The organism is Celeribacter sp. HF31 (assembly GCF_011806455.1).
GTDB lineage: Bacteria > Pseudomonadota > Alphaproteobacteria > Rhodobacterales > Rhodobacteraceae > Celeribacter.
This window is the reverse complement of record NZ_JAATOT010000003.1, coordinates 334,781-541,660: the sequence shown is the minus strand read 5'-3', so window position 1 is coordinate 541,660 and position 206,880 is coordinate 334,781. Positions and strand designations below refer to the sequence as shown.

General features: G+C 58.8%; 210 protein-coding genes, 4 tRNA genes, 1 pseudogene and 2 riboswitches (1 of these 217 running past the window's edge). Of the genes and pseudogenes, 83 read left to right on the top strand and 132 right to left on the bottom strand.

Translation table 11 applies throughout. The features are described 5' to 3' along the window. The 5 genes from HCZ23_RS17980 to clpB all read right to left on the bottom strand — a co-directional run. On the bottom strand, positions 1-180 hold a 180-nt coding region (locus tag HCZ23_RS17980; RefSeq protein ID WP_217703146.1), incomplete at its 3' end, for a hypothetical protein. Positions 181-359: 179 nt separating this feature from the next. Beyond that, the gene (msrQ, locus tag HCZ23_RS08930) at positions 360-962 is read right to left on the bottom strand and encodes a protein-methionine-sulfoxide reductase heme-binding subunit MsrQ (protein ID WP_167601369.1); all 603 of its coding nucleotides are present in this window, start codon (positions 960-962) and stop codon (positions 360-362) included. Further along, positions 962-1,888, bottom strand: coding sequence for a protein-methionine-sulfoxide reductase catalytic subunit MsrP (msrP, locus tag HCZ23_RS08925; RefSeq protein WP_167601368.1), 927 nt, complete (start codon positions 1,886-1,888; stop codon positions 962-964). The genes msrQ and msrP overlap by 1 nt, the downstream gene beginning before the upstream one ends. 65 nt (positions 1,889-1,953) lie before the next feature. Further along, positions 1,954-3,492 carry an FMN-binding glutamate synthase family protein gene (locus HCZ23_RS08920; protein ID WP_254870023.1) on the bottom strand — a complete coding sequence of 513 codons (1,539 nt, stop codon included), beginning with the start codon at positions 3,490-3,492 and terminating at the stop codon, positions 1,954-1,956. Between the two features lie 161 nt (positions 3,493-3,653). Next, on the bottom strand, positions 3,654-6,275 hold the full coding sequence (gene clpB / locus HCZ23_RS08915; RefSeq protein ID WP_167601367.1) for an ATP-dependent chaperone ClpB: 2,622 nt from the start codon (positions 6,273-6,275) through the stop codon (positions 3,654-3,656). A gap of 187 nt (positions 6,276-6,462) precedes the next feature. Between clpB and HCZ23_RS08910 the strand changes: the two genes are divergently transcribed. Continuing rightward, positions 6,463-6,729, top strand: coding sequence for a hypothetical protein (locus HCZ23_RS08910; RefSeq protein WP_167601366.1), 267 nt, complete (start codon positions 6,463-6,465; stop codon positions 6,727-6,729). A gap of 92 nt (positions 6,730-6,821) precedes the next feature. Further along, positions 6,822-7,520 carry an orotidine-5'-phosphate decarboxylase gene (pyrF, locus tag HCZ23_RS08905; protein ID WP_167601365.1) on the top strand — a complete coding sequence of 233 codons (699 nt, stop codon included), beginning with the start codon at positions 6,822-6,824 and terminating at the stop codon, positions 7,518-7,520. A gap of 66 nt (positions 7,521-7,586) precedes the next feature. Here the strand turns inward: pyrF and HCZ23_RS08900 are convergent, their stop codons facing one another. The 4 genes from HCZ23_RS08900 to HCZ23_RS08885 form a co-directional block, all read right to left on the bottom strand. After that, positions 7,587-7,829: a hypothetical protein gene (locus HCZ23_RS08900; protein WP_167600851.1), complete on the bottom strand. Its 243-nt coding sequence runs from the start codon at positions 7,827-7,829 to the stop codon at positions 7,587-7,589. A 68-nt stretch (positions 7,830-7,897) separates the two neighbouring features. Beyond that, a complete protein-coding gene (locus HCZ23_RS08895; RefSeq protein ID WP_167601364.1) occupies positions 7,898-8,332 on the bottom strand; it encodes an NUDIX hydrolase in 435 nt (144 codons plus the stop codon). Further along, positions 8,325-8,627 (bottom strand): NfeD family protein, encoded by a 303-nt coding sequence (locus HCZ23_RS08890; RefSeq protein ID WP_254870022.1) that lies wholly within the window; start codon positions 8,625-8,627, stop codon positions 8,325-8,327. The genes HCZ23_RS08895 and HCZ23_RS08890 overlap by 8 nt, the downstream gene beginning before the upstream one ends. Continuing rightward, positions 8,627-9,520, bottom strand: a complete 894-nt coding sequence (locus HCZ23_RS08885) for an SPFH domain-containing protein (protein WP_175580884.1) — start codon at positions 9,518-9,520, stop codon at positions 8,627-8,629. The genes HCZ23_RS08890 and HCZ23_RS08885 overlap by 1 nt, the downstream gene beginning before the upstream one ends. 89 nt (positions 9,521-9,609) lie before the next feature. On the opposite strand from HCZ23_RS08885, the gene HCZ23_RS08880 reads away from it, so the two are divergent. Beyond that, positions 9,610-10,863 (top strand): DNA polymerase IV, encoded by a 1,254-nt coding sequence (locus HCZ23_RS08880; RefSeq protein ID WP_167601362.1) that lies wholly within the window; start codon positions 9,610-9,612, stop codon positions 10,861-10,863. Between the two features lie 6 nt (positions 10,864-10,869). Here HCZ23_RS08880 and HCZ23_RS08875 read toward each other — a convergent pair whose 3' ends face one another. Beyond that, a complete protein-coding gene (locus tag HCZ23_RS08875) occupies positions 10,870-11,730 on the bottom strand; it encodes an N-formylglutamate amidohydrolase (RefSeq protein ID WP_167601361.1) in 861 nt (286 codons plus the stop codon). 298 nt (positions 11,731-12,028) lie between these two features. On the opposite strand from HCZ23_RS08875, the gene HCZ23_RS08870 reads away from it, so the two are divergent. Beyond that, positions 12,029-12,103, top strand: a tRNA-Val gene (locus tag HCZ23_RS08870). A 60-nt stretch (positions 12,104-12,163) separates the two neighbouring features. Continuing rightward, positions 12,164-12,289: a type B 50S ribosomal protein L36 gene (gene ykgO / locus HCZ23_RS08865; protein ID WP_005850168.1), complete on the top strand. Its 126-nt coding sequence runs from the start codon at positions 12,164-12,166 to the stop codon at positions 12,287-12,289. Between the two features lie 71 nt (positions 12,290-12,360). On the opposite strand, the gene HCZ23_RS08860 is transcribed toward ykgO, so the two are convergent. The 12 genes from HCZ23_RS08860 to HCZ23_RS08805 form a co-directional block, all read right to left on the bottom strand. Then, positions 12,361-13,527 (bottom strand): MFS transporter, encoded by a 1,167-nt coding sequence (locus tag HCZ23_RS08860; RefSeq protein WP_167601360.1) that lies wholly within the window; start codon positions 13,525-13,527, stop codon positions 12,361-12,363. Positions 13,528-13,664: 137 nt separating this feature from the next. After that, a complete protein-coding gene (locus HCZ23_RS08855) occupies positions 13,665-14,738 on the bottom strand; it encodes a 2,3-butanediol dehydrogenase (protein WP_167601359.1) in 1,074 nt (357 codons plus the stop codon). A 232-nt stretch (positions 14,739-14,970) separates the two neighbouring features. Beyond that, positions 14,971-15,363: a DUF3775 domain-containing protein gene (locus HCZ23_RS08850; RefSeq protein WP_167601358.1), complete on the bottom strand. Its 393-nt coding sequence runs from the start codon at positions 15,361-15,363 to the stop codon at positions 14,971-14,973. A 93-nt stretch (positions 15,364-15,456) separates the two neighbouring features. After that, entirely contained in the window at positions 15,457-16,611 is a 1,155-nt protein-coding gene (locus HCZ23_RS08845) for a DNA recombination protein RmuC (RefSeq protein WP_167601357.1), read from the bottom strand. Next, a complete protein-coding gene (mutL, locus tag HCZ23_RS08840; protein ID WP_167601356.1) occupies positions 16,608-18,497 on the bottom strand; it encodes a DNA mismatch repair endonuclease MutL in 1,890 nt (629 codons plus the stop codon). Before mutL ends, HCZ23_RS08845 begins: the two co-directional genes overlap by 4 nt. Before the next feature lie 70 nt (positions 18,498-18,567). Next, a complete protein-coding gene (locus tag HCZ23_RS08835; RefSeq protein ID WP_167601355.1) occupies positions 18,568-19,875 on the bottom strand; it encodes a pitrilysin family protein in 1,308 nt (435 codons plus the stop codon). Further along, the gene (locus tag HCZ23_RS08830) at positions 19,872-21,215 is read right to left on the bottom strand and encodes a pitrilysin family protein (RefSeq protein ID WP_167601354.1); all 1,344 of its coding nucleotides are present in this window, start codon (positions 21,213-21,215) and stop codon (positions 19,872-19,874) included. The genes HCZ23_RS08835 and HCZ23_RS08830 overlap by 4 nt, the downstream gene beginning before the upstream one ends. Positions 21,216-21,315: 100 nt before the next feature. After that, positions 21,316-21,780, bottom strand: coding sequence for a DUF3035 domain-containing protein (locus HCZ23_RS08825; RefSeq protein ID WP_167601353.1), 465 nt, complete (start codon positions 21,778-21,780; stop codon positions 21,316-21,318). A gap of 57 nt (positions 21,781-21,837) precedes the next feature. Beyond that, complete coding sequence (gene lspA, locus HCZ23_RS08820; protein ID WP_167601352.1) at positions 21,838-22,311, bottom strand: signal peptidase II; 474 nt, start codon at positions 22,309-22,311, stop codon at positions 21,838-21,840. 9 nt (positions 22,312-22,320) lie between these two features. Continuing rightward, the gene (gene purH / locus HCZ23_RS08815; RefSeq protein WP_167601351.1) at positions 22,321-23,910 is read right to left on the bottom strand and encodes a bifunctional phosphoribosylaminoimidazolecarboxamide formyltransferase/IMP cyclohydrolase; all 1,590 of its coding nucleotides are present in this window, start codon (positions 23,908-23,910) and stop codon (positions 22,321-22,323) included. 27 nt (positions 23,911-23,937) lie between these two features. Then, on the bottom strand, positions 23,938-25,683 hold the full coding sequence (locus HCZ23_RS08810) for a heparinase II/III family protein (RefSeq protein ID WP_167601350.1): 1,746 nt from the start codon (positions 25,681-25,683) through the stop codon (positions 23,938-23,940). 89 nt (positions 25,684-25,772) lie between these two features. After that, positions 25,773-27,053: an RsmB/NOP family class I SAM-dependent RNA methyltransferase gene (locus HCZ23_RS08805; RefSeq protein WP_167601349.1), complete on the bottom strand. Its 1,281-nt coding sequence runs from the start codon at positions 27,051-27,053 to the stop codon at positions 25,773-25,775. 59 nt (positions 27,054-27,112) lie between these two features. On the opposite strand from HCZ23_RS08805, the gene HCZ23_RS08800 reads away from it, so the two are divergent. Continuing rightward, positions 27,113-27,310 carry a DUF1674 domain-containing protein gene (locus HCZ23_RS08800; protein ID WP_167601348.1) on the top strand — a complete coding sequence of 66 codons (198 nt, stop codon included), beginning with the start codon at positions 27,113-27,115 and terminating at the stop codon, positions 27,308-27,310. Positions 27,311-27,367: 57 nt separating this feature from the next. Here HCZ23_RS08800 and dapB read toward each other — a convergent pair whose 3' ends face one another. Then, a complete protein-coding gene (gene dapB, locus HCZ23_RS08795) occupies positions 27,368-28,177 on the bottom strand; it encodes a 4-hydroxy-tetrahydrodipicolinate reductase (RefSeq protein WP_167601347.1) in 810 nt (269 codons plus the stop codon). Positions 28,178-28,279: 102 nt separating this feature from the next. Here dapB and rbfA point away from each other — a divergent pair, with 102 nt between their 5' ends. From rbfA to HCZ23_RS08780, 3 genes are read left to right on the top strand one after another with little or no spacing between them, the layout of a single operon-like run. Continuing rightward, positions 28,280-28,702, top strand: coding sequence for a 30S ribosome-binding factor RbfA (gene rbfA, locus HCZ23_RS08790; protein WP_167601346.1), 423 nt, complete (start codon positions 28,280-28,282; stop codon positions 28,700-28,702). Beyond that, positions 28,702-29,610, top strand: coding sequence for a tRNA pseudouridine(55) synthase TruB (truB, locus tag HCZ23_RS08785; RefSeq protein WP_167601345.1), 909 nt, complete (start codon positions 28,702-28,704; stop codon positions 29,608-29,610). Before rbfA ends, truB begins: the two co-directional genes overlap by 1 nt. Positions 29,611-29,649: 39 nt before the next feature. Next, positions 29,650-30,156: a DUF1643 domain-containing protein gene (locus tag HCZ23_RS08780; protein WP_167601344.1), complete on the top strand. Its 507-nt coding sequence runs from the start codon at positions 29,650-29,652 to the stop codon at positions 30,154-30,156. 15 nt (positions 30,157-30,171) lie between these two features. Here HCZ23_RS08780 and HCZ23_RS18310 read toward each other — a convergent pair whose 3' ends face one another. Continuing rightward, positions 30,172-31,344, bottom strand: coding sequence for a hypothetical protein (locus tag HCZ23_RS18310; RefSeq protein WP_167601343.1), 1,173 nt, complete (start codon positions 31,342-31,344; stop codon positions 30,172-30,174). 178 nt (positions 31,345-31,522) lie between these two features. On the opposite strand from HCZ23_RS18310, the gene HCZ23_RS08770 reads away from it, so the two are divergent. Both HCZ23_RS08770 and rpsO read left to right on the top strand, forming a co-directional pair. Further along, complete coding sequence (locus tag HCZ23_RS08770) at positions 31,523-31,819, top strand: DUF5665 domain-containing protein (RefSeq protein ID WP_167601342.1); 297 nt, start codon at positions 31,523-31,525, stop codon at positions 31,817-31,819. Between the two features lie 152 nt (positions 31,820-31,971). Beyond that, the gene (rpsO, locus tag HCZ23_RS08765) at positions 31,972-32,241 is read left to right on the top strand and encodes a 30S ribosomal protein S15 (RefSeq protein ID WP_167601341.1); all 270 of its coding nucleotides are present in this window, start codon (positions 31,972-31,974) and stop codon (positions 32,239-32,241) included. Positions 32,242-32,344: 103 nt separating this feature from the next. Here the strand turns inward: rpsO and HCZ23_RS08760 are convergent, their stop codons facing one another. After that, entirely contained in the window at positions 32,345-33,025 is a 681-nt protein-coding gene (locus HCZ23_RS08760) for a Crp/Fnr family transcriptional regulator (protein WP_254870016.1), read from the bottom strand. 183 nt (positions 33,026-33,208) lie between these two features. Between HCZ23_RS08760 and HCZ23_RS08755 the strand changes: the two genes are divergently transcribed. After that, on the top strand, positions 33,209-33,544 hold the full coding sequence (locus HCZ23_RS08755) for a hypothetical protein (RefSeq protein WP_167601339.1): 336 nt from the start codon (positions 33,209-33,211) through the stop codon (positions 33,542-33,544). On the opposite strand, the gene HCZ23_RS08750 is transcribed toward HCZ23_RS08755, so the two are convergent. After that, on the bottom strand, positions 33,535-34,302 hold the full coding sequence (locus HCZ23_RS08750; protein WP_167601338.1) for an SGNH/GDSL hydrolase family protein: 768 nt from the start codon (positions 34,300-34,302) through the stop codon (positions 33,535-33,537). The genes HCZ23_RS08755 and HCZ23_RS08750 overlap by 10 nt on opposite strands. Before the next feature lie 276 nt (positions 34,303-34,578). On the opposite strand from HCZ23_RS08750, the gene putP reads away from it, so the two are divergent. After that, positions 34,579-36,054, top strand: a complete 1,476-nt coding sequence (gene putP, locus HCZ23_RS08745) for a sodium/proline symporter PutP (protein WP_167601337.1) — start codon at positions 34,579-34,581, stop codon at positions 36,052-36,054. 241 nt (positions 36,055-36,295) lie between these two features. After that, a complete protein-coding gene (gene pnp / locus HCZ23_RS08740) occupies positions 36,296-38,428 on the top strand; it encodes a polyribonucleotide nucleotidyltransferase (RefSeq protein WP_167601336.1) in 2,133 nt (710 codons plus the stop codon). Positions 38,429-38,505: 77 nt separating this feature from the next. Here the strand turns inward: pnp and HCZ23_RS08735 are convergent, their stop codons facing one another. From HCZ23_RS08735 to HCZ23_RS08720, 4 genes are all read right to left on the bottom strand, one after another. Next, positions 38,506-39,399, bottom strand: coding sequence for a glycosyltransferase family 92 protein (locus HCZ23_RS08735; RefSeq protein ID WP_167601335.1), 894 nt, complete (start codon positions 39,397-39,399; stop codon positions 38,506-38,508). 82 nt (positions 39,400-39,481) lie between these two features. Next, positions 39,482-40,129 carry a peroxiredoxin gene (locus tag HCZ23_RS08730; RefSeq protein WP_167601334.1) on the bottom strand — a complete coding sequence of 216 codons (648 nt, stop codon included), beginning with the start codon at positions 40,127-40,129 and terminating at the stop codon, positions 39,482-39,484. Positions 40,130-40,345: 216 nt separating this feature from the next. Further along, a complete protein-coding gene (locus HCZ23_RS08725) occupies positions 40,346-40,993 on the bottom strand; it encodes an RluA family pseudouridine synthase (RefSeq protein ID WP_167601333.1) in 648 nt (215 codons plus the stop codon). Between the two features lie 12 nt (positions 40,994-41,005). Continuing rightward, the gene (locus HCZ23_RS08720; RefSeq protein ID WP_167601332.1) at positions 41,006-41,467 is read right to left on the bottom strand and encodes a GAF domain-containing protein; all 462 of its coding nucleotides are present in this window, start codon (positions 41,465-41,467) and stop codon (positions 41,006-41,008) included. Positions 41,468-41,610: 143 nt separating this feature from the next. Between HCZ23_RS08720 and HCZ23_RS08715 the strand changes: the two genes are divergently transcribed. Together HCZ23_RS08715 and HCZ23_RS08710 are read left to right on the top strand one after the other, a co-directional pair. Further along, positions 41,611-41,955, top strand: coding sequence for an STAS domain-containing protein (locus tag HCZ23_RS08715; protein WP_167601331.1), 345 nt, complete (start codon positions 41,611-41,613; stop codon positions 41,953-41,955). 58 nt (positions 41,956-42,013) lie between these two features. Beyond that, the gene (locus tag HCZ23_RS08710) at positions 42,014-42,436 is read left to right on the top strand and encodes an ATP-binding protein (protein WP_254870015.1); all 423 of its coding nucleotides are present in this window, start codon (positions 42,014-42,016) and stop codon (positions 42,434-42,436) included. 99 nt (positions 42,437-42,535) lie between these two features. On the opposite strand, the gene hspQ is transcribed toward HCZ23_RS08710, so the two are convergent. After that, positions 42,536-42,862 (bottom strand): heat shock protein HspQ, encoded by a 327-nt coding sequence (gene hspQ / locus HCZ23_RS08705; RefSeq protein WP_167601329.1) that lies wholly within the window; start codon positions 42,860-42,862, stop codon positions 42,536-42,538. Between the two features lie 85 nt (positions 42,863-42,947). On the opposite strand from hspQ, the gene HCZ23_RS08700 reads away from it, so the two are divergent. Both HCZ23_RS08700 and HCZ23_RS08695 read left to right on the top strand, forming a co-directional pair. Further along, on the top strand, positions 42,948-43,829 hold the full coding sequence (locus HCZ23_RS08700) for an AEC family transporter (RefSeq protein WP_167601328.1): 882 nt from the start codon (positions 42,948-42,950) through the stop codon (positions 43,827-43,829). 84 nt (positions 43,830-43,913) lie between these two features. Next, positions 43,914-44,495, top strand: a complete 582-nt coding sequence (locus HCZ23_RS08695; RefSeq protein WP_167601327.1) for a lytic transglycosylase — start codon at positions 43,914-43,916, stop codon at positions 44,493-44,495. 8 nt (positions 44,496-44,503) lie between these two features. Here HCZ23_RS08695 and HCZ23_RS08690 read toward each other — a convergent pair whose 3' ends face one another. The 4 genes from HCZ23_RS08690 to HCZ23_RS08675 form a co-directional block, all read right to left on the bottom strand. Continuing rightward, positions 44,504-45,118: an outer membrane lipoprotein carrier protein LolA gene (locus tag HCZ23_RS08690; RefSeq protein ID WP_167601326.1), complete on the bottom strand. Its 615-nt coding sequence runs from the start codon at positions 45,116-45,118 to the stop codon at positions 44,504-44,506. A gap of 93 nt (positions 45,119-45,211) precedes the next feature. Beyond that, entirely contained in the window at positions 45,212-48,214 is a 3,003-nt protein-coding gene (locus HCZ23_RS08685) for a DNA translocase FtsK (protein ID WP_167601325.1), read from the bottom strand. 14 nt (positions 48,215-48,228) lie between these two features. After that, complete coding sequence (locus HCZ23_RS08680) at positions 48,229-49,410, bottom strand: aminotransferase class I/II-fold pyridoxal phosphate-dependent enzyme (RefSeq protein WP_167601324.1); 1,182 nt, start codon at positions 49,408-49,410, stop codon at positions 48,229-48,231. Positions 49,411-49,539: 129 nt separating this feature from the next. After that, on the bottom strand, positions 49,540-50,868 hold the full coding sequence (locus HCZ23_RS08675) for an amidase (RefSeq protein WP_167601323.1): 1,329 nt from the start codon (positions 50,866-50,868) through the stop codon (positions 49,540-49,542). A gap of 94 nt (positions 50,869-50,962) precedes the next feature. Between HCZ23_RS08675 and HCZ23_RS08670 the strand changes: the two genes are divergently transcribed. Continuing rightward, positions 50,963-52,198 (top strand): FAD-dependent monooxygenase, encoded by a 1,236-nt coding sequence (locus tag HCZ23_RS08670; RefSeq protein WP_217703145.1) that lies wholly within the window; start codon positions 50,963-50,965, stop codon positions 52,196-52,198. 128 nt (positions 52,199-52,326) lie between these two features. Here HCZ23_RS08670 and HCZ23_RS08665 read toward each other — a convergent pair whose 3' ends face one another. The 5 genes from HCZ23_RS08665 to HCZ23_RS08645 form a co-directional block, all read right to left on the bottom strand. Further along, on the bottom strand, positions 52,327-52,530 hold the full coding sequence (locus HCZ23_RS08665; protein ID WP_167601322.1) for a Trm112 family protein: 204 nt from the start codon (positions 52,528-52,530) through the stop codon (positions 52,327-52,329). Continuing rightward, positions 52,530-53,177, bottom strand: a complete 648-nt coding sequence (locus HCZ23_RS08660; RefSeq protein ID WP_167601321.1) for an LON peptidase substrate-binding domain-containing protein — start codon at positions 53,175-53,177, stop codon at positions 52,530-52,532. The genes HCZ23_RS08665 and HCZ23_RS08660 overlap by 1 nt, the downstream gene beginning before the upstream one ends. A gap of 26 nt (positions 53,178-53,203) precedes the next feature. Next, positions 53,204-54,106, bottom strand: coding sequence for a co-chaperone YbbN (locus HCZ23_RS08655; protein ID WP_167601320.1), 903 nt, complete (start codon positions 54,104-54,106; stop codon positions 53,204-53,206). Between the two features lie 56 nt (positions 54,107-54,162). Then, the gene (locus HCZ23_RS08650; protein WP_167601319.1) at positions 54,163-54,951 is read right to left on the bottom strand and encodes an exodeoxyribonuclease III; all 789 of its coding nucleotides are present in this window, start codon (positions 54,949-54,951) and stop codon (positions 54,163-54,165) included. A gap of 250 nt (positions 54,952-55,201) precedes the next feature. After that, positions 55,202-55,888: a response regulator transcription factor gene (locus tag HCZ23_RS08645; RefSeq protein WP_167601318.1), complete on the bottom strand. Its 687-nt coding sequence runs from the start codon at positions 55,886-55,888 to the stop codon at positions 55,202-55,204. Between the two features lie 168 nt (positions 55,889-56,056). Here HCZ23_RS08645 and ribA point away from each other — a divergent pair, with 168 nt between their 5' ends. From ribA to HCZ23_RS08630, 3 genes are read left to right on the top strand one after another with little or no spacing between them, the layout of a single operon-like run. Further along, positions 56,057-57,145 (top strand): GTP cyclohydrolase II, encoded by a 1,089-nt coding sequence (ribA, locus tag HCZ23_RS08640; protein ID WP_167601317.1) that lies wholly within the window; start codon positions 56,057-56,059, stop codon positions 57,143-57,145. A gap of 8 nt (positions 57,146-57,153) precedes the next feature. Further along, complete coding sequence (locus HCZ23_RS08635; RefSeq protein WP_167601316.1) at positions 57,154-57,645, top strand: L,D-transpeptidase; 492 nt, start codon at positions 57,154-57,156, stop codon at positions 57,643-57,645. Between the two features lie 4 nt (positions 57,646-57,649). Next, the gene (locus HCZ23_RS08630) at positions 57,650-58,114 is read left to right on the top strand and encodes a GNAT family N-acetyltransferase (protein ID WP_167601315.1); all 465 of its coding nucleotides are present in this window, start codon (positions 57,650-57,652) and stop codon (positions 58,112-58,114) included. A 21-nt stretch (positions 58,115-58,135) separates the two neighbouring features. Here HCZ23_RS08630 and HCZ23_RS08625 read toward each other — a convergent pair whose 3' ends face one another. Further along, positions 58,136-58,789 (bottom strand): YggS family pyridoxal phosphate-dependent enzyme, encoded by a 654-nt coding sequence (locus HCZ23_RS08625; protein ID WP_167601314.1) that lies wholly within the window; start codon positions 58,787-58,789, stop codon positions 58,136-58,138. Positions 58,790-58,973: 184 nt separating this feature from the next. Between HCZ23_RS08625 and HCZ23_RS08620 the strand changes: the two genes are divergently transcribed. From HCZ23_RS08620 to HCZ23_RS08595, 6 genes are all read left to right on the top strand, one after another. After that, on the top strand, positions 58,974-60,254 hold the full coding sequence (locus HCZ23_RS08620; protein WP_167601313.1) for a porin: 1,281 nt from the start codon (positions 58,974-58,976) through the stop codon (positions 60,252-60,254). A gap of 148 nt (positions 60,255-60,402) precedes the next feature. Next, the gene (locus tag HCZ23_RS08615; RefSeq protein ID WP_254870013.1) at positions 60,403-60,966 is read left to right on the top strand and encodes a DUF3576 domain-containing protein; all 564 of its coding nucleotides are present in this window, start codon (positions 60,403-60,405) and stop codon (positions 60,964-60,966) included. A gap of 44 nt (positions 60,967-61,010) precedes the next feature. Then, positions 61,011-63,743 carry a leucine--tRNA ligase gene (gene leuS / locus HCZ23_RS08610; RefSeq protein WP_368487318.1) on the top strand — a complete coding sequence of 911 codons (2,733 nt, stop codon included), beginning with the start codon at positions 61,011-61,013 and terminating at the stop codon, positions 63,741-63,743. Then, entirely contained in the window at positions 63,730-64,227 is a 498-nt protein-coding gene (lptE, locus tag HCZ23_RS08605; protein ID WP_167601311.1) for an LPS assembly lipoprotein LptE, read from the top strand. Before leuS ends, lptE begins: the two co-directional genes overlap by 14 nt. Continuing rightward, positions 64,224-65,249: a DNA polymerase III subunit delta gene (gene holA / locus HCZ23_RS08600; protein WP_167601310.1), complete on the top strand. Its 1,026-nt coding sequence runs from the start codon at positions 64,224-64,226 to the stop codon at positions 65,247-65,249. The genes lptE and holA overlap by 4 nt, the downstream gene beginning before the upstream one ends. Before the next feature lie 60 nt (positions 65,250-65,309). Next, positions 65,310-66,308, top strand: a complete 999-nt coding sequence (locus HCZ23_RS08595; protein WP_167601309.1) for an LLM class flavin-dependent oxidoreductase — start codon at positions 65,310-65,312, stop codon at positions 66,306-66,308. Here HCZ23_RS08595 and HCZ23_RS08590 read toward each other — a convergent pair. Genes HCZ23_RS08590 through HCZ23_RS08580 form a run of 3 tightly spaced genes read right to left on the bottom strand, consistent with a single transcriptional unit; the run spans position 66,292 to position 68,833 of the window. After that, positions 66,292-67,470, bottom strand: a complete 1,179-nt coding sequence (locus tag HCZ23_RS08590; RefSeq protein WP_167601308.1) for a TIGR03862 family flavoprotein — start codon at positions 67,468-67,470, stop codon at positions 66,292-66,294. The two genes, HCZ23_RS08595 and HCZ23_RS08590, sit on opposite strands and share 17 nt — an antisense overlap. Then, the gene (locus tag HCZ23_RS08585) at positions 67,467-68,081 is read right to left on the bottom strand and encodes an enoyl-CoA hydratase/isomerase family protein (protein ID WP_167601307.1); all 615 of its coding nucleotides are present in this window, start codon (positions 68,079-68,081) and stop codon (positions 67,467-67,469) included. Before HCZ23_RS08585 ends, HCZ23_RS08590 begins: the two co-directional genes overlap by 4 nt. Further along, entirely contained in the window at positions 68,078-68,833 is a 756-nt protein-coding gene (locus HCZ23_RS08580) for an SDR family oxidoreductase (RefSeq protein WP_167601306.1), read from the bottom strand. The genes HCZ23_RS08585 and HCZ23_RS08580 overlap by 4 nt, the downstream gene beginning before the upstream one ends. Positions 68,834-68,949: 116 nt before the next feature. Between HCZ23_RS08580 and HCZ23_RS08575 the strand changes: the two genes are divergently transcribed. The 3 genes from HCZ23_RS08575 to HCZ23_RS08565 all read left to right on the top strand — a co-directional run bounded on the left by HCZ23_RS08575 (position 68,950) and on the right by HCZ23_RS08565 (position 72,710). Beyond that, entirely contained in the window at positions 68,950-70,500 is a 1,551-nt protein-coding gene (locus HCZ23_RS08575; protein WP_167601305.1) for a hypothetical protein, read from the top strand. Positions 70,501-70,585: 85 nt separating this feature from the next. Further along, positions 70,586-71,932 carry a TldD/PmbA family protein gene (locus HCZ23_RS08570; protein ID WP_167601304.1) on the top strand — a complete coding sequence of 449 codons (1,347 nt, stop codon included), beginning with the start codon at positions 70,586-70,588 and terminating at the stop codon, positions 71,930-71,932. After that, a complete protein-coding gene (locus tag HCZ23_RS08565) occupies positions 71,919-72,710 on the top strand; it encodes a 3'(2'),5'-bisphosphate nucleotidase CysQ (protein ID WP_167601303.1) in 792 nt (263 codons plus the stop codon). The genes HCZ23_RS08570 and HCZ23_RS08565 overlap by 14 nt, the downstream gene beginning before the upstream one ends. Before the next feature lie 24 nt (positions 72,711-72,734). Here the strand turns inward: HCZ23_RS08565 and HCZ23_RS08560 are convergent, their stop codons facing one another. Together HCZ23_RS08560 and HCZ23_RS08555 are read right to left on the bottom strand one after the other, a co-directional pair. Then, positions 72,735-73,955 carry a glycosyl transferase gene (locus HCZ23_RS08560; RefSeq protein ID WP_167601302.1) on the bottom strand — a complete coding sequence of 407 codons (1,221 nt, stop codon included), beginning with the start codon at positions 73,953-73,955 and terminating at the stop codon, positions 72,735-72,737. A gap of 3 nt (positions 73,956-73,958) precedes the next feature. Further along, the gene (locus HCZ23_RS08555) at positions 73,959-74,768 is read right to left on the bottom strand and encodes a mannosyl-3-phosphoglycerate phosphatase (RefSeq protein ID WP_167601301.1); all 810 of its coding nucleotides are present in this window, start codon (positions 74,766-74,768) and stop codon (positions 73,959-73,961) included. 159 nt (positions 74,769-74,927) lie between these two features. Here HCZ23_RS08555 and HCZ23_RS08550 point away from each other — a divergent pair, with 159 nt between their 5' ends. From HCZ23_RS08550 to lpxK, 3 genes are read left to right on the top strand one after another with little or no spacing between them, the layout of a single operon-like run. Further along, the gene (locus HCZ23_RS08550; protein ID WP_167601300.1) at positions 74,928-75,173 is read left to right on the top strand and encodes a DUF4170 domain-containing protein; all 246 of its coding nucleotides are present in this window, start codon (positions 74,928-74,930) and stop codon (positions 75,171-75,173) included. Between the two features lie 12 nt (positions 75,174-75,185). Beyond that, entirely contained in the window at positions 75,186-76,484 is a 1,299-nt protein-coding gene (locus tag HCZ23_RS08545) for a 3-deoxy-D-manno-octulosonic acid transferase (protein WP_167601299.1), read from the top strand. Continuing rightward, entirely contained in the window at positions 76,481-77,473 is a 993-nt protein-coding gene (lpxK, locus tag HCZ23_RS08540; protein WP_167601298.1) for a tetraacyldisaccharide 4'-kinase, read from the top strand. The genes HCZ23_RS08545 and lpxK overlap by 4 nt, the downstream gene beginning before the upstream one ends. A gap of 4 nt (positions 77,474-77,477) precedes the next feature. Here lpxK and HCZ23_RS08535 read toward each other — a convergent pair whose 3' ends face one another. Beyond that, on the bottom strand, positions 77,478-78,131 hold the full coding sequence (locus HCZ23_RS08535; protein WP_167601297.1) for a DsbA family protein: 654 nt from the start codon (positions 78,129-78,131) through the stop codon (positions 77,478-77,480). Continuing rightward, positions 78,131-78,664: a DUF721 domain-containing protein gene (locus tag HCZ23_RS08530; protein WP_167601296.1), complete on the bottom strand. Its 534-nt coding sequence runs from the start codon at positions 78,662-78,664 to the stop codon at positions 78,131-78,133. The genes HCZ23_RS08535 and HCZ23_RS08530 overlap by 1 nt, the downstream gene beginning before the upstream one ends. Positions 78,665-78,766: 102 nt before the next feature. Between HCZ23_RS08530 and mutY the strand changes: the two genes are divergently transcribed. Both mutY and HCZ23_RS08520 read left to right on the top strand, forming a co-directional pair. Continuing rightward, the gene (gene mutY / locus HCZ23_RS08525) at positions 78,767-79,816 is read left to right on the top strand and encodes an A/G-specific adenine glycosylase (protein WP_167601398.1); all 1,050 of its coding nucleotides are present in this window, start codon (positions 78,767-78,769) and stop codon (positions 79,814-79,816) included. 33 nt (positions 79,817-79,849) lie between these two features. After that, positions 79,850-80,989: an alkane 1-monooxygenase gene (locus HCZ23_RS08520; protein WP_167601295.1), complete on the top strand. Its 1,140-nt coding sequence runs from the start codon at positions 79,850-79,852 to the stop codon at positions 80,987-80,989. A gap of 114 nt (positions 80,990-81,103) precedes the next feature. Here the strand turns inward: HCZ23_RS08520 and HCZ23_RS08515 are convergent, their stop codons facing one another. The 3 genes from HCZ23_RS08515 to HCZ23_RS08505 form a co-directional block, all read right to left on the bottom strand. Then, positions 81,104-82,204: a site-specific DNA-methyltransferase gene (locus tag HCZ23_RS08515; RefSeq protein ID WP_167601294.1), complete on the bottom strand. Its 1,101-nt coding sequence runs from the start codon at positions 82,202-82,204 to the stop codon at positions 81,104-81,106. A gap of 114 nt (positions 82,205-82,318) precedes the next feature. After that, positions 82,319-82,957, bottom strand: coding sequence for a ribonuclease HII (locus HCZ23_RS08510; RefSeq protein WP_167601293.1), 639 nt, complete (start codon positions 82,955-82,957; stop codon positions 82,319-82,321). A gap of 125 nt (positions 82,958-83,082) precedes the next feature. Next, positions 83,083-83,571, bottom strand: a complete 489-nt coding sequence (locus HCZ23_RS08505) for a hypothetical protein (protein ID WP_167601292.1) — start codon at positions 83,569-83,571, stop codon at positions 83,083-83,085. Between the two features lie 174 nt (positions 83,572-83,745). Here HCZ23_RS08505 and HCZ23_RS08500 point away from each other — a divergent pair, with 174 nt between their 5' ends. Beyond that, positions 83,746-84,033 carry a hypothetical protein gene (locus HCZ23_RS08500; RefSeq protein ID WP_167601291.1) on the top strand — a complete coding sequence of 96 codons (288 nt, stop codon included), beginning with the start codon at positions 83,746-83,748 and terminating at the stop codon, positions 84,031-84,033. Further along, entirely contained in the window at positions 84,005-84,703 is a 699-nt protein-coding gene (locus HCZ23_RS08495) for a hypothetical protein (protein WP_167601290.1), read from the top strand. Before HCZ23_RS08500 ends, HCZ23_RS08495 begins: the two co-directional genes overlap by 29 nt. Before the next feature lie 106 nt (positions 84,704-84,809). On the opposite strand, the gene HCZ23_RS08490 is transcribed toward HCZ23_RS08495, so the two are convergent. From HCZ23_RS08490 to HCZ23_RS08480, 3 genes are all read right to left on the bottom strand, one after another. Next, positions 84,810-85,307 carry a hypothetical protein gene (locus HCZ23_RS08490; protein WP_167601289.1) on the bottom strand — a complete coding sequence of 166 codons (498 nt, stop codon included), beginning with the start codon at positions 85,305-85,307 and terminating at the stop codon, positions 84,810-84,812. 29 nt (positions 85,308-85,336) lie between these two features. Next, the gene (locus HCZ23_RS08485) at positions 85,337-85,492 is read right to left on the bottom strand and encodes a hypothetical protein (protein WP_167601288.1); all 156 of its coding nucleotides are present in this window, start codon (positions 85,490-85,492) and stop codon (positions 85,337-85,339) included. 61 nt (positions 85,493-85,553) lie between these two features. Continuing rightward, positions 85,554-85,630, bottom strand: a tRNA-Arg gene (locus tag HCZ23_RS08480). A 263-nt stretch (positions 85,631-85,893) separates the two neighbouring features. Between HCZ23_RS08480 and HCZ23_RS08475 the strand changes: the two genes are divergently transcribed. Together HCZ23_RS08475 and ilvD are read left to right on the top strand one after the other, a co-directional pair. Next, positions 85,894-86,952: a LacI family DNA-binding transcriptional regulator gene (locus HCZ23_RS08475; RefSeq protein WP_167601287.1), complete on the top strand. Its 1,059-nt coding sequence runs from the start codon at positions 85,894-85,896 to the stop codon at positions 86,950-86,952. A 147-nt stretch (positions 86,953-87,099) separates the two neighbouring features. Beyond that, on the top strand, positions 87,100-88,944 hold the full coding sequence (gene ilvD, locus HCZ23_RS08470) for a dihydroxy-acid dehydratase (RefSeq protein WP_167601286.1): 1,845 nt from the start codon (positions 87,100-87,102) through the stop codon (positions 88,942-88,944). A gap of 58 nt (positions 88,945-89,002) precedes the next feature. Here the strand turns inward: ilvD and HCZ23_RS08465 are convergent, their stop codons facing one another. Then, on the bottom strand, positions 89,003-89,911 hold the full coding sequence (locus tag HCZ23_RS08465) for an META domain-containing protein (protein WP_167601285.1): 909 nt from the start codon (positions 89,909-89,911) through the stop codon (positions 89,003-89,005). A 133-nt stretch (positions 89,912-90,044) separates the two neighbouring features. Then, positions 90,045-90,149: riboswitch (TPP riboswitch) on the top strand. A 44-nt stretch (positions 90,150-90,193) separates the two neighbouring features. Here HCZ23_RS08465 and thiB point away from each other — a divergent pair. The 3 genes from thiB to HCZ23_RS08450 are packed head-to-tail and all read left to right on the top strand — an operon-like array spanning position 90,194 to position 93,376. Continuing rightward, on the top strand, positions 90,194-91,168 hold the full coding sequence (thiB, locus tag HCZ23_RS08460) for a thiamine ABC transporter substrate binding subunit (protein ID WP_167601284.1): 975 nt from the start codon (positions 90,194-90,196) through the stop codon (positions 91,166-91,168). After that, positions 91,144-92,688 carry a thiamine/thiamine pyrophosphate ABC transporter permease ThiP gene (locus tag HCZ23_RS08455; RefSeq protein ID WP_167601283.1) on the top strand — a complete coding sequence of 515 codons (1,545 nt, stop codon included), beginning with the start codon at positions 91,144-91,146 and terminating at the stop codon, positions 92,686-92,688. The genes thiB and HCZ23_RS08455 overlap by 25 nt, the downstream gene beginning before the upstream one ends. Further along, the gene (locus HCZ23_RS08450; protein WP_167601282.1) at positions 92,681-93,376 is read left to right on the top strand and encodes an ATP-binding cassette domain-containing protein; all 696 of its coding nucleotides are present in this window, start codon (positions 92,681-92,683) and stop codon (positions 93,374-93,376) included. The genes HCZ23_RS08455 and HCZ23_RS08450 overlap by 8 nt, the downstream gene beginning before the upstream one ends. A 48-nt stretch (positions 93,377-93,424) precedes the next feature. On the opposite strand, the gene HCZ23_RS08445 is transcribed toward HCZ23_RS08450, so the two are convergent. The 6 genes from HCZ23_RS08445 to dapF form a co-directional block, all read right to left on the bottom strand. Next, positions 93,425-94,243, bottom strand: coding sequence for a cytochrome c1 (locus tag HCZ23_RS08445; RefSeq protein WP_167601281.1), 819 nt, complete (start codon positions 94,241-94,243; stop codon positions 93,425-93,427). A 17-nt stretch (positions 94,244-94,260) separates the two neighbouring features. After that, positions 94,261-95,574 carry a cytochrome b gene (petB, locus tag HCZ23_RS08440; protein WP_167601280.1) on the bottom strand — a complete coding sequence of 438 codons (1,314 nt, stop codon included), beginning with the start codon at positions 95,572-95,574 and terminating at the stop codon, positions 94,261-94,263. A gap of 11 nt (positions 95,575-95,585) precedes the next feature. Continuing rightward, positions 95,586-96,149, bottom strand: coding sequence for a ubiquinol-cytochrome c reductase iron-sulfur subunit (gene petA, locus HCZ23_RS08435; protein ID WP_167601279.1), 564 nt, complete (start codon positions 96,147-96,149; stop codon positions 95,586-95,588). A 244-nt stretch (positions 96,150-96,393) separates the two neighbouring features. Further along, on the bottom strand, positions 96,394-97,035 hold the full coding sequence (locus HCZ23_RS08430) for a glutathione S-transferase (RefSeq protein WP_167601278.1): 642 nt from the start codon (positions 97,033-97,035) through the stop codon (positions 96,394-96,396). After that, positions 97,032-98,291, bottom strand: coding sequence for a tRNA (N(6)-L-threonylcarbamoyladenosine(37)-C(2))-methylthiotransferase MtaB (gene mtaB / locus HCZ23_RS08425; RefSeq protein ID WP_167601277.1), 1,260 nt, complete (start codon positions 98,289-98,291; stop codon positions 97,032-97,034). Before mtaB ends, HCZ23_RS08430 begins: the two co-directional genes overlap by 4 nt. Further along, complete coding sequence (gene dapF, locus HCZ23_RS08420) at positions 98,291-99,127, bottom strand: diaminopimelate epimerase (protein ID WP_167601276.1); 837 nt, start codon at positions 99,125-99,127, stop codon at positions 98,291-98,293. The genes mtaB and dapF overlap by 1 nt, the downstream gene beginning before the upstream one ends. Before the next feature lie 114 nt (positions 99,128-99,241). On the opposite strand from dapF, the gene HCZ23_RS08415 reads away from it, so the two are divergent. Both HCZ23_RS08415 and HCZ23_RS08410 read left to right on the top strand, forming a co-directional pair. Beyond that, a tRNA-Lys gene (locus tag HCZ23_RS08415) sits at positions 99,242-99,317 on the top strand. Positions 99,318-99,868: 551 nt separating this feature from the next. Continuing rightward, positions 99,869-102,058: a choice-of-anchor F family protein gene (locus tag HCZ23_RS08410; protein WP_167601275.1), complete on the top strand. Its 2,190-nt coding sequence runs from the start codon at positions 99,869-99,871 to the stop codon at positions 102,056-102,058. Positions 102,059-102,203: 145 nt separating this feature from the next. On the opposite strand, the gene HCZ23_RS08405 is transcribed toward HCZ23_RS08410, so the two are convergent. The 5 genes from HCZ23_RS08405 to HCZ23_RS08385 form a co-directional block, all read right to left on the bottom strand. Next, complete coding sequence (locus HCZ23_RS08405; protein WP_167601274.1) at positions 102,204-103,355, bottom strand: hypothetical protein; 1,152 nt, start codon at positions 103,353-103,355, stop codon at positions 102,204-102,206. A 190-nt stretch (positions 103,356-103,545) separates the two neighbouring features. Beyond that, a complete protein-coding gene (locus HCZ23_RS08400) occupies positions 103,546-103,767 on the bottom strand; it encodes a hypothetical protein (protein ID WP_167601273.1) in 222 nt (73 codons plus the stop codon). Positions 103,768-103,918: 151 nt separating this feature from the next. Further along, entirely contained in the window at positions 103,919-104,143 is a 225-nt protein-coding gene (locus tag HCZ23_RS08395; protein ID WP_175580883.1) for an AlpA family transcriptional regulator, read from the bottom strand. A gap of 107 nt (positions 104,144-104,250) precedes the next feature. Then, positions 104,251-104,949, bottom strand: coding sequence for a hypothetical protein (locus HCZ23_RS08390; protein ID WP_167601272.1), 699 nt, complete (start codon positions 104,947-104,949; stop codon positions 104,251-104,253). Positions 104,950-105,076: 127 nt separating this feature from the next. Further along, positions 105,077-106,267, bottom strand: a complete 1,191-nt coding sequence (locus HCZ23_RS08385; protein WP_167601271.1) for a site-specific integrase — start codon at positions 106,265-106,267, stop codon at positions 105,077-105,079. Between the two features lie 136 nt (positions 106,268-106,403). Between HCZ23_RS08385 and HCZ23_RS08380 the strand changes: the two genes are divergently transcribed. Further along, positions 106,404-106,595, top strand: coding sequence for a hypothetical protein (locus HCZ23_RS08380; protein WP_167601270.1), 192 nt, complete (start codon positions 106,404-106,406; stop codon positions 106,593-106,595). Between the two features lie 68 nt (positions 106,596-106,663). On the opposite strand, the gene nqrF is transcribed toward HCZ23_RS08380, so the two are convergent. The 6 genes from nqrF to HCZ23_RS08350 are packed head-to-tail and all read right to left on the bottom strand — an operon-like array spanning position 106,664 to position 112,516. Next, positions 106,664-107,887 (bottom strand): NADH:ubiquinone reductase (Na(+)-transporting) subunit F, encoded by a 1,224-nt coding sequence (nqrF, locus tag HCZ23_RS08375; protein ID WP_167601269.1) that lies wholly within the window; start codon positions 107,885-107,887, stop codon positions 106,664-106,666. A 15-nt stretch (positions 107,888-107,902) separates the two neighbouring features. Beyond that, on the bottom strand, positions 107,903-108,511 hold the full coding sequence (gene nqrE, locus HCZ23_RS08370) for an NADH:ubiquinone reductase (Na(+)-transporting) subunit E (protein ID WP_066601138.1): 609 nt from the start codon (positions 108,509-108,511) through the stop codon (positions 107,903-107,905). Then, the gene (locus HCZ23_RS08365; RefSeq protein WP_167601268.1) at positions 108,511-109,164 is read right to left on the bottom strand and encodes an NADH:ubiquinone reductase (Na(+)-transporting) subunit D; all 654 of its coding nucleotides are present in this window, start codon (positions 109,162-109,164) and stop codon (positions 108,511-108,513) included. The genes nqrE and HCZ23_RS08365 overlap by 1 nt, the downstream gene beginning before the upstream one ends. Continuing rightward, positions 109,164-109,976 carry a Na(+)-translocating NADH-quinone reductase subunit C gene (locus HCZ23_RS08360; RefSeq protein WP_167601267.1) on the bottom strand — a complete coding sequence of 271 codons (813 nt, stop codon included), beginning with the start codon at positions 109,974-109,976 and terminating at the stop codon, positions 109,164-109,166. Before HCZ23_RS08360 ends, HCZ23_RS08365 begins: the two co-directional genes overlap by 1 nt. Next, the gene (locus HCZ23_RS08355) at positions 109,969-111,168 is read right to left on the bottom strand and encodes an NADH:ubiquinone reductase (Na(+)-transporting) subunit B (RefSeq protein ID WP_167601266.1); all 1,200 of its coding nucleotides are present in this window, start codon (positions 111,166-111,168) and stop codon (positions 109,969-109,971) included. The genes HCZ23_RS08360 and HCZ23_RS08355 overlap by 8 nt, the downstream gene beginning before the upstream one ends. A gap of 4 nt (positions 111,169-111,172) precedes the next feature. Then, positions 111,173-112,516 (bottom strand): Na(+)-translocating NADH-quinone reductase subunit A, encoded by a 1,344-nt coding sequence (locus tag HCZ23_RS08350; protein ID WP_167601265.1) that lies wholly within the window; start codon positions 112,514-112,516, stop codon positions 111,173-111,175. A 169-nt stretch (positions 112,517-112,685) separates the two neighbouring features. Here HCZ23_RS08350 and HCZ23_RS08345 point away from each other — a divergent pair, with 169 nt between their 5' ends. Beyond that, a complete protein-coding gene (locus HCZ23_RS08345) occupies positions 112,686-113,717 on the top strand; it encodes an FAD:protein FMN transferase (protein ID WP_167601264.1) in 1,032 nt (343 codons plus the stop codon). A gap of 29 nt (positions 113,718-113,746) precedes the next feature. Then, entirely contained in the window at positions 113,747-113,986 is a 240-nt protein-coding gene (nqrM, locus tag HCZ23_RS08340; RefSeq protein ID WP_167601263.1) for a (Na+)-NQR maturation NqrM, read from the top strand. A 20-nt stretch (positions 113,987-114,006) separates the two neighbouring features. Here the strand turns inward: nqrM and HCZ23_RS08335 are convergent, their stop codons facing one another. Then, positions 114,007-114,204, bottom strand: coding sequence for a hypothetical protein (locus HCZ23_RS08335; protein ID WP_167600850.1), 198 nt, complete (start codon positions 114,202-114,204; stop codon positions 114,007-114,009). 78 nt (positions 114,205-114,282) lie between these two features. On the opposite strand from HCZ23_RS08335, the gene HCZ23_RS08330 reads away from it, so the two are divergent. From HCZ23_RS08330 to tenA, 5 genes are all read left to right on the top strand, one after another. After that, positions 114,283-114,804, top strand: a complete 522-nt coding sequence (locus HCZ23_RS08330) for a CBS domain-containing protein (RefSeq protein WP_167601262.1) — start codon at positions 114,283-114,285, stop codon at positions 114,802-114,804. A gap of 112 nt (positions 114,805-114,916) precedes the next feature. Continuing rightward, positions 114,917-115,013: riboswitch (TPP riboswitch) on the top strand. 61 nt (positions 115,014-115,074) lie between these two features. Then, on the top strand, positions 115,075-115,860 hold the full coding sequence (gene thiM, locus HCZ23_RS08325; protein ID WP_167601396.1) for a hydroxyethylthiazole kinase: 786 nt from the start codon (positions 115,075-115,077) through the stop codon (positions 115,858-115,860). Beyond that, on the top strand, positions 115,857-116,480 hold the full coding sequence (gene thiE / locus HCZ23_RS08320) for a thiamine phosphate synthase (protein ID WP_167601261.1): 624 nt from the start codon (positions 115,857-115,859) through the stop codon (positions 116,478-116,480). The genes thiM and thiE overlap by 4 nt, the downstream gene beginning before the upstream one ends. Then, complete coding sequence (gene thiD, locus HCZ23_RS08315; RefSeq protein ID WP_167601260.1) at positions 116,477-117,280, top strand: bifunctional hydroxymethylpyrimidine kinase/phosphomethylpyrimidine kinase; 804 nt, start codon at positions 116,477-116,479, stop codon at positions 117,278-117,280. The genes thiE and thiD overlap by 4 nt, the downstream gene beginning before the upstream one ends. Then, positions 117,277-117,957, top strand: a complete 681-nt coding sequence (gene tenA / locus HCZ23_RS08310) for a thiaminase II (RefSeq protein ID WP_167601259.1) — start codon at positions 117,277-117,279, stop codon at positions 117,955-117,957. Before thiD ends, tenA begins: the two co-directional genes overlap by 4 nt. Before the next feature lie 3 nt (positions 117,958-117,960). Here tenA and HCZ23_RS08305 read toward each other — a convergent pair whose 3' ends face one another. Genes HCZ23_RS08305 through HCZ23_RS08280 form a run of 6 tightly spaced genes read right to left on the bottom strand, consistent with a single transcriptional unit; the run spans position 117,961 to position 123,722 of the window. Next, the gene (locus tag HCZ23_RS08305) at positions 117,961-118,422 is read right to left on the bottom strand and encodes an HAD family acid phosphatase (protein ID WP_167601258.1); all 462 of its coding nucleotides are present in this window, start codon (positions 118,420-118,422) and stop codon (positions 117,961-117,963) included. After that, positions 118,419-118,958 (bottom strand): histidine phosphatase family protein, encoded by a 540-nt coding sequence (locus HCZ23_RS08300; RefSeq protein ID WP_167601257.1) that lies wholly within the window; start codon positions 118,956-118,958, stop codon positions 118,419-118,421. The genes HCZ23_RS08305 and HCZ23_RS08300 overlap by 4 nt, the downstream gene beginning before the upstream one ends. Further along, positions 118,955-119,971: an MBL fold metallo-hydrolase gene (locus HCZ23_RS08295; protein WP_167601256.1), complete on the bottom strand. Its 1,017-nt coding sequence runs from the start codon at positions 119,969-119,971 to the stop codon at positions 118,955-118,957. Before HCZ23_RS08295 ends, HCZ23_RS08300 begins: the two co-directional genes overlap by 4 nt. A 51-nt stretch (positions 119,972-120,022) precedes the next feature. Then, positions 120,023-121,063 carry an ABC transporter ATP-binding protein gene (locus tag HCZ23_RS08290; RefSeq protein WP_167601255.1) on the bottom strand — a complete coding sequence of 347 codons (1,041 nt, stop codon included), beginning with the start codon at positions 121,061-121,063 and terminating at the stop codon, positions 120,023-120,025. Next, on the bottom strand, positions 121,051-122,754 hold the full coding sequence (locus HCZ23_RS08285; RefSeq protein WP_167601254.1) for an iron ABC transporter permease: 1,704 nt from the start codon (positions 122,752-122,754) through the stop codon (positions 121,051-121,053). The genes HCZ23_RS08290 and HCZ23_RS08285 overlap by 13 nt, the downstream gene beginning before the upstream one ends. Continuing rightward, positions 122,754-123,722 carry an ABC transporter substrate-binding protein gene (locus tag HCZ23_RS08280; RefSeq protein WP_167601253.1) on the bottom strand — a complete coding sequence of 323 codons (969 nt, stop codon included), beginning with the start codon at positions 123,720-123,722 and terminating at the stop codon, positions 122,754-122,756. The genes HCZ23_RS08285 and HCZ23_RS08280 overlap by 1 nt, the downstream gene beginning before the upstream one ends. Positions 123,723-123,902: 180 nt before the next feature. On the opposite strand from HCZ23_RS08280, the gene HCZ23_RS08275 reads away from it, so the two are divergent. Then, positions 123,903-124,670 (top strand): DeoR/GlpR family DNA-binding transcription regulator, encoded by a 768-nt coding sequence (locus HCZ23_RS08275; protein ID WP_167601252.1) that lies wholly within the window; start codon positions 123,903-123,905, stop codon positions 124,668-124,670. 39 nt (positions 124,671-124,709) lie between these two features. Here HCZ23_RS08275 and HCZ23_RS08270 read toward each other — a convergent pair whose 3' ends face one another. Further along, positions 124,710-126,077: a dicarboxylate/amino acid:cation symporter gene (locus HCZ23_RS08270; protein ID WP_167601251.1), complete on the bottom strand. Its 1,368-nt coding sequence runs from the start codon at positions 126,075-126,077 to the stop codon at positions 124,710-124,712. A gap of 160 nt (positions 126,078-126,237) precedes the next feature. Here HCZ23_RS08270 and aroC point away from each other — a divergent pair, with 160 nt between their 5' ends. Further along, positions 126,238-127,338 carry a chorismate synthase gene (aroC, locus tag HCZ23_RS08265; RefSeq protein WP_167601250.1) on the top strand — a complete coding sequence of 367 codons (1,101 nt, stop codon included), beginning with the start codon at positions 126,238-126,240 and terminating at the stop codon, positions 127,336-127,338. Positions 127,339-127,401: 63 nt separating this feature from the next. Further along, positions 127,402-127,776 (top strand): annotated as a pseudogene (locus HCZ23_RS08260) (AEC family transporter); the annotation flags it as partial. On the opposite strand, the gene HCZ23_RS08255 reads toward HCZ23_RS08260, so the two are convergent. From HCZ23_RS08255 to HCZ23_RS08245, 3 genes are all read right to left on the bottom strand, one after another. Beyond that, complete coding sequence (locus tag HCZ23_RS08255; RefSeq protein ID WP_167601249.1) at positions 127,773-128,645, bottom strand: DMT family transporter; 873 nt, start codon at positions 128,643-128,645, stop codon at positions 127,773-127,775. The pseudogene HCZ23_RS08260 and the gene HCZ23_RS08255 overlap by 4 nt on opposite strands. 75 nt (positions 128,646-128,720) lie before the next feature. Beyond that, the gene (locus HCZ23_RS08250; protein WP_167601248.1) at positions 128,721-129,008 is read right to left on the bottom strand and encodes an HU family DNA-binding protein; all 288 of its coding nucleotides are present in this window, start codon (positions 129,006-129,008) and stop codon (positions 128,721-128,723) included. A gap of 134 nt (positions 129,009-129,142) precedes the next feature. Next, on the bottom strand, positions 129,143-130,627 hold the full coding sequence (locus HCZ23_RS08245) for an AMP nucleosidase (RefSeq protein ID WP_167601247.1): 1,485 nt from the start codon (positions 130,625-130,627) through the stop codon (positions 129,143-129,145). 147 nt (positions 130,628-130,774) lie between these two features. Here HCZ23_RS08245 and HCZ23_RS08240 point away from each other — a divergent pair, with 147 nt between their 5' ends. Continuing rightward, positions 130,775-131,641, top strand: a complete 867-nt coding sequence (locus HCZ23_RS08240) for an SDR family oxidoreductase (protein ID WP_167601246.1) — start codon at positions 130,775-130,777, stop codon at positions 131,639-131,641. Here HCZ23_RS08240 and HCZ23_RS08235 read toward each other — a convergent pair. From HCZ23_RS08235 to HCZ23_RS08210, 6 genes are all read right to left on the bottom strand, one after another. Beyond that, positions 131,635-132,828: an MFS transporter gene (locus tag HCZ23_RS08235; protein ID WP_167601245.1), complete on the bottom strand. Its 1,194-nt coding sequence runs from the start codon at positions 132,826-132,828 to the stop codon at positions 131,635-131,637. The two genes, HCZ23_RS08240 and HCZ23_RS08235, sit on opposite strands and share 7 nt — an antisense overlap. 111 nt (positions 132,829-132,939) lie before the next feature. Continuing rightward, positions 132,940-134,868, bottom strand: a complete 1,929-nt coding sequence (gene dxs / locus HCZ23_RS08230; protein WP_167601244.1) for a 1-deoxy-D-xylulose-5-phosphate synthase — start codon at positions 134,866-134,868, stop codon at positions 132,940-132,942. A 14-nt stretch (positions 134,869-134,882) separates the two neighbouring features. Beyond that, on the bottom strand, positions 134,883-135,749 hold the full coding sequence (locus HCZ23_RS08225) for a polyprenyl synthetase family protein (RefSeq protein WP_167601243.1): 867 nt from the start codon (positions 135,747-135,749) through the stop codon (positions 134,883-134,885). Then, positions 135,749-135,991 (bottom strand): exodeoxyribonuclease VII small subunit, encoded by a 243-nt coding sequence (locus HCZ23_RS08220; RefSeq protein ID WP_167601242.1) that lies wholly within the window; start codon positions 135,989-135,991, stop codon positions 135,749-135,751. Before HCZ23_RS08220 ends, HCZ23_RS08225 begins: the two co-directional genes overlap by 1 nt. A 93-nt stretch (positions 135,992-136,084) precedes the next feature. Continuing rightward, a complete protein-coding gene (locus HCZ23_RS08215) occupies positions 136,085-136,783 on the bottom strand; it encodes a response regulator (protein WP_167601241.1) in 699 nt (232 codons plus the stop codon). A gap of 1 nt (position 136,784) precedes the next feature. Beyond that, entirely contained in the window at positions 136,785-137,309 is a 525-nt protein-coding gene (locus HCZ23_RS08210) for a MarR family winged helix-turn-helix transcriptional regulator (RefSeq protein WP_167601240.1), read from the bottom strand. Between the two features lie 178 nt (positions 137,310-137,487). Between HCZ23_RS08210 and HCZ23_RS08205 the strand changes: the two genes are divergently transcribed. Together HCZ23_RS08205 and HCZ23_RS08200 are read left to right on the top strand one after the other, a co-directional pair. After that, entirely contained in the window at positions 137,488-138,357 is an 870-nt protein-coding gene (locus HCZ23_RS08205; protein ID WP_167601239.1) for a branched-chain amino acid aminotransferase, read from the top strand. Positions 138,358-138,422: 65 nt separating this feature from the next. After that, positions 138,423-138,923, top strand: a complete 501-nt coding sequence (locus HCZ23_RS08200; RefSeq protein ID WP_167601238.1) for a hypothetical protein — start codon at positions 138,423-138,425, stop codon at positions 138,921-138,923. Here the strand turns inward: HCZ23_RS08200 and HCZ23_RS08195 are convergent. The 6 genes from HCZ23_RS08195 to HCZ23_RS08170 form a co-directional block, all read right to left on the bottom strand. Then, a complete protein-coding gene (locus HCZ23_RS08195; RefSeq protein ID WP_167601237.1) occupies positions 138,920-139,837 on the bottom strand; it encodes a DMT family transporter in 918 nt (305 codons plus the stop codon). The two genes, HCZ23_RS08200 and HCZ23_RS08195, sit on opposite strands and share 4 nt — an antisense overlap. Positions 139,838-139,875: 38 nt before the next feature. Further along, entirely contained in the window at positions 139,876-140,916 is a 1,041-nt protein-coding gene (gene queG, locus HCZ23_RS08190; protein WP_167601236.1) for a tRNA epoxyqueuosine(34) reductase QueG, read from the bottom strand. A gap of 84 nt (positions 140,917-141,000) precedes the next feature. Then, the gene (locus HCZ23_RS08185; protein WP_167601235.1) at positions 141,001-141,666 is read right to left on the bottom strand and encodes a glutathione S-transferase family protein; all 666 of its coding nucleotides are present in this window, start codon (positions 141,664-141,666) and stop codon (positions 141,001-141,003) included. Positions 141,667-141,714: 48 nt separating this feature from the next. Next, positions 141,715-142,443 carry a monofunctional biosynthetic peptidoglycan transglycosylase gene (gene mtgA / locus HCZ23_RS08180; RefSeq protein WP_167601394.1) on the bottom strand — a complete coding sequence of 243 codons (729 nt, stop codon included), beginning with the start codon at positions 142,441-142,443 and terminating at the stop codon, positions 141,715-141,717. Positions 142,444-142,554: 111 nt separating this feature from the next. Continuing rightward, positions 142,555-147,090, bottom strand: a complete 4,536-nt coding sequence (gene gltB / locus HCZ23_RS08175; RefSeq protein WP_167601234.1) for a glutamate synthase large subunit — start codon at positions 147,088-147,090, stop codon at positions 142,555-142,557. A gap of 57 nt (positions 147,091-147,147) precedes the next feature. Then, a complete protein-coding gene (locus HCZ23_RS08170; RefSeq protein ID WP_167601233.1) occupies positions 147,148-148,581 on the bottom strand; it encodes an NAD(P)-dependent oxidoreductase in 1,434 nt (477 codons plus the stop codon). A 228-nt stretch (positions 148,582-148,809) separates the two neighbouring features. Here HCZ23_RS08170 and HCZ23_RS08165 point away from each other — a divergent pair, with 228 nt between their 5' ends. Further along, the gene (locus HCZ23_RS08165) at positions 148,810-149,613 is read left to right on the top strand and encodes an undecaprenyl-diphosphate phosphatase (RefSeq protein WP_167601232.1); all 804 of its coding nucleotides are present in this window, start codon (positions 148,810-148,812) and stop codon (positions 149,611-149,613) included. A 52-nt stretch (positions 149,614-149,665) separates the two neighbouring features. Here HCZ23_RS08165 and HCZ23_RS08160 read toward each other — a convergent pair whose 3' ends face one another. Further along, complete coding sequence (locus tag HCZ23_RS08160) at positions 149,666-150,652, bottom strand: complex I NDUFA9 subunit family protein (RefSeq protein WP_167601231.1); 987 nt, start codon at positions 150,650-150,652, stop codon at positions 149,666-149,668. Between the two features lie 144 nt (positions 150,653-150,796). Here HCZ23_RS08160 and HCZ23_RS08155 point away from each other — a divergent pair. Further along, positions 150,797-150,883: transfer RNA gene (locus tag HCZ23_RS08155), tRNA-Leu, on the top strand. Between the two features lie 109 nt (positions 150,884-150,992). Here the strand turns inward: HCZ23_RS08155 and HCZ23_RS08150 are convergent. Genes HCZ23_RS08150 through HCZ23_RS08135 form a run of 4 tightly spaced genes read right to left on the bottom strand, consistent with a single transcriptional unit; the run spans position 150,993 to position 154,634 of the window. After that, entirely contained in the window at positions 150,993-151,775 is a 783-nt protein-coding gene (locus HCZ23_RS08150; RefSeq protein ID WP_167601230.1) for an ABC transporter ATP-binding protein, read from the bottom strand. Continuing rightward, positions 151,772-152,767, bottom strand: coding sequence for an iron chelate uptake ABC transporter family permease subunit (locus HCZ23_RS08145; RefSeq protein ID WP_167601229.1), 996 nt, complete (start codon positions 152,765-152,767; stop codon positions 151,772-151,774). The genes HCZ23_RS08150 and HCZ23_RS08145 overlap by 4 nt, the downstream gene beginning before the upstream one ends. Beyond that, complete coding sequence (locus tag HCZ23_RS08140; protein WP_254870011.1) at positions 152,754-153,674, bottom strand: ABC transporter permease; 921 nt, start codon at positions 153,672-153,674, stop codon at positions 152,754-152,756. Before HCZ23_RS08140 ends, HCZ23_RS08145 begins: the two co-directional genes overlap by 14 nt. A 57-nt stretch (positions 153,675-153,731) precedes the next feature. Beyond that, positions 153,732-154,634: a siderophore ABC transporter substrate-binding protein gene (locus tag HCZ23_RS08135; RefSeq protein WP_167601228.1), complete on the bottom strand. Its 903-nt coding sequence runs from the start codon at positions 154,632-154,634 to the stop codon at positions 153,732-153,734. A 281-nt stretch (positions 154,635-154,915) separates the two neighbouring features. Between HCZ23_RS08135 and HCZ23_RS08130 the strand changes: the two genes are divergently transcribed. From HCZ23_RS08130 to HCZ23_RS08100, 7 genes are all read left to right on the top strand, one after another. After that, complete coding sequence (locus HCZ23_RS08130; RefSeq protein WP_167601392.1) at positions 154,916-155,527, top strand: ribonuclease D; 612 nt, start codon at positions 154,916-154,918, stop codon at positions 155,525-155,527. A 22-nt stretch (positions 155,528-155,549) separates the two neighbouring features. Beyond that, entirely contained in the window at positions 155,550-156,512 is a 963-nt protein-coding gene (locus tag HCZ23_RS08125; RefSeq protein ID WP_167601227.1) for a KpsF/GutQ family sugar-phosphate isomerase, read from the top strand. A gap of 9 nt (positions 156,513-156,521) precedes the next feature. Further along, complete coding sequence (lptC, locus tag HCZ23_RS08120; RefSeq protein WP_167601226.1) at positions 156,522-157,121, top strand: LPS export ABC transporter periplasmic protein LptC; 600 nt, start codon at positions 156,522-156,524, stop codon at positions 157,119-157,121. Between the two features lie 24 nt (positions 157,122-157,145). Then, on the top strand, positions 157,146-157,640 hold the full coding sequence (gene lptA, locus HCZ23_RS08115; protein WP_368487320.1) for a lipopolysaccharide transport periplasmic protein LptA: 495 nt from the start codon (positions 157,146-157,148) through the stop codon (positions 157,638-157,640). Then, positions 157,640-158,371: an LPS export ABC transporter ATP-binding protein gene (gene lptB, locus HCZ23_RS08110; RefSeq protein WP_167601224.1), complete on the top strand. Its 732-nt coding sequence runs from the start codon at positions 157,640-157,642 to the stop codon at positions 158,369-158,371. Before lptA ends, lptB begins: the two co-directional genes overlap by 1 nt. A gap of 243 nt (positions 158,372-158,614) precedes the next feature. Next, positions 158,615-159,190, top strand: coding sequence for a ribosome-associated translation inhibitor RaiA (gene raiA, locus HCZ23_RS08105; protein WP_167601223.1), 576 nt, complete (start codon positions 158,615-158,617; stop codon positions 159,188-159,190). Between the two features lie 43 nt (positions 159,191-159,233). Beyond that, positions 159,234-159,698, top strand: a complete 465-nt coding sequence (locus HCZ23_RS08100; protein ID WP_167601222.1) for a PTS sugar transporter subunit IIA — start codon at positions 159,234-159,236, stop codon at positions 159,696-159,698. 16 nt (positions 159,699-159,714) lie between these two features. Here the strand turns inward: HCZ23_RS08100 and HCZ23_RS08095 are convergent, their stop codons facing one another. The 8 genes from HCZ23_RS08095 to cysQ all read right to left on the bottom strand — a co-directional run bounded on the left by HCZ23_RS08095 (position 159,715) and on the right by cysQ (position 168,787). Continuing rightward, positions 159,715-161,139: a nodulation protein NodH gene (locus tag HCZ23_RS08095; protein ID WP_167601221.1), complete on the bottom strand. Its 1,425-nt coding sequence runs from the start codon at positions 161,137-161,139 to the stop codon at positions 159,715-159,717. A 3-nt stretch (positions 161,140-161,142) separates the two neighbouring features. Beyond that, positions 161,143-162,840 carry a beta-1,6-N-acetylglucosaminyltransferase gene (locus HCZ23_RS08090; protein WP_167601220.1) on the bottom strand — a complete coding sequence of 566 codons (1,698 nt, stop codon included), beginning with the start codon at positions 162,838-162,840 and terminating at the stop codon, positions 161,143-161,145. Further along, positions 162,837-163,823, bottom strand: a complete 987-nt coding sequence (locus tag HCZ23_RS08085; RefSeq protein ID WP_167601391.1) for a glycosyltransferase family 2 protein — start codon at positions 163,821-163,823, stop codon at positions 162,837-162,839. Before HCZ23_RS08085 ends, HCZ23_RS08090 begins: the two co-directional genes overlap by 4 nt. A gap of 188 nt (positions 163,824-164,011) precedes the next feature. Then, a complete protein-coding gene (locus HCZ23_RS08080) occupies positions 164,012-164,917 on the bottom strand; it encodes a glycosyltransferase family 2 protein (RefSeq protein ID WP_167601219.1) in 906 nt (301 codons plus the stop codon). A 189-nt stretch (positions 164,918-165,106) separates the two neighbouring features. After that, a complete protein-coding gene (gene galE / locus HCZ23_RS08075) occupies positions 165,107-166,093 on the bottom strand; it encodes a UDP-glucose 4-epimerase GalE (protein WP_167601218.1) in 987 nt (328 codons plus the stop codon). A gap of 9 nt (positions 166,094-166,102) precedes the next feature. Continuing rightward, positions 166,103-167,002: a UTP--glucose-1-phosphate uridylyltransferase gene (locus HCZ23_RS08070; protein ID WP_167601217.1), complete on the bottom strand. Its 900-nt coding sequence runs from the start codon at positions 167,000-167,002 to the stop codon at positions 166,103-166,105. Positions 167,003-167,188: 186 nt separating this feature from the next. Beyond that, complete coding sequence (locus tag HCZ23_RS08065; protein ID WP_167601216.1) at positions 167,189-167,989, bottom strand: 3-deoxy-manno-octulosonate cytidylyltransferase; 801 nt, start codon at positions 167,987-167,989, stop codon at positions 167,189-167,191. Next, entirely contained in the window at positions 167,990-168,787 is a 798-nt protein-coding gene (gene cysQ, locus HCZ23_RS08060; protein WP_167601215.1) for a 3'(2'),5'-bisphosphate nucleotidase CysQ, read from the bottom strand. Between the two features lie 146 nt (positions 168,788-168,933). Here cysQ and HCZ23_RS08055 point away from each other — a divergent pair, with 146 nt between their 5' ends. Beyond that, complete coding sequence (locus tag HCZ23_RS08055; RefSeq protein ID WP_167601214.1) at positions 168,934-169,752, top strand: ABC transporter permease; 819 nt, start codon at positions 168,934-168,936, stop codon at positions 169,750-169,752. A gap of 3 nt (positions 169,753-169,755) precedes the next feature. Here HCZ23_RS08055 and HCZ23_RS08050 read toward each other — a convergent pair whose 3' ends face one another. Beyond that, positions 169,756-170,367, bottom strand: coding sequence for an alpha-ketoglutarate-dependent dioxygenase AlkB (locus tag HCZ23_RS08050; RefSeq protein ID WP_167601213.1), 612 nt, complete (start codon positions 170,365-170,367; stop codon positions 169,756-169,758). 224 nt (positions 170,368-170,591) lie between these two features. Here HCZ23_RS08050 and dnaK point away from each other — a divergent pair, with 224 nt between their 5' ends. The 3 genes from dnaK (at position 170,592) to radC (ending at position 174,592) form a co-directional block, all read left to right on the top strand. After that, the gene (gene dnaK, locus HCZ23_RS08045) at positions 170,592-172,511 is read left to right on the top strand and encodes a molecular chaperone DnaK (RefSeq protein WP_167601212.1); all 1,920 of its coding nucleotides are present in this window, start codon (positions 170,592-170,594) and stop codon (positions 172,509-172,511) included. 75 nt (positions 172,512-172,586) lie between these two features. Further along, entirely contained in the window at positions 172,587-173,744 is a 1,158-nt protein-coding gene (dnaJ, locus tag HCZ23_RS08040; protein WP_167601211.1) for a molecular chaperone DnaJ, read from the top strand. Between the two features lie 116 nt (positions 173,745-173,860). Further along, the gene (radC, locus tag HCZ23_RS08035) at positions 173,861-174,592 is read left to right on the top strand and encodes a DNA repair protein RadC (protein ID WP_167601390.1); all 732 of its coding nucleotides are present in this window, start codon (positions 173,861-173,863) and stop codon (positions 174,590-174,592) included. Here the strand turns inward: radC and HCZ23_RS08030 are convergent. After that, positions 174,583-176,154 carry a phosphate ABC transporter substrate-binding/OmpA family protein gene (locus tag HCZ23_RS08030; RefSeq protein ID WP_167601210.1) on the bottom strand — a complete coding sequence of 524 codons (1,572 nt, stop codon included), beginning with the start codon at positions 176,152-176,154 and terminating at the stop codon, positions 174,583-174,585. The genes radC and HCZ23_RS08030 overlap by 10 nt on opposite strands. A 121-nt stretch (positions 176,155-176,275) precedes the next feature. Further along, positions 176,276-178,978 (bottom strand): preprotein translocase subunit SecA, encoded by a 2,703-nt coding sequence (secA, locus tag HCZ23_RS08025; RefSeq protein WP_167601209.1) that lies wholly within the window; start codon positions 178,976-178,978, stop codon positions 176,276-176,278. Between the two features lie 180 nt (positions 178,979-179,158). On the opposite strand from secA, the gene HCZ23_RS08020 reads away from it, so the two are divergent. The 4 genes from HCZ23_RS08020 (at position 179,159) to HCZ23_RS08005 (ending at position 181,981) form a co-directional block, all read left to right on the top strand. After that, on the top strand, positions 179,159-179,998 hold the full coding sequence (locus HCZ23_RS08020; protein WP_167601208.1) for a peptidylprolyl isomerase: 840 nt from the start codon (positions 179,159-179,161) through the stop codon (positions 179,996-179,998). 41 nt (positions 179,999-180,039) lie between these two features. Next, positions 180,040-181,287 (top strand): bifunctional glutamate N-acetyltransferase/amino-acid acetyltransferase ArgJ, encoded by a 1,248-nt coding sequence (gene argJ / locus HCZ23_RS08015; RefSeq protein WP_167601207.1) that lies wholly within the window; start codon positions 180,040-180,042, stop codon positions 181,285-181,287. Continuing rightward, positions 181,284-181,682, top strand: a complete 399-nt coding sequence (gene mutT / locus HCZ23_RS08010) for an 8-oxo-dGTP diphosphatase MutT (protein ID WP_167601206.1) — start codon at positions 181,284-181,286, stop codon at positions 181,680-181,682. Before argJ ends, mutT begins: the two co-directional genes overlap by 4 nt. Positions 181,683-181,840: 158 nt before the next feature. Continuing rightward, positions 181,841-181,981: a hypothetical protein gene (locus HCZ23_RS08005; protein WP_217703143.1), complete on the top strand. Its 141-nt coding sequence runs from the start codon at positions 181,841-181,843 to the stop codon at positions 181,979-181,981. Between the two features lie 81 nt (positions 181,982-182,062). On the opposite strand, the gene infB is transcribed toward HCZ23_RS08005, so the two are convergent. The 5 genes from infB to pip form a co-directional block, all read right to left on the bottom strand. After that, positions 182,063-184,582, bottom strand: a complete 2,520-nt coding sequence (infB, locus tag HCZ23_RS08000) for a translation initiation factor IF-2 (RefSeq protein ID WP_167601205.1) — start codon at positions 184,580-184,582, stop codon at positions 182,063-182,065. After that, the gene (locus HCZ23_RS07995; RefSeq protein ID WP_167601204.1) at positions 184,579-185,211 is read right to left on the bottom strand and encodes an RNA-binding protein; all 633 of its coding nucleotides are present in this window, start codon (positions 185,209-185,211) and stop codon (positions 184,579-184,581) included. The genes infB and HCZ23_RS07995 overlap by 4 nt, the downstream gene beginning before the upstream one ends. A gap of 28 nt (positions 185,212-185,239) precedes the next feature. Continuing rightward, positions 185,240-186,859 carry a transcription termination factor NusA gene (gene nusA / locus HCZ23_RS07990; RefSeq protein WP_167601203.1) on the bottom strand — a complete coding sequence of 540 codons (1,620 nt, stop codon included), beginning with the start codon at positions 186,857-186,859 and terminating at the stop codon, positions 185,240-185,242. Positions 186,860-186,873: 14 nt separating this feature from the next. Then, entirely contained in the window at positions 186,874-187,461 is a 588-nt protein-coding gene (gene rimP, locus HCZ23_RS07985) for a ribosome maturation factor RimP (protein WP_167601202.1), read from the bottom strand. A 175-nt stretch (positions 187,462-187,636) separates the two neighbouring features. After that, on the bottom strand, positions 187,637-188,626 hold the full coding sequence (gene pip / locus HCZ23_RS07980) for a prolyl aminopeptidase (protein ID WP_167601201.1): 990 nt from the start codon (positions 188,624-188,626) through the stop codon (positions 187,637-187,639). Positions 188,627-188,694: 68 nt separating this feature from the next. Between pip and ubiG the strand changes: the two genes are divergently transcribed. Continuing rightward, positions 188,695-189,432: a bifunctional 2-polyprenyl-6-hydroxyphenol methylase/3-demethylubiquinol 3-O-methyltransferase UbiG gene (gene ubiG, locus HCZ23_RS07975; protein ID WP_167601200.1), complete on the top strand. Its 738-nt coding sequence runs from the start codon at positions 188,695-188,697 to the stop codon at positions 189,430-189,432. A 3-nt stretch (positions 189,433-189,435) separates the two neighbouring features. Here the strand turns inward: ubiG and HCZ23_RS07970 are convergent, their stop codons facing one another. Genes HCZ23_RS07970 through HCZ23_RS07950 form a run of 5 tightly spaced genes read right to left on the bottom strand, consistent with a single transcriptional unit; the run spans position 189,436 to position 192,514 of the window. Further along, a complete protein-coding gene (locus tag HCZ23_RS07970; RefSeq protein WP_167601199.1) occupies positions 189,436-190,188 on the bottom strand; it encodes a GNAT family N-acetyltransferase in 753 nt (250 codons plus the stop codon). 31 nt (positions 190,189-190,219) lie between these two features. Next, a complete protein-coding gene (locus HCZ23_RS07965; protein ID WP_167601198.1) occupies positions 190,220-190,672 on the bottom strand; it encodes a MarR family winged helix-turn-helix transcriptional regulator in 453 nt (150 codons plus the stop codon). Then, entirely contained in the window at positions 190,665-191,504 is an 840-nt protein-coding gene (locus HCZ23_RS07960) for a carbon-nitrogen hydrolase family protein (RefSeq protein ID WP_175580881.1), read from the bottom strand. The genes HCZ23_RS07965 and HCZ23_RS07960 overlap by 8 nt, the downstream gene beginning before the upstream one ends. A gap of 3 nt (positions 191,505-191,507) precedes the next feature. Further along, positions 191,508-191,765, bottom strand: coding sequence for a glutaredoxin 3 (gene grxC, locus HCZ23_RS07955; RefSeq protein ID WP_167601197.1), 258 nt, complete (start codon positions 191,763-191,765; stop codon positions 191,508-191,510). A 35-nt stretch (positions 191,766-191,800) separates the two neighbouring features. Beyond that, a complete protein-coding gene (locus HCZ23_RS07950; protein WP_167601196.1) occupies positions 191,801-192,514 on the bottom strand; it encodes a ComF family protein in 714 nt (237 codons plus the stop codon). A 183-nt stretch (positions 192,515-192,697) separates the two neighbouring features. Here HCZ23_RS07950 and HCZ23_RS07945 point away from each other — a divergent pair, with 183 nt between their 5' ends. Together HCZ23_RS07945 and hemH are read left to right on the top strand one after the other, a co-directional pair. After that, a complete protein-coding gene (locus HCZ23_RS07945) occupies positions 192,698-193,396 on the top strand; it encodes a methyltransferase domain-containing protein (protein ID WP_368487314.1) in 699 nt (232 codons plus the stop codon). Between the two features lie 48 nt (positions 193,397-193,444). Further along, entirely contained in the window at positions 193,445-194,530 is a 1,086-nt protein-coding gene (gene hemH, locus HCZ23_RS07940) for a ferrochelatase (RefSeq protein ID WP_254870009.1), read from the top strand. 91 nt (positions 194,531-194,621) lie between these two features. On the opposite strand, the gene HCZ23_RS07935 is transcribed toward hemH, so the two are convergent. Both HCZ23_RS07935 and HCZ23_RS07930 read right to left on the bottom strand, forming a co-directional pair. After that, positions 194,622-194,807 carry a hypothetical protein gene (locus HCZ23_RS07935; protein WP_167601194.1) on the bottom strand — a complete coding sequence of 62 codons (186 nt, stop codon included), beginning with the start codon at positions 194,805-194,807 and terminating at the stop codon, positions 194,622-194,624. A gap of 122 nt (positions 194,808-194,929) precedes the next feature. Further along, positions 194,930-195,523 carry a L,D-transpeptidase gene (locus tag HCZ23_RS07930; protein ID WP_167601193.1) on the bottom strand — a complete coding sequence of 198 codons (594 nt, stop codon included), beginning with the start codon at positions 195,521-195,523 and terminating at the stop codon, positions 194,930-194,932. 162 nt (positions 195,524-195,685) lie between these two features. On the opposite strand from HCZ23_RS07930, the gene HCZ23_RS07925 reads away from it, so the two are divergent. Then, positions 195,686-196,219, top strand: a complete 534-nt coding sequence (locus tag HCZ23_RS07925) for a CAP domain-containing protein (protein ID WP_167601192.1) — start codon at positions 195,686-195,688, stop codon at positions 196,217-196,219. Positions 196,220-196,240: 21 nt separating this feature from the next. Here HCZ23_RS07925 and HCZ23_RS07920 read toward each other — a convergent pair whose 3' ends face one another. The 5 genes from HCZ23_RS07920 to HCZ23_RS07900 form a co-directional block, all read right to left on the bottom strand. Further along, positions 196,241-196,741, bottom strand: coding sequence for a murein L,D-transpeptidase family protein (locus HCZ23_RS07920; RefSeq protein WP_167601191.1), 501 nt, complete (start codon positions 196,739-196,741; stop codon positions 196,241-196,243). A 69-nt stretch (positions 196,742-196,810) separates the two neighbouring features. Further along, entirely contained in the window at positions 196,811-198,028 is a 1,218-nt protein-coding gene (locus tag HCZ23_RS07915) for a class I SAM-dependent RNA methyltransferase (RefSeq protein ID WP_167601190.1), read from the bottom strand. Next, positions 198,015-199,127 (bottom strand): CCA tRNA nucleotidyltransferase, encoded by a 1,113-nt coding sequence (locus tag HCZ23_RS07910; protein WP_254870007.1) that lies wholly within the window; start codon positions 199,125-199,127, stop codon positions 198,015-198,017. The genes HCZ23_RS07915 and HCZ23_RS07910 overlap by 14 nt, the downstream gene beginning before the upstream one ends. Positions 199,128-199,171: 44 nt before the next feature. Next, a complete protein-coding gene (locus HCZ23_RS07905; RefSeq protein WP_167601188.1) occupies positions 199,172-199,774 on the bottom strand; it encodes a CoA pyrophosphatase in 603 nt (200 codons plus the stop codon). Then, positions 199,758-200,759 (bottom strand): Hsp33 family molecular chaperone HslO, encoded by a 1,002-nt coding sequence (locus tag HCZ23_RS07900; protein ID WP_167601187.1) that lies wholly within the window; start codon positions 200,757-200,759, stop codon positions 199,758-199,760. The genes HCZ23_RS07905 and HCZ23_RS07900 overlap by 17 nt, the downstream gene beginning before the upstream one ends. Before the next feature lie 77 nt (positions 200,760-200,836). Between HCZ23_RS07900 and HCZ23_RS07895 the strand changes: the two genes are divergently transcribed. Continuing rightward, positions 200,837-201,268, top strand: coding sequence for an NUDIX hydrolase (locus HCZ23_RS07895; protein ID WP_167601186.1), 432 nt, complete (start codon positions 200,837-200,839; stop codon positions 201,266-201,268). On the opposite strand, the gene HCZ23_RS07890 is transcribed toward HCZ23_RS07895, so the two are convergent. Next, positions 201,253-202,533: a PP2C family protein-serine/threonine phosphatase gene (locus HCZ23_RS07890; RefSeq protein ID WP_254870006.1), complete on the bottom strand. Its 1,281-nt coding sequence runs from the start codon at positions 202,531-202,533 to the stop codon at positions 201,253-201,255. The two genes, HCZ23_RS07895 and HCZ23_RS07890, sit on opposite strands and share 16 nt — an antisense overlap. Before the next feature lie 148 nt (positions 202,534-202,681). On the opposite strand from HCZ23_RS07890, the gene HCZ23_RS07885 reads away from it, so the two are divergent. After that, positions 202,682-203,002 (top strand): Hpt domain-containing protein, encoded by a 321-nt coding sequence (locus HCZ23_RS07885; protein WP_167601184.1) that lies wholly within the window; start codon positions 202,682-202,684, stop codon positions 203,000-203,002. 8 nt (positions 203,003-203,010) lie between these two features. Here HCZ23_RS07885 and ilvA read toward each other — a convergent pair whose 3' ends face one another. After that, positions 203,011-204,261 (bottom strand): threonine ammonia-lyase IlvA, encoded by a 1,251-nt coding sequence (ilvA, locus tag HCZ23_RS07880; RefSeq protein ID WP_167601183.1) that lies wholly within the window; start codon positions 204,259-204,261, stop codon positions 203,011-203,013. Then, entirely contained in the window at positions 204,254-205,006 is a 753-nt protein-coding gene (locus HCZ23_RS07875; protein WP_167601182.1) for a hypothetical protein, read from the bottom strand. Before HCZ23_RS07875 ends, ilvA begins: the two co-directional genes overlap by 8 nt. Before the next feature lie 136 nt (positions 205,007-205,142). On the opposite strand from HCZ23_RS07875, the gene HCZ23_RS07870 reads away from it, so the two are divergent. Continuing rightward, positions 205,143-206,369, top strand: coding sequence for an argininosuccinate synthase (locus HCZ23_RS07870; protein WP_167601181.1), 1,227 nt, complete (start codon positions 205,143-205,145; stop codon positions 206,367-206,369). A 71-nt stretch (positions 206,370-206,440) separates the two neighbouring features. On the opposite strand, the gene HCZ23_RS07865 is transcribed toward HCZ23_RS07870, so the two are convergent. Beyond that, positions 206,441-206,880: the 3' portion of a ribokinase gene (locus HCZ23_RS07865; protein ID WP_167601180.1), read on the bottom strand. 436 nt of this gene lie beyond the right edge of the window; only the last 440 of its 876 coding nucleotides appear in the window; its start codon lies off the right edge, out of view; the stop codon is at positions 206,441-206,443.

Genomic DNA, 206,880 nt, shown 5'->3' with positions numbered 1-206,880 from the left:
CGCTGTCTGCGCCGCCGGTGAAGGGGGTTCTAAGGCGAGTGGCTCAAACCCGCAAGCGCTTTTTGAAAGAAAAATGACGATTTCCTCAAAAAACATATTAACTAACTGATTTATATAATGAATTTTGTATGATTTTTTTGGCAGAATGGTGTTTTCGGGCGCCAATGCGGCAGATGACATCAGGCGCTAACGAAACGAATTGCGGTTATCCACATGAAGCCACGCAACATTTGGTATCCGCCTCATTCAATCTGCCGATTCACCTCCGATTCAGGAGATGAATCGGAGGTGAATCAGAAGTGAATCGTCCGACTCGTGACCCGACTCGCGGGTGACTCGGGTGAATCGGACGGAATCCTTCAGGTCGGACGCATCACTTTGCGCCGCATCGGCACACGCAGAAGCAAAAGCACGACAATCACCGCCACATAGAGAAGCGGCTCAAGTTGCCAGCCTTTGCGCAGCATCACGAAATGCACACCGCCCAAGAGCACCGCTGGATAGACCAGCTTATGAAGCTGACGCCAATTCCGGCCAAGTTTGCGGATCGCGGCATTATAAGAGGTCGCGGCCAAGGGGATCATCAGCACAAACCCCGCCATGCCGATGGTGATATAGGGGCGCTTGTAAATGTCAGCGATGATCTGGGAGATGATCTGCACATCGAGCACGATCCAAACCGTGAGATGCAGCACGATATAGAAGAAGGCGATCAAGCCCAGCGCGCGACGGAACTTGATGAGGTTCAGCCCAAGGTGACGGCGCAGCGGCGTCACACAAAGAGAGGCGATCAGAACCTGAAGCCCCAAGAGCCCGATCTTGTGCTCCATCGCCTTGACGGGATCGACACCCAACTGACCGGTGACGCCCGCATAGAAATACCACGCAGGCGGAATAAGCGCGCCGAGATAGAGCGGCCAGGTCGGGACTTTGCGGGCGAGGCGGTTCAGACGGTCGATCATCAGTAGTTCTTCGTCAGATCCAGACCGCGATAGAGATCGCCGACCTGGTCTTCGTAGCCGTTGAATTTCACCGTTGCGATGCGCGAGGCAAACAGCCCGCCGCCGATGCGCCGCTCAGAGGCCTGCGACCAACGCGGATGGCTCACCTCCGGGTTCACATTGGAATAGAATCCATATTCGCGATGGTTCGTCGCTTTCCACGTATTCACAGGCTGCTCTTCCTGCAGCGTGATCTTCACCACCGATTTGATCGACTTGAACCCGTATTTCCATGGCACCACCAACCGCAGCGGTGCACCGTTCTGATTGGGAAGCTCTTTGCCATAAAGCCCGGTCGCCATGATCGTCAGCGGATGCATCGCCTCATCGAGCCGCAGCCCCTCGACATAGGGCCAGTCCAAAATCGCCCGCCGCTGCCCCGGCATTTCTTCGGGGCGATAGAGCGTTTCGAAGCGGACATATTTGGCGGAGGGCTGCACCCCCGCGAGAGTGAGCAACTGGTTCAGCTCGAACCCATTCCACGGAATGACCATCGACCAGGCCTCGACACAGCGGAAACGATAGATGCGCTCGTCGATGTCGACTTTCGCGAGAATATCGCCCAAGCCATAAGAGCCGGGCCGCTCGACCATCCCGTCGATCTCGACGGACCAGGGATCGGTGGTCAATGTATGCGCATTGCGGGCCGGGTCTTCTTTGCCCGTGCCGAATTCGTAGAAATTGTTGTAGCTGGTGATCTCTTCAAAGGTGTTGGGCTTTTCCGTGGTGTCGAACCCTTTGATCTCGAAATCGGGCATGTCCTGCGCATGGGCGCCCGTGGCCGCCAATAGGCCCGCTCCGGCGAACCCGGCCATCACGGCACGGCGGTTGAGATAGGCCGTCTCCGGCGTCACATGTGAATAGGGCAGATTGTACTTGGCCGACATGGGGTCCTCCTGAGGCTTTGAGAAAACGCTACCCCGGACGCCCCACGTCACAAACCAAACTCATCTCACAACTGCGTTGGGATTTTGTAACTTTCCGCCCCATTCTCGTATTCTTCGCGATGGAAACTCGGCACGATCCGATCCAACGGCACAGAGGTGCCATCCGCCTGCACGATCCGCACATGCCGTCGCCGCATCTGACGCGGTTCCAACACACCGACGGAATGCGCGATCATCTCAAGCTCTTTGGTGGTGGCTTTCGCATAGGCCGCCACTTTCTTGTATTTGTCCTGCACCACGAGACCGCCCTGCAAATGCGGGTCATGGGTGGTGATGCCGGTGGGACAGGTGTTCTTGTTGCACTTCAGCGCCTGAATACAGCCCAAAGAGAACATGAAGCCGCGCGCGGAGGTCACGAAATCCGCGCCCGCACAGATCGCCCAGGCCACATCCGCCGGGTTCACCAGTTTACCAGCGGCCACAATCCGAATGCGATCATGCAGACCGTATTTGTCGCGCAGGTCGACGATACGAATGAGCGCTTCCTTGATCGGCATGCCCACAAGGTCGATGAGCGGCATCGGCGCCGCCCCCGTGCCGCCCTCGCCGCCGTCGATCGTAATAAAGTCCGGCGCATATTCATCGCCGCGCTCTTTGATGAGCTCAAAGAATTTGGCCCAAGGCCGCGAAGAGCCTACCACGAATTTGAAGCCGACCGGCTTGCCGGTCACGTCGCGGATGTGGTTGATGAAATCCAAAAGGTCGCCGAAATCATCCACTTCACGGTGTCGGTTCGGGGAAATTCCGTCCTCCCCCGGACGCAAACCGCGAATTGCGGCGATCTCCGGCGTGATCTTGGCGGCGGGCAGGATGCCGCCCTTGCCGGGTTTGGCGCCTTGGGACAACTTGATCTCGAACATTTTGACCTGCTCATACGCCGCCATGGCGCGCAGCTTGTCGTCATCGAGGTTGCCAGCTTCGTCGCGAATACCGTATTTCGCCGTCCCGATCTGATAAACCAGATCCGCGCCCCCTTCGAGGTGAAAGGGCGACAACCCCCCTTCGCCGGTGTTGAGCCAAATCCCCGCCTCTTTCGCGCCTTTCGAGAGCGCCAGAACCGCGGGCTTGGAAATCGCGCCATAGGACATGCCGGAAATGTTGAAAATCGACGTGGCATTATAGGGCACCCGGCAATGCTGCCCGATGGTCATCGGATCGGTGGTGGCGAATTGGTCGTCGAGCGGCGGGAAAGCGGCGTTCATGAAAATAGGCGTGCCGGGGATGGAGAGCGAACGCGTCGAGCCGAAAGCCACCGTGTTGCCCTTGCCGTCAGAGGCCCGGTAAATCCAATCGCGCTGCGCCCGGTTGAACGGCATCTCCTCGCGGTCCATGGCAAAGAAATACTGGCGGAAGAATTCGCCCAGCGTGGAAAACCAATGCCGGAAGTGCCCGATCACCGGATAGTTGCGCAGGATCGCATCGCGAGTCTGGCGTTTGTCCAGAACATAAAACGCCAAAGCCATCAGTGCGACCACACCTATGGCGACCACGAACAACAGAGCCAAAACCTGTAGCGCCATCATTGCCCAGTGCCAGAACGTCATAGAATGCCTCTTTCTTACAGGTATCTTTTGCCTGAACCTGACAGATAGGCGGCAGAAGACAACTGCAAAGGTAGCCTTGTTAGCGTTAAAAATCGGTATTCTTTCGCATACGAAAAACGGCCCCGAAGGGCCGCTTTCCTTTCTGATCAATGCCGGGACGCTCAGTGCACGACGGCATCCTCCGGTTTCGGCTTGTGCGAAGCCCCCGTGCGTTCGCCCAGGATCAGCCCATCCGTTCCGGCAGAGACCGGGATCGCATCGCCATCCTTGACGTCGCCCGCCAAGAGCAACTCGGCCAGCGGGTCCTGCAACGCGCGTTGGATCACGCGTTTCAGCGGACGTGCGCCGAACACCGGATCATAGCCTTCGTCGGCGAGCCAGACCTTGGCCCCCTCGTCAATCGCCAGCGAAATATTGCGTTTCGCCAGACGTTTTTCGAGCCGCGCCAACTGGATCTCGACGATCCCGCCCATATCCTGACGGCCAAGGCGATCAAAGATGATCGTCTCATCGAGACGGTTCAGGAACTCGGGGCGGAAATGCGCCCGCACTGCGTCCATCACATCGCGTTTTGCCACGGACGAGTCCGCACCCTCCGGCAGTTGGCTCAGCGCCTGCGACCCAAGGTTAGACGTCAGAATGATCAGCGTCTGTTTAAAGTCCACGGTGCGGCCCTGACCATCGGTCAGCACACCATCGTCCAGAACCTGCAACAGCACGTTGAACACATCTGGGTGGGCCTTTTCGACCTCATCGAACAGCACAACCTGATAAGGCCGGCGCCGCACAGCTTCGGTCAGAACCCCGCCTTCGTCATAGCCGACATAGCCCGGAGGAGCGCCGATCAGACGGGCCACCGCGTGTTTCTCCATGAACTCCGACATGTCGATGCGGACCATCGCATTGTCGTCGTCAAACAGGAACTCCGCGACCGCTTTCGTCAGCTCGGTTTTCCCGACACCCGTCGGCCCGAGGAAGAGGAAGGAGCCCAGCGGACGGTTTTCGTCATTGAGACCCGCCCGCGCCCGACGCACCGCATTGGCGAGGGCGTGCACGGCGGCTTCCTGACCGATGACCCGTTTGTGCAGGCCATCTTCCATCCGCAAAAGTTTCTCCCGCTCGCCTTCGAGCATTTTCGACGTCGGAATGCCCGTCCAGCGTTCGACCACCTCGGCGATCTGCTCAGGACGCACGGCTTCCTCGACCATCAGATCGCCTTCGGCTTCGGTGTCCCCGGCTTCTGCGATCTGTTTTTCGAGCTGCGGGATCACGCCATAGGACAGCTCCCCGGCTTTCGCCAGATTGCCCTCGCGTTTGGCGATTTCCAACGCCGCGCGCGCCTGATCGAGCCGCTCTTTCAGATCGCGGGTGCCTTCAAGCTTCTGACGCTCCGCTTCCCATTTCGCCGTCATCGCATCCGATTTCTCCATCAGATCCGCAAGTTCCTGTTCAAGCTTGGCCAGACGATGCTTGGAGGCCTCGTCATCCTCTTTCTTCAGAGCTTCGGCTTCGATCTGAAGCTGAAGGATCTGACGATCGAGCGCGTCAAGCTCTTCGGGTTTGCTGTCGACCTCCATCCGCAGACGCGACGCCGCCTCATCTACAAGGTCGATGGCTTTGTCCGGCAGGAATCGGTCTGTAATGTAGCGATGCGAAAGCGTTGCCGCCGCCACAAGCGCCGAGTCGGAAATCCGCACCCCGTGGTGAAGCTCGTACTTCTCTTTGATGCCGCGCAGGATGGAGACCGTGTCCTCGACCGTCGGCTCCTCAACCATCACAGGCTGAAAGCGACGAGCCAGAGCCGCGTCTTTTTCCACATATTTGCGGTATTCATCGAGCGTGGTCGCACCCACACAGTGAAGCTCCCCACGCGCAAGCGCCGGTTTGATCAGGTTGGCGGCATCCATCGCCCCGTCCGATTTGCCCGCGCCGACAAGCGTGTGCATCTCGTCGATGAAGAGAATGATTTCGCCCGCGGCGGCCTCAATCTCTTTGAGGATGGATTTCAGGCGTTCCTCGAACTCCCCCCGATACTTCGCCCCGGCGATGAGCGCGCCCATATCAAGCGCCAAAAGACGCTTGTTCTTGAGGCTCTCAGGCACGTCACCGTTGACGATCCGCAAGGCGAGACCTTCGGCAATCGCGGTTTTACCCACGCCCGGCTCACCAATAAGAACTGGGTTATTCTTGGTCCTGCGCGACAAAACCTGCATCGAGCGACGAATTTCTTCGTCACGGCCAATGATCGGGTCAATCTTGCCTTCTTCGGCGGCCTCGGTCAGGTCACGCGCGTATTTCTTCAGCGCCTCATAGCCGTCTTCGGCGGAGGCACTGTCGGCGGTGCGGCCTTTGCGAATGTCATTGATCGCAGCGTTGAGTTTCTGCGCTGTGATCCCACCGGCATCCAGCGCATCTTTCGCACCGGATTTGGTGATCGCCAAGGCGGTCAACACGCGCTCGACCGGCACGAAACTGTCGCCTGCCTTCTTGGCAAGCTTTTCGGCCTCATCGAGAACCTTCGCGGTCTGTTGGTCCAGATAGGTCTGGCCGGTGTCACCGGAGACCTTCGGAATTTTATTCACGGCAGCCTCATTGGCAGCCATGACGGCCTTCGCATCGCCCCCTGCATTCGAAATCAGGTTGGCGGCAAAGCCCTCTTCGTCGTCAAGCAAAGCCTTCAAAAGATGTTCGGGTTTCAGCGCCTGATGGCTCTCCCGCATCGCGATCGTTTGCGCAGCCTGAAGGAAACCACGCGACCGTTCGGTGAACTTTTCCATGTTCATACCGTCTCTCCTCTTCCAAGCGCCCCGTTTGGATTTCCGCGCCCGCTTTGCGGCACGCATGAGGGTCGGGGCCTTCCCGATCTAAATGGGGATCGCATCCGCCCCCCGCAAGAGGACCTGTTGCAAAATTGGAACAAATTTGAACCTGCCGCGTTGGAGATCAAACAGCACGCAAGGGAGAAAGACCATGCAGAGCTATGGAGCAGAAGTTCAGGGCCTCACCTATAATGCCGTAGAGCAAAGCTACGAGGCCAAGGTCGTTTTTCACGAGGCCTTTGAGAAAGTCACCTACCCGGTCGCACTCCAGGCGCCGATCACCGCCGATTTCAAAACCATCTCGCGTGGGCTTGTCCTGCGGGCGCGGGCGTTACGGGCGCGCGGTCGTGGCGCCAATGTCGCGCATCTCAAACGCGTGGCGGACAGCGCCGCCGACAGCGGGCGACTGACGGCATAGGCAAACGATCCCGCGCGCGGGGCCCTAGGGCTTGACCCCACAGGGATAAATGCGGATGGAGGGGCAACCTGTCTTTTAAAGGATATGCCCCCATGATCGCAGACGACCGACTGATTGTTGCCCTCGACGTTCCCAACGTGATGCAGGGGCTGGAACTGGCCAACCGCATTGGTGACGCCGTGTCTTTCTATAAGATCGGGCTTGGCATGCTGACGGGCGGCGGCTTTGCACTGGCCAATGAGCTCAAGCAGGAGCAGGGAAAAAAGATTTTCCTCGATATGAAATTCTTCGACATCGGCGCGACGGTCGAAAACGCCGTGCGCGGCGTGGCGCAATATGACATGGATTTCCTGACCGTGCATGGCGACCCCTATGTGGTCAAAGCCGCCAAGGAAGGCGCCTCCGGGTCGCAAACGAAAATCCTCGCCGTCACCATCCTGACCTCTCTGGACCGCGCCGATCTTGATGGTGCGCTGATCAAAGAGGGTGAGATTCGCGATCTGGTCCAGGAACGGGCGGGCAATGCCTTTGCCGCTGGCGCCGATGGCATCATCGCCTCGCCGCAAGAAGCCGCTTTGATCCGCGCCCTGCCCGAAGCGGCAGACAAGCTGATCGTCACCCCCGGCGTGCGCCCGGCAGGCGCAGCCCTCGGTGATCAGAAACGCGTCGCCACACCGGCGCAGGCGATTCAGGACGGGGTCGATCACATCGTCGTCGGTCGCCCGATCTGGCAGGCAAAGGACCCGCGCAAAGCCGCGCTCGACATTCAGGACGAAATTGCCAAAGCCTGATACAAAAAAAGCCTGATACAAAAACGGCGCCTCAAGAGGGCGCCGTTTCTCTTTATATATGTGCTGTTACTCCGAAGCCGGAGCCTCAGCGGCGGGCTCTTCGGTCGTCACGGAGGCAGAGCCACCGTTGTCCGGCGCATCGTTGTTGATCGTCACGGAGGCGCCGTCACCGCCATCCGTTGTCATCGGCGTCGCATCCCCGCCCATGACCACATAGAGGATCACGCCCAGGACAACGACCACCGCGCCAAGAATAAAGTACAGGCCACCGTTGCCAGAGCTTTGGTTGTACGACTCATTTTGTGCCATGAGCTTTTCCTTTGCGTTTCATTTCCAGTCGCGAAAACAACGCAACGCCTTGGCCAAAAGTTCCCGGATCAGTTCCTGCCCTGCCAAAGCAGGTAGCGCCCAAGTCGCTCACGCAGAGAAATCACCGCATCTTCCCGTTGCACAAAATCCAGCAAAGGCATCCAGCCCCAGTCCTGCCCTTCATCCCCCAAACGGATGGCCTCATCCGCAAGCGCCTCCCAGCGGGCGACGAAGAAATGCACCTTCACACTGGGATTGGAATGGCCCCGCTCCTCGACGTGATAGATCACATGCGCGGGGTCGATCTCGACGGACAGCTCTTCGAACACTTCGCGGGCCACGGTCTCGAAAGGCGTCTCATCCCCTTCACGCCCTCCACCGGGCAGGTCCCAGTGATTGGGATAGGGAATGTCGGGGCGGTCGTCGCGCAACAGCGTCAGAACGTCCTCGCCCCGCAAAATGGCGATCTTGGCCCCATCGAAGGGGCCAAAATCCTCAGACATCGTCATTGATGTCCTTGTCCCAGACTTTCACCTGACCTTTGCGCAGGCCGAACACTTGGCGCATCGCGAGCCAGGCCACCAAAGACAGCACCGCGAAGATCAGCAGAATGACTGCGATGTTGCTGCCGAAAAGACCCAGAGCCAGCAAAAGCGCCACGATCCCGGCCCCCACGCCGAAGCCCAGGAAAATGAACCCGGGCACCAGCACTTCGAGCCCCATCAGGGCGATGGCCGCCACCGCCCAGACCCACCATTGCTGCAACAGCATGACGTTTTCCATCGCAGGTGCCTCCATCAGGATTTGCCGCCAAAGAGTTTGAAGGCATCGCCAAAGGCCTCAAGCGCGGCGGCCGGCACGACAACAGTCTGCTGCCCCTGCCCCGCACCGAGCGCGATCAAGGCCTCAACCTGTTTCAACGCGACCTGATATTGCGCGGATTCGATGCCGTGGTCCGTAATGGCCTCGGCCACAACCGCAGTCGCATAGGCTTCCGCCTCGGCCTGCACGCGGCGCGCCTTGGCGGCTTGCTCGGCGGCGTAAAGCTGGGCGTCGGCGTTCAGCTCGACGGAGCGCTTTTCGCCCTCGGCCTCGGTCACGGCGGCACGACGCGCACGTTCCGCGTTGAGCTGTTGCAACATCGCGGCGCGGGTCGCCTCATCAAGGTTCACATCGAGCACCTCGGCGCGCGTCACCTCGATGCCCCAGTTGTCCACCTGTTCTTCGACCGCCAGCTTGATCGTCGCGATCAACTGGTCACGGTTCGATTGCACCTCGTCGAGTTCCATCTTACCGATTTCGGCGCGCACGATCCCGGCCACCGTCGTGGCAATCGCGGCATCGACGTCGCGGATACGGTACACGGTCTTTTCCGGCTCGATGATGCGGTAAAACACCGATGTTTCGACCTTGACCAACACGTTGTCCGAGGTGATCGCGTCCTGCATCGCATTCGGCAACTGGCGCTCGAGGATGGAAATTTTATGCGCCACCACGTCAATCAGCGGCACGATAAAGTTGATCCCCGGCCCCAACACGGTGCGCAGACGACCAAACCGTTCGACCACATATTTCTCCGATTGCGGCACGATCCGCACCCCTTTGAGAACGAGCAGGATGATAAAACCAGCCAGAGCCAGGGTGACGATATTGCCCCCGGTCAAAAACTGAAACGGATCAATGGAATTCATGAAAAACCTCCCCTCAAACTGATATCATGAGGCGCATGGCGCCTTTGATGTGAGAGGTATAGGATGCCTGCCCGTGAAGGAAGCAAAACATGCCCGCCATTTGCCGCGATTGTCTGACCACATTTGAGACCGGCCCGCGTTGCCCGGCCTGTGGGCGGCCGCGTGTCCTGGCGCATCCTGAACTCTTGACCTTGTCGATTGCGCATATGGATTGCGATGCGTTTTATGCCTCGGTCGAGAAACGCGACAACCCGGAGCTGCGCGACAGGCCGGTGATCGTCGGCGGCGGCAAGCGCGGCGTGGTGACCACCGCCTGTTACATCGCACGGATCAAAGGCGTGCGCTCCGCGATGCCGATGTTCAAGGCGCTGGCGCTTTGCCCCGAAGCCGTGATCGTGAAACCCCGCATGGAGGCCTATGTGAGCGCCTCCCGCGAGATTCGCGACATGATGAATGAGCTGACCCCGGATGTGGAACCGCTGTCCCTAGACGAGGCCTTCATGGACCTCACCGGCACCACAAAACTCCACGGCCACCCGCCCGCCGTAATGCTCGCACGTCTCGTCAAACGGATGCATGAGGAATTGCAACTGACCGGCTCCATCGGGCTGTCGCATAACAAATTCCTCGCCAAAATCGCCTCTGATCTCGACAAACCGCGCGGCTTTTCCGTGATTGGTCAGACGGAGACGATGGACTTTCTCGCCGACAAGCCGGTGAGCCTCATTTGGGGGGTCGGGCAGGCGACGCGGGGGGCGCTGGAGAAAGCCGGCATTCGCAGCTTCACCGATCTCAGGCGCTGGGAGAAAGACGATCTACACCATCGCTTCGGCGCCATGGGGGATCGGCTCTGGCATCTCGCGCGCGGCGAGGACAAACGCCGCATTTCGGCCCATCGCCCTGTGAAATCCATCTCGAATGAAACCACCTTTTCCGACGACATCGCCACGCTCGATCTGCTCGAAGGCCATCTTTGGCGGCTGGCACAAAAAGTCTCGGATCGCAGCAAGGCCAAGGAGACCGCGGGCCGGGTCGTGACGCTGAAACTCAAACGCGCCAATCACGCCAGCCTGACGCGGCGTGTAACGTTGCATGAGCCGACGAATATCGCGGACAGGATGTTCCGTACAGCACGCGATCTGCTGGTCCCGGCTTTGGATCAGGGTCCGTTTCGTTTGATCGGCATCGGCATTTCCGATCTTGTCCCTGCCTCTCAGGCCGATCTCTCGCCCGATCTGCTCGACCCGGACGCCATCAAACGCGCCAAAGCCGAACGGGCCAGCGACGAGATCAGAAAACGGTTTGGCAAGGATGCGATTGTGAAAGGCCGCGCACTGCGCTGAGAGCGGTTATTCCGCCGCCAAAGGCAAACGTTCCGCCCCGATCTCCGTGATGATCCGAACCGCCGCCGTGATCCGCTCGCGAAACGCCGCAAAATCGCGGCGCGGCTCAAGCGTCGCCTCATTCATATAGAGCGAGCGATCAATCTCGACCTGAATGGCGTGAAACTGGCGCGAGGGACGCCCGTAATGCTGCGTCACATAGGCGCCTGCGAAGGGCACATTGCGCGAAACGATAAAGCCCTGCGCCCGAAACGCAGATTCGACCGCTTTCACGATCTCAAGGTTCGCGGACGCTCCATAGCGATCACCGATGATGATCTCCGGGCGTTTCTTTTGCCCGGTCCGCACCGTCGACAGGGCCTCTCGCGGCATCGAATGGCAATCGATCAGAATCGCCTGCCCAAAGAGCGCATGCGATTCTTCGAGCACGGATTGCAAAAGCCGATGATAGGGCGTCCAGACCTGATCCAACCGATCCTGCGCGGCGGCGCGGCTCATTTTCCCACGATAAATCGCCCGTCCACCCGACACCACACGCGGAATCACCCCAAGCCCCGAGGCGATCCGGGGGTTCATGCCGACACGCGGCACGCCCTCAATGAGCGCCGGGTCCAATTCGTCGGAGCGGCGGTTGAGGTCAACCCAGGCCCTTGGATAAGTCGCGGACAACAGCACCGCGCCGAACTCCGGCACCCGCGAAAAGATCCGATCCACATGAGCGTCCTCGGATGAGCGCAGCTGCAAAGCATCCAGCAGCCCATGCGCCAACATCTCTTTCGGATAGGCCCGCCCACTGTGCGGCGACGCGAAAACCACAGAGGAGGTTCTCTGCTCGGGGCGCTGCAAAAGATAGGGGGCTGGGATCATCTAAAGTCCTTTCACAAAACAACTATAGTGCGTTTTCTCAAAATCCGAAGACCTTCATTTCACGAAAACCCTATGCTCATTCGCCCTCATCGTCGCCCTTTTCTCTTGCAAAAACGCTAAGCCCGCCTGAGAAACACGCGGGCGGACCGAAAATCTCTGTCAAAAGCTCTTGAACAATCATCCGACTCCTTTTATACGCCCACGGACTGACGCGGGAAATGCCCGCGTCTTGTTCGTTACGCCGCTGGTCTAACCACTTGCGAAATATCGGATAAGGCGCAGTTTCCCACGGACGGACGGGCGTATAGCTCAGTGGTAGAGCACTTCGTTGACATCGAAGGGGTCACAAGTTCGAACCTTGTTACGCCCACCATCCGACCGGTCAGATTGGTTTTAACTGGCGCACGCAGGCGCCGCGACAAGGAGACTGGACATGAAAGTTCGTAACTCGCTTCGTTCGCTGAAGAACCGGCACCGCGACTGCCGCGTCGTGCGCCGTAAAGGCCGCGTGTACGTGATCAACAAGACGCAGCGCCGTTTCAAAGCCCGTCAGGGCTAAGATCAGCAGCGATCATCTAAAAAAAGCCGCTCGATTTTCGGGCGGTTTTTTTGTGTCTGAACCTTCGCCATTCAGAGTCTCCGTCTGAGCCGCGCCAGCCCAAGATGCACGAGCGCGCCGGAACAAAAGACGACACAAGCAAAACCGACCAGACCCGACAAACCAAACCGCTCCACCAGCCAAAGCAACAGCGGCGTGCCGATCAGGTTGCCCGCATTCCCGGTCTGGGCCAAGGCGCCATTGGCCAGCGACTGATCCTCATGCGTGGCGTTCAGAACCGGGATCGACGCAAAACTCCCCGCCTGGACAAACCCCAAAGAGGCGATCATCGCCACGGCAATCCACGCCTGCCCGCCACCAAGGCCCAGACAGAGCGCCAAGATCGCCGCGATGGAAAAGCCGCTCACCAGCACCGCAATCGGAGAAACGAAACGCAGCAAGGTGATGCCCAGCGTCATCGACACGCTCAAAGCGGCCAGAGGCATCACGCCGGAAATCACCCCGCGCTGATCCATAGAGACGAAGTCCGGGAACACCGTCACGAGAGCCACGAAGGCCATGGCATAAAACAGCCACCCCGCCGCAGGGGCGGCAATCGCGGGCGAGGAATAGGCCGTGACATGTTTGGCCATGATCTCGCGCAGACGCAATGCGGCCACAGGCTCGCGCCGCACCACGGGCGGCAAACGCCGCGACAGAATCAGAGCCATGGTCCAAAGCAGCCCCCCATGCACCATCAACAGAACCGGCAGGCCAAAACGCTCCGCCAGAGGCAGCCCGAGCCACGAGAACACCGCGAAAGCCACGGCAAACACCGTGCTCCAAAGCGCCATGGCAGTGTTGCGAAACCTGGGCGGCGCGATCTGCCCGATCAGGGTTGGCGCAGCCACAACGATCATGAGATGCGATGCGCCCTCAAGCACCCGGCTGGCCAGCATCAAACCGAAAGCGGGCTGACTGGCCTGAAACAGCGACAGCGCACCGCCAAGCCCCAGCGCCAGCATCAGCAATTTGCGAAACCCGTAGCGCGAGAGAATCATCCCGGCGAACAGCCCGAACACGAGGCCCATCACACTCAGAGCGGAGATCAGAAACCCGAGCTTTGGCCCCAGCCCCGGATAGAGCGCCCGAAACAGCGGGAAGGCGACCGCGACCTTGGCAAATTGCCCGGCGGCGAAAATCCCGGTGATCCATAGGAAAAAGATGGTCAGGCGTGCGCGCCCATCGGTTTGCGTCATGCGAAAGCCATGACCGATTTCAAACCGCGTTCTCAAGCGCCATTTCCGCACAGGTGGGCGAATGGGCGGGCCGATAGGGTGGCGCATAAAAATGGCGCGCCCGATACCGGACGCGCCATCCTTGATTTCACGATGGTTTACTTCGTCACATCGATCAGGATTTTGACGTGCTCGCCCGAGGCATCGAGCAGCGCGTCGAAGCCTTCGGTCACAGCCTCGTCCAGCACGATTTTCTTGGTCACGACTTTCTCCGCCGGGATCGCACCCGACGCGATCAGATCGACCACTTTCGGCCAGTAATGCGTCGGATAGGCCCAGGCACCGCGCACGTCGACGTCTTTGAAGGTCACGTCATGCCAATGCAGCTTGCTGTCCTTGGTGTGCAGGCCGACCTGAACGATTGTGCCCTGTTTGCGCACGGCCTGAAGCCCGGTGTTGAGCGCGGCTTCGTTGCCGGAGGCCTCAATCACCTTGTCACAGCCCACGCCACCCTCGGTCTGGGCGCGAATCTCAGCCACCACATCGTCCTTCGTCGGGTTGAAAGTGATGACGTCCGGCAGAATCTCTTTCGCCAGTTTCAGACGGGTTTCGTTCACATCAGAGAGGAAGATTTTCGTGGCACCAAAGGCTTTGGCGGAGAGCATCGCCAGCATGCCAATCGGGCCAGCGCCGGTCACGAGGACACTATCGCCCGCCGTCACTTCACCGCGCTCACAGGCATAGACGGCCACTGCGGTCGGCTCAACCAGCGCGCCCTCTTCCCAGCTCATGGTATCCGGGATTTTCACCGCGTTGTAATCATTGACGATGGCCGCCTCGGCCATGCCGCCGGACATCCAGCTCAGACCGACAAGCGCCAGATCCTCGCTCAGGTGGAACAACCCACGGTCAGCGAAATAATCCCCCGAGCGCGGCATCACCAGCGGTTGCACCGACACGCGATCCCCCGGTTTCACATGGGTCACACCTTCGCCCACGGCGGTCACTTCGCCGCTGAACTCATGGCCCAAAACCTGCGGGGCCTGCGCTTTGGTGAAGGGGTGCGGCTCGACCGGCACAAAGATCGGCCCGGCGACATATTCGTGCAAATCCGTGCCGCAAATGCCGACATATTTGTTCTTGATGGCCACCTGCCCGGGCCCCGGCTGGGGAATATCGTCAATCTCTTCGATGCGAAGGTCTTTCGCGGCATAGAACCTAAGAGCTTTCATGGGAGGTCTCCTTTTTAATCACATTTCCCTCTGCTGGTCGCACGATCGCGCGGCAGAGGCACGGGCCAAGGCATCTGTCATGCCAGTCACACCACATGACCTAAGCTCTTTTATTCAAAAGAAAATGTGTACTCCTGCACACAATTCTGTGTAATCCGGCCCTCTGCCCCATCCGACAGAAAAAGGCGCCGCACAATCGCGCGACGCCTTCTGTATCCCTCTCAAGAGATCTTTAAACCTTGCGGTAAATCTCGTCTTCGATCTCTGACGTATCGACGCCCAGGCTTTCCAGACCGTCCTCAAGGTAATCCGGCAAAAGCGGAATACCCAAGAGGTATTTGTCGGTCGGTCCAATGGCCTCTTGCTTTGCGGTCTCAAACGCTTCGGCATAATCGTCGAAGGTCTCGCGGCCGATCCACATGATCGCCACAAGCGCGGCTTTCTCATCCTCATTCAAACCACGGATGAAGCTTTGCAATTCGCGTCCGGTTCCATCCGACGGGCGGGATTCAAGGATCGTATCCCCATCGGCGTCATCCGATGGCGTATCCCAACGACCGACTTTTGCCCCAAGTTCGCGCGCGCGCACGATGACAAAAGCAACTTTGTGCGGGCTGATATCCATAACAGGGGTCCTCCATTCGTCTGACTGAGTGTGCATCTTACACCCGTTTCAGCACATGACCTAAGTCAAAGGGTCCGCTTTGAGAAGAGCGCTTTACGATTTTTGCACAAGCGTCGCAGGGGGAACCGGCGCGGCATCGCTCGCCAGTTCCTCGAAATCGAAATTGTCGAGGCGATGGGCGCGCTTGCCCGCTTTCTCGGCGGAGATTTTGATGTCTTCGAGGTCCTTCGCCGCCTGCCCGAAATGCCGGTCGAGATTGCCAACACGGGTGCCTAGACGTTCGACATCGGCGTGCAAAAGCGACAATTCCTTGCGAATGGCGCCCGCCTGTTCCCGCATCCGTGCGTCTTTCAGAATCGCCCGCATCGTGTTGAGCGTCGCCATGCAAGTCGTCGGCGAGACGATCCAGACACGTTTGTCGAACCCCTCACGCACGAGTTCGGGGAAATTGGCGTGAAGCTCCGCATAGACCGCCTCGGAGGGCAGGAACATCAAGGCGCCGTCCGCCGTTTCGCCCTCAAGGATGTATTTCTCGGAAATATCGGAGATGTGCTTTTTCACCGCCTGCCGCATCAGTTTCGCGGCCTCGTTCAGCTCCCATTGCGTCTCTGCACGCCGCAAAGCCTCATAGGCCTCCAGCGGGAATTTACTGTCGATGGCAATCGGTCCCGGCGGATTCGGAAGGTGAATGAGACAGTCGGCCCGCCGTCCGTTCGACAGCGTCGCCTGAAGCGTATAGCTGTCCTTCGGAAGCGCCTTGCCCACAATGTCATTCAGCTGAATTTCCCCGAATGCCCCGCGGGTTTGCTTGTTCGACAGGATGTCTTGCAGCGACAACACATTGCCCGAAAGTTTTTCGATATTGGCCTGCGCCTTGTCGATGGTCTCCAGCCGCTCCTGCAACGCGCCCAGGGATTTCGCCGTGCGCTGCGCAGACCCTTGCAGATTCACGCTCATCGTTTCGGTCACGAGGGACAGCCGCTTTTCCATAAGCTCCAGCATCTTCGACTGCGACGCCACCTGCGCCTCGGACACATGGGTCAGACCACCAGCGAGCTGTTGCTGCCCGTCCGAGAGCATTTGCACCCGCTGGCCCAGCTGGTTCATCTGTTGCGCAATCGGCAATGCCATCTTCGCCGCCTCACCGGAGCGTTTCAGCACCACGATCAGAAGGATGAAAAAGACCAGAAGCACCACCCCACCAATCACGGCGGCCAGTGTCAGGGGATCGGAAAAATCGAGTGTCATGTGCGTCCGAAAAGCCGTTCGATGTCGGAAAGCTTCAGCTCCACATAGGTGGGCCGACCGTGGTTGCATTGCCCGGAGTGCGGCGTCGCCTCCATCTCGCGCAGAAGCGCATTCATCTCTTCGGCGTGCATCCGGCGGCCAGAGCGGATCGAGCCATGACAGGCCACCCGGGACAGCACCGCTTCGATCTTCGCCTGCACCGTGAAGCTGTCGCCCAGATCGGAGAGCTCATCGAGAATGTCCTCGATCATCGCCTTCGCGTCGACACGGCCCAAAATCGCGGGCGTTTCGCGCACGGCAATGGCACCGCCGCCAAAGGGTTCGATGCCAAGACCCAACTTGGCCAGATCCTCCGCCAGTTCCAACAGCATCTGCGCATCGTTGGCGGACAGCTCGACAATTTCCGGGATCAAAAGCGCCTGCGCCTTGACCCCGTGCTCGGCCATCTGATGTTTGAGCTTTTCATAGACCAACCGCTCATGCGCCGCGTGTTGATCAACGATGACAATGCCGCGTTCGGTCTGCGCGATGATGTAATTCTCATGCACCTGCGCCCGCGCTGCGCCCAAAGGCAAAGCCTCTGTGACAGGCGCCGCCTCGACCTCTTCCATCCGCGCAGACGGTACAGACATTTCAGCAAAGCCCGGGGTGGTCATCGGCTCGGGACGTTCCGGTGCTTGCCAAGTGTAGCTCTGTTCCACCGCCTCCTGCGACGGATGATAGGGCGCAGAATAGCTCTGTGACGGGCGATCCATCTGATACACCCGCGGCTCGGTGACCTCGGGCCGCATCGCGCCAAGCGTGGCATTGGCGACCGTGGTCGAGGCCCGATGCCCGGCTTCGGCCAAAGCATGGCGCAAGGCCGAAACAATCAGCCCGCGCGCGAGGCCTGGCTCGCGGAACCGCACTTCGGATTTCGCCGGGTGCACGTTGACGTCCACCAGATGCGGATCGCAGTCGATGAACAGGCACGCCGCCGGATGCCGGTCGCGGGACAGGAAATCGAAATAGGCCCCGCGCAGCGCACCAACGAGCAATTTGTCCCGCACAGGTCGCCCGTTGACGAACAGATACTGCGCCACGGCAGAGCCGCGCGAATAGGTCGGCAGCGCCGCGTAGCCGGTGAGCGTCAACCCCTCGCGCTCAGCATCAATCGCCAGCGCGTTTTCCGCGAACTCCTTGCCCAACACCGTGGCGAGCCGCCCATGCAGCGCGTCGAACATATCGCCCGATTGCGGATCGGCGCGGAAAGTCACGCGTCCCTCGCCACCGCCGGACACATCGCGCAGAACAAACCCAACATAGGGCTCGGCCATGGCGAGACGCTTGACCACATCGGAAATCGCCTGTGCCTCCGCCCGGTCGGTGCGCAGGAATTTGAGGCGCGCAGGCGTGGCATAAAACAGATCGCGCAACTCCACGACCGTGCCGCGACTGAGTGCTGCGGGTTTCACCGGCTCCATCTTGCCGCCGGACACGGCAAGCGTCACGCCCTCGGCCCCCTCGGCGCGCGAGGTGATTTTCAACCGACCGACCGCGCCCAGCGACGGCAGTGCCTCACCACGAAAGCCAAAGGTGTGAATGTCGAGCAAATCGGAGCCGTCGATCTTCGACGTCGCATGGCGCGACAGCGCGAGAGGCAAGTCATCCGCCGTCATCCCACATCCGTCATCGGTGACACGAATGAGCGTCTTGCCGCCATCCGCATAGTCCACTTCGATCCGGCGCGCCCCGGCGTCGATGGCATTTTCGGCGAGTTCCTTGACGGCGGAGGCAGGCCGTTCGACCACCTCGCCCGCCGCAATACGGTTGATCGCCCCCTCGTCGAGCTGACGAATGACGGGGCGCGGGGGCTTTTGGCTTATGTTGCGTGTCGGAGAATTCATACCACTAGGCGTAGCATGACACCGCCCGATTCGACCATGGCGAAATCGGGCGGATTTTCCTGATGCGATCTCAGTTCGTCACCAGGCCTTCGGGGCTACCGACCACCACAAAGGAAAGGTTTTCCGGGTCATAAAGCCGCTGGATCACTGCGTTGATCTGATCGAGCGTCACCGCTTCGATTTGGTCATTGCGCGTGGTGATGTAATCCGGCGACAGCCCGTCCATCTGCATGCCAACGAGAATGCGCGCAATCGGACCGTTGCCGTCAAACCGCAATGCATAGGCTCCGGTCAGATAGGTTTTCACCATCTCCAATTCCCCGGCGGTCAGACCCGTTTCAGCAAATTTCGCCCATTCGTCTTTGACCACATCAATCGCCTCGGCCACCACGGCGTTACCAGACGAAAACTGCCCCATGACCAATTCGGAGTGATCGAAAGGCACGAGATACGAGCCAATGCCATAGGTCAGGCCACGCTTTTCGCGCACCTCATCCATGAGCCGCGATTCGCCGTGGCCGCCCAACACTTCATTGGCGATATAGGCCGGGATGAAATCCGGGTCATCGCGCGTGATGCCCTTTTGTCCGAACATCACCACCGATTGCGGCGTATCAAAAGGCACGACTGTGACGCCACCCGACAGCGCAGGCTCGACACGTTCCGGCAGCTCCGGACCGCTCTCCGGCAAATCACCCAAGAGATCGTCCAAAAGCGTCGCAAGCTCCTCGGCGGAAATATCCCCGACGGCGCCGACATAAAGGCGGTCGCGGGTCATCACGCGGTCCTTGGCCAAGAACATATCGTCACGGGTCAGACCGGCCACACTCTCGGCCGTGCCGTTGTCGTCGCTGCCATAGGGGTGATCGCCAAAGGCCTGTTTGTAGAACATTTTCGAGGCGATATCGCCCGGATCGGTCTCTGAACTGCGCAGAATGGACTGGACCTGACCACGCACACGATCCACGGCCTCCTGATCGAAGCGCGGCTCCATCAAGGCACTGCGCAACAGCGCCATGGCCTCCTCGCGGTTCTCGGTCAGAAAGCGGGCCGAGATGGTCACCGAATCCATATAGGCGTCGAATTTGAAACTTGCGGCCAGCGCGTCACGCGCCTCGGCAAAGCCTTGGGCATCAAGCTCCCCCGCGCCCTCTTCGAGCGTCGCCATCATCAAATTCGTCTCGCCGCGTTTGCCCGGACGATCCAGAGCCGTACCGCCGCGAAAGCGAATCTCCAGCGCGGTGAAGGGAATGGAATGCTCTTCGACCAGCCAGGCGTTGATGCCGCCCGGCGTTTCCACGGTCTGCACCTCGACGGCGGCCTGCGCGGGCAGGCTCAGCCAAAGCACCGCGATGATTGCACTCAGAAGATGTTTCATCCTTCGGCTCCTTCAGAGGTCGTGGGCATGAGCCAGCCGGTGACGGCGTGGCGGCGGTCGAACACTTCGTGGGCGGCGGCCATGACATCGTCGGGCGTCACCTCCTGCAAAACATCCGGCCAGGATTCGATGTCATCGAGCGACAGGCCAATGGCCAGTTCCTGACCGTATTGACGGGCGAGACCTTCGATATTGTCTTCGGCATAAATCCGGCTGGCGCGCAGTTGGGTTTTCAACCGTTCGAATTCCTCGAGGTCGACTCCGTCCTTGAGGAATTGCGCCAATGTCGCATCAAGTGCCGCTTCGGCATCTTCCATCGACACATCCGGGCTTGGCACCATGATCAAACCAAAAGTGGCGTCATCAATCGAGGTGCCGTCATAATAGGCGCCGACATAGATCGCCTTCGGATCGGTAAAGGTCAGGTTGCGCGCCAGATAGGAGGTCGTGGAATTGCCGCCCAAAAGCTCGGCCAGAATTTGCAGCGCCGCCGCTTTTTCCTGATCGCCCGGATCGCGTTCCGGGGCCAGATAGGTGCGGCTGATCGAGGGTTGCGCCACGCGCGGATCGCTCATGGTCATGCGCCGCTCCGCCAGTTGCGGCGGCTCCTGCGGACGCAAGCGGGGCGCGAGATCGGGAGAGGGCGAGACGGGGCCGTAATAGGTCTTGGCGAGACCCAGGACCTCTTCGGGATCGACATCGCCCGCGACCACGAGAATCGCATTATTCGGCGCGTAATAGCGGTGGTAGAAATTGAACGCATCGTCGCGCGAGAGCTGTTCCATCTCCTGACGCCAGCCGATGATCGGAATGCCATAAGGGTGGTTGAGATATTGCGCCGCGCGGGTCTGTTCGCGGAACAGCGCGCCGGGATCATTGTCGATCCGCTGGTTGCGCTCTTCCAGGATGACCTGACGTTCGGTTTTCACGTCGTCCTCGGTCATTTGCAGATCACGCATCCGATCCGCTTCCATCTCCATCATCAAAGGCAGGCGATCCGCCGCAATCCGTTGATAATAGGCGGTATAGTCCCAAGAGGTGAAAGCATTATCCGATCCGCCATTGCGGGTCACGGTTTCCGATAGCTCGCCAGAGGAGAGATCGTCCGTGCCCTTGAACATCAGATGTTCGAGAAAATGCGCGATGCCGCTTTTGCCCGCGGGCTCGTCCGCCGCGCCGATTTTATACCACACGGTATGAGCCACCACGGGGGCGCGGTGGTCCTCCAACACGACGACCTCCATGCCATTGTCCAGGGTATAATGGCTCACTTCGGCCGCATGAGCCGGGGAGATTACGGGGAAAGCGAGCGCCACAAGAGCCGCCAAACCATATTTCATGAAAGCACCTTTGTGCGTCTGATCAATTACGCCGCGAGTGTGCGCAAAAGCCGGGGCCAGCACAACCGGGTTGACGCGGACGTGAAGCGCCGCGATCCGCTTATTGTTCGGGGGCTGTCGGCACATCAATGCCGAGGGCGCGCAGGCGTTCCCATTCGGCATAGGGGTCGAGGGCAAGGCGTTTGTAGGCGCGCTCATAGCTGCCACGACCTTTGCGACGACCTTCGTCCGCCTCATAAAGCTCCGCGCGGATTTCGGGGTCAACTCCGTAGCGCGAGGCATAGGACACGATGCCGCCATCGACACCGCCCGTCGGCACACGTCCGCCCAATGCAACGATCGCATCGGCCTTGGGCGTCGGATCGGTGCGGTTCGTTCCGCCCGGCGTCGGAGTAGGCAGCGCGCTATAGTTTTCCGGGGCTTGCAGAGGTTTCGTGGGCAGGATCGAAAACTCATCCGGGCCGGTTTTGATCCGGTTCGGAACGCGTTCTTTGTTCTGACCACAGGCCACAAGCGCAGTCAAAGCCACAAGGCACAGCGCCGTTTTGAACACATTCGAGACCATGAAAACCTTCCTCCGCAAATCGCGTCTGAGCCTGTTTAAACCAGACTGACACCAAGGTCACGTCCGGTTTTTCTTGTCACCCGTGAAAAGGATGAGACCAAAAGCGCCCGCAAAAATCGTGATGTCGGCGACATTGAAGGAATAGGGGTTGGAAAAGCCGCAACAGGACATGTTGAGAAAATCCGCCACTGCCCCGTAGACGATCCGGTCGATGGCATTGCCCAGCGCGCCGCCGATCAAAAGCCCCGCGCTGATTTGGCCCAGCGCGGAAAACTGTTCGCGACGCACCCAGAGCATGACCCAGATCGAAATCACCACCGCCAGCGCCACCCAGCCCCAGCGCAACAGATCTCCGTGGCCGGACAAAAGCCCGAAATTGGCGCCCCGGTTCCACGCCATGTGAAACACGAGATAGGGGGGCAGAACGTCGATCTGCCCCACCTCTTTGAGATTCAGGACTTGGACCACGGCCCATTTCGAGAGCTGGTCGATCACAAAGGTGATCAGCGCTGTCAGAGCCGTGATCCGCATGATGTGCCCTTAGTGACGGAAGTGGCGCATGCCGGTGAGAACCATGGCGAGACCGGCCTCGTTGGCGGCATCGATGACCTCTTGGTCACGCATCGACCCACCCGGTTGGATCACACAAGACGCCCCAGCAGCGGCGGCTTCCAGAAGACCGTCGGCAAAGGGGAAGAAGGCGTCCGAGGCCACAGCAGAGCCTTTGGTCAGCGGCTCCGGCAGGCCCATGGCTTCGGCCATACGTTCGGCTTTCTTCGCGGCGATCAACGCGGAATCGAGACGCGACATCTGACCGGCGCCCACGCCAACCGTGGCTTGGTCTTTGACGTAAACAATGGCGTTCGACTTGACGTGTTTCGCGACTTTCCACGCGAACAACAGGTCTTTCATCTGCTCAGGCGTCGGCGCTTTCTCGGTCACGACCTTCAGGTCATCCATGCCAACGAAACCTGCATCTTTGTCCTGGAACAGATACCCGCCCGCGACCTGACGGATCGTGTTCGGTTTCGCCATGACATTCGGCAGACCTTCGGTGGTCAGAAGGCGCAGGTTCTTTTTCGCGGCGAAAATCTCTTTCGCATCGTCGGTGGCACCCGGCGCGATGACGACCTCGGTGAAAATCTCGACGATGGCTTTCGCGGTTTCCGCATCGAGCACCTGGTTCAGTGCGACAATGCCCCCGAACGCAGAGGTTCGGTCACAGTCAAAGGCGTTGTTATAGGCCTCCAACAGGGTCGACCCCTTGGCCACACCACAGGGGTTGGCATGTTTGATGATCGCCACAGCGGGCGTCTCCGCCGGATCAAACTCGGCGACAAGCTCAAACGCCGCATCGGTGTCGTTGATGTTGTTGTAGGACAGTTCCTTGCCCTGATGCTGCACAGCAGTCGCCACACCCGGACGCTCGGAGCCATCGACATAGAAGGCCGCAGACTGGTGCGGGTTTTCGCCATAACGCAGCGTCTGTTTGATTTGACCTGCAACCACACGGCGACGCGGGGCCTCTTCGCCAATCGCGGAGGCCATCCAGTTCGACACGGCGGCGTCATAGGCGCCGGTGCGGGCATAGGCGATCTGAGCCATTTTCTGGCGGAACGCATAGGAGGTCTGGCCGTCGTTGGCGTCAAGCTCGGCGATCAGCGCGTCGTAATCTTCGACGTCCACAACGGTGGTCACGAACCCATGGTTCTTCGCCGCCGCACGGATCATGGCCGGGCCACCGATGTCGATGTTCTCGATCATCTCGTCATACTCTGCACCACGGGCCAAAGCGGCCTCGAACGGATAGAGGTTCACGATCAAAAGGTCGATGCCACCGATGCCGTGCTCGTCCATCGCGGACACATGCTCGGCATTGTCGCGCAGCGCCAGAAGACCGCCGTGCACACGCGGGTGCAGGGTCTTCACACGACCGTCCATCATTTCCGGGAAGCCGGTGACCTCGGAGACGTCTTTGACCTCAAGCCCTGCCTCGCGCAGCGTCTTCGCCGACCCGCCGGTGGAGAGCAGCTCAACCCCCTTGGCAGACAGCGCCTTGCCCAGATCAACAAGGCCGGTTTTGTCGGATACGGAAAGAAGCGCGCGCTTCACGGGATAAAGGTCGGTCATTTTGGCAGTCCCCAGAACAAGAGCAGATCAGCTTAGGGTCTCGTCGTCCATTTCAAGGTCGCGGAGCGTCGTCGGCGTCTCCTGCGCCTTGGCCAATGTCCAACGGACACGCGTCGCATAATCCATTGCCGCCGCAGATAGAACCACTTGTTTGCTCGCACGCGGCTTTAATCGGTTTTTTTCGAGATAAACCGACCTCTCAAGGCTCAATTTTGCGCGACCGTCATGGCGGAACACCCAAATCTCACCAGATTTGAGCGCCAGAGAGACTGCCGCACCGCCCATATCGAGTTCCGCATCCGCATCCGGGTGGAGGTGAAAACGGACCTGAAACGGGATGCCTTGCAGTTTGAGCCTGTCCATCATCCGGTCGAATTGCCGCTCGTCCTCGCCAGTGATCGTCGCCAAAGTGTCCTCGCCCGCAATGCCACGACCGTCTTTCGACAGTTCAATCTGGCGAATATGCGTGAGCCCATGGGTTTTGACATAGCCATCATGACCCGCAACGAAACCGCCACCATCGTCATTGCTGCGCAGCTCGAGCCGCACCTCGGTCGGAATATCGGCCAGGAATTCACGCAGATGCCCGCCGATCATCCGTTTCGCGCCCAGACGTGAGGACGAAAACCCTTCGATCCCAAGCGTGGAATGCGAGGGCGTGGCCCGGCCGGCACGGCGCCAATCCGGGCCGAAACTGCTGCCTGCCCCGCAATTCACGATCAAAGGCCTGCGCCCGGAGGTCAGCTCGAACGCCAAAGTCGAGGCATGCGCATTGAAGGAGGCTTCCAATTTGGGGGGAGTGGCGGCGTCGATGATGATCGAGGTCCGCCCCGCCGCCAGCCGCAGGAACCCCATGTGAAGCCCCTGCCCCGGTGGCACTTTGTTGCCGGAACTGGCCAAGGCATGATCGAGACGCCCCTCGATCCCACGCCCGCCGCCATGAAACCGCGCCAGCCCGCCGTCTGAATGGCGCAGCGCGCGCAGAGTTGGCGCGATCCGCTCAATCGCGGCGAGATGTGATTCTTCGGCGATCTTTCCCGCTTCCGACAGGGCCGCCGCAGCCCAGGTCAACAGCGTGAAGACCTCCAACAACTCTTCCGGGTTGCGGGTCGGCAAGCCGCCTTCTGCGTCAATCTCCGCCTCGCATTCCTGCGCCAGCGCTTTGACAGCGGGGGCGACGTGTTCCTCCATCCCGACCAGAGACAGACCGGCGTAAATAAGCCCCGTCAGCGCCTCGAACCGGGACAATCCCGGACTGGCCGTGCGCCAGCGGCGCGAGAGGAAAATCGTCTGTTGGCCAAGCGTTTTGTAAAAGGCGTTCGAGACGTCCGCCTCTTGCCCGGAGAGGAAAAACAGCGCGTGGTGAATCCAGCGAATGAGCCGACGCCCGGTCAAATCCGGTGTCCAGCCCGGCCCTTTGCCACCTGAAAACCGTTCAACCCAATCCTTGATCCAATCCTGCGCCCGGTGGCGTGCGTTGTAATCGCCCACGGCGGCCAAATCGTCGAGCCAGGCAAAGCCATGAATTTCCTCGACAAAACCCGGCGCGGGGGCCTCGATGTCCCAGATCGATGCATTCGGCGCCTCAACGAGGTAACCGGCAAACAGGAAATTTCCACCGATCAACTGGCGGCCCCGCGCGAAAGACCCGATGGATTTGGGTTCAGGCTGTGACACGAATCCCAAAGCGGGCGTCGCACGCGCGGCGCGCCACGCATGATACTTGTTCATGCGGCGGACGTTCTTCGCGCGCCAATCCTCGCTTTGCGACATTTCGGGCCTGCCCCACCCTGTTAAGTCATTCTCAATTGCGCCGAAGATAGCGGGCGCGCCCCCGGATGTCATCGGGAAATGCCGATCCGTTATCCCCGTCGCAGGACCGTGATAAAGAAACCATCCATCCCGCCACGTTCTGCCCAATAGTCGGGACGTGTGCGCAGACCTTCCTCTCCGATCCAGTCGGTCTCAATGCCAGGAATGTTCAGCGCGTCCAAATCGACACGCAGATCAGGGTGCCGTGCCATCGCGTCACGCACCTGCTCCTCGCCCTCGTCGATCAAGAGCGAACAGGTGCAATAGACCAGTTTTCCGCCCGGTTTGAGCATGCCCAAAGCCCGGTCGATCAGATGTTCCTGCAACTCGAACAGACCCGGAAAATCCGACCCGTCTTTCACATGCGGCAAGTCGGGGTGCCGCCGGATCGTCCCTGTCGCTGTACAGGGCGCGTCGAGCAGGATCGCATCGAACGGCCCACCCTCATATTCCAACGCATCGCCAACGCAGATTTCCGCCGCGAGACTGCAGCGGGACAGGTTTTCCTGCACGCGGGCCATGCGCGATTCGGAAATATCGAGCGCGGTGACCTCGGCGCCCATGGCCGCGAGCTGCATCGTTTTGCCGCCGGGCGCGGCGCACATGTCGAGCACGCGGGCACCGTTTTCCGGCGCCAGAATGCGGGCGGGCAGGCCGGCGGCAGCGTCCTGCACCCACCACTCACCCTCTTTGAAACCATCGAGTTTCGTAACCTGCACGGAACCATCCAACCGCACGGAACCGGTCGGAAGAACCTCACCGCCAAGCTTTTCAGCCCATCCTGCGGCATCGCTTTTCACCGTCAGATCGAGCGGTGCGCCCTTGGCCTGCGCTGCCTCCATCGCGCTGACGGCAGGTTTGCCGAAATCCGCCACCAGTGGCTTGCGCAGCCATTTCGGCAGCATCGGCGCGGGCAGAGTGTCCCACTTCGACTTCTCGCCGTCGAGCTTGCGCAGGACCGCATTGACCAGCCCTTTGAAATGGCTCGACTTCGGGCGCTCCTGCATCAGCGTCACATAGGCGTTCACCACGCCATGCGCGGCTTCATGCATCGCGCAAATTTCGAACACCCCGAGGCGCAGCGCGTTCATCACATGCGGCGCGGGGCGTTTTGAGAGATGCGGCCCAAGCATGCGGTCGCAGCGATCCGTAACCCGCAGCGACTCGGTCACCAGACGCTGCGCACGGGCGCGATCTTCGGGCGTGAGATCTTTGGTGCGCTGCAACAGCACCTCGGAGAGGAGCCGCTTCTCGACGAGCACGGCATCCAGAAGGGCCAGAGCGGCCCGGCGGGCAGCGAGCCCGGCGACATCTGTTGATCTTGTTTTCATGGTCCAACCCCGTATATCACAAGGGCAAGCCGGACAAGATCATCCGAAAGGAGCTCCTCATGAGTGAGCAACCCGAACAACAAGATATGTCTCACCTGCCCCCCGCCGCCCAGCGCGCGCTGGCCGAGGCGGAAGAGCGCCGCAAGGCCCGTGACGCGGCGGTGAACGCCATGCCCACCGAATTGGGCGGACGCGATGGACCGGAACCCGTGCGCTACGGCGATTGGGAGAAAAAAGGCCTCGCCATCGATTTCTAAAAGAAAAACCCGCAGTCACCTGCGGGTTTTGTTCTGAGTATTTTTGCCAAGAAAAAATCAGAGACCGAGCACGTCGAGCATATCGTATTCGCCCGGTTTCTGGCCTTGCCCCCAAAGCGCGGCTTTCACGGCGCCCTTGGCGAACAGTGAGCGATCAGAGGCCACGTGACGCAGAACGATGCGCTCTCCCTCGCCCGCGAACATCACGTCATGCTCGCCGATGATGTCACCGCCACGGATTGCAGAAAAGCCGATGTCGCCCTTATTGCGTGCGCCAGTGATGCCATCGCGACCCGAGTCGCGGACCTCGTCGAGTTTGACACCACGGCCCTCGGCGGCCGCTTCGCCCAACATGAGCGCGGTGCCGGACGGCGCATCGACCTTGCGGTTGTGATGCGCCTCGATAATCTCGATGTCGTAATCGGCATCCAGAGCGGCGGCGACCATTTTGGTGAGCTTGGTCAAAAGGTTGACGCCAAGGGACATGTTGCCCGCACGAATGATCGTGGCGTGGCGGGAGGCGGCTTCGATCTTTTTGAGCTCTTCAGCGCACATGCCAGTGGTGCCGATGACATGGACACAGCGGGCCTGCGCGGCCAGCGCCGCAAATGCGACGGTCGCTTCCGGCGCGGTAAAGTCGATCACCGCCTGCGCGTGGGAAAAGGCCTCAAGCGCGTCATCCGTCACGATAATGCCCAGAGCCGTCCCGCCCATGGCCTCGCCCACATCCCGCCCGATCCAATCGCTGCCCGTGCGCTCGACGGCGCCCACGAGTCTGCATGTGTCGGAGGCCACGACGGTTTTGATCAACATCTGACCCATCCGGCCCGAGGCGCCGGTGATGACAATGCCGGGTAGCTCGCTCATGGTGTTCGTCTCCTGAAATTTTCTCGCGCGAGCTTTAGCGTGTCGCAGCGGTTTTGGCAAAGCCCGCTTGCATGGCGCGCGGTTCGGGCTTATCTGGCCTTTATGGCAAAACGTTCTCATTCCAGCGGCCCCGGCGGGTCCCATCGCACCCTTCGCGTCGGCGAGGCCATTCGGCGTCGTCTGTCGGAGATTCTCACCCGTGGCGAAATTCACGACCCCGATCTCACCGCGATGTCGATCACGGTGGGCGAGGTGCGCGTGAGCCCGGATTTGCGGGTGGCGACGGCGTTCATCCTGCCTCTGGGCGGCAAGGATGCCGAAGAGGCGCTTGAGGCGCTGCGGCGCAACAAAGGCGAGATCCGGCATCAGATGGGCAAGGCGCTTGGCATCAAGCACACGCCCGAGATGCGATTTGCGCTGGATGACACCTTTGACCGGATGGACGCGACGCGGCGCATGTTTGCCGACGAACGCGTGCAACGCGATCTGCACAAAGACGACACAGACAGCGACGAGGAAGAGTAATGGCCCGACGCAAGAAGGGGCGCGCGGTTCACGGCTGGTTGGTTGTGGACAAGCCCGCTGGCATGACCTCGACCTCTGTTGTCAACAAGGTGCGCTGGGCGTTTGACGCGCAAAAAGCCGGCCATGCTGGTACGCTCGATCCCGATGCGACGGGGGTCTTGGCCGTGGCTTTGGGCGAGGCGACGAAGACCGTGCCCTACATCACCGAAGCGTTGAAATGTTACCGTTTTTCCGTGCGTTTTGGGCAGGCGACGAACACCGATGACGCCGAGGGCGAAGTAATCGCCGAAAGTGAGGCGCGCCCGACGGATGCGCAGATCCTCGACGCTCTGGCGCAATTCGAAGGCGACATCATGCAGGTGCCGCCGAAGTTTTCCGCCGTGAAAATCGACGGGCAGCGCGCCTATAAACTCGCCCGCGACGACGAAGACTTCGAAATCGCCGCACGTCCGCTTTATGTGGACGAGTTGAAATTCCATGAGCGCGTTGATGAGGATCACGCGATTTTGGAAATGGTCTGCGGCAAGGGTGGCTATGTGCGCTCGATCGCCCGCGATCTGGGCGACGCGCTTGGATGCTACGGCCATGTCGAGTGGCTGCGACGGGAATGGTCCGGGCCGTGGGATGTCGATGAGGGCGTGTCGCTGTCCAAGATCGAAGAGTTTGCCAAGAGCGAAGAGATCGACCAATTCCTGCGCCCTGTCGAAGAGGGGCTGGCCGATCTCGATGAGGTGGTGTGCACACCCGAAGGTGCGACGCGGCTTAGAAACGGCAATCCCGGCATGGTCTACCCGGCAGATGGCGTGGACTATGGCGATGAGGTTTGGGCCTCCTTCGAGGGCAAACCTGTGGCCGTGGGTCAATATAAAGGCGGCGAATTGCATCCCTCTCGGGTGTTCAATCTTTGATCGCTTGATTTGTCTCCCCGGAGCGGCCATTCAGAGCGCATGATCACACGCACGCATACCAAGGGCGACGCGCCCTCGACCGCCGTTTATTCCGATTGCGAACGCTACCGTTATTCTCTGGTGCGGACCTGGGACCCGGAAGGGCGCAAGGCGTTTTTCGTCATGCTGAATCCATCGACCGCCACCGAAGTGCAGAACGATCCCACTGTGGAACGCTGTGAACGCCGCGCCCGCGCGCTTGGGTTCGGGTCGTTTTGTGTGACCAATATTTTCGCCTGGCGCGACACCGATCCGAAGAAAATGCGGGCCGCAAGCGATCCGGTCGGACCGGAAAACGATCAGGCCATTGGCGACTGGGCCCAATGGGCGGATCAGATCATCTGCGCCTGGGGCACCCATGGTGCGCATCTGGATCGCGGCGCGCAGGTGGAACGGCTTTTGCGGGCCACGGGGCGGGACCTGTATCACCTTGGCCTATCAAAGGCCGGACATCCCAAACACCCGCTTTACATCGCCTATACCCAACAGCCGGAGCTGTGGACCTGATCCGCCGAAACGTGATCAACCAGATAGCGCGGTGGGGCTCACCTCGACCACGACATCATCAAGCGTGACATCCGGCGACCCGTATAGCACCGCCACGATGTCGCCGTTGACAATCACCTGGCTCGACAGTCCATCGTCGGTTTGGCTGACCTCTACATCGAGCGTGCCGTCAAAGCTGTCGCTCGGATCGAGGGTCACACGCAGCATATCCTCGCCCTCGGCAAAATCGGTGATCTCCGCATGGCCGACATCGGCGTTTGCGTCGTAGTAGAGCCAGAATTCATCCGCGCCCGCACCGCCCGAAGCCGTGTCTTCGGCATCCATCAGAAGCGAGTCATCACCATCGCCACCATAGAGCGTATCGGCACCCGCATCGCCGGACAGCACATAGGAAGAACCGGTGTCATTGCCGGCATAGATCGTATCATTGCCCTCGCCGCCCGACAGGATCGCAGTGCCGTCGCCGCCAAAGATCATGTCGTCGCCCGCGCCCGCATTCACGATCGCGGCATCGTCGCCCGTGGCAATCGCATCATTCCCGGCACCGCCCGTCACGATATTCAGCGTGCCTTCGGTCTCAATCGTCGGCAGGCCGTATTCATCCAGCGTCAGGCTGGCATCTGTGCCGCCCTGCATCGGATCGTCCGGCAGGATAAAAGTCTCGCCCTCGTCAGACAGGGTATATTCCGCCGTCTCCCCGGTCAGCGCACCGGTCGACGCGGTGTCCTCCTCTTCCGGGTCTAGCACATTGTCATCTGCATTGCCCTCTGGGCCGGGCTCATCGGGAATGTCCGGATCGTTCACGCTGAGAACGTCATCCTCCGGGCTGCCGTCAGGGCCCGCTTCATCCGGAATATCCGGGTCATTCGGCTCAATCGCACCGAAATCACCCAATTCGCTCAAAGCGTACAGCGTTGTTTCCCCACTCTCGGAGTCGGTGATTTCGACGGAAATGTCGCCAACAGGCAAAGCATCATGGCCAAGGAAGGATAGGATCGTTTCGTCCTCGTCGGTGATATAGGACAGGCTTGTTCCGATCTCATCGCCATTCTCATCCAACAGCGGTTCGACGACGAATTCACCCATGCCGCCATCATCGAGTGTCAGGGTGACGTGGTCTTCTTCTGCCACGAAATCGGCAAAGAGTGTCTCGCCAGAGCCCAGCGCGACGGCATAATCGTCGCCCACAACATTCGCTTACACCCTCACACAGAACAAACCCCGCACAGAGCATAGACCATTACGTTGTAAATGAAAGAAAAATATACAAAAAAGTCAATCTAAACAGCTGTTAACAAAGGTTAATTTTCATTTCGCAAAGATTTCGGGTAAACATGGTACAAGCGACCGCAACAAAGGGCAGGACATGTCAGACGAGAAAGAGATTTTATCTCAGGATATCAAAGACCTGAGAGATGAGTTAGAGCGGTTGAACAATCACCGCTTTATTCGGGTTTACAATTCCAGTTTGCGCATGATGTGGTTTCAGTTCCTTCGCGGGCTCGCTTTTGGCTTTGGATCTGTCGTCGGCGCGTCGATCGTGGTGTCAATCGTCGGCTTTATCCTCAACCAGATGGAGGTCGTGCCGATCATCGGGGATTGGGCGAAACAAGTGGCTGGCGAAATTCTCAGCGAAACCCAACGCGTTGAAACCGGGCAGTGAAGCCACAGCGAGGAAAAAGCTTTCTTTTCACAGAGAATCCGGCTAAACGCGCGCATCCCCGACCCGTACAGGTCGCGGGACACTCTCCAAGGGCCCTGCTGGACGACATCCCGGCTTGTGCCATAACCCATTACTCTCGAAAGGAGACCCCGATGTCGATCACTGCTGAAGAGAAAAGCCGCCTGATCAAGGAATTCGCCACCAAAGAAGGTGACACCGGTTCCCCCGAAGTTCAGGTCGCAATTCTGACCTCGCGCATTTCCACGCTCACCGAGCACTTCAAAACCCACAAAAAAGACAACCACGGTCGCCGTGGCCTTTTGATGATGGTGGCTCAGCGTCGTAAGCTTCTCGACTACCTCAAAGGCAAAGACGAAGCCCGTTACCTCGACCTGATCAAACGTCTCGGTATCCGTCGCTAAGACGAAACCACCTCCGAAGCCCCGGCCACAGCGACTGTTGCGGCGGGGATACGGATCGGAACAGGAAAAGGCCCTCTTCGGAGGGTCTTTTTCATATCCGCTCTCATATCAGCGGGCGTTGTTCCATCTCCTCGACCTCCATCATGGCGCTGTTTTCCAGCTTTTCGCGATCGAGAATCGTGAGCGCTCCATTGGACCAATCGGCCACCTTGCGCGACCGCAGCTGGCTTAGCGTTTTGTTGGTATGCACCAGAGACAGCCCCAAAGCATCCGCAAGATCCTGCTGACGGAACGGCAAGGCGACGCTGTTGCCCTTCGTCAGACCGCGGTGATCCAGCCGATCATAGAGTTTCAGGAGTGCCCAGGCCACGCGTTCCATCCCGGTGCGCTGGCCGACGGTGGCAAGGCTCTGCCCCAAAAACGCCTCCTCGGAGGCCGCAAGCCACACCAAATCATAGGCCCGCGACGGATGAGATTGGAACAAACGCCACAGGTCCTGGCGTTGAAAGGTACAGAGCACCATCGGCGTTGTGGTCTCGACGGAATGCCCGGCCTCGCCCATGACGCCCGCCTGAAGACCGATGAAATCCCCGGGCATGAGGAAATTGATCACCTGCCGCCGTCCATTTTCGAGTGTCTTGTAACGCACGCCCATACCGCTCAACACGGTATAAAGATGTGGTGTTTTTGCACCCTCCATCTGGATCGTCGTTTTCTCATCGACACTCAACTCACCGCTTTTGAACCCCTCCATGAAGGACAATTCCTGCGCCGAGAAAGGCATAAAGCAGTCTTTCTTGCGCAGAGGGCAATTTTTACAACTTGTCGTCATTCTTCGCACTCCACTATGTCATAGTTTAATTCGCGAAGACGCCATTTGGTTCATTCTTGGGAATAATTTCCTGATACGGACCTTCCAGACATGTTCGGCAAAAATGCTCCTCCCCCGCCGCCAAGCGCGGTTTTTTTGATCCTTTGCGACGAATGGAACCTGGGGGAGAGCTTGCGGCTGGCGCTCCTGAGCGTCATGCCGGAGGCCTCGATCCTCTGGGCGACCACGCCCGGCGAGGCGCTCAAGGAACTCACCAAACTGACGCATGTGACCGCCGCCTTCCTTACCCTGCCCGCCTCGGAGGTCAACGCAGGCTCATTGGGCCACAGGCTTGAACAACGCGGCGCACGCATCGTGATCTGGGGCACAAACCCGGCACAGGCCATGCCGCCCTTTGAAACGCTGAGCTGGCCGCAGGACATCGGCGCGCTCAAGCTGTTTCTGAGCCAAGCCCCGAAAGATCAGTCGTAGGCCTGAATGATCTGCGCCAGCTTCTGTCCGATGATCCGGGAGGCTTTGCGAGAGGGGTGGATCATGTCCACCCCGTGAAACGACCGGTCCCCAGTTGGCACAAGATCCGAGACATCGAGGAAATACACCCCGTCCAGCTCCGTCGCCATGCGCGACAGCCGAACCTCGAAGTCGTCACCCAACGCGCGGCAGGCGTCGATCACAGAATCGACGCCCGGGGAGCGCAGATAGCCGAGATAAATCACCCGCGCGCCGGTTTTGCGAATGTCGCGCACCAGCTTGGGAATCTCCCCCCTCATCCCGTTTTGCGAAATCATCCGCGCCATCTTGCGATCGCAGGCGCCGCAGCCACAGCCCAGCCAAAGATCGTTGCCGCCGCCGTTGAGCACCACCCAATCCACCTCGTCACCGCGATATTGCTTGGAGATTTTCATCCCCATCGCGCCGGTGATCGGCAGGCCATAGATGATCCGCGCACCGCCGATGGCGCGGTTTTCGACCGGCTCCCCAAGAGTGTCGGACAGTGCGTCGGCAATGGAATTTCTAGAGACGGAATGCCAGGCGATCATCGAATCCCCCAGCGCCAGAATGCGCGCGCTGCGCAGTGGCGCCGGTTGGCTTTGCGGCGCAGCTCTGGAGGCGATCTCATTGCCAGCGGCATCAGCAGACAGGCCCACCGGGATCAGCAGAACAAGGCACGCCACAAAGGCAAGGATCGGGTTTACGGTCGAGGAACGTCTCAGTCGGTCATAGAACATGGATGGCGCACTCTGCCCTTGGCATCATAAAGATTCGTCGGCCCACCCAGACGTATCGGCACATTGCCACAAGCCGCCGCAAGATGAAAACCGAAAACACGCCAAAATGCGGCATGATCAAATATCCCAATGTTCTTCCTTCGTCTGCGATCATCACGCAGAAAAATGACCAAAGGATGATCGAACGTCCTTATTTCTTTGAAGTGCTAGTCTTTTCTTGTTTCGACATTAGACATCTGCATGTTTCCCCTCAGAAATCCAACAAGGGGAAAAACTATGGAATTGGGAGTCTGGATCAGCCTGATCCTCTATTTCGCGCTGATGCTTGCCATCGGCTTTTACGCATGGCGCAAATCCACAGATACGGCCGAAGGCTATGTCCTCGGCGGGCGCAATCTGCACCCGGCTGTCGCGGCCCTGTCCGCCGGCGCCTCCGACATGAGCGGCTGGCTTTTGCTCGGCCTGCCCGGCGCACTTTATGCTTCCGGTTTGGTCAACGCCTGGATCGGCATCGGCCTCTTCGTCGGCGCCCTGATCAACTGGATCGTCGTCGCACCGCGCCTTCGTGAACAGACCCAGCGCTATGACAACAGCCTGACCATCCCGGAATTTCTATCGAACCGCTTCCCAAGCGCAGCTATCACCCTGCGCGTCGTCTCCGCCCTGATCATCGTGCTGTTCTTCGCGGTCTACACGGCCTCCGGACTCGTCGGCGGCGGCAAGTTGTTCGCCTCGGCTTTTGACGGCTCTTACATGACCGGCGTGATCCTCACCCTGGGCGTGGTTCTGATCTACACAGTCTTCGGCGGGTTCCTCGCCGTGTCCCTCACCGACTTCGTGCAGGGCTGTATCATGATGTTCGCCTTGATCATCATGCCGATCGTGATCCTCACCACCGGTCAGGGCAACGGCGTCGAACAGGCTGCCGAACGGCTCGCGACCAATGTCGACCCGAACTACCTGTCGATGACCCACGGGCTGACCGTGATCGGCTTTCTGTCCACCGTGGCTTGGGGCCTCGGCTATTTCGGCCAGCCGCACATCATCGTGCGCTTCATGGCCGTCCGCACTGTGAAAGAGGTTGGCACCGCCCGCAACATCGCGATGCTCTGGATGGCAATCTCTCTCATCGGCGCCATCGGTGTCGGCGTCTTTGGCCGCACCTACATGGAGCGCAATGGTCTGACGCTTGAGGATCCGGAAACGATCTTCATCGTTCTGGCCGAGTTGTTGTTCCACCCGCTCGTCACCGGCTTTCTCTTCGCCGCCCTTCTGGCCGCGATCATGTCCACCGTATCCTCGCAGCTTCTGGTGTCTTCCTCGTCCCTGACCGAAGATTTCTACAAAGTCTTCTTCCGCCGCGAAGCCTCGGATCAGGAACTGGTCAATGTGGGCCGGATCAGCGTGGCTCTCGTCGGCATCGTCGCGATCCTTATCGCCTCCAATCAAGACAGCTCCGTGCTGGGCCTCGTGTCCAACGCCTGGGCCGGGTTCGGCGCCGCTTTCGGGCCTTTGATGATCTTTTCCCTGACGTGGAAACGCATGACCGGCGCGGGTGCCGTGGCGGGTCTGATCGTGGGGGCCGGCACTGTGGCACTATGGATCTACTCCGGCCTGAGCCAAAGCTTCATGGGCGAAGGCCTCTATGAGATCATTCCGGGCTTTGTGGCCTCTGCCATCGCCATTGTCGTGGTCAGCCTGCTCACCAAGGACAAAGGCGAATTCCGCGCGCTGGAAACACCGGCTGAGTGATCGGCCCACAAATCCATGACGAATGCGAACGGGCGGCCATGTGTCGCCCGTTTTCCTATGTTTCAGGCACAACTCGCGACTTGGCGCAGAGCGCATTTTCCTGTATGCGGGCCCCATCTGAGACGTAACGCAAAGACCCCGGCGTTGTGAAAGTAAGATATGGGGTCGGCGGCAATGGGGCCGCCACGCAAAACGGGAGACCCGAGAGGGCTCGGGAGTGCTCCCAAACAGGATACGCTGAATGTTCAACGAAGTGAAAAAATCGATCCAGTGGGGCGAAGAAACCCTCACTCTGGAAACGGGCAAGGTTGCCCGTCAGGCCGATGGCACCGTCATCGCCACCCTTGGTGAAACCTCCGTGATGGCCAACGTCACATTCGCCAAGCAACAAAAGCCGGGGCAGGACTTCTTCCCGCTGACCGTGCACTACCAAGAGAAATACTACGCCGCCGGTAAAATCCCGGGTGGCTTCTTCAAACGCGAGGCCCGTCCGACGGAAAAAGAGACGCTCACCGCGCGTCTGATCGACCGTCCGATCCGCCCGCTCTTCGTCCCCGGCTTCAAAAACGAAGTTCTGGTGATGTGTACTGTTCTGTCGCACGACCTGGTCAACGACCCGGACATCGTGGCGATGATCGCGGCTTCCGCCGCTCTGACCATTTCCGGCGCACCCTTCATGGGTCCGATCGCTGGCGCCCGCGTGGGCTTCGAGGATGGCGAATACATTCTGAACCCGACCGTGGACGACATGGACCAGCTGCGCAACAACCCGGACCAGCGTCTGGACCTCGTTGTCGCCGGCACCAAAGACGCCGTGATGATGGTGGAATCCGAGGCTTACGAACTGTCCGAGGACGAAATGCTCGGCGCTGTGACCTTTGCGCATGAGCAAATCCAGCCGGTCATCGACCTGATCATCGATCTGGCAGAAGAGTCCGCGAAAGAGCCCTTCGACTTCGCCGCACCGGATTATTCCGAACTCTACAACGTGGTGAAAGCCGCGGGCGAAGCCTCGATGAAAGAGGCCTATTCGATCCTCGACAAGCAAGAGCGCGTGGCCGCCGTTGCTGCCGCCAAGGACGCGATCAAAGCCGGTCTCACCGAAGAGCAGCTTGAAGACGAGAACCTCGGTTCCGCGCTCAAGAAACTCGAATCCACCGTGCTGCGCTCGACCGTCGTGAAAGAAGGCAAGCGCATCGACGGCCGTGCCCTCGATCAGGTGCGTCCGATCGTTTGCGAAACCGGCCTTCTGCCGCGGACTCACGGCTCCGCCCTGTTCACCCGCGGTGAAACGCAGGGCCTCGTGGTGACCACGCTCGGCACCGGCGACGATGAGCAGATCATCGACGCGCTGCATGGCAACTTCCGCTCCAACTTCCTGCTGCACTACAACTTCCCGCCGTACTCGGTCGGTGAAGTCGGTCGTGTCGGCTCGCCGGGGCGTCGTGAAATCGGTCACGGCAAACTGGCATGGCGCGCCCTTCAGGCCGTTCTGCCCGCCGCCACCGACTTCCCCTACACGATCCGCGTGGTCTCCGAGATCACCGAATCGAATGGCTCCTCCTCGATGGCGTCCGTCTGCGGTGGCTCCTTGTCGATGATGGACGCTGGCGTGCCGCTCAAAGCCGCTGTGGCCGGTGTGGCCATGGGTCTGGTGTTGGAAGACGATGGCGAATTCGCGATCCTGACCGACATTCTTGGCGACGAGGATCACCTCGGCGACATGGACTTTAAAGTCGCAGGCACCGAGAACGGCATCACGTCCCTGCAAATGGACATCAAGGTCGCTGGCATCACGCCCGAGATCATGAAGCAAGCTCTGGCTCAGGCCAAAGCGGGCCGGATGCACATCCTCGGCGAGATGAACAAAGCGCTTTCGGGTGCTGGCGAATTCTCCGCCCACGCGCCGCGCATCGAGACCATGCAGATCCCGACCGACAAGATCCGTGAAGTGATCGGCTCTGGCGGCAAAGTGATCCGCGAGATCGTCGAGACCTCCGGCGCGAAAGTCGACATCAATGACGAAGGCATCATCAAAATCGCCTCCGCCAATGGTGAAGCGATCCAGAAAGCCTACGACATGATCCACTCCATCGTGGCCGAGCCGGAAGAAGGCATGGTCTACAAAGGCAAGGTCGTGAAACTGGTCGATTTCGGCGCTTTCGTGAACTTCTTTGGCAAGCGTGACGGTCTGGTGCACGTGTCTCAGATCGAGAACCGTCGCCTGAACCACCCGTCTGACGTCCTGAAAGAAGGTCAGGAAGTTTACGTCAAACTTCTGGGCTTCGACGACCGTGGCAAGGTGCGCCTTGGCATGAAAATGGTCGACCAGGAGACCGGCGAAGAGGTCAAGAAAGAGGAAGAAGCCGAGTAATCGGCTTTCCCTTTCGAGAAATAGAAAAGCCCCGCTTTTGGCGGGGCTTTTTAAGTATTTGGGCTACAATGAAGAATTTAGCCCTGCGCGAACCACCGTTTCGCGGCGAGATCCTCAACACTTTCCGCCTCGATCTGATCGACCTTGCGCATCACGCGGCGGAGGTGGTCGTTCGCGTCTTGAGTCATGTTTGACCCGCGCGTGATCTTGGCCATCAACTCCGCGTTCGAGCGGGTGTAATAGTGGTTGAGCTGGATGTGATCTGCCGAATAGAAGCCCGGCTTTTTACGATCCGAAGCGGAGGCCTTTTCGCCCCTGTCATTCACGCTCGCGGTTGAGCCATCCGTCTCGATGGCATGCACTTTCATCGCAGTGACGTGGCAGGGGTCCACGATCATCTTGAAATTGCACATGCCTTTGAGAGGGCTCATCGGGTTCGGGTGACGGCGGGTGTAATTGGCAACGATACCGCCCTCTGGCGCGTCCTCATAGCCGTTGCGTCCGAACATGTGCCACGGGAGCGAAATGTTTACCGCGCGGTCCAAATGCGTCAGACAGTCGAGCAGGGTCTCGCCAGATTTCGGCACCAGGAATTCATCCACATCAATGAAGGCCATCCAGCGAAACTGATCGCCGAAATTCGCCACCGCATGGGCGTAGGCCAACACTTGGTTGTGAATTTCCGCGCCCGAATTCCCATCGCGCAGCTTTTGGGTCCAAGGGATCACGGTCACATTCTGGACGCCAACGGCGGCCACGATCTGCACCAAGCTGCCATCGGTCGAGCCGTTGTCGTAAACATAGAAATGCCGCACCCCGGCTTTCTGATGAAACCGTGCCCATTCGCCGATATGGGCCTCTTCATCGCGGACAATCAGAACAATCGCGAGGCCTTCGCGGTCGGGCTGTGCCTTTGGCGGATCGAGTGCGATACGTGAAATGGATTTGGTGCGGCGCAGTGCTGAAAACATAAAAAACCCCTGTTCACGAGTACCATAGGAAAGATCGGCACAGGCGAACAGGGGCGATTTCAATGGCTTTTGACCGAAACGCTTACGCTTTCACGAAACGCAGGTACGGCAGCTTGATGTCCACGTCGCCGAATTTCTCTTTGGCTTCGTCATCGGACAGAGACAGGGCCGCGATCACGTCCTGACCAATGGTCCAGTTCGCGGGTGTCGCAAGCGGCGCGCCGTAGGTTTTTTGCAGACCATCAAGGGCACGCAGCACCTCGGCAAAGTTCCGGCCCACGGACATCGGATAGGTCATGATGAGCTGAACTTTTTTGTCCGGGGAGATGATGAACACCGAGCGCACAGAGGCGGAATCAGCCGCCGTGCGGCCATCCGGCAGGTAGGCCTCAGCGGGCAGCATGTCGAAGGCTTTGGACACGGCCAGATCGGTGTCGGCGATGATCGGGAAACCGGCCTTGGCGTTGGCGAACCCTTCGATGTCGGATTTCCACTGCACGTGCTCGTCGGCGCCATCAACGGAGAGACCGATCACTTTCGTGCCGCGCTTTTCCCATTCCTCGGCAAGCTGAGCCACGGCACCGAATTCGGTGGTGCAGACCGGCGTGAAATCTTTCGGGTGGGAGAACAGGATCGCCCAGCTGTCCCCAATCCAGTCATGGAAGGTGATCTCACCCTGATCGGTCATGGCGGTAAAGTTCGGAACGATGTCGTTGATACGAAGACCCATGGTCAACTCCTCTATAAGTGCGTGGTTCACAAAATTAGATACATTCTAAATTTGTAATTTCCACCCCGGATATGGAAACCGCGACACATTTACTCGGGTTTATTCAAAACGTTTCTCAAAAAACTTGAGGCACTCAATTTTTGAAAAACGCAGCAAGATCAATTCAGTGTCGCAACGTGTTTCGCTCAATCTGATTCAGATTAAACGAAAAACGTTTCAAAACGGACATTTTGCCGTAAAAGACAGCCCCGCGCCGCCATCCGGGTGCCGGAACCGTAGCTGTTCTGCGTGCAACATCAAGCGCGGAGCGTCCCGCGCCTCGCCCGTCGCATAAAACGGATCGCCCATGATCGGATGCCCAAGCGCCAGCATATGCACCCGCAACTGGTGCGAGCGGCCTGTCTTGGGCATCAACCGCACCCGCGTTTGATTGTCCTGATACCGCACCACGCGCCAATCGGTGACGGCGGGTTTGCCCGTCTCGTGACAGACCATCTGTTTCGGACGGTTCGGCCAATCGACGATCAGCGGCAAATCCACCGTGCCGGTCTTTTCCGCGATATGACCGTAGACCCAGGCGACATAGGTTTTCTTGGTCTGCCGTTTTTCGAACTGAAGCCCGATGTGGCGCTGCGCATGGGGCGTCAGAGCAAAGACCATGACACCAGAGGTATCCCGATCCAGCCGATGGATCAGCAAAGCCTCCGGGAAGGCCGTCTGAATACGCGACATCAGGCAATCGGCGAGATGCTCGCCCTTGCCCGGCACGGACAAAAGCCCCGACGGCTTGTTCACCACAAGGATCTCATGGTCCATGTGGAGCACATCCAGAGGGTCTTGCGGGGGATTGTAATCGTCACTCATGACAGGCGCCTATCATGCCCGGCTCACCTTGGCAAAAACCCGATTGAGAATAAGGGTCAATTGCTCGGCATCTTCCTGGGTGAAAGCCGCCGGGAGGTCGCTGTCGAGATCGAAGACCCCCAACAGCTCGCCTTTTGCGTTTTGCACAGGCAGAACCAATTCCGAGCGAGTCGAGGAGGCACAGGCGATATGCCCCTCAAAGGCCTCGACATCCGGCACGAGTTGCACCGCGCGCGTCCGCGCACAGGCACCGCAAACACCGCGTGAAAACGGGATCACAAGACAGCCATGGCCACCTTGGTAAGGTCCTATTTTCAAGAGGTTTTCTTCGACAACCCGGTAGAACCCAGTCCAATGGAACCGATCATCAGACTGGTGCACCTCGCAGGCCAAGGTTGCCATCAACGCCACCTCATCGGTCTCTCCCGCACAAAGCGCCTCAAGGCGCGCAGACAACCCCGCATAGTCGGTCATATTTTTCTCCATTTTCCTGTTGGCGCAAACCCATTGGTAAGATTTCACCCCTAGGATCAAGCCCAATACAGCGCCTTTTCCACTTTCCGGAGAGTCCGTCGAAGGTTCAGATGCAGGCGCTTCGCAGGAAAAAGGTACGGCATATGAAACTGACACATCAGGACTTTGATGACGTGCGCGTGGTTTGCGTCGGTGAAAACCGAATTGACGCCGCCTGTGCCATCCAGTTCAAAGACGAAATGCGCGCGCTGAGCGACAGTGGTCCTGCCCGCATTCTTCTCGATCTGCAAAATGTCGAATTTCTGGACAGTTCCGGACTTGGCGCTGTGGTCGCCGCACTGAAGGCCGTGCGTCATGGTCAGCGTCTGGAACTCGCCGCGCTGCACCCTACTGTGCAACGTGTCTTTCACCTGACCCGCATGGACACGGTTTTCACCATCCACACCAGCGTGGCAACAGCTGTCGAGGGAATTGCGAATGCGTCCTGAGGGAAATCTCGCCCACCAGAATTCCTGGGAGGTTTGCCCCCAACCGAAAGAACATGAATTGAGACTCATCCTGCCAGCGACGGATGCCGCGGTACGACGCGGACTTCAAACCATCAAGCACGGGCTTGAACCGAACGGTCTGGCCGCCGACGAAGTTGCAAGCCTTGAAATTGTCTTGGCCGAAATCCTGAATAACATTGTTGAACATGCCTATGCCGACCATCCTGAGGGCCTGATCGACATCCGTCTGTCGCAAGCGGACGATGGATTGCATTTCTTGATTTCCGACAGAGGCAACATGATGCCCGGCGGCGAGCCTCCGCTTGGGTTGCAAGCCAATCTGAATTGCGACATCGCCGATCTGCCTGAGGGGGGATTTGGCTGGTTCTTGATCCGCGAATTGGCGCATGAATTGCGCTACGCCCATGTCGACGGAGAAAACAAACTGAGCTTTCGCATGGCCATTGGTCAGAAACGCTAGGCGCCTGACGCGAGGTTGCGGCCCGGACTTTCCGGACTTTGAAGACTATGCAGCATAAAAACCGCCCTGCCTTTTCGGGGCAAACTTTGGGCCAACGGCTTAGTTGAGCTGAAAGTGCAGCGGGTAAGATCCATCGCAAAACGGACCGAACAGATCCGAAAGATCGGGATGATCCACCGGCACGCCAGAATAATCTGCGACGAGATTTTGCTCAGACACATAAGCCACGTAGTAGCTTTGGTCATTTTCAGCCAAAAGATGATAAAAAGGCTGATCCTTATCGGGTCTCACATCCTCCGGAATGGCGGCGTACCATTCGTCCGTATTGGAAAAAATCGCATCCACATCGAAGACAACACCGCGAAAGCTGTGTTTTCTGTGGCGCACAACTTGGCCCAGATGATATTTCGCACGTGTTTTCATCATAACATTGCAACCCCTATACTTGGTTAGTAGACCCTAAAAACGGCGCCTGTCCACGGGGGACGGCCAAAGAAATGGGAAACAGTCTGTGAACCTCATTTTGACAGTCCTAGAAATCGTGACCCCGGTTTTCCTTTTGGCGCTCATCGGATTCACCTGGGTCAAGACCGGCCACGAGTACCGTTTGGAGTTCGTCACCAAGCTGACCATGACGCTGTCCGTGCCCGCGCTGATCTTCACAGCCCTGGTCAAAGCCGACATCGACCCCGCCGCCCTGACCGCCCTGTCGATGGCCTCCATCGCGGCCTATGGCGGCGTCACCATCGCCGCGTGGATTGCTGTCAAAGCCTTGAAACTCGACACCCGCACCTATCTGGCGCCGCTGATTTTCGGCAACACCGGCAACCTCGGCCTGCCACTTGCGCTCTTTGCCTTCGGCGAAGCGGGGTTGAGCTATGCGGTCGTGGTCTTTGCCGCCATGGCGCTTTGGTCCTTCACCTTCGGCATCTATGTCACGGCAGGGCGTGGTTCGCTTGGCAAAGCCTTCAAAGAACCGCTTGTCTGGGCCACGGCTCTCGGCGCCCTGTTCCTGTGGCAAGGCTGGACCCTGCCGCGCGTGGCGATGAACACGCTTGAAATGCTGGGCCAGATCGCCATCCCGCTCATGCTCATCACCTTGGGCGTCGCGGTGGCGCGTCTGCACCCCAGAGGCCTTGGGCGAGCCACGCTCATTTCGCTGGGAAAAGTCGTGCTCTGCGCGGGCATCGCCGCCTTGGCCGGGATGTATTTCGACCTCGCCCCCGTGCCCTTCGCCGTGCTTGTGGTGCAAATCGCCACGCCTGTGGCCGTCACTTCCTACATGCTCGCAGAAAAATATGGCGCGGACTCCGACTCCGTCGCCGCCCTCGTGGTTTCCTCGACGCTTTTGTCCGTGCTGTATCTGCCGTTGCTCTTGGCCTTGGTGATCTGAGCCCCAAGTCGTTCACAGGAATGCCATTTCACAGCCCGGTGAAATTCGCTATGATTGCGAAAAAGTAAAGAGCGAGAGGCAGGTATGAGCAGAGGTCTTCGCGCATTGGGGTTTTGTCTTTTGGTCGCGGCTTGTGGCGGGAATTATTCCGCGCCGCGCGATCTCGACAATGCATGCGCAATCGTATCCGAACGCCCGAGATATCATCGGGCCATGAAACGCACCGAACGCAAATGGGGCGTTCCGGTCTATGTTCAGATGGCGACATTCTATCAGGAAAGCAAATTCATCGGTGACGCGCGCACGCCCTACCGCTTTGTTTTGGATGTGATCCCGATGGGCCGCCAAAGCTCGGCTTACGGCTACGCCCAGGCGCTCGATGCCACCTGGGACGAGTACCGCGATGAGGAAGGCGGGCGTGGCGCGAAACGCGACCGGATCGAAGACGCCACCGATTTCATGGGCTGGTATATGGACAAATCCTATGAGGCCCTCGGCATTTCCAAGGCCGATGCCCGCGCGCAATACCTCGCCTATCACGAGGGGCGCACGGGCTATGCGCGCGGCTCCTATAATGCCAAACCGTGGTTGTTGCGTGTGTCCTCTCAGGTTGCCGCACGCTCTGACACCTATCGGGATCAGCTTTTGGCCTGCGGCAAACTCTGAGAAACACTTTAGTCGAGCGGCGTCCCGCGCCGGTCGGCTTCTGCACGGATGTTGAATTCGCGATCCGACACAGAGCCACCCAGCGACATCTTGGTCAACTGCACGGTGGTCGAGCCGCCGCCCTCATCGTGAATGACCCAGGCCTTGAGCACAGGCGTGGCGCTAAAAATCAGGTCGATATAGCCGTATTCGGGATTGTCGGGATCCTGCGCCCGCACAATCGTGTCGCCATTTTCTTCGCGATGCGACACGACCATCTTGGCGGCATTCAAATCCACATTGCGCTTGAGAATCACAGACAGCGGGGTTTGCGACAGCGGAAAGCGCTGCGGCGGCTCATTCGAGCCCGGATCGAACACCCCGACCTGGCCACCAGACACCAGCACAAGCGCATCATTGCCGGAGCCGTAATCAAGACGCATCCGGCCGGGACGTTTGATCGTCACCTGGCCATTGGAACGTGATCCATCGTCGTTGGTTTGGACAAAATCCGCCTGAACCGTGCCGAGGCTGTTCAGATAATTGGAGAGTGTAGAGAGGGACAGCTTTTCAGCCGCCGCAGGAGCGACGGTCGACAAAGCAATCAGGGCGGCGGGCGCGAGCGCGGTCAGAAATCGTTTCATGGCGTAGATATACGTCAGATTTTCAATCCTGCCACATCTCTCTTTTTCACAAGAGAGCGACAGGCGTGTGAACGCCTATCGCAGGTGCCGAACTTACTGTTCCGGCACCAAAATTTCGCGTTTGCCAACGTGGTTCGCGGCCGAAACGACACCCTCGTCCTCCATCTGCTCCACCAGACGCGCGGCCTTGTTGTAGCCGATCGCCAGTTTGCGCTGGATGTAGGAGGTCGAACATTTGCGGTCCTTGATCACGATAGCCACCGCCTGATCGTAGAGCGCATCTTCGCCATTGGTGTTGCCACCGGTCGAGAGCCCCAGAACCGCGTCGATATCCGCTTCCTTGTCGGACTCCGGCCCCTCGACCACGCCGCCGACATAATCGGGCGGACCGTAGGCCTTAAGGTAAGACACGATTTTCTCGACCTCTTCATCGGACACGAAAGGCGCGTGGCAGCGTTGGATTTTCCCACCGCCCGCCATGTAGAGCATGTCGCCCATGCCCAAAAGCTGTTCGGCGCCTTGTTCGCCCAGAATGGTGCGACTGTCGATTTTCGAGGTCACCTGGAAGGAAATCCGGGTCGGGAAGTTGGCCTTGATGGTGCCGGTGATGACGTCCACGGAGGGCCGCTGTGTCGCCATGATGAGGTGAATGCCCGAGGCCCGCGCCATCTGTGCCAGACGCTGGATACAGGCCTCGATCTCCTTGCCCGCGACCATCATCAGGTCGGCCATCTCGTCGACGATCACCACGATGAAGGGCAGTTTTTCCGGCTGGAATTCCTCGGTCTCGAAAATCGGATCGCCGGTCTCGTCGTCAAAGCCGGTCTGCACGGTGCGGGAGAACATCTCGCCCTTGTCGAGCGCTTCCTTCACCCGGCCGTTGTAACCGTCGATGTTCCGCACGCCCATTTTGGACATTTTGCGGTAGCGATCTTCCATCTCGGCGACGACCCATTTCAGCGCCACAACGGCCTTTTTCGGGTCGGTCACAACCGGACTCAACAGGTGCGGAATGCCATCATAGACGGAGAGTTCCAGCATCTTCGGGTCGATCATGATCAGACGGCAATCTTCCGGCGTCAGACGGTACAAGAGCGACAGGATCATCGTGTTGATCGCCACGGATTTCCCGGAACCGGTGGTCCCCGCGATCAAAAGGTGCGGCATCTTCGCGAGGTTGGTGACGACCGGATCGCCACCGATGTCTTTACCCAAGGCCAGCGGCAGTGACAGCTTGCCATCGCCATAATCCCGGGTCGAGAGGATCTCGCGGAAGGACACCATTTCGCGGTGGTCATTCGGCAATTCGATCCCGATCACGGAGCGGCCCGGCACGGTCGAGACACGCGCGGACAGCGCCGACATAGACCGCGCGATGTCATCGGCCAGACCGATCACACGTGAGGCCTTGAGACCCGGCGCGGGTTCCAACTCGTACATGGTTACGACAGGGCCCGGACGCACAGAGACGATCTCGCCCTTGACGCCATAGTCATCCAGCACGCTTTCCAGCATCCGCGCGTTTTCTTCCAAGGCCTCATCGGACAGAGTGTGACGCACGATGTTGGTCGGGTTCTCCAAGAGAGACAGCGGCGGCGTCTCGTATTCGGCCTCTCTGGGGTCGAATTTCAACGAAGGCTGCGCCTCTGCCTGCGCCTGTTTCGACGGTGCGACCGGTTTGCGCACCGGGTGCTGCACCACGCGTTTTTGCTCCGGCACAGCAGGGGCGGCAGGTTCATAACGCGCCGGCTGCGGATCGACATACTCCGGCGTTTCCAAGGCATCCTCGACGAAACCCTCGTCCTCATAGGATGCGACATAGCCCGCGTCGGCATACTCCGCGTCAGCAAAACCTGCGTCATACTCGGCGTAATAGGCAACCTCAGGCACCTCTTCATAGCCATGGGACTCGGCATAAGTCTCAGCATAGGACTCCTGCGCCGCGGGCGCCGCAACCGGGGTCGCCGTGGCGTGCTGATCAAAGATGATCGGCGCCGGACCTTTGCGATACTTCTGCGCTGCCTTCTGCACCGCGGTCAAAGGCGGTTCCACACGGCTGTTGCCCGTCATCCCCCCACGCGGCACGGAACGGGCACGGGCACTGATGGCCGAAGAAATTTTCGAGCGGATGCGATCATCCTGCCCCGGCCCCATATCCACATCGGGCGCCAGATCGGGTTCGATCAACTCGGGCTCCAGATCTTCGGGCGCAGTGCGTTTCAAAAGACCCGGCATCTTGGACAGAAGCGACGGTTTTTGGTCGACCTCCATCGGCGGGGTCTCGATCACCGGCTGTTCCGCACGGATCACACGCCCCGCGACACGCGGCTCGGCCTGCGCCATTTGCGCCTCGAACGCGGCCTGTTGTTCGGCCAGCATCTGACGTTCGGCACGGCGTTCTTCGCGACGGGTTGCGGCACTGCGGGCCATCTGTTGCCCCATGACGACGGAGCTCCGCGCACCACGGCCCAAAAGATGCAGCGCCAGCGCATAAAGCGACACCACACCAACCAGCAGGAAACGCCAGGCCAGCTTCAGCTCAGCAACGGTCACACCAAGCGCGAAGAGCCCCAAGGCCAGCGCACCGAAGAAGGACAGAAGCGCCAGAACCTTGAGGCTGAAGGCGGCGCCAAAGGGCAAAATCTGGATCAAGGCGGCCAGCACAGTGTCGCCAAACAGACCGCCAAAGCTTTGCGGCGCGGTGGAGGCGTGCGTCGAGGCATAGATCGCGGCCACGGCAATGGCGATCGGCACGAAAACGGCACGAGACAGGGCGCGTTCGGCCCCGCGATGCAAAACGAAACGCAGGCCCCAAGCCGCAAACCCCAGAACAAATCCCCAGGACGCCACCCCCACGATGATCATCAAAGGCGAAGCCACGGAGGCGCCGAGACGGCCCAGGATGTTATGCACAGGCGCTTCGGTGGCGGACAGCCAGCTCGGATCCTCAGGCACATAAGAGCCCAACATCAGCGCGATCAGGAACCCAACGGCCAAAAGCCCGAGACCGATAAGTTCTCGCCCGCGACGCTCCAAAAGCGCCTGGGTGTTTCTGTCGAAAAGCGGGTCGCGACCGCGCGCCTGATAGGATGCCATGCCTGCCTCTTACCTTAACCGTACAAACAGTCGCGAAGCCGGATGAGCCCGCGCTGTGTTTCTTCTTTTGGGGCCACGAGTGCGACCCGGATGTAATTCTTGCCGGGGTTGTCCCCGTTCACGTCCCGCGACAGATAGGTGCCGGGCAAGACCCGCACGCCGGTTTCCGTCCAAAGTTTCATCGCGGCCTCTTCGCCATCATTGACCGGCAGCCAGAGGAAGAACCCCGCCTGTGGGGCCTCCGCGCCTTGAATGCCGGAAAACACCTCATCGGCGATCTCGAATTTCTCGACATAGAGTTTGCGCGAGGCAATGACGTGGTCCTCGTCGGCCCAGACCCGCGCCGACACCGCTTGGATCGGATTGGGCAGAGGCGCGCCGCCGTAGGCACGAAGCTGACGAATATAGCCCATGCTTTTGGGACCAGAGGCCACAAAACCAGAGCGCAGCCCCGGAAGGTTCGAGCGTTTCGACAGCGAATGGAAAATCACCACACGCTCCGGGTCCGCCCCCATCTCTTGCGCCACTTGAAGCGCGCTAACGGGCGGCTCGCCCCGGTAAATCTCGGAATAGCATTCGTCGGAGAACACTTTGAAATCGTGCTTTTCGGCCAGGGCGATCAAGTCGTGCAAATACTCCCGCGTCGCAATCGCGCCCTGCGGGTTCGAGGGGCTGCAAATATAGGCAATCGTCGTGCGATCCAGCACCTCGGTCGGCAGACCGGCGTAATCCGGCAAAAACCCGTTGTCGCGCGTGGCCGGCACAAAGACCGGCTCAGCACCAATGGTGACGGCGGAGACGGCATAGACCTGATAGAACGGGTTGGGCGTCAAAACGACCGGCTGTTTGCCGCGCTTCGTCTCGGGGCAGAGCGCAAGACAGGCGTTCATCAACCCCTCGCGCGTGCCGTTCACCGCCATGATGTCGGTTTCGGGCGTGACCGTCACATTGAACCGCCGCTTGAGCCAGCCTGCGATCTCAGACAGGAGCACCTCTGTGCCATAATTGCTCGGATATTTCGCGAATTCCGCGACATGTTCAGCCAGGACGTCACCCACGAAAGGCGGCATCGCATGGCGCGGCTCGCCGATGGTCATATGCATGACCTCACCCCCCGGCGCATGGGCGTCGAGAAGGGTGCGCAAACGCGGGAACGCATATTCCGGCAGGTTGGAAAACCGCTCAGGGAACGTCATGAAACTGCTACTGCCTCTGTTTTTCCGGATCTTTTTGCCCGGGTGTTTGAGATCAAGATAACCGGCACGACCGATTTGGTCCAGAGAAAGACGTCCTTGACAGCGGCACGCTCGCAGAAGTTGTGACTTTTAGGACAAAGCCTTTTCCACCGCTGCGCCCAGTCGCAACAGCGCCGCCTCGGTCATCGGCGGCGTTTGCAGCAAGAGGCCACAAGACGGCACGCCAGTCGGAAGCGTCAGGGCCGTCAGCCCCATGAGGTTGCCGACCCGGGTGTTGCGCAGCGCCAGAAGATTCTCCGTCACGTAGTAATCAGCGTCATTCATCAATCGCTCCGCATTGGGCGGCAGGATCGGCGCGGTCGGCAGGATGACCGCATCATAGCCCGCCGTCGCGCGCAGATAGTCCCCGCGCAGATGGACGAGCTTTTTCCAGCCTGCCACAAAATCCGCGCCATTAAATGCGCCACCCGCCCGGAAACGGTCGAGAATGCGCGGATACATCAGCTCTGGTTTGGCTTCGATATAGTCACGCCACTCGGCGTAGGCTTCCGTCGTGAAGAGGATACCGGAGAGGTCCATCGCCTCGGTCACCGCCTTGATGGGCGCGCGGGTGATCTCGGCCCCCGCGTCACGCAGTTTTTCGACCGACGCCTCAAAGGCGGCCAAAGGCGCATCGCGAATGTCATCGAAAACCACGTTCTCGAGAACGAGCAGGCGCTTGCCCTTGAGTGTCGCGCCTTTGAGATCAGGCGCGGGAGAGCCATCGAGAATGGCGAAACTCTCCGCCGCATCTTCAACGGTTTTGACCAATGGCCCGACGGTATCGAAAGCGGCGGCCAACGGGACCACGCCATCAAGAGGGATACGTCCCGCCGTGGTTTTCAACCCCACAAGATCGTTCCAGGCCGACGGAATACGCACCGAACCGCCGGTGTCAGACCCGATCGCACCGGGGGCAAGCCCGAAGGCGACAGAGCCCGCAGCACCCGAGGACGACCCGCCCGAAACAGCGTCATGATCATTCACACAGGGCGTCGTCGCCGTCACCGGATTGAGACCCAGACCGGAAAACGCCAGCTCAGACATATGCGTTTTGCCCAGAGCGACGAGACCGGCATTGGACGCGCGGCGCAAGACTTTGGCATCTCGCGTCGGGATGCGGTCTTTGAGCAACGCGGTGCCCGCTTCGGTCGCGACACCTGCGGTGTCGAAGAGGTCTTTCCACGACACCGGCACGCCATCCAAGAGGCCGCGCCGCACGCCGTCCTTGGCACGCGCGTAGGCGGCTTCGGCCTCTGCCATCGCGCGATCTTCCATGAGACGGGCATAGATACGGCCGCGGAACGGATGCGTCTTTGCCATGTCCAGAAAGGCCGCCGTCAGATCACGCGGATCGATGTCGCCGGTGCCGATGGCCCGCCCCAGATCGCTCATGCTCATCTTCGTATATTCGACCATATTGCGCCCTTTCATCTGCTCGCCGCAGCGTAGCGGCGCAAGATCGCATGGACAATCCTGATTGGCGCGTCATATTTGCGGCAAGGAGACTGTCATGACCCAAAACATCACCCCCAAAAGCGATCTCATCATTGTCGGTGGCGGTTTGAACGGTCCGGCGTTGGCGCTTGCCTCCGCCAATGCGGGGCTGAACGTGACTTTGATCGACAGCCTGCCGAAAGACACGCGCACCAGTGACGTGTTTGACGGTCGTGGCTATGCGCTCTCTCTCGGCTCTCATAAGCTGTTGAAAGCCATTGGTCTTTGGGATCGCGTGAGCGTACATGCGCAACCCATTCTCGACGTGAAAGTGACGGACGGCAAACCCGGCGAAGGGCCGGCGCCCTTCATGTTGGAGTTCCGCGACGGGGAAATCGACGAAAGTCCGATGGGGTATATGGTCGAGGATCGGTTCCTGCGTCAGGCCATTCTGAACGCGCTCGACGCGCAGCCCCGGATCACGCAGGTCGAGGGGCTTGTGGTGGCGCAAGAGATCGATCTGCATGGCGCCAAGGTCACTTTGGACAGCGGCGCGGAGATCGAAGGCAAGCTGATCGTTGGCTGCGATGGGCGCAAGTCCGGCACCGCCGAACGCGCCGGGATCAAGCGCACCGGCTGGGCCTATGGGCAGACCGCGCTGGTTTGCGCGATTTCGCATGAACTGCCGCATAACGGCGCCGCACATCAGTATTTCCTGCCCTCCGGGCCTTTGGCGATCCTGCCCCTGCCGGGCAATCAAAGCTCCATCGTCTGGACCGAAAAGGACCAAATGGCCGCGTATATTCAGGCGCTGTCCGATGAGGACTATCTGGCGGTTTTGCGACCTCGGTTCGGGGATTTTCTGGGCGAGATTTCTCTTGCGGGCAAACGGTTTACCTATCCTTTGAACATCACGCTTGCGAACAGTTTCACTGCACCGCGCATCGCTCTGGTCGGGGATGCCGCGCATGGAATGCACCCGATTTCCGGGCAAGGTCTCAATGCGGGGCTGAAGGATGTCGGCGCACTGACCGAGGTTTTGGTCGAAGCGCATCGCCGCGGCGAGGACATCGGACGCGAGGACGTTTTGCAACGCTACGCGCAATGGCGGCGGTTTGATGTGGCCGCGATGGCGCTGATGACCGACAGTTTCAACAAGCTGTTTTCCAACGACAATCCGCTGCTGCGCATCGCGCGTGACATCGGCATGGGCGTGGTGAATTCGGTGACAGGCCTGCGCCGCGCGGCGATCCGCGAGGCGGCGGGGGTCAATGGAGATGTGCCGAAGCTGTTGCGGGGCGTGCCGCTTTGAGGCCCAAGCCCGACTGAGTATTTCACCTGCAATGAAGAGACCTCAGAGGCCCAGCGTCACGTCAACCTTAATCTGATTAACCTTAACGCGAAGAAAAGGGCGCGGGGATTGACCCGCGCCTCAGCACCTTAGTCTTCGAGGCTGCGCGCCTCTGAGACCAGCATGATCGGAATGCCGTTGCGGATCGGATAGGCGAGACCGGCGGTTTTCGAGATCAGTTCCTGCGCTTCCGCGTCATAGGTCAGAACCCCATGGGTCTGCGGGCAAACGAGCGCCTCCAACATGCGGCGATCAAAGGCCTGTTGCACTTGCGGGGTCGTGTCACTGCTCATCACATCATATCCTCATCAGAGCCGCCATGCAGGGCGAATTCCATGAGGGTTACCAGAGTTTCACGCCGGATGGAAAGAGAGGGCGCCTCCAAAAGTGCCTGTTTGTCTTCGGGGCTGAAAGGGCAAAGCATGGAGAGCGAATTGATCAGCAATTCGTCCTCCGCCTGACCAAGGCTGTCCCAATCGGTTTGCAGGTCTTCCTCGCAGAAATAACGTTTGAGAAGCGCCATGAAACCTGCGCGATCCAGGCGCGGATCAGCTTCCGCTGCGCCGAGGTCGTGGGAGAAGTCAGACCAATTGACCGAGAACTTGCGATAGGGACAAAAGCCGTTCACCTCTGAGATCAAGCGAAACCGCGACACGCCCGAGAGCGTGATCATGTAGCGCCCGTCTTCGGTCTCTGAAAAGGCGGTCAGACGCCCGGCACAGCCGATGTGGTTGAGCTTGCCCTCCCCTGCCCCACTCACGCCTCCACTGCGCGGCTGCACCATGCCGATGAGACGTGCGGAGGTTTTCATGCAATCTTCGATCATCTGCAGATAGCGAGGCTCGAAAATATGCAGCGGCAACCGCGCCCGGGGCAGCAAAAGCGCACCGGGCAGCGGGAAGACGGGGATCGTCTCAGGAAGGCTTGCAGCGGTCAACATACCCTATAGCTAGATCGCGCGGGCGATCAGGCAAATAGCATAGATGACAATTTGCGCCGTCCCGTGAGGACGATCGGATCGTTGGGTTTGAGGCTGTCGAAGATTTTGAACAACTGCTCTTTGATGGCGCCATCGTTCCACTCGCGGTCCTGTTTGAAGGCGGCCAGAAGGGTCTCGACGGCCTCCTCGATTTGACCGGCGGCGTGTTGCGCCACGGCGAGATCAAGACGGGCCTGCATATCGGTCGGGTCGGCTTCGGCCTTGGCGGCGAGTTCTGCGACGGGGCCTGCGTTTTCCGCTTCGCGCGCAAGTGCGATCTGGGCGTGAACGCCTTCGATGGCCGCGTCCGTTGCAATCTCGGCAGGGGCGCCGTTGATCACGGCTTCGGCCTGATCGACATCGCCTTTGGCAAGATGACATTTGGCGAGACCGGCGTAGGCGCTGGCGAGTTTGTCGTCCTCTTCGAGGATCGCCGCATAGGTCTGGGCCGCGTCGTCGATCTCACCGGCTTCGAACATCTCATCGGCGGCTTCGACAGCGTCATTCAGGCTCTCGTCCACATTGAGCGCCGCGACCTTGGTCACGAATTCCTTGATCTGCGAGGGTGGCAGAGCACCTTGGAAGCCATCGACAGGCTGACCTTTGAAAAAGGCATAGACGGTCGGGATCGACTGCACGCGAAGCTGACCGGCGATGCCTTGGTTTTCGTCGACATTGACCTTCGCCATTTTGACGGCGCCACCGGCGGCCTCGACCTCGGCCTCAAGAGCCGGTCCAAGCTGGCGACAGGGGCCACACCAAGGCGCCCAGAAATCGACAATCACCGGGGTTTCCTGCGAGGCTTCGATCACCTCCGCCATGAAATCGGCCTCTGAAACGTCTTTCACATATGCGCCATGAGCGGCGGCGCTGGCTTGTCCGAGATCCATATCGGTTCTCCTTTAACTGGTTGCTTGGCGCTTATATGCGCTTTTCGGCATGGATTTTAAAGATCGAAGGTCGCAAAGACCGGCGCGTGATCCGACGGTTTGTCCCAGCCCCGCGCAGCCCGCAGCACGCGCGATCCATGGCCCGCATTGGAAATATCCGGCGTGGCCCAAATGTGATCGAGACGACGCCCCTTGTCAGCGGCATCCCAATCCTTGGCGCGGTAGGACCACCAGCTATAAAGCAGGCCCTCGGGGATATCCTGACGGGTGATGTCGACCCACTTCCCGGCGTCTTGGGTCTGGGCGAGGTGTTCGACCTCAATGGGGGTGTGCGACACGATCTTCAGGAGTTTCTTGTGATCCCAGACATCGTCCTCGCGCGGCGCGATGTTCAGGTCGCCGACGAGAATGGCTTTCTCAGGCGCATCGGCGTGAAAGGCATCGCGCATCTCGGTCAGGTAATCGAGTTTCTGGCCGAATTTCTCGTTCACCTCGCGATCCGGCACATCGCCGCCCGCAGGAACGTAGAAATTATGGATCGTCACGCCGTTTTCCAGCTTGCCCGCAATGTGGCGCGCGTGACCGAGGGAGGCGTAATCTGCGGCCCCGGCTTCGACCATCGGGATCTTGGACAGGATCGCGACGCCGTTGTAGCCCTTTTGCCCGCGCGCCACCATGTGGGTGTAGCCCAGCGCCCGAACCCCCTCCATCGGGATTTTGTCGACCGGCGATTTGCACTCCTGAAGGCACAACACATCGGGCGCTTCCTCTTCCAGCAGTTTGAGCACGATCGGCTCGCGCAGGCGCACGGAGTTGATGTTCCAGGTGGCAAGGGTAAAGGGCATGGTCGGTCCTCGGATCAGATTTGCCCCGAACCCTACCCGCCTGCCGCCTATGACGCCACCCGAAAGCCGCGCATAGCGCTCCCGACAAAACCGCAAAAATGCCCGGCAAAAAAAAATGCCCGGCACTGAGGCCGGGCGTAAGTCGAGGGACGAGGGACTGCACATCCTTGACCCGATGTGCGAGGGCTCTTCCTGTATCGAACTCGCTCTGGCGCCAAAAGGTTCCTGCGCAAGTTCAGGTTTTTTCGGATCAGGAGGCGAGGCGATAGCCACCCGCCTCGGTCACCAAAAGGCGCGCGTTCGAGGGATCGGGTTCGATCTTTTGACGCAGGCGATAGATGTGGGTCTCAAGCGTGTGGGTCGTCACACCGGCGTTGTAGCCCCAGACCTCATGCAGCAAGACATCGCGCGGCACGACGCCTTCGGTGGCGCGGTAGAGGAATTTGAGAATGTTGGTCTCTTTTTCCGTGAGGCGGATTTTCTTGTCGTCTTCGGTGACAAGCATCTTCTGCGCTGGCTGGAAGGTGTACGGCCCAAGCTGGAAGACAGCGGCCTCGGATTGTTCGTGGGTGCGAAGCTGCGCACGGATGCGGGCCAAGAGCACCGGGAATTTGAACGGTTTGGTCACGTAATCATTGGCGCCGCTGTCGAGGCCAAGGATCGTATCGGCATCGGTGTCATGGCCGGTGAGCATCAGGATCGGCGCCTTCACCCCGGATTTGCGCATCCGCTTGCAAAGCTCGCGCCCATCCGTGTCCGGCAGGCCCACGTCGAGCATGATCAGGTCGTAATGACCCTCTTTGGTCTTCTCCATGCCGGTGGCGCCGCTGTCGGCTTCGAAGACATCGAAATCTTCGGTCATCACCAGTTGCTCGCTCAGCGCCTCGCGCAGATCGTCATCGTCATCCACGAGGAGAATTTTTTTGAGAGTGGCCATCACAGAGACCTCCTTTAACTTTGCTTTGATTGTGATCTGCGGTGAGCGGCGCCCCAAAACAAGATTTGCAACAAAGCCCTCACGCAAGCGTGTCAAATCGCGCGGAAATGTTTCACTTTATGTCAAAAATCGCTACAGGAGAGGCCTGATCACAGGACGGATATCGCCATGAGCCTTGCACCCAGCCTTTCAGAACTCATCGCTCGCGCCCGCGCTGACATGCGTATGGGCGTGCCGGTTGTGCTGCGCTCCGAGGCGGGGGCCGCACTTGCGATTGCGGCCGAGGACTTGTCTTCCGCGCGCCTGAATGACCTGCGCAAACTGGGTCAAGCCTATCTGGCGATCACCGCACGCCGGGCCGAGACGCTGTCGGCGCGCGCCTATGACAGCGATCTGGCCCGGCTGATCCTGCCGAAAGATGTCGATGTCACCTGGATCGAAGCCGTCGCAAACCCGGCGGACGATCTGACCCATCCGATGAAAGGCCCGTTCCAATCCCTGCGCGGTGGCAATGCGCTTTGCGCCAAGGCGGCGATTGCTCTGGCGAAATCCGCGCGTCTTTTGCCCGCCGCCGTGATGGTGGATTTGGACAACGCCTATGAGATCGCGGCCACTCATGGCCTGACTGTTCTGCCGGTCGAGACCGCCCTGCCGCTGATGGCAGATCTCGCGCCGCTGCACGACATGGTCCACGCCCGCGTGCCCTTGCTGGCCGCCGAGACATCCCGCGTGCATGTGTTTCGCCCCGAAGATGGCGGCGAAGAGCATTATGTCGTCGAAGTCGGTCGCCCGGATCGCGCAAAACCCGTGCTGGCCCGCCTGCATTCTGCCTGTTTCACCGGCGATATTTTCGGCTCGATGAAATGCGATTGCGGGCCGCAATTGAATGCCGCTTTGACGCAGATGGGCGAAGAAGGCGAAGGCATTCTGTTGTATCTCAACCAAGAGGGCCGCGGCATCGGCCACGCCAACAAGATGCGCGCCTACTCTTTGCAGGATCAGGGGTTTGATACGGTGGAGGCCAATCATCGCCTGGGCTTTGAGGATGACGAACGCGATTTCCGCATTGGCGCCGCGATCCTCAAAGAGATGGGATTTGGCGCGGTCCGGCTTTTGACCAACAATCCGAATAAGATCGCGCGCATGAAGGACCAAGGCATCGAGGTCACCGAACGCGTGCCGCTCAAGGTGGGCGAGAATCGCTACAACGAGGCCTACCTCGCCACCAAAGCGCGCAAATCCGGTCATCTTCTATGAGCGCCCCAATGTTCAAAGCCACCGACATCGTTGTGACCCGCTGGGGGGCGCGTTTTTTGGGGCGGCGGTTTCCCTGTTCCATCGGCAAGGGCGGCATCACTGACGACAAACGCGAAGGCGACGGGGCCAGCCCGCGTGGCGCACATCACATGCCCGCGCTCTATTACAGGGCGGATCGCATTCCGGCGATGACAGGCGAGAAAATCCGTGTGGGCGACCTCTGGTGCGACGCGGGCGATCATCCCGCCTACAACCACCTCGTGCGCGCGCCCTTCAAAGCCAGCCATGAAAACATGCGCCGCGCAGACCGGCTATACGATCTGGTGATTATCACCGATTGGAACTGGCCGGAGGCCACACCCGGCAAGGGCTCGGCCATTTTCGTGCATCGTTGGCGCAAGCCGCGACATCCGACCGAAGGCTGTGTGGCCTTTCGTGCCGATCATCTGCGCTGGATCGCGGAACGCATCACGCCGACGACGCGGTTGGTTGTTCGGTGACACCATGACACTCATTCGGCCCGCAAACCCAAACGACCCGGAAGTCCGTCGGATCATTGTCGCGCATGTCGCTTATGGCGACGCCCATTATCCTGTGGAGAGCAATCATCACATCCACCTGCAAGACTACGCCGACAGCGGCGTTCTACTTTTCGGCGCTTGGCATGAGGGTTCATGCGTCGGGATTGCAGGCCTCAAACCTCTCACAGAGCGCCATGGCGAACTCAAATCCATGCATGTGATCGAAAGCGCACGCGGGCTTGGCGCTGCAACACATCTTATAGAATCCGTCATCCGGGAAGCACAAAAACGCGGCCTGGAGCGCTTATCCTTGGAAACCGGAAGCCGTGACGCCTCCGCTGCCGCCCGCACCCTCTATGAAAAATTCGATTTCGACTATTGCGCCCCCTTCTCGGACTATCGCGAAGATCCCGAGAGCGTCTTCATGACCAAACGCATCGCACCCTAGTCTCAGCCCCAACACTGATCGTCAGGAATAATCCCGCTCGCCAAAGATCGCGGAGCCGACCCGGACATGGGTCGCACCCTGCGCAATCGCGGTTTCGAAATCGCCGGACATCCCCATCGACAGGCCCTCAAGCCCGTTGCGATGCGCGATCTTTTTCAACAGCGCGAAGTGCAAGGACGGCTCTTCCTCGGCGGGCGGAATGCACATTAAGCCCTCGATCACGAGGCCCCAATCGCGACACTCCTTGATAAAGGCATCCGCATCGGCGGGCAGAACCCCCGCCTTTTGCGGCTCCTCGCCGGTGTTCACCTGAATGAAAAGACGCGGGCACTGCCCCAGCTCTTCGGCCAGCCGCGCGATGGTTTTGGCAAGCTTCGGACGGTCCACGGTGTGAATCACATCGAACAATTCCATCGCCTGACGCGCCTTGTTGGTCTGAAGCGGCCCAATGAGATGCAGCTCTACGCCTTCGTACTGTTCTTTGAACGCAGGCCACTTCCCGGCGGCCTCCTGAACCTTGTTTTCGCCGAACACCCGGTGGCCTTCTTCAAGCACGGATGCGACTCGTTCATTGGGCTGAACCTTGGAGACAGCAATCAAAGTGACGCTCTCCGGCGCTCGCCCGACACGCTCCGCCTCGCTTACAACCCGCGCTTTGATCTCCGCCAACCCCATATCTGCCTCCTATGCCCTATCGGCCTACATTCCTTGGGTTTCTTAAAATGTTGTCGCGCCGCGCTGCAACAGGTGTGTGACCAAGTTGCATCATTTTTCAGAGAGCTTTGTTCAGAAAAGCGCCTTTGCTTGACCCAAAGCCCACTTAAGCGCATTTCTCTCGCCATGTGTCGGGTTAGCCGGCATGCCTGATATTCATAAAATTCCACGAGGGAAAAAAATGAAAAACATCCTTCTTTCTTCCGCAGCGATCGCCCTGCTTGCTGGCGCCGCTTCCGCTGAAGTGACCTGGTCCGGTGACGCAGAAATCGGCTACAACGACGACTACGAAGACGGCTTCTACTGGGATGCCGGCCTCTACGTGAACATGTCCCAAGAGCTGAACAACGGCTGGACCGCGTCCGCTCAACTCGACATCGACCTCGAAGACAGCTCGCAAGGCTCCACCTTCTCGCTCGGCGACGTGAACTCTTCCGACTGGGTTGTGTCCATCTCCAACGACATGTTCGGCCTGTCCTTCGGTGACGTTGACACCGCATACGCCTCCTTCAACGGCGTGTCCGCCCTCTACGACAACGACTTCTTCGCCCCCATGGACGAAGCTGACGACTGGAATGACGTTGCAATCGACTTCATCCCGGGTGACGGCGACTCCACCACCGCTGGCGACGACACTTTCGTCTACCCGTCTGTTGATGGCGGCATCTTGGTGACCGCGAACTACGGCATGTTCTCTGGCGCCGTGTCCTTCGTCTCTATCGACGGCGAAGTTGACGAGACCGGTCAAGTCGCTTTGGCTGCTGATTTCGGCAACTTCACCGCTGGCTTGTTCTACGCGGAAAACGTCGGCGTTGATGGCAACCCGTACAGCTTTGAGCTCTCCAACGCTGGTGAGCAAAACGGCGGCACTCCGGACGAGTTCGAAGATGCCATTTTCTACGATGACATGACCGTTCTGACCCTCGGCACCACCTTCGGCGGCGCTGACTTCACCGCCTCCGTGATGGATTACCTCGATGAAACCGGCTACGGTCTCGAAGTCTCCTACCCGGTTGGTCCGGTGACCCTCGGCGCTTACTACGTGTCCTATGACTCCGAAGAAGGCTACGGCATCTCCGCTGACTACTCCGATGGCCCGATCACCGTTGCTGCTTACTTCCAAGAAGACTTCTTCGGCGCACAAGAGTACGCTGTTGAAGGCGCATACGACTTCGGCATGGGTCTGGTTGTGACCGCAGGTTACATCGACGGCGACGACGATGGTACCCTCGGCGACAAAGACGGCGACGACGACTTCGCAGCTTACATCGTTGCTGAATACGACCTCGGCGGCGGCGCAACCTTCCTCGCTTCCTATGCTGATGCGAACTCGGTTGCTGCTGAATCCACCGACGACATCGACACCGGTGTTGGTGGCTACGAGCTGTACTCCGGTGCAACTCTGTCCCTGTCCTTCGAATTCTAATTCCTGACGGAATTGAAATTCTTGAGGGCCGCTCATCACGAGCGGCCCTTTCCTTTTGTCTTGTCTCTTTATCTTAAGCGTTTTGGGGCCTTGTCCCTTTTGCGGCTGGGCGATACGGTTGCCGCGATATCTTGTAAGGGAGCCGTAGATGTTTCGCCCATCCTTTCTGACCACCGCCCTGATCGCGACCCTTTCGCTTGCGGGCTGTGGCGCGTTTGACAGTGTCGGTTCTCTCGGAGATAGCATGGGCTCCCTGCCGTTCTCCGGCGGCAAGAAAGAGACCGTTGTGACGACCGAAGGCACCACAACAGTGGACACGCGTTCGACCGGTCAGGTGGTCGAAATCCCGAATGGCGAGACCATTGTGATCGAACAGCCGAAACGCCGGACCATTTTCGGTGGCGGTCGCGGCTCTGTCTCCGACTCTGTGCAAGTCAACAAATACATCTGGAACGCTGCACTTGACGTGCTGTCCTTCCTGCCCGTGCAAGAGGCCGACCCCTTCACCGGCGTGATCCTCACCGGCTACGGCACCCCGCCTGGCGGCGGCCGTGCCTATCGGGCTGTGATCAACGTGACCGATCCGGCGCTGGATGCGCGCACGTTGAACGTCTCGCTCTACACCCGAGGCGGTGCGGTGAGCCAGGAGACGGTACAAGCCGTCGAAGATGCGATTTTGACCCGCGCTCGCCAGCTCCGCACAGGAAACTGAGGCGAGCGACACAAGGCCTCTGGACCCCGGAGAGCCAAGGATTTATGACCACGCCGGGCCCACTTGCCCGGCGTTTGTCTGAGATTGAGGATGTGAACATGAGCCGCTACGCGCCCAGCGAGATCGAACCGAAATGGCAGTCTGCCTGGAATGAGGCGGATGTGTTCCTCGCCAAGCGTGACGAGAGCAAGCCGAAGTATTACGTGCTTGAGATGTTCCCCTATCCGTCGGGCCGCATCCACATCGGTCACGTGCGCAACTACACCATGGGCGATGTGGTGGCGCGCTACAAATCCTCGACCGGGTTCAACGTGTTGCACCCGATGGGCTTTGACGCCTTTGGTATGCCGGCGGAGAACGCAGCGATGGCCTCTGGCGGGCATCCTAAGACCTGGACCTATAACAACATCGACACGATGGTCGACCAGATGAAGCCGCTGGGGCTTTCGATTGACTGGACCCGCATGTTCGCGACCTGCGACACGGAGTATTACGGCCAGCAACAGGCGATGTTCCTCGACATGCTGGAAAAGGGTCTGGTCTACCGCAAGAACGCCACCGTGAACTGGGACCCGGTCGATATGACGGTTTTGGCCAACGAACAGGTGATCGACGGCTGCGGCTGGCGCTCCGGCGCACCGGTGGAGCGCAAGGAACTGACGCAATGGTTCTTTAAGATTTCCGACTATTCCGAAGACCTGCTGGAAGCCATCGACCATCTCGACAATTGGCCGGACAAGGTCAAAACGATGCAAAAGAACTGGATCGGCAAATCGCGCGGTCTTCAGTTTGCTTTCTCGCTTGTCGATGCACCCGCGCATCACGACCGGATCGAGGTCTACACCACCCGTCCCGACACGCTGATGGGGGCGTCCTTTGTGGGCATCTCCGCGGATCATCCGCTGGCCAAAGAACTGGCCGCCGAGAACCCGGAGATCGCAGCTTTCTGTGAGGACTGCCGCAAGGGCGGCACCACGGAAGAGGCGATTGAGAAGGCCGAAAAACTGGGCCTCAACACCGGCCTGACCGTGCGCCACCCCTTCGACACGTCGTGGGAACTGCCGGTCTATATCGCCAACTTCATCCTGATGGATTACGGCACCGGCGCGATTTTCGGCTGCCCCGCGCATGACCAGCGCGACTTTGATTTCGCGACCAAATACGGCCTGCCGATCAACTACGTCTTTGCCCCGGTCGAGGGCGATCTGAACGAGACCGAGGCCTTTGTTCCGACGAAATCCGAAACCGTCAAATACATCCGCGGCTTTGCGGGTGAAGAGGTTCAGACCGGCGACGAGGGTGTGAACTCCGCCGTCGATTTCTGCGAAGCGAACGGTGTCGGTCATGGCGTGACCAAATTCCGCCTGCGCGATTGGGGGCTGTCGCGTCAGCGCTATTGGGGCTGTCCGATCCCAGTGGTGCATTGCGAGGCTTGCGGCGTGGTTCCGGAGAAGAAAGAGAACCTGCCGATCGAGCTGCCCTTTGACGAGGACGGCAAGGCGATTGATTTCTCCATCCCCGGCAACCCGCTCGACCGTCACCCGTCCTGGCGCAACACGACCTGTCCGAACTGCGGCGGCGCGGCCCTGCGCGAGACTGACACGATGGACACTTTTGTCGACAGCTCCTGGTATTACGCCCGTTTCACCGCGCCGCATGCCACGACGCCGACCGTCGCCGAGGACGCCGAGTATTGGATGAACGTCGATCAATATATCGGCGGCATCGAGCATGCGATTCTGCACCTTCTCTATTCCCGCTTCTTCGCGCGCGCGATGAACGAGACCGGCCACCTGCCCGCCAGCGCGCGTGAACCGTTCGATGCGCTGTTCACGCAGGGCATGGTGACCCATGAGATTTATCAACAAGCATACACTGACAATGAAGGTAGACTGCGTGCTCGCTTCTTCTATCCCGACCAAGTCGTCATTTACACTTTGGAAAGCGAAAGGTTTGCATTGTCGAAAGCAGACATCGCAGCAAAGAAACGCTGTAGCCCGCTATTTGATGAAAGCGATCCCAAAAGCGCCTATTTGCTTCATAAGGAGCTCGATGCGGCTAATAGTCAGATAGATATTATTGCCTCCGCCAAGATGTCCAAGTCCAAAAACAATGTGGTGGACCCGGTCGAGATCATCAAACAATTCGGCGCAGACACCGCGCGCTGGTTCGTGCTCTCCGATAGTCCGCCGGAGCGTGACGTGGAATGGACCGCCTCGGGTGCCGAAGCCTCGCACAAGCACCTCGGCCGTGTCTGGCGTCTGGCCGCTGAGCTCGATGCCGCGCCGGAACAGGGCCAAGGCGACGAAGAGCTGATGCGCGCCGCACATAAGGCGATGTTCGAGGTTACGCAGGGCATCGAGAGCTTTGGCTTCAACGCCTCGATTGCGAAACTCTACGGCTTCACCAACACCATCGCGAAATCCAAAGCGGGGCGCGAGGCGAAACGCTTTGCCCTCAAAACCCTCGCGCAGCTGATGTCCCCCATGACCCCGCACCTCGCGGAAGACATGTGGTCCATGCTGGGCGGCGAAGGCCTGATCGCAAAAGCCGCCTGGCCCACGCCGGATGAAGCGATGCTGGTCGAGGACACGGTGACGCTTCCGATCCAGATCAACGGCAAACGCCGCGACGAAATCTCTGTTCCGAAAGATATGCCGAAGGAAGAGGTTGAAAAGCTGGTGCTGGAAAACGATGCTGTGAAAAAGGCGCTCGATGGCGGGTCGCCGAAGAAACTCATCGTTGTCCCGGGCCGCATCGTCAATGTCGTCGTTTGATCGCAGAACTCTCCTGATTTCACTCGCAGCCCTCGCGGGCTGCGGGTTCACCCCCGCCTACGGGCCGGGAAGCAGTGGCGCGGCCCTGCGCGGCAAGGTCGACATTCTGGCACCCGATGATCGCAAGAGCTACACTCTGGTCAATCGCCTGACCGAGCAATTCGGCCCGACGCAAACGCCACTCTATCGGCTCGCCTATACGATCTCGACCGATGAAAATCAGATCGGCGTCACCCGTGATCAGGAAATCCTGCGCTACCATGTGGCAGGTGAGGTCAGTTACACCCTGACCGACATCACGACCGGGCGTCTGTTGGCGAAACGCAAGGCCTCGAGCTTTACCGCCTATTCCGCCACCGGATCCTCGGTCGACACGCTGACCGCCTCACGAGATGCCTACGAGCGCCTTATGGTGATCCTCGCCGATCAGATGGTGAGCCAGATCATCGCCACGGTTGAGCTACCTGCCGAGCTGCCGACATGAAACTGTCCGCCCGGGATGCGATCTCCTACTTCGCCAAACCCGATCCCGGGAAGGCGGGCGTGCTGCTCTATGGCCCCGACGCCATGCGGATCGCGCTGCGTCGCCAAGAGGTCATCGAGGGTCTGATCGGCAAACAGGGCGAAGAGGAAATGCGCCTCACCCGCATGTCGGGCGCGGAACTGCGCAAGGATAAAACGCTCCTGATGGACGCGCTCAAATCCCAGGGCTTTTTCCCCGGTCCCCGTGTCGCCTTTGTCGAGGATGCCACCGACCAGATCGCCGATCTCGCCAAGGACGCGCTGTTCGACTGGCGCGACGGGGATGCGCAGATCGTTGTCACCGCAGGCCAACTCAAAGCCACCTCGAAACTGCGCAAGCTCTTCGAAGGTCACCCCAGCGCCTATGCCATCGCGATCTACGCCGATCCGCCGTCGCGCGCGGAGATTGAGGCCACTTTGTCGAAAGCTGGAATCACGGACATCTCCCGCGAGGCGATGACCGACATCGAGGCGCTGGCCCGCACCATCGACCCCGGCGATTTTCGCCAGACGTTGGAAAAGCTTGCGCTCTACAAACTGGGCGACACCACGCCCGTGTCGAGCGAAGATGTCCAAAACTGTGCCCCCGCCACCACGGAGGCCGAGGTAGACGATGTCTTGAACGCCGTGGCCGAAGGGCGTGCCAACGAGCTTGGTCCCTTGATGATCAAACTCGCAGGCCAAGGCAGCGATCCCGTCGCGCTTTCGATCTTTGCCATGCGGCATTTCCGAAGCCTCCATGCCGCCGCCTCACATCCGAATGGCGCGGGCGCTGGCATTGCCGCCGCCCGTCCGCCGATCTTTGGCCCGCGCCGGGACCGGATGACGAAACAGGCCTCCGGCTGGGGCATGTATAAACTGGAAACCGCGCTCTCCATTCTGACCGACACTGACCTGACGCTGCGCTCCTCGTCCAAGGCGCCGACCATGGCCGTCATGGAACGCGCGCTCATCCGCCTTGCCATGCTCGCGCAACGCCGCTGAGCGGAAAACATCATTGCGCGCACTCCGAAACGCCCCAGATGTAGGGGAAAGGAGCCGCACATGACCCCCTATTCCCTTCTCGATCTTTCTCCCGTGCCCGAGGGCACCTCCATCGCCGATGCGTTGAAAAACTCCGTCGATCTGGCCCAACATGCCGAGGGCTGGGGTTACAATCGCTTCTGGATGGCTGAGCACCACAATATGCCGGGGATTGCCTCTGCCGCGACCGCCGTGGTGATCGGACATATCGGGGCGAAGACCTCGACGATCCGCATCGGCGCAGGCGGGATCATGTTGCCGAACCACGCGCCTTTGCAGGTGGCCGAAGCCTTTGGCACATTGCGTGAGTTGTATGGCGACCGTATCGATCTTGGCCTTGGCCGTGCGCCGGGCACCGACATGTCAACGGCGCGGGCGCTCAGGCGCAATCTGACGCCGGGCCACGCCAATGGCGAAACCTTTCCGCAAGATGTGCAGGAGGTCATGGCCTATCTCGGTGACATGCCCGAGGATGCCGCCGTGCGCGCCTTTCCCGGCACGGGCACCCATGTGCCGGTGTGGATGCTGGGCTCTTCGACCTATGGTGCGGAACTGGCGGCTGTGCTGGGTCTGCCCTACGCCTTTGCCTCACATTTCGCGCCCGCCGCGTTGGATCAGGCGGTGAAGATTTACCGCGATCTGTTTCAGCCGTCCGAGTATCTCGAAAAGCCCTATTTCATGCTGGCCACCAATGTCTTTGCCGCCGAGAGCGCTGAAGAAGCCGTCTATCTGCGCTCGTCGATGATGCAGACTTTCGCCAATCTGCGCATGGGTCGCCCCGGCAAATTGCCCTATCCTGTCGAGGATATTTCCACGGTCGTGCCGCGCCAGTTCATCCCCTCGCTCGATGCGATTTTCGCGGTCTCAGCGACCGGGACGAAACCGATGGTGAAGGACAAAATCACGGCGCTGATCGACCGTTATAAGCCGGATGAAATCCTCTTTGCGGCGAATATCCATGATCATCAAAAACGGCTGCGCTCCTTTGAAATTGCTGCCGAGGTTATGAAAGAGATTTGAGCGCACCAAGCCCAGCCAGACGCCCGATGGCGAGACAGGCGGTCAAAAGATAGCCGCCTGTCGGTGCATCCCAATCAAGCATCTCTCCGGCAAAGAACAGACCGGGTTTCGCGATGGCTTCCAAATGATCCGTGAGGCTCTCGAAGGTCACACCGCCTGCGGTGGAAATCGCCTCATCCATCGGACGAAATGTGATGTCCTTGATCTCAAGCGCCTTGAGCGCGGTGAGCAAATCATCCGGTTTTGGTCCAGAAAATTCCATGACCAGAGCGATCTTTTCCGGCGTGAGGCGCAAAGCGCGTTTGAGGAATTTCGTCAGCGTTTCTTTCGATTTCCGCTGGATTAGGGTCTGTTTGAGCTTGTCCTCCGTCCAGTCCGGCAGGAGATCGAGCATCAGAGGCGCACCCGTACGCAGCCCACGCGTCACGCTATAAATCCCGCCGCCTTCGAGGCCGGTTTCTGAGATGACAAATTCGCCGCGGCTCTCATACGCCCCCGCGCGCAGGTTCACACCTTTGACGGGATGCCCGAAATGGCGGGTCATGTGAGAGCTCCAGTCGACCAGAATGCCGACATTCGACGGGGCAAACGGGGCCAGATCGACATAGGGCGAAACGGTCTCGACCCACGCACCATTCGACCCTAATCTGGCCCAACTCGCCCCACCCAGCGCCAGGATCACACGTTTGGCCTCAACCTCGCGCGGCCCTTCCAGCGTGTCAAAGCGAACCGTGTTGCCAAGCGCATCCATCCGCCAATTTCGACGCAGCTCGGCCCCCTGTGCCTCCAGCCGCGCAAGCCAAGCTCGCAGCAAAGGCGAGGCTTTCATCACCTTGGGAAACACCCGGCCAGTCGAGCCGGTAAACATCTCCTGCCCCAAGGTTTCCGCCCAGGCGATGGCCTCTTGTGGACCGAAACTCTCCAAAGCCGTGCGAAGGGTTGGATGCAACGGGGCATAGGCACGAAGAAACGCATCCAGAGGTTCGTTTTTCGTCAGGTTTAGACCCGATTTTCCGGCCATGAGGAATTTGCGCGCGGGCGAAGGTTTCGCCTCGGTGATCAGCACGCTTTGTCCCGCTTTAGACACCACATCCGCCGCCATGAGGCCGGCGGGACCCGCGCCCACGACCAGCACATCGACCTGAAGAGGCGCCTCACTCACGGCTGGATCAGGGCCTTGATCCCGGCGATGTGTTCTGGCGCGGCCTCAAGCGCGGCCTGAGACAGCTCCGCGACGGCCTCTTTCTGATCCGCCGCCGGAACCAATCGGTCCACTAGCCCCCAAGACAGTGCCTCCTCAGCGGTGATTTTCTGCCCGGCCATGAGGATCATTTTCGCCCTCGCAGGCCCGATTAGGGTCGAAAGTCGCGCAGGATCGGAGGGTTGTGGCAGGAAGCCCAATTTCATCACCGGGTAAAAGAATTTCGCCGAAGGGTCGGACAGGCGGATGTCGCAGGCCAGAGCCATGCCAAAAGCACCGCCCGCCAAAGTGCCGTTCAACGCCGCAACGGTCAGGCAAGGCAAGGCCGCGATCTTTCCCGACAGCTCCTCCCACAAAGGCGAGGTCGCAAGCCCCGCACGCGCTTCATCGAGATCAGCGCCTGCGGAGAAAACCTTGCCCGCGCCCGTCAGGACGAAAACCTTGGCAGTCCCTGACGCGTCATCCACGATGTCGATGAGCCGAGACAGCATCTCGGAGGTCAGGGAATTGGCCTTTTCAGGCCGGTTTAGGGTCACACCCCAGAGATCGCCATCCCGCTCCAGTTCGATCATGAAATCACCCCGATCTTGCGCCGCAGTCCTTCGTCCCGCAGAGACAGTTCTTCGCCCAGATGCGCGTCCGCCTCGGCCCCGCACATCCAGAGCAAGGCCTGCGCGGGCCATTCGGGCGGGATATGATCCGACCAGTCGAGCTGGCTCACCGCATTGATGCCGGAGGCTTTGATGTCACGCTGCATTTGGGTCGCAACCGTGCCCGGCGACAGGCCCATGGCGCGGATGCCATTGGCGCGCTCTTCGAGATCGAGCATGGAGGTCAGCATCGCCGCACCAGCTTTAGAGCTGCAATAGGCGCTCCACCCCTCTACAGGGTTGTGCGCGGCACCTGAGGAAATGGTCAAAACCGTGCCAGACCCACGGGCAACCATCTCCGGCACGACACGGCGCATGGCGTAGAAGACGCCTTTGACGTTGATGTCGATCAGACGGCCCCAAGCCTCTGGATCACAGGCTTTGAGATCGCCAATCGGGTCGATCACACCGGCGTTGTTGATCAGGATGTCGATGGGGCCAAGCTGGCTCTCGACCGCACTCATCGCGGCATCAATCGCCGTATAGCTTGAGATGTCGCAGGGCACAGCCACGGCGTTTGGTCCGATCTCCTCGGCGATCTTGGTAATCGCATCCTTGCTCCGCGCCAAAAGCGCAACTTTTGCGCCGGATGCGGCGAAAAGACGGGCCGCAGCCTCACCAATGCCACGGCTTGCGCCGGTGATGACAACGGTCTTTCCAGCAACTTCTGACATCGTTTGGCCTCCCTCATAATTCTTCCGCGACCATAAGGTCTGCCCGCCCAAGGTTCCAGTCTTGACCCTCCGCGCAAAGCACGAAAATGTACGCGCGAATGTTAAAGGAGATTTTCATGCGTTCCCTGTTTACGACCACGGCGCTCACCGCCGTCTGCCTGATGGGCACTCCCGCCCTCGCCGACATCACGCCGGAGGAGGCCTGGGAGGCCTACCTCAGCCAGATGACCCAGATGGGCATGGAGCCAACGGCCGAAGTCACGCGCGAAGGCGACACATTGGTCGTACGCAACATGGTCTATGGTCTGGAGATGGATCTGGGGGACACCTCTGTCACCTCGACCACCACGGCCCCGGAGATTCGCTTTCAAGAACAGAGCGGGGGCACGGTTGCCCTTCGCTTTGTCGAACCGCTGAAGTCGATCTCGGTCACGCCGGTGGGTCCGGGTTTCGAGGACTCTGTGGAGACCGACACAATCGAAACCCGCTCGACCATTCAGATCGACGGCGTGACGATCATTTCGGGCACGCCCGAAGACCTGTTGTTCACCTTCGAGGACAGCGCGTTTACCTCGACAAGCGAACAGATCATTCTCGATGGTGAGGTGATCCAGCCGGGTCTCTCGGCCAAAATGGTCGGCATCGGTGGCACCTATACGATTGTGCAGGGCGATGACGGCATGACCTCTGACATGGACATCACCGCAAGCGCGCTGACCTATGATTTCGACCCGATGGACACGGAGACCGGCGACAAAGTCGATATGGGCTTTGCCGCAAATGACATGAACATCACGGGCAGTTTCACACTGGCCGAAGGTGAGCATGCCGATTTCATGCAGAGCATTTTCGGCGAGAGCGCCATGGGTATCACCATGGCCATGGCGGGCAGCACCTCTTCCATCGAGATTGTGAGCGACGCGCCGGGCGGCGGCATGAAAATCGACGCCGCAACGGGCGCCTCGACGCTGGACATGACTCTCGAAGACGGCGCCGTGGGCTATGATGCCAAGGTCGCCGATCTCAATGTCATCGCCGCTGGCGCGCAAATTCCCGGCGGTCAGATGAACGTCTCGATGAAGAGCTACAACACCGCTCTGCTTTTCCCGTTTGCCGCCTCTGATGCGGCGCAGCCCTTCGAGCTTCGTCTCGGGATGGAAGAGCTGGTCCTGCCGGAAATCGCATGGATGATCGCGGACCCGACCGGTCAGTTGCCGCATGACCCGGCGAGCCTGCGCATCTCTCTGGATGGCACGCTGCAAAATGACGTGGACCTGTTCGACGTCACCGCCATGACCGCCCTCGAAGAGAACGGTGGCGAGATGCCGTTCAAAGTGGAAACCGTGAATATCCCGGAGATTTTCCTCGATCTCGCAGGCGCCACGATCAGGGGCGAAGGCAAGGGGCACTTCCTCGACCAAGAGGCCGCAGTGCCCGGTGGCATGCCGCCGTTCGCCGGAAACCTGTCGCTCAACATGGTGGGTGTGAACGATCTGATCACCAAGCTGTCCTCCGCGGGCATTTTGCCGCCTGAACAGGCCATGTCGGCGCAGATGATGCTGGGCCTCTTTGCCCGTCCGGGTGAGACCGCAGGCGAGTTGGTGTCCGAGATCGAAATGACCGAAGACGGCCAGATCATCGCCAACGGGCAACCGCTGCCGTTCTAAACACCGAAGACGCACCGCCTGCTTGCACTTCGCGGGCGGGCGGTGCATCTGACAGACGACCACATGACACAAGGGAGACCCCGCCATGACGCGCAACCTCAAAGACCTGACCGAGGCGCTTCTTGAGGCCGCGATGAGTGCCGGGGCCGAGGCCGCAGATGCGATGGCCATCGACGGCACCTCCCTGTCGATCAATGTCCGGCAGGGTGCGTTGGAACAGGCGGAGCGCTCCGAAGGCGTGGACATCGGCTTGCGGGTTCTGATCGGCAAACGCCAGGCCTGCGTGTCGGCCTCTGACACCCGTCCTGAGACACTTGCGACCATGGCCGAACGTGCGGTCACCATGGCCCGATTGGCGCCAGAGGACCCGACCGCGGGCCTTGCCGATGCGACACAAATCACCGGGAATACCGATGCAAGTTCGCTGGAACTGTTCGACCCCTCCGAAGAACCATCGCCCGAACACCTCAAAGACGACGCCCTGCGCGCCGAAGCGGCTGCCGCCAGCTACAAAGGTGTCTCGCAAGTCGACAGCGCCGCCGCCGCATACGGGCGCCGCCAGATTTACCTCTCCGCCACCAATGGGTTCAGCGGCGGGTATGCTCGCAGCGATCGGATGATCTCCACCGTCGCCATCGCGGGCGAGGGCACGGGGATGGAGCGCGATTACTGTGGCGAAAGCCGGATTTTCGGCGCGGACTTGCCCAGCCCGGAAGAGATCGGTCTTCTGGCCGCCGAGCGCACCGTCGCCCGTCTCGGCGCGCGCAAGCCCAAGACCGGCGCCTATCCGATGCTCTTTGATGAGCGGATTTCGTCGTCGCTGATCGGGCATCTTTTGTCCGCGATCAACGGCTCCGCGATTGCCCGTGGCGCAAGCTGGCTGCGGGACGCGATGGGCGAAGATGTCCTGCCCAGCGGGTTGTCCGTGATCGAAGACCCGCACCGCCCGCGCACCTCCGCCTCGCGCCTGTTCGACGCCGAAGGGCTTGCGACACAAAAGCGCGCGCTGGTGGAAAACGGACGGCTGACCTCTTGGGTTCTCGACCTCGCAACCGCCCGCAAACTGGAGCTTGAGAGCACCGCCAACGCCTCGCGCGGCGTCTCTTCGCCTCCGTCACCCACCTCGGGAAATGTGACCCTAACGCAGGGCAACCAGACCCGCGAAGAGTTGATGCGCGAGATGGGGACCGGGCTTTTGATCACTTCGATGATCGGTTCGTCGATCAACCCGACCACCGGCGATTATTCCCGTGGGGCGAGCGGGTTTTGGATCGAGAATGGCGAGATCGCCTATCCGGTCAACGAATGCACCATCGCCGGGAATCTGCGCGACATGCTGAAAACCCTTGTGCCCGCGAATGACGCGCGCACGCATCTGAGCCGTGTCGTGCCCTCACTTTTGGTCGAAGGGATGACACTTGCCGGCGACTGAGAGTGCCTTCGAAGACCTGGAGCTTCTCATCGAGGCGGCGCGCAACGCCGGTGAGATCGCCCGCCCCTATTGGCGCGCCGATCCGGAGGTTTGGGACAAGGGCGGCGGGCAAGGTCCGGTGACGGAGGCCGATCTGGCCGTCGACCGGATGCTACACGAGTATCTCCTGTCCGAACGGCCCGACTATGGCTGGCTTTCCGAGGAGACCGTCGACACCACGTCGGAACGCCTCGGCAAGAAACGCGTCTTTATTGTCGATCCGATCGACGGCACGCGAAGTTTCATCCACGGCGATCACAACTGGGCGCATTCGCTGGCGATTGCCGAAGAGGGCGAGGTGATCGCGGCGGTCGTGTTTTTGCCAATGCGTGAGCGGCTTTTCACGGCCGTTCTGGGCGGTGGCGCGGAGTTGAATGGCGAGGTCCTGAAAACCGCACGGCGTTGCGATCTCGATGGAGCTGCGGTTCTGGCCCCGCGTCAGCACCTTCGCGATGAACATTGGAAGGGCGGCTCGCCGAAGTTCATTCACAAATTCCGCCCGTCTCTGGCCTATCGCCTCGCCTTGGTGGCGCAGGGTCGCTACGACGCGATGTTCACCTTTCGCGACACATGGGAATGGGATGTGGCGGCGGGCACGCTGATCCTGACGGAAGCCGGGGGACAGGTCACCGATCTTGCGGGACAGGCCCCGGTTTTCAACCAACCAAGGCCGCAACTGAACGGTCTGGTCGCGGGATGCCCCGATCTGGCCGATGGCATCCTCGCGCGGCTGAAATAGAGCCTAATCCAGCGCAAAAGAGCTTTACTTATACTCTTCCATATCCTCGGCCACAGCGCGCGTCATCGAGGCAATGATGTCCGGATCCGCCGAATGCACCCGCGACCAGTTCGGGATGAAAGGTGTCTCCATCGGATTGTCGAGGAACACGCTGCCCGCAAGGATGATGTTGTTGGCAAACAGCTCGACCGCTTTCTCTTCGGAATGGCGATCCACATGCAGCCCGTTCATCCGCGCGTCGTTGAAATAGGTCTCGATCAGATCGAGCGCCCCGCGATAATAGGTGGCTTTGATCGAGCGGAAAATCTCTTCAGAGAACACCGTGCCATCGGCAGCGAGCTTGCGGTAAAGCGCTTTGCAAATGTCGACGGACATCCGCGACAGGCCGGTGGCGGCGTCTTCTTCGCTCAGGTCCTGATGTTTGTGATCGTAGCGGTCGGAAATTTCGACCTGACAGACTGCGCGCGGGCTCAGATTGCGCCAGGCCTCGGAGAGCAGGCCGATCTCCAACCCCCAATCTGACGGAATACGCATATCCGGCAGGATCGAGGTGCGCATGGCAAACTCACCCGCCAGCGGATAGCGAAAGTCAGCCAGAAAATCGAGATATTCGCGCGGCCCCAATACTTTGGCCAGCGCATGGATCATCGGCGTCACCAAAAGCCGCGTCACCCGACCGTTCAACTTGCCATCAGCGACACGGGGGTAGAAGCCCTTGGACATCTGATAGGGAAAGGTTGGGTTCGCCACCGGGTAAACCAGACGCGCCAGCATTTCGGCGGAATAGGTCACCACATCGCAATCATGCACGGCGACCACAGCACTGTCGGCGCGAGCAATCGTGTAGCCCATGCAGAACCAGACATTGCGGCCCTTGCCCGGCTCAGAGGGCGAAAGGTCCAGCGCCTTGAGACGCGCATCCACCGCTGTCAGGCGCGGACCATCGTTCCAAAGCACCACATGATCGGCCTTGAGGCGCGAGAAGAACTGAAGCGCGTAGCGATATTGCTCCTCGGTGGCGCGGTCGAGACCGATGACGATGCGATGGATGAAATCGACCTTGTTCAGCTCATCGACGATGTTCGTCAGCGCATCGCCTTCGAGCTCGGAAAACAGCGACGGCAGGATCAGCGTGATCTTTCGCGTTGAAGAAAAGGCATTGAGTTCGCGGCTCAGGTCCTCTTCGCCATTGATGCGCAGATTGTGCAATGTGGCGACATGCCCGCCCTGATGAAAATCCGCCATGTCTTAGCCTTTCTCGGTATTTTGATATTCTTGTGCGATGCGTGAGAGCACCGCAATGTTCCAACCTTCGGGACCGGGCGCAGCTGTGCGCGTGATCCGTCCCGTAGCCTCTCCGGGCAAGATCGGGATACCCGGCCCATGTGAATTGCGCACGACAACGCCGTGATCCGCAGCGGCAATCATTTCGACATCATTGGGCGCGTCGCCCAAAGCCATGGTCACCGGACGCGGAGAGTAATCCGCGATGATGTCGGCCATGCGATCCGCCTTGGTCGCGCCGAACGACAGGGTCAGATAGCGGCCGCCTTGTCGGGCATGGATGCCCTTGTCCTTCAACGCAGCCTCAAAGCATGACAAATCTTCGCCGGAGCCACTCCAAAGACCGGGTTCAGAGAACTGCCTTTGCGCGGCCAGTGTCGCCTGCGCCAAGGGAAGCCCGGTGTTTTGCGCCACCTCTTCGACAGTCCAATCGGAAAAGCCGGTGTAGTGCTGACGCAGGTCTTTCGGCAAATCGGCCAGAGCCTTGAGGATAGCATCATGTGCCGTCCGATCCGACAAAGCACCAGTACCCGGTGCCAGAATTCCCGCGCCATTTTCGACAATCGCTGGCGCATGACCGAACCCCATCTCTGAACGCAGTTCCGCAATCTCAGCGGCGGTTTTCGAACTGGCCAAAATCAGAGGAAGGCCCAGACGCTTCATCTCCTGCAACGCCGGTTCCGCCGCGGCCCATGAATAGCTGTCATGGTCCAGCAACGTGCCGTCGAGATCGGAAAATACGATCAGGCGGGGGGCGGTCTTCTCGGTCTTCATGGCCTCATGATGACCGTAGCACAGAGGGAGGAAAACAGTTCATCGCAAAAAAGGTCAAAAAACCGCATTATGCCGCCCAAGAATTAGGCGCAAGCCGCAGGCCGCTTGACCCCCCCGGCGATTGGACTAGGGTGCGCCCATAACATTCGGAGAGTTTCCATGGCACAAAGACTGCACCTCGTGTTCGGCGGCGAATTGATCGACCCCTCCAAAACCGTGTTCCGCAATGTCGATGACATTCATATCGTTGGGATTTTCCCCGATTACGAGACGGCACACAACGCGTGGAAGGCGGAAGCGCAACGCACCGTGGACAACGCCCATATGCGCTATTTCATCGCCCACCTGCACCGGCTGCGCGACGAAGCGCAAAACGCCTCCCCCACCGAAGAGCTCGGGGCCTGAGGATAAGGCCAGATGGCCCGACCCTTTCCCTATCTGCTCTATTCCGGCTTAAGCCGCAAAAGCGACCGTCACCGCGCCGACCGGTTGGATCGCCTCGTGCAAAACGGGGCGCTCTCTCATGCGGCCCGCGATCAGAGGTTGGCGCAGAACCTGCCGGACCGCCCGAAAGGCGAGGTTCTCTGGCTCCACGCTGCGACCGGTTTTGCGCTGCGCCCGACGATGGAACTCCTGTGTCGGATTGGCGACGATCGTCCCGATATGTTCGGGTTGATCACGCTGTCCCCCGATGTGCAGCCCCCGGCTGGCGCCGCGCTCGACACCGGCCATTTCACGCTCTTGCCAGAAGACGACAGCACCATCGTGCGGCGGTTTCTGGACCATTGGTCGCCCGACAGCCTTGTCTGGATCGGTGGAAAATTCCGTCCGAATTTGCTGCGGGAAACCCATGAACGCCATATCCCGACGCTCGCCATCGAAGCCCCGCACAGCCCCACCACACTCGATCTGACCAGCCCCGTACCAGGGCTTCGTCGGCATGTACTTGGCGGGTTCGATCACGTGATCACCGCCAGCTCCGAGGCCGCCTACCCGTGGCGACGTGCAGGGCTTGGCACGGAGCAGATCGAGATCTTGGGCTATCTCGAAGAGGGTGGAATCGCGCCCAGCGTCGATGAAGATGAGCTGACACGTCGCATGGTGGAGATCGGCACGCGTCCCACATGGTTTGCCGCACGGCTGGATCGCTCGGAAATCAGCGAAGTGATCCGCGCCCACAAACGCGCCCTGCGCCGCGCGCACCGGCTGTTGCTGGTGCTGTCCCTGTCCGATCCCTCGACTCAAGACAGCGTGCTGGCCCAGATGGAAACCGCGGGATTGGCCGCCACGATTCTCAACCCCGACAGCCCGATTTCCGAATCGGATCAGGTCGTCATTCTCCCGACCGCCCCCCATCACGGCGAGGAAGGTCTGTGGCACAGGATCGCGCCGATCAGTTTCATGGGAAGCTCCCTTGGGCCCTTTGGTGGCATCGATCCCTATCCTGCCGCCGCCATGGGATCCGCGATCCTGCATGGTCGGCATGTCTCAGATTTCACCACCGCCTACGCGCGTCTCACCGCCGGAAATGCCGTGCGCGCAGTGACGGATGGGTTTGAGTTGGGCGAAGAGGTCGGGCGTTTGATGTCCCCCGATCAGGCCGCTTTGATGGCAGGGGCCGCCTGGGAAGTGGCTTCTACTGGCGCCGAAGTCACGGACCGTGTCGCCAATCTGGTGCAGGATTTCCTCGATCTTCGGGAAAGGATCGCGCCATGAAACAGCCTTTGTTCTGGTCTAATCCCGCAGAAAACCCCGGCTGGCAGGCCCGGCTCCTGTCGCCCCTTTCCGCGCTCTACGCGAAGGTGACGGCCAAGCGCCTCAAACAGCCCGGCTATCGCGCGTCCGTGCCGGTGATCTGTGTCGGCAACATCAACGCAGGCGGGACAGGCAAGACGCCCACCACCATCGCCTTGGTGCAGCGTTTGATCGAACGCGGGCACACCCCGCATGTCGTCTCGCGCGGTTATGGCGGCAAACTCGAAGGCCCGGTGCGTGTCGATGAGCGGGCTCATAGCGCCGATGACACCGGCGACGAGCCGCTTTTGATCGCGGCCTTCACGCCGGTTTGGGTCGCCAAAGACCGCGCCGCAGGTGTGCGCGAGGCCGAAAAGGCTGGCGCCGACGTCATCCTTCTCGACGACGGCATGCAGAATCCATCCGTTGAAAAAGACCTCACGCTCGTTGTGGTCGATGCCCATCGGGGCTTTGGCAATGGACGTGTCTTGCCCGGCGGGCCGTTGCGAGAACCCGTTGCTGTCGGCATGACGCGTGGCGATGTTCTGATCTCGATCGGCGATGCCGCCGCACAGGAGCGGTTTACGTCGAGTTGGGCCGGATTGGTGTCTATTCCACGCGCTCAGGCGACCTTGCAACCGCTGCCCACCGGGCTCGATTGGCAGGGACTTCAGGTCATGGCTTTTGCGGGCATCGGTCATCCGGAAAAGTTTTTTCAGACCCTGCGCGACCTAGGGGCTGATCTTCTGCGGACTGAGGCGCTTAAGGATCACCAGCCCCTCTCCATCCCGCTGATGAAAAGGCTCGAAATCGAAGCCTTGGCCTTAGGCGCACAGATGGTCACCACAGAAAAAGACGCGGTGCGTTTGCCCCGCGCCTTTCGTATGAAGGTGGTCACCCTGCCCGTACGGCTCAATGTCTCCGACTGGTCAGAGATTGATGCGCATTTGAGCCGTTTGGGACTGAGTTAGGGTCTTAGCCCTCGAGTTTCGCGTCCAGGATTTCCTTGAGATCCGCGTAGCTCATGTTCGAATGTTTCTCACCATCGATCACCAGCGTCGGCGTGGCGTTGATGTCGTATTCTTCGACCTCTTTGGTGAATTTCGCGTAGAGCTGTTCCGCCATTTGGCCGTCATTCAAACAGGCGTCGAGGTTCTCGTCGGTCAGGCCGGCACGCTTGCCGATCTTGCGCAGGTTTTCGACGATTTCCATCGTGTCCTTGCCACCCGCAAGCCACTCGGCTTGTTCGTCGAACAGCATCTTCTGCACACCGAAATAGCGCATTTCTCCACCACATCGCGCAACCATCGAGGCCCAAAGGCCGAATTTGTCAAAGTAGACTTCGCGATACACGAACTTCACCTTGCCGGTGTCGATATAGTCTTTCTTCAACGGCTCGAACACGGCTGTGTGGAAAGTCGCGCAATGCGGGCAGGTGTAGGAGGCGTATTCGATCAATTCGATCGGCGCATCTGCATCCCCCAGGACCAGATCGGCGATCCCGGAGCTATCGGCATCCTGAGCCGCTGCCGGGGACACGATGAAATTCGTGACGGCAGAGGGGTTCAGCAAAAGCGCGCCACCGAGTGTAGCCATGGCGGTGGTGATCATGAAGGTGCGGCGATTCATCAGTTTTCCTTTGTTGTCGTGCTATGTCGGGTCAGGAATGTCCCGGCGAATTTCTCAAGCGCCTGACGCAGAGCCTTATCATGAACCCCATCGGCGAGGGATTTGGCCTGCGCCTGGGCCTCCGGCGTCACTTGCGGTTTGGCTTTGTTTTTTGGGGCCTCGAAGACGGCGCGTCCCTCAGAAAATCCCATCGGAGCAGTTTGTGTGATGCGAATGTGGCTGATGGCATTGTGGCCATAGACGGCATTCACACGGTTGCGAATCTTTGGAAGTTCGGCCTGAAGCATCGGCGCATAGGCCCCGGTGGTCAAAAGCGTGAGCGTGGCCCCGAAACCGCCCTTGGCGTAGGACACTTTGACGGGGCGCGACATGGCCGCAATCTCCGGTCCGACGCTTTCTTCCCAATGCGTGAGCAGCTTGGATTGAGAAAATCCTCGGGATTCGGACGCTTCCTGAATACGGCGCTGCAAAAGACTGGCGGTTCTCTCGAACCCCTTCTTGCGTCTTTTTACATATGGTTGCGCCTCGGTCATGATTTCCCGTCTGGTTTCTCTGCTTGTGGGTCCTATTCTATTGCCATAGGCGCAACACGCCAGAAGAAAGCAGATGACAGGACCTAAAGATTGCGTGACGACATGAAACACGGCGATATCGCGGCGCAACTTTTGGCGTGGTACGATGTTCATGCGCGCGTCTTGCCTTGGCGCATTTCGCCCTCGGATCGCGCGCGTGGCATCACGCCCGATCCGTATCGGGTCTGGATGTCGGAGATCATGTTGCAACAGACAACCGTGGCCGCCGTGAAATCCTATTTCGAACGGTTCACCACGCTTTGGCTCACCGTCATTGATCTCGCAAATGCCGAAGATGAGACTGTGATGGGTGAATGGGCAGGCCTTGGGTACTATGCCCGGGCGCGCAATCTGTTGAAGTGTGCCCGCGTGATCCGGGATGACTATCAGGGCGAATTCCCCCGAACACGTGTCGAATTGCAATCGCTTCCCGGTGTCGGTCCCTATACCTCTGCGGCCATTGCCTCCATCGCCTTTGATCAGTCCGAAACGGTCGTGGACGGCAATGTCGAAAGGGTCGTTTCGCGCCTGTTTCGGGTCGAAACACCGCTTCCCGCCGCAAAGGCTGAGCTGACCGAATTGGCCGACAGATTAACGCCAAAAGAGCGCCCCGGAGACTACGCGCAGGCGATGATGGATTTGGGGGCGACGATCTGCACCCCAAAATCGCCGACCTGTGCGATTTGTCCGCTGATAGAGAATTGCGGAGCCCGAAAAGCCGGAGATGCGGCTCGTTTCCCTCAGAAAACACCCAAAAAACCGAAACCCACCCGGCATGGCCACGCCTATGTCGGGCGCACATCGCGCGGTGAATGGGTGTTGGAGAAACGGCCAGAGAAGGGGCTATTGGGGGGGATGCTCGGCTGGCCAGGCACGGAATGGCAGGAAGAGCACCCGAAAGAGGCGCCTTTCGAGGGCGATTGGATCGAGCTTGGCGAGGTGCGACATACCTTCACGCATTTCCATCTGATTCTCACCGTTCATGCCGCGAAAGATGTGACAAATCCGCCCGAAGTGCTCGCGTTGAGGGGGCCAAACGCCTTTCGCGCCTCCGATCTTCCGACCGTGATGCGAAAGGCATTTGACCTCGCCTCTCAGAGCCTAGAGGATTAGTGCATCCTCCCCGGCCTCTGAAAGTTTGATCCGATGAATATGGCCCAAATCAGTTTCCGAAATGCGATCCCCTTTTGGCTGTCGCTCACCCTTGTGCCCTTGATCTGGCTGGGTGCGACTGTCGGAGGCTGGACGGTCATTATCGTCCCGCTTTACGCTTGGTACATGTTCGGATTTCTCGACGGAATTCTGGGGCTCAACACCGACAATCCAGACCCGAACACAGCCGAAAGCGAGCTTTTCTGGTATCGTGCCATCACCATCATCTGGTTCCCGGTGCAATTCGTAAACATCTTTGGGCTGATCTGGTTCGTGACCCATACGGATCACCTCTCTGTGCTGGAAACTCTCGTGGTGTTCTTTGGTCTTGGCGTGTCTTCGGGGACAACCGGCATGGTCTATGCCCATGAGCTTTGCCACCAACGTAACAACATGGAACGCTGGCTGGGCGATCTTTTGTTGGCCTCTGTCCTTTATTCGCATTTCCGCACCGAACATTTGCTGGTCCACCACAAACATGTCGGCACGCGGCGCGATGCGGTGACGGCGCTCTACAATGAGGGATTTCATCATTATTTCTTCCGGGTGCTGCGCGAATGTCCGCGCTCTGCCTGGGAGGCAGAAAAGGCACTGCTCGCGCGCAAAGGCTTGTCGGCCTGGCATCCGCGCAACCCGCATTTCCGCTATTGGACGCTACAGATCCTGATGCTGATCTTTGCCACGCTGATCGGCGGTGTGCCGGGGCTGTTGCTCTTTGTCTGGCAAGCTATCGTGGCGATTTGGCAGCTGGAACTCACCAATTACGTCGAACACTACGGCCTCACCCGGCGGCATCTGGGCGACGGCAAATACGAGCATGTGAAACCGCATCATAGCTGGAACGCAGCGCATATGGCGACGAATTGGTTGCTGATCAATCTGCAACGCCATTCGGATCACCATTACAAACCCGACCGTCGCTTTCCGCTCTTGCAGAATTACGACGAGACCGAAGCGCCGCAGCTCCCCTACGGTTATACGGTCATGGGCGTGGCTGCGATGGTGCCACCCGTCTGGCGCCGGATGATGAACCCGAAAGTCAAAGCCTGGCGCAAGCGCTACTATCCCGATCTGGCGACATTTGCCGATTGGGAGCCCTATAAAAACGGCACCAACCCGCTGCCTCGGCTCTAATCCAAGTCAAACTGGGACAAAAAAAGCCCCGCTGATAAGACAGCGGGGCAGAAGGTGGTGCCGCGAAGTCAGGCCGCAGGCACCAGGCGGTAACTTTAAATTCTATTGAGAGACTTACTGCATCTCCGCGCGGATTTGCTGGCGCAGCACGTCAATCGGGACGTGTTTGCCATCGCGTTTGAAGGTCCAATAGGTCCAGCCGTTGCACGAGGGCGCACCTTCGAGGTGCGCGCCAACCTGGTGGATCGAGCCCTTCACATCATTTGCGACCAGCGTCCCGTCGGCACGCACTTTCGCGGTGCGGCGACCATTCATGGAGACAAGTTCCTCACCCGGACGCAGCATGCCTCGTTCGACAAGCTGACCGAACGGCACACGCGGCTCGGCGCGTTTCGAGGTCGAGACACGCAGCGCGTCCTTGTCGAATTTGCGCACGGAAGCGATGCGTTTGGCGGCCACCTCGCGGTATTTCTCTTCGCGCTCGATGCCGATGAACTCACGGCCGAGCATCTTGGCGACAGCCCCGGTGGTGCCGGTGCCGAAGAACGGATCGAGGATCACGTCGCCCGGATTGGTGGTGCCGACGATCACACGATGCAACAGGCTTTCGGGCTTTTGCGTCGGGTGGGCCTTGTCGCCATTGTCGTCTTTCAAGCGCTCGCCACCGTTACAGATCGGCAGAACCCAATCGGAGCGCATCTGGATGCCCTCGTTCAGAGATTTTAGCGCTTCGTAGTTGAACGTGTATTTCGCGGCCTCTGCCTTCGACGCCCAGATCAGCGTCTCATGGGCGTTGGTCAGGCGCTTGCCCCGGAAGTTCGGCATCGGATTGGATTTGCGCCACACGACGTCGTTCAAAATCCAGTAGCCCTGATTCTGAAGCTCGGCCCCGAGGCGGAAAACGTTGTGATAGGACCCGATCACCCAGATCGCACCATTCGGCTTGAGGATGCGCCGCGCGGCCTTGAGCCACTCGCGGGTGAAATCGTCATAAACCTTGAAACTGTCGAATTGATCCCAAGCGTCATCGACCGCATCCACCTTGGAATTGTCCGGACGATGCAGATCGCCCCGCAGTTGCAGGTTATAGGGCGGGTCGGCGAAAATCAGGTCGACGCTTTCCTCGGGAAGCGCGTTCATCACCTCGATGCAATCACCAGACAATATCTCATTGAGCGGGAGCGAATTCGCCCCCTTACGGATCGTTGTTTTCATCTTCTGCCTCATAGCGCGCCCCTTATGGGACGTCGTTTTAACGCGTCATTTTTGACGTCATTTATGGGTCTCAAGATGAGTCATTGCTGATTCTCAGTCAATTTCTTTTTCGAATCAGTCACTTACGTTTTTGTCTTGATACAAGATATTGTGCACGGGTTTGAACGAACGTCTATGGAGCGGGGTCACACCAAAATCTCGCAAGCCCTCGAGATGCACCTTGGTCCCGTAACCAGCGTTTTTCTCCCAGCCATAGCCGGGGTACTGTTGCGCCAAATCCACCATGAGGCGATCCCGCCATATTTTGGCCACAATTGAGGCCGCCGAAATCGACAAAGACCGTGCGTCCCCTTTGACGATGGCCTCAGCATCGAGCCCAAACGCCGGCGGCACCTTGTTGCCATCGACCAGCACATAGTCCGCCTTGACCTTGAGCCCGGCCACCGCCCGCTCCATGGCCCGCAAGGACGCCTGAAGGATGTTGATCTCGTCGATTTCCTCGACGGAACACGACGCGATGGAGACATCGGCCTTGGTGAAAATCTCATCGTAAAGCACTTCGCGCCGCTTCGCCGTCAGGGCTTTGGAATCGTTGAGCCCTTCGGGGATGTGCGCCGGATCGAGCCAGACGGCAGCGGCCACCACGGGACCGGCCAGAGGGCCACGCCCCACCTCATCCACGCCAACGATACGGGTGTAGCCACGCCGTTGGGCGGCCTCTTCGAAACTGTAATCAGGGATCGGTTTTGTCATACCCCTGTGAAGCCGAAGCCGGACAGAGGCGCAAGAAAAAAGCGGGTGGGACGCATGAACCCACCCGCAAGTTGACGCGACACATGGGGACATGAAACCGCGTATCTGCTCGATTTTTTAAGAACTCAGCGACGGACGTATCCTTGGTCGCGGTAACGGTCGTGAACGCGATCCCGCTCGATGCGGTAGCCAAAATTGTTCAGACAACCGACATCGTAGGCGTCCTTTTTGCCCTGACGGGTATGAACGCGGGTCTCGCAGGCCCGGGGCAAATGCGCACGGGCGTTCTTCGGGGCTTGACGTTCGATACAGCGTTCCAAAGCCACCAAGCGGTGTTTGTTGCCATAGCCCGCACTCACGACACATTGGTTCGGAATACGATAGTCATGCCCCCAGTCCCGCCCAGGGGCGCGATCCTTATCGGGATGTGGCTGGGTGACGGTAACCTTGTCGTCGTTTTTGCCATCCAGCGCCTTGCCGATCACGAAGAGCGTCAAAAGCCCACCCAGCGCCAAAGCGGCGTCATTGTCTCCGGCACGGGCCGGCGCGGCGGAAATGCCAGCGGTGGCAATGGAAAGCGCAAGCAGCCCTGCGGTGAATTTGGTCAGTCTCATCGGTCGTCCTTTCAAAGCCTGCGGCCCGCCTTTTTGTGGGCTGAGCACGTTGATGGGACGGTGATGGCCGGTTTTCGGAAAATCGCTCAATAACAGCGGCCTGTCATTGGATAGCAGGCGGAAAAACCGGCTTTGCTATTGAATAACAACCGCAAAACTCACAGGATCGCGAGCATGAAAAAGCACCTTCTCCCCCTCATTGTTGCGCTCGCCACCCTGCCCGGTCTGGCCAGCGCCTCCTGTTACGCCAGCTACAAAGCCAAGCGTGACAATCCGCTCAAGCTGCACTTCGGCGTGGCCGAGGTGGGCGAGTCTCAGTGTTCGAAAGACGCGGCGGCGCAGGCGATCGGGCCGCGGCTTGAGAAAGAGGGCTGGCATCTTCTCTCCATCGTGGCGATGATCCCCGAAGAGAAACTGGGCGAGGTCAAAGCCGATGCTGGCGACTATTTCCTCCGATACTGACAGCCGCAAAGTGTCGCGTGTGGCGATCTATGGCATCGTGGCGATCGTCACGATCCTCTTGATCGCTGCCGTATTGCTTTTCGTGAACCTGCCGGACGCGAACGCCTTCAACACGCGGGTCGAACGGATTTTCGTCGAGAACGATCTGACCACACAGGCGGAAATCAAATTGCTCGAAATCCTCGCGCAATCGGGGACGTCCTTTTCTGGTGTGCTCAATTCCTACCGCATGGTGATCTTTGTCCTCTTGGTCTTTGCGACTGCTTTGCTGATCGCCGCTCTCGTCTTTCTCGTGGTGATCATCGCGCTCAACAAACGCATGAGCGAGATCGAAAAACGCGGGATCGAGGTGTCGTCCCTGTTGATCTCGCGCACGGAGAACACGGTTTACCTGAACAACATGGAATTCAAACTGACCCCTGCGGCGATTGAAACCCTCTCCGTTCTGGCCGAAGCGCGTCTCGACGATGACGTCCTGTCCGGCGCCGAGATCGAAGCGGTGATTTCGGGTCGTAACTCCGCCGATTGCGATGAGGCCGCTGGTGCGACGCGGATCAAACGCCTGCGCGATACGCTTGGGAATCAGATGGTCAGCGAGCTTTTGGTGAAAAACATCGCCCGCAAAGGCTACATGCTGTCCTGTCCGCGCGATGTCATTAAAATGGTGTGATTGCGCTTACCTCTTCCGCTCACAACCTGGGTGACTGCGGCAATACAGCCTTAAATTTGTGAACGCTGGTCTTGTCACCGCTCCCGCAAAGACATGCCCAAACGCATCACAGAGAAGAACCACCCTTTTTCTGCCGCGTGCCGAGGGTCGCTTGGTAGGCCTTGTGGAAAACCACCCTCACTTTTCCGGTATTCCGCTCAAAAATGTACCAAAAGACCACAGCAACGAAACCGGAAAGCACAAGCCACAACACAAAAAGCGGCCAACCCTCTGAAAGTGACTGGCTTCGGTAGTTCCCCCGAAAAGCGGATAGCAGCGCAAGCGTCGGAAAATGCGTGAGATACAGGGCAAGCAGAGCAATCGAAAACAAGATATAATACCAGAACTCATAGCTGATACTCCACAGCGGGCCATTGCTTCCGAATGCCAGAACCAAGATTTCCTGAAGAAAAACGGCATTCCCAAGAAATATAGTCACGTCAAATTGCCCGCCGGCCGATGGCCCGCTATAAAATTCCGGATATGCGCCTACATAAAAATCTGAACCCAAGTAGTATTGCCCGACCAGGTCCAGAACAGCCGTAAAAAGCAATGCCGGGATCATGACAGTCCATAGACGCGCAAAACGCTTGATCAGATCGTCACTCCACGATCATCTTCCGGATGAGATCGATTGTGTGCAGAACCGGCGACCAGATACCCCGAAGCACCAGCAATGCGATCATAGTTCTCGAAGAACATTGGACGGGCATGCGACAACATAACGAGCATCGCAGCGATACCGCGCATCCAATTCAGTCCGGCCAATTCGTTCCTTAGAAAGTGTCCCTCGTACTCGATCCTCGCAATATGGTGACCCCGGCAGGATTCGAACCTGCAACCTGCCCCTTAGGAGGGGGCTGCTCTATCCAGTTGAGCCACGGGGCCACATCTGATTCTTAGCCTTGCGGTATACCGAGGCACAAGGGTTGAGGCGCACCTTGCTGCTGAGAAATCGAAATAGGGTCCCGTTAAGGCAAACTCTGTGCGCTCGACCAAATACGCACAGTTTTCTCAAACCGCGCGGGGTAAGTCCGATAGCGCGCACAGGAAAACATGTTAGCGTTAACAATTTTCCGCGACGCCAGATGGACAAGGCGGTTTTATGGTGTAGACTGACAGGAATTACAATCAGTTCAGAGGGTCAGGCCATGTCACAGGGTTCAGGAAATACACCGTCGAAACGGCCGCTCACGCTGCGAGACGTCTCTGAGGCCTCCGGCGTCTCTGAAATGACCGTCAGCCGTGTGCTCCGCAATCGGGGAGATGTGTCCGAGGCCACCCGGACAAAGGTTTTGGAAGCCGCCCGCGAACTTGGCTACGTGCCGAACAAAATCGCAGGTGCGCTCGCCTCCTCGCGCGTGAACCTTGTGGCCGTGATCATCCCTTCAATGTCCAACATGGTGTTCCCCGAGGTCATGACCGGCATCAATGAGGTGCTCGAAGACACTGAACTTCAGCCCGTCGTCGGCATCACAAATTACAAACCCGAACGCGAAGAGGCGGTGCTCTACCAGATGCTGTCCTGGCGTCCCTCCGGCGTGATTATTGCAGGGTTGGAACACACCGAAGCGTCCAAGGCGATGATGGCCGCGGCGGGCATTCCGATCGTGGAAATCATGGACACAGACGGCGAGGCGATCGACGCCGCAGTTGGTATCTCGCACCGCCGTGCCGGTCGCAAAATGGCACAGGCCATCATTGATGCCGGCTACAAACGGATCGGGTTTCTCGGCACCAAAATGCCGCTCGACCACCGCGCCCGCAAACGTTTCGAGGGGTTCACCGAAGTGCTCGCGAAATCCGGTCTCGAAATCGCCGACAGCGAATTCTACTCCGGCGGCTCCGCGCTTAAAAAAGGCCGTGAGATGACCGAGACCATTCTCAAGCGCAACGAAGAAGATCCGTTGGATTTCCTTTATTACTCCAATGATATGATCGGTGCTGGCGGGCTGATGTATTGCCTCGACAACGGCATCGACGTGCCGGGGGACATCGGCCTTGCGGGGTTCAACGGCATCGAATTCCTTGATGGTCTGCCGCGCAAATTGGCGACGATGGACGCCTGCCGCGCCGAGATCGGACGCGCTGCGGCGCAGATCATCGCCAAACGGGTCGAAGATGAAAACGCAGCAGGCGGTGAGATCGTCACGCTCGAACCCTCTCTTGAATTTGGCGACACGCTCAAACGCAAGAAAAAGCTGATCTAAGCGCCGGATCACCGGATCGGCCTCGATTCAAGCAACATTATTCATCTGCGCACATGCGGTCGTGACTGGAAATGTCGCGCCGAAAGCCTTATGCAACGTCAACCCGCCCCATAGGCGGCTCATATGACGTTACAGAAAGCCAACACCATGCCTCATTACAGATCCCGCCGCTCGACCCATGGCCGGAACATGGCCGGTGCCCGCGGCCTTTGGCGCGCGACCGGCATGACCGATGGAGATTTCGGCAAGCCGATCATCGCGGTCGTGAACTCGTTCACGCAATTCGTACCCGGCCACGTCCATCTCAAGGACCTCGGCCAGATGGTGGCGCGCGAGATTGAAAACGCGGGCGGTGTGGCGAAAGAATTCAACACCATTGCGGTCGATGACGGCATCGCCATGGGCCATGACGGGATGCTCTACTCCCTGCCCTCGCGCGAAATCATCGCGGATTCGGTGGAGTATATGGTGAACGCCCATTGCGCGGACGCCATGGTCTGTATCTCCAACTGCGATAAAATCACCCCCGGCATGATGATGGCCGCGATGCGCCTCAACATCCCGGTGATCTTTGTTTCCGGCGGTCCGATGGAGGCCGGTAAGGTGCAGATCGGCGATCTCGAGCGCGCTGTGGACCTCGTCGATGCGATGGTTGCCGCCGCCGATGATCAATATACCGACGAACAGGTCGACGCATTTGAACAGAACGCCTGCCCGACCTGCGGGTCGTGTTCTGGCATGTTCACCGCCAACTCGATGAACTGCCTGGCCGAGGCGCTGGGTCTGGCCCTTCCGGGCAACGGCTCGACGCTGGCGACCCATGCGGATCGTAAGAACCTGTTCCTTGAGGCCGGGCGCAAGATCGTCGAGATCACCAAGAAGCACTACGAAGAGGAGCTTCCGGGCTACCTTCCGCGTGAGATCGCGACCTTCGAAGCGTTTGAGAACGCCATGTCCCTCGACATCGCTATGGGCGGGTCCACGAATACGGTGCTGCACCTCTTGGCCATCGCCTATGAGGGCAAGGTGAATTTCACCATGCAAGACATCGACCGCCTGTCGCGCAAGGTCCCCTGCCTCTGCAAAGTCGCGCCGAACATCCACAACGTCCATATGGAAGACGTGCACCGCGCTGGCGGCATTTTCTCCATCCTGGGCGAGATGCATCGTGGCGGCTTGCTGCATGGCGATGTCCGCACCGTGCACAGCGACACGATGGCGGCGGCGATTGCCCAATGGGACATCACGGTTGCGAACAATCCCGAGGCCGAACAGCTTTTCAAAGCGGCCCCGGGCGGCGTGCGCACGACTCAGGCGTTTTCGACCGAGAACCGCTACAAGGAACTCGACACCGACCGCGAAAATGGCGTGATCCGCTCTGTGGAACATGCCTTCTCGAAAGACGGCGGTCTGGCCGTTCTGTTCGGCAACATCGCCGAGCGTGGCTGTATCGTGAAAACGGCGGGTGTGGATGAAAGCATCCTGAAATTCACTGGCACCGCCCGCGTATACGAGTCGCAAGACGATGCGGTGAACGGCGTGTTGACCCGCGAAGTGCAGGCAGGCGAAGTGGTCATCATCCGCTACGAGGGGCCGCAAGGCGGTCCCGGTATGCAGGAGATGCTCTACCCGACGTCGTACTTGAAATCCAAAGGTCTGGGCAAAAAATGCGCGCTTTTGACGGATGGCCGGTTCTCTGGCGGCACCTCGGGTCTCTCGATTGGCCACGTCTCCCCCGAGGCGGCTGAGGGTGGTTTGATCGGGCTGGTGGAAACCGGCGATACGGTCGAGATCGACATCCCGAACCGTTCGATCCAGCTCAAGGTCGATGACGCCGTACTCGCGGCCCGTCGCGAAGAGAAAGGCCCGCTGCCGTGGAAACCTGCGGCCCCGCGTCCGCGCGCCGTCTCCACCGCGCTCAAGGCCTATGCGATGCTGGCCTCTGCGGCGGACAAAGGCGGGGTGCGCATACTGCCGGAAGACGCACAATAAGGCTTTAATCCAGCTCAAAAGACATAAACGCCGCCTCCATTCGGGGCGGCGTTTTGCATTAGCGGCGTGCCGTGATCAGCGCCTCACCCTGGCCAAAGAGCACAAGCGCACCGGACTCGTCGATGTCGAAGCGATCCACTTTGGACAGAGCCTCCAACACATGCGCTTCCTGCTGCATCAGGGCCTCCGGGCACATCATTCGGGTCACAGCCAGCGGTGCAAAAGACAGCCCCTCGCCAGTCAGCTCAACTCCACCCGTGAAGCGATTGCACCCGGTCGAACCAGAAACCCGTTCACCGTCGAACACCAGCGTCGCGTGGCTTGCGTCAATCACACCCGTGCCCGCGATATCCTCGATCTGCCACTCAGGCCCATTCAATAGATCCACCGCCTCCCCCGCACAGCCATGAAATGAGGTCACGCCTCGAGTCAGGGTCACAGTTTCCGGATAGGCCTGTCCGGACATGTCATCATGGCAAAGCTGAGGCGACACCAAGAGATCAAGCCCATCCGTCTGATAGAGTAGCCCTTCGTCATGCACTTGCGCCAAAGGCCACGCGCTTTCAATGACGGTTTCGCCATAGTCCAATTCAGCCTGCATCTGGCCTTCACTCACCGAGACACGCCAGCCCGGCTCATTGCCGCGCGCCACCCAAGGCGCCTCGGACCCAATGAGCGAACAGTCCATTTCGACCCCATTCCAGCCCAAAAGCGCCTGATCGCCCTTGATCCAGAACAGCACCCCTTCGGCTTCATTCTCATAACGCGCGCCGGAGGCGGAGATCGTTTGCGGCACAGTCACGACACGCCCATCCATCTCGAGAATAGCGGCCTCATCGGCAAACCCTGCGCGTCCCGCAAGGCCCTCGCACATGACCTTCGTACTGAAACCGGCCGGCACAGAATTGGCGAAAACCGGGGCAGCCAGGGCCATGGCTCCGACAAACACAACACTCGCGATCTTCATAGCATCCTCCCCAAATATTGGTGTCAGACTATGGTGAAGCTGAGTTGGGGTCCATGTCTTCGCCTTCAAAGACCTGTTATCTGACGGCGCCCTTCTATTGGGCTTGTACTTTTCGCGATGGATCACTAGCTTCGCCCCTACCTCGGGGTGCCCGTGCCAGACACGGCTGAGATGCGAACGCGAACCCGTTGAACCTGAACCGGCTAACACCGGCGGAGGGAAGGTATCAGCGATGTTCCACACGCGACCTTTTTCTTCGCCCATTTTATGATGGAGCGAGCCATGAAATATGGATTGACCCTCGCGGCCTTGCTGGCCGCAACCTCTGCGCAGGCAGACACTCTCACCGTTTACGCCCCAGATTATTTCGCCTCCGAATGGGGCCCCGGCCCCGCGATCAAGGCGGCCTTCGAGGAAGAATGCGATTGCGAGCTTGAGTATATCACCGGCGATGTCCTTCCGCGCCTTCGCCTTGAAGGCAAACGCACCAAAGCCGATGTCGCGATCGGCATCAATGTGGATGCGATGAAACAGGCCCGCGACACCGGTCTGTTCGCACCCCACGGCGTGGACCTGTCGCCCTTGACCATGCCGATTGCGTGGACCGACGAGACGTTTTTGCCCTTCGATTGGTCTTTCGCGGCTTTCGTCTATGACAACACGAAAATCACCAATCCGCCCAAGTCCTTTCATGAGTTGGTGAATTCCGACGAGGATTGGAAAATCGCCATCCAAGACCCGCGCACCTCGAGTTCGGGTCTAACTCTGGTGCTTTGGGGGCATGAGGTCTTTGGCGATGAGGTCGAAGCGGCCTGGACCAAACTGGCGCCCAAGGTGACCACCGTGACCAAAGGCTGGTCGGAGGCCTACGGCATGTTCACCGACGGTCAGGTCGATATGGTGCTCTCCTACACCGTTTCCCCGGCCTATCACATCATCGCCGAGGGGGATGAGACCAAATCCGCAGCCCTCTTCGACGAAGGGCATTACATGTCCGTCGAACTGACCGCGAAACTCGCAGGTACGGATCAGCCGGAGTTGGCGGATCAGTTTATGAATTTCGTCCTGTCTCCCGCGTTCCAAAACATCATCCCGACCGCCAATTGGTCCTATCCTTCCGCGCTTCCGAAAGAGCAATGGCCGGAGGAGTTTTCGCAGCTGAACTATCCCGACAAGGCGATCCTTCTGGGAGAAGACGAAGCCGCAGCCCTGCGGGATGAAGCGATTGCCGAATGGCGCAGCGCGTTTTCTCAGTAACCCTCTGGCCCGGCCTCATCGCGGCGGCTTTGGTCGCCGCCTTGAGCTTTGGGACATTGGGGGCGGTGGCGTTACGGGCGGAAAGCTTTTCCGCCCTCTCCCGTTTTGACTGGATGGCGGTGCGCTTCACGGTGGTGCAAGCGCTGTTGTCCGCCGGGCTCTCCGTGCTCTTCGCCATCCCCGCCGCACGTGCCTTGGCCCGACGCAGCTTTCCGGGCCGAGGCCTGTTGATCACGCTTTTGGGCGCGCCTTTTATCTTGCCGACCATCGTGGCGATCCTCGGCTTGACGGCTGTTTTCGGCAATGCGGGATTTGTCTCTATTGCGCTGAACTGGGCTGGATTAGAGCCTATTTCAATCTACGGATTTCACGGCGTCGTGTTGGCGCATGTGTTTTTCAACCTGCCTCTGGCGACCCGGCTTCTGCTTCAGGGGTGGGGCGCCATTCCGGCGGAAAGATTCCGTCTCGCCTCCTCGCTCCATTTCGGCCCGCGTGACATCTTTCGTCACCTCGAACTGCCGATGCTCAAAGAGATCGTGCCCGGCGCCTTCACCGTCATTTTCCTGATCTGCACCACCTCTTTTGCCATCGCGCTCACCTTTGGTGGCGGGCCCAAGGCGACCACGGTCGAGCTCGCGATCTACGAGGCGTTTCGCTATGACTTCAACCTCGGCAAAGCCTCGCTTTTGGCCCTGATCCAAGTGGTGATCTGCGCTGTTGCGGCGGCTGCCTCTTTGAAATTTCGCGTGCCACAGATGGGATCGGGTGGGCTTCATCGCGTGGTGCAACGCTTCGATGTCCGCAATGGCACTGCGCGGGCGCTCGATGTCATTTGGGTTGGCCTGATCAGTCTCTTTCTTCTGACACCCTTGCTGGCGATTACCCTGCGTGGCGCGCCGGGGCTTTTGGACCTGCCCACCTCGGTCTGGTCTGCGGCCCTGCGCTCGATTTTGACGGCCATCGGCTCGGCGTTTCTGGCGATCATCATGTCACTGACCTTGGCGCTCGCCGCGCTGCGGTTTCGCAGTCTTGAGATTATTGGCATGTCCTCCATCGCCGCCTCGCCGCTGGTGATGGGCACAGGGCTTTACATCGTGCTCTTTGCCATCACCGACCCTGCCGATTGGGCCTTGCCGATCACGGCGCTGGTCAATGCCGTCATGTCGATGCCCTTCATCTTGCGCGCCTTGGGACCGGCTTTAGCCGGGGCGGAGCGCGACTACGGGCGCCTCTCCGACAGTCTTGGTTTGACCGGATTAAGCCGGGTTCGGCTCGTTCTTTTGCCGCGCCTGCGTGTGCCTATGGGGTTTTCTGCGGGTCTTGCCGCGGCCCTTTCGATGGGGGATTTGGGCGTGATAGCCCTCTTCGCCCGCCCGGAGGCGGCGACGCTGCCGTTGCAAATCTATCGTCTCATGGGGTCCTATCGCATGGACCAGGCGATGGGCGCGGCTTTGCTGCTTTTGGGGCTGAGTTTGGCTCTGTTTTACATCTTCGATCTTTGGGGGAGACGCCGTGCTTGAGCTTCGATCCATCCGCCTGACACAGGGTGATTTCACTCTCTCCGGCGACTTTTCGATCCCCGATGGGGCGCGTGTCGCCATTATCGGCCCATCGGGCGCGGGAAAATCCACTCTGTTGTCGCTGATCGGTGGGTTCGAGGTGCCGGACGCGGGCGCACTGCTTTGGGACAGGAAGGACGTGACGCAGGCCCTGCCCCACGAGCGGCCGATCTCGCATCTGTTTCAGGACAACAACCTGTTTGCCCATATGACGGCGGCGCAAAATGTTGGGCTTGGGATCAAGCCCAACCTGCGTCTGAGCAAAGCGGAGCAAGAGCGCGTGTCCGAGGCGCTCAGTGCCGTCGGTCTTGCCAGAATGGAAGCACGCCGCCCTGCGGAGCTTTCGGGCGGACAACAGAGCCGTGTCGCGCTCGCGCGCGTCTTGGTGCAAGAAAAGCCTCTGATCCTGTTGGACGAACCCTTTTCTGCGCTGGGACCGGCGATGCGGGGCGAGATGATCGGTCTCGCCAAAGAGGTCAGCGAAAAACTTGGCGCGACGATGTTGATGGTCACTCATGACATCCCGGATGTGGACCGCTTCGCCGATCTGGTGATCTGGATCGAGGACGGGCACTGCCAGCCGCCACGAGACTGGGCGGAGATGAAAGCCGATCCGCCACAAGGGCTCAAAGCCTACATTGGACCATGAAAAAAGCGCCCCAAATCGGGGCGCTTTCTATGTCAAACCAACGCGAACTCAGAGCGAGGTCTTTTTACCTTTGTGCGGAGCCCAAAGCTTTTTGTTCGTCAGGTACAAAAGCGAAGTCAGGATCACAAGGAAGGTCACGGCCACGAAACCGGCCTTCTTGCGCGCCATCATCTTGGGCTCAGCCGCCCACATCAGGAAGGCGGCGACGTCTTCGGCCTCGTGGTGCAGCTCGTTGGAGTGACCGTCGGCAAATTCGACGTCCTCACCGTAGAGCGGCGGGGCCATGGCGATCCAACCGGTCGAGAACGCGGTGTTCTCGTAATAGGTGGTGCCCGCTTCGACTTTTTCCTCGCCGGTGTAACCGGTGAGAATGGCGACGATGTACTCGGGGCCACCAATGCCTTTGAGGAACTGGTTGATCCCGAGGCCCGCCGGGCCGTGGAAGCCCGCGCGCGCCTTCGCCATCAGCGACAGATCCGGCGCGTTTTGCGATTCGTTGGCCGGGAAGTGGTCGTTCTCGGTCAGCGGACGCGCGGCGCCTTCTTCATAGTCGAAGAGATGCATGTTGGCGGCTTCGTCTGCCACGAAAAGCTGGGACGCGTAGGCGCGCACCTGATCTTCGGGAAGCCGCGGACCACCTTCATCCGCGAGGGTGCGGATCGGCACGAATTTCATGCCGTGGCAGGAGGAGCAGACCTCAGTGTAAATCTGAAGACCGCGCTGAAGCTGCATCTGGTCGTATTTGCCAAACGGGCCTTCAAAGGAGAAGTCCACGTCATGGATATGCCCGCCTTCGCCCGCGGCCAGAGCGGCCGTGGCAGAAAGACCCAAAGCGGTGAGGGCGGAGAGGGTGAGGTTCTTGATCATTGTCCCTGTTTCCTTTCTCACTCTGCCGCGCCCGGGTAGTGGGACGCGAAATCTTCTTCGATGGAGGCCGGCAGCGGGGCCGGTTTTTCGAGCACACCCAGAAGCGGGAGGATCACGAAGAAGTAGGCGAACCAATAGGTTGCACCGATCAGCGAGATATACGGGTAGATGCCGTCGGTCGGCATGGCGCCCACCCACATCAGCACGACGAAGTCGATAGCGAGAAGCCAGAACCACCATTTGAAGCTCGGGCGGTATTTGCCCGAACGCACGGACGACGTGTCCAGCCACGGCACGAGAGCCATGGCGATGATGGCGCCGAACATGGCGAGCACACCGAAGAACTTCGCATCGACGATGCCGCCGGTGAGGAAGGACACGACTTGCACGGCCCAAACGTCTGCGGTGAAAGCGCGCAGAATCGCGTAGAACGGCAGGAAGTACCATTCCGGCACGATGTGAGCCGGCGTCGAAAGCGGGTTGGCTTCGATGTAGTTGTCCGGGTGGCCGAGGTAGTTCGGCATGAAACCGACAACCGCGAAGAAGGCGATCAGGACCACGCCCAGGGCGAAGAGGTCTTTGATCACGAAATACGGCCAGAACGGCAGCGTGTCTTTTTCCGCTTCGGCTTTCGAGGTGCGGCGCACTTCAACACCCGTGGGGTTGTTGTTGCCGGTGTTATGGAACGCCCAGATGTGCACGATCACCAGACCTGCGATCACGAAGGGCAGGAGGTAGTGCAGCGAGAAGAAGCGGTTCAGCGTGGCGTTGTCCACGGCTGGTCCGCCCAGAAGCCAGGTCTGGATCGGCTCGCCGATGAACGGGATTGCGCCGAAGAGGCCGGTGATCACGGTCGCGCCCCAGAAGGACATCTGACCCCAAGGCAGAACGTAGCCCATGAAACCGGTCGCCATCATCAGGAGGTAGATGATCATGCCGATGATCCATGTGATCTCACGCGGCGCCTTGTAGGAGCCGTAGTAGAGACCGCGGAAAATGTGCAGATACACGGCGAAGAAGAAGAGCGACGCGCCATTGGCGTGCAGGTAGCGCAGCATATGGCCGCCGTTCACGTCCCGCATGATGTGTTCGACGGAGGCGAAGGCCAGATCGACATGCGGGGTGTAATGCATCACCAGAACGATACCGGTGACGATCTGAAGCGCGAGGCAGAATGCGAGGACGATGCCCCAGATCCACATCCAGTTCAGGTTTTTCGGGGTCGGGATCATCAGCGTGTCGTAAATCAGGCCGATGACAGGAAGCCGTTTCTCGACGCCTTTGGTAAAGGTCGATTTCGGCTCGTAATGGTCGTGCGGAATACCAGACATAAGTTCCTCCCTTAGCCCAGAACAATCTCGGTGTCGCCGTCGAAGGCGGCAATCGGAACCGGGAGGTTCTCGGGCGCCGGCCCTTTGCGGATACGACCGGAGGTATCATAGTGAGAACCGTGACACGGGCAGAACCAGCCACCGAAGTCACCGGCCCCATCGCCCAGCGGCACACAGCCGAGGTGGGTACAAACCCCCATCATCACCAGCCATTCGCCAGCTTCGTCCATGGAGCGGTTCTGATCTTCGGCGTCGAGTGTCGCGTCTTTGTTGTCGTTGCGGGCAATCGGGTCGACCAGCTCGTCCATGGTCACCGCGCGCGCCGCGTCGATTTCCTCTTGGGTACGACGACGGATGAACACCGGCTTGCCGCGCCACTTGACGGTCAGCTGCGTGCCCGTCTCGACACCGCTGATATCAACGCGGATCGAGCTGAGCGCCTGAACGTCTGCGGAGGGGTTCATCTGGTTGACCAGCGGCCAGACTACGGCACCAGCGGCAACTGCACCAGCGCCACCAGTGGCGTAGTACAGGAAATCGCGTCGGGTGCCTTCGTGTTCATCTACGTGGGACACTGCAATTCTCCAATTTCTTCGGCCGGTCCTCCCCGGCCAATACATGAGAGGCCGCAGTTTTCCCGCAGCCCTTCGCAGGCGGTTTTAGCGAGCGTAGGCGCCCACGTCTAGCATTCAATGAATTGTGAACCTACGCGATCTGTCGCGGTGTGGTGTCTTGGGGACAGGTAAGATATATCTCAAAAATACCTATATTCGCTAACATGCGTTGATGTTTTGCGGATTTCGTCTTTTCCTTTGAATTTCAGGCGCGTGCGGTATCCGGGAAAATCACAGGCGTGTCCCCCGGCTGCCATTTTGCATATTTCGCCATAATCTCAGCGAACCGCCCGGACGCCAAAAATCTCGCCAACCAGCCCTGAACCCCCGGCCAATCCGCCTCATCGAACCATGCCCGGTCCACCATGGCGAATTGTCGCACGAAGGTGATCGTGGCCAGATCGGCAAGGCTGGGCCTGTCACCATAGAGCCATGGGCGCTCGCGCAGCAGCCCGTCCACCTGTCTCAGAATGGCGGCTGCCTTCTCCCGCTCGACCAGCGGCTCGACGCCTTCATAACGCGTCTCATACTTGTAACGGTCCAGCGCGGTTTTGAACGGGCCTTCGATTTGGGCAATCCAGTCTTCACCCTCTGGCGGCATACCCAGAAGCCCCTCCGGGTCATTCTGCGCCAGCGCCCAATCCATGATGTCACGGCTTTCTTCGATCACACCCGTCTCTGTGATCAACACGGGCACGGTACCTTTCGGCGAGGCCGCAAGCATCTCCTGCGGCTTGTCGCGGAGCACCACTTCACGAAGCTCCACCTCGAGCCCCGCCGAAGCAATCGCAAGCCGCGCCCGCATCGCATAGGGACAGCGGCGGAAGGAATAGAGGATGGGTCTCATGCGGTCAGCTGCGTGCCTTTGACGCCGGTGATCACCGCTTTGAGGATTGCCCCCTCATCCTGCGCCGTCGCAAAGCTCACCTCGGTGAACTGTTCCGTCCGGCCCATATGCGGGTTTTCCATCAGAATGACATGCTCGCGCCCGATCTGCGCCTTGAGATGCTTTTGCACCTGTTCGTCGCCCACCGCCCGCAGACGCGCGGCGCGGTCGCGGATCACCTTGCCATTCACCTGACGCGGAATTTTCGCAGCGGGCGTACCTTCGCGTTTCGAATAGGGAAAGACGTGCAACCATGTCAGGTCACAATCCGTCACCAGCTTCATCGAATTCTCGAACTGTGCCTCGGTCTCCGTCGGGAAACCTGCGATAATATCCGCGCCAAAGGTCATCTCGGGCCGCAATTTGCGCGCCTCTTCACAGAAGCGGATCGCATCGTCACGCAGGTGCCGCCGCGCCATGCGTTTGAGAATCAGATCGTCGCCATGCTGCAAGGACAGGTGCAGATGCGGCATCAAACGCGGCTCCGTGGCGATGGCCTGCATCAGCATCTCGTCGGCCTCGATGGAATCGATCGACGAGATCCGCAGACGCGGCAGATCCGGCACCAGTTTCAGAATGCGCATCACCAGATCGCCCAGACGCGGCATCGCCGGCAAATCCGCGCCCCAAGAGGTCAGATCGACCCCGGTGAGCACCACTTCGTTGAAGCCCTTGTCCACCAGCCGCCTAATCTGATCGACCACAACACCGGCGGGCACGGAACGCGAGTTGCCGCGGCCATAGGGAATGATGCAGAAGGTACAGCGGTGATCGCAGCCGTTTTGCACCTGCACATAGGCCCGGTGCCGTCCGAAGCCGTCAATCAGATGCCCGGCGGTCTCGGTCACCGACATGATGTCATTGACCTGCACCCGTTCGGTGTCGCCGATGAAATTCGGCCCCATGCTCTGCCAGGTTTCTGGCTGCATCTTTTCCGTATTGCCGATCACCAGATCGACCTCGCCCATGGTGGCAAAGGTCTCCGGCTCCGTCTGCGCCGCGCATCCGGTGACGATGATCTTCGCCTCCGGGTTTTCGCGCCGCAGTTTGCGAATCTCCTGCCGGGCCTTACGCACGGCTTCGGCGGTCACCGCACAGGTGTTGACCACCACGGCATTCTCGACCCCATTGGCCTCGGCCAGCTCTTTCATCGCCTCGGTTTCATAGGCGTTGAGGCGACAGCCGAGTGTCGCAAAGATTGGCGGTTTGGCGGACATCAGACGCGCTCCAGAAAAGACGCGTCGAATTCTGCCTGAAACACCAGTTGCGTCGGACCAGTCATCCAGACGCCATCCTCGCGCCAATCGAGTGTCAGCCAGCCACCATCGACCTCCATCCGCACCTTTTTGTCCGTCAGACCGCGCACAGAAGCCGCCACAGCCGTCGCACAGGCGCCGGAGCCACAGGCCAGCGTGATCCCCGTGCCGCGCTCCCAAACGCGCATTCTGATCTCGTCACGCGCGCGCACTTCGGCGAATTCCACATTGGTGCGCTGCGGGAAAAGCGGGTCGTATTCGACGCGCTTGCCCCAACCGGCAACATCCACCTCTTGAATGTCCGGCACAATGAACACCGCATGCGGATTGCCCATGCCCACCGCAACAGGCTCGCCGTCAAGTGGCAGGAAATCAGTGTCCACAGGATGCGACAACGGCACCTCGTCCCACATCCGCTGCGGGTGACCCATGTTGACCGAGACCTCATCGCCCGCACGCCGGGCGATCAAGACCCCGCGTTCCGTACGGATCGTGATCTCGTCCTGTCCCGTCTCATCCAACATCAACCGCCCGACACAGCGCGTGGCGTTGCCACAGGCGCCCGCCCGCGATCCGTCGGAGTTCCAGAAATCGAGATCAATGTCCGCGGCATCCGAGCTCCGAATCTCGGCCAGTTGATCGAAACCGACGCCACGATGGCGGTCGCCCACGGCGCGCGCCAGTTCAGCGGTAACAATCGCGTCCCGCCCCCGTGAATCGACGATCACGAAGTCATTGCCAAGCCCATGCATTTTCAGAAAAGGGAGGCGGCGAGAGCTGTCAAAATCCTGTTGCATGGGCGGGCATATAAACCTTGTCGGAACCTTTTCCAAGAAAATCTCAGTTTTGCGCTTGACGGTCCTGACCCACGACATTAAACCGCGCCGGACAGTCGATGAGACTGAGAGAGTGGGCCGTTAGCTCAGTTGGTAGAGCAACTGACTTTTAATCAGTGGGTCGCAGGTTCGAATCCTGCACGGCTCACCACTTTCTTCCAGTAAGATCAAATGGTTAGGGGCAGAGACGCCCTATCACATCAGTTCCTGCTTTCTTTTCCGGAAGCAATAAGGAAGCATGCAGAGGGAAGAAACTGTGTGGCGAGGGAGCAACGGTGCCTCCATCTGGAATTCAGAGCGGCAGATACTCTGTCGCTCGACCGCGCTTTCCAAATTCTCAAATGACTATTTCAAGCGTTGTCTTGAATGCGCTCTTATTGAAGTTGATCGGAGTCGCTTCCTTGTCCGTCCTCAAGTTGGACCGGGTTCTAGTCGGCGGTGGAAAAAAACCGTGACCGGTGAATAAAATTAACGGCAAGCCATAGCCGTTGCATCCCCGCAACATAGTAACCATTTTGCTCAATCTGCGGAAAAATCGTTTTCTTGCAACCCATACTTGTCGGTATACAATCCATACTCATTCGTATATTTGCATAAGTGTGGTCGTATTTGGCCCATGTCATATTCGTTCAGATTTATGCTGGTTACTCTTAACGCACAAAACGTTCCCAGTTCATGGGAAGATCACTCGCGGGGGATCAAATGAACCTTAAAACTCTGAAACTTCAAACCTGTGCGCCCTTGGCCATTTGTACTCTGATCGGTACGTCGGCATTCGCCGGATCGTTCGACACGGTGCCGGTGATCGATGTCACCGGGGACGGCTATGTTTTTGCCGATCCTGCGGAGGGCGTTCTCGAACCCGGCATTCAATCTTTCACGGAGGAGCCGGGCGCGGAATATTCCAACACAGGGAATCCAAATGGTATCTTGAACTGCCTCATGGCCTATAATCCGGACCTTGAAGGCTGCGATGCCCCGCGAGGTTCCGGGAAACGGATCAAAACCCGCCTGACTGGCTCTGACGGCATGGATATTCGCCTGAGCACGCAAAGCACGGGTGACGTGACTGAATATTACGTGTTCGGTAAGACGTCCAACCTAACCGGCGCCCGCATGCTCGGCTTTCAATTTGAACTCGGCACCGGCTCAGGCAGTGACTTTGTCGCATTCGATACGACGGACCCGACCTATGCCGCCTTGTTTGATGTTGAATTCACCGACGGCAAATTCAATCTGCCAGATGGCTTGTTCGGCGATGGCGGAAACGAGAGCGACACCGGTTTCTTCGACGCCACGTCGGCGGTCATGAGTACGGATCAGTTGACGGCCGCGCTGATCGAGCTTGGCGCAATTTCCAGCAGCAGTACATATACGGACCTTTTCGGCGACGGATTCTTGGACGATACGCAAGTCCCGGACGGGTTCTTTTTTGATATGTCGAGCTACGATGAGACCGCGGACGAGCCAGCACTCATCGCTTGGTACAATGTCAGTGCCGGTGCGTGGGTCTACGGCAATGTGGATGCTGATGCGATCACTGCACTGGAAACCGAGCTGGGTATGTCTGTCGGCTACTCTGCCGAAAGTGAACTGTCCGACGAAGTCGTGGCAGCGATGCAAGCCAACGGCCTAATCAGCGTCGATATCATCGAAGATCTGCGCAACATGAACCTGAACTTCATGATCGAGCTTGGCGATGTTGACGGCAATGAGGTCACTCTACGACTCGTTCCGGTCTTCTCCGATATCGTCAATGAGACCTACACAGAATATCAGTTCAAGGTTGCGGGTATGCTCGATGGCGCGGCTGAGATCCCTTACCTCGATCTCGGTAACGCTGCGCTGTATCAGGCTGCGGTCGACGAAATCCTTGCGCTCGATGAGGCGGACCAATTGGCTGCACTGGAAAGTGTCGGCTTTAGCTTCCTCGGCAGTTATAACTCGCTTTCCTACGAGTTGGGCCGTGCGATGACAGCAGCCATGCCGGAAGGTGGGGTTAATCGCAGCTCCTCAGGGGCAACGCTTTCGACAAAAGGCATGCCGAACGGCTGGTTGCTCGGAGAGAATGTCTCTGGCTTCGTGACGGCACGGGGGGGAGCAGCCAGTTATGACCGTACGACCAATGGGACCGGCTATGACGTCGACACTTATGCCTTTGCCGCGGGGGCCGAATGGCAGCTCGATCCGACCTTGAGCTTCGGCGTCATGGTCGGCGGCGGTACGGGCAAGGCTGACGCGCAGTCCGGACTTGGCTCGGTTGACGCAGATGCCCTGTCGATTGCAGTTTTCGGACGCAAAGCCTTTGGCGAAGGCGGGAGCATCAGCGCCGTCCTTGGCTATCAGGACCTGTCTTTCGATAGCACGCGCAACGTATTGGACGAAACAGCCGTTGGCGAGACTGACGGTTCTCAGATTTTCGCCGCACTGAAAGCGAAATACCTGTTCCAGAATGGTGCTTTCACTTATGGACCGCGGGCCTCGGTTGAATATTTCAAGCAGAAGGTTGACGGTTTTGAGGAAACTGGCGCCGGAGCGTGGAACCTTGCCATTGGCGATCAGGATGGCGATGTGGTCATCGCTTCTGTCGGCATCATGGGCGAATATGCCCTACCGCAGTCCACGCAAGAGACCCTGTTGACTGGTACGCTCTCGCTGACCAGTACGTCTGGTGACGATCAGTTGATTGAGACAGGTTTCGTTGGTCTGCCCTCGACAACTGTGCCCGTCGATGGGTTCGACAATCAGTGGATTGATTTGGAACTTGGCTTCTCCAGTGTGCTTAGTGCAACTTCCGCTGCCCAGACAACATTGCGTGGCGGATATCATGGTTCCTTTGGCGACGATTATGAGAGCCATGCACTTCAGCTTTCTGTGAATTTCCAATTCTGATTAGGCTCATCAGAGGGAGAACAGGAGACAGCGCATGAAATATGCGCTGTCTTTTTTCTTTCTGCACGTCAACCATTGACGATCTCTCGCGTTTCTAAAGACTTTCAAACATCTATTGCATTAAAAAATGCTACCCGCCCTTTCATCACCCCACAAACCGATACCGTTCCTTTGCCTTGCTGAGCTTGTTGGCGGCGCGCTCGGGGTCGGCTTGGATTTCCATCCGCAACCGCTCGCCCATATCCTGCATGTAGCCCTGTAGATCGTCGCTTTCGACGCCCTCAAGAGCCGCTAGAGTGGTGCAATTGCCCAAGGTGAGGGCGAGGATCATTTTGATCTGATCGGCCTTGTGCACCTCCTTCACGGCGCTGGCGCCCACATGGCTGCGCAGCTCGGTCAGGTCTTCGTCCGCGTCCAGCTTGGCGACATCCCAAATCTCGTGGTTCGGCCAGCGGGCGCGGTTTGTGTCCGTCGGGTCCGGCTCACAATAGCGGATTTTCTCGAAGGCTTCCGAGATCACGTCGCCGAATTTGGCGTCGAAATCTTCCCAAGTGGTGATGCCCCAGCGGTCCTTCATGATCCGCTTGCCCGCACGGACCTCCACGCGCCAGATTTGGCTCCCTGAGCGGTCTTTTGGGTCCAGAGAGGGCAAACCCTCGGAATTGAGATTGGCATTCCACAAGTCCCACCAGATCGGTTTGCGCTTATCGGTGACTTCGAGGCGCTTGTCGTAGATGATCACCTGACGCCCCGGCGTCTTGCCAACGGTCACAGAGGTGAAGCGCCCGGAATTGCCGTTACTGCGGGTGTGCTCGTCTGGCGTTAAATGATCCGCGCGGTTCGTGTGGCTGTGGATCACAAAATTCTCCGGCGTTAGCTCAAACTCAGGGGCCAAAATATCGACGCAAAAGTCGGTACGCCCGATGCTGACCTGTCGCGGGCCATAGCGCACGCCCAGCCGTTCCAGTGTGTTCGCGATGTGGGTCCGGACATAGCCCAGCCCTTGTGTTGCCAGCATGAGCGAACCGACGACAATGCGGATGCCCCAAGAATCGCGGGCATTCGGCTCCTTAAAGAACCATGTGACATTCAGAGGCCCGCCTTGCAGCACGAAGCGATAGCCCTGCACGCCGTGGGGCAGGAGGTCAAAATCTGCCCCGCCATAGCTCACAAGGCGTTTCTTGCGGGCTTCCTCCGCCTCTTCGCGGATCGGGTCGAGATGTTCGAACAGCTCGGGCGGAATATTGGCCTCAATCGACAATTCCAGACGGTGAAAGCCACGGTGAACGATTTTCATAGATTGGGTTTCTCTCTATGGCGGGCGGTATTTCCAGAGGGGGGTGCTACAATCACCCCCCTCATTCGGCCGATGCCGCGCGCATTGGTTGGGGATGTTCAGGGAAGTGTGGGCGCATGCGCGCCCTTTCATGGTGCCTCCGGCGGGGCAGCGATTGTTTTGGGGCCGGGCTGGACGCCCGGCGCTCCAATTAGACGTTTGCGGCAAGCTGCTTTGCGATCCAGCTTTCCGCCCGTTCCGCGCATTTGGAGAGGTTCAGCAGGTCATTGTGACCGAAGGCGCTTGTGTTGCGCCAGTCGCCTTCCTGCGTCTTGTAGGCGCGTGTCAGATCGACGGAATAGAAGCCGTCATTGTTCCAGATGGTGGCCGTGATCAGGCCGATTTTGAACCTGTATGCAGGTTGGTTTGACATGGTGATTTCCTCCTATTGCCAGTTCGTTTGTCAGTGCAGCGGACATAGAAAGGGCGCGAGGTGACGGTGTCTCGCCCCGCGCCCCTAGAGCCATCCGGCCCCAAAATCCCGCTCGTTGCTGCCAACTCCGAACGGGCAAAACTCTAGTGAATTAGGAAGGTGCGCAGGTCGTGTTCGCCACGCGCTTTGCGCCGATCCAGTCTTGCAGATCGCGGCGCGTGTATCGCACGGATCGGCCAGAGACTTTGATGAAGAGCGGCCCGCCACCGCGCACGCGCCAGTTCTGCAAGGCGCGCACGGAATAGCACAGGTAGCTGGCCGCTTCTTTCTCGTCGATCAGGCGGTCGTAGTAGTCAGGATCAGGTTGTGTTTGCATGTTGCCCTCGCGGCATGTCGTTTCATTGAGAGCTTTATGCAGCGTGTTCGAATCGCGCGGTAACACCACATAGGTATTTTTCTAAACCCTATGTGGTGTGTACTCGGTCAGTCTTCGGCAAGCACGCGCTGGATGCGCCGCCCGAGGGCAACAGGAGTGCTAAAACTTTCAGGGGCGTAATCATCTAAAATGGCTTGCGCCATATGAAAAAACTTCCCGTTAAACTCATCTGCTGCGGTCTCGTCTCGATAGCATTGCGATTTGGCGGCAGAGCCTGTTTCGATTTCGTACAGCTCCGCTAAATCGCTCAGGAGCTGATCCAGTGCCGGGTTGGCGCTGCCCTTCTTTGCGCCCTTTGTCTCGGCAAACAGGTCCAATTCCATTTGGCAGGCAGTAATAATATTTTCGGCGGCGCGTTGTGCATCGGCGACGCTTTGATCGTCGTTTGGGACAGGTTCATCGCTGTCTAAGCTCCACCCCTCCCATCGCCTTTCTTCTGTCACAGCTGCGAGGTTCGTGTCCAAGGCGCGCGTAACATCCGGGGCTAGCGCGTCCATGGCCTCAATCAACTGAGACGCCTTGTCCCGCAACTTGGTCAGTTGGGCGCGGCGTTCCTTCTTCGGCGTCGTGTTTGTGGTTTCCCGATACAGTTCATAGCGGGTCAGGATACGGACAAGGTCCGAGCGGAATTGCGCAAGCTCGGCTTCGGCACCGATCACGGCATGAAGAGACGCAATAAGGTCTTCGGAAAGGTCGGCCTCAACCTCACCCCGCAGGGTGATGGTTTCCCCTAGTTCCTCTGCCATATTGCCCTCCGCTCCACGCTTCGTGCGGACCATATCAATACGTTAGAAAACCCGCCAGCATCGCCGCCGGTATCATAGCGATACGTTGCGTAGGAAATGCGGCCTCGATTTACGCCCGATACGTAGCCTATCGCACGACACGCAACGCGGGGCCGTCCTGCTTGTCCCTGTTACGTACCGCACGGGCCAGACGCGCGGCGACAGACCCGGCGGCTTTTTGAACCGCATCGTCGGCAAGGTGCGCGTAGCGCAAAGTTGTGGTCAGATTTTTATGGCCCAGAATTTCTTTCAGCGTGAACGGGTCGATCCCGTCTTTCATCGCGACGGATGCATAGGTGTGTCGCAGGTCGTGGATACGCACGTCATTCAAACCGGCGCGTTCCCGGATGCGCCGCCATGGCTTTTGCAAATTCACCAAGGGCTGCCCATCAACATCGCCCAAGATCACGAAGGGATTTCCCTTTTCGCGCGGCAAGTCCATCAAAATATCATAGGCCTCACGCGGCAAGGGAATGCGCCACCGTCCCGTCTTGCTGTCGGGCAATTCCAGGTGGTGGCTCGTCACATAGTCCCAGCGCAGCGTCAGAATCTCACTTAGGCGGCATCCGGTGTAGATCAGCAGCAGAATGGCCGAAACCACGTAGAGGCTCTCTGTGCCCTCTTCCAGCGTGTCTGCGAGCACTTCGCCGAGGCGGATTTGCTCTGCGTCGGAAAGGTAGCGTTTCTTTTCTTCCTCGCGGAATTTCTTGATCCGGCGCGCCGGGTTCGTTCCGGCCTGACGCAATCCCCAGTCTTCCGCCAGATTGAAGAGTTTGGACAACATGCTGGCGGCGCGATTGGCCTGATAAGGCGTGTCCCGCAATTCGTGGTGAAACGCGACCACGTCGGCGCGACTTACTTCGGCGATTGCGATAGGGCCGAGTTTGGGCCGAATGAAACGCCGGATAATGCTGTGATAGTCGCGGGCAGTCGTCGGCTTGCAATGCTGATCCACATATTCTTCCAGAAAGCGATCACACAGCCCCGCAATCGTCGGAGCATGACGTTTAGCACGTCGCTGGGCCGAAGGGTCTTCCCCGCGTGCAACAGAGGCTAGAAGCTGCTTGGCCTCATTGCGCGCTTCCTCGGTCGTCAAAACACCATGCTGACCGATGGTGACGCGCCGTGTGCGGTGACCGGCACGATATTGCACGAGGTAGGTCTTCTTGCCGGAGGGATAGACCCGAATGCCAAAACCGCTCATGTCACGATCCCAGACAAAATAGTCCGCTGTTTCGACCTCAAGCCCTTCCACGAACCGTTTCGTCAGTTTGAACATTTCCAGAACACTCCCTGCTTCCGTTTTGCTTCCGGAAGCTATACGGAAGCAAATTGCGATGAATTATGGCGTAACTGATGAAGCGTCGGAGTGGTCGGACTCAAGATAAATAATTGTTTATAATGCATTTTTGTAAATGCAGCGCAAACTGGCGAAATGCATGAAAATCGCTCTGGCCGTTCTTTTAATCAGTGGGTCGCAGGTTCGAATCCTGCACGGCTCACCACTTTCACCAAAGACCGAAAACAAAAAGCCGCGAGACATCCGTCTGGCGGCTTTTGTTTTTTTCGGCATCTCCGAACAGAATCGCCCGCCAATCTCCCCCTAGAAACGAAAACTGCCGCCAGAGCCTTTTGTGGCTTGGCGGCAGGTCGTCATTTCAGGTCCTTGGCGGGATTACCCCCCGAAGTCATCGAGCATGATGTCTTCGCGGTCCACGCCGAGGTCCAACAGCATGTTGATCACGGATTGGTTCATGATGGGCGGCCCACACATGTAATATTCGCAATCCTCAGGCGCCGGGTGATTCTTGAGGTATTCTTCAAACAGCACATTGTGGATGAAGCCGGTGTAACCGCCCCAATCGTCCTCCGGCAGGGCGTCAGAGAGCGCCACGTGCCAGGTGAAATTCGGGAATTCTTTCGCCAGCTCGTCAAAGTCCTCGACAAAGAACATCTCACGCTTGGACCGTGCGCCGTACCAGAAAGTGATCTTGCGATCGCGGTTTTCGAGGCGTTTGAGCTGGTCGAAGATGTGCGAGCGCATCGGCGCCATCCCGGCGCCACCGCCGATAAAGACCATTTCCTTATCCGTATCACGCGCGAAGAATTCACCGAACGGACCGGAAATCGTGACCTTGTCACCGGGCTTGAGGTTGAAGATGTAGGACGACATCTGACCCGGCGGAATGCCGGTCGAGCGCGGCGGCGGCGAGGCGACGCGGACGTTGAGCATGATCATGCCCTTCTCATCCGGGTAGTTCGCCATCGAATAGGCGCGCTCAATGGGTTCATCCACGACCGATTCATATTGCCAAAGGTCGAACTTGTCCCAGTCCTCGCGATAGTCTTCTTCGACGTCGAAATCCTTATAGGACAATTTGTGCGCGGGCGCTTCGATCTGGATATAGCCACCGGCGCGGAAGTTCACATCCTCGCCTTCGGGCAGGTCCAGAACCAGCGCCTTGATGAAGGTCGCCACGTTGTGGTTCGAGCGCACAGTGCACTCCCACTTTTTGACGCCGAAGACCTCTTCGGGCACTTCGATCTCCATATCCTGCTTCACCGCCACCTGACAGGACAGGCGGTCGCCACAGGCAGCCTCACGTTTGGTGATATGGCTTTCCTCGGTCGGCAGGATGGACCCGCCGCCAGAATGAATACGCACACGACACTGCGCACAGGTGCCACCACCGCCACAGGCCGACGGCACGAACAGCTTTTGTCCCGCCAGCGTCTGCAAAAGCTTGCCACCGGCGGGGACGGAGATCGTCTTTTCACCGTTGATGGTGATGTTGACGTTGCCGGAACTCACAAGTTTCGACCGCGCCGCCAAAATGACCGCCACAAGTGCGATCACGATCAGGGTAAAGAGCAGAACGCCCAGACTGAATGTCATCATGATCCTGGCCCTCCCTTACAGTTTCACGCCGGAGAAGGACATGAAGGCCATCGCCATCAGACCTGCGGTGATGAAGGTGATGCCAAGCCCCTGAAGCCCGTCCGGAATGTCAGAGTATTTCAGCTTTTCGCGCACACCGGCCATGGCGGTGATCGCCAGCGCCCAGCCAAAGCCCGAAGACAGGCCGTAGGTGGCGGATTCGGCGAAGTTGTACCCCCGTTCCACCATGAACAGAGAGCCGCCCATGATGGCGCAGTTCACCGTGATCAGCGGCAGATAGACGCCAAGCGCGTTGTAGAGCGGCGGGAAGTACTTATCGAGCACCATCTCGAGGATCTGCACCAGAGCGGCAATCACCCCGATGTAGGAGATCAGGCCCAGGAAGGTCAGATCGACATCCGGGAACCCGGCCCAAGCCAGCGCGCCGGGCGCCAGAAGCTTGGTCAGGATCAGGTTGTTCGCCGGCACGGTGAGTGCCTGAACCACCATCACGGAGATGCCGAGACCCATCGCGGTCGAGATTTTCTTCGACACGGCGAGAAAGGTACACATGCCGAGAAAGAACGACAGCGCGAGGTTTTCAATAAAGACGGCCTTGACCGCGAGTGAAATGAGACCTTCCATCAGTGGTCCTCCACCGTCTGGATTTGATATTCACGCTCTTCGACCTGTTCCGGCTTCCACGTGCGCACGGCCCAGATGATCAGACCAATCACGAAAAACGCCGAGGGCGGCAGCAAAAGCAGACCGTTCGGGATATACCAGCCACCATTGTTCACGGTCTCCAAGATGGTCACCCCCCACAGAGAACCGGAGCCCAACAGCTCGCGGATCACGGAGACGACCATGAGCAACAGACCATAGCCAAGCCCGTTGCCGACGCCGTCGACAAAACTCGCAATCGGCGGGTTTTTCATGGCGAAAGCTTCGGCGCGGCCCATCACGATACAGTTGGTGATGATCAGACCGACGAAGACGGAGAGCGTCTTGGAAATCTCATAGGCATAGGCCTTGAGCAGCTGATCGACGAGGATCACGAGAGAGGCGATCACCACCATCTGTACGATGATGCGGATCGAACTTGGGATCTGGTTGCGCAGCATCGAGATGAACATCGACGAAAACCCGGTCACCAGCGTCACGGCCAGCGCCATCACAAAAGCCACCTGCATCGAGGAGGTCACCGCAAGCGCCGAGCAGATGCCCAGAACCTGCAAGGTGATCGGGTTGTCGTCGACCAAGGGGTCGATCAGTTGCGAACGATATGTCTGTGCCATCAGTTCACCTCTCCTGCTTGCAGATGCTCAAGGAAGCTGCCGTAGCCCGCCTGCCCCATCCAGAACCGCACAAGGTTGTCCACCCCGCGCGAGGTCAGCGTCGCACCGGCCAGCGCGTCCACATAGTAATCCGTGCCTTCGGGCGGCGGGGTTTTCGCCACGGTGATCGCCAGATCGCCATCCTCGGCAAAGAGTTTCTTGCCACGCCAGAGTGCTTTCCAACGCGGATTGTCCACCTCTGCGCCAAGCCCCGGCGTTTCGCCGTGCTGGTAGAATTGCAGACCGTAAATGTCGTTGCCGTTTTCTTCGAGCGCGATGAACCCGTAGAGCGTGGACCAAAGCCCGTAGCCTTCGATCGGCAAAACCACCTTGTCGAGCGCCCCGCTGTCGTCGCGCAGCAGGTAGACGAGGCGATAAGCCTGCATCTGCCCGCCGAGACCGGCAGGATCCTCGTCAATCGGACGCATGATCGACGGGTCTTTGGCATCCGCCAGCGCATCGAATTCGGAGGTCTCGAAAGCCTCGGTAAATTCTCCCGTGGAAAGATCGAGCACATGCGGCTCAAACGCCTCAAACGCCTCATTCACCGGGGTGTTTTCGTCATAGACACCCGCGACCTGCAAAATGTTGATCCGCTTGTCGCGCAGCTTGTTCTCGTCCTGAATCGGGCGCAGCGCCACCGCGGCGGCAGAAACAACCATCGAGGCCACGAGACAGAGCGCGACGGCGACAAACACCGTCTTGCCCACGCTGTCCGGCGGGGCGTCGAGGAAACGACGGATCAAGCCTTTGTTTTCATTCGCTTCAGACATTGCGCTTGGCCCTCCGTTTGATGTTGGCCTGCACGACGAAATAGTCGATCAGCGGCGCGAACACGTTGCCGAAGAGGATGGCGAGCATCATGCCTTCGGGGAACGCCGGGTTCACCACGCGGATCATCACGACCATAAAGCCAATCAGAGCCCCGTAGATGTAACGCCCCATGTTGGTATGCGCGCCGGACACAGGTTCGGTCACCATGAACGCCAGACCAAAGGCGAAGCCGCCGGTCACAAGGTGCCAGTACCACGGCATGGCGAACATCGGGTTGGTGTCGGAGCCGATAAAGTTCAGAAGACCGGAAAACGCCATCATCCCGGCCATACAGCCGATGATCAGGCGATAGTTGGCGATCTTGGTCAGCAACAGGAAGGCAAGCCCGATCATACAGGCGATGGTCGAAGTTTCGCCCAGCGACCCTTGGATCGTGCCAACGAAGGCGTCCATCCAGCTGATGCCATGGGCCGCAAAGGCACCGACGCCCTCGGAGGCGCCAATGGCCAGAGCGGTCGCCCCGGAAAACCCATCGACAGGCGTCCAGATCGAGTCGCCCGACATATAGGCCGGGTAGGCGAAATAGAGGAACGCACGGCCCACAAGCGCGGGGTTCAGGAAGTTCTTGCCCGTCCCGCCGAAGACCTCTTTGCCGATCACGACACCGAAGATGATGCCCAAAGCCACCATCCACAGAGGCGTCGAAGCCGGCATGATCAGCGTGTAGAGCATGGAGGTCACAAGGAAGCCCTCGTTCACCTCATGGCCGCGCACGACCGCGAAAATCACTTCGAAAATCCCGCCCGCGACCAGCGTCACAATATAAATCGGCAGGAAATAAAAAAGCCCATGCGCCATATTGGCCAGAATGCTCTCGGCGTTGAACCCGATGCCCAGCGCCTCAATCAACGACGCGCGCCAGCCCGAGGGACCGTATTCGGCAATAGCCAGATTGGTCTGAAGGCCAGTGTTATAAAGCGCGAAGAGGATCGTCGGGATCGTCGCGATGACCACATAGGTCATGATCCGCTTCATATCGATGTAAGACCGCGCGTGGGGCGCGACGGTGGTGACCGTTTTCGGCGTATAGATAAAGCTTTCCACCATCTCGTAGATGGAGAAATACTTCTCATACTTGCCGCCTTTTTCAAAATGCGGCTCGATCCGGTCGAAGAAATTGCGAAGACCCAAAGCCTTACCCCTCCTTCTCGATCTTGGTGAGGCTGTCGCGAAGCGCGAGGCCGTATTCATATTTTGCCGGGCAGGCAAAGCCGCAAAGCGCGACGTCTTCCTCATCCAGCTCAAGCGCGCCCAGCGCCTGTGCCTGGTCCGTGTCCATCACGAGAAGCGCGCGCAAAAGCTGCGTCGGCAGGAAATCCTGCGGCATCAGCTCTTCAAAGGTGCCCAGCGGCACCATGGCCCGACGGCCGCCGTTCAAATTCGACGTCAAAGCGTAAAGCTTTTTGGAAAACGCAGAGCCCAGCACCGGCTGGAACGCGTATTTCGACGGCATCGGACGAATCCAGCCCATCGGGATTTGCTTGCGATCCTCTTCGATCAGGGTGATCTGACGCGCATATCGGCCCAGAAAGCCAGTCTGCCCCGCCCCCGCACGCCCGCTCAGGATCGAGCCGGAGATCACACGGATCGGCGTGTCGGTGTTCAGGTCCTCTGCGCAGAGGTCTTCCATCGACGCGCCCATAACCGTGCGCACAAGACGCGGGTTCGAACACATCGGACCGGAAAGCGCGATGATGCGGCTCGCGTCCAGTTTGCCGGTCAGCATCAGTTTCCCGATGGTGATCACGTCATGATAGCCGATGGTCCAGACGATTTTCGACGCCGACGGCGGCTCAAGGAAATGCATATGCGTGCCAGCCAGACCGGCGGGGTGCGGCCCGGAGAACCCGACAGCCGTGATGCCCGCCAGATCAGCCCCCGGAATGTCCGCACCACTCTCTTGGCAGAGATAGGTCTTGCCTTCGGTGAGCAGAGCCACAGCCTGAAGTCCGCGCGCAAAGGCCTCGGCCTCTTCGTTGATGATCAACGCGGCATCGCCACACAGCGGCTCACTGTCCATCGCAGTCACATAGATCGCGGCGGGTTTGGTATCCGGCGCAGGCACTTTGGAATAGGGCCGCGTGCGGAACGACGTCCAGAGACCAGAGGCGCAGAGTTTCTGCGTCACACCTTCGGCCGTGCTGTCATCGCCGATTTGTGAAAAGTCGACCGGCTCGGCGGCTGCCTCGTCCACCTCGATCTCGACAGAAACCAACACGCGACGCGCGCCGCGATTGATTGCCTTGATTCGTCCGGACACAGGTGCCGTGACCTGAACCTCCGGGGTATCCTTATGCGCCAGAACCGGAGCACCAGCGGCAATCACATCCCCTTCTTCCACCGCCAAACGCGGTTTCAGACCGAGATAATCCTGCCCCAGCACGGCGACGGTTCGGACCGTTGCTGCCTCGTCGATCCTGGCGTCAGGTGCGCCGAGCACCGGAACGTCGAGACCCTTCTTCAACACATGTTGCTGCACGTCTTTTAAGCCCTGTCCATTTTCCGGCTACCTTATGCGATAATGAGCCACGGTATGGAAGACTTCCTGGCATAGTTCTTTTACTTTAGTGTTGAACCCAATGCCATTCTGCCGCAGAAGCATGCAGAACACCGCAAGTTTAAACATCGCAGCTTAGTGGAGCAGCCTCGTGTCCGACTCTTTTCTCCTTTCTCGCCGTAGCTTCATGGTCATGCCGATCTGTCTGGCCGCCTGCAAGAAAGGGTGGTCCGTTCTGGAACTCACCGGTCTGACGATGGGCACCAGCTATTCCATCGTCGCCGTCGATCACACCAAGGATGTGAACAAGGCCGAGGTGCAAAAAGCCGTCGATCTGGCGCTGGCCAAGGTCAACACCCAGATGTCGAACTGGGACGCCTCCTCCGAGATTTCCCGCTTCAACGCTGCCTCCGCAGGCGACACGCTGACCGTCTCCCCCGAGCTGGAACATGTGATGCTGGCCGCCGGCCACGTGCATGATGCCACCGAAGGCCGTTTTGACGTCACCGTCGGCGCGCTCATCGATCTCTGGGGCTTTGGCGCGAACGGCACCCGTAGGGATGCCCCGAGTGACACGCAAATCGCCGACGCCATGGCCCGCAGCGGCCAGTCCCGTTCGCTGAAAGTGAAAAACGGCGCGCTGACCAAGATGAACGACGGCGCAGAGGTGTACCTCTCCGCCATCGGCAAAGGCTTCGGCGTCGATCAGGTCGCGCGCACGCTCAAGAGCTTTGGCATCACCGATTACATGGTCGAGATCGGTGGCGATCTCTACACCGCCGGCCGCAACCCTGAAGGCAAAGCCTGGCAGATCGGCATCGAGACGCCCGAAGCCTTCGATCGCGGCGTGGCGCAGGTTGTCGGCGTCTCCGACATGGGCATGGCGACCTCTGGCGACTACCGCAACTTCTTTGAAGTGGACGGCCAGCGCTATTCCCACATCATCGACGCCACCACCGGCCGTCCTGTGACTCACAACACCGCCTCCGTCACCGTGATGACCGAGAACGCGATGCTGGCGGACGCCTGGGCCACAGCACTTTTGGTGCTGGGTCGCGAACGTGGTCTCGAGATCGCAAATCAACGTGATCTCGCGGTTCTGTTCATTGACCATGTCGTGAAAGACGGCGAGCATGGCCGCGTGAGCTATGCCTCGGACAAGTTCACCGCGCTGACCGCGTGATCTGACGGAATTTCTACAGGGGTCGATCCATGTCGACGTTCATTCTCGCCTTTGGGCTTCTTTTGATTGTGATGGCTGGCATGGCGCTTGGCGTGATGTTCAGCGGGCGCACCATAAAGGGCAGCTGTGGCGGCTTGAACGCGGTCGAAGGCGCGGATCATTGTTTGGTCTGCAAAAAAGAGATCGACCCGAACAGCCCGCTGCGCGAACGTCTTGCCTGTCCGCGCGCGCGCAAAATGCTCGATGAGATGGACGAAGACGCCGCCTGAGGCGTCTTTTTTTTCGGCGCTTAGGCCTTGATCGGCACCAGCCCAAGAACCAGCAAAATCACCGCCGCAATCAGCCCGAAAATCCAAAGCTGAGCCCGCGGCCCTTCGGCTTTCCAGACGGAACGATAGCGATAGCCCGCGAGACAGGCGATCACAAACAATGTCGTCGCCATCAAGGGCGAAAGCGTGAGCGACGCTCCGGTCAGGTTTTCAATCAAGACGGGTCTCCCGGTCAGAAAAAGTTTACTTGAGCGCGAATTCCTCTACCCTGAAAGACAGTTCAGGGAGGAATTCACATGCCAGCTTCTTATACCCCAAAGACCCGAGGCGCCACGGCAGACGAGCACAGCCATAGCCAATCCTTAGAGACCAACACTTCCTCGGTGCAGGCCACTGTCGGTGACGTTTTGGCGTCAAAAGGTGGCGACATTATCGCCATCCGCCCCCAAGACACCGTCCAACATGCCGTTGAGATCATGAGCGAAAACCGTATCGGTGCCGTTCTCGTCAAAGACGCCCAAGGCGCGCTGCGCGGCATTCTGTCGGAACGCGATATCGTACGGCAATTGGCACAGACACCGGGTCAAACCCTGCCCAAAACCGTCGATGCGCTCATGACAACGGAGCTCAAGACCACCACGACGGAGGAACTCCTTGTCACCGTCTTGCGCCGGATGACCGACGGACGTTTTCGTCATATGCCGGTGATGGAAGGTGAGGCTTTGATCGGGCTGATTTCCATCGGCGACGTGGTAAATTACCGCCTGACCGCGCTGGAATATGAGGCGCTGCAACTCAAACAGTTGATCGTCGGCTAACTTCCAAACACCACACAAAAATCCACCCGTCGAACCACCCGCGTTCGGCGGGCTTTTCTTTGCGCATGATCTCCCACTTGACGCGCCAGCCAAGGAATGCGAGCAATTCCCCTGAAAGCGACAGGGGCGCTCGGGGACACCCGGGCTGAGACGAACCCTTAGAACCTGAACCGGATAATGCCGGCGGAGGGAGGCGCGTAAGAGAAGCGGGCCTCCTGTCGGCTCTGCCTTGCTTTTACGGTCTCCTTTCCCGCGATGGAGGAGACCATGATGAACCAACCCGGCCAAAACCTTGCCAAAATGCGTGACACCGCGCCCTTGGTGCAGAACATCACCAATTACGTCGCCATGAATGTCATGGCCAATATCATACTGGCGGCAGGTGCCTCTCCCGCCATGGTGCATGCGCGCGAGGAAGCCGCCGAATTCACCGCCCTGGCGCAAACTTTGACGATCAACATCGGCACCCCCTCCCCAGCCTGGGCAGAGGCGATGGTGGAGGCCGCGCGCACCGCGCATCGGCTGGGTAAACCTTGGGTCTTCGATCCTGTTGCCGTCGGTGCGACTGGTTATCGTCGTGACCTCGGTGCACGTCTTTTGGCCTGCAAACCCACGGTCATTCGCGGCAATGCCTCCGAAATTCTGGCGCTGGCGGGGATGCAAACAGCGGGCAAAGGCGCCGATGCCGCCGATAGTGTCGACGCCGCCAAAGACGCAGCCCGCGATCTGGCCCGTCAGACGGGTGCAGTTGTTGCCGTCACGGGTCCGGTTGATGTCGTCACCGATGGTGCGCGCATGGCTGAAATCGCCAATGGTCACCCGATGATGCCCCGAATCACCGCTTTGGGGTGCTCCTTGACCGGGATCGTCGCCGCGTTTCTGGTCGATCATGACCCGTTTGAGGCCACTGTCGCCGCCCTCGCCTATTATGCGCTGGCCGGAGAGATGGCAGGTGAGGCCAAAGGCCCCGCCTCCTTCCAAACCGCCTTCATCGACGCGCTTTATGGCATGAGCCCCGAGGCGCTGAACGACGGCGCAAGGATCAGCCTGCGATGACCTCCCTCGACATCCCACCGCTTTGCTTCATCACAGACCCCACCTCGCCCGAGGCGATGATCGACCAAAGCCTCGCCGCCGCCAAAGGGGGCGCCGGTTGGGTGCAACTGCGCCACAAGACCTTGCCCGACGCAGAGTTCGCCGATCTCGCCCGGACCCTGATGACAGCTTTGGAACGGCTTGGCGCCAAGCTCGTGATCAACGACCGCGTGGAGGTGGCCATCGCCGTCAAAGCACCGGTTCTGCACGTCGGCCAAAGTGATGGCGATCCCGCCGACATTCGGCGTCGGATCGGCCCGGACATGATCCTCGGCCTCTCCGTTGAGACAAAGGATCAGCTTGCGACCATTCCCCCCGGTGTCGATTACCTCGGCGTTGGGCCAATCCGGGCGACCAGCTCGAAACCCGATCACGCCGCGCCCATCGGTCTCGATGGATTCGCCGAGATCGTGTCGCAGACGCCGCTGCCCTGTCTTGCCATCGGGGGGATCACACATCACGACGCCGCAGCCGTCAAACAGTCGGGCGGCGCGGGATTGGCGGTGATTTCCGCCATCTCACAAGCCGAAAATATGGAGGCCGCAGGCCGCGAACTCCTTTACGCATGGAGGGACGCATGATCCCGAATATTCTCACCATTGCAGGCTCCGATTGTTCCGGCGGCGCCGGCATTCAGGCCGATATCAAATCGATTTCTGCCAATGGCGGCTATGCGATGTCCGTCATCACCGCGCTGACCGCGCAGAACACCCGTGGCGTGACCGGCGTTCATCTCTCCCCCACAGACTTTATCGCGGCGCAGATCAAAGCCATCCGCGACGACATCCGCCTTGATGCGATCAAGCTCGGCATGCTGGGCGATGCTGCGATCACGCAAACCGTGGCGGAGGCGATCTCTGATCTCGACTGCCCCGTGGTGCTCGACCCTGTGATGGTCGCGAAAGGCGGGGATCGGTTGTTGCAACAGAGCGCCGTCTCAGCCCTGCGCGCGTTTCTTCCACAGGTCTCCGTGATCACCCCGAACCTGCCCGAAGCCGCCGATCTTCTCGACTGTTCCGAAGCCAAGACTTTGGACGACATGCGGGAGCAGGCTCAGGCCCTGCGCGCGCTCGGTCCCAAGGCGGTTTTGCTCAAAGGCGGACATTTGAGCGGTCCTGAAAGCCCCGATCTGCTCGTCACGGACGCCGGAGAAACCTGGCTCAAAAGCCCCCGAATCGCGACGAAAAACACCCATGGCACCGGCTGCACCTATGCCTCTGCGCTGGCCACGTGGCTGGGCGCCGGGCTGAGCCTACCGGAGGCCGCAGCGCACGCCAAAACCTATATCACAGCCGCCATTTCTCACGCGGACGAGCTGTCGGTCGGCGCGGGCCATGGCCCTGTGCATCACTTTTATTCCCTACAAGGACGTCAAATATGACCTTTACTCAAGAGCTGGCGCAAGAGACCCAAACCCTGCGCGATCAAATCCATGCCATGGCGTTCAACCGCGAGCTTGCGGAGGGCACTTTGCCGCCGGAAATCTTCCAAGGCTACATCATTCAGGACGCGCATTACCTCGAAGGTTTTGCCCGCGCCCTCTCCCTTGCCGCCGCCAAAGCCCCCGATGCACAGGCCGTGGCCCAACTTGCCGGATCAGCCACGGGGGCTATTGCCGTCGAACGTGGGTTGCACGGCCATTACATGGGCCTTTTCGGCATCACGACCGCCAGCTTTGAAGCAACAGATGTCTCAGCTGCCTGCGATCACTACGTGTCTTTCTTGTTGCGCACCGCCGCGATCGGAGAATTCCCCGAAACCGTCGCGGCGCTTTTGCCCTGCTTCTGGATTTACCGCGATGTCGGCAAAGAAATCGCTGAAACCAGCCGCCCGGAGAACCCCTATGCGGAGTGGATTGCCACCTATTCCGGCGAGGCCTTCGATGAGAGCGTCACGCGTATGTTGGCGCTGACCGACCGCGTTGCAGCCGGGGCCAGTTCCGCGGCTCGCGCCCGGATGCATCATGCGTTCAAGCGCAGCTGCTGGCATGAATGGCGCTTCTGGGACAGTGCCTACAATGGCGAAGGCTGGAAAGAAATAGAGCCTAATCCAGCCTAAACCTCAAAAATCGCCCGGCGCGCATTGCAGGCAAACAAGACCCTCTGCGCGCCAGGCCTCCACCACGGAACTGCGGTCATCAATGACGAGCCAGGGCGCCAAACCATCGGCTTTCATTTCCGCCAGAGCGCGGCGTTTGACCTCCGGATCGCTGGCCCTGTCCTGATCCTCGGCCCGCAGGTAAATGCCATCAAACGGCAGGTCATGTTTGCGCAGCCACGCCTTCGTATGCTCGGCCCAGCCCGCCGGTCGACCAGAACAGATCACGATGGTCTCGCCGCTGTCTTTCAACCGGCGCAACAGCTTGGCGACAGGCGCAATCAAAGGCGCATCGGCCATGACGTCATGAAATTCATCCCATTGCTTTTCAAGCCCATGCACGAGATGCCCGAGTTTGCCCGCATCGAACTCCGCCAGCGTTCCATCCACATCGAAGACCACACAGGGTTTGCCGAGGTGCGTCATAGCTCTGTTTCCTCGAAAATTTGACCAGACCGCACAAACAACAGCGGCGTGGCATTGGGTGGGCGCGTGCCGACATGCCCCGTGGTCCAAAGCACTCGCGCGGCGCGGATGACGCCGGAATGACAGACCAGAACGGGCAAAGCGCCCTCGCAAGTGTCACAAATCTCGACAATCGCCTGCGCGACACGCGAGAGCATATACGGCCAGCTTTCGCCCTCTTCGGGCGTGGCCTCGCGGTCATGCTGCTCGCTCAAAGGTTGCCCTTCAAAAAGACCCCAATCCCGCTCACGCAAACCGTCATGCAGGGCATATGGCTGGTTGGGAAAGGCCAATTCACACGTCTCGCGCGCCCGTGACATTGGGCTGGCGTAGAGCACGATATGCTCCGGCCATATGCGTTTGAACAGGTCACGCGCTTGATCCCGCCCCCGTTCTGTCAGCGACACATCCGTGCGCCCGGCGATGATCTCATCGGCATTGGCCGTGGTTTCGCCATGGCGGATCAGGCAAAAATTTTTGGCGGGCAGAACACTCATAGCCGCACCGGATCGTGGAGGAAAATCTCCACGCCAAGATCCTCGACCAGATAGTCCTCCGGCTGGGCACAAAAAGCGGGCGCAAAGCGTTTTGCGCCCAATCGGTCAAGCATTTTAATCTGATCGCGCAGCGGCGGATGCACGTTCCAGCGCTGGAAATACCCGCCGGGCACCGCGCAAATTCCACGGGCATGGGCAGTCATATGACCGGTGAAAACGACATGAGCGTCACGTCCCAAACGCCCGCTTTCATTCCACGCCCGCACATAGCCCCAAGCCGCGCCACCATCGGCATTCGGCGTGTCGCAAATGAGAAACCGGGCCTGTTCCATCGGACCACGGTTCAGCAGAGGCGCGATCTCTTGCACCTCGGGGCTCAAGGTGTGACTGGCCAGCGCGGCACGCAGAGCGGACTGACACTCCGGGTCGAGCATAACGCTTTCCATGCCGTAGCGGCGGATCAGATGCAGCGCCATTTCACCGGCGCGTCCCGATGGAGGCACAGGCAAAAGCACTTGGCCATGCAACCCATCAAGCAAAGCATCCAAAGCCGCGAAACGCTCGGATTGCGGCACATCGTCGAGGTGATAGGAGCAATCCAAAATGGCCGTCGCGGCGGGTGGCGGCAGATCGAGAGGGAACCACTCGGATTCTTCCGACCAATCGCCGGAATAGAACAGCCCCTCCCCCAGATCGAAATGCATCCAAACCCCGCCCATCGCATGTCCATTGCGCCCTGTGGTGAGTTTGACGCCGTGGATGAGGCTTTCGCCTTGTTCGGGCAAAAGATGCACCTTGGCTGCGGGCGGCAGGGCCTTTGCGGTCTGAGCCGTCGCGTAGATCGGTAAGCCCGCCTCCACCGCATAAGACGCCCCCCCGATATGGTCGATGTGGTCGTGCGTGATGAACACAGCCTCGGCGCCCGTGAGCCATTCGGGATTAAAATGCGCATTCGCCTCGGGTCCGAAGCCGCAATCCAAAAGCCAGATGCGGTCGTCGATGGTGAGCTGCATGCAGGCGGGGCCCTTGTCCCCGATGCCGGAAAGAAGTCTTACGCTTTGCATTTAATCCTCGGAAAACGCCCAGGGGGTCGTGATGGTGAGCCCAAGCTGCGCACCCACGTCGAATTTCGCCCGCGTCTCCGCCAGCAAACGGGTGCCGCAGGAGGACACGGTTTCGAGAAGGTATTTGCCACCCAGATAGGTGACCCGTGCCACCTTGGCGCGCAGATCGCCGGTCTCGGAAATCGTCAGATTTTCGGGACGCAGGCAGACATGGCTGACCTGGGACTGCGCTTCGCTTTTAACGGCAATGCGAGCGCCCAGAATATGCGCGTGCAGCTGGTTTTCATTGTGTTCAATCGCCCTCACAGGCACCACAGTGCCACGCCCGACAAATTCGGCGACGAAACGGTTTTTCGGACGTTCATAGAGCGTCTGTGGTGTATCAAATTGCTGGATTAGACCCTGATTCATCACCGCAATACGATCCGCCATCGCCATGGCTTCGGCCTGATCATGGGTGACATAAACCATGGTCGCGCCGGTGCGTTTGTGGAAATCGGTGAACACCGCCTGCATCGAGGCACGCAGGGCCACGTCGAGATTGGCGAGCGGCTCATCCAGCAACACCGCGTCCGGCGCGGAAACCAGACAGCGTGCCAGAGCGACCCTTTGGCGTTGCCCGCCCGACAGATCTGAGGGCATACGATCTGCGTAATCCGTCAATCCGGTGGCGGCCAATGCGGCGTCCGTTTGCGCGGCGATCTCGGGTTTTGTCAGTTTCCGGATTTCGAGCGGATAGGACACGTTGCGACGTACCGACATATGCGGCCAGAGCGCGTAAGACTGGAACACGAAGCCGATGTTGCGCTCTTCGGGCGGGACCATTTTTGTTGCCGTCGCCACCTGCCGCGCACCGATGCGGATCGAGCCAGAGCTTGGCATGTCGAACCCCGCAAGCAGACGCAAAAGCGTCGTCTTGCCACAGCCCGACGGCCCCAGAAGCGCGACGAATTCGCCGTCTTCGAACCGGGTTGTAATGTCCTGAAGCGCAGGGGCGCCTGCGAAAACCTTGCCCAGAGACGTGATGTCTATGTCTGCCATGGGACCACTCCTTTCGGAAAACGACGCGAAAACAGCTGGATTAGGGTCATAAGTGCCATGACCACGAAGACGATGGTCATCGCTAGGGCACTTGCCATCGCGGTTTCGCCGCTGTCGTCGAGATTGAAAATCACCACGCCCAGGGTCTCGGTGCCCGAAGACCACAAAAGCGCGGAGACGGTGAGTTCGTTGAACGCGGTGAGAAAGACGAGGATCGCCCCCGCCGCAGCCGCCGGAGCGGAAAGCGGCAGGATCACGTCGCGCAGACGTTGAAACAGCCCCGCCCCCACCGATTGCGCGGCCTCGGCCATGGCTGGGTCGAGCTGTTTGAGGCTGGCCTGAACCGGGCGGAACATCACCGCAAAGAAGCGCGCGAGATAGGCAAGGAAGATGATCCAGATCGTGCCGTAAAGCGTCGCGTCGGTGAAGGGTAGCTTGATCAGCAAAAGGATCATCGCAATCGAGAGGACCACGCCGGGAAGCGCGTAAGGCAGATCGAGCAGGCTGTCGAAGAGGCGTGACAGCGGTGTCGGGTGGCGTTCCATGAGCCACGCCAGCGGCAGGCAGATCATCATCAACACAGCAGCCGCGCCCAGAGCGAGGCTGAACGAATTGGCAAAGGAGCGGGTCGTTACGGGCTGACGAAACAGCACCTCCCCCCAAGAGGCCAGCGTCATCGTGTCGAGCCGCAGGGGCACACCATACGCGGGCACCAAGGACGTCGCCAAGAGGCCAAACATTGGCAAGACAAGGATGACGAAAACCACGGCCCAGAGCAGGATTTCCACTGGTAGTCTTGCCGAACCCAGAGGAATAGCAAGCGGACGGGAGGTGGAACCGACAAGATGGAGTTTCTGTCGTCCCTGGAAAAACCGCTGCACCAGAATGCCGACAATTGCGACCGCGCCGATCAGCATCGCCAGAACGGAAACCTCGCCCAGCACAGTCGTGCCCATACCCGCGAGCTTTTGATAGACCAGCGTCGGCAGGGTCACATAGCCCGCCGGAATGCCCAGCATCGCAGGGATGCCGAAATTGCCCAAAGCGGTGACAAAGGTGATGGCGGTGCCCGCCGCAAGGCTCGGGAGCGTCAGCGGCATCACCACCTGCCGCCATGTCCGAAAGCCCCGCGCGCCGCTGATCCGGGCGGCTTCGACCACCTCTTGCGGAATGGCCCGCAGCCCCGCGCGGAGCGTCAGAAAGATGATCGACATATGCTGAATGCCGAGCAAAAAAATGATGCCCTCAGGCGAATAAAGCGGCTGCGGCGCGCCCAGGGGCGGGGCAATGCCGAGGGTCTTCAAGAGCACCGAAGACGGACCCATGATTTGTGTCCAGGACAGCGCCGTGATCTGTGGCGGGATCATCATCGGGATCATCAGGCAAAAGACCAAAGCTGCCTTCGCACGCAAATCGGTGAGCGCGACGAGAAAGGCAAAAGCCGCTCCCAAAACCACGGAGACCAACGTGCCAAGACCCGCTGTGATCAGCGAATGTTTGAGCGCGTTTAGGGTCGAACCCTGCGCGAGAACGGATTTTACGAGCGAAAGAGAGGGCGCGCCCTGATCCGTGACGCCCTCGATGAAAAGCCGCAAAACGGGGGCCAGCGTCAGGCAAAGCGCGAGGATCAGAATGGCGGAAAGCAGCCGGGATTCGGACCGGCTGCCTCCTTTTTGCAGGGCGGATTGCATTACTCTGCGCCGAACAGCTCGGTGAATTTCGCTTTGTTGGCCTCGGCATTGGCGAGCGCCTCAGCGGGGTCAAAGGCCATCAATTTGATGTCTTCGCGCGCCGGAAAACCCGCCGGCACCCCCATGCCGTCCCGTGCCGGGATGTAGCCCATGTCGAGCACCAAATCCTGACCCTCTTGGCTCAGAACGAAGTCGACGAATTTCTCGGCACCTTCGACGTTTTTGGCAGAGGACAGGATCGCCACCGGCTCGGTCACATAGGATACGCCTTCTTCGGGGAAGATGAAATCGACCGGAGAACCGTCCGCCTTGTTGCGGATCGCGAGGAAGTCGACGACCATGCCGTAGGGTTTCTCACCGGAGGCGACGGCTTTGAAGGTACCGCCATTGCCACCCTGGGCGCGGGCCTCATTCGCGGCGAGTTTGCCGTAGTAGTCCCAGCCGAGCTCCTGATCGCCCGTGAGCGTGGCAAGATGGATCAGCGCGGCGCCGGAATAGAGCGGCGAGGGCATGGCGATCTGACCTTTGATCGACGCATCTTCGAGGTCTTTCCAAGAGGTCGGGGCGGTCTCAACGCCGGTGTTGTAAACGATGCCGGTGGTGATCAGCTTGGTGGAGTAGTAGTAGCCCTCCGGCGAATAGAGCGCCGCGTCATAGTTGCTGGCTTCAGGCGATTGATAGGCGTGCAAAAGGCCCTCTTGCGCCATGCCTTCGAGCGTCACGGTGTCGGCAATCAAAAGCACGTCGGGCTGCGGGTTGCCCGCTTCGATCTCGGCGCGCAGGCGGGCCATCAATTTGGTGGTGCCGTCACGCACCCACTCGACTTCGGTGCCCGGATTGGCAGCCATAAAGGCATCCACGGTCTGCTGGGCATCGGCGTTCGGCTGGGAGGTGTAGAGGGTGATCGTATCTGCCATGGCGGTGCCGGCCATGAGGGCAAAAGCGGTTGTGGTGAGGACGGTCTTCATGGGGCTCTCCTGCAGTTTGGCCTGAAGATTTCACTTTCGTTCGAAAGTATTTGACAGGAGCCTTATTCCCTTACCGCACGAAGTTTTTGTGACAAAAACGTAACTTTTTTAATGTTATTGCGCGAAAAAACGAAGCCGCCTAACCTTGATGAAACTCAAAGTCATTTTCGAAGGAAAATCATGAGACGTTTGGATTTGGGGGAGCGGCGTGATCGTATCATCGCGCTTCTGTCTGAACACGGGGAGCGCTCTGCCGCGGAATTGTCCGACCGTTTGGGCGTGTCGGTTCAAACCATTCGTACGGATTTACGCGATCTGGATGAAGCGGGGCTGGTCCAGCGGCGCAATGGTGCCGCGCGCCTCAGACAGCAAAGCGAAAACATTGGCTACCTGCCGCGTGAAAGCCTCTCACGCCAGGAGAAACAACGGATCGCCTTGGCCGTCAAAAACCTGATTCCAGACCGCAGCCGCGTGGCTTTGGGCACCGGAACGACGGTGGAACATTGCGCGCGTTTGTTGGCCGCTCGTGAGAATCTCTTCGTCGCCACCAATAGCATTCACGCCGTCTGTGCCCTGCAATCCGCGCCGGGGGTTTCGGTGGAAATGGCGGGCGGCACGGTGCGGATGCGTGATCTCGATTTGATCGGTGTGGCGTCCCTTGAGTTCTTTGCGAACTACCGTGTCGATTACGCTGTTTTCAGCTGTGGCGGGCTGTCTTCGACGGGGGCTGTGATGGATTACAATTCCGAGGAAGTGACCGCCCGCAAAGCCATCTCCAAATGCGCCAAAACGACGATACTGGTGATGGATCGTGAGAAATACGATCTGGATCTGGCATGCCAGCATGGGCACCTCTGGGACTACGACATGGTCGTGACGGGGGCCCAGCTTTCAGACGATGTCAGGAAAACCTGCGATGCACATCGCTGCCGGATCATTCAAGTTTAACGGTCCTTCCCGAAGCAACCCGGAAAGGACCATTTTCACTCAATGCTTATGAGCCGCTTCGGCAAGCTCCGCCTCGACGCTTTCGTCGATATGCATGTCCTCTTCGGCGATTTGCCCTGCATTCGGGTCGTTAAAGACCGACATATCGACCTTGCCCTCCCCTTTCGCAACGATGGTCGTCACCACCGCGTCACCGGTGATGTTCACCGCCGTTCGGATCATGTCCATGAGGCGGTCGACGCCGAGAATCAGTGCGATCCCCTCGATCGGCAAGCCCACCTGACCCAACACCATGGTCAGCATCACAAGACCCACACCCGGCACGCCAGCGGTGCCGATAGAGGCCAGAACCGCCATGGCGATCACGGTCAGATAGCCCATCACGCCCAGATCAATGCCGTAGACATTGGCGAGGAACACCGTGGCCACGCCCTGCATGATTGCAGTGCCGTCCATGTTGATCGTCGCGCCGAAAGGCACACAGAAGGAGGCCACGGAATTATCCACCCCCATGCGTTCCGTCACGGAGCGCAAAGTCACGGGAATCGTTGCGTTCGAGGAGGCCGTGGAAAAGGCGAAGAGCTGCGCCGGGCGAATCTTGGCCATGAAGGTGAAAGGGCTCATTCCCGTGAACAGTTTGAGCATGATCATCAGCGTAATGAAAAGATGCAGGAACAGCGCGCCCGTCAGCGTCAGGACATAGGCCAGAACGGGGATGAACAACTCGATACCCTGCTCGGTAAAGGTCTTGGCGATCAACACGAACACACCGATGGGGGCAAAGCTCATGACGATGGTCACGACCTTCATCATCACCTCGTTCATATATTCGCAGCCCTCGACAAAACCTTTCGACCGATGGCCGAGCATCAGAACAGCGACCCCGAGAATGATCGTGTAAAAGATGATCTGGAGCATTTCCCCGTTGGCAAAAGCGGCAACCGGGTTGGTCGGCACGATGGCGGCGAACACATCCCATACGGTGGGTGCCTCGCGCCCCGCGATGCCGCCCGTGTCGACGCCGGTCATATCAAAGCCGTTCCCCGGCCCGATGATCAGCGCAAGGATAATGGCGATCCCGATCGCCAGCGCCGTGGTCATCAGGTAAAGACCGAAGCTTTTGCCACCGACCCGCCCCAAAAGACGAATGTCGCCGATGCCCGTCACCCCGGTCAAAAGCGAAAAGAAGACCAGCGGCACAACGAGCATCTTGAGCGCGTTGACGAACATCTTGCCGATCATCGCGAACAACCCGCCAATGATATGCGTGTTGATGAACGCGTTATCGACCATGTTCAAAATCACGCCAAGGATCACCCCGGCGATCATCCCGATCATAATTTTGGCCGTGAGCGACAGCTTTTTACCCTCGCCACCCGAGCCCTGGTGTATGTCTGTAGAAGTCATTTTTGTCCCCTTACAAAGTAAGCTATGTCCAAGCGTCCCACAGAAATCCGTATTTTCCAAAGAGCTTCTCGGGGGAAAAACGGATTGGACTCCCCCTCATCGCATTGATTGCCCAAAGAAGTGACATCGGTTAAAGCAAATCCAACGCGAGGAGCCCGCCATGAGCATAAACACATTCGGACATCTTTTCCGCTTCACCACCTGGGGTGAAAGCCACGGGCCTGCTTTGGGTGCCACGGTCGATGGATGCCCTCCGGGGATCGAGATCAATGAAGAGATGCTTCAGGTCTGGCTCGACAAGCGCAAACCCGGCACCTCGAAGTTCACCACCCAGCGGCGCGAGCTCGATCAGGTGGAAATCCTCTCTGGTGTGTTCGAGGGCAAGACCACCGGCACGCCGATCCAACTGATGATCCGCAACACGGACCAGCGTTCGAAAGATTACGGCGAGATCGCGCAGGCGTTTCGTCCCGGTCACGCCGACATCACCTATTTCCAGAAATACGGCATCCGCGATTATCGTGGCGGCGGGCGGTCTTCGGCGCGGGAAACCGCCGCGCGCGTGGCCGCGGGCGGGATCGCGCGCGCAGTTTTGGCCGAATTGGTGCCTGATCTGGAGATCAAAGGCTATATGACCCAGATCGGTCCGCATGGCATCGAAGGTCCGCGCGACATGGCCGAGATCGACAACAACCCGTTCTGGGTGCCCTCTGCCGCCACGGCGGACAACTGGGCCGACTATTTAGGCGAAATTCGCAAGAATGGCTCTTCTGTTGGCGCCGTCATTGAAGTGGTCGCAAAAGGCCTGCCCGCGGGCCTCGGCGCACCGATTTATGCCAAGTTAGACACTGATTTGGCCGCTGCGATGATGTCCATCAATGCCGTCAAAGGCGTTGAAATTGGCGAGGGCATGAATTCAGCCTGTCTCACCGGAGAAGAAAACGCCGATGAAATCCGTATGGGGCCGAATGGGCCTGAGTTCGGGTCTAATCATGCAGGCGGGATCCTTGGCGGGATTTCCACCGGGCAGGATGTCGTCGTGCGCTTTGCCGTGAAACCGACGTCTTCTATTCTGACCCCGCGCAAGACCGTGACAAAAGCGGGCGAAGACACCGATCTGATCACCAAAGGCCGCCACGATCCTTGTGTCGGCATCCGCGCTGTGCCTGTCGGCGAGGCGATGATGGCCTGTGTGCTGCTCGATCATCTGCTCTTGCATCGCGGCCAAGTCGGCGAGGGGCTCCGCGGTCACATTGGCTGAGCTTCTCACAATCTTAGGCATCACCGTCTACGTGTTTTCAGGTCTCCTGACTGGCGGGCTGATGTTTCTCTGGTTCACAAGCTCATCAATCTGGTCGCTGGCTCCGCATCAGCCGTCGCGCTTTTCGTGATTGGTGGCTCGCTTGTGGGGCTGTCTTTTGAGGGCAAGCTGCGTCTGGCTGGTCAGGCCGCTGTCGGCAAGCTGATCGTCATGCCCCTGTGCACAGCGCTCGTGATCTTTTTGGTCGCGCGTTTTGGCGTCACCCTGGACCCGGACCTGCGAACGGCTGCGTTGATTTCCGCAGCGCTTCCGACCATGGCGATCGCCGCCCTGTTTGCTCAAGAGGTTGGACGCGGCGCGCTGGCCACTTTGTCGATCCTGGAGAACACACTCGCGGCCTTTGTCACGCTCAATATCGTGCTGTTTCTGGTGGTTTAAGGTCTGTTTTCGGACTTGGAAAACTGTACCGCAAGAATGCCAATCATAATCGTCACGACGCCATAAATGTCCCATCGGCTGATCTTTTCACCCAACAGAAGCGCCGCGATCCCAACCCCAAAAAACGGGTTCAAAAAATGGAAGGCGGCGGATTTGACTGTGCCCAGACGCGCCACCAATTTGAACCAGACCCAGGTCGCCAGAAGCCCCGGGATGAAGGTGGTGTAGAGCATTGCCCAAACGAGTTTCGCAGACATATTCACGGTATAATTGTCCACAAAGGGCGAGATCACCGCCAAAGCGGCAGCGCCGATCAGGCTTTGAATGCCGACCACCATCAGGACATTACCCCCGGCATCGGTAGATTGCACGGTGAGCGTCGCAACCGCCAGTGCCACTGTACCGATCACACACAGCAGAATGCCCATCACATCGCTGCCCGCGGACACCCGGGTGCCCATGATCATGATCACACCGACAAAGCCAAGCACCAGCCCCATGAGAGCGAGTGGTTTGGGCGTCTTCCGCTGGATCAGGGTCGAAAGCAATGCCACAACCAAAGGCATCGAAGAGGCCAGCACAGAGGCGACAGAGGCCTCTACACTGCGCATCGCCAAGAAATACAGACCAAGGTAAATCGTGTTCTGACAGAGCCCGAACAACGCAATGCTTTTCCACTGCGACCGCGTGAAATGCCAGGACTGCCCCAGGACGCGCGACAAAAGAACACCGACCAGACCAGAGAGCAAAAAGCGAACCGTCAGGGCGGCAAGTGCCGGGGCGTCGGCCACGATGATCCGCGCGGATGTGAACGCAGAGGACCACATGAACACAAAGGCCACGCCCATTGCGAATGCTTTGAAATCCATCTTGGCCCTCATAGCTCCGGTAACGAAAAAGGGCCGCGACCAGCGCGACCCTTTTGAATTACCAGTCAGAAAGACTTAGCCGTTCACGCTGTCTTTCAGCGCTTTTGCGATGGTCATTTTCACAACCTTGTCGGCTTCTTTCTTCATCTGCGCACCGGTCTGCGGGTTACGCACCATACGCTCAGGACGCTCACGGCAGTAGATTTTGCCAACGCCGGGAAGAGTCACAGCGCCACCGGCGGAGACTTCTTTGGTGATGAGGGAGGTGATCGCCTCGAGCGCCGCGCCAGCGGATTTCTTGTCAGAACCCATTTCTTCGGCGAGTGCAGCCACGAGCTGGGTTTTGGTCATCGGTTTCGTCATGTCTGTATACTCCTCGTACGCCCCCCTTCGATTTGGGGGTTATTGCGCATTTCTAAGCGAATATTGAGGGGGCGTACAACGCCTAGTGTACTGATCCTTAGCTTTTTCCCGCATTTTGAGCGAAAAAAACCCGATTAAAGGAAGGCCGTCTCCTCGAAAGAGCGCAATTTTCGGCTATGAATGCGTTCAATCGGCATGTCGCGCAGCAATTCCATGGAGCGGATCCCAATCAACAGGTGTCGAGAGACCTGTGATTTATAGAAATCAGACGCCATGCCCGGCAATTTCAGCTCGCCATGGAGCGGCTTGTCCGACACACAAAGAAGCGTCCCATAGGGCACACGGAACCGAAATCCGTTCGCTGCGATCGTCGCACTTTCCATATCGAGCGCAATGGCCCGCGATTGCGACAGGCGCTGCACCGGGCCGGATTGATCACGCAGCTCCCAGTTGCGGTTGTCGATCGTCGCCACCGTCCCCGTCCGCATGATGCGCTTGAGGTCATAGCCCTCCAACTCGGTCACCTGTTCGACGGCATCTTCGAGCGAGGTCTGAATCTCCGCCAGCGCCGGGATCGGCACCCAGACCGGGAGGTCGTCATCCAAAACGTGATCTTCCCGCAGATAAGCATGTGCAAGCACGAAATCCCCGAGCCGCTGCGAATTGCGCAGCCCCGCGCAATGGCCGACCATGATCCAGGCATGTGGACGCAAAACGGCGATGTGATCCGTCGCAGTTTTCGCATTCGACGGCCCGACACCGATGTTCACAAGCGTGATCCCCGATCCGTCCGCGCGTTTGAGGTGATAGGTCGGCATCTGGGGCATCTTCGCGGTGGGCGGGATCTCTTCATCGGCCGAGGTGATCTCGACATTTCCGGTGGAGACAAAGCTGGTGTAACCGCTCTCAGGATCGGCCAGCTGGCTGCGCGCATAGGCTTCGAATTCGGAGACGTAGAACTGGTAGTTGGTGAACAACACGTGGTTCTGGAAATGGCAGGCATCGGTCGCGGTGTAATGCGATAGGCGAGCCAGAGAATAATCGATGCGCTGCGCCATGAAGGGTGCCAAAGCCCCCGATCCATCCGCATGGGTGTAGTCGAAACCGTTGACAATATCGTCGTGTGTCGTCGTCAAATCCGGCACATCGAAGATGTCGCGCAGCGGATAGGCCATGGCACCCTCCTGCGGCACAGTGATGTTTTCGTCATTGGCCACCGCGAAATGCACCGGCATCGGCGTGTCCGAAATGCCGATTTGCACCATCACGCCATGGTTGCGCAGGATTTGGGAAACCTGCTGTTTCAGGTAATTGCGAAACAGATCGGGCCGCGTGATCGTCGTCGAATATTCGCCCGGCTTGGCGACATGACCAAAGGACAGGCGGCTGTCCATCGTCGCATAAGACGTCGTGACCACGCGAATTTCCGGGTAGTAAGCTCGATAGCGCGCTTCGGGCTCCGCGCCGCTCGCGATGAGCGAAAATTTCTCCGTCAAAAAAGAACAGGCCTCTGAATAAAGCGTCTCAAGATAATCCACCGCCGCCGCGGGATCAGCAAAGCTCCGGGTCTCACGCGCGGGCGCTGTCTCGAGGATCAGGCTTTTCAAACTGCTGTTCATTTTTATATCCTTTGCGCAACAAACGGTGCTCAACGCCCCAGACGACCCACTCATCGCCTTCCGCTTGCAATCTTGTGTCAGCGCCCTCACTTGAGACCAGATGCGACCGAGACGCAAGGCCCGGCATCAGGCCGAGAAAGAGATCAGATGACACACCCAAAACTGTTTTCCTTTGGCCATGGCTATAGCGCCCAAGCTCTCGCACGGCGGTTGATCCCGCAAGGCTGGGACATCATTGGCACCACACGTAACCCGGCAAAGGCACAGCAGTTTGACAATGACGGCGTCGAGCCGCTTTTGCTTGAAACAGACCCAATTCCAGCCAAACTTGGCCATGCAACCCATCTTTTGATTTCCGCAGGCCCCGATGTCGAGGGCGATCCGTTTTTGCGCGACTACCATGATCACTTGATCGAGGCGGCTCCCAATTTGAAGTGGGTGGGCTACCTGTCGACCACCGGCGTCTATGGCGACCACGGTGGCGACTGGGTCGACGAGGCCACGCCGCTCACCCCCGGCACCAAACGTGGCAAAGCGCGGATGCGGGCGGAGGCCGATTGGCAAGCGATTGCGCAGGATTTGGGTCTCAACCTGTCTATTTTTCGCCTCGCGGGCATTTATGGTCCGGGGCGCGGTCCGTTCGCCAAGGTCCGCAACGGCACCGCGCGTCGGATCGTCAAAGAAGGCCAAATTTTCTCACGCATCCATGTCGAGGACATCGCGCAGGTTCTTGAAGCCTCGATAAACCGACCCCAATCCAGCGAAATTTATAACGTCTGCGACGATCTCCCCGTGCCGCCGCAAGAGGTCATCGGATATGCCGCCGAGCTTTTGGGTCTGCCATTGCCGCCGGAGGAAGACTTTGAAACGGCGGAAATGAGCCCCATGGCCCGCAGCTTTTACGCCGAAAGCAAAAAGGTGCGAAACGACCGGATGAAACAGGAGCTGGGCGTTCAGCTCATTTATCCCGATTACAAAACCGGTCTGAAAGCGCTCTTGGCACAGGATCAGTGACTGTCCTGCCAAGACCTCCTATGATCCAAAACCGTGATGGCGTAGATCACCACACCACCAAAGGTCAAAGCTGCCCCGACATAGCCCGCCGAGGGAAATCCATAGCCCTTGGCGATGTAAATCGAGGCGACATAGGGCCCCAAGGCGTTGGCCGCATTAAAGGCCGCATGATGTAGCGTCGCGGCCATCGCCTGGGCATCGCGAGCGACATCCATGAGCCTTGTTTGCAAGAGGATTGGATAGCCATTGGCCATCCCCATCGCCAGAACCAGCGCGACCATGGCAAAGGGCCGTTCGGCGATCTGCGGGAAGAGTGACAGCAGAGCAATATTCACGAATAGCGTGGCGAAAACGGCGAAGTTCAACGCCCGATCCGCTGCCCAGCCTGCAAGCAGCGTGCCAAGCGTCATGCCAAAGCCCATGAGACCCAAATACAGCGGAATCGAGGCTTCGTTGACCTGCGTCACCTCGATAAGGGTCGAGGCGAGATAGGTGTAAAAGGCGAAGAATCCACCAAACCCGATGGCCCCGCTCAAGAGCGTGAGCAACACCTGTCGGTTCTTGAGCGCGCCAAGCTCACGCAAAGCATTCGAATTGGTGTCACGCGCTGTTGAGGGCGCAAAAATCAGGATCATGGTCGCCGTTAAAGCCGCCAAAACCCCCACCAAAGCAAAGGCCCAGCGCCACCCGATGGTCTGCCCCAAGACATTGGCGACGGGCACGCCGACAATGGTCGCGATTGTGAGGCCAAGCATCAACCGCGCCACCGCCTTACCCCGCTGGTTCGGCCCCGCCAGAGAGGCCGCCATCAAAGCCGCAACACCGAAATAAGCGCCATGCGGCATGCCGCTCAGAAACCGTGCCAAAAGCATCACCGGGTAAGTCGGCGCCAGAGCGGAGAGGATATGGGTGAGGCAAAACATCACCATCAAACCGATGAGCAAGACCCGCCGCTCGATCCGAGCCGCCGCCACAGCAATCAAGGGCGCACCAACGACAACCCCCAAGGCATAGGCGGAAATCAAACGACTGGCTGTCGCCTCATCAATCTCCAGCCCCTCTGCCATGAAAGGCAAAAGGCTCATGCTGGCAAATTCAGTCGTGCCAATCGCAAACCCGCCCATGGCGAGCGCAAAAAGGACGATCCCCGGACGGGTGCCGGGAGAGACGGAGGTGGTGGAAACCATCAGATATACCTTGAAAGGAAGTCACATCAGACTTCTTTTATTCCTGCACAGGGATCAAGACGGTGGTCGCCGCACTGCACTCATACCCGCCTTGCAGAAACGGGCGAAGCCTCAGGCCCGTTTGCTCGACAGATCGGCAATGCCCAGCACAGAAAGCACCTTGGCCTCAATGTCCGCTGTGTTCAGCCCGGCGATGGCATACATCGCCTCCGGGCTGGCCTGGTCAATGAAGGTGTCAGGCAATGTCATCGAACGGAATTTGAAGCCCCGATCAAACACGCCTTCTTCGGCCAGAAAATCGGCGACATGTGACCCGAATCCACCGATAGCGCCCTCTTCGAGGGTGATCAACGCCTCATGATTGGCTGCCAAATCGCGGATCAAATCGTGATCCAGAGGCTTGGCGAAACGGGCGTCTGCGACGGTGCAGGAAATGCCTTTGGCCGAGAGGTTCTCGGCGGCTTTCAAGGCGGGCTCCAAACGTGTGCCAAAGGACAACAGCGCCACCCGCGTGCCTTCGCGCACGATGCGGCCTTTGCCGATCTCCAGCGCTTCCCCACGTTCCGGCATCTGAACGCCAACACCCTCACCGCGCGGATAGCGGAAGGCGATGGGGCCCTCATCATGCGCAACGGCGGTGGCGACCATATGTTTCAACTCCGCCTCATCGGCGGCGGCCATCACAACCATGCCCGGCAGATTGGCCATAAAGGCAATATCGAACGACCCGGCATGGGTCGCACCATCGGCGCCCACAAGCCCGGCGCGATCAATCGCGAAGCGCACGGGCAAACGCTGAATCGCCACATCATGAACGACCTGATCGTAACCGCGCTGAAGGAAGGTCGAATACATCGCACAGAAGGGCTTCATCCCACCGGCAGCCAAACCGGCAGAGAAGGTCACGCCATGCTGTTCCGCAATACCGACGTCAAAACAGCGGCTCGGGTAGCGTTCGGCAAAGAGATCGAGCCCGGTGCCATCGGGCATGGCGGCGGTCACGGCGACAATCTTGTCATCCTGCGCGGCCTCTTGGAGGAGCGCTTCGGCGAAAACCTTTGTGTAGGACGGCGCGTTGGATTTGGCTTTTTTCTGTTCGCCGGTGACCACGTCGAACTTGGCGGTCGCGTGGCCTTTGTCCGGGCGACCCTCGGCGGGCGCATAGCCTTTGCCCTTTTTCGTGATCGCATGGATCAGGATCGGCCCCGTCGCGCGGGTTTTGACCGTGCGCAACACGCTCAACAACTGGTCCATATCGTGGCCATCGACCGGGCCGATGTAAGAGAACCCGAGCTCTTCAAACAGTGTGCCGCCGATGGTCATGCCCTTGAGCATTTCCTTGGCGCGTTTGGCGCCCTCCTGGAACGGATGCGGCAGAAGGGAAACAGCGCCTTTGGCGGCGGCTTTGAGATCCTGGAACGGCTCACCCGCATAGAGACGCGTGAGATAGGAGGACAGCGCACCGGTCGGCGGCGCGATGGACATCTCGTTGTCGTTCAAAATGACAATCAGCCGCTTGCCCAAATGGCCCGCGTTGTTCATCGCCTCAAAGGCCATGCCAGCAGACATCGACCCGTCGCCAATCACCGCAATCGCATCGCCGATGCCGTACTCCGGCGCCCCACCCAGATCGCGTGCCACAGCAAAGCCCAAAGCGGCAGAGATCGAGGTCGAACTATGCGCCGCGCCGAAAGGATCATAGGGGCTTTCGGAGCGTTTGGTGAAGCCGGAGAGACCGCCCTCGGTCCGCAGGGTGCGAATCCGATCACGACGTCCGGTGAGGATTTTATGTGGATAACATTGGTGCGACACGTCCCAGATCAGGCGATCTTTTGGCGTATCGAACACGGCGTGCAAAGCCACGGTCAGCTCCACGACTCCAAGACCCGCGCCCAGATGCCCGCCCGTCACGGAGACCGCAGAAATGGTTTCCTGCCGCAACTCATGCGCCACGCGTTTGAGCTCCGCATCAGAGAGCGATTTCAGATCGGCGGGGACATTCACGCGATCGAGGGTCGGAGTGGCTGGGCGGTCGGACATGGCGTCTCGCTTTCTCAGGTTTCCCGCGAAATAACGAAGCGGGCGACGTCTCGCAAGGGCTCGGCCCGTGATCCATAGGGGCTCAATGCCGCACAGGCCTCATCGACCAGAGAGCTAGCGCGGAGCTTGGCGCCCTCAAGCCCCAGAAGCGACACGAAGGTCGCCTTGCCTGCCTCGGCATCCTTGCCCACGGCCTTGCCGGTTTTCTCGACATCGCCTTCGACATCGAGGATGTCGTCTTGAATCTGGAACGCGAGGCCCAGCGCCTTGGCATAGCTTCCCAGCGCGGCCGGATCGCCACCGCCCAAAATGGCCCCCGCGCGGGCGGACCACTCGATCAGCGCGCCGGTTTTGTTGCCTTGCAGCACGGTAATCTCTTGCAGATCGAGCGGGGTCTCAGAGGTCTCCGCCGCGATGTCCTGTGCCTGCCCCAAGACCATGCCTTGCACACCGGAAGCTTTCGCGAGAGAGGCGATCAAATCGATCCTAATCTGGCTGGAAACGCCCATTTCGGGACGCGTCAAAAGTTCAAAAGCAAGGGTCTGAAGCGCATCTCCTACGAGCACAGCCGTCGCCTCGTCCCAGCGTTTGTGCACGGTCGGCTGGCCCCGTCGCAAATCGTCGTCATCCATACAGGGCAGATCGTCATGCACGAGGCTATAGGCATGCACCGCCTCGATCGCAGCGGCGGCCCAGACGGAGCGCTCGGCAGGCACGCCGTGAAGCGCGGCGCCCTCCATCACGAGGTAAGCCCGCAGGCGCTTTCCGCCATTGAGGGCATAGCGCATCCCCTCCTCCACCGGCATGGTCCCCAGAGGCGCCAAAACAGTGTCGAAACAGGCGGAAACGGCCGCCTTACACCGCGCCAACCCGTCTTGCATCAGACACCTTCGGCCTTACTCGTCCCGACAGCTGCGCCATCCGGCCCCACAGTGATCTTTTCGACCTTTTCTTCGGCATCCTTGAGCTTGGCCTCGCAATGCGCCTTGAGCGCAGCGCCACGTTCATAAAGCGCAATGCTGTCTTCCAACGCCACATCACCGCGTTCGAGCTTGCTCACAACCTCGCTCAACTCCGCCATGGCGGTTTCAAAGGACATTTCGCTGACCGGCGTATCGCTCATTGGACTCTCCCGAATGTTTCCCCCACTGCATATAGGAAAACGGGCGGGGAAGGCCAGTTTGAGTTTTGCATTCCGGCCCGTTGTTTGGGGCGCTTACTCGGGCGTCAGCATATAGCCCGCACCGCGCACAGTCTGGAGATACCGCGGTTGGCGCGGGTCGTCTTCGAGCTTGCGCCGCAGGCGTGTGATCTGCACATCCACGGCACGTTCTTGCGCCTGTCCACCATCACGTCCGAGGCGTTCGACCAATTCGGTGCGCGTCACAGGTTCGCCAGTCGAGGCCACGAAGATTTTCATCAGCTGCGCTTCGGTGCCGGTCAGACGCACAATCTGATCGCCCTCCCAAAGCTCACCCCGTTCCACATCATAGCGGAATCGACCCAAATGCAGGTATTTCGGCCCGGCTTCGGCCTCTTCCATCTGCGGCATCCGACGCAGAACCGCGTTGATGCGCAGCAACAACTCCTTTGGCTCGAACGGCTTTGCAAGATAATCGTCGGCCCCGGCCTCAAGCCCGGTGATGCGGTCCTCCGTCTCGCCCTTGGCCGTCAGCAACATGATCGGCGTGCTGATCGACTGACGCAAATCCCGCGTCAGGCTGATCCCATCCTCGCCCGGCATCATCACATCCAGCACGATCAGATCGAATTCCAAGCCGGCCAAAAGCCGCCGCGCATGGGCCGCATCGCGGGCCGCCGTCACGCAAAACCCGTGGCGGATCAGGAATTTTTGCAACAAGCCGCGAATGCGCTCGTCATCATCGACGATCAAAAGGTGAATTTCCCCGCTCACATCACTCCTCCTTTTTCGACAAGGTTTTGGACATGGCGTGGAAATAGGCCGCCTGATCCGGGTCCATCATGGCCTCAAGCACCCGACGAAACCCCGCAACGGCCTCGTGCCCCGCATCGCGGTAGGCCACACGCATCCTGGCCCGTTGCGCCTCCGACAGTTCCGCCTCAAGCGATTGGCCGGTTTCCGTAAGATACAAATGACGCTCGCGTTTGTCCTGCACACCGACGCGGCTTTCGACCAGCCCGTCTTCGATCAGGGTTCTGAGCACCCGGTTCAGAGACTGTTTCGTCACACCCAGAATGGCCAGGAGATTGTTCACATTCGTCCCCGGCGCGCGGGCGATGAAATGAACCGCCCTGTGATGCGCCCGACCGTAACCGTATTTCTCCAAAATGCGATCCGGGTCCGCCGTAAAACCGCGATAGGCAAAGAACATGGCCTCGATCCCTTTACGGAGCTGCTCGTCCGTCAGGAACAGAAGAGCCTCACCGCTTTGCGTGCCGCCAGCCTTACCGTCCGCCATGTTCTACCTCATTCTCAAATCGCATAATTTCCGCTCACTTTAAGTCAGCGTTGTTGACATTCCAAGATCGAATTGGTAGCGAAATCGGGATTTGGCGCAATAATAATCCCAAAATGATGCGCATCACGCAATTTCACGAAAGCGCGTGATGCGACAGAGACACGAAAAGGAGAGACCCATGGCGGGCAGCTACGAAGATCGCGACGGATATATCTGGATGGATGGCGCCCTTGTCGATTGGCGCGACGCGAAGGTGCATATTCTGACCCACGCCATGCATTACGCCTCCTCCGTGTTCGAAGGCGAGCGCTGCTACAACGGCAAGATTTTCAAATCCGTGGAGCATTCCGAACGTCTTTTGGCCTCCGGCAAAGCCCTCGACATGCCGATCCCCTACACGGTCGAAGAGATCGAGAAGGCGAAATACGATGTGCTCAAAGCCAACGGTTGGGACAATGCCTATGTGCGTGTCGTGGCCTGGCGTGGGGCAGGTGACGATATGGGTGTTGCGGCCAACAGAAACCCGGTGCGTATGGCTGTCGCGGCCTGGGAATGGGGCGCCTATTATGGCGACGCCAAGATGCAGGGCGCCAAGCTCGACATCGCGAAATGGAAACGCCCCTCGCCGGAAACCATCCCCACCGCCGCGAAAGCCGCGGGTCTCTACATGATCTGCACCATGTCGAAACATGCCGCCGAAGCCAAAGGCTGTTCCGACGCTCTGTTCATGGACTATCGCGGCTATGTGGCCGAGGCGACCGGCGCGAATATTTTCTTCGTCAAAAACGGCGAAGTGCACACGCCGATCCCCGACGCGATCCTCAATGGCATCACCCGCCAGACGGTGATCGGCATGCTGAAGGACAAGGGCATCGCGGTGCATGAGCGCCGCATCATGCCGGAGGAACTCGATGGGTTCGAACAATGCTTCCTCACCGGCACCGCCGCCGAAGTGACCCCTGTGGGCCAGATCGGCGACTATATGTTCGAGGTCGGCGCGCTGACGCGTGAGATCTCCGAAGACTATGAGAAACTGGTCCGCAGCTAAGACTTTAACCTTAAAATAAGAGCTTTCTGCCAGTCTGAAACGATCAGATTGGCAGGAGGCATGACGTGGTCAGCCGCAAAGACAGTATTGTTATCGTTCTCATCACGGTCTTCATCGTGACGCCGGCGGTCCTTGCCTTGACCGCTTACATGATCACGAAAAACCCCTCTCTGCGCCCTTTGGGCATCACCGTCGAACGCCTGACCGAAGCAGGTCAGATTGAGAACAAAAGCCTTATTCTCGCGGTGGTCGATATTGGAACTCTCGCCAAAAACGCTGCCAGCAAAGCCCAATATCAATCCAGTCTCGAAACGGCTTTTGCACGCCTAGAAACCGATGTGCAGGTGAAATTTCGCAGCATTCCCAATAGTGCGGACGTCAACATCACCTACCTCGTCGGCGGAAGTCAGATCGGCCCTTTCCCGGCGAAACGCGCCGCCGAAGGCGTACTTCCCGCGACACAGGCGGCACGTCTCGTCACGGCCCAGCGCAAAGCTGTCGCGAAAGAGCAGGAGCGGCGTGACAGACTTGGTCAAAACGGGTTCTGGCACCGGGTTCTGGACTAGAGCGCGTCCGCCTTTTTGCGACGCGCGGCACTGAGACCAAGCGCTCTTTCACGCAAGATAATCGCGACGCCAGCCGCAATGACAATCAAAGCGCCCACCAGCATCGCCGTCGTTGGGACTTCGTCGAAAAAGACATAGCCAATGATTAGCGCAAACAACATCGACGCATAATCGAAGGGTGCGAGCATAGAAGCATCAGCGTAGCGATAGCAGGATGTCAGAAACACCTGCGCCAAACCGCCGATCAAACCGGCGAGGATCAGAAAAATACAGGCCAGCATGTTCGGCAGGACCCATTGCGAGAATGGTAGGGTCATCAGCGCAGCCACAGTACAAGAAATCGAAAACCAAAAGACGATCGACGTCGTGGTCTCGCTTTTCACCATATTGCGCACATGAAGCTGCACGATCGCTGCCAAACATGCCCCACCCAGAGCCACCATTGCCCCAAGCTGTTCCCTCGGATCAGGTGCGCCGTTGAACACGGTGATTCGTGGCATCATCACGATCACAACGCCGATAAGCCCGGCAAACACCGCCGAAAACCGGAACAGCCGCACATCTTCGCCCGCGAACATGGCGGCAAACACCACCAGCAAAAGCGGGGAGGCATAACCGATGACCGTGGCCTCGGGCAAAGGCAGAAGGCCCAACGCATAGAAATTCAAAAACATCGCACTGGCCCCGATCATCCCGCGCCAGACATGGCCCATAGGTGATTTGACCCTGAGACCCGCAAGAAATTCCCCGCGTCGCACCAACCACATGAAGATTACGGGAAGTGCGAAAAGCGACCTGAAAAAGACCGCCTCGCCCGGAGGCACTTCTCCGCTCGCCGCTTTGATCAGCGCCGCCATCACCACGAAACAGGTGACGGACGCAAGCTTGAGGGCAATGCCCCGAAACGGGTCCATCGTGCATCTCCAAATCGGTTGGGAACCCGCTTAAAATCTCATGTGTCTGACAAGCGCGCAACGGCCCATTGAGCCGCATCACGCACCGTGGGGTCGGCATCCTCGCACAGGCGCGCGGCCACTGACCGCAACTCCGGCGACCCGGAATTTCCTATGGCATAAAGCACATTCCGCACAAACCGGTCCCGCCCGATGCGCTTGATCGGCGAGCCTGAAAACTTTTCGCGAAACGACGCATCGTCCAACTGCGCCAGTTCCGCAAGCGGCGGCGCAATCAAATCTTCTCGCGCCGCAAACCGAAGATCTTTCGCTGCAACAGCAAATTTATTCCAAGGACAGGCCGCCAGACAATCGTCACACCCGTAAATCCGATTGCCAAGTATGCCGCGCAACTCTTCGTCCACCGGACCGTGATGCTCGATGGTCAGATAGGACACGCAACGCCGTGCATCGATCTGAAACGGCGCCGGAAACGCGTCCGTTGGACAGGCATCCAGACAGGCCCGGCAAGAGCCGCAATGCTCTTTTTCCGCTGGATCAGGGTCGAACTCATGGGTCGTGAAAATCGCCCCGAGGAAGAACCAATTCCCCAGATCGCGCGACAAAAGATTGGTGTGCTTCCCTTGCCAACCCAGCCCTGCCTTTTGCCCCAAAGGCTTTTCCATCACCGGCGCCGTATCGACGAACACTTTGATTTCTGTCTCTGGCCCCGCCTGCTCAATCAACCATCGTCCCAGCCGTTTGAGGCGCTTCTTAACGATGTCATGGTAATCCCGATTGCGGGCATACACCGAAATTGCGCCGGATTCGGGTCTATTTATGAGTTCAAGAGGGTCTTCTTCCGGCGTGTAGGCTTCCGCCAGCATGATCACGGATTTCGCCTCCGGCCAGAGCGCCGTCGGATCGCCCCGCCAGCTCATCCGCTCTTCCATCCAACTCATCTGCCCATGCCGCCCCTCTGCGACAAAGGCCTTGAGCCGTTCCATGGCTTCTGGAATATCAGGCCGCCCAAAAGATGCCTTGGAGAACCCCTCCTCCAAAGCCCGTGCCCGCACGATTTCCTTATCCAACCCGGCCAAACGAAGCCCTTTCTTTTGTCCGGAAATATCCTCGGGGGGAATTGCCCAAAGGGCAAGGGGGGCAGACAGCCCCCAATCTGACCCTCAAAAATCGAGATCGGTGTAGTGCGCAGGAGGCGGGAAGCTCGACACCTGATCGGCCAGCAAAGAGCGGAACGCCGGGCGTGATTTGATCTTGGCATACCAGTCCTTCACGACGTCATGCCGGTTCCAATCCACATCCGAAATGTAATCGAGCGAGGACAAATGCGCCGCCGCCGCGAAATCCGCAAGCGTCATCGCATCGCCTGCCAACCACCGCCGACGATCCAACAGCCAGGCCATGTAATCGAGGTGATATTTAATCGCCTTCGAGCCTGACTTGACGTTGGCCGCGACCGGATAGCCCGATTTCATCAGCTTGCGATTGACGCGCTCGTACAAAAGTTTCGACGTCACTTCGTTGTGGAATTTGTCATCGAACCACGACACAAGACGGCGCACTTCGTAGCGACCTTCGGCATCTTTCGGCATCAAAACCGGGTTGGGATAGCGCTCTTCGAGATACTCACAAATCGGCGTGCTTTCCGACAGGTTCATATCGTCGATCCGCAACACAGGTACCTTGCCCGCGGGGTTGCGGCGCATGAAATCCGGGTCCTGTTCCCAGTAGCGTTCCTCGATCAGCTCCACCTCAAGCTTCTTTTCCGCAAGCACCAGACGGACTTTGCGACAAAATGGAGAAAGGGGGACGTGATACAGACGGATCATGATTTCTACTCGCGTTTTTTCCCTACTTGCCGCAGGACAGCAGGCAGTTCAATGCTCGAAACAGGCTGCGCGGCCATCTCGCGCGATTGTGGCCGCCCCATCGACGATCTGCGCGGCTCTTCGCCGAACAAAGGGCCCGGGATTTCCGGCATTTCTCTCTTTCGGGGCCGGCAGAACCGCCGCAAGCTGCGCCGCTTGCTGAGCCGTGACATTTTCAGGACCTACGCCGAAATAATGCCGCGAGGCCGCTTCGACTCCGAAAATCCCGGTGTCAAATTCGGCGATGTTCAAATAGACCTCGAGAATGCGCTTCTTGCTCCAGGTCAGTTCGACCACCGGCGTGATCATTGCCTCCAACGCTTTGCGCGGCCAGCTTCGCCCATGCCAGAGGAAGGTGTTTTTAACCGTCTGCTGGCTGATGGTCGAGGCGCCACGGTTGCCACCCTCGGCAATCGCCGATCGGATCGCGGCAAGGTCAAAACCCCAATGCGCGCAAAAATTCGCGTCCTCAGCGGCAACAACAGCACGCGCCAGATGCGGCGACATCCGCTCCATCGGCACCCATTGGTAATCGACCATATCCCCTTGGCGACCGCTTTCGGCCATCATGTAAAAGGTACCGGGCACCGGCAGGACGGAATAGGCCAGAATCCAAAGCAGAACGAGCCCAAAGACCACCAAAACCCCGCGCAAGACACGCCGCCTCAGCCGCCGGAAAAATCCGGGGCCTTTGCTCTGCCCTTTGGGTTTTGTCTTTTTCTTGCTCTTTCGTGCCATGGTTTGAAGAAGCATAGCGGGTGATCCGAGGTCAAGCCCAACTCTCACCGCGAAGAAAAAGCCCCCGGAAAGGGGGCTTTTAAGCTGCATTTGGGTCGATTTACGCTCGACTTACTCGGCCGGGATCGCGCCCTTTTCCAGGGTCAGCGGCACGGGAAGATGCACCAGCATCTCTTTCGGGCAAACCTGAAGGAAGTTGGCTTTTTCTTCTTCCCAATGATCGAGGATCGTCTTCGCTTTCAACGAATGGGTCTCTTTCGCGTGACGCTCGACGAGGCCTTTCAGCTGATCTTCCCAATGATCCACCGTGACCGGACAGGTCACAAGCGTCTCGAGGTTCATCAGATCAAGTGCTTTGCCCTCAGGATCGTAGAGATAGGCCATGCCACCGGTCATCCCGGCGCCAAAGTTCGCACCGATAGTGCCGAGGATCACGGCGATCCCGCCGGTCATGTATTCACACCCGTTGGAACCACAGCCCTCAATCACCACACTCGCACCGGAGTTGCGCACCGCGAAACGCTCGCCCGCACGACCGGCGGCAAAGAGGTAGCCGTCCGTCGCACCGTAAAGCACTGTGTTGCCGATGATCGTATTCTGGTCGGCGACCAGCGGCGAATGCATCGGCGGACGCACCACAACGGTACCGCCCGAAAGGCCTTTTGCCACATAGTCGTTGGCGTCGCCCGACACTTCGATCTTCAGACCCGGCGCCGCAAAGGCCCCGAGGGACTGACCGGCAGAACCCGTGAGTTTCACGGTCAGGTGATCTGGCTGAAGAGTGTTGCGCATGCCGAATTTCGACACGATATGCGACGAGGTGCGCGTCCCGATGGTGCGAAGCGTGTTCTGCACCGCGTAGGACAGCTGCATCTTTTCGCCATCGTTGAGGAAACGCGCGGCGTCTGAGACGATCTGCGCATCGAGCGTATCCGGCACCGCATTGCGCGGTTTGGACCGGTCGTAGACGATACGATCAGAGCCATCGACAGAGATCAGAAGCGGGTTCAGATCGAGATCGTCGAGATGCGCCGAGCCACGCGAGGTCTGAGCCAGAAGATCGGCACGACCGATCACCTCGTCCAGAGAGCGCGCGCCCAGAGAGGCCAGCAATTCGCGGACTTCCTGCGCGTAGAAGGTGATCAGATTGACGACCTTATCGGCATTGCCGGTGAACTTGCCACGCAGCATTTCGTCCTGGGTACAGACGCCCACCGGACAGGTGTTCGACTGACACTGACGCACCATGATACAGCCCATCGCGATCAGCGCGGCGGTGCCGATGCCGTATTCCTCGGCCCCCAGCATCGCAGCCATGACGATGTCACGCCCGGTGCGCAGACCACCATCGGTCCGAAGCGTCACGCGGTCACGCAGGTTGTTCATCGCGAGCACCTGATGCGCTTCGGTCAAACCCATCTCCCACGGCAGACCGGCGAATTTGATCGAGGTTGCCGGAGAGGCACCCGTGCCACCGTTGTGACCGGAGATCAGGATGATGTCCGCTTTCGCTTTCGCCACACCGGCGGCGATGGTGCCGACGCCGGAAGAGGCCACGAGTTTCACCGTCACCTTGGCCTTCGGGTTGATCTGTTTCAGGTCGTAGATGAGCTGAGCGAGATCTTCGATGGAGTAGATGTCGTGGTGCGGCGGCGGCGAAATGAGCGTCACGCCTTTGGTCGAGTGACGCAGCTTGGCGATCAGGTCGGTGACCTTCATCCCCGGAAGCTGACCACCCTCACCCGGCTTCGCGCCCTGAGCGACTTTGATCTCCAACTCTTCACAGGCCAACAGGTATTCGGCGGTCACACCGAAGCGACCGGAGGCCACCTGTTTGATCTTTGCGGACGCATTGTCACCATTGGGTTCCGGCGTGAAATCGTCAGGCGACTCGCCACCCTCACCGGAGTCGGATTTCGCCCCGATGCGGTTCATCGCGATGGACAGTGTGCGGTGTGCCTCAGGCGACAGCGCGCCCAAGGACATACCCGGCGTCACAAAGCGTTTGCGGATCGAGGTGATGGATTCCACCTCTTCGATCGGCACCGGTTTGCCCAGCGGCTTGAAGTCCAACAGATCGCGCAGATGGATCGGCGGCATAGCCTGCATCTTGGCGGAATACTGTTTCCACATCTCGTAGGAGGCACGATCACAGGCCGATTGCAGCATGTGCATCGACTGCGCTTCCCACGCGTGGGTCTCGCCGGATTTGCGGGACTTGTAGAAACCGCCGATGGGAAGCGTGTTGCCACCCAGCCAGCCTTGTTTGTGCACGGCTTCCAACTTGTGCTGAATGCCGCCGACACCAATGCCGGAGATGCGCGAATGCATGCCGGGGAAGAACTCGTTGACCATTGCGCGGGACAGGCCCACGGCCTCGAAGTTCAGACCACCGCGATAAGACGAGATCACCGAGATGCCCATCTTCGCCATGATCTTCAAAAGACCGGCGTCCACGGCGGCACGGTAACGCGCCACGGCTTCGGTCAGGGTGCAGTCCAACAGGCCGCGTTCGATCCGGTCGGCCAAGGAATCCTCGGCCAGATAGGCGTTCACGATAGTCGCGCCACAAGCGATCAGAACCGCAAAATAATGCGGGTCGATACATTCCGCCGAACGCACGCCCAGCGAACAGAACGTCCGCAAACCTTTGCGCGTCAGCCAGCTGTGCACTGCAGAGGTCGCGAGGATCATCGGCATCGCGATTTTGTCCTCACCCTGCGCCTGATCGGTCAGGATGATGTGACCCCCGCCCGAACGCACGGCCTCTTCGGCCTCGGCACGGATACGATCCAGCCCGGCGCGCAACGCATTCGGACCACCATCGACCGGGAAGGTACAGTCGATCTCGGTCATCGGTGCGTTGAAATGGGTTTTCAACGCGTCGAATTGCGCGTTGCCGACAAAGGGGCTCTCCAGCACGAGAATCTCGGTCTGGGAGCTGTCTTCATCCAGCACGTTCTTGAGGTTGCCGAACCGCGTCTTGAGCGACATCACACGGAATTCGCGCAAACTATCAATCGGCGGGTTGGTCACCTGAGAGAAGTTCTGACGGAAGAAATGGCTGAGCGGACGATATGTGTTCGACAGCACGGCAGAGGGCGTGTCATCGCCCATCGAGGCCAGCGCCTCTTTGCCATCCTCGGCCATGGGCGCAAGGATTTGTTCCAACTCTTCAATGGTATAGCCCGCAGCGATCTGACGCTTTTTAAGCTCGGCCCCGCTGAAAATCGCGGTCTCATTCAGGTCAGCCAGCTCTTCTTCGAGGTCGACGATCTTGCCGACCCATTCGCCAAAGGGCTGGGAATTCGCCAGACGGTCTTTGATGTCGACATCGTGGTAGAGCTTGCCCTCGGCCATATCGACCGCCAGCAATTGCCCCGGACCCAGAGCGCCTTTTTCAACCACGGTCGCCTCGTCGGTCGGCACCATGCCCACCTCGGAGCCCGCGATGACAAGGCCATCGCCGGTGACGACATAGCGCATCGGGCGCAGACCGTTGCGGTCGAGACCGGCACAGACCCAGCGGCCGTCGGTCATCGCCAAAGCGGCCGGACCGTCCCAGGGCTCCATCACGGAGTTCACGTAGGAATACATGTCGCGCCAGGCTTTCGGCAGCTCTTCGGCGTTTTTCGACCAGGCCTCGGGCACCAGCATGGTTTTCGCCATGGGCGCAGAACGACCGGCCCGCACCAGCACTTCGAACACGGAATCGAGGGCGGCGGAGTCCGACGAGCCTTGCGGGATGATCGGTTTGATGTCCTCGGCCATCTCACCAAAGGTCGACGAGGCCATGCGGATCTCGTGCGATTTCATCCAGTTGGTGTTGCCTTTGATCGTGTTGATCTCACCGTTATGCGCCAGCATGCGGAACGGTTGCGCCAGCCACCACTGCGGGAAGGTGTTGGTGGAATAGCGCTGGTGATAGATCGCAAAGGCGGACTCAAAACGCTCGTCCATCAGGTCCGGGTAGAATACGGCAACCTGTTCGGCGAGCATCATGCCCTTGTAGATGATCGAACGGCAGGACAGGGAGCAAATGTAAAGCTCACGCACACCGGAGGCAGAGGCGGCCTTTTCGATGCGGCGACGGATGACGTAAAGCTCGCGCTCAAAGGTCTCTTCGTCCACACCTTTGGAGTTGGAGATCAGGATTTGCTCGATCTCGGGACGCGTCGCATTGGCTTTTTCACCCAGGCAGGATGTGTCCACCGGAACGTGGCGCCAGCCGTAGATGTAATAGCCCATGCGCAGGACTTCGGTCTCCACGATGGTCCGGCAGGTCTCCTGCGCCGAGAAATCCGTGCGCGGCAGGAACACCTGACCCACAGCGAGCAATTCACCGTGACGGGCCTCGTGACCCGTGCGGCGGATTTGGTCGCCGAAGAAATGGTGCGGGATTTGCACATGGATGCCGGCGCCGTCGCCGGTTTTGCCGTCGGCGTCCACGGCACCTCGGTGCCAGATCGCTTTCAGCGCGGAAATGCCGTTTTCCACGACCTTGCGGGATTTCGACCCATCGACGGAGACGACAAGACCCACGCCACAGGAGGAATGTTCGTCATCCTCACGGAACAGGGAGTTTTCCGCCATCCATTCGCGTTTTGCGGCCTCTTGAACCGCCCAGCTTTGGTCAAACTTGGTCATAGCAGTACCTTTCAGATCAAAGGCGGAGGGGACCTCTCCCCTCCTTTACAATTCGAATTACTCGGCGGCCACAGCGGCGGATTGGTCGATATACTCGATCATCGCATCGGCGGCTTCGCGGCCATCGCGGATCGCCCAGACGACCAGAGACGCGCCACGCTGGATGTCGCCACAGGCGTAGACACCCTCAAGCGAGCTGGCGTGGGTTTTGAAATCGGCCAGAACCGTGCCCCAACGGGTCACTTCCAAACCGTCCACGCCCCAAAGCTTCGGCAGCTCTTCCGGCTCGAACCCGAGCGCCTTGATCACCAGATCGGCCTCTTCGACATAATCGGCCCCCTCGATCACCTCAGGCGACTGACGACCGGAGGCATCCGGGGCGCCAAGGCGCATTTTCTGAACCATCACGCCAGAGACCGGATCGCCCGCGAAACCTTTCGGCGCGGAGAGCCAGACGAATTCAACGCCTTCTTCCTCGGCGTTTTGGGTCTCACGCTGCGAGCCCGGCATGTTGGCGCGGTCACGACGATAGAGACATTTCACGGAGGTGGCACCCTGACGGATCGCGGTACGGACACAGTCCATCGCGGTATCCCCGCCACCGATCACGACGACCTTTTTGCCGTTCGCGTTCAGCTCACCGCTTTCATATTCCTCGACCTCGTCGCCAAAGGAGACCTTGTTCGAGGCGGTGAGGTAATCAATCGCCTTCACGATGCCCTCAGCACCCGAACCCGGACCTTTGAGATCGCGGGATTTATAGACCCCCGTCGCGATCAGAACGGCATCGTGTTTGCCACGGATCGCGTCAAAGGAAATGTCCTCGCCGACATTGCAATTCAACACAAATTCGACGCCCGATTTTTCGAGCTGTTCAACACGACGCAGAACGATGTCTTTCTCAAGCTTGAAGCCCGGAATGCCGTACATCATGAGCCCGCCGGCGCGGTCGGAACGCTCGTAAACGGTGACCTTGATCCCCGCACGACGCAGACGGTCGGCCGCGGCCAGACCACCCGGGCCGGACCCGATGATGCCAACGCTTTCCTCGCGTTCGACGACAGGGGTGATCGTCTCGACCCATCCCTGTTCCCAAGCCGTGTCGGTGATGTATTTCTCAACAGAACCGATCGTCACCGTGCCATGGCCGGAGTTCTCAATGACGCAGTTGCCTTCGCAGAGACGGTCCTGCGGACAGATGCGGCCACAGATTTCCGGGAAGGTGTTGGTCGCCTGAGAAATCTCATAGGCCTCTTTCAACCGTCCGGTTGCGGTCAGGCGCAGCCAGTCGGGGATGTTGTTGTGCAGCGGGCAATGCGACTGGCAATAGGGCACGCCGCATTGCGAACAGCGCGACGCCTGTTCTTCCGCTTTCGCTTCGACGAACTCGCCATAGATTTCCAGAAAATCGTCTTTGCGATCTTCCGCGTCCCGCTTGGTTGGCATGTCCCTGCCTACCGTCACGAATTTGAGCATCGGCTCTTTCGCCATGACACCACATCTCCGAAGGTTGGTTGTGAGTTATTGCCTCATTATAAGGACTCTGAGAAAAAGAAAAGTCAGAAGTACTGTCTTATTTTTCGTTTTTCTCTCGCCGCAGCGCAGGATTTTCGACCAACAGGCCCAAATTTAGGTAAATTGTGCTGACCTATAAATTGTCTTCTTATTGATTCCATGTGGGTTTATGCTCTTAACACGCAGGATCGCCACGGAGTCGCTATGAGTCTTTTCTATCTACTTGTCGTCGCGATCGTGCAGGGCATCACCGAATTTCTCCCGGTGTCTTCCTCGGGTCACCTGATTCTCCTCCCCTTTTTCATGGGCACCCAAGATCAGGGTCAAGCCATAGACGTCGCCGTTCATATCGGTACGTTGGGCGCTGTCATGATTTATTTCTGGCGCGATGTCGGTGTCGGACTGGCCGGTGTGCCGCGCATGTTGACCGGGAAAATCGACACGCCCGGCTCGAAACTGGCGTTTCTTTTGCTGATCGCCACCATTCCCGTGGTCATTCTGGGCCTCGTGCTGAAAGTCACCGGCCTGTCCGACGCGATGCGCAACCCGACCGTGATCGGCTGGACCATGCTGATTTTCGGCCTCGTGCTTTACTGGTTCGACCAAAAGGGCGCGGAAGAGAAAACGGAAGGCGATTGGTCCCTGAAAGACGCGATCAAGCTGGGCCTTTGGCAGGCGGTCGCCCTCATCCCCGGCACCTCGCGCTCGGGCATCACCATCACCGGCGCGCGCGCCATGGGCTATACCCGCCAAGACGGCGCCAAGATCGCCATGCTGATGTCGATCCCGACGATCATGGCCTCTGGTATTCTCCTGGGTGCCGAAGTGGTCGGCGATGCGGATTGGGCGATGCTCAAGGATGCGGCCATCGGCGCCGTCTTTGCCTTTATCGCCGCGATTCTGGCGCTGACACTCATGATGCGCCTGCTCAAATCGGTCAGCTTCACGCCCTATGTGATCTACCGTGTGATCCTCGGCGTCGTGCTTCTGGTGATCTCCTACACATGAAAAAGCGCGCCCGGTGAGGACGCGCTTTCGAATTTTCACACTCTGAGTGATATCAGATTTTGCGCAGGTTCTTCGCGCTTTCGCGAATCGCGTCATACTGACCCGACGGACGATAGACCCACATGTAATCCGGCAGAACCGCCTGAAGCGCCGTCGGCTTGATGCCGAGATCGGCAAAGCTTTTCGCATCGTCAGAGACGACATTGTCCACTTTCAGGTTCTTCACCTGATCACGGGTCAGGATGCCATTGTGGAACAGACCGGCGGTGAGGAATTGCGCCAGGGAAAAGCCGCTCGCCATCAGATTGCCAACCCAGAACGGCAGGTTCACGATCAGACGATTGCGGTGAATGATCTCCAGCATGTCGCCCATGAGACCTTTCAGCGTGTCCACATCAGGCCCGCCCAGTTCATATATGCCCGGCTCCGCATGACCCAGAATGCCACTGACAGCCGCCTGGGCGACGTCATCGACGTAAACCGGCTGGAATTTGGTGTTGCCGCCCACGAGCGGCAGGATCACGTTCTTTTCCGCCATCTTGCCGAAGCGATTGAAGAACTCGTCTTCCTGACCGAAAATCACGGAAGGACGCAGGATCATGGCGTTCGGGAAGGCCTCAAGCACCTTCGCCTCACCTTCCGCTTTGGTGCGGGCGTACTCGGAGGCGGAATTTGCATCGGCGCCCAGAGCGGAGAGTTGCACCAGACGTGCGATGCCTTGCGCCTCGGCAATCCGGGCGATCCGGGCCGCACCCTCGGACTGCACCGCGGAGAAGGAATTCTTGCCACGCTCGGTCAGAACACCCACACAGTTCACGACAGCGTCCGCGCCCATCATCGCCGCGCGCACCGACTCATCGTCGCGAATGTTGCAGAACACCGGCTCGACCTGTCCGACCGCACCGTAGGGTTTCACATAAAGCGACTCATTCGGGCGACGCACTGCAACGCGGACACGCCAGCCCTCCTTTGCCATACGCCGGGCGATATATCGCCCGACAAAGCCAGCGCCGCCATAGATGGTGACCAGTTTCGTCATCTGCATCTCCAATGCCAAATTGTCGCTTTTGCTTAGCTTTTAGCGCGGAAATGAACAAGACGCTATTGCTGCTATAAAAAACCTTTCGAATGGCCGTTGACACTTCCGCGCAACCTCATTACATCGCGGCCTCACGACATCTGTGCCCAGATGGCGGAATTGGTAGACGCGCTAGCTTCAGGTGCTAGTGTCCGTATGGACGTGGAGGTTCGAGTCCTCTTCTGGGCACCAAAAAACATTTTCCAAAGGAAAATGTTTGATCGCATCCCCAAACATCTCAGGCGACAGTCGTTTTCGACACGAAAACGACTGTCGCCTTTATCCCATTGCCAATCCAGTCCTACGTATCGACCAACGGCTCCGGCGCAATCTGGTGCAGCGCAAAGGGATGTCCGCCCACGGTCTCCACCGCAATATCCAACTCGAACACGTCGCGCAGGCAGGGTCTGTTGACGATTTCCTCAGGCGTGCCGAGGGAATGCAGCCGACCGTCTTTGAGCGCCACGATCAGATCGGCATAGGCGGCGGCGAAATTGATGTCATGGACGACAATGACAAAGCTCTTGCCACTCGCCTGCGCAGCCTCTTTCAGCCGCTCCATCATCTGACGCGCGTGCTTCATGTCGAGGTTGTTGAGCGGCTCATCCAAAAGCACGTAATCCGTGTCCTGCGCCAGAACCATGGCGACAAAGGCCCTTTGACGCTGCCCACCGGACAGCTCATCGAGGAATCGCCCGCTCAGAGGGTGCAGCCCCATCATCTCCAAGGCTTGCTCCACATGCACGCGATCCTCGGCAGTCGGACGACCTTTGTGATGCGGGTAGCGGCCAAAACCGACCAGATCGGCGACCGTCAAACGCGCGGCCACAGAATTGTCCTGACGCAGAATCGACAGACGTCGCGCCAGCGCATCGGTCGGCGTCATGGTCACATCCGCCCCATCCACCGTGATCTGCCCGCCTTGCAGCGGCGTCAAACGCGCAATCAAGGACAAGAGCGTGGATTTTCCCGCCCCATTCGGCCCGATCAAAGCCGTGATGCCACCGCGAGGAATCGTCAAAGACACATCGCTCAGGATCGAAGCTCCGGCAATCTGATGGCTCACGTGGGAAATCTCGATCATCGTCTGACCCCTTTGAGAAGCAGGTAAAGAAAGGTGATGCCGCCCAGCGCGTCAATCACCACGGACAGCGTGCCTTGAAGGCCCAGCACATGCTCATAGACCGCCTGCCCACCCACCAAGGTGATGATGGCGATCAGGGAACTGGCCAAAAGCGTCGGCGCGAACCGCGCGCCGGGCAGGATGCGATAGGCCAGATGAACAACCAACAAGCCAAAGAAGGTGACAGGCCCCACAAGCGCGGTGGAGACCGAGACCAAAAGGCCGATCATGCCAAAGGCCGCAAACATCACACGCCGATAGCGCAGCCCCAATCCAATCGCGGTTTCGCGGCCCAGCGCCAGCACATCGAACTGGTGCCGCATATGCCAGAGCACCGGCAAGGTGAGCGTCGTAAGACCAATCGAGATCCACAAGAGGTCGATGTTCACCGTATTGAAACGCGCGAACATGGCGCCCTGCACGACGACGAATTCATTCGGGTCGATCATGCGGGAAATGAAATTCGACAGGCTGCGAAACAGCGTGCCGAAAATGATGCCAACCAGAACAAGCAGATGCAGATCGCGGGACCGCGCGGTGAAAAGCCACAGGAAAAGCGCGGTCGAGAACCCCATCATGACCAGAACTTCGGCGGTGAATTTCACCAAGGGATCAATATCGAGCGTGGCCATGGCGCCCATGCCAAACACCAGACTGGTCTGGATCATCAGATAGAGCGCATCAAAGCCCATGATCGCCGGGGTCAGGATTTGATTGCGGGTGGCAGCATGGAAAAGCTGGGTCGAGGTGGCGATGGCGAAGGCCACGAGAATGAGCCCGACAAGCTTTCCGGTGCGAAAGCTGAGCGCAAACTCCCACGCCCCCGCAGGCACGCCCAGCGTCAGGAACAGGACCACCGCGGCCAAGGCCAGCACAGCCAGAATGACCAAAGGCTTGATCCGCATGGCGCGCTGCGCGGCGAAAGGGAGGGACGCGGCACTATCGGACGGCATGGCTCTGACGTCCCAGCAAAAGATAGAGGAAAATCATCGAGCCGATCACACCAAAGATCGTGCCGATGGGAATCTCATAGGGCTGCCGAATGACCCGCCCGATGATGTCGCACAGCAAGAGCGCCCCGGCCCCAAGGCTCGCCGCCCAAGGCACCGCCGCACGCAGGTTGTCGCCCATGATCCGGCTGACAATATTGGGCACGATCAGCCCCAGAAACGGGATCGCGCCCACGGTGACCACGACAACAGCCGTGGTGACAGAGACAATGATCAGCCCCGTCCACATCACCGCGCGATAATTGAGCCCCAAGGTGATCGACACATCGCGGCCCATCCCCATGATGGAAAACCGATCCGCGAAAAGATAGCCGATCACGGCCAACCCACCCGTGAGCCACAAAAGCTCATAGCGCCCCCGCAAAACACCGGAAAACTCCCCCGTCGTCCAGATGCCAAGATATTGCAACAGGTCCATCTGATAGGCGAAAAACGTCGCAACCGCCCCGATCACACCGCCCAGCATCAGCCCCACCAGAGGCACCAGCAAAGGCTCGCGCGGCGGCAGACGGTCGAGGATTTTGAGAAACAAAAGCGTGCCGGCAATGGCACACCCTGCAGCGATCACCATCTTGACCAGCAAAGAGGTGGTCGGGAACAAGGCGACCGCAATCAAAAGCCCAAGCCCCGCGCTTTCCGCCGTCCCCGCCGTCGAGGGCTCGACGAATTTGTTGCGCGTGAGCATCTGAAAGATCAGACCGGAAATCGCCATCGACGCCCCGGTGAGGATGATCGCCAGCGTGCGCGGAATGCGACTGGCCAGAAGGATCAGTGTATCGTCGCCCTCGCCCCGAAACACCGCACCGAGGGTCATATCGGATGCACCGATCATGAGGCTGAGCCCGGCCATGACGACCAGGCTCCCCAAGGCAAGCAACATATGAAGCGCGGGCAATCTCATTGGGGCTTATTCAGCGCCCTCAAAGGCGGTGATGAACTGATCGACCGTGTCCTGAAGCGACCGCACACCGGTGGTCGCGATGTAGAAATCGGCCGGGTGCACATAGATCACCTGACCTTTTTGCCAAGCCGTGGTCTGGGCAACCAACTCGTTGTCGAGCGTTTCTTCGGCTTTCGGCCCATCGCCATTCGTCGCGCGCGTGCGGTCAAAGACGATCAACCAATCCGGGTTGGCCTCATGCAGGAATTCAAAGCTGACGGCTTCGCCATGGGTTTGCTCTTCGAGGTCGTTCATCAGAGGTTCGACGCCCAAAGTTTCATGCACCCAGCCAAAGCGCGAGCCCGGCCCGAAGACCGAAAGCTTCGGCCCGTTCGTCATCACGACAAGCCCCTTGCCAGCCCCCTCAGTCAGACCGCGCAGCTCTTCGAGGGAGGTGTGCAGATGTTCGATGCGAGCCGCAGCCTCATCTTCCTTGCCGAATAGGGCGCCAAGCTCGCGCGTCTGGGTCGCGACCACCTTTTCGATGTCCTCGGAGAAGGGGCTAAGATCGACAGTGGGCGCGATTTTCGACAGGGCGTCGATCTGATCTCGCGTGCGCGGCCCGGCGATGATCAGGTCGGGTTTCAGGGCAAAAACCTGTTCGAAATCGGGCTCGAACAGCGTGCCGATATTGGCGCGCGAGCCGTCATCCAGACCGGCGAGAGCCGGAACCAGCATCGGCTGCGTGATCCCCGCCACATCGACGCCCAGCGCTGTGAGGGTATCAAGCGCACCGACATCAAAACTGATGACGGTTTCAGGCGTCTCCTCAACGGTCACCGGCCCCGAGAATGTGGTGAGCTCGGTGGCACTGGCAGCGGTCGAAAACGTAAGAGCGAGGGCGGCGCCCTTCATGAAATGTGCGAACATGGCGGATCTCTTTATCTAAGGAAGACCGGCCACTGGCGGCGGCTGGGAGCGCGGTCGCATTTGCCCGGCGGTGTTATCAACAGAATTAACCGACAAAAAGCATAAAGTTTTCCGAGGCGGTTCAATTTTTTGCGTGTGGGGCCATATTTACCGCTCAAACAGCATCTTCTGCACAGTTGAAACGCTATAACATCTGCCCCTGGGAGCCTGCTCTCTTGCCCCAACTCCCGCAAAGCCGTAAGACCCTGTTTCAAATCATTGGACAGCGCAAAGGCACGACGATGGCGAATTTCCTCTATAAAAACGACCTTCCGGACGATCTCGACCTTGGACCGGTCGTCGCCATCGACTGCGAGACCATGGGGCTGAACCCGCACCGCGATCGTCTTTGCCTTGTTCAAATGTCGGGCGGTGACGGCAACGCCCATCTGGTTCAGGTCGAACGCGGCCAGACCGAGGCACCGAACCTGTGCAAAATGCTCGCGGACCCGAATGTGTTGAAACTGTTCCACTTTGGCCGCTTCGACATCGCCGCGATGCATCACACCTTTGGCACGCTGGCCCAACCGGTCTATTGCACCAAAATCGCCTCGAAACTCGTGCGCACCTTCACGGATCGCCATGGGTTGAAGAACCTGCTCGATCAGCTGTTGAAAGTGGACATTTCGAAGTATCAACAGATGAGCGATTGGGGCGCGCGCGACCTGACCAATGCGCAGCTCGATTACGCCGCCTCCGACGTGCTTTACCTGCACCAACTGCGCGACAAGCTGAACGAAATGCTGGAACGCGAAGGCCGGATGGAGCTTGCGCAATCCTGTTTCGACTTCCTGCCGACCCGCGCACAGCTCGATCTCGAAGGCTGGCCCGAAATCGACATTTTCTCTCACTGACATCTCTTTCGAGGTTCGGCACATGACCCAATCCGACGCATTCCTGTCCACCGCCAAACGTGTGATCGCACAGGAGGCCGAGGCACTCGGGCTTTTGTCCGACAGCCTCGGGACCGAATTCACCACCGCCGTGGAAACCATCCTGCGTGCCAAAGGCCGCACCATCGTCACAGGCATGGGCAAATCCGGCCATATCGCGCGCAAGATCGCCGCGACGCTGGCCTCCACCGGCACGCCCGCGCATTTCGTGCATCCGGCCGAGGCGAGCCATGGCGATCTGGGTATGATCGGCGATGATGATGTCTGCCTCGTGCTGTCCAACTCCGGCGAAACCCCGGAACTGGCCGATGTGATTGCCTACACGCGGCGGTTCAAAATTCCGATGATCGGTGTGGCGTCGAACCCCGACAGCTCGCTCATTCGCGCGTGCGATGTGGCTCTGATCCTGCCCAAAGCCGCCGAGGCCTGTGGTCATGGCATCGTGCCGACCACCTCGACCACAATGACTTTGGCGCTGGGCGATGCGCTCGCCATCGCGCTCATGGAACACCGCGCCTTTACCGCCGATAATTTCCGCGTGCTGCACCCGGGCGGCAAGCTTGGCTCTCGTCTCACCAAAGTGCGCGATCTCATGCATGTGGATATGCCTCTGGTCAGCGCTGAAACCCCCATGCGCGAGGCTTTGTCGGTGATTTCCGACAAAGGCTTTGGCGTCGTCGGCGTGATCGATGCGGACGGCCAGTTGAGTGGCATCATCACCGACGGCGACCTGCGGCGTCATATCGACGGGCTGTTGGACAAGACCGCCGGCGACATCATGACCCTGAACCCGATGACGATCTCCTCGGATGCGCTGGCCGAGAAAGCCGTCGCGCGCATGGATGAACGCGCGATCACCTGTCTGTTTGTGCGGGATTCTGCCGAAGATGGGCGGCCTTGCGGGATTTTGAAAATTCAGGACTGCCTTCGCGCCGGTGTCGTGTAAGACGTCCTTATGGCGCGGTTCGACAACACCTATTCCAAATTCGTGGCCTTCGCGAAGATAGCCTTGCCCCTGGCCAGCCTCGTGCTTTTGGCCACGCTCTTTCTGTTTGCGCGCGACCGCGAGGTCGGCCTGTCCATTCCCTATGCCGATGTCGACATCGAAACGCTGGCGCGCGAACAACGTGTCGAAGGCCCGTCTTTTGCGACCGTGACCCGCGATGGCTCGGAATTGGAAATCTCCGCCGATCTCGTGCGCCCGGATCTGTCGACCAAGGATGTCCTCAATTCCAACGCCGTGCGCGGCGCGCTCAGGATACCGGACAATGGCTCCGTCAGCCTCAAGGCCGATGATGGTGTCATCGACGGCCCCGGCCAGATCGCCGAGCTGTCCGGTCATGTCGAGATCGAAACCTCGACCGGCTACACGATCACCTCGAACCGGATCGCCACCATGTTGGATGTCTCGCGCATCGAAAGCCCGGGAAACGTCGACGCGACCGGACCCGCGGGCGATCTGACGGCGGGCTCCATGGTGATTTCGCAAGATGCCGAGACAGAGGACTACCTTCTGGTTTTCAAGGACGGCGTAAAGCTGGTATATCAGCCCTGACATTTGAGGACTTTGCCCGTGACGATCATCCGAACCCTTTCCCTGACAACCGCGCTGATCTTCACGCTTGGTCTGAGCCAGCCCGCAGATGCACAGGGCACGCAGATCGCATTCGGCGGCCTCAAACACGACAGCAGCCTGCCGATCGAGGTCACCTCCGATCAGCTCAGCGTTGATCAGGGCACCGGCAAAGCGCTGTTTTCCGGCAATGTGGTGATCGGCCAAGGCCCGATGCGTCTGACCGCGCAAACGGTCGAGGTCATCTACGCCAGCGAAGGCGGCAAGATTGCACGGCTTTTGGCCTCGGGCGGTGTGACGATGACCAACGCAGGCGAAGCCGCCGAGGCCCAGCGCGCGGAATATGACCTCGAATCAGGCACCGTCGTGCTTACCGGAAATGTGCTTTTGACCCAGGCCAACAGCGCTTTGTCGGGCGAGCGGATGGTGATTGATCTGGACACCGGCACCGGGCGGATGGACGGTCGGGTGAAAACCATCCTGCAATCTGGAAACGAGTGATGAGCGAAACGACCGGACTGAGAGTCCGCAACCTGCGCAAGGGCTATCGCAAACGCACCGTGATCCGGGACGTCTCCCTTGATCTCGAACGTGGCGAAGTTGTTGCCCTGCTCGGACCCAACGGCTCCGGCAAGACCACCTGTTTCTATTCCATCGCGGGTCTTGTGATGCCCGAGGGTGGCGAGGTTCTTGTGGACGGGCGCGACATCACGCTTTTGCCGATGTATCGCCGGGCCAAATTGGGGGTCGGCTACCTTCCGCAGGAGGCCTCTGTCTTCCGTGGCCTCTGTGTCGAAGACAACATTCTTGCCATCCTCGAAGTCTCGGAAAGCGACCCGCTTTTGCGGCGTGAAAAACTCGAAGACCTCCTGTCTGAATTCTCCATTTCGCACCTGCGCCGCGCGCCCGCTCTGTCTTTGTCAGGCGGGGAACGCCGGCGAGTCGAAATCGCGCGATGCCTTGCTTCGGACCCGTCCTACGTGCTGCTCGATGAGCCCTTCGCCGGCGTCGATCCGATCGCTGTGGCGGAGATTCGCGGGCTGGTTTCCGATCTCAAAACCCGCGGCATCGGCGTCTTGATCACAGACCATAACGTTCAGGAAACATTGGGAATTATCGACCGCGCCTATATCCTTCACGATGGTCACGTCCTGATGTCCGGGACCAAGGAAGACATCGTCGCCGATGAAACCGTGCGGCGTGTTTATCTTGGTGACAATTTCCGCATTTGAAGACGGGTTTTGATTGACAATTCCCCGCATTTTGACGCCTTATAGGTATCCAATGTGTGACGTACGAATGACAGGATGCGCCATGGCACAACGAAGCCAAAGAGCGCCAGACCACCCCCCGACACAGCGTGCCGGTTTTGTCTCCGTCGCATGCATTGAATTCCCGCTTTCGACAAAAACCCACGACCTCGAAGACACGCCCAGAGGCGTTCGGGCATAGGTCAAATTAAGAAGGAGGTATCTATGCGGTACCAAATCAGCGGCAAACAAATCGACATCGGTGCAGCGCTTCAGACGCATGTCAAAACCGAGCTCGGCTCCGTGCTTGAAAAATACGCACAACGTCCGACCGATGCGAATGTCGTGTTCTCCAAAAGTGGGGCAGAATATGTCTGCGAGGCCGTGGTACACCTCTCGACCGGTCTGACGGCCCAGGCCAGTGCGCGCGCGCATGAGATTTATGGTTCGTTCGATGCCTGCGCAGAAAAAATGGACAAACAACTGCGTCGTTACAAGCGCCGGTTGAAAGATCACCATAAGGAACGCGCAGAGCCTGTTGAACTCTTCGGCGGTTCCCAGTATATCCTCGCCGCATCGGAGCATGACGAGGATCAGGAACCCGACAGCTTGCAGCCGATGATCATCGCCGAAATGGAGGCGTCGATTCCGACGCTGACGGTGGGTGAGGCTGTGATGCAGATGGAACTTGCCGGAGCTCCGGTCCTTGTGTTCCACAAGGAAGGGAAAACTGGTGTAAACGTGGTCTACCGCCGCCCGGATGGGAACATCGGCTGGATTGACCCCAACAACGCGACATAATGAAACCGACCCGCCTCGACGGGTCGGGGCGGGTAGTTTTCAGATGGATATCTCAAAGATTTTGGACCCACAGGCCGTCAAGGTCGTGGGCAAAATGACCAGCAAGAAACGTTTGTTCCAGGATCTCGGTGAGATCGCGGCAAGCGTTTATGATCTGACTTTGAACGACACTGTCGATGCGCTTCAAGAACGCGAAAGCCTTGGCCCCACGGGTGTGGGCCATGGCGTTGCCCTGCCGCATGCCCGGATCGAGGGGCTGGACCGTGTGGTCGGCACCTTCCTGCGTCTTGAAAGCCCGATGGATTTCGATGCGGTGGATCGCCAGCCGGTTGATCTGATCTTCGCGCTCTTCGCCCCTGCCGAATCCGGGGTCGATCACCTCAAGGCGCTGGCACTGGTGTCCCGCACCATGCGCAATGGCGACATCTGCGCCAAGCTGCGCGCGAACAATGAGCCTGCCACGCTGCATGCCATCCTGACCGAAGGCCCGGCGACCAAAGCCGCCTGACTGTTACGCCAGACCCTCAGCCCCAGGGCTTGAACCCGAACATCATGTAGTCGCGCTGATAGGCCGCCTTCACGGCCTCTTCGACTTCTGCGTCGTAAATCTCGGCGAGCGTGTAGGGCGCATCTTCGGGCTCATCCACCACAAGCGCAGGCTTGATGCCCAAATTCGCCGCCAGATGCGACAGGTCCTCAGCCAGGCCCTCCTCCCGGATCACGATATCCGGCAGGGAGAAATCGGCGAATCCTTTGATCACCTCAGATTGCGAGGCCCAAGTGCCATCGACTCGCACCGAGGTCTGGCCATTCAGATTGCCCTGCACAAAGCCCGCGAATTTCAGGAACGCCTCGCGATGCTGGTCGCGCGTGTAGCTCTCCGTCGGCTCAGCCGCAGGCAGGGGCAGCTTGTAGGTCGTGCGCAGGGTCTCGCGGATTTCGCCATAGGTTCTGCCACTGATGTTCAGGATGTAATCGCAGAACACCCGATGCAACCGCTGCGCAGGATGGGAAATCACGGTAAAGCTGCGATGCCCCTTATGCTGACGCTTCCACTGCCGCAGGGTCTTTTGCGAAAACCCTCGCTGCAAGGCCTCAGGATCCACCTTGTCCAGCGCAGACATCCATTCGGCCACAGCGGCCTCAGGCCCACCGCGCACCGGCATGTAGAGCAATGACGTCTCGGCACAGGCCAGATAGGTCGGCACAGCGGGTTTGCGACGCGGCTCGAAATTCGGGGTGTTCGAGAGGTTGAAGTGATCCACGCTCGACAGGTCGGACACCATTTCCGCGTAGTTCAGAACCTTGTCCTCAAGACGTGACGGGTTCTGCACCTTGGTCTTTTGCGAGGTCTTGTTGCGCTCTGCGGTGACACCGAGGAAGCGCGCCAGACCGTTCAGAACCTCAACGTCCTGAATGTCCTCGTAATTGATGTAAAACGCCGTCTGACCGGTCATCTGGAGCTGACGCTGGAGGAAAATCTGAAATTCCTTCAACTCATCCAGCATGGTTTGGAATTCGCGTTTCTCAAAAGCGATCTTCGCGGATTTCGCGTCTTTGAGATCGCCCAGACGCCATTGCCCCGTCACCCCCGCAATCTTGCGCGACACATAGCTGTCCAGCGGATTGCGCGTCAGGATGATCTTGGCGCACTTCGGGTCCTCAAGGACATGGGCGAGAATGCGCGGGTCGTGATCGTGGAAAAACCGAAACCCGGCCAACCCCTCCGTCGATTTGCGCAGTTTTTTCAAAAGCGCTGTCGGATCGGCCTCGCGCTCCAGCATGGAGATGCCGAGCATCTCTTTTTGCTGCGATTTGCCGATGAAGGCGGGATTGAACACCTCGCCCCAACATTTCAGCCCCGGATAGGCATTGACGTTTTCTTCCAGAAAATTGGAGCCGGTCCGCATCTCTGCAAAAATCACGAAATAGTCGAAGGGCTGAGACATGGGTTATTTTACCAGGTAAGGCCGCTTGTTGGAGCGCGGACGCGTGTCGGGTTCGTTGCCCATGGGAAAATCGCCCATGAGATGAGGTTTCATACCTTGGTTTTTCAGATTTTGCAGGAATTGTCCAAACCCGGTGAGGTCCCGCATCCGCGGCGCTTCGGTCAGGCGGCGGATGTTGCGCGGGCCGATCTCGTCGATGATGGCCTGCAATGGCTCCATCTGGCTTTCGATGAAATCCGCCATAGTCCAGATTCTGATCCGGGCCTTGACGTGTTGTGACCGCAAAATCTCAATATGCTGCGACTCGATTTTTTGCAGACGCGCAGCTTCGCGGCGGATTTCGGAAAAGCTCAGGTTTGAGCGGAACAGGGTCACAGCCCAAGCCCCGGAGATCACCGAAATTTGCGCATTTGGGTCCGTCGCCACCAGCCAGTTGATGTCCTGATTGTCACGCGGACCGAACATGAAACATTGCCGCTCGCCGCGGGTGTTCCAAATGAGCGAGGTCAGGAAACCGCAAGGATTGTAATCCCGCAGCGCCGCCTGATCCGACAGAGCCCCCGAAAACACCTTTTGCCCACCCGAAAACTCAACCCGTTCCGGCGCGAAAAGATGGCCATGCACCCGCGCACCCACAGCCCGCGACAGCCATTCGTCGAAATCCTCGAAGAGATCGGAGAAGCCCTCGAAAATCGAATAAGGCGCGCTGGTTTTGCCGTGACCCTTGCCGTGCCCGGGCAAACGACTTTGCATATAAAGGCCTTCGCGCCCCATGATGCGCCGCTCCACCGCCTTGGCAAAGATACGGTCGATTTTACCCGGATTAGGCTCTGTTCCTTTCATCGGATTGATGTCTGGATTGAGGAAGGTCGCGTAAAGCCGCTCTGCCTTCGGCCACATTTTACGCGCCACGAAACAGTCGGACCGCCGCAACAGCTGAAGGTGATCGTCGTAGAAAATATGCGGTTTGCCCTGATAGTCGAATTTCGAGAGCGTCAGGGACCGGCTTTCGATATTGTTGGAATAGAGCCGCACCAAAGTTTGGTAATAGCTCTCGTCCGGAATCCAGACACGTTTGAAATAGGCGTCATAGGTCTTGCGATCCGGGTCCTCAAGAATGGCCGATAGGGTCTGACGCGTCAGGCACCACCATTGCGAGCCCAGATGCGGCACAAGCCCGTCCGGGATTTTACGTTTGTAGCGCAGCCGACGTTGCAGATGGACATAGCGATCAAACAGCCGTCTCTGCTTTTTCCACGAGAACGGGAACCGCAAGGTGAAACGTTCCGAATCCAGCCCGCCAACGGTCCAGGGCACATCCTCCGTCGTCACGCTTTCGATGAAATTCGTCATCGGCCGCGCCGCGAGATATTGCTTTAAATCCTCCACGGGTCGCAGCGGCAGGCAGGAGCCGGAGGCGAGATAGACATGTCGTGCCTCCGGGAAGCGCGACAGCATCAATTCAGAAGCGTCCTGAGAGGCGGCCACCAAAGACCACGTGCCCCAGTCACAGGCGTGGCGTTTCGAGAACAGCACATTGTCGAGGTCAGACAGGCTGTCGACAAAGGGCTGGTAAACGTCTTTCTTCACCCGTCGGTCAACATGGATCACCACCGGACAGCCATGGGTCGCCCAGTGGCGCGCCACCTGTTCGGCGCGATGCAGCGCGGTGTGGACCAACATCACGAAACCGACCGTCATGCCCAGTTCCCTTTGGACATGAGGCCCAGAATCTCAAGCTGACGCCAGTTGATGTATTTCTCTGACCAGTTGCACCACAGGTCCGGGTCATCCTTGATCCGGCTGTGGTAGGCGAGATATTCGCGCGAACCGGCATAATGCTGACGCCGCTCCAACTCTTCGCGGGTCTTCTCCACGAAAGTGTTGAGGAATTTGGCATGAAGCAACGCGCCAGAGGCTTTTTCGCCCCCCTCGGTCTCATACACGAGGTTAAGCCCGCGCGGCAAAAGCATATGCGTCGATTGAATATAGGCGTAATCGCGATGCCATTTGACCAGCGGGATTTTGTTCAAAGACGGCGCGCTTTTGGGCTCGTCCTTGAAAAACAGCCGCGCGCGCGGGCCGCCCTGAATCCAGAGATTGTAATACTCCGGGTTCATCGAAATCATATAGTTGCCACTGTCGAACCATTCCGCGATCTCGAAGGGGTTTTGCCCCTCGCGGTAGGGCTGCGCATCGATCGGCCCTTTCGGATACATATCGATCAACATCGCCGAAAAGCTTCGAATGCCGGAATTGTCGAGCCAATCGGTGAGCGCCGGAATCGGGCGGGTGTCGCAAAACGGAAAAACCAGGAATTCGTCCACATCGACCGTGAGCGTCCAATGCCCATGGCAATATTTGCGCGAAATCCAGTTCATCCAGTGCACACCGAACAGCGACTTGCGATAGCTCGCCGTCGTGTGCCAGATCGAGACATCGTCCTGACCCACGAGGTATTCACGCGAGCCATCATCGCTGTCATTGTCGATGAACAGGAAATGACGCACGCCCATGTCCCGATAGTATTTCAGGAAATACGGCAAACGCACATATTCGTTACGCAGGGTACAGACCAACAGAATGTCGTCGGGGCGAATCGCAGATGTGTTGTCCTGAATAAGATGAAGCTCCCGGCGTGCCCGAAAGGCCTGCCAGAGCGCGCGCTTGCGCCTCAGCCGCATCTTATATTGCCAGAGCCTGCTCACCAGTCTGCCTTCATGTCCCCCTGGATTGGAACGTCAGATGTTTATGGCATCCGGCTCCAAACCCTTTGAGTTATTATCTACGGATTTTCGATCAAAACGTAAACAATTCAGATTAAATGGCAAAATTGTTTAATTGTGCTTACCAAAGCCCACAGTATTGCTTTTTAAGTCCGCCAATCTCCGCGACTCATCAGGCCAAGCGCTTCGAGCTGTTCCCAGCCCTCATAGGCCACCGCTCCATCGTGCCATAGATCGGGCGCCTGAATCACAGCATCATAATAGTCGCCAAAGGCGTCAGGCTGGGCAAAATGCTGCTTTCGGGTCTTTTCCTCATGGGATTTCTCAATCGCCACAGGAAGGAATTTCGTATGCAACAAAACCCCGGAGAGGCGGCTCTCCCCCGGCCCGTCATAGGCATGATTCATCTCGCGCGGCAGCATGGCATGAGTCGAGTTGATATAGACATAGCGCCAATGCCATTTCACCAGCGGCAGCTTGTTCAATGTTGGCCCGCGTCGAGGCTCATCGGCGAAAAATACACGCTCGCGCGCACCGCCCTGCACCCAAAGATTGTCTTTCGGCGCCTGCCGCACCGCGCGATAGGGCGCCGGGTCGAAATAGGGCATGGCCGCAAGCGGATCATCCCCGGCGCGATAGGTCACCTGATCAATCGGTCCTTTCGGATAGAGATCGAGCATCAAGGTGCCCAGCGCGCTTTGGCCCGACTTTTCCATGAAAAGGGTCAAATCCCGCAGGGTTTGGGTCTTATTGTGCGGAAAGACCAAAAGCTCATCCGCATCCAAAGTCAGGCACCATTTGCCGCGCGCATATTTCATCTGAAGCCATGTGGTCCAGTCGAGTCCGAAGCGCGCGGCCTTGTAGCTCGCGGAGGTAGACCAGAGCGACACGTCCGGTTGCCCGGACAAAAGCGCCACTGTGCCGTCATCACTGGCGTTGTCGACAAAGAGGAAATGAGTCACGCCGAGGCGACGATGGTAGTCCAGAAAATAGGGCAACCGCAGAGCTTCGTTGCGCAGGCAGGCGACACAGAGGATCGACGTCTCGTCCATCCCTGACGTCCGGTCCTGAACGAGCCGAAGCTTGTGTCGCGCGCGAAAGGCCCGCCACAAAAGATGCCGTCGCAAAACCCGCAGCTTATACTTCTGCCAAAGCTGACCCAAACCTGTCCCCTTCTACGTGTTGGGCCAGATTAGAGCCTTTTGTGCGAAAGCTGAATCACTGATTTCGAGCCAGGCGACTCACTTGTCGTAATGCCCGGTCTGATGCCATTTCCAGGCATCCCCGATCATTTCGGACAGGTTGGAACGATCCGGCGACCAACCCAATTCCTGGATCGCGCGCTCGGACCCGGACACCAGCTTGGTGCAATCCCCGGGACGACGGTCGCCCTCGACGTAAGGCACATCCATATTGGTCACGGCCCGCGAATGGTCGATCACCTCGCGCACGGAAAAGCCCTTGCCCGTGCCGAGATTGAACACCCGGCTGCCGTTGCCCTCTTCGAGCCATTTCAGACCCAAAACATGCGCATCGACCAGATCGCACACATGCACATAGTCGCGAATGCAGGTCCCGTCGGGCGTGTCGTAATCCGTGCCGAAAATCGTCAAAGCATCGCGTTTGCCCGCAATCGCGTCGAGCATCAGCGGGATAAGATGGGTTTCCGGCTGATGGAATTCGCCCACTTCCGCGTCCGGGTCGCCACCCGCCACGTTGAAATAGCGGAAGATCACGGAGTTCAGGCCAAACCCCTGTTCAAAGTTCTCAAGGATGTCTTCGATCGCGCGTTTTGAGGCGCCATAAGAGTTGATCGGCAATTGCACCGAGTCCTCATCCAGCACAACGTTGTCCTGATCGCCATAGGTCGCGCAGGTCGAGGAAAACACGAAATTCATGCAGCCCGCCGTAACAGCCGCCTCGATCAGCGTCAAAGAGCCGATGACATTGTTGCGCCAGTATTTTCCGGGGTCTTTCATGCTTTCGCCGACCTGAGAGAAGGCGGCGAAATGCATCACGGCGATCGGATTGTATTTGGCGAAAACCTCATCGAGGCGGACACGATCCAAGAGATCGCCCTTCTCGAAGGGGCCGAATTTGACGGCATCTTCCCAACCCGTGGAGAGGTTGTCGAAGGTCACGGGCTCATAGCCTGCAGCGCGCAGGGCCTTACAGGCGTGCGAGCCGATATAGCCCGCACCCCCGGTCACAATGACGGATTTTGTCATGTAAGGTCCTTACTGAGCGGCAGCACGAACTGCGGACAGTTCATCCAGATATTCCTGAAGCTCATCGCGCAGATCGTCACGCGACAGACCGAAAGAAATCGTCGCCTGAAGGAAACCCGCTTTCGACCCGCAATCGAAACGCTGGCCCGCGAAACGGTAGCCATAGACGCCACGCTCCGTGCCAATCTCGTCCGCAATCGCATCGGTGAGCTGAATCTCACCACCAGCGCCGGATTTCATCTGGTTGAGGTTCTTCATCACCGCCGGATCAAGGATGTAACGGCCAATGACGGCAAGATTCGACGGCTCAGTCCCCGGCGCCGGTTTTTCGACCATACCTTTGACGGACACGGTGCTGCCCATGTCCTCTTTCACATCGAGAACACCATAAGCGGAGACTTTATCCGCCGGCACTTCCATGGAGGCAACCATCGAGCCGCTGCCACCAAGCTCTTCATAGGCTTCGACCATTTGTTGCAGACAGGGCTTTTCCGCCGCGATGACGTCATCCGGCAAGATCACGGCAAAGGGTTCTTTCGGATCAAGCAGGCGACGCGCGCACCACACGGCGTGACCGAGGCCCAGGGCCTTGTGCTGGCGAATATAGGCGATGGCACCGCTGTCCATGTTGGTGGTTTTCAGAACTTCGAGAAGCTTGTCCTTGCCCTTCTTGCGCAGTTCCTGCTCCAGCACCGGCGAGTGATCGAAGTAATCTTCAAGCGCGCCTTTGCCGCGTGAGGTCACGAAGATGAACTCCTTGATGCCGGCGGCCCGTGCCTCGTCGATGGCATATTGGATCAGCGGGCGGTCGACCAAGGTCATGATCTCTTTCGGGATGGATTTGGTTGCGGGCAAGAACCGCGTGCCAAGACCCGCCACTGGGAAAATCGCTTTGGTGACTTTTTTCATCTTCACTCCTTCGGCTCGCACTCATGAGCCCATTAATTGCTTACACTTGCCCCGACCTTACGAACAATACGCCGGAAGATCAGCATCACCTGTATCTATTCACATAGGAAAGGCACAGTTTTACAACTCTGTACCGTCTTCCCTAGCATCCGCACAAGAAATAAGCAAAAAGACAAAAAGTCAGCGTTATTCTACGCGCATTTCCGCCAACATCGACTCAATCCGTGGCACATCCTCGGGGTTATTGAGCTCCCAGAACTGCCGCCCCCGAGATTCGACCTCGACGCAAAGCACGGGGCGCTCCTGTTCGAGGAATCGGAGTTGCTCAAGGCCTTCGAGACGTTCCAGAGGGCCCATGGGCCACTTCGGATAGGCGCCCAGCGCGGAAGGGCGATAGGCGTAAACCCCCACATGGTGAAACACCGGGGTCTCATCCGTATCGGCATAAGTTTCCGCAGTATAGGGAATCACCTCTTTGGAGAAATAGAGCCCCTTGTGGTCCGACCCGAAAACGGCGGTTGTGCCGCCCACGCGACCCGCTTTGCGATCTTCGAGGAAGCCGTTCAAAGCCCGACCGTCACAGCGCAGAACCGGCGTCGCCACCTCGGCCGTCGGATGCGCACGCAAGCCTGCGACCAGCTCCTCGACAAACCAGGCGGGGGTCAAAGGCGCGTCACCTTGCAGATTGACGATGATGTCATACCCGCCGCCCAGCGCTTCGAGCGCCTCGGCACAGCGTTCGGTCCCATTGGCACAGGTCTCAGACGTCATGACGACCTCCGCACCAAAGGCCTCCGACGCGGTGCGAATGCGATCATCATCTGTGGCCACAACCACACGATCGACGCCCTCGGCGGCCACGGCGGCCTCCCAGCTGCGCTGAATCAGGGATTTCTTTTCACCCGTGGCACCGGTCAGCTCCACAAGCGGCTTGCCCGGATAGCGCGTCGAGGCGAACCGGGCCGGAATAACGATCAGAACGGACATTCAGGCGTCTTTCAATTCCACGCCCGGCGCATAGGCGATGAAGAAGGGGTTGGCGTAGTCTTCTTTGCCATAGGTCAGCGGGCTGTGATCGTCGAAACGCACGACTTCGCCGCCCGCGCCCAAAAGAACAGCATGACCTGCCGCCGTGTCCCACTCCATCGTGCGCCCGACGCGCGGATAAAGATCGGCCTCGCCGGTCGCCACGAGACAGAATTTCAGCGAAGAGCCTGCCGATTTGCTGTCCTTGGCTTTGTATTTCGCGAGGTAATCCTCGGTCGCCTGATCGCGGTGGGATTTCGAGGCGACGATCATCAGACCCTCATTGTCCGGTTTGGACACAGAGATTTTCTTCATCTCGCCCGGAGTGGCCGCATCGAAGGGGCCGAGCTCCTCGTAGGATTGGCCAGAGGCGTCAGTGATGAACAGGCGATCCTTAGCGGGCGCATAGACCACACCACGCAGCGGCACGCCTTTTTCGACATAGGCGATATTGACGGTGAAATCGCCGCGGCGCTTGACGAATTCCTTCGTGCCATCGAGCGGGTCCACGATCAGGAACGTGTCGGATTTCAGATCGTGCGACTCCGCCTGTTCCTCGGTGATCAACGTCACATCCGGGAACGCCGCGCGAAGACCTGCGGAGATCAAGGCATCCGCCGCCTCATCCGCTTCGGTCACCGGGCTTTCGTCAGACTTTGTTTTCACCTCGAAATCATCCGAATTGTAGATCTCGAGGATCTTCTCCCCGGCCTCGATCGCAAGGCGCCGCATTACCGGGATGAGTTGATCAAAATCCATTATTACGCTCCTAAATCGCCACATCGATGCGTTTTCGTTGAAAGAAAACCTCAACAACCTTATGCTACGGCTCACAGGGAACAGCAAGAAATCCCTCGTCCGAATCCCGTATCGGCAGGCAATATTCTCAGGACAGGACCTACAGGATGTTTCACTACACCAGAACACAGAGCGGCCTATCGGCGGCCCTGACTGTCCTTAGGTTGATTTTCGTCAACACCGTGCGTCATGTCCGCAAGACGAACGGCAATCCGATCATCGGGCTTTTGATCAGCATCTCGCAAACCCTGATCCTCGTCGCTGTCTTCAGCTTTATGTACTCCATCATAGGCGTGCGCGGCACCGCGATCCGGGGCGATTTCATTCTCTATATCATGTCGGGGATTTTCCTGTTCCTCACGCACAACAAATCCCTTGCCGCCGTCGCTTCATCGGAAACCGCCGCCTCGCCCATGATGCAGCACGCGCCGATGAACACGGCCATCGCCATCACCTCTTCGGCGCTCAGCACGCTGTACATCCAGACGCTCTCTGTGACCGTGATCCTGTTCGGCTACTCTCTGGGCTGGGGCACCGTGCATTTTCAAAACATGACCGGCGCCTTTGGGATGTTCCTTCTGGCCTGGGCTTCCGGCTCCGCGATCGGCATGGTGTTTTTGGCGGCGAAACCCTGGGCGCCGGGGTTCGTTCGGATTCTTCAGCTGATTTATACGCGGGCGAATCTTTTCACCTCCGGCAAGATGTTCGTGGCCAACCAGACCCCGGCCTTCATGATTGCCATGTTCACCTGGAACCCTTTGTTCCACACCATCGATCAGGCCCGCGGTTTCACCTTCGTGAATTACAATCCGCACAAAAGCTCGATCATGTATCCGGTCGTCTTCACGCTCGTGTGCCTGACCATCGGGCTTCTGGCGGAGTTTTTCACCCGCAGACGCGTGTCGTTGAGTTGGGGTGCGCGCTGAGGCTCAGGTCACGACCCTGAGCGTGACATTGATCCGCCCGCCTTTCGGCAACAGACCGCTGCTTCCCGGCTTCACCCGGTCGATGCCGTGATACAAAAGCCGCGAAGGCCCGCCCATCACGATGACATCGCCGGAGCTGAGCCACAGACTCTCCGTCTTGCCGCCCCGCGTCTCGTTGCCAACCCGAAACAGCGCCTCATCGCCCAAAGAGATCGACACCACAGGTTGAGAGAAATCCTGTTCGTCGCGGTCCTGATGCAGGCCCATTTTGGCCTCAGCGTCGTAGAAATTGATCAGACAGGACTCGGGTGCGCGCGTGACGCCTGACACCTCCGACCAGACCTTCAGCACGATTTCCGGCATCTCAGGCCACAGCTGCCCATCTGGATGCGTCGGACTGTAGCGATAGCCCTTGGCATCCGTGATCCAACCGAACCGCCCGGCGGACGTCATCCGCACCGACATCCGTTTGCCCGACGGTGTCATCGGATGAAACAAAGGCGCCTCGCGCACCACATCCCGCAACGTCTCGACCAGGTGTTTCTGTTCCTCGGGCGACAAAAGCCCTTTGAACACCTGCATCCCCCGCAAATCCAACGGCACGGATTTCTGCATTTTTAACACCCTCTGACGGTTTCTTACGGAAATGACTCCATTTTTCCACGCATAGACCCCCTTGCACAACTTGCAGGGGCCAAAACCGGTCCTTATATACGCCCAGAAGCCTTGATCGGCCCGAACTTCAAACTGGATTTCAGGTCGGTCATTAACACTGGGATCGACGGCGGACGCCGCAATGGGTCCAACGTCACAACATCGCCTAAGAGAGGATTTTGAGCATGGCCAAAGTCATCGGTATCGACCTCGGGACCACCAACTCCTGCGTTGCCATCATGGATGGGTCGCAGCCGCGTGTGATCGAGAACTCCGAAGGGGCGCGTACCACGCCCTCCATCGTCGGTTTCACCGACAGTGAACGCCTCGTGGGTCAGGCAGCCAAACGTCAGGCTGTGACCAACCCCGAGAACACGGTTTTCGCCGTGAAACGCCTGATCGGCCGTCGCATGGGCGACGAAGCCGTGGAAAAAGATAAGAAACTCGTGCCCTACTCCATCGTTGACGGTGGCAATGGTGATGCGTGGGTCGAGGTGCGCGGCGACAAATATTCGCCTTCGCAAATCTCCGCCTTCATCCTGGGCAAGATGAAAGAGACCGCTGAGTCCTACCTCGGCGAAGAAGTGACCCAGGCGGTGATCACCGTTCCGGCCTACTTCAACGACGCTCAACGTCAGGCCACCAAAGACGCCGGCAAAATCGCCGGTCTCGAAGTGCTGCGGATCATCAACGAACCGACCGCCGCGGCGCTGGCTTATGGCCTCGACAAAGACGACACCAAAACCATCGCGGTCTATGACCTTGGCGGCGGTACGTTCGACGTGACCATCCTCGAACTCGGCGATGGCGTCTTCGAAGTGCAGGCCACCAACGGCGACACCTTCCTGGGTGGTGAAGACTTCGACATGCGCATCGTGAACTACCTCGCCGAGGAGTTCAAAAAAGAGCATGGCGTCGATCTGACCAAAGACAAAATGGCCCTCCAGCGTCTCAAAGAAGCCGCCGAGAAAGCCAAGATCGAACTGTCGTCGTCCACGCAGACGGAGATCAACCAGCCGTTCATCTCCATGGACCCGTCTTCGGGCACGCCTTTGCACCTCGTGGTCAAACTGACCCGTGCAAAGCTCGAAAGCCTCGTGTCCGATCTGATCAAACGCTCGATGGACCCGTGTAAAGCGGCTCTGAAAGACGCTGGTCTCTCCACCTCCGACATCGACGAAGTCGTGCTGGTGGGCGGGATGACCCGTATGCCGAAGGTGATCGAAGAAGTGACCAAATTCTTCGGCAAAGAGGCCCACAAAGGCGTGAATCCGGACGAAGTGGTTGCCATGGGCGCCGCCATTCAGGCCGGCGTTCTGCAAGGCGACGTCAAAGACGTGCTCCTGCTCGACGTGACCCCGCTGTCCCTGGGTATCGAAACGCTGGGTGGCGTGTTCACACGCCTGATCGACCGCAACACGACGATCCCGACCAAGAAGTCGCAGATTTTCTCGACGGCTGAAGACAACCAGTCCGCCGTGACACTGCGCGTCTTCCAGGGCGAGCGCGAAATGGCCGCTGACAACAAAATCCTCGGCCAGTTCAACCTCGAAGGTATCCCGCCGGCACCGCGCGGCATGCCGCAGATCGAAGTGACCTTTGACATCAACGCCGACGGTATCGTCGAAGTGGGTGCGAAGGACAAAGGCACCGGCAAAGAGCAGAAGATCACGATCCAGGCCTCTGGCGGTCTGTCCGATGACGACATCGAAAAGATGGTCAAGGACGCCGAAGAAAACGCCGAAGCCGACAAGAAGCGCAAGGATCTCGTCGAAGCCAAGAACCAGGCGGAAAGCCTCATCCACTCCACGGAGAAATCCATGGAAGAGCACGGCGACAAGGTCGACCCGACCACGATCGAAGCCATCGAGCTTGCGATCGCCGCGCTCAAGGATCAGCTCGAAACCGAAGACCCGGACAAAATCCGCTCCGGCATCCAGAACGTGACCGACGCGGCCATGAAACTGGGTGAGGCCATCTACAAGGCCGAACAAGCCGCTTCGGGTCAGTCCGATGACGTCGACACCGATGAAGGTCCGTCTTCCGTCGATGACGACATCGTCGATGCCGATTTCGAGGATCTTGACGACGACAAGCGCTCGTAAGCGCATCTAAGGACCGTGTGAGCCGGCCCTCTTTGGGCCGGTTCGACTTTGCGGTTCTGTTAGAGGAAAAGATCCATGGCAAAACGCGATTATTACGAAGTGCTTGGCGTCGAAAAAGGCGCGGATGCCGCGGAGCTCAAAAAAGCTTATCGCAAAAAAGCGATGGAGTTTCACCCCGACCGCAACAAGGACAACCCCGATGCGGAGGCCAAGTTCAAAGAAGTGAACGAGGCCTATGACACGCTCAAGGACGCCGACAAGAAAGCCGCCTATGACCGCTTCGGTCATGCCGCTTTCGAGCAAGGCGGCATGGGCGGTGGTCGTGGTGGCTTCAGCGGCGGCGCAGGTCAGGGCGACTTTGCCTCGGCCTTCTCCGATGTCTTCGACGACCTGTTCGGCGACTTCATGGGCGGTCAACGCGGCGGCGGCCGGTCTCGGGCGCAACGCGGCTCGGACCTGCGCTACGACATGCGCGTCACCCTCGAAGAAGCCTACACCGGCGCGCAGAAAACCATCAACGTCCCGACCTCCGTCGCCTGCACAAGCTGTAGCGGCACGGGGGCGGCCAACGGCGCTGAACCGCAAACCTGCCCGTCCTGCTCCGGCATGGGCAAGGTCCGCGCCCAGCAGGGTTTCTTCACGGTCGAACGCACCTGTCCGGCCTGTGGTGGTCTTGGTCAGATCATCAAAGACCCTTGTCCAGACTGCCACGGTGCGGGTCGTGTTGAGAAAGAGCGCTCGCTCTCCGTCAACATCCCCGCGGGCGTCGAAACCGGCACGCGCATTCGCCTTGCTGGCGAAGGCGAAGCGGGTCTTCGCGGTGGGCCGACCGGGGATTTGTACATCTTCATCGAGGTCCGTCCCCACGCGATTTTCGAACGCGAAGGTGTCAACCTGCATTGCTCCGTGCCCGTCTCCATGGCGACGGCTGCTCTGGGCGGTGACATCGAAGTGCCGACCATCGACGGCGGTCGCTCGCGGGTGAAAATCCCCGCTGGCAGCCAATCCGGCCGCCAAATGCGCCTGCGCGCCAAAGGTATGCCAGCGCTCAGAGGTGGCGGTCAGGGCGACATGTTCATCGAGCTCGCGGTGGAAACGCCTGTGAACCTGACCGCCAAGCAAAAGGAACTTCTCCAGGAGTTCGACAAGCTGGGCGAAGACAGCAACAACCCGGAAAGCTCGTCTTTCTTCAAGAAAGTCAAAAGCTTCTGGGATGGGATGAAACATTCCTGAGTGATGTAAGAGGGCGCTTCGGCGCCCTCTCTTAATTTGCGTTAACTACTTTTTCAGCGAATCGGGCCATGGATTAGTCCATGAACACGCCCTCGACCCCCTCCGCATTTCGGGAAATGCCCGACTGGCTCTTCGATCTCGACGAGGCCCGCCCGGTCGTTCTCCCCTCGCGCCCGCCAAGCTATCTGCGCAATCATCGCAAACATTTGCAGGACCGCTTCATCGACGGCGGTGCGCAGGCGATGCCGGATTATGAGCTGTTGGAACTCGTGCTCTATCGCGCCCTGCCCCGAGCGGATGTGAAACCGATTGCCGCCGCCTTGATCGAGGCCTTCGGCGACTACAACCGTGTCATCTCCGCCCCGATCGCGCGTCTTCTGGAAGTCGAGGGAATGGATATTGCAGCAGCGCAGGACCTCAAAATCGTCGAGGCCGCCGCCCACCGTCTGGCCCGCGCCCGCGTGATGCAGCGGCCCGTGATTTCGAGCTGGGACGCGGTTCTGGACTATTGCCATACCACCATGGCCCATCGTGAAACCGAACAGTTCCGCGTGCTCTATCTCGACCGCAAAAACATCCTGATCGCCGATGAGGAACAGGCCCGTGGCACGGTCGATCACGTCCCGGTCTACCCGCGCGAGGTGGTGAAACGCGCGCTGGAGCTGAACGCCTCCGCGTTGATCCTTGTGCACAATCATCCGTCGGGTGATCCGACGCCCTCGGACGCGGACATCAGCATGACGAACCAGATCCGGGATGCCGCCGAGGCCCTGGACATCCAGTTGCACGATCACCTGATCATCGGAAAATCGACAGAGCTGAGCTTCCGTGGGTCGGGCTATCTCTGATCTTTGACCCAAACTTCGACACGTCGATTCAGAGACCGGCCCCATTCGACATCATCGCAGGCCAAAGGCATCGCCTCACCGAACCCTTCGGCACGCAGGGTCACACGATCCGCTTCGAAAGCCTCGCCCATCGCTTGTCTGACCGCTTTCAAAACCGCCTCAGCCCGGCGCTTGGACAGGGCCGCATTGATCGAGGCGCGCCCCTGACCATCCGAGAATCCGACAAAGGTCAGGGATTGGCCATCATAAACGCCCGCCTCCAAAAGCTCTGCCAAAAGATGCACGTTCGAGCGCGACTGCGCATCGAGTGTGGTTGAGCCGCCTTCAAAACGAAACCCGAGCGTCAGGCGCTTGGCGCCCTGAAGCGTGCCTGTCACGGATTGCAAATCTTCGAGTGTGATGTCGTCGCCCGCATGGCGGATCGCATTGGCAAACCGCCACCCCTGATCCCGGAAAGACAGCTCATCCACGCCCTGATCGACAAAATCCGTCCGCGCGACCACGATCTGCGCCGCAGGCGACACCACGAAGGACAGGAACTCCCGCGCCAGTTTCGGCAAACGATGCGCGGGCGTGTAGAGAAACACAGGGCGGGTCAGCGGGTAATCCTCGCTCTTGATGTCAGAAGCTGCCGCGCGCGCCTCGAACCCGCAGGCGCCGCTCAGGCCGACCGGCTTCACCGTTCCGCCCTCCGACATACGACCAAGACCCAGAGCATAGGGGTCCTGTTCAATCGCAGCGACCAGACTGTCGTAGCGGTCATGAAGCGTCACCGCCCCGTCTGCAATCTGGACACCATGCCCGAGGATCATCCGACGAAACTCGCTTCCGTCCTGCAAATCGTCCCGCATGAGATGGGCCACTATCGGCGCATCCGCCCCGCCGAGCTCTTGCCAATTCGTCACCGTGCCCCGGTAAATCGCCGACAAGTCAGAGAGCGACAGCCCATGCACGATGTTCGACCGCGACACGACAGGCACCAAGCCATCAAGCGCCACCACGCGGGCGCGCAGAGGATCGGACAGATCGCCCACACCGGCCTCATAGGCCAGTGCCATTTCCTTAGGCGCGACCTTGCGCAGCGACAGGACCATGTCGGTGTTCTCGGAGACGAGATCGGCAAATCCTTCGGCACTGGACGTATCGGAGAGCAGGAATTCCCCGACCGTAATGTCATTTTCTGCATCCGTCAGGATCATCGAACGCTGGGTTTCGCTCGGCGAATTTGTCGCAACGGTATAGCCATTTCGGAGCGCAAAGGCGGTGATCAGCGCGGGCAAGAGCGTGCGGGTGCCCTTGGTGTCGCCCGACAAGCGAATCTGCGCGTAATAGCCGTCAAGATCAGGACACCCCGGCCCTTCGCAACGCACGCCGGAGCTGTCCACCGTGAGCACACCGAGATCGGTCTCGACCCGGTAAAACTCACCGTCGAAGCTTAGGAAATTTCCGCTGATCGAGATGGAGCCGTCACGCGACAGCAGGTTCACATCCTGAGCCAGCACCACAGTCGGCGAGACCAGAACAGTCAAGGTTGCAGCGAGAGCCCACAGAGATTTCAACATGGCTCAGCGCCCTCATAAGAATATGAAATTTTGCAGGAGTGTCCGATGTGGCCGCCGGAGTTTCAACCGCAAAGAGCAAACGACCCGTGTCGAAGATCGAACACGGGTCGCATTGTCAAAATCAAACGGCGCCGTGGCAATGTTTGAATTTTTTACCAGAACCGCAGGGACAAAGATCGTTGCGCCCCGGATTGCCCCAGGTCGAGGGATCGTTTTCATCAAACCCCGGAACCGCGTTCGGGTGACCCTCTTCGGGTTCCCCAACGGGTTGCGGTTGTGCACCGGCGACGGCGGCGGCCTGTTGTTCAGCAAGTTGCTGCAACATGGCGTTGCGCTCTTCTTCGGTCATCGGACGCACGCGGGACAGTTTCTGCGTCACCTCGCTGCGCAGGCTGTCGAGCATGCTCTCGAAAAGCTGGAAGCTTTCGTTTTTGTACTCGTTGAGCGGATCACGCTGCGCATAGCCACGGAAGCCCACGACGGACCGCAGATGCTCAAGCGTCAAAAGATGTTCGCGCCATTTCGCATCGATCGTGTTCAACAGGAATTGCTTTTCGATCTGACGCATCTGGTCGACACCGAAGGACTCTTCCTTCTCCGCCATCATGCGGTCAGAAGCTTCGGAGATGCGTTCGATGATCGCTTCGTCATCGACGCCCTCTTCGTCCGCCCAATCCTTGACCGGAAGATCCATGTTGAGCGCTTCGGCCAGCTCGCGATGCAGATTTTCGACATCCCACTGATCCGGGTAGGATTTCGGCGGAATGGCCTCGCCCACGAGATCTTCGATCACCTCATGGCGCATATCCTCGACGATCTCGTTGACGTTCTCGGATTCCATGATGTCGCGGCGTTGCGAAAAGACCACTTTACGCTGATCGTTCATCACATCGTCGAATTTCAAAAGCTGTTTACGGATGTCGAAGTTACGCCCTTCGACCTTCGCCTGTGCCTTTTCGAGAGATTTGTTGACCCAGGGGTGAACGATGGCCTCGCCCTCTTTCATGCCCAGAGACGACAGCATCTTGTCGAGACGTTCGGAGCCGAAAATCCGCATCAGGTCATCTTCCAGAGACAGGAAGAACAAGGAACGGCCCGGGTCACCCTGACGACCGGAGCGACCGCGCAGCTGATTGTCGATCCGGCGGCTTTCGTGACGCTCTGTGGCCAGAACGTAAAGCCCCCCCGCCTCCAAAACGCGCTTTTCTTCCTCGACATGTTGCGCCTCGATGCGGGCGCGAATTTCGTCGGGGTTGGTGTCGGGATCGGCAGCGATGGCTTCCATCACCTTCATCTCGACGTTGCCGCCGAGTTTGATGTCCGTGCCGCGGCCCGCCATGTTGGTCGCGATGGTCACCGCGCCGTATTTGCCGGCATCCGCGACGATCTGGGCCTCCATCTCGTGCTGTTTGGCGTTCAGCACGTTGTGTGTGATGCCCTCTTTGGTCAGGAGCTGCGACAGCTCTTCGGATTTGTCGATGGAGGTGGTGCCGACGAGAACCGGTTGGCCTTTGGCATGGGCTTCGCGAATCGATTCCACGACAGCGGCCAATTTGTCGCCTTCCGTGCGATACACGCGATCATGTTCGTCGATCCGTTGAATCGGACGGTTGGTCGGCACTTCGACCACGCCGAGTTTGTAGATCTCCATGAATTCCTCGGCCTCGGTGGCGGCCGTGCCGGTCATGCCGGAAAGTTTTTCATAGAGGCGGAAATAGTTCTGGAAGGTCACCGAAGCCATGGTGATGTTCTCAGGCTTGATCTCGACGCCTTCCTTGGCCTCGATCGCCTGATGCAGACCATCGGCGAGACGACGCCCGGCCATCATGCGTCCGGTGAATTCGTCGATCAAAGCCACGCCACCGTCCCGCACGATGTAATGCACACCGTTCTGGAACAGTTTATGCGCGCGCAGACCCTGGTTGACGTGGTGCACGATGGTGGTGCTTTCCGGATCGTAAAGCGTCTGTCCCTCCGGCAGGAACCCGGCCTCGTGCAGGATTTGTTCGAGGAACTCGTTGCCCTCTTCGGTAAAGGTCACCTGACGGGTTTTCTCATCAAGCTCGAAATGCTCATCCGTCAAGCGCGGGATCAGCGCATCAATCGCTTGGTAAAGCTCGGACCGGTCATCGGAGGGGCCGGAAATGATCAAAGGCGTCCGGGCCTCATCGATCAGGATCGAGTCGACTTCATCGACGATGGCGAAATGATGCCCGCGCTGAACCATCTCTTTCAGCTCAGACTTCATATTGTCGCGCAGGTAATCAAAGCCCAGCTCGTTGTTCGTCGCATAGGTCACGTCACAGGCATAGGCCGCGCGCTTCTCGTCCTCGGGCTGTTGGCTGTAGATCGAGGAACAGGTCATCCCCAAAGCCGCAAAGACTTTCGCCATCCATTCGGCGTCGCGGGTGGCCAGATATTCGTTGACCGTCACCACATGGACGCCCTTCCCCGTCAGGGCGTTCAGATAGGACGGAAAGGTCGCGACGAGCGTTTTGCCCTCACCGGTTTTCATCTCGGCGATATTGCCCTGATGCAGGAAGATGCCGCCCATGAGCTGCGTGTCAAACGCGCGCAGGCCAAGCGCACGACGCGCCGCTTCGCGACAGTTCGCAAACGCCTCCGGCAAAAGCGCGTCGAGGCTCTCGCCCTCCGCCACGCGTTTCCTGAAATCTTCCGTTTTTGCAATCAGCCCGGCGTCATCGAGTTTTTCGAACTCTGGCTCCAGCGCGTTGATCTTTGCCACGAGAGGTCGGGTTGCCTTGATCTTGCGATCATTTGGGGTCCCGAAAACCTTTTTCGCGAGTGTACCGATGCCCAGCATATTTTCTCCGCTCGATGCGTCCTGACAGGATCGTGTGAGAGGAGGGATTGCCCCGCTGCCGCTCTGCCCATAGAAACGGGCGTGAAGGCTCCTCTTCAGTGACCTATCGCGATGTAAGGGGCCATACCTTGAGTGTCAACGTCGCGCCCCGGAATGGCGCCGACAGGAAGGATTTTCTCCATGAAATACCGTTTTTCCGCCACGGCAGCGCTGCTTTCTCTCGCACTTGCCACGTCCGCACCGGTCTTTGCCCAGGATATGACCTCTTCGACCGTCGTTGCCACGGTAAACGGGACGGAAATTACCCTCGGTCACATCATCGCCGCGCGCCAATCCCTGCCGCCGCAGTACCAAAGCCTGCCCGACGCACAGCTTTTTGAAGGCATCGTGAACCAAATTGTGCAGCAAGAGCTTCTGAAACAGGCGGCGGGCGATGTTTCCGAAGGCCTGAAACTTCAACTCGACAACGAAGAGCGCGTGCTCATCGCGGGTCATCAACTTGAAACCATTGCGGCCAATGCCGTGACCGACGAAAGCCTCAAGGCCGCCTACGACGCGAAATACGCGGAATTCGAGCCGGGTCGCGAATACCACGCCGCGCATATCCTCGTGGACACCGAAGAAGAGGCATTGGAGCTTGTCAAAGCGCTCGATGAAGGCGCCGATTTCGCCGAGCTGGCGCGTGAAAAATCCACTGGCCCGTCCGGTCCGAATGGTGGTGATCTCGGCTGGTTCGGTCTCGGCATGATGGTTGCGCCCTTCGAAGAAGCCGTGGTCGACATGGAAGAAGGCAGCGTCTCGCAGCCGGTTCAGACCCAGTTCGGCTGGCATGTGATCAAGCTGATGGAAACCCGCCTGGCCTCCGTCCCACCGCTCGAAGAGGTGCAGGACGAGCTTGCCGCCGACATCGAAGAGGCCGCGATCACGGAAGCTCTTGAAGCGCTGAAAACCGATGGTAACGTCGAGCTTGTAGAAGGCATCGATCCCGCCGCCCTGCGGATGGACGATCTGCTGCAATAACTTCGCGCTCCAAGACCCGCGCATTTGTAAGGACGCCGACGATGGCCAAAATCACCCATGTTTCCCCGCTTGCTCCGAAAGGCGGATTTCCCGAGCTGCCCGTGATCGACGGCGTGCGTTTCGCCGCCCTCGAGGCTGGCGTGCGCTATTCGGGCCGCACGGATGTCATGCTTGCCGAACTGTGCGAAGGCTCAGCCATCGCCGGCGTCTTTACCCGCTCCACCACCCGCTCTGCGGCCGTCATTGATTGTCAGGAAAAGGTCACGCTCGATCTTCCGGGCAAGGCCGCGATCTTGGTGAATTCCGGCAACTCGAACGCCTTCACGGGGCAAAGCGGCTTTGACTCAGTCGCCAAGATCACCGAAGCGGTCGCCGAAGAAATGGGCATCGACCAGAAGCGCGTCTTCACCGCCTCCACGGGCGTGATCGGCGAGCCTCTGAAATGGGAACGGATCACCGCGAAAATCGCTGATCTGAATGCTGCTCTATCGCCCGACAGCATGGACATGGCCGCCCGCGCGATCATGACCACCGACACCTTCCCGAAGGGCGCGACGCAGAGTGCCGATCTCGACGGGACGACCATCAAGATCGCAGGGTTCGCGAAGGGCTCCGGCATGATCGCGCCCGATATGGCAACCATGCTTTGCTATATCTTCACCGATGCCGCGATCTCTCGCGATGTGCTGCAACAATGTCTCTGGCTCGATAATGCCAAGACGTTCAACTGCGTGACCGTCGATGGCGATACCTCGACTTCTGACACGGTGATCGTCGGTGCGACCGGCAAGGCGGACATGGCGCCGATCACAGATTTCGCCGATCCGCGTGTGCATGCCTTCCGCGAAGCGCTTCATGCCGTGATGAAAGACCTGGCGATTCAGATCGCACGCGATGGCGAAGGCGCGACGAAACTCATCGAGGTTCAGGTCACCGGCGCCAATGCAAACGGCCCGGCGCACCGCGTTGCCATGGCGATTGCGAACTCGCCGCTGGTAAAAACCGCCGTTGCTGGCGAAGATCCGAACTGGGGTCGTGTCGTGATGGCCGTGGGCAAAGCCGGTGAACGCGCCGAGCGGGATCGTCTCACCATTTGGTTTGGCGATATTCTTGTGGCTGAAAACGGTTGGGTCTCGCCCAGCTATACCGAAGAGGCCGGTGCTGCGTACATGAAGAACGACGAGATCGTCATCCGTGTTGATCTGGGCCTCGACAATGGCACCGCGACCGTCTGGTCCTGTGACCTGACCCACGGCTACATCACCATCAACGCGGATTATAGATCGTGAAATTGCTGCTCGTTTCTGCCGTTGCCTTGATCGACATCGAGGGTCGCGTGCTTTTGGCACAGCGGCCCGAGGGCAAATCCATGGCCGGTCTCTGGGAGTTTCCCGGCGGCAAGGTCGAGCCGGGGGAGACGCCGGAGGCCGCCTTGGTGCGCGAATTGCATGAGGAATTGGGGATCGAAACCTGGAATTCCTGCCTCGCGCCGCTGACCTTTGCGTCTCACAGCTATGACGATTTTCATCTCATGATGCCGCTCTTTGCCTGTCGCAAATGGAACGGTGTGCCGACCCCGCGCGAAGGTCAGGTTCTGAAATGGGTCAAAGCGCGCGATCTTCGCGAGTATCCGATGCCGCCCGCCGATATTCCTCTGATTCCCATCCTCCGCGACCTTCTTTGAGTTTCTGCATAGCAGAAACGTAACATTTTGTTGTTTGGACCCCCTGTTTGCACAACATTTGTGCTTAAAAACGCCATTTGTCTTAAATTTGTAAATGATTTTTAACACATTTTGAGATAGTTTAACGCTAACGTCATTTAGCTTTGGGGGCCAAAATAATGATGCGTTCTATCACTCTTGGGAAATACATCTCCGTTCAGGGCCAATATGTTGGCGAAACGCAGAACGGAAACATTCAGGTGCGCGTTGGCGACAAGACCTTTGTCGGCAAGCCGGTGTCTTACACCAAAGCGGCCTGATACGAAGATCAGCAGTTTGTTACACACGAAAAAGGCGGGCCCATAGCCCGCCTTTTTTGTTGTTTGATGATCCGATGTGGATCAGTCGAGATTACGCTCGACTTCCTCACGTTCGAAGATCTCGATCACATCGCCAGGGCGAATGTCATCGTAGTTTTCAAAGGCCATACCGCATTCCTGACCGGACAGCACTTCTTTGACTTCGTCTTTGAAGCGTTTGAGCGTTTTCAACGTACCTTCGTGGATCACAACGTCGTCGCGCAGGAGGCGCACACCGGCAGAACGGCGCGCCACGCCTTCGGTGACGAGACAGCCGGCAACCTTGCCCACACCCGACACTTTGAAGACTTCGCGAATTTCCGCATAACCGATGAAGTTCTCACGAATTTCCGCAGACAACAGACCCGAAGCCGCCGCTTTCACGTCATCCACGAGGTCGTAGATCACGGAATAATAGCGGATTTCGACGCCTTTCTGGTTCGCGGAGTTCCGCGCCGGAGCGTTTGCACGCACGTTAAAGCCGATCACAGGCGCACCCGAAGCTTCGGCCAGGCCGATGTCGGATTCCGTGATCGCGCCCACACCGTAGTGCAGCACGCGCACGCGCACCTCGTCGTTGCCGATCTTTTCCATCGCCTGAACGATGGCTTCGGCAGAGCCCTGCACGTCCGCTTTCACGAGGATCGGCAGCTCGGCAACGTTTTCATCCGCCTTGGCTTTCGCCAAAAGCTGATCCAGCGTGGTCGCAGCACCGGCCGCGGCGCGTTTGTCCTTCGCCGCTTGTTCGCGGTACTCGGCAATCTCACGCGCCTGCGCTTCGGTATCAACAACGTTCAACACGTCACCGGCTTCTGGCGTGCCGTTGAGACCCAGAACCTCGACCGGAACCGAGGGACCTGCCTCTTCGACGCGATCCCCTTTGTCGTTCACGAGTGCGCGGACCTTACCCCACTGCTCACCCACGACGAAGATGTCACCACGTTTCAGCGTGCCTTTTTGAACCAGAACGGTCGCGACCGGACCACGGCCCACATCGAGCTGCGCCTCGATCACGGCACCTTCGGCAGCGCGATCCGGGTTGGCTTTCAGTTCAAGAATCTCGGCCTGAAGCGCGATGGATTCGAGCAGTTGATCAAGGCCCTTGCCGGTTTTCGCAGAGACTTCAACGTCCTGCACGTCACCGGACATTTCCTCAACGATCACTTCGTATTGCAGCAACTCGGTGCGCACCTTCATCGGGTCCGCGTCCGGTTTGTCGCATTTGTTGATCGCCACGATGATCGGAACTTCCGCCGCTTTCGCGTGGTTGATGGCTTCGATCGTCTGCGGCATGACCGAGTCGTCTGCGGCCACAACCAGAACCACGATGTCCGTCACCTGAGCCCCGCGCGAACGCATGGAGGTAAAGGCGGCGTGGCCGGGTGTATCGAGGAAGGACAGAACCGCACCGGATTCTGTTTTCACCTGATAGGCACCGATATGCTGCGTGATCCCGCCAGCTTCGCCGGAGGTCACATTGGCGTTGCGGATCGCGTCGAGCAGCGAGGTTTTACCATGGTCCACGTGGCCCATGATGGTGATCACCGGCGGACGCGCTTGCAGCGTTTCCGGCGCATCCACGACCTGCGAGATCACATCCTCGACGTCGGCATCGGACACACGCTGGATGCGGTGGCCGAATTCCTCGACGATCAGCTCGGCGGTGTCGGCATCGATGGATTGGTTCTGCGTGACCATCATGCCCATTTTCATGAGCGATTTCACCACGTCAGCCACACGTTCGGCCATACGGTTCGCCAGTTCGGAGACCACGATGGTTTCCGGAACCTGCACGTCACGCACAACCTTTTCACGCGAGTCGTTGCCACCCATGGCCTTTTGACGCATGCGTTCCTGTTTGCGCTTCATTGCGGCCATCGAGCGTTGACGCCCGCCTTCGCCGCCGGTCAGCGCCTGGTTCACGGTCAGCTTACCGGAGCGACGGTTGTCGCCACCTTTGCCGCGGTTGTTGCGGTTGTCGTCTTCGCGCTCACGGCCACGGGGCGCCGCTGCCGGGGCACGGCCACCGCGATCCTGCTGTTTTTGCAGGGCCGCTTGGGCGGCCGCCGGATCGTCCGCCTTCGGCGCCGGAGCGGCAGCCGGTTTCTTACGAGCTTCAGCTTCGCGCTTTTTCGCCTCTTCGGCTTCTTTCTTCGCGCGCGCTTCTTCCTCTTCCTTGGCTTTCAGCGCGGCTTCGCGCTCCGCTTCTTCGCGGGCCTTTTCTTCGATCTCGCGACGACGGCGCTCGCGCTCTTCTTCGCGGGCTTTCTCGTCTTCAGCGCGCTTTTGCGCCTCATCGGCCTCCGCCGCTTTCGCAGCAGCAAGCGCCTTCATCCGGCGCTCCATTTCAGCATCCGAAATGCCTGCCGGACGTTTGGACGGATCGCCCAGCGCAGGGTTTCCGGAGCCCGACGACTTCGAAGCACCCGGCTTCGGCACCACAACACGTTTGCGTTTGGTTTCGACCACGACATTCTTCGTACGCCCGTGGGAGAAGCTCTGCTTCACCGAACCGGAACCACCACGAAGGCCGAGGGTTTTTTTGCCGTCTGTATCGCTCATTTCGTCGTCTTACCCTTCCCGGTGGAGCCCTCTCCACCGATTGTCTCGCGCACGCCCAAAAGGCGGTTGGCTTCCTCTACAACACGTTTGCTGAGTCCGCCACCTGAGAGCGCGCCATGTATCACACTTTCGCGGCCAAAAGCCAAACCCAATTCGGAACTCGTCAGATGACCGAACCAACGGCCCCCCTCAGGTGTCCAAAGTTTGCCTTTTCCGCGTTCCGAGCCATCGGAGGCCTGGAGAAGCACTTTTGCGTGCCCATCCGCCAACCAGCTCTTCACTTTCTCAAATCCACACACTGCTCCGCCCGCCTTGCGCGCGAGCGAAATCAGATGCACCACCCGATCGGCCAAGCCGGCCTCGATCAGGTTTACAAAATCATCGGGCACCGTCACCTGCGTGCGGGCGGCCTTGGCGAACAGCTTTTTCTTAACTGCTTCTTCCAAAACCGCACGATCCGCGCTGACCCAGATGCCGCGACCCGGCAGTTTTTCCGCCAGGTCGGGGACCACGAGACCGTCGGGCGAGACGACAAAACGGATGAGGCCGCGCTTGGGCTCAGCCTCCCGCGACACGATACAGCGCCGCTCCGTCTCATCTTTCGATTTCACCATACCGCCTCGGGTCATCAATCACCTTTTGGGCAAGGCCTGAAAATCAGGCCTCGCTTCCTTCTTCCGCCGCGTCCACGTCCGCAGCGTCTTCTTCGGTTTCAAGGTCGGACGGGTCGACCCAGCCAAGCTGGATACGCGCCGTCATCACCATGTTCTGAGCCTCTTCGAGGGAAACGTCGAATTTTTCGAGGACACCGTCGTCCTTGATGCGTTCGCCATTCACCGTGGTCCAGCCACCGGCCAGCTCCCAGTCCGCGCAGGTCGCGAAATCTTCGAGCGATTTCACGCCGTCCTCGGCCAGTGCCTCAATCATCTGGGGTGTCAGACCCTCAAAGTCAACAAGGCTGTCCTCGACACCCAGCTCGCGGGCGTGTTCCATCGCCTTGCGATTGGCCTCTTCGAGCACGTCGCGGGCACGGGCTTGCAGCTCGTTGGCGGTGTCTTCGTCCACGCCGTCGATGACCAGAAGCTCGTCGACCTCGACGTAAGCCACCTCTTCGAGGTTGGTGAAGCCTTCGGAGACCAGAAGCTGGGCGAAGAATTCGTCCAGATCGAGCGCATCCATGAAGAGCTGCGTGCGGGCCGCGAATTCTTTCTGGCGACGCTCGGATTCTTCGGCTTCGGTCAGGATGTCGATGTCGAGACCGGTCAGCTGAGACGCCAGACGCACGTTCTGACCGCGACGGCCGATGGCGAGCGACAGTTGCTCATCCGGCACCACGACCTCGATTTTGCCTGCATCCTCGTCGAGCACCACCTTGGTGACTTCCGCCGGTTGCAGAGCGTTCACGAGGAAGGTCGGCTGATCGTCATTCCACGGAATGATGTCGATTTTCTCGCCCTGAAGCTCGTTCACCACGGCCTGAACACGCGAGCCGCGCATACCGACACAGGCGCCGACGGGGTCGATGGAGCCGTCATAGGAAATCACGGCGATCTTCGCGCGCGAGCCCGGATCGCGGGCCACGGCTTTGATCTCGATGATACCGTCGTAAATCTCCGGCACTTCCATCTTGAACAGTTCGGCCATGAATTCCGGCGCGGTGCGGGACAAGAAGACCTGCGGACCGCGCGCTTCGCGGCGCACGTCTTTGATGAAGCAACGGATGCGGTCGTTCGGGCGATAGGCCTCGCGACCGATCTTTTCGTTGCGGCGCAGGATGCCTTCGCCACGACCGATGTCGACGATCACATTGCCGTATTCTTCGCGCTTCACGACACCGTTGATGATCGTGCCGACGCGGTCCTTGAACTCGTCGAACTGGCGATCACGCTCGGCTTCGCGCACTTTTTGCAGGATGACCTGTTTCGCGGATTGCGCGGCGATCCGGCCAAGCTCCACCGGCGGGACCTCGTCCTTGATCTCGTCACCGATCTGCGGGTCGGCCATATATTGCTTGGCCTGTTCCACGGTCAGCTCGGCTTGGTAGTTCTCAAGCTCTTCGTCCTCGACCACGGTCCGCACACGGGTAAAGGTGGCGCGGCCCGTCTTGCGGTCGATGGAGACGCGGATGTCCATCTCGGCGCCGTAACGCGACTTCGCGGCACGGGCGAGGGATTCTTCCATCGCTTCGACCACGAGATTCGGGTCGATCATTTTCTCGCGGGCCACGGCCTCGGCGGTTTGCAACAGCTCAAGCTGGTTTGCAGAGGTGATTGCCATTACTCAGTCCTCTCTCAATCCTCTGAAGACCCGTCGTCGGTCTGGATTTCGTCAAATTGGTTCTCGTCAATTGCCCCATCGGATTTCCGTTGGCGCAGCATTTCGCGGATCAGCTCATCGGTCAGCACAAGTTTGGCGTCCGACAGCCAGTCAAAGTTCAGCCCGATGGTCACGTCCTCGCCACCTTCTTCGATGGTGATCAGAACATCGTCGCCCTCGACGCCGGCCAACTGGCCTTTGAAGCGGCGGCGACCGTCGATCATCTCGGTGGTCTCGATCTTGACCTCATGGCCCTCAAACGTGTCGAAGTCCTTCAAACGCGTCAGAGGACGGTCGATGCCGGGGCTCGACACTTCGAGCGTATATTCATCTTCGATCGGGTCTTCGACGTCGAGAATAGCAGAAACGGCGGTGGAAATCTCCGCACATTCGTCCACTTCGATGCCGCCCGTCGGGCGTTCAGCCATGATCTGAAGGGTCTTCGATTTGGTCGAAGACATCAGACGCACGCGCACAAGTTCAAACCCCATGCCTTCGATGACGGGGCCCACGATTTCCGCCATCCGGCGGTCGATCGCGGTTTTTGCAATCAGGTCCGACATTGAGAGGCCTCTTTCGATACGGTTCACTTCGGGACTTGGCCCTTGGATGAGGGCACAAAAAAACGGGCGCGCGGCCCGTCGATCTTTCTCGGTGGAGCTTCGGGAACTCCCGACAGCGCCGCTGTTGGCAAGGCATATACGCGCGACAAGGCGAAACTGCAAGCCCTATAGCGTGTCAGCCCATGAGATCGCCAAGAAGGTCGCCGAGCCGGTCCATCGTCATGACCAAAGCCTGGGTGATCCCCGGCTCAGACAAAGCATGCCCAGCGCGCCCCACCATGATCAGCTTTGATTTCGGCCAAACGCGGTTCAGCTCATAGGCCGTCGCAGGCGGACAGATCATATCGAAGCGGCCCTGCACGATGGTGCCCGGCACGTTGGCCATGTGGTCGATATTGGTCATAAGCTGGCTGTCGTGATCGAAGAACGCCCCATTGATAAAGTAGTGATTCTCGATCCTGGCAAAGGTGCGGGCGTATTCCGGCCCCGGCTCGCCCACGACACCGTCCGTGGAAATCGACGCCAAAGCGTTTTCCCAGCGCGACCAGATACGCCCGTAGACGATCTCCTCCTTGTGATCGCCACTGAACAAGCGCCGATGATAGGCCGCGATCAAATCTCCGCGCTCTTCTTCCGGAATAGCGTCGCGGAATTCGGCCCAGAGATCCGGCCAAAACTGCCCTGCGCCACCCGCGTAGAACCAGTCCAGCTCGCTTTGACGCGCCGTGAACACGCCGCGCAACACGAGATGAAGCACACGTTCTGGATGGGCCTGTGTGTAGGCCAACCCCAAGGTCGCCCCCCAGCTTCCGCCAAAGACAATCCAGCGTTCCACGCCGAGTTCGAGCCTTATTTTTTCGATATCCGCGATGAGATGCTGGGTCGTATTGGCCTCAACCGAAGCAAAGGGCCGGGATTTGCCACAGCCGCGCTGATCGAACAGGATGATGCGATATTTGGACGGGTCGAAATAGCGCCGCATATAGGGGCTGCACCCGCCGCCCGGACCGCCATGCAAGACCACCACCGGGATCCCTGCTGGATTGCCGCTTTGTTCGACATATAATTGATGTCCGTCCCCGACCTCCAACATGCGGTGGTCATAGACCGCGATTTGAGGGTAGAGATACGAATATGCGCTCTTTTGGCCTGAGACCTTGTCCATGGAAATCCTATATAGAGCGGACTAAGTCATAGTCCCGGCGGACGGATTTGAACATGAAGGAGGCGATCATGCAAACCACCATTGACCCCCATGAGGTCGCGAAATTCGAAGCGATGGCTGCCGAATGGTGGGATCCGACCGGGAAATTCAAGCCGTTGCACATGATGAACCCGGTGCGGCTCGATTACATCGTGACACAGATTGCCGCCGAATTCGGGCGTGATCTGGCCTCCGACAAACCCTTTGAGGGGCTGCGCCTTTTGGACATCGGCTGTGGTGGCGGACTTTTGTCCGAACCGATGGCGCGCCTTGGCGCCACCGTGGTGGGTGCAGATGCCGCAGAACGCAACATCCCTGTGGCCCAGGTCCATGCCGAGCAATCCGGCCTTGAAATCGACTATCGCAACACCACCGCAGAAGCGCTGGCGGAGTCGGGCGAGCAATTCGACGTCGTGCTCAACATGGAAGTGGTCGAACATGTCGCAGACCCGCTGGCCTATCTGACCGCTTGTCAGCAGCTTTTGAAACCCGGCGGGCTGATGATCTGTTCGACGTTGAACCGCAATCCGAAAAGCTACGCCATGGCGATTTTCGGCGCCGAAGTGGTGATGCGCTGGCTGCCGCGCGGGACGCATGAGTGGAAGAAATTCATTACGCCAGATGAATTGTTCGATCTGATCTCGAAGGCGGGCCTCAACCCGGTGGATCGCAAGGGATTTGTCTTCAACCCGATCCTGTGGAGCTGGTCGACCTCTGCGCGTGATCTCTCCGTGAACTACGTGACAGCCTCGATCAAGCCGGAATAGGGTCTATTTCGGCGTCCGGGAGGCAGAGACCACTCGCTCAACCGGCACAAATCCCGCGCGCTCATAGAGGCGCGCGGCGGATGTGCCCGCTTCCGCCACAATGACCTGACGTGCGTCCGGAAACCGTTTTGAGGCAAAAGCACTGACTTCGCCGAGAAGGACCGCGCAAAATCCCCGGCGGCGATGGCTCTCGCGGGTTTCTACCGATTGATAGCGCACCAGATCTGGCGACCAGACCAACCCCATATCGGCCACAAGCAGATCACCCTCGAACAGCCCGAACCATCCACCACGCCCCGCCGCGCTGACCTGACGTCTTCGTGCAAAGCTCTTTTGGATGTAGCTTTCTGCTGTGTTTGGATCGAAACCATCGCCAATCATTCCGGCGAGCTGCAAGTCTATCACCGCACCCCAATCCGCATCAGACACGATTTGGCGAAAGACTACTCCTGCTGGTAAACCCGGACGACGCGCCGCATCCCCTGCGAGCGTGATACCCGTTTCGATTTCATAGCCAGACGCCTCAAACAAATTCGCAAAGGGTGTAAGGTCTGCTTCCGCAACATCCCAAAACATCACAGTAAATCCTGCACCCGGGTTGTCCGCCTGAGCCATGGAAATTTGGTCTTCGACATCGGTCGCATGTTCTGGGAGAGTTTTGAAAATCGTCCGGTTGCCGAACCAGAAATCCGGCTGCGTCGGGGTCCGCTGCACGAACCGGTCCGTATATTCCGTCCACTCAGATTGATCGCCCATCACGATCAAATCCGTAGACAGCTCAAGCGTCTTAAGATCCGTCATCTTCCAACCGAATACGCATTTCCCGCAGCACGGGCAAAGCTGCTTTCACTTTATCGACACCAATCGCTTCGACAACCTCCGACAGGATCGGGGCGATCGCCGCCAAGGCTGCGTCTCTTGCCGCACGGCCCGATGGCGAGATGGACACGAATTTGCGTCGCGCATCGTCCCAGTCGGGGCGAATGTGCACATGGCCCGCCCATTCCAATTTGTTGAGCGTGTTGGTCATCGCGCCCCGCGTGACATGAAAGGCGCGCGCCAGCTGCGCCGGGGAGCGTTCGTCATTGGCGCGGGCCAGATGGTTGAGCACGGAAAAATGGCTGATCTCCATGCCCTTTGGCAAAGCCTTGGTCAGCCGGTTTCGCGCCAACTGATCGGCCATGAAAATTTCGGAAAACAGCGCCACAGAGAGGGCATCGTGGTTTGGAGTCTCAGTCATGTGAGACCTCGAAGTCGCGATCATGCGTGAGCGCAGGAATCCGCTTGCGGGCCTTGGTAACCTCGTCCAAATCAATCTCGACAAGACCCCAACCCGGCTCGACTCCGCCATCAAAGATCACTTCGCCCCAAGGCGACACAGCCAGCGAATGGCCATAAGTCCGGCGATTCACATCGCGCTTTTCCTTGTGATGCCCGGTCTGCGCCGGCGCCAGGACAAAGCACCCCGTCTCAATCGCCCGCGCCCGCAACAGGCTATGCCAATGCGCCTCGCCGGTGACGGCGGTAAAGGCGGCGGGCTGGGTTATGATCTCGGCACCGGCTTTGGCGAGTGTCCGATGCAGATGCGGAAAACGCAGATCGTAGCAGATCGTCATGCCGATCTTGCCCATAGGCGTCGTGGCGACAACGGCCTTTTCGCCGGGGCGATAGCCATCGGATTCGCGATAGCGTTCCGTCTCGCTGACATCCACATCGAACATGTGAATCTTGTCATAGCTGGCTTTGATCTCTCCCTCCGGGTCGATCAGGAAAGAGCGGTTCGCAAAACGCCCGTCCGGGTCATCGGTTTTGAGCCCCAGCGAGCCGATCAAGACCCAAATCCTGCGCAAACGCGCCACATCACGCAGCGCTTTCAGCGTCGGGTCGTCGGCCTCATGACAGAGAACCTCCATCTGATGCGCCCGCGACGAGGACACGCAATTGGTGACCTCCGGCGTCATCACGATCTCGGCGCCCGCCTCCGCTGCCGCATTCACATAGTTCAATGTGACGGGCAGGTTCGCGAGAGGATCATCGCTTGAATTGAGGGTGACGAGGCCGACTTTGATCATGCCTCAATCCGCCAAAAGAGGATCGAGTTTCCCCGCGCGCTCCAAAGCATGCAGCTCATCGCAGCCGCCGACATGGGTGTCGCCAATGAAAATCTGTGGCACGGTATGGCCACCGTTGGATTTTTGCATCATCTCCTGGCGCTTTGTCGGATCGCGCATGACGTCGATGTCGGTGTAGGTGACACCTTTCGAATCGAGCAGACGCTTTGCTGCGATGCAATAGGGGCAGATGGGGGTCGTGTAGAGCGTGACAGGTTGCATGGGAAAATCCTTTTGTTCGCCGCGACTATAAGGATTTAGGCCTCCCTGTCCACGCGTGCCAGAACCGCGACGTCCACACCTTTCGCACCTGCGGCAAGACAAGCCTCTGCGCATTGGGTCAATGTCGCCCCAGTTGTCATCACATCATCAATGAGCAAAACCCGTTTGCCCTTGATCTTGTCGGCACGTTTTGCGGTGATCTGAATAGCGCCCGCAACCGTGTCGCGCCTTTGTTCTGCGGTCATGCCATCCAGAGTGCGCGTCGCGCTGGAGCGTTTCAAAAGGTCCGGGATATAGGGTCGATCATGCAGTTTCGCGACGCGCGCGGCGAGCAAAGCCGCCTGATTGTACCGCCGCCTCAGGATGCGAACCCAATGCAAGGGCACCGGCGCCACAACTGTGTCAGGCGTAATCAGGGGCTCCGCCGCATTGGCGAGCCATTGACCCGCGGAATGGGCCAGATCTGTGCGGTCGCCATGTTTGAACCTGAGCACGATGGAGCGCCCGTTGCCCGCATAAAGCATCGCGGCCCGACCCCGATCCCAGGCCCTAGGCTGCGCGCGGCAATCGTCACACAGATCACCCTCCTGCGCATCGCCGATCAAAGGACGACCGCAAGCCTCGCAGGGATGATCGACGATAAACGGCGTATTCGACCAACATGTCGGGCACAAACCCCGCGTCACCTCGATCATTTCGTCGCAGGTGAGACATTGAGCCGGGTAGATCAGCTTTGCCAGCCTTTGCATTTCCCGCTCACCTTTCTACATTGCGCTTTGAACGCAAAGACATTGTCAGGACATCCCATGTCGCAGCCTGCCCCTTTGGTCGATCGGGACCAGTTGGCCCGAAATCGCCGCCGCGCCTTGCGGAGGGGTGGAGATTTTTTTCTACACGACGAGGCTCGTTTCGAGATCGAAGATCGGCTCGACATGGTTAACAAATCGTTTACGTCGCCTGCCATCGTCACCGGTTTTCCCGAAATTTGGGCCAAGTGGTTCCCCGACGCGACAATCGTGCCCGATGACGACGTGCTGGCGCTGGAAGAACGGACGCATGATCTGGTGATCCACGCCATGAGCCTGCATTGGGCCAATGATCCGGTCGGACAGCTCATCCAATGCAACCGCGCCTTGAAACCCGATGGATTGATGATTGCCGCTTTCCTCGGAGATCAGACCCTGAACGAGTTGCGCGCCTGTCTTGGGCAGGCAGAAAGCATGATCGCGGGCGGGCTCTCGCCGCGGGTCTTGCCGATGGGCGAACTGCGCGATCTGGGCGCTCTGTTGCAGCGCGCCTCATTTGCCCTGCCCGTGGCAGACAAAAGCGTGCGGAAGGTGAGCTATGCATCACTGGCCCGTATGGCCGCCGATCTGCGTGCCATGGGAGAAGGCAATGCCCTCACTGCGCGCAAGAAATCCACTGGCGGCAAGGCCATGTTCAATCATGCCGAACAGCTTTACAAAGATCACTTTGCCGAAGAGGGCCGTCTGGTCGCGACCTTTGATCTGGTGTTTCTGACCGGATGGGCGCCCGATGCCAGCCAGCCGAAACCTCTCATGCCTGGCTCAGCAAAGATGAGTCTGGCGTCCGCGCTCCAAACCGAAGAATTCAAACTGCCCGACAGTTGACTTGACCCGATCTGACACCATCCTAAGCCTAAAGAAAAAGGAAATCCCATGGGACAAATGAAGCCCACCCGGCTGAACATGACTGCACCGGATGCCACCTGTCCGGTGCATGCTCCAAAAGATCACCCGAAAGTTCCGACCGAGAAAATCGGCGTCTTGATCGCCAATCTCGGCACGCCCGACAATACGGACTACTGGTCCATGCGGCGGTATCTGAACGAATTTCTGTCCGACAAACGCGTGATCGACTATCCGAAATGGAAATGGCAACCGATCCTGCAAGGCATCGTTTTGACCTTTCGCCCGTCGAAATCCGGCGCGGCCTATCGGTCGATCTGGAATACTGAGGCGGACGAAAGTCCTTTGATGACGATCACTAAACGACAGGTGGCCGCGATCAAAACCGGGCTGAAAGCCGAGTTCGGGGATCGTGTCATGGTCGATTTCTGTATGCGATACGGCAATCCCTCGACAAAATCTAAGGTCGAGAAACTGGTGTCCGAGGGCTGTTCGAAAATCCTGTTTTTCCCGCTCTATCCGCAATACGCGGGCGCCACGACCGCGACGGCAAACGATCAATTCTTTCGCGCGCTCATGGCGGAAAACTGGCAACCCGCGAGCCGGACAGTCCCGCCCTATTTTGACGATCCGACCTATATCCATGCGCTCGCCCAGTCCGTTGAACGTGCTTATGCGAGTGCGGAAAAGAAACCGGACATCCTGATTTGCTCCTATCACGGGCTGCCTGAGCGCTACCTCAAAGAGGGCGGTGATCCCTATCATTGCCAATGTCAAAAAACGACACGTCTTTTGAAAGAGCGGCTGGGCTGGGATGACACGCAAATCATGACGACGTTCCAGTCGAAATTCGGTCCCGAGGAGTGGCTTCAGCCCTACACCGTCGAAGAGGTCGCGCGTCAGGCCGAGAAGGGCAACAAGAGCATCGCGGTCTGTGCGCCCGCCTTTTCCGCCGATTGCATCGAGACGCTCGAGGAGATCAACGAAGAGATCAAGGAAAGCTTTGAGCACGCCGGTGGCGAGGAGTTTCTCTACATTCCCTGCTTGAACGATGACCCGCTTCATATCGAAGCACTCTTGGGTCAAATCCGTAAAAACCTGGCGGGATGGGTTTAATCCCCCCGCCTATAAAGCCGAACGCAAAGACAAATGAAAAGGGCGGCTCAAACGAGCCGCCCTTTTAAATTTTCAACTGCATTGCAGACTATTAGTCAGCAGCAACAGCAGCAGCAACCAGTGCCAGGATCAGAAGCGGCACAACGTAGCCACCAGCGGAAGAAGAAGAAGTTTCTTCAACAACAACCGGAGCTTCGATAACCGGCTCAGAGTAGCCACCAGCGAAAGAAGCGGTGCCAGCCAGAGCGAAAACGGCAGCAGCAGCGAGTTTTTTCATAGTCAATCCTCCTTAAACCCCACAAAAGAGGGCAGGTTTGTTACACAACGAAGCTATAGAGCTCAAACTGTAGGAAAATCAATCACTCCGCATGGACGTGACAATTTTCTTGGGGCTTGTCGTCAAATTAGCAACACTTGTGTACCAACATTAGCAAGATCAAACAACTCTGCAATATGTTCGTTGTAGAGACCGATGCAGCCATTCGAAGACCGACGGCCGATCTTGCGCGTGTCATGCGTGCCGTGGATGCGGTAATATTGCCAGGACAGGTAGAGCGCATGGGTGCCAAGCGGGTTATTCGGACCCGGGCCAACAAAATCCGGCCACTCCGGGTTACGCACCTTCATCGCGGGCGTCGGAGACCAGCTTGGCCCTTCGACTTTTCGGATCACCGAGGTACGACCACGCCGAGTCAGGTCTTCCGTCAAGGGCACGGAAGTCGGGTACAATTTATAAACGCTCTGATCTGCGCTCCAGAAGTGCAGCGCGCGCGAGGTCGTATCGACGAGAATCGCGCCATTTGTCAGAGTGCTGAAATAGGGACGCCAATCGAGCGAGCGAAAGCTCGAGATATTCCGGCGCACCATGGTCGAAATATCGCCTTCGATCTCGGTTGTGCCCTGCGTTTGCGCCAGAACCGGCTGCGCCATGAGCGCGGTTGATCCGGCCACAAAGGCACGGCGGGAAACCTTGGAAACAGATGTCTTACTCATGGGACGAGACCATTCATGATATGGGGAGTACGCCGTCTTATATGGCGCGTTTGTCTCAGTCGCAAATCAAACTATCGATCACAGCGAAAACCCGCGAACATGATTTGATCCTTCCGAACAAAGCGTTTAATCCATCCGAAGAACAGTCATGGAGTATCTGGCATGTCCCGGATTATCGCTATCCTCATCGTGGCCCTTATCGGATTGACGGCATGTGACACGCCGACAGAACGGCTTGGTCCGGATGGAAAGCCTTTGCCCCGCGTGTACCGCATCAACGCGAGAGATGAGGGCACGATCCAATATCGGATGCTCGACTCGATCAACGCGCTTCGCTCTGCCGCGGGTGCGCCGCCTGTCGCGTTGAACGCAAATCTCAATGCCGCCGCAGCGACCCATTCGCGCGATATGCACGTGCAAAATCGCCCTTGGCATTTCGGGTCTGACGGCTCCTCGCCGCTCGACCGCGTGGCACGTTCCGGCTACCCCGGCATGATGCTGGGCGAGAATATTTCCGAGACCTATGAGACCGAGCTTGAAACCCTGTCGGCCTGGATGGAGCAAAGCGACACGCGCGACATCATCCTCGATCCGAAGGCGACCGACATTGGCTTTTCCTGGTATCAGGAAGACAATGGGAAACTGTGGTGGACGCTGTTGATCGGCGCCCAAACCACAACCCTCGCTTCGAACTAATAGCGATATTAAATCAATCTCTTACGGGAAAATATCCACTTGGGTGCCGTCCTGCACCATGGTGTAAATTTTCTCGATCTGACGATCCCGGACCGCAATACAGCCTGCGGTCCAATCCTTGCCCTTGCCGCGATTTTCGCCCGCACGCCCGTGGATGAAAATGTCACCGCCCGGACGCCGCCCGAAAGATTCGGCATAGGCCCTGTCCTGATCGTTCGGATAGGAAATCCCCAACGACAAATGATAGGATGAATTCGGATTGCGGCGGTCGATGATGTAGCTGCCTTCGGGCGTTTTGCCATCGCCTTCGAACCGCTTCGGACCGATGGGGTTTCCGCCCAGCCCGATCTTGAACGATTTCACGACGTCTTCATGATGCAAAAGGTAGAGCTTGCGGCGCTCTTTATAGATCACGACGCGCGTGATTTCTGGTCCTCTATAGGGCTTCAGCGTGCGCGCGAAAGCCCCAGAGGAAAAGGTTAATGCGGCCGCAGCCGTTGTGATGAATACCCGTCGATCCATGATCTCTGCCCGATATGTTTTTTTACAGAAATACACCTGATCGGTGAGTCAGGACAATATTTTCTCGTGTCAGCGGCGCTTAAAACAGGCCGCAATTTCCACATGCGGCGACCAGCGGAATTGATCCACGGGCACAATCCAGTCGATTTCAAAGCCCGCTTCGCTCAAAACCTTCGCATCCCGCGCGAATGTGATCGGGTTGCAGGACACGAATCCGACCGTGTTGAGACGGCTTTTCGCGATCTCATCACATTGCGCCAAGGCGCCGGGCCGAGGCGGGTCGATGATGGCGGCGTCATACGCATTCAACTCATCGTCGCGCACAGGTTGGCGAAACAAATCGCGGGTCTCGACCGTCACTGCCTTTAGCCCCTGCGACTGACGCCAGCCTTTGCTCAAAGCCTCAAGCATATCGGTGACACCTTCGACAGCATGCACCTCCGCATGCTCCGCGATGGGAAGAGAAAACGTCCCGCATCCAGAAAACAGATCAATCACACGATCCGCGCCTTCGACCGCTTTACGCATCAAGGCCACAAGAGCCGCCTCCCCTTCCGCTGTCGCCTGCAAGAATGCGCCAGCTGGTGGCACAATCCGCGCCTTGCCAAACGACAGATAAGGCAAAGCCTCACCCGCAAGGTCTTCGCTATTCCAAGACAGGCGAGACAGAGACAAATCCCGCACAAAACTGCCCAATTCGACACGCATGTCCAAATCGAGTGGCTTGCCGTTCTTCACTGAAATATCGAGCCCGCTGTCCGAGGAAATCACGGTGATATCCATCTCGCCACGCCGCGAGCCCCCCAATTCAACAAGCCTGTTCAAGGCGCCATAGGCTTGCATGATCTCAGGCACCATCAGGATACAATCGGGTACTTCGACCAAACTGTCCGATGCTCGGGCGTGCAACCCCACCATCGTTCCCTTTTTCGTACGTCGCCCATGAAAAACCGCCCGCCGCCGACTTCGGTCAGGAGAGGTCAAAATAGTGCCGAATTCAGCGGAAATGCCTTGATTTTCAAGGGCTGATTTCACGAAATCCGACTTCCATTGCGCCACGAAATCCTCAGAGGCATGCTGCAAAGAACAGCCACCACAAGACTTTGCATGACGACATGCCGGACGCACGCGATCCTCCGAAGGGGTCACAATCCGCGCGCCAGGGACCCTGCCCGCCTCTTCGAGGCCTTCGACCACTTCGCCTGGTAGAGTATTGGGGACAAAAATCCCGTCAGCGGTGATGCCGTCGCCCTTATGCCCCAAACGCACGATTTCAAACTGATCCATCACGCTCCGCCTTTTTCATGAGGTCTTCATATGTGAGACGAAATCCGCTTTCGATCCACGCCCGCTCTAAATTCCGCAATATAGTGCCCAGCGCAGGCCCCGAAAAATCGGCCAAGAGATCCTGTGCTGAGACCGGAAATTTTGCCTTGGCGGCCTTTTCAATCTCTGCGGACAAAGATGCATCCATGGACTGTTCAAAAAATGCGGCCCGCAAAGCCGCCACATCCAAGGCCATCTTTTTGCCCTCGCGATAGGCAATCTCACGGATCGATTTATCGCATTCGACATAGGCCCTAAGCGTGTCATATTGACGAGTTTGTTGTTTCGATAGCCGCAAAAGCTCCGCCACATCAAACTGTCCCAGCGCGGCCAGACGAACAACCGGGTCCACGCTTTGCTCGAATGTGGTCAAAAGGAAAAAAGCTTTGGTGGTGGCCCCAGGCAGAAGAGCGTTAAGAACGCCAGCATGATCCATGGCGGCAAGGGCACGGTCGGGTTCAGAGGCAGACAAAAGCTTGATCAACTCCGCGCCGATACGCTCTTTCGACAGTTGGGAAAGCCCTTCGACATTCTGCGCACAGGCTGCAAGCCCCTCCGGATCCAGACCTGCTTCATCATCACCATACCAGGCATGAAACCGGAAAAACCGCAGGATGCGAAGGTAATCTTCGCGGATGCGCTGGTTGGCATCGTCGATAAAACGCACCCGCCGCGCCTCCAGATCTGCAAGACCCTCCAAAGGATCAACAATCGTGCCATCCGCCCGCGCATAGAGCGCATTCATGGTGAAATCGCGACGATGCGCATCATCCTCAAGCCTGTCGGAAAAGGCCACGACCGCGCGTCGGCCGTCGGTTTCGACATCTTTGCGAAACGTCGTGATTTCAAAGGGTTCACCATCGACAACCACGGTCACGGTGCCATGCTCGATCCCGGTGGGAATGGCATTCAACCCACAGGCTTTTGCCAGCGACATGACCCGCTCCGGACGCACGGATGTCGACACATCAAGGTCACTCACAGGCACCTTCATCAGGCTGTTGCGCACACAGCCACCGACGAAAAACGCCTCTTCCCCCGCATCTGAGAACATCGACATGACGCGCGTTGCGGCGGGTGACGTGATCCATGAGGCCGTCACTCTCATCGACTTGCCCGATCCGCCAAGACCCACAAAATGCGCGCCGTTGCGCCCCAGATATAGTAAGGCCCGTAAGGCACCGTATAGAAGGAGCGCAGTTGTCCACGCCAACTTCGCGACTGGATCGAAAAATTATCCGTGTTCAGAACATGCGCGAGCGGCACCTCGAAGACCTCAGACACCTCACCCGCTTCAGGAACTGGCGTAAATTCGTCTCTAATCCAGCCTAAAACAGGGAACATTTCAAACTGTGTCACGGTTTGATGTGTTGGCAATTCGCCGAGAATATCCACATTTGAGGGAAGAAGACCGATTTCTTCATAGGCCTCGCGTAGGGCTGCGGCGACATGATCATGATCTTCGGGATCGACCCGACCACCGGGAAAGGCAATCTGTCCCGGGTGGTGCTTGAGCGCCGAAGAGCGTTTGGTCAGGATCAGACGCAAACCGTCGGACGTTTCCTTGATCGGGATAAGCACCCCAGCTGCGCGCAAGGGGCTCGTGAGGTTTGGCCGCAACGCTTTGTTCAGATCAAAATCCGACGACGGATCGCCGGATTTGTGCAGAAGCGCCGCGAGGCCGTTCCGATCAATCGTCGTCACCATCCTGTTTATCCTCCGCCTCGAACCCCAGCGTTTTGGGATCAAGCACATAATGCGCCCCACAAAACTGACAATCCGCCGTCACAACGCCCTCTTCTGTGGTCATATGCGCGATGTCTTTGGCAGAATAGATCGAGAGGCTTTCGCGCACACGCTCTTCGGAGCATTGACAGCCGAAATCGATGGGCTGCGGATCGAAAACGCGCGGTTTGTCTTCGTGGAACAGGCGCACGAGCAGTTCGGTGGGTTGCACACGCGGGCCAACCAATTCCATCTCTTCAACAGTGTCGAGCAGGATATTGGCGCGGTTCCAATCCTCGAAATCATCCTCATCCAAGATGTCGGAGGCGCGCAACAGACCGCTGTCATCACCCTCTTCCGATTGCGCGACAAAGGGCGAGGCTTTCGGCATTTTTTGCAGCATCATGCCACCGGCACGCCAGCCTTCATCGGAGCCCGGTGTTTGGGATTTTCCAAAGCTGGTAACGAACCGGCTCGGAAGCTGTTCGGATTGCGCAAAATAGGTTTCGGCACAGGCCGACAGAGATCCGCCGGAGATCGGCGTGATGCCTTGATAAGGGACATTGCCTTGGCCCTGATCGATCAGAATGGCGAAATAGCCTTTGCCGATTTGCGAAAAGGGGTCGACGCGCGGTACGAGACGCGACGCATCATAGGACGCATAGGCACGAACGCGACCGGGCTCACCTTCGGAAGCCGGTGCGTAATAATCGGTCGCAATCAAACGCGCGGGGCCATCTCCGCGGACTTGAAGCGACAATTTCCAACGCAGCTTGATGGTTTGGCCGATCATCGCCGTCAGCAAAGCCATTTCTGCGACCAGAGCTTCGATCTCATTCGGATAATTGTGCTGCGCCAGAATTTTATCCAGCACACCATCGAGGCGCACCACACGACCACGTATATCGGAGGCGTCCAACTGAAACGGGAGAACCGTGTCATCCCATGCGATTTTTGATCCGAGCATTTTTGCGTTCCCTGACATTCGGCGCTGGCATATCCTGTTCATATAGGCGGAACAACCATTGAAGAAAGGTCAGGCACATGCGCAGATATGGAGAACCCAAAATTTCAGGGAAACCATATCGGGCAAGACCCGGTGCCTATGCTATTCTTCCTCGAAACGATCAGGTCTTACTGACCTATCAGGCAGGCATTCATCATGAATTTCAACTCCCCGGTGGCGGCATTGATCCCGGAGAAAGCCCTGTCCACGCTCTGCATCGTGAAGTCTATGAGGAAACGGGGTGGCGAATAGCTAATCCACGCTTTCTTGGAGCTTTCCGCCGATTTGTTTTTATGCCCGAATACGATCTTTGGGCTGAGAAAATCTGCCATATCTACCGGGCGTTTCCGGTACGGAAACTGGCGGAGCCGCCAGAGGAGGATCATTCCGTCCATTGGGCAAGTTTGGATCAAGCCATGATCAGTCTTGGAAACCCTGGAGACAGAGCCTTTCTTCAGACTCTATTTTGACCGGAATATTCCAAAAGAATTGCCGAGATATCATCCGGGAAGTCTTTGTCATTGTTGAAATTGTTCAGATCCCAAAGAAAGGTGTCAAAAAAAGCATTTCCGGTTTCTGTGGAAATCTTATGACACATCTCAACCAAACCCTCTTCGCCGAGCATGCCATCCCCGCCATCCGGGCATTCCGTCACTCCATCTGAAAACACCAGAATGCGCTCGCCCGGCGCAAGTGTGATCTGAACATCCTCGAATTCCGCAAATGGGAGCAAGCCGACGGGAAGCCCGCCGCCACCAAAAAATGTGGCCACACCCTCGGGAGTTTGCCGAATGGGATTTGGGTGACCACACTGGGTCATCACAAACTCACCAGTCATGCGGTTAAAATGACCGAGAATCATAGTGAAATAGAGATCTGTCTCCATTTCCTCCAACATCAGTCGGTTCAAGTTGGCCGCTACGTCAGACGGGTTTCTCGGCACATGCAAGCCATCTTCGCCGACCTGGATCGCAAGGTTTTGCTCAGCAGTCGATCCCGACAAATAGGCCGCAAGACGCGCCGTCATGAGCGCGGAAGCGATACCGTGACCGGACACATCGATGGAAAAAATTCCAAACTGATGATCATTGATCGGGAAAAAACCGACCAGATCTCCACCGACATGCCCGCTCGGGCGCAGCAAAAGTGACACTTGCGCAGAAGAAAAATCACGAAACCGTTCGCGGACGAGAGACTGCTGCAACTTGCGCGCCTCAACGAGGTCACGATCAAGAGAATCATAAAGCGTAGAGATTTCCGTCAACGTCGAACTCACGAGCCGGTTCTTTTCCGTCAGCTCTCGCTCCATACGCAAGATGCGCTCACCCGCGCGAATGCGCGCAAGGAGTTCATCCCCAGCAACAGGTTTCGTCAAAAAATCATCAGCACCAATATCGAGACCCTGAGCGACCTCTGTTTTGTCGGACTTGGAGGTCAGGAGGATAAAATATCCGTAGTGCTCACGTTCAAGTTTCCGAAATTCCTGACAAAATTCCAAACCACTCATACCAGGCATCATCCAGTCCGACACGACCAGATCAACGGATTCGGATCGGCAAACCTCTAGTGCCTCTTCGCCCGACGCCGCCTCGAAGACCATATACCCCCATCGCCCGAGATATGATGACAGGATGCGTCTCTGAGCCCGCGAATCATCGACGACCAGCACGTTATTCACCACACCGCGTTCAGGAACGGCCTGAAGATATGCGTGTTTTTCTTGAGCGATGGCCAAAATCGGAGTCCTCATAATCATCTTGATGTCTGAACATGACCCGATCAGTTTAATGCCGCCTTAAATGTAAAATTTTCCAGAAATCAGGCCACATCCTTACTGATCAGTAATCTTCTTGGGTTCTATTCTCCGTGAAATGGAGAGCCATATGATTGACTGGAATCGAGTGGAAGAATTGCGTGACGAAGTCGGGGCAGAAGACTTCTTGGAAGTGGTTGAGCTGTTCCTCGAAGAGGTCGACGAGGCCATCGCGCGCATGCAAACTCAGCCGGATGAAACTCGGCTCGAACAGGATTTGCATTTTCTAAAGGGCAGCTCCCTAAACCTTGGGTTCGCCGCTTTTTCCACCCTCTGTTACGAGGGTGAAACGGCGGCACGACAGGGTCACACAGACACGATCGACCTCCCGAAAATTTTCAACAGCTACGCAGCATCGCGGGCTGAATTTCTAAGCAGATCGGCTGCGTAAATCGTTATTTAGAGAACAAATTCCGCAAGTGCCTGATCGCTCGTGATGTCTCGATAAACCAGTCCGGCGGCATCCATTTTTTCAAACAAATGCGCAAAATTATCCGGATTATCCGTCTCAATCCCGATCAAGACTGAGCCAAAATTCCGAGCCGATTTCTTGAGATACTCAAACCGCGCGATGTCGTCATTGGGACCGAGCATATCGAGAAACTCGCGCAAGGCGCCAGGCCTCTGCGGCATACGCAGGATGAAGTATTTCTTGAGATTGCGGAATCTCTGGGCGCGTTCTTTCACCTCCGGCAAACGTTCGAAATCGAAGTTGCCACCAGAGGTCACACAAACGACCCGTTTGCCTCGAATTTGCTCGCGAATGTCCTGAAGTGCATCAATCGAAAGCGCGCCAGCGGGCTCCAAAACGATGCCTTCAACGTTCAGCATCTCCAACATCGTGGAGCAAATGCGATCTTCCGGGCAGGCTAGGATATGATCTGGGGAAATGTCTTTGAGACACTCGAACGGTAGCTCTCCGATCCGCGCGACAGCTGCGCCATCTACGAAACTGTCGACATCAGACAGGGTCACAGGATGCCCCTGGGCGACAGCCGCTTCAAGAGATCGTCCCCCCATAGGTTCGACAAAATAAACCTCGGCTTGCGGAGCCGTCGCTTTGAGGTAGGACACCACGCCCGCAGAAAGACCGCCGCCGCCGACCGGCAACACAACGACATCGGGCACCATCTGGGACATGAATTCGACAGCCACTGTGGCCTGCCCCTCGATCACGTCGAGATCGTCGAAAGGCGCCAGGAAATGGCCACCCTCGCTTGCGCAATAGGTTTTCGCGGCCTCAAGCGTGTTATCAAAATAGTCCCCAACCAGGCGTATTTCGACCATTTCACCGCCAAAGACCTTGGTCTTATCGATCTTTTGCTGTGGCGTGGTGACCGGCATAAAAATCACGCCGCGCACCCCGAACTGACGACAGGCAAAAGCCACACCCTGAGCATGGTTTCCGGCAGAGGCACAGACAAAAAGCCCAATGTTCGGGTCTTTTTCGCGCGCCTTGATCATCGCATTCCAAGCGCCCCGCAGCTTATACGAGCGCACCGGCGTCAAATCTTCGCGCTTCAACCAGACATCGCAATCGAAGGCTTGGGAGAGGTGATCATTGCGCAAACAGGGCGTCGGCTCAAAAAGGCGTCTTACCAAGACCTCCGCCTCACGTGCCTTTTGCGCGAATTTCTCCGGGTCAGTCATTCAAATGTCCCTTCATCGCAAGCTCATAGATCGAAGACAAAAGGCTGACATTGATCATCAAGAAAAACCACCCAACGACCAGCTCAACCAAGAGCCCAAGAATTCCTGCGCCAAAGAGCAGAACAACTGCTTGAATGAAAATAAAAAAGACGATCAGGAGCACAGCGGCCTGAAGCAACAAAGCGGAATGCGGCTGTGTCGCATTCCAAGCCGCGCGTAGAGGTAATTTTTCTCCCAAGGCCACACTCGGCAAAACTGGCGATAGCCTTAGAAAGAGGAATGTCGCAGGCAATGCCATAACAACTATGAGGAACAACATTCCGAATGACTGTGCAAAACCCGTCCCCAAGATCGAAAACAACACCACGAAAAACAAACTGATTACCAATCCAATAAGCAGGATAAGCCCCATTGTGAGCAGCAAATAACTCACAGTCTGACCCCCACGCAATTTTGGAAATGCGGATGTCGGACGCTCACTGCGCAATGCAAAAATATGCCATTCAACCGCAATCCAACATGAGCCCAGCGCGATAACCAGATTTGACAAAAACAGCAGAATTCTATCCTGGGAGGACAGGTAAGCGATTCCTAAGGATCTCAAAATCTCCATATCAATGAAATTATAAGTCAAAATCTGAATGATCAGAATACCGATCCAGATCAGACCCGACACGGCCAGCGCTTCGTCGAGGTGGCGGAACACACGCAACACCGCGTTCTGAAAGAGGATAAAACCCGTCATGATGACCCTTTTTGATTATCTTACCCGCCGGTTTAGTGGTTTTCCCCGGTGAGCTAAAGCATTCTTGCCGCGAAACCTTGCTCTTGGCACGAAAACCCGATAATCGCCCGGGCGATATCCGCAAAAGGAAAGTCTCATGTCTGCGCCCAAAAAAGTGGTTCTCGCCTACTCCGGCGGCCTCGATACCTCGATCATCCTGAAATGGCTCCAGACCGAATATGGCTGTGAGGTTGTGACCTTTACTGCCGATCTCGGCCAAGGTGAGGAACTGGACCCGGCGCGAAAAAAGGCTGAGATGCTCGGCATCAAGCCGGAAAACATCTACATCGAAGACGTGCGCGAAGAGTTCGTGCGCGATTTCGTCTTCCCGATGTTCCGCGCCAATGCTGTGTACGAAGGCCTCTATCTTCTGGGCACTTCCATCGCGCGCCCGCTGATCTCCAAACGTCTGGTCGAGATCGCCGAACAAACCGGCGCCGACGCTGTCGCCCACGGTGCGACCGGCAAGGGCAACGATCAGGTGCGGTTCGAGCTTTCGGCCTACGCGCTCAACCCCGACATCAAAGTGATCGCACCCTGGCGGGAATGGGATCTGACCTCGCGCACGAAACTTTTGGATTTCGCTGAGAAGAACCAAATCCCGATCGCGAAAGACAAACGTGGCGAAGCGCCGTTCTCTGTCGACGCGAACCTTCTGCACACCTCGTCCGAGGGCAAGGTGCTCGAAGATCCGGCACAGGAAGCACCCGATTACGTCTACCAGCGCACGGTTCACCCCGAGGATGCGCCGAATGAGCCCGAGTTCATCGAGATCACCTTTGAAAAGGGTGACGCCGTGGCGATCAACGGCGTGGCGATGAGCCCGGCGACGATCCTGACCGAGCTGAACGAATATGGCCGCAAGCATGGCATCGGGCGTCTCGATTTCGTCGAGAACCGTTTCGTCGGCATGAAATCTCGCGGCATCTATGAAACCCCGGGCGGCACCATCCTGTTGGAAGCGCACCGTGGCATCGAACAAATCACGCTCGACTCCGGCGCAGGTCACCTGAAAGACAGCCTGATGCCGCGCTACGCCGAGCTGATCTACAACGGCTTCTGGTTCTCCCCGGAGCGCGAAATGCTTCAGGCAGCCATCGACAAATCGCAAGAGCATGTCTCTGGCAATGTGCGCCTGAAACTCTACAAAGGCTCCGCCTTCACGGTGGCCCGGTCGTCCGAAGCCTCGCTTTATTCCGAAGCCCACGTGACTTTCGAAGACGATGCTGGTGCTTACGATCAGAAAGACGCCGCAGGCTTTATCCAGCTCAACGCGCTGCGCCTGAAACTTTTGGCCGCACGGAACCGTCGTTTGAAGAAATAACGGGTCCACTGAACTCGAAATGACAAAAGGGCGTCCACTTGGGCGCCCTTTTTCTTTAGATCGTCAATGACTTAAGCCGCGCGAAAGCTCTTCACCTCATCAGCCGAGGGGATCGCGTCCGCCGTTCCGGCGCGCGTGACTTTCAACGCCGCAGCCTGAACCGCCCATTCCATCGCCGCCTTGATCGGCATGCCAAGATCGAGCCCGGCGGCGACATAGCCGATGTAGGTGTCCCCCGCCGCTGTGGTGTCGACCGGCGTGACCTTCGGCGATGTCACCTCGATCACCTCGCCCGTCTCATTGGACCGCCACATGGCGCCTTGGCTGCCCAAGGTCACCATGACCTGCGGCGCGGGGATTTGTTCCAAAGCCACACCCATTTCGGTGCAGAGCTGAGAGGCTTCGACCGAATTCATCACCAACATGGAGACGTCGGGGATCAGCTCTTTCACCGCCCTGATCGAAAATGGTGCCGCAGAATAGATCACCCGCATGCCCTTGACCAAGGCAA

Excerpts from the sequence above, each read along its gene's own strand:
- secA (WP_167601209.1), bottom strand. The coding sequence starts at position 178,978 with ATGCTGGGCATCGGTACACTCGCGAAAAAGGTTTTCGGGACCCCAAAT.
- HCZ23_RS08675 (WP_167601323.1), bottom strand. The coding sequence starts at position 50,868 with ATGGTCGAATATACGAAGATGAGCATGAGCGATCTGGGGCGGGCCATC.
- HCZ23_RS08100 (WP_167601222.1), top strand. The coding sequence starts at position 159,234 with ATGGATATCTCAAAGATTTTGGACCCACAGGCCGTCAAGGTCGTGGGC.
- HCZ23_RS08545 (WP_167601299.1), top strand. The coding sequence starts at position 75,186 with ATGGCCCGACCCTTTCCCTATCTGCTCTATTCCGGCTTAAGCCGCAAA.
- HCZ23_RS08185 (WP_167601235.1), bottom strand. The coding sequence starts at position 141,666 with ATGATCCGTCTGTATCACGTCCCCCTTTCTCCATTTTGTCGCAAAGTC.
- HCZ23_RS08205 (WP_167601239.1), top strand. The coding sequence starts at position 137,488 with ATGGCGGGCAGCTACGAAGATCGCGACGGATATATCTGGATGGATGGC.
- nqrF (WP_167601269.1), bottom strand. The coding sequence starts at position 107,887 with ATGATGACATTCAGTCTGGGCGTTCTGCTCTTTACCCTGATCGTGATC.
- galE (WP_167601218.1), bottom strand. The coding sequence starts at position 166,093 with ATGACAAAATCCGTCATTGTGACCGGGGGTGCGGGCTATATCGGCTCG.
- thiB (WP_167601284.1), top strand. The coding sequence starts at position 90,194 with ATGAAATATGGATTGACCCTCGCGGCCTTGCTGGCCGCAACCTCTGCG.
- HCZ23_RS08305 (WP_167601258.1), bottom strand. The coding sequence starts at position 118,422 with ATGACGCACCTCGGCAAACCCTGTGTGGTCTTCGATGTGGATGGAACG.
- HCZ23_RS07965 (WP_167601198.1), bottom strand. The coding sequence starts at position 190,672 with ATGACTGAGACTCCAAACCACGATGCCCTCTCTGTGGCGCTGTTTTCC.
- raiA (WP_167601223.1), top strand. The coding sequence starts at position 158,615 with ATGCGGTACCAAATCAGCGGCAAACAAATCGACATCGGTGCAGCGCTT.
- HCZ23_RS08065 (WP_167601216.1), bottom strand. The coding sequence starts at position 167,989 with ATGTCCGTTCTGATCGTTATTCCGGCCCGGTTCGCCTCGACGCGCTAT.
- HCZ23_RS08495 (WP_167601290.1), top strand. The coding sequence starts at position 84,005 with ATGCTGGCGACTATTTCCTCCGATACTGACAGCCGCAAAGTGTCGCGT.
- purH (WP_167601351.1), bottom strand. The coding sequence starts at position 23,910 with ATGACCGACCTTTATCCCGTGAAGCGCGCGCTTCTTTCCGTATCCGAC.
- HCZ23_RS08085 (WP_167601391.1), bottom strand. The coding sequence starts at position 163,823 with ATGCGGCTGAGGCGCAAGCGCGCGCTCTGGCAGGCCTTTCGGGCACGC.
- pnp (WP_167601336.1), top strand. The coding sequence starts at position 36,296 with ATGTTCAACGAAGTGAAAAAATCGATCCAGTGGGGCGAAGAAACCCTC.
- mutY (WP_167601398.1), top strand. The coding sequence starts at position 78,767 with ATGAAACACGGCGATATCGCGGCGCAACTTTTGGCGTGGTACGATGTT.
- HCZ23_RS08770 (WP_167601342.1), top strand. The coding sequence starts at position 31,523 with ATGTCAGACGAGAAAGAGATTTTATCTCAGGATATCAAAGACCTGAGA.
- HCZ23_RS08860 (WP_167601360.1), bottom strand. The coding sequence starts at position 13,527 with ATGACGCAAACCGATGGGCGCGCACGCCTGACCATCTTTTTCCTATGG.
- HCZ23_RS07935 (WP_167601194.1), bottom strand. The coding sequence starts at position 194,807 with ATGAAAAAACTCGCTGCTGCTGCCGTTTTCGCTCTGGCTGGCACCGCT.
- thiE (WP_167601261.1), top strand. The coding sequence starts at position 115,857 with ATGACCTCCCTCGACATCCCACCGCTTTGCTTCATCACAGACCCCACC.
- HCZ23_RS07905 (WP_167601188.1), bottom strand. The coding sequence starts at position 199,774 with ATGGTGACGACGATTGATCGGAACGGCCTCGCGGCGCTTCTGCACAAA.
- ribA (WP_167601317.1), top strand. The coding sequence starts at position 56,057 with ATGAGCCTTGCACCCAGCCTTTCAGAACTCATCGCTCGCGCCCGCGCT.
- HCZ23_RS08555 (WP_167601301.1), bottom strand. The coding sequence starts at position 74,768 with ATGAAGACCGAGAAGACCGCCCCCCGCCTGATCGTATTTTCCGATCTC.
- HCZ23_RS08135 (WP_167601228.1), bottom strand. The coding sequence starts at position 154,634 with ATGTTCGCACATTTCATGAAGGGCGCCGCCCTCGCTCTTACGTTTTCG.
- HCZ23_RS07960 (WP_175580881.1), bottom strand. The coding sequence starts at position 191,504 with ATGATCAAAGTCGGCCTCGTCACCCTCAATTCAAGCGATGATCCTCTC.
- HCZ23_RS08150 (WP_167601230.1), bottom strand. The coding sequence starts at position 151,775 with ATGATCGAGATTTCCCACGTGAGCCATCAGATTGCCGGAGCTTCGATC.
- HCZ23_RS08165 (WP_167601232.1), top strand. The coding sequence starts at position 148,810 with ATGAGTCTTTTCTATCTACTTGTCGTCGCGATCGTGCAGGGCATCACC.
- HCZ23_RS08780 (WP_167601344.1), top strand. The coding sequence starts at position 29,650 with ATGATCACACGCACGCATACCAAGGGCGACGCGCCCTCGACCGCCGTT.
- HCZ23_RS08160 (WP_167601231.1), bottom strand. The coding sequence starts at position 150,652 with ATGACGAAACTGGTCACCATCTATGGCGGCGCTGGCTTTGTCGGGCGA.
- HCZ23_RS08665 (WP_167601322.1), bottom strand. The coding sequence starts at position 52,530 with ATGAGCAGTGACACGACCCCGCAAGTGCAACAGGCCTTTGATCGCCGC.
- mutL (WP_167601356.1), bottom strand. The coding sequence starts at position 18,497 with ATGAATTCTCCGACACGCAACATAAGCCAAAAGCCCCCGCGCCCCGTC.
- ilvD (WP_167601286.1), top strand. The coding sequence starts at position 87,100 with ATGCCTCATTACAGATCCCGCCGCTCGACCCATGGCCGGAACATGGCC.
- HCZ23_RS08245 (WP_167601247.1), bottom strand. The coding sequence starts at position 130,627 with ATGAACAGCAGTTTGAAAAGCCTGATCCTCGAGACAGCGCCCGCGCGT.
- HCZ23_RS08690 (WP_167601326.1), bottom strand. The coding sequence starts at position 45,118 with ATGAAACGATTTCTGACCGCGCTCGCGCCCGCCGCCCTGATTGCTTTG.
- HCZ23_RS07945 (WP_368487314.1), top strand. The coding sequence starts at position 192,698 with ATGGTTAACAAATCGTTTACGTCGCCTGCCATCGTCACCGGTTTTCCC.
- HCZ23_RS08715 (WP_167601331.1), top strand. The coding sequence starts at position 41,611 with ATGAAACTGACACATCAGGACTTTGATGACGTGCGCGTGGTTTGCGTC.
- HCZ23_RS08580 (WP_167601306.1), bottom strand. The coding sequence starts at position 68,833 with ATGTCAGAAGTTGCTGGAAAGACCGTTGTCATCACCGGCGCAAGCCGT.
- HCZ23_RS08515 (WP_167601294.1), bottom strand. The coding sequence starts at position 82,204 with ATGAAAACAACGATCCGTAAGGGGGCGAATTCGCTCCCGCTCAATGAG.
- HCZ23_RS08620 (WP_167601313.1), top strand. The coding sequence starts at position 58,974 with ATGCCTGATATTCATAAAATTCCACGAGGGAAAAAAATGAAAAACATC.
- HCZ23_RS08235 (WP_167601245.1), bottom strand. The coding sequence starts at position 132,828 with ATGGTTTCCACCACCTCCGTCTCTCCCGGCACCCGTCCGGGGATCGTC.
- HCZ23_RS08170 (WP_167601233.1), bottom strand. The coding sequence starts at position 148,581 with ATGGCGAAAGAGCCGATGCTCAAATTCGTGACGGTAGGCAGGGACATG.
- truB (WP_167601345.1), top strand. The coding sequence starts at position 28,702 with ATGGCCCGACGCAAGAAGGGGCGCGCGGTTCACGGCTGGTTGGTTGTG.
- HCZ23_RS08655 (WP_167601320.1), bottom strand. The coding sequence starts at position 54,106 with ATGGATCTCGGACAAGCCAGCGCCGCCGCTCATGGCGCATATGTGAAA.
- ilvA (WP_167601183.1), bottom strand. The coding sequence starts at position 204,261 with ATGACTGACCCGGAGAAATTCGCGCAAAAGGCACGTGAGGCGGAGGTC.
- HCZ23_RS08800 (WP_167601348.1), top strand. The coding sequence starts at position 27,113 with ATGAGTGAGCAACCCGAACAACAAGATATGTCTCACCTGCCCCCCGCC.
- HCZ23_RS08530 (WP_167601296.1), bottom strand. The coding sequence starts at position 78,664 with ATGACCGAGGCGCAACCATATGTAAAAAGACGCAAGAAGGGGTTCGAG.
- HCZ23_RS08585 (WP_167601307.1), bottom strand. The coding sequence starts at position 68,081 with ATGATCGAACTGGAGCGGGATGGCGATCTCTGGGGTGTGACCCTAAAC.
- HCZ23_RS08535 (WP_167601297.1), bottom strand. The coding sequence starts at position 78,131 with ATGAATCGCCGCACCTTCATGATCACCACCGCCATGGCTACACTCGGT.
- HCZ23_RS07870 (WP_167601181.1), top strand. The coding sequence starts at position 205,143 with ATGTCTGCGCCCAAAAAAGTGGTTCTCGCCTACTCCGGCGGCCTCGAT.
- HCZ23_RS08735 (WP_167601335.1), bottom strand. The coding sequence starts at position 39,399 with ATGTTTTCAGCACTGCGCCGCACCAAATCCATTTCACGTATCGCACTC.
- HCZ23_RS08055 (WP_167601214.1), top strand. The coding sequence starts at position 168,934 with ATGTTTCACTACACCAGAACACAGAGCGGCCTATCGGCGGCCCTGACT.
- rimP (WP_167601202.1), bottom strand. The coding sequence starts at position 187,461 with ATGTCGGACCTGATTGCAAAAACCGCGATCGACCGCCGGATGGCGGAA.
- dxs (WP_167601244.1), bottom strand. The coding sequence starts at position 134,868 with ATGTCCGACCGCCCAGCCACTCCGACCCTCGATCGCGTGAATGTCCCC.
- HCZ23_RS08295 (WP_167601256.1), bottom strand. The coding sequence starts at position 119,971 with ATGCAGCTCACCATCGACGACCGCATCTGGCTTTTGGATTGCGGCTTC.
- HCZ23_RS08275 (WP_167601252.1), top strand. The coding sequence starts at position 123,903 with ATGAGACGTTTGGATTTGGGGGAGCGGCGTGATCGTATCATCGCGCTT.
- tenA (WP_167601259.1), top strand. The coding sequence starts at position 117,277 with ATGACCTTTACTCAAGAGCTGGCGCAAGAGACCCAAACCCTGCGCGAT.
- HCZ23_RS08255 (WP_167601249.1), bottom strand. The coding sequence starts at position 128,645 with ATGGATTTCAAAGCATTCGCAATGGGCGTGGCCTTTGTGTTCATGTGG.
- HCZ23_RS08850 (WP_167601358.1), bottom strand. The coding sequence starts at position 15,363 with ATGGATATCAGCCCGCACAAAGTTGCTTTTGTCATCGTGCGCGCGCGC.
- HCZ23_RS08360 (WP_167601267.1), bottom strand. The coding sequence starts at position 109,976 with ATGTCTGAAGCGAATGAAAACAAAGGCTTGATCCGTCGTTTCCTCGAC.
- hspQ (WP_167601329.1), bottom strand. The coding sequence starts at position 42,862 with ATGATGAAAACACGTGCGAAATATCATCTGGGCCAAGTTGTGCGCCAC.
- HCZ23_RS08005 (WP_217703143.1), top strand. The coding sequence starts at position 181,841 with ATGATGCGTTCTATCACTCTTGGGAAATACATCTCCGTTCAGGGCCAA.
- rpsO (WP_167601341.1), top strand. The coding sequence starts at position 31,972 with ATGTCGATCACTGCTGAAGAGAAAAGCCGCCTGATCAAGGAATTCGCC.
- HCZ23_RS08250 (WP_167601248.1), bottom strand. The coding sequence starts at position 129,008 with ATGACGAAACCGATGACCAAAACCCAGCTCGTGGCTGCACTCGCCGAA.
- argJ (WP_167601207.1), top strand. The coding sequence starts at position 180,040 with ATGGCCAAAATCACCCATGTTTCCCCGCTTGCTCCGAAAGGCGGATTT.
- HCZ23_RS08300 (WP_167601257.1), bottom strand. The coding sequence starts at position 118,958 with ATGAGTGTTCTGCCCGCCAAAAATTTTTGCCTGATCCGCCATGGCGAA.
- HCZ23_RS08080 (WP_167601219.1), bottom strand. The coding sequence starts at position 164,917 with ATGGACGAGACGTCGATCCTCTGTGTCGCCTGCCTGCGCAACGAAGCT.
- HCZ23_RS08225 (WP_167601243.1), bottom strand. The coding sequence starts at position 135,749 with ATGCAAGACGGGTTGGCGCGGTGTAAGGCGGCCGTTTCCGCCTGTTTC.
- HCZ23_RS08195 (WP_167601237.1), bottom strand. The coding sequence starts at position 139,837 with ATGGACCCGTTTCGGGGCATTGCCCTCAAGCTTGCGTCCGTCACCTGT.
- HCZ23_RS08400 (WP_167601273.1), bottom strand. The coding sequence starts at position 103,767 with ATGTCAAACCAACCTGCATACAGGTTCAAAATCGGCCTGATCACGGCC.
- HCZ23_RS08810 (WP_167601350.1), bottom strand. The coding sequence starts at position 25,683 with ATGTCGCAAAGCGAGGATTGGCGCGCGAAGAACGTCCGCCGCATGAAC.
- HCZ23_RS07930 (WP_167601193.1), bottom strand. The coding sequence starts at position 195,523 with ATGAGTAAGACATCTGTTTCCAAGGTTTCCCGCCGTGCCTTTGTGGCC.
- holA (WP_167601310.1), top strand. The coding sequence starts at position 64,224 with ATGAAACTGTCCGCCCGGGATGCGATCTCCTACTTCGCCAAACCCGAT.
- aroC (WP_167601250.1), top strand. The coding sequence starts at position 126,238 with ATGAGCATAAACACATTCGGACATCTTTTCCGCTTCACCACCTGGGGT.
- HCZ23_RS08635 (WP_167601316.1), top strand. The coding sequence starts at position 57,154 with ATGTTCAAAGCCACCGACATCGTTGTGACCCGCTGGGGGGCGCGTTTT.
- HCZ23_RS08490 (WP_167601289.1), bottom strand. The coding sequence starts at position 85,307 with ATGATCCCGGCATTGCTTTTTACGGCTGTTCTGGACCTGGTCGGGCAA.
- HCZ23_RS08090 (WP_167601220.1), bottom strand. The coding sequence starts at position 162,840 with ATGACGGTCGGTTTCGTGATGTTGGTCCACACCGCGCTGCATCGCGCC.
- HCZ23_RS08685 (WP_167601325.1), bottom strand. The coding sequence starts at position 48,214 with ATGGCATCCTATCAGGCGCGCGGTCGCGACCCGCTTTTCGACAGAAAC.
- HCZ23_RS08220 (WP_167601242.1), bottom strand. The coding sequence starts at position 135,991 with ATGAGCGATACGCCGGTCAGCGAAATGTCCTTTGAAACCGCCATGGCG.
- cysQ (WP_167601215.1), bottom strand. The coding sequence starts at position 168,787 with ATGGATTTTGATCAACTCATCCCGGTAATGCGGCGCCTTGCGATCGAG.
- lptC (WP_167601226.1), top strand. The coding sequence starts at position 156,522 with ATGGCGCGGTTCGACAACACCTATTCCAAATTCGTGGCCTTCGCGAAG.
- HCZ23_RS08500 (WP_167601291.1), top strand. The coding sequence starts at position 83,746 with ATGAAAAAGCACCTTCTCCCCCTCATTGTTGCGCTCGCCACCCTGCCC.
- clpB (WP_167601367.1), bottom strand. The coding sequence starts at position 6,275 with ATGAACATGGAAAAGTTCACCGAACGGTCGCGTGGTTTCCTTCAGGCT.
- putP (WP_167601337.1), top strand. The coding sequence starts at position 34,579 with ATGGAATTGGGAGTCTGGATCAGCCTGATCCTCTATTTCGCGCTGATG.
- HCZ23_RS08140 (WP_254870011.1), bottom strand. The coding sequence starts at position 153,674 with ATGGCCGGGCTCAGCCTCATGATCGGTGCATCCGATATGACCCTCGGT.
- HCZ23_RS08240 (WP_167601246.1), top strand. The coding sequence starts at position 130,775 with ATGACACACCCAAAACTGTTTTCCTTTGGCCATGGCTATAGCGCCCAA.
- mtgA (WP_167601394.1), bottom strand. The coding sequence starts at position 142,443 with ATGGCACGAAAGAGCAAGAAAAAGACAAAACCCAAAGGGCAGAGCAAA.
- HCZ23_RS08390 (WP_167601272.1), bottom strand. The coding sequence starts at position 104,949 with ATGGCAGAGGAACTAGGGGAAACCATCACCCTGCGGGGTGAGGTTGAG.
- HCZ23_RS08130 (WP_167601392.1), top strand. The coding sequence starts at position 154,916 with ATGGCGAATTTCCTCTATAAAAACGACCTTCCGGACGATCTCGACCTT.
- HCZ23_RS08285 (WP_167601254.1), bottom strand. The coding sequence starts at position 122,754 with ATGCAATCCGCCCTGCAAAAAGGAGGCAGCCGGTCCGAATCCCGGCTG.
- HCZ23_RS08725 (WP_167601333.1), bottom strand. The coding sequence starts at position 40,993 with ATGAGTGACGATTACAATCCCCCGCAAGACCCTCTGGATGTGCTCCAC.
- dapF (WP_167601276.1), bottom strand. The coding sequence starts at position 99,127 with ATGCAACAGGATTTTGACAGCTCTCGCCGCCTCCCTTTTCTGAAAATG.
- HCZ23_RS08405 (WP_167601274.1), bottom strand. The coding sequence starts at position 103,355 with ATGAAAATCGTTCACCGTGGCTTTCACCGTCTGGAATTGTCGATTGAG.
- HCZ23_RS07995 (WP_167601204.1), bottom strand. The coding sequence starts at position 185,211 with ATGACCCGAGGCGGTATGGTGAAATCGAAAGATGAGACGGAGCGGCGC.
- lptE (WP_167601311.1), top strand. The coding sequence starts at position 63,730 with ATGTCGTCGTTTGATCGCAGAACTCTCCTGATTTCACTCGCAGCCCTC.
- HCZ23_RS07875 (WP_167601182.1), bottom strand. The coding sequence starts at position 205,006 with ATGACGGGTTTTATCCTCTTTCAGAACGCGGTGTTGCGTGTGTTCCGC.
- HCZ23_RS08395 (WP_175580883.1), bottom strand. The coding sequence starts at position 104,143 with ATGCAAACACAACCTGATCCTGACTACTACGACCGCCTGATCGACGAG.
- HCZ23_RS08830 (WP_167601354.1), bottom strand. The coding sequence starts at position 21,215 with ATGAAATATGGTTTGGCGGCTCTTGTGGCGCTCGCTTTCCCCGTAATC.
- petB (WP_167601280.1), bottom strand. The coding sequence starts at position 95,574 with ATGTCTGGTATTCCGCACGACCATTACGAGCCGAAATCGACCTTTACC.
- HCZ23_RS07925 (WP_167601192.1), top strand. The coding sequence starts at position 195,686 with ATGTCCCGGATTATCGCTATCCTCATCGTGGCCCTTATCGGATTGACG.
- msrQ (WP_167601369.1), bottom strand. The coding sequence starts at position 962 with ATGATCGACCGTCTGAACCGCCTCGCCCGCAAAGTCCCGACCTGGCCG.
- HCZ23_RS08730 (WP_167601334.1), bottom strand. The coding sequence starts at position 40,129 with ATGGGTCTTCGTATCAACGACATCGTTCCGAACTTTACCGCCATGACC.
- HCZ23_RS08095 (WP_167601221.1), bottom strand. The coding sequence starts at position 161,139 with ATGTCTCAGCCCTTCGACTATTTCGTGATTTTTGCAGAGATGCGGACC.
- HCZ23_RS08570 (WP_167601304.1), top strand. The coding sequence starts at position 70,586 with ATGACGCGCAACCTCAAAGACCTGACCGAGGCGCTTCTTGAGGCCGCG.
- HCZ23_RS07895 (WP_167601186.1), top strand. The coding sequence starts at position 200,837 with ATGCGCAGATATGGAGAACCCAAAATTTCAGGGAAACCATATCGGGCA.
- mtaB (WP_167601277.1), bottom strand. The coding sequence starts at position 98,291 with ATGTCCGCCAAACCGCCAATCTTTGCGACACTCGGCTGTCGCCTCAAC.
- HCZ23_RS08330 (WP_167601262.1), top strand. The coding sequence starts at position 114,283 with ATGCCAGCTTCTTATACCCCAAAGACCCGAGGCGCCACGGCAGACGAG.
- thiD (WP_167601260.1), top strand. The coding sequence starts at position 116,477 with ATGATCCCGAATATTCTCACCATTGCAGGCTCCGATTGTTCCGGCGGC.
- HCZ23_RS08050 (WP_167601213.1), bottom strand. The coding sequence starts at position 170,367 with ATGCAGAAATCCGTGCCGTTGGATTTGCGGGGGATGCAGGTGTTCAAA.
- HCZ23_RS08920 (WP_254870023.1), bottom strand. The coding sequence starts at position 3,492 with ATGACGTTCTGGCACTGGGCAATGATGGCGCTACAGGTTTTGGCTCTG.
- HCZ23_RS08670 (WP_217703145.1), top strand. The coding sequence starts at position 50,963 with ATGACCCAAAACATCACCCCCAAAAGCGATCTCATCATTGTCGGTGGC.
- HCZ23_RS08890 (WP_254870022.1), bottom strand. The coding sequence starts at position 8,627 with ATGGAGGCACCTGCGATGGAAAACGTCATGCTGTTGCAGCAATGGTGG.
- HCZ23_RS07915 (WP_167601190.1), bottom strand. The coding sequence starts at position 198,028 with ATGGATCAGTTTGAAATCGTGCGTTTGGGGCATAAGGGCGACGGCATC.
- HCZ23_RS08430 (WP_167601278.1), bottom strand. The coding sequence starts at position 97,035 with ATGAGACCCATCCTCTATTCCTTCCGCCGCTGTCCCTATGCGATGCGG.
- HCZ23_RS08660 (WP_167601321.1), bottom strand. The coding sequence starts at position 53,177 with ATGTTGACCGCTGCAAGCCTTCCTGAGACGATCCCCGTCTTCCCGCTG.
- thiM (WP_167601396.1), top strand. The coding sequence starts at position 115,075 with ATGAACCAACCCGGCCAAAACCTTGCCAAAATGCGTGACACCGCGCCC.
- HCZ23_RS08485 (WP_167601288.1), bottom strand. The coding sequence starts at position 85,492 with ATGCGCGGTATCGCTGCGATGCTCGTTATGTTGTCGCATGCCCGTCCA.
- rbfA (WP_167601346.1), top strand. The coding sequence starts at position 28,280 with ATGGCAAAACGTTCTCATTCCAGCGGCCCCGGCGGGTCCCATCGCACC.
- HCZ23_RS07950 (WP_167601196.1), bottom strand. The coding sequence starts at position 192,514 with ATGCAAAGGCTGGCAAAGCTGATCTACCCGGCTCAATGTCTCACCTGC.
- msrP (WP_167601368.1), bottom strand. The coding sequence starts at position 1,888 with ATGTCGGCCAAGTACAATCTGCCCTATTCACATGTGACGCCGGAGACG.
- HCZ23_RS08385 (WP_167601271.1), bottom strand. The coding sequence starts at position 106,267 with ATGTTCAAACTGACGAAACGGTTCGTGGAAGGGCTTGAGGTCGAAACA.
- HCZ23_RS08880 (WP_167601362.1), top strand. The coding sequence starts at position 9,610 with ATGCCCGCCATTTGCCGCGATTGTCTGACCACATTTGAGACCGGCCCG.
- HCZ23_RS08625 (WP_167601314.1), bottom strand. The coding sequence starts at position 58,789 with ATGGGGTTGGCGGAGATCAAAGCGCGGGTTGTAAGCGAGGCGGAGCGT.
- HCZ23_RS08505 (WP_167601292.1), bottom strand. The coding sequence starts at position 83,571 with ATGAGACTGACCAAATTCACCGCAGGGCTGCTTGCGCTTTCCATTGCC.
- HCZ23_RS08910 (WP_167601366.1), top strand. The coding sequence starts at position 6,463 with ATGCAGAGCTATGGAGCAGAAGTTCAGGGCCTCACCTATAATGCCGTA.
- HCZ23_RS08410 (WP_167601275.1), top strand. The coding sequence starts at position 99,869 with ATGAACCTTAAAACTCTGAAACTTCAAACCTGTGCGCCCTTGGCCATT.
- HCZ23_RS08855 (WP_167601359.1), bottom strand. The coding sequence starts at position 14,738 with ATGAAAGCTCTTAGGTTCTATGCCGCGAAAGACCTTCGCATCGAAGAG.
- HCZ23_RS07970 (WP_167601199.1), bottom strand. The coding sequence starts at position 190,188 with ATGGGCGATCAATCTGAGTGGACGGAATATACGGACCGGTTCGTGCAG.
- lptB (WP_167601224.1), top strand. The coding sequence starts at position 157,640 with ATGAGCGAAACGACCGGACTGAGAGTCCGCAACCTGCGCAAGGGCTAT.
- ykgO (WP_005850168.1), top strand. The coding sequence starts at position 12,164 with ATGAAAGTTCGTAACTCGCTTCGTTCGCTGAAGAACCGGCACCGCGAC.
- leuS (WP_368487318.1), top strand. The coding sequence starts at position 61,011 with ATGACCACGCCGGGCCCACTTGCCCGGCGTTTGTCTGAGATTGAGGAT.
- HCZ23_RS08805 (WP_167601349.1), bottom strand. The coding sequence starts at position 27,053 with ATGAAAACAAGATCAACAGATGTCGCCGGGCTCGCTGCCCGCCGGGCC.
- HCZ23_RS08455 (WP_167601283.1), top strand. The coding sequence starts at position 91,144 with ATGGCGCAGCGCGTTTTCTCAGTAACCCTCTGGCCCGGCCTCATCGCG.
- HCZ23_RS08270 (WP_167601251.1), bottom strand. The coding sequence starts at position 126,077 with ATGACTTCTACAGACATACACCAGGGCTCGGGTGGCGAGGGTAAAAAG.
- HCZ23_RS08885 (WP_175580884.1), bottom strand. The coding sequence starts at position 9,520 with ATGAATTCCATTGATCCGTTTCAGTTTTTGACCGGGGGCAATATCGTC.
- ubiG (WP_167601200.1), top strand. The coding sequence starts at position 188,695 with ATGCAAACCACCATTGACCCCCATGAGGTCGCGAAATTCGAAGCGATG.
- dnaJ (WP_167601211.1), top strand. The coding sequence starts at position 172,587 with ATGGCAAAACGCGATTATTACGAAGTGCTTGGCGTCGAAAAAGGCGCG.
- HCZ23_RS08895 (WP_167601364.1), bottom strand. The coding sequence starts at position 8,332 with ATGTCTGAGGATTTTGGCCCCTTCGATGGGGCCAAGATCGCCATTTTG.
- radC (WP_167601390.1), top strand. The coding sequence starts at position 173,861 with ATGCCCGACTGGCTCTTCGATCTCGACGAGGCCCGCCCGGTCGTTCTC.
- HCZ23_RS08645 (WP_167601318.1), bottom strand. The coding sequence starts at position 55,888 with ATGGCCACTCTCAAAAAAATTCTCCTCGTGGATGACGATGACGATCTG.
- HCZ23_RS08560 (WP_167601302.1), bottom strand. The coding sequence starts at position 73,955 with ATGGCGGATTTTCATCAGGGCGGGCATGTCGCCACATTGCACAATCTG.
- HCZ23_RS08290 (WP_167601255.1), bottom strand. The coding sequence starts at position 121,063 with ATGGCAGACATAGACATCACGTCTCTGGGCAAGGTTTTCGCAGGCGCC.
- HCZ23_RS08280 (WP_167601253.1), bottom strand. The coding sequence starts at position 123,722 with ATGAAGACCGTCCTCACCACAACCGCTTTTGCCCTCATGGCCGGCACC.
- pip (WP_167601201.1), bottom strand. The coding sequence starts at position 188,626 with ATGGACAAGGTCTCAGGCCAAAAGAGCGCATATTCGTATCTCTACCCT.
- HCZ23_RS08615 (WP_254870013.1), top strand. The coding sequence starts at position 60,403 with ATGTTTCGCCCATCCTTTCTGACCACCGCCCTGATCGCGACCCTTTCG.
- HCZ23_RS07910 (WP_254870007.1), bottom strand. The coding sequence starts at position 199,127 with ATGTCGATGTTCTCAGATGCGGGGGAAGAGGCGTTTTTCGTCGGTGGC.
- HCZ23_RS08595 (WP_167601309.1), top strand. The coding sequence starts at position 65,310 with ATGACCCCCTATTCCCTTCTCGATCTTTCTCCCGTGCCCGAGGGCACC.
- lpxK (WP_167601298.1), top strand. The coding sequence starts at position 76,481 with ATGAAACAGCCTTTGTTCTGGTCTAATCCCGCAGAAAACCCCGGCTGG.
- HCZ23_RS08145 (WP_167601229.1), bottom strand. The coding sequence starts at position 152,767 with ATGCCGTCCGATAGTGCCGCGTCCCTCCCTTTCGCCGCGCAGCGCGCC.
- HCZ23_RS08365 (WP_167601268.1), bottom strand. The coding sequence starts at position 109,164 with ATGGCACAGACATATCGTTCGCAACTGATCGACCCCTTGGTCGACGAC.
- HCZ23_RS08210 (WP_167601240.1), bottom strand. The coding sequence starts at position 137,309 with ATGGCGGACGGTAAGGCTGGCGGCACGCAAAGCGGTGAGGCTCTTCTG.
- HCZ23_RS08630 (WP_167601315.1), top strand. The coding sequence starts at position 57,650 with ATGACACTCATTCGGCCCGCAAACCCAAACGACCCGGAAGTCCGTCGG.
- HCZ23_RS08445 (WP_167601281.1), bottom strand. The coding sequence starts at position 94,243 with ATGATCAAGAACCTCACCCTCTCCGCCCTCACCGCTTTGGGTCTTTCT.
- HCZ23_RS08070 (WP_167601217.1), bottom strand. The coding sequence starts at position 167,002 with ATGAAAAAAGTCACCAAAGCGATTTTCCCAGTGGCGGGTCTTGGCACG.
- nqrE (WP_066601138.1), bottom strand. The coding sequence starts at position 108,511 with ATGGAAGGTCTCATTTCACTCGCGGTCAAGGCCGTCTTTATTGAAAAC.
- infB (WP_167601205.1), bottom strand. The coding sequence starts at position 184,582 with ATGAGCGATACAGACGGCAAAAAAACCCTCGGCCTTCGTGGTGGTTCC.
- HCZ23_RS08125 (WP_167601227.1), top strand. The coding sequence starts at position 155,550 with ATGACCCAATCCGACGCATTCCTGTCCACCGCCAAACGTGTGATCGCA.
- pyrF (WP_167601365.1), top strand. The coding sequence starts at position 6,822 with ATGATCGCAGACGACCGACTGATTGTTGCCCTCGACGTTCCCAACGTG.
- HCZ23_RS08750 (WP_167601338.1), bottom strand. The coding sequence starts at position 34,302 with ATGTTCTATGACCGACTGAGACGTTCCTCGACCGTAAACCCGATCCTT.
- HCZ23_RS08475 (WP_167601287.1), top strand. The coding sequence starts at position 85,894 with ATGTCACAGGGTTCAGGAAATACACCGTCGAAACGGCCGCTCACGCTG.
- HCZ23_RS08510 (WP_167601293.1), bottom strand. The coding sequence starts at position 82,957 with ATGACAAAACCGATCCCTGATTACAGTTTCGAAGAGGCCGCCCAACGG.
- HCZ23_RS08720 (WP_167601332.1), bottom strand. The coding sequence starts at position 41,467 with ATGACCGACTATGCGGGGTTGTCTGCGCGCCTTGAGGCGCTTTGTGCG.
- HCZ23_RS08875 (WP_167601361.1), bottom strand. The coding sequence starts at position 11,730 with ATGATCCCAGCCCCCTATCTTTTGCAGCGCCCCGAGCAGAGAACCTCC.
- HCZ23_RS07885 (WP_167601184.1), top strand. The coding sequence starts at position 202,682 with ATGATTGACTGGAATCGAGTGGAAGAATTGCGTGACGAAGTCGGGGCA.
- hemH (WP_254870009.1), top strand. The coding sequence starts at position 193,445 with ATGGGACAAATGAAGCCCACCCGGCTGAACATGACTGCACCGGATGCC.
- dapB (WP_167601347.1), bottom strand. The coding sequence starts at position 28,177 with ATGAGCGAGCTACCCGGCATTGTCATCACCGGCGCCTCGGGCCGGATG.
- HCZ23_RS08760 (WP_254870016.1), bottom strand. The coding sequence starts at position 33,025 with ATGCCTTTCTCGGCGCAGGAATTGTCCTTCATGGAGGGGTTCAAAAGC.
- HCZ23_RS08020 (WP_167601208.1), top strand. The coding sequence starts at position 179,159 with ATGAAATACCGTTTTTCCGCCACGGCAGCGCTGCTTTCTCTCGCACTT.
- HCZ23_RS08465 (WP_167601285.1), bottom strand. The coding sequence starts at position 89,911 with ATGAAGATCGCGAGTGTTGTGTTTGTCGGAGCCATGGCCCTGGCTGCC.
- HCZ23_RS08520 (WP_167601295.1), top strand. The coding sequence starts at position 79,850 with ATGAATATGGCCCAAATCAGTTTCCGAAATGCGATCCCCTTTTGGCTG.
- HCZ23_RS08835 (WP_167601355.1), bottom strand. The coding sequence starts at position 19,875 with ATGAAACATCTTCTGAGTGCAATCATCGCGGTGCTTTGGCTGAGCCTG.
- HCZ23_RS08380 (WP_167601270.1), top strand. The coding sequence starts at position 106,404 with ATGCAGCGCAAACTGGCGAAATGCATGAAAATCGCTCTGGCCGTTCTT.
- lspA (WP_167601352.1), bottom strand. The coding sequence starts at position 22,311 with ATGCGGATCACGGCTCTGACAGCGCTGATCACCTTTGTGATCGACCAG.
- HCZ23_RS07900 (WP_167601187.1), bottom strand. The coding sequence starts at position 200,759 with ATGCTCGGATCAAAAATCGCATGGGATGACACGGTTCTCCCGTTTCAG.
- nqrM (WP_167601263.1), top strand. The coding sequence starts at position 113,747 with ATGTCGACGTTCATTCTCGCCTTTGGGCTTCTTTTGATTGTGATGGCT.
- HCZ23_RS08695 (WP_167601327.1), top strand. The coding sequence starts at position 43,914 with ATGAGCAGAGGTCTTCGCGCATTGGGGTTTTGTCTTTTGGTCGCGGCT.
- HCZ23_RS08575 (WP_167601305.1), top strand. The coding sequence starts at position 68,950 with ATGCGTTCCCTGTTTACGACCACGGCGCTCACCGCCGTCTGCCTGATG.
- HCZ23_RS08900 (WP_167600851.1), bottom strand. The coding sequence starts at position 7,829 with ATGGCACAAAATGAGTCGTACAACCAAAGCTCTGGCAACGGTGGCCTG.
- HCZ23_RS08825 (WP_167601353.1), bottom strand. The coding sequence starts at position 21,780 with ATGGTCTCGAATGTGTTCAAAACGGCGCTGTGCCTTGTGGCTTTGACT.
- HCZ23_RS08650 (WP_167601319.1), bottom strand. The coding sequence starts at position 54,951 with ATGCCCTTTACCCTTGCCACCTGGAACATCAACTCCGTGCGCCTGCGC.
- HCZ23_RS07920 (WP_167601191.1), bottom strand. The coding sequence starts at position 196,741 with ATGGATCGACGGGTATTCATCACAACGGCTGCGGCCGCATTAACCTTT.
- grxC (WP_167601197.1), bottom strand. The coding sequence starts at position 191,765 with ATGCAACCTGTCACGCTCTACACGACCCCCATCTGCCCCTATTGCATC.
- dnaK (WP_167601212.1), top strand. The coding sequence starts at position 170,592 with ATGGCCAAAGTCATCGGTATCGACCTCGGGACCACCAACTCCTGCGTT.
- gltB (WP_167601234.1), bottom strand. The coding sequence starts at position 147,090 with ATGACCAAGTTTGACCAAAGCTGGGCGGTTCAAGAGGCCGCAAAACGC.
- HCZ23_RS08680 (WP_167601324.1), bottom strand. The coding sequence starts at position 49,410 with ATGACGTTCCCTGAGCGGTTTTCCAACCTGCCGGAATATGCGTTCCCG.
- nusA (WP_167601203.1), bottom strand. The coding sequence starts at position 186,859 with ATGGCAATCACCTCTGCAAACCAGCTTGAGCTGTTGCAAACCGCCGAG.
- HCZ23_RS08550 (WP_167601300.1), top strand. The coding sequence starts at position 74,928 with ATGGCACAAAGACTGCACCTCGTGTTCGGCGGCGAATTGATCGACCCC.
- HCZ23_RS08030 (WP_167601210.1), bottom strand. The coding sequence starts at position 176,154 with ATGTTGAAATCTCTGTGGGCTCTCGCTGCAACCTTGACTGTTCTGGTC.
- HCZ23_RS08845 (WP_167601357.1), bottom strand. The coding sequence starts at position 16,611 with ATGACACTCGATTTTTCCGATCCCCTGACACTGGCCGCCGTGATTGGT.